Here is a 230,686-nt window from a genome sequence, read left to right on the forward strand (position 1 = left end):
GGCCAGCGGTATCGTGCCAGGCTTATTGAAGCGAGCTGCGGAAGTATAAGCCTGAGCATCCCCATAGACCAAACCTTCAAACAGCCCATGCTCAGGGCAGCGCTTGCGCAGATACACTTGATTATTGCGTAAGAGTATATGTCCATCAATGACGCGACGGCACGCAGGGCAAATGCTGCGTGTTAATTCAAAAAAGACATAATCTGCATCTTTCTTCAGACGGGGTGGAGGTAAGTGGGAGGCGTCCGATGTAGATGCAAACGTATTGGATGAAGAGGTAGCAGGCAGAGATAGATCAGATCGGTTCTCCATAAGGTCTCCTTGCGTGCAGAACTCGTGATATGGATCTTTCTTTGGAGTCCCTCTACTCGCTTTGGCGTGAACGCGAGTGGAAGCGTAATGTCTCTATTATAGCAGATACACCTTTGGCTAGGGTGTATTTACAAATTATAAACAAAGCATGATAGAGGCAAAAGTGATTATTGCCAAGAAGTTGACCGCCCGATGAGGTGAACAACGGTATGTGTCCAGGCAAACAGGTGTGTGACTAACATCTCCAGAAGCAAGCTGGTAAAACATGTTAGTCATATTGTTAATAACGTTTTAAAGTTGGCATGTATAAAAAAGGCTACGGCGAGATTTGGCCTTAGCTAGAACAGCCCCTCATCAGAGGAAGAATGCTGCTGCAGAGGATTGATGACAGAAGTTCACCATACCAAGTAATTCCTCCTTGGTATGCCGTTTGCTTGGTTCTGTTTTTTGTCTCCTTGCCAGTTGGCTGAGTGGAATGCGGCTGAAGCCTCTGAGCATATGGTTGCGCCTGGGTTTTGTTAACGCCTCCAAAAGGGTTTCTAACATTCCTGTCGTACCCGCACGATTGCTTACGAGAGGGCTGTCCGGGATATTTCTTCGATCTCGCTCGCGCATGGGGTTAAAAAGAAAGCGTTTGGTCAGCATCAAATGCGAAGAGGCAACTCTGCCGTTCGCTTGCATCAAGAAGAAGTAAGGAATAACGCACGGATAATCGTCCGCCAGTTGCAGGAGCTGAGAAGGGCTGCCATTGGCGAAGATATCAGCATCGATGCCTATAAGGCTTCCCAGCAGAGAGGGGATGCTGGGCAACCTCATAGCCTCTTCCAACGTGCTTCTTTCAGATGTTAAAAGTGCCGGAAACATTCCATATACATGGTTCGTATAACCGGCGAACTGGTAACCGAGATAAAAATCCCTTTTTATAAACTCAGGATCCTGTGCGCCGCTGGGCGGTGAGTCTCCAGCAGTCCAGTGGATAGCGAATTGACGGAGAATATCCATGAAATGCGCTGTTTCAAAGATGGACTGATCGCATTCGTTCTTTGCAGTAAACTCCAGATTGATCTGGTGTACCGCATCCAACAGTTTCGTTGCCAGGATCGCTGCCTCTAGTGCATGAGAACTATTGACCTGAACTGATCCCGACACGATTGGATAGAGCAACTCGTTCACACTAGCTTCCAACGCCTCTGCTTTTTTTAGCAGGACCAGGAACAATTCTTCTCCCTGGTTTCCAGTGTACGTCCGCACAACATTCCTATGAAAGACGGAATGGTTATACCCCAAGACTTGACCTTGCCACTTCACTTCTATTGTGGGCACGTTCCAGCGCACCAGCGAAGCATACGTGTCACGAGGCGGATGCCCCGTATGTGTGCATTGTGCAAGCCGCCTCACATAGTCCAGGAATGGGATGTTGTCCTGCGATGCAACCATCGACAAGAAGCTGTTTTGAGGCGTGCGCAGTAGCTCAAGGTCAGCCTCCTGCCGATGCCTGCCAACAGAAGCTCCAAGCAATCCGATATCGACCACCAGTTGCTTTGCCTGTAATGGCGTCAGTTCTTCTGGTATTGGAGCGGTATGAAGCACCTGGTGGTTTGCACGAACAACCAGGTCTTCAACTGTAAGATGCTTCTCCAGGACAGCACGGTTCAGCCGGGGAAGCTCCACCACTATCCAGTTGTCAATCTGCTCTACTCTATTTTGCATGATTCATGTGATCCTTAGATAACCATCGAGGAACAGAAAAAGAAAAATCGGCCAGAGAAGCTTTTTGGTAGTCAAAAGGCTTCTCTCATTTCCCCTGTTCATGCCATAGAACTATAGTTCTATGGCATGAACAGGCCAGATAAATTGCTCTCTCTCTGCTGGACTCGATCTCGCATGAAAGAACAAACAGCCTGCTCGCCTGTTCTACGACTGGCGTGAGTTACTCATAGCAGACTACTGGCTGATCGAGAGTTGCTCTGCGACGAAGGCAAACGCGACCTCGGCCACTTCGCGCCAGCCGTGGTCAATGGTGAGTGAGTGCCCGCGGCCAGGTATTTCATGGAACGCTGTGACCGAGGGATTCTGCTGCTGCAACTTGTACGCAGCCGTGACGACCGCCAAGGGAACTGTGTGGTCTTTCTCTCCCGCTATGAGCAAGAGTGGTCCCCGTTCAGGATTTCGGGTGTTGACCTGATCTTCTGTCCACGGGTTCAGATTGGCGGCTGCCGCCTGAAAGACAGGGGTGCCGGAGCCAGGGACCGCAAACTGCTCATAGAGCTGGCGGGATTCCTCTTCCGAGAGCGCGTTGGTAAAGCCGTAGCGGAACTGCTCGTAGGTCAGTGAAATTGCCCGATGGTAGTTGAAAGGATTCGAGAGAACGGGTGCACCAGACTTGAGTTCGGAGAGCGGCACGGGTAGCACGCCACGGAACCCGGCCGGGTCAATGGCAACTGTTACCGACGAGAGACCCTCGTCGGCCAGTTGTTGAGCGATGAGGCCACCGAAGGAATGACCGATTACAGCGGGCTTCTTCTTGAGCCGACTCAGAGCCTGAGCATAGTAATCGGTGACCTGCTTTATCCGCTTGTGAGCAAAAACTTCCGGGTTATCATGAGCCTCCACAACGGTCTTCGGATCGTCGGGCCAGCCAGGCGCGAGGGTTGTGTAACCCCGTTCCTCGAAGAACGTACGCCAGTTGTTCCAACTGGATGCCAGGAGATAGAGGCCGTGGACGAAGACCACCGGCTGCAATCCCGAGGTGTTGGCGCGGTCGATTTCTTGCTGTTCATGGGCAGTGAGATTGGTCATGTTATCCTCCTTTGAGTGTGTTGGTCAGGTCAATTGACAAGATTGTCCTGTTTCATGTCTTCACTTCGATTGATTGGCAACGCTCGAAAGTGCCCTTCTCGATGAGTATGGATTCGCAACCTGAAAAACAGCTTTTGCTCTCTTTCAAAATACAGCACGGAGTCTTGGCAAAGAACGGTGAAAGGAGATCCTGGCCGTGTTCTCCGAGATGTTAAGATGTTCACCAATCTCAGAAAAGGTCAAATTCCTAAAGCAACGCAGATGCACGATCGAACGTGCTCTTGGAGAGAGTACTCGCAGAGCATGCATAACATGCTCATGAAGTTCTTGCTGTTCGAGGAGGTCTTCTGGCATCGGCTGCCCATCTGGGATCGTCTCAACGAAAGGAGGCTCCTCCTCGCTGTCCTGTCCTTCCAATTGCGAAAAGAAGATGACCTGCCGACGCTGTTTTTTGCGCAGTTCGTCCAGACATCGATAGTACGCGACGCGGAAGAGCCAGGCTTTGAGCGATCGATTGGTACTCAGTTTCGGTAGCCAGACAGAGAGTTGGAGAAAGACCTGTTGAAGCACATCCGCGATCAGTTCATCCTCTTTGAGGATGTTCCATAGATAGCCGCGCAGGGGCCGCTCATACTTGTGTACCAGGGCTTCAAAAGCCCCTTGATCTCCAGCGAGCGCTTGTTGTACCAATAGGTCGTCCGCCATGAGAGGGAGCCTGTCCCCTGGCTTCTTTGGTAGGTATGAATGAGACATAGATCCTCCTCCGGTTGTTTCTTTCACCACGAAATTGCTTTCAAACGAAGCGGGAGGCAGAGAGAACAACGATGCCTCCACGCTGGGCACTCCTGGCACTCCCCTCATGGCAAGGAAAGCGCTGGGACTATTCGACCAGAGGTGGGCCGGTCACTACCAGACCATACCTGGCCGCCAGTGCTCCAAGCGCTTGCATATCCAACTCAGGAGCCAGATAGAGCGGACGGAGCTCTTCAAAGAACCCTCGTAGCCCGCCTGGAAGGAAGGTAGTGAGCATTTTTCCCCCTGTTAAGGAGCGCCAGGAGTGTCTTACGCCTCCTGGAATGCGGATAAAGGTTCCCGTCGAAGCCGTAAAGATGTCTTTCTCAAGTTTTACCCGGTAGGTTCCTTCCAGAATGTAGAGCAGTTCCTCTTGCTGATGGGTATGTTCGGGTGGCCCTACTTGTGGGAGCGTGATTATGACTGCCTGATCGTAAAGCCCATTGGTCGTTTCTGCCGTAGCTTTCCAGGTCCAGTACTCCCCACTCGCTTCAAATGTCGTCTCGCCTTCGCCAGCGTTGAGAACCAGCGATGCAATATCAATACTCATAGATGTTCCCCTTTCTTTTGTTCGCTCTTTACTTCTTGTTGAAGAAGGCAAGAAGCTGATTGACCAATTCTTGTGGATGCTCTTCAGGTATCCAGTGACCGGAGTTGGCGATCACTCCACCGGTGACATTGGTCGCGTAGTTCTGTACCTGGGTCAAAACTGCCGTGTCGAGACTGTGGTCCGCTCCGAGAGCGAGCACAGGCATCTGCAACTTCTTTTTCCCATAGCTTTTTACCTGCTCTGCGTCCGTGTGAAAGGAACTGAAATAGCTGATGTACGCATGGAGACGTGCAGGATCTTGCCAGTAGTGCGCATAGAGTGCGATCTCCTCTTGCGTGATGCTCCCCTGGACCTGTACAGGAACGCTGTTCTGGAAGAACTGAGTTAAAAAGGTTGCTTCACGTCCCTGGATGAGTTTTTCAGGCATCTGCGGCGTACTGAAAAATCCGAACCACCAGACGCCAGGCCCTTTGGCACTCAGTGCCGGAAGCGTGTAGATACTCTCATCAGGGATTGGCGCTTCCAGCAGAGCCAGGTGTGTCACATTGCTAGGATAGAGCGCTGCATACGCATAAGCGACCATCAGCCCGATATCATGACCGACCAGATTGATAGGCCCGAGGCTGAGTTGCGAGACAAGTCCATGAATATCCCTTGCCATCGTTGCCTTGTCGTACCCGGTCTGCGGCGCGTCTGTCTGGCCTGCACCTCGCATATCAGGGGCAATCACCCGGTAGTGTTTGGCAAGATCAGGAAGCACTTTATGCCACGTATACCAGGTTTCTGGAAACCCATGAAGTAGCACCAATGGCTGTCCCTTTCCACCACTGACATAATGCATGCGAATGCCATTGGTCATGGCGAACCCTTCAGTAAAGCCCTCCGGCAGAAGAGACGATGCCTTCTGAGTCTGAGCAATCGAGGCGTGGCCTCCTTCCTGAGCGTGTACAGCCGAGGAGCAACTTCCTGCGAACAGCATGATACTGAAAAGCAACATCAGCGGGAGTTGCCGTCTCCCGCGCTGGCCCGCTCCTGCAGCCACAGACGTGACGCTCGTGAACCAACCTCGTTGCATCTGCTGCTGATGTTCATCCAAGATCTTGCTCGTTCTCCTCTTCCTGATAGAGTGAGAGGGATCTGTTTTCATGAAACAATCTCCTGTTTTTCTTCTCTGAAAGGTTTCAAAAAAATTGAGGACAACTATGATTGGATGAGCGTGACACTGTAATTGAAACTCGTTCCTGTGACATCATAGATGGCAGTGCCAGAGCCTGGCGTATAGGTGATATACCTGTCTCCTGCGATACTGGCTCCCGCCACTGCTTGCACATGAGGACGCACAAGACGACCAGGTGGGATGCTTTCACCCTGGCTGTTTAAAGCATCCATGTCGAGGCTTCGCCTTTGATCAACAGGATAGTCCCCGCTGTTCGCTTGTGTCCAACCCTGGGTTCCGTCATCATTTACCCACTCGATCCAAAATTGCATAATCATACCTGCATTGTTGATACAAACAATGGTTTGTGCCATAAGGATGTCTCCTTTTCTCTCATCTGATCTTCACCTATGAACATTACGAGCTAATCTCCATAGTTTCGTTGAGTTGCTCACGTTTGGGGCAAATGCCAAAGGTGATCTTCCTCTCAGAAAAAGGATACCCTGTTGTGCAGCTTTTTCAGAGAGCGTTATTGGTCTTTCACGTGACTTTTTCCGTCGCTTTTAAAAGAAACAAGAACGAGAAACATCTTCGTAGCGTATCGCATACCATCCAGCGTATCGTATACTATCCAATGGATGACCTTCTTTCCCATCCGATCGAGCAGGAACGTCAGGGGAGTATTCTTGAGCATACCCATCACAGAGAAAGATCAGGAGGAAATGCGATGCCGAGGAACGAATCCTTACGGAAGCTTCGCATCGAGCGCAATTGGCGGCAGAAAGATGTCGCGGACCAGTTGGGTACTACCATCACCACCATTGGGCGGTGGGAACGAGGCGATCAGCAACCTGGTGCCTACTTCCGGGTCAAGCTCTGTACACTCTTTGGCAAGAGCGCTCAGGAGTTAGGTCTGGTGGAGGAGTTTTTATCACCACCAGAGAGTAACATCACAGATGCAGCGCAGGCCGTGAGCGCTCCCTCCGAGGAGCGTGCGCTGTGGACGGTGCCCTATGCCCGCAATCCCCACTTTACCGGACGTGACGACTTGCTCTCCCAACTGGAGCAGCTCTTTGCTGAGAAGACACCAGACCAGCCCAGGAGCGTTCGGCAGGCCGCCTTGATCCAAACCCAGGCGATGACGGGATTAGGTGGCATTGGGAAAACCCAGATCGCCATCGAATATGCCTATCGCGCACGCGCACAGAGACGCTATCGCGATATTCTCTGGATCTCTGCGGCCAGTGCAGAAACGATTGTAACCAGCTTTGTTGAGCTTGCGCGTTTGTTGCCAACGCTTGTGTCCCAGGAGGAGACCAATCAACACACCATTATTGCCGCCATTCTACGCTGGTTAGAACAGCGCGAACAGCCCTGGCTGCTGCTGGTTGACAACGCCGACGATCTCTCCCTGATTCAACCCTATCTCCCTCGCCAGGGCAACGGACACATTCTCCTCACCACAAGGGCACACGCCGTTGGCGCTCTTGCTTCCTCCCTCGAAGTCGATACGATGGGGATCATGGAAGGAACCCACCTTTTACTGCGACGGGCACACCGCTTTTCGGCCTCCTCACCCGACGAAATAGACGAAGCCATCAATGTGGTCATTGCCCTGGGACAATTTCCTCTCGCCATAGATCAGGCGGGTGCCTATATTGAAGAAACAGGATGCAGCCTGCATGACTATCTTCACATCTATCAACAGCACCGCTCCGCGTTGCTGGCACGGCGTGGGAAGCAGACCACGCCATATCCCGAGTCGGTGGCAACCACCTGGTCCCTTTCGTTTGAACAGGTGGAACGAAGCAACCCGGCAGCTGCCGAACTGCTCCGCCTCTGTGCCTTTCTCGCCCCGGACCACATCCCAGAAGAACTACTCACAGAGGGCGCTTCTCATTGGCCTCCTGCACTGGGTGATGCAGTCACGAATCTCCTCAGCTTTAACCAGATGCTTGAAACCTTGCTGGCTTTTTCTCTGGTCAAACGGCTCTCTGAGGAACGGATGCTGAGTATCCATCGTCTGGTCCAGGCTGTCCAAATGGATCGCATGGAAACCCAGACCCAACGTGCCTGGAGCGAACAGGTGGTACGTGCCGTGCAGACGATCTTCCCCCAGGATCCGAAAAACGTGGATACCTGGCCTCAATGCCTGCGTTATCTGGAACAGGTCGAGGCGTGCGACACATTGATCCGAGACCATCAGTTCCTGCTGCCGGAGGGGGCGGATCTCCTTGACCGAACAGGCAGCTACTTTCTGGAACACTCGATGCTCACGCAGGCAGCGCCCCTGTACCGGCACGCCCTGGCCATCCGCGAGCAGCGCTTCGGTTTGGAGCATCCTCAGACAGCGGCCAGCCTGAACCATCTGGCGATCTTCCATCGAGACAATGGCAGCTATAAGGAGGCGGAGCCATTGTACCTGCGTGCGCTACGTATCCGAGAGCAGCACCTCGGTCCTCACCATCTCGACACTGCTGACAGCCTGGACAGCCTGGCGAATCTCTATGAGTCTCAGAGAGACTACGCAAAGGCGGAGCCATTGTACCTGCGTGCGCTGCGCATCCGAGAGCAGCATCTCGGTCCTCACCATCCCGACACCGCTCTGACCCTGCACCACATGGCGATCCTTTATCAAGATCAGGGGAAATACGGGCAGGCGGAGACATTGGGCCTGCGTGCGCTGCGCATCCAGGAGCAGCATCTCGGTCCCCACCATTCCGACACCATTAACTCGCTGGGCTGGCTAGGGGTGATCTATCAGGCTCAAGGCAAGTATGCCGAGGCCGAACGCATCTATCTGCGCACCATTGAGATCCAGAAGCAACAATTCGGCTCTTCCCATTTTTATACCGCAACGTGTCTGCGCGCTCTGGCAGAGTTATATATGGAGCAGGGACGCTACAGGGAAGCGGAGCCGTTGTGCCTGCGGGCGCGAGACATCTACGAGCAGCATTTGGGACCACTGCATGCTCACATGGCAGATGTGTTGGTCTGTCAGGCCATACTCTTTCTCAAACAGGGCAAGCACGCACAAGCGGAAGCGTTGGCTCTGCGTGCTCTAGGCATCCACGAGGAGCATCTGGGTACTCACCATCCCTACGCGTCTCTCGATCTGGTGATCCTGGCGACCCTCTATCGAGACCAGGGGAACTATGCCCAGGCGGAGCCGTTGTTTCTTCGCGCTCTCAGCATCAATGAACAGGCGTTTGTGTCCACTCATCCGCAAGCGGCTCAAGCCTGCTATGAGTTCGCTCTGTTGCGGCAGGCACAGGGTCACGACGACGAAGCCCGTTCCCTTTACGAACGCGCTCTAGCAGCTCGAACCCACACATTTGGAGCGACCCATCCCCAGACCATCGAGGCCCGCGAACGTTTGATGGCGCTGTTGCGGAGCATGGGCAGCACCCAGGAAGCTGCGCCACTGGAGGGAACACAACCAGAAACAATGAATCCCCTGAGAGAGAGTGCTTTTACCAGCAGTAGAGAGGGATCAACGGAGCACATCTCTGTGGTAGCCAGTGTAACAGGCGATGTACTTCCTGCGTGCCCTCAGTGCCAGCAGACGACAGAGATTATCAAAAGCGGGAAAAATCGGTCGGGGAGTCAGCGATTTCGCTGCCGTGCGTGCCAGTTGTACTTTACTCCTGGGCCACGTGTCCGGCACCCCGATCAATCACGCAAAGCCGAGGCTCTCGCGCTTGCAGAACAGGGGATGAGTTACCGTCGCATTGCGAGTCTTCTGGGCGTGCATCATCAAACCGTGAGCACGTGGGTCAGTTCTCCCAGTCCACAGAAGGCAGAATGAGCAAACCGATGCTGGCTCCAAGACGGATCTAGCAACTTGGTCAGAGGCTCTTTGAGCGGCTGCAAGCGATGCGAGCGTTTGGGCTAAAGCGACCCTATAACCTGTGGTGCGTGAAGGTGTTTCGTTTTCTTCATAGATCCTAAACAGACCCCATTTGGCTATAATTCTATTCCAACTTTCTGTTCCTATGGATCACTGGCGTTTCAAATCGCGGCTGAGAGCGGGATGGTTCGTTATGGGTGTTTTGATCCATCAGGCATCACCGTCCCTTTGAGGGCAATTTCGGTGAGGTTGGTTCCGACAAGAAGAGCGCCAGTAAGAATTGCAGAGTCAAGAGTGGCCCCACTGAGATTGGCTCCACTGAGATTGGCCATACGGAGGTTAGCCCTGGTGAGATTAGCTTCGGTAAGATCGGTTCCCGTGAGGAGTGTTCCGGTGAGGTTGGCCCCGCTCAGGTCGGCTCCCCTGAGATTAGCTCTGCTCAGGTTGGCCCGTCTCAGATCGGCGTTGTTGAGGTTGGTTGCGGTGAAATTGGCTCCCGTGAGGGTGGCTCCGATGAAATCGGCTCCCGTGAGGATGGCAGAGTTCATGTCGGCCAGGCTGAGGGTGGCTCCGCTGAGGACGGCTCCGCTCAGATCAGCCCCACTGAGGGTAGCTTCGGTGAGATCGGCCCCGTTGATCCTGGCCCTATTGAGATTGGCTCCACTGAGGGTGGCGCTAGCGAGGGTGGCGCTCATGAAGATGGCATAAGAAAGGTTGGCTCCGCTGAGATTGGCTCTGCTCAGTTTGCTCCCAAAGAGGTCAGCCAGGCTGAGGTTGGCTCCGATCAGGTCAGCCCCCCTCAGGTCGGCCCCGCTGAGGGTGGCCCAGTTGAGCATGGCCCTGCTCAGGTTGGCCTGGGTGAGGTTGGCCCCGCTGAGCATGGTCTCGCTGAGCCTGGCTCCCACCAGATCAGGACGTAAGTCAGGTTGCTGGAGTCGCCACTGGTTCCACTCTTCGACACTGCGTCTCAGTCGCTCTAGCTGTTGCTGCACGGCCATCTGATGGCCCTCCTTGTCTTGCTGTTGTGAGTATTGTATCTCTTCTTTTGCACAGGAGCAAACAATTGAGAGGTGGTTTGATTTTTGTCATCCGAAGACAGTGCAAAAAAGGCATCCCTATCGCATCGTTGTCGTATCTCACTAGCCTCACGTCGATCACCATGTTGCAAAAAGCTGTGGGACACCCTTTCTGATGATATGTAATTGGCGTGAGTATTGAGTATTGAGTATAAGGAATGATTGGTAGACAATATTATCTGATTGCTAGTGAGTATGGTGTTATTTCCGCTGAGACAGGTGTTTGCAGAGAGGATATTTTCAAAATCATTGTGTATTGCCTGGTGCCTGCTTTCTGGAAGGAATATTCACTTCTCAAGATGAACTCACCTTTGTGTTCTATCAACTTCTTTCTTGCTCGACCCGCCTATTATAAGACTTAGTGTCTTTTTATCTTTCCTCTATTACCGTATACTCGTGACTCCAAATGAATTCATGGACTGGCTGGCCTAGAACATTCAGGGAAAAGCAAGCGAGACTCTTCCCTACATATTCCAAGAGGAAACAGGTCTTGGTTGGCTCTTAGTACCCCAGCACCAGCACGACCGCCACGATCAAGAGTCCTATACCGGTGAGGAGATCGGAGCGGATGGGTATGAAGCGAGCGGCGACTCTCCCGAGTTGTAGCCCAACGAATGACATCAGGGCCGTGATAGTGCCAAAGACCGCTGCCGAGAGCACGGTGGGGAAGCCGAGCAATCCCAATCCAGTGCCCGCGACCATATTGTCCAGGCTTAGAGATAGAGGCATACCGAAGAGCATCCAACGGTCATCCAGGTCCTCCGATGCTTGGGTCTTCAGACTCCGAACGACCAGGTATAGGCCATACACAGCTAGCGCGATCGGTCCCAGAGCGTCCGCCATTGGACCGATCACCTGCCCCAAGTAGCGTCCGAGCAGCGCACCCACCAGGGGCGAGACGCCATCCCAGAGCCCAAACACCGCCGCTATCCGGAGTGCACGGCGCCAGCCGAACTGAAAAGCCCCGAGTGCAATCGACAGCCGGAAATTATCCAGGCTGCAGACAAAACCGAGTATGAGAAGCGGTATCATGGCACATCGTCCGGAGATTTGCCTTGAAATTCTACATGGCCGGTCGGTGAGTAGTGGCCGTTGCTCTTGTCATCTCGGTGTGGGAACCGGCGGGACTTATGCAACGGCAGGTACATCGCCGTAGTCTCTACTCGGCGATCTGTAGAGGCACGGGGAACAAGCCTTTCTGGAGCAATCGCCTCTGCGCCCGCATTCGCAGCCTCTACCGCCCCGGCCACAAGCCGATGGTCTGGTGAAAGGTGGCAGACCGGATCAGTGCGCGCTGCATCGCCGGTGAGCTGAAACGCCTGGCAGCGGCAACCGCCGAAATCGACCTCGCGGCGCTCGCAACTCCGGCAAGGCTCCGGCATCCACTCCGTTCCTCGGAAGCGCTGGAAGAGGGGCGACTCCTCCCATATCCATGCCAGCGAGTGTTCGCGCACAGTGGCTCTGGGAAGCTTGAGGGCGTGCGCCGCGGGGCAGGGGAGGACATCCCCGTTGGGTGTCACCGTAAGCTGCTGCTGGCCCCAGCCGCCCATACAGGGCTTAGGGTATCGGCTGTAGTAATCAGGGACGACGTAGATGATTTGCATCTTCCTCTCCAGACGCTGGCGTGCAGCGCGTACTACCGCCTCGGCCTGATCAAGCTGAACCCGACTAGGCAGGAGCGCTGCGCGGTTGTACCAAGCCCAGCCATAGTACTGGGTATTGGCCAGCTCAATCCGATCGGCTCCTAACTCCTCAGCTAGATCGAGAATGCTGCCGATCCTATCGATGTTGTGGCGGTGGAGGACTACATTCAATGTGAGCGGCCAACCCAGTTCCTTGACCAGACGAACTGCCGCTATCTTGTGTCCATAGGAAGGCGTGCCAGCGATCCGGTCAGAGAGGGCTGGCTCATCGGCCTGGATGCTGATCTGTACGTGGTCGAGGCCCGCGGTCTTTAGCTGTTCCGCCCGCCGAGGCGAGAGGCCGAGGGCGCTCGTAATGAGGTTGGTATACAGACCCAACTCACGGGCGCTGGCTACAAGTTCGACAAGATCGCGGCGCTGAAGCGGCTCACCGCCTGAGAGGTGAAGCTGCAGTACGCCGAGGGATCGTGCCTCCATCATCACCCGTTGCCACTCTGCCATCGTCAGCTCCTCACGGTAGTCCGCAAGGTTGAGCGGGTTGGAGCAGTACGGGCAGTGGAGCGGGCAGGCGTAGGTGAGCTCGGCCAGCATGCCGAATGGCTTATTCATCGTCAAGCTCCACCCATCGCTTCGCAACGAGTCGATTGAGGAAATCTCGCACCTCGTCGTCGACCACGCGGTTATACTGTCCGCGCAGCCCCTCCACGATCTCGACCACCGTCCGCTCCCCATCACACAGGCCGAGGATAGTTGCGCCTGTGTGATTCAGGAGCAGCACTCCCTCCGGTGCCAACAGCACGTGTCGTTGCCGCACGGAGTCCCACTCCAGTCGGACCTGTCGCGCTAGATGAGGTCGATTCGTAACTAGTAAGACCATGCTCATATACCTTCCTGTATCGTTGTGCTACCATTGTGAGCTAGGTGTGGCACACGCTCGATATGTGGCCCGCTACAAGCGGAAGGAGAGCGGCAAATCTCCTGCTCAGTAGAAGGCCTGTCCAGGGATGCAATCAAGCATCCCCTTGTAACGTGCTGCCCAAATAGGCCCAGGTGATAGCATCCAACATGCTCCACAGCACGTCGCATTTGAAGGAGAGCGCCGCCACAGCTCGCTCCTGCTCATCCGCCGTCCGGCAGTACTTCGTCACCACCTCCAGAGCGTGCTCCGCGTCGCGCGGCGCCTGCGTCAGGCGGGCGCGGAAATAGGCCAGCCCCGCAGGGTCAATCCAGGTGTAGAAGCGCTCGAACGCGGTCAGGCGCCCTGCCATCAGATCGGGTGCAAACAGCTCGGTCAGCGAGGCCGACACCGCCTCGACCCACGGGCGGGTGTCGGCGAAGGTGATATAGGCATCGACGGCGAAACGTACCCCGGGCACGACATGCCGCTCGTCCCATACCTCCTCCCGCGTCAGTCCTACAGCCTCGCCTAGGCGCAGCCAAGCCTCAATGCCCCCCTCCCCGTCCGCCGTTCCATCCTGGTCGAGGATGCGTCGGATCCAGCGTCGGCGTACCTCACGGTCAGGACAGTTGGCGAGGATAGCGGCGTCCTTCCGTGGGATGTTCTTCTGGTAATAGAAGCGGTTGGCCACCCAGCCCTGAATCTGCCGGCGGCTCAGGCGTCCCTCGTTCATCATCACCTGGAACGGATGCCAGCTGTGGTAGCGATGCGCCTGAGCGCGCAACGCTCCGATGAAATCCTCAGTATCGGACACCATCTACTTCATAACTCCAGTTCTAGCCCATCAGCGGCCACTTCCAAGCCGTGCTCCTCGACGATGCGCCGCTCGGGCGCGTCCTCAAGCAGGATCGGGTTGGTATTGTTGATATGGATATAGATTTTTCGCTCAATGGGAAGCGGGGCCAACTGCTCCAGGCTCCCCTCAGCGCCGACGATCGGTAGATGCCCCATCTCGCGCGATGTCTTCCCGGCGATGCCGAGCCGGATCAGTTCGTCGTCCTGCCAGCAGGTCCCGTCAAAGATCAGGCACGTACAGCCTTCCAGGTGAGCACGTACTGATACCGTTAACTGCTGTGCGTTCGGGAGGTACACCAGAGCCGGGCCGGTAGGTCCGTTGGTGATGCGGTATCCCACCACCTCTTCCCCTTCCCCGGTCCGGAAACGCGCCCGCTTGGTCGTGGGAACAGGGAAGGCCTGGTAGGACAAACCATCCGCCAGCGATACCTCTCTCCCTGGAACGACTTGCCGCCACTCAACGTGGGCGTAGGCGTTAAGCGTGTGGAGCAGCGCTGTGCCTGTGCAGAGGGTCTCGTGAACTGTCGCGGTGGCATGTACCTCAAGGCGACCTGCCTCTCGTAGCAGCAGCAGGCCAAGGGTGTGATCGAGTTCGGCGTCAGTGAGTAGCACGGCCTGTAGCGGAGAATCCCTGAGCCTGTGAGGGTGCAGGGCCGGGAAGGACTCGATCTGAGCACGCAGATCGGGTGAAGCGTTGAGCAGGAACCATCGCTGATAATCAGCGCTCACTGCGACCGACGACTGGGTGCGCGGCCGACAGGGCCGCGAGCCGTCGCGCACGGCCCGACACTGAGGGCAGTTGCAGTTCCACTGCGGAAACCCTCCTCCCGCAGCGGCTCCAAGTACACGCACCCACATATCTATCCTCCTTGTGAATCGTTCGGCGGTAAGATGGGGATCGTGCGAGCACCAGATCATTCGCCTGGTGCTCTGGTTCGCCTATTCCCAGTGACCAGCATACGCCGTCACCTCACATTGGGTCCAGATTTCCTCGAACTCTGGGGTCTCCCACTCCTGCATGGCTCTCACCTCCTTATATCTGTGCTTATTCCGGCAGCGCGAAGACAAAGAGCGCATCTCCCCGTGGCGCCCCGAACATGTCGGGTGCAAACCCTTCGACCCAAGCGCCCCAGCCAGTCGGAACTGCTATGTACTGCTTTCCGCCGATGCTATAGGTTATTGGGTTGTTGTGGTGACCGCTTCCCGTTTGAAACTGCCACAACAGCTCGCCAGTCTGCGCATTGAAGGCGTCGAACTCCCCCGTCGCTTCGCCGACGAACACGAGGTTGCCTCCTGTGGCCAGCACCGACGCGCTGATCGGCTTGTCGTCGCGATACCGCCACCGCTCCTGGCCTGTGGCCGCATCGAAGGCCTTCACAAACCCTTGTACATCCTTGGAGTCGACGTTGACGCTCGCGCCCCAATACGGAATGCTCTCCTTGAACTCCCGGTGCCGTAGCGTGATCTCCGCACCAAGATCCTGTACCGGGACGTAGAACATCTGCGTCTTCGGGCTGTAGGCCGCATGCGTCCATTCCTTAGCCCCGGCCGGTCCCGGCCATACGTGGACTGGCTCTCCCTCTTTCTGGGGGTACACCTTGGGCGTGACCTTCCCGTCGGCGCTGATCTCGCCCCAGGTGATCCGTTCGCCGAAAGGAGTTACTCGAACCAGCTGCCCGTTGGTCCGATCCAGGACGAAGAAGTAGCCGTTCTTGTCGAAGTGGGCTAACAGCTTGCGACCGTCCAGGTCGAAGAGAATGTGCTCCATCACGCTGTCGTAGTCCCACAAGTCGTGTGGGGTGTACTGGTAGTGCCACTGTATCTGGCCATTGTCTGGGTTCACGGCAACTACGGAGTCGGTGTAGAGGTTGTCGCCCTCACGGACGCCGCCGTCGAAGTCAGGCGCCGGGTTACCGGTCCCCCAGTACAGGAGATTCAGCTCCGGGTCGAAGGTGCCAGTGACCCAGCAGTTTGCGCCACCGCGCGTCCAGGCCTCACCGTCTTTTGGCCAGGTCTCGGACCCGGGTTCGCCGGGCTTGGGCACGGTGTACGTCCGCCAAGCGCGCTGTCCAGTGTCGAGATCGAAGGCATCGAGGTGGCCGCGCACGCCGAATTCTCCACCGGAGCTGCCGACGATGACCAGGTTCTTCACGACGAGGGGGGCGAGCGTAGCACTCTCACCGGCCCGCACATCACCGTACGGTTGGTTCCAGACAGGCTTGCCAGTGACGGCGTCGAGCGCGAGCACACGGGCGTTGAGGGTGACGACGAAGATCTTTCCATTGGCCACGGCGACTCCGCGGTTCACGTTGCCGCAGCAGAGCGACGTATCGAACGGGATCTCATGATGGTATGCCCACAGTTCGTCTCCCGTCCGGGCGTCTATGGCCCAGATCCAGCCATCCCAGCCCGAGATATACATGACTCCGTCCACGACGATTGGGGCGGCCTCGAACGAGTACGTCGACTGGCCCGCATGAACGCCGATTGGGCCGCGCTGGAACACCCACGCGGGAGCAAGGCGCTTGACGTTCTCCGTGTTGATCTGACTCAGCGAGCTGTACCGCTGCCCGTCGTAGGCACCGTAGTAGGTGAGCCAGTTCTGCGGTTCCAAGCGAGCCCTGAGCAGGCGGTCGTAGGTGACGTACCTGGCCACCGGTGGCGCAGTCCCTTTCACGCCACTCAACGTTCCCAGGTCGACGGCATGCCCTGCCTGCACATATTGTTGTTGCATCAACTGATCCTTTCTAGGGTCGTGGCTGAGGCGGACGGTCGAGGCGAGCCTCCTGCGGAACGTCCCCCAGTACGGCGATCACCCCGAGCAGGCCGCGGCCTTCATCGTTGCCTATAGGGGAACCGTACCAGTAGTAGCCCGGCCCGTCGAGATTGAGAGAGGCCGTTCCTCGTGAATAGACCGGCAACCAAATCCATTGCAGGTCACCATTGTTCGGCAAGAGCGCGCAGTGAGTGTTCTGGTCATCGTTGATGATCTCGAGTTCGAGGTCGCCCCCATGGGGCATAACGATGACCGAGGGCTCCCAGATCAGCTGATCTGGTGGGATGCGAACTCGGGCGTGCAGACGGCCATCGGATCCCTGCTGGGCCTGCTCGAGACCTCCAGTGTTGACCAGTCTACCCAACGTCGCCTTGTTCTGCTTGTCCAGGCCCAGCTGGCTCATCATCTGAGGTGGCGCTGCTGTGTTCGCCATCGCTTCACCTCCTCCTATAGTTTCTCCTGTTCAATCTCATCTACTGTAAACACATCTATTTTTAATGTTTCTGTACTATGTCATATATAGTATATTTCATATTAAATTGCAAGTGTTGATATAAAGTATATAATGAAAATATACATGTGAACGGAGCAATGGGTGCGAAAGTACCTCATTGCATTGAAGGAAGATGCGAATACTAATACCTTTTGAGTCGTTCAAGGGAACAGGTATTCGTCCTTTCTTTCGCCTACACAGGGAGATATGCTCAACCGCCGTTTAACCCACAGGATGCGCAACAAGTGTTATCTCAGTAGCTATCAGGTTCAGATGATCAGAAAGCAGCGTTTTGCTGATCCCCAATCAAGAAAAGGTATGAGCATTAGACACACCTGTGGGGTTCTCTTCGCCAAAAACGAGAGCGTTTTGCACTCTATTGTCCGGTACAATAGGTTTATATCCGAACAACAGCCAGGGCGGTTCGCACGTCCATTCCATATGAAAGAGAGAACAACGATGATTACAGATGTCACCGTGAAAAAAGATCATATAACTGTATGTATCCTGATATCTCTAAATGTGAGATATCACCATTTCGAAGTGCCAATCCCATAGGGAAAGAGTGTGGGCAGGTTTTCATATGCTCTCTACGCCGCTGGCCTCTTTTCCTGCTCTCTCTTCTTCTCTCTTCATCTGGGCGTCTGAGGGTGCTTGGAGAGGAGATCTCACGCATCGTATCTACTCTTCATCCGCAGCCGGGTCCAGGAGGAAGTCGTAATGCATCGTGTAGAAAGGCACATTCATTCTCTTGCCATCTGGAGCCATGCCAGGCTCGTGGCGCTCGAAGCTCGTGATCAGTGAAGTTCTCACCCCGAAAACGGCATCCGAGTCGAGGTATGGGTCATCTTGCTTGAAGACATGGGTAATGAGAGGTTTGTACCCTGACACCTTGATCAGGAAGTGAACATGAGCCGGGCGCATGGGGCTACGGTTGGCTGCATCTAAGAGTTCTCCCACTGGCCCATCCTGCGGAATCGGATATGCTTCTGGCCTGACTGACCAGAAACAGTACTTCCCTTCCTTGTCAGAGGAGAGGTGACCACGACCATACACATGCGAGGTCTCTTTGTGCTGCACATCGTAGAAGCCGTTGTCATCGGCCTGCCAGATATCGATGTGCGCGCCTGGGATGAGGTCGCCCTTGGTGGACAAGACCCGACCATACATGAAGCACGGTTCGCCAGAGGCTCCATTGGCTATATCGTCGCCATTTTCAAAATGGGGCGAGTTCTCGACAAAGAAGGGGCCGAAAACGGTAGAGGCCGTCGCCAGGGCAGACTTCTTCTGGTTGAGACCAATCACCAACATCGAAACGCCCAAAATATCGGAGAGCAGCACGAACTCCTGGCGTTTGTCATCGGTGATATGACCAGTGCGTGTCAGAAAATCTATCCCCTTGAACCATTCTTCTTCGGTGAGTTCAACCTCTTCGGCAAAGGCGTGCACATGTCGGACGAGGCTTTGCATCACCTGTTGGAAGCGTTCAGACTGCGAGTGTTCGAAGGTTGCCAGCACCGCTTGTGTGAGATCCTCGTCAGCGAGATTGCTCGTTCCAGGACTCACAGGTTTCTGGGTGTTCTGATCCATCTTTTTTCTCCTCTTTTGCTTTATCCAGTGTTCGCAGCCCTGCGCGGACTCGATCAATACCATTGTACTACGAAAGAGATGCGTTGTTCCTTCTCTAAACTATCACGAGTATATTTCTAGTGACTGATAGTTGGTGCTTTTTTATTCACACTTGGCACATCAGTTGCCTTTCTAGGCGGACCTTTTATCGTTTTAGGGCTGGGTTTCTTCGCTGGCGGAGGTATTCCACTTTTCATACTGCTCAGTGCGAAATTGACGCGCAAGATCAGTCGTATAATAGAACTGAGGATGAGTTTGCTCTCATTCTCTTCTCTCACCTGCAAAATAAGCTTTTCTCGGTGCGAGAAGTATCTCTCTTGAGTTGGGCAGTTTTCCATTTTCTATGTATTTGCTTGCTTATTGCCCCTGACTTTGCTATAGTGAGAAATGGAAACGGCCAGCGATACCCCTGAATTAGAGTCTGAACTCTCGCTGGATGATGTATTGGTAAATAGATATATGCAACGCAGTGGTATTGAGGAACGAATCAAACATTTTATGTTGATTGATGTCGTGATCTCCTGCTAGAAGGGGGCCAGGAGGTCTGAAAAGAATGTAAAGTCTATGAAGATGCAAGACCTGTGGGGAGTTGTCCGCCGGCGAGAATATCGCGCCTATTTCTTGCTGATTGTTGTCACTTATGCCTATATCCTTCTCTCTGCATCATTCAGCCAGCCGCACCTGTTTGCCCTGACCGGTCTCGGCATTGTGTATGCACTGACTGGTCCATTCGGCGAGGAGTACTGTCAGCGGCATGCATCGTCCTGGCCGATTGTGCTTGCCTATTTTGTCGAGCAGCTTACGATCAGCGGTGTCATTCTCTTTTTGAGCCAGGGAACGGCTTTTCTCCTGCTTACTCCTCTTGTGGCGTTCAGCGTCGTATTACTGCCCCGTCGTGGAGTTGCTCCCATGTGTGGACTCCTGTTGCTGCTCCTCGTTCTCGTAGACTGGAGTGTCGGTCAGTCCTGGCGGTTCATTCTGTTAACCTCTCTCCCCATGCTCGCCTCGTTTGCCTTCATGATCGCCTTTACTGAGGCGTTGCACGAAGAGGCACGTGCCCACGCCGCTCTGGATGAAGCTCATCAGCGCTTACGTGAGTATAGCGCACAAATCGAGACCCTGGCGACGCTGGCCGAACGCAACCGTCTAGCTCGGGAGATCCACGATCATGTGGGCCATTATCTTACCACCATCACGATACAACTTGAGGCGGCACGTACCGTTCTGGAAGAGAATCCGGCGCTGACAAGTCGCTCCATCGAGAAAGCGCTGGGGCTGGCTCGTGAAGGACTTTCTCAGATCCGCAGTTCCGTCGCGTCACTCCGCACGCTGCCAACGGAGAATCGCTCCTTACCAGAAGCTCTGGCAGACCTGGTGCGCGAGGCTCAGACTGAGGATAGCGTTGTCTCTCTCTGTGTCCCTGATACGCTGCCTCAACTCTCGGCGCAGATTAAGTTCACCCTGTATCGTGTCGCGCAGGAGGGGCTGACCAATGCGCGTAAACATGCGCACGCCGACCATATCGAACTCATCCTCGACTGCCCACAAGTATCCCAGGTGACGTTGCGCGTGAAAGACGATGGTGTTGGTTCCCTCAGTACCACTGGAGGTTTTGGACTGCTTGGAGCACGCGAGCGCGTGCATGCGCTGGGCGGCCAGTTGCGCACAGAAAGTCTGCCCGGACAGGGCTTTTTCTTAGAAGTGGAGCTTCCTCTATGACTTCCCCGGTGCGCATTCTGATCGCCGATGACCAGAAACTCTTTCGTGAAGGACTGCATACCCTCCTCTCGGTACAGCCCGACCTGTTGGTCGTGGGAGAAGCTCGTCATGGTGAGGAGGTACTGCATCTGGCCGCCACGCTCAAACCGGATGTCATCTTGATGGATCTACGTATGCCTCTGCTCAACGGCATTGCGGCTACCCGTCGCCTGAAAAATACTCAGCCCGAATGCAAGGTCATTGTGCTTACCACGTTCGATGACGACGAAGATATCTTTGAAGGCCTGCGTGCAGGCGCGGTTGGCTACCTGCTCAAGGATGTTTCTTCGGGAAAACTGGTGGAGGCCATCCGAGCGGTTGCTTGCGGCGAGTCGTTTTTGCAACCGTCTATCGCTGGGAAGGTCATCGCCGAGTTCGCCCGCCTTTCCCCTCATCCCTCTTCCCAGGCTCAAGTTCTGGTCGAATCTCTCTCTGAGCGCGAACTCAACATCCTTCGTCTCTTAAGTCAGGGTGCCACGAATAAAGAAATTGCCAGCCGCCTGATTATCACAGTAGGAACCGTGAAGAACCACGTGACAAACATCCTGGCGAAACTGGGGGTGCGTGACCGTACCCAGGCAGCGATGAAAGCCAAAGAGTTAGGCATTATTTAAACATTTCCCTGGCGTGGTCCTTACGCGTAATCACATCTGTCGCTAAAGGTCATAGCGGGTCATAGAGCAGATTATGACCTCGCAAGATGACCTCTGTCACATCCCCTGCCTCCTCTGCTCGGCTATACTCTCATCAAAATATAAACTAATCAATTGCCTTCGCAACTATAAAGAATAGGAGAGAAAAAGCAATGCTTTCTACTGATGCTGTTTCATCACCGCCTGGCAGATTTTCACGGATACTCAACACGCTTATGATGCTCATTGTGAATGTTGCCATTCCCTATGGTTGTTACACTCTGGCAAAAGCCTATTGGCTCTTTTGAGAAAGGAAGTGTCCATCTATGATCCCAGACTCTTTTACCAACTTCTTTGTCGCCAGTACGGGTGCTGGCGCTGCTCTGCTGGGTTTGCTCTTTGTCTCCATCTCCATCTCACCCGAAGATAAAATTTCGGAGAATGCCGAGGTTGAGCGACGTGTCAGCGCTCAGGGCGCTCTTACCTTGCTGATTAACGCTTTTTTTATCTCTCTAGCTGCCCTGCTTCCCGGTAATTATGGTATACCCGTCATAATCTTCGCTGGCATTTCTTTCGTTCTCACATTGCGCAATAGTGTCACCCTCTTGCGACCTCATCCAGAGGAGAGTTTGCTCTCCTCTCGCCTGACGGTTGTTACTGTGAACCTGCTCACCTACATCGCGCAGGGGTACTATGGTATCCTCTTGATCGTCGATCCCAAAAATCCTGTGCCAGTCTATTATCTGACCAATCTGCTCCTGGTTGTCTATGTGCTGGGCATCTTTCGTGCCTGGCAACTGCTGGGGGGTATGCGTAAGCAGCGCAAACCGCAGTTTGTTGCTCATCCTCTACCCTCGACCTCAGGAAACGAGCAAGTGACAACTCCAGCCCATTAAGGCGTGCTCAACCAATGTTGAACTTCACCCTGAAAAGGATTTAGCTCAAATATTGGATACGAGGGAAACCACTTATGTACATGTGATCACTTGATGGCGTCGTTCTGGTTCATTCTCTGACGCCTATCACAGACAGCTTTCTCAATGAGAGAGTGCTTAGACGTAAATGTTGAGATTCCGCCATCAGAATCTCAACATTTACATCCAATGGAAAAAGGCATCACCCCATCCTTGGTACTATTTTGCCAGGCCACGCACATCATGCTAAAAAAAGCCTCAACCATTCGTTACAGGGTTTGGATTGATAATGAAGAATCAATCCAAACCCTGAGGCAGCCCCAGAAAACGGTGGAGGAGAAGAATCGATAAAAGGCGTATGAAAAATATCCTTCAAGGCAGAGGTTTTTTTCTCTTGATTCTGGTGATTATTCTTGTGGCGTGCGCATCGCTGGTGTATCGCGTATTTAGCGTGGGGAGTGCAGCCGCCAATCGCCTCCAGCAAGCGAGCATAACGTCGGGCGCGACCCATGCTCTTACAGCCACGGCGCAACCAGGCGCTACGTTGCCTCCTGCGCTCGGCATGTGTCATCTCAAGGGACGAAATTTTCAGATGGGCATAGCCTTTCCTGAGTGGAGTCCCGCAGGCTATGGTGGTGGTGATCAGCAGTGGTTAAGCGAATTGCCTCAGATGCGTGCTCAGACCTCCGCCTGCTGGGTTGAGATGCCAGTACTGTTTCATCAGGCCTCGCTCAACGCAACGGTCGTTACCACTGGCACTGCCACGCCTTCGCTCTCTTCATTTCGCTATGGTATTCGTTTTGCGCATGCCGAGGGTTTGCATGTATTTGTGACCTTCCAGCTTCAGGCTGGCGGATCACACCCGTGGGCGGGTGCGATCCAGTTTACAACCTACACGCAAGAACAGACCTGGTTTACGGGCTATTGGCACGCCATCCAGCCCTATCTCCAGGTTGCGCAACAGGAGGGCGCGGAGCAACTGGCGCTCGGTACCGAAGAAGAGTGGTTACAGGAAAACGCCCCTGCTGATCTGTGGGATACACTCATCACCAATGTAAGCGGCGTCTACTCCGGGACGTTGACCTATGATATCAACTGGACCTCGCTGGCCATGAAAATACCGACCTGGATGCATAACAACGCTTTAAAAATGATCGGAGTCTCCGCTTATTTGCCTCTTGTTGAGACGGCTGAAAGAGTTGATCCGCTGCGTATTTCTTCACTCTGGGCTGCGACGGTCAAGCAAAAACTTGATACATTTGCCCTTGAACTCGGCGAACCTGTGTTTATCTCCGAAATCGGTTATCGCAACAGTTCAGATGCCCTCTATCAACCGTGGCTGACGCAGACTTCGGCACCGACTGATCCAACGGAGCAGGCCGCTGCCTGTGGCGCGGTGCTCACGAATGTCTTTGAAGATGAACATATCCTGGGTAGCTTTTTCTGGGGATGGAATAACGTGGAGGCTTTTAGTCTCAAGGGCACTCAGGCTGCACGCGCTATTCAAACACAGTATCAATCCTTGCAGGGATAGCAGAGGAACCACACCACATGACCGATACTTCGCAATCATCGTTTGAATTTTCCCAGCCTGAACCTGGATCTGACCAGGCCGAGGTTGTGCCCGCGATCCGACGTCCTCGCTCGCTCCTGGTGCGGCGTCTCCAGAGGGTCTCGTTCGTTGCCCAGACACCAGCAGGCGAGCCGGAACAGGATCGGGAAACAAAGGGCAGCGCGTCCGCGCGTTCGCAAAATGGCGACAAGGATCTCTCCGCTGGGCTGATCACCCACCAAAGCGAGACAGGACTTATCCCTGGCTCTTCATTCGGGACGGAGCACAAGCAAAGCCTGGCTTCTGCTGACTCCCAACGGTCGGTGGAACCCTCGCTCGCTGATGTGCCAACCAGACAGGAGCCAGCGATCTCGCTCGCTGACATTCCAACCCGGCGCATGAGAGCCGTTTCTCCGGCTGGCTTGCCGGTCACGCCCATTCCGGTAAACCTGCCACCTGGGACTCCCCTTCCGGTTTCGGTAGAACCTCTCGACGAACGCTTGCGCGAACCGGTCGAACGCTACATGCACTGGCTCCAACGCAATAAGAGCTTGCAGACCCCTCTCGAAAGATTCCAGTTCTATCGAGATTCGTCGATGCAAATGCAAAAAGTGGGCAGGAGAGAGGTGCGAACCTTCGCACCTTTCCAGGTAGAGTGGTCTGCTCTGCGGGTCATCACGCCTCCTCAGGTGCTTCTGCTCGCGCTTCTGCTTCTTAGCTGGGGAGCAGGTTTCTTTTTCCTGCGTTTGACCATGATCACTGTGAGCCTGGGGCTGGTAACAGTGCTTTATATTCTCGGCTTTATTACCAGCGGTTTGCTGGCCACCAGCTCCTTCGGGAAAGATTCGGGAGAGAAGATTGACGAAGAGATAATTCTGTCCCTGGATAAGCAGGGAGCGACGTGGCCGATGTACACGATCCTCTGTCCGCTCTTCAAAGAGACGACAGTTGTGTCCCAGTTTGTCGCGGCTATCAAGGCTTTACATTATCCTTCTGATAGGGTACAGGTGCTTTTCCTGACCGAAGAGATCGACAAAGAGACACGTGCGGCGCTCTATACCATGCAATTGCCGCCCAACTTTGAGATTTTGACCGTGCCCGCGGGCGCGCCGCAGACCAAACCACGCGCTTGTAACTTCGGTCTGCTGCAAGCGAAGGGGCAATTTATTGTGATTTTCGATGCCGAGGATCAGCCGGAGCCATATCAACTCAAGAAGGCCATTCTGACCTTTGCCAATCATGGGCCTGAGGTGGCCTGCGTGCAGGCAAAGCTCAACTATTATAACACCAGGCAGAACCTACTCACCCGCTGGTTCACCGCTGAATATAGTACCTGGTTTGATATTATGCTGCCGGGCCTTCAGCGCAGCGGTCTGTCGCTTCCGCTCGGTGGTACCTCAAACCATTTCCGCACAGAGGTCTTATGCGCATTGGGAGGATGGGATGCCTTCAATGTGACCGAAGACTGCGATCTGGGTCTGCGCATCTCGCAGTACGGCTTAAAAACTGCGGTCCTGGATAGCACTACCTATGAAGAGGCGACCTCGCGCTTTACAACCTGGTTGTTTCAGCGTTCGCGCTGGATTAAAGGGTACATGCAGACCTACCTGGTGCATATGCGACATCCATTGCACATGTTGCTGCGCGGGCATGTGCGCAAATTTCTCTCTTTGCAGCTTATTGTAGGCGTCTGGACCATTGTGCTGCTTGTCAATCCAGTCATGTGGGCCTTGACACTCTGTTACCTCGTCTTGCGCCCTGAGCTGTTGTATCGCATACTATTTCCTGGCCCGATACTCTACATGGGCACCTTCTGCCTCGTCTTTGGCAACTTCTTCTATATGTATATTCACATTCTTGGCTGTTTGCACCGCAAAGAGTATACATTGATCAAGTGGGTTCTGCTGCTCCCACTCTACTGGGTGATGATGAGCATCTCGGCGTATATCGCTTTCTATCAGCTTATTGTCAAACCGCATTACTGGGAAAAAACGCAGCATGGCAATCACCTGGCCGCGAGCGCCAGAACCCGACAGGAGGGTTTGCCGGGCCAGGTATTGGCTCAAGAGAGACGCTCTGTCGTAGCCTCGATGCCTACTGCGCACATGCAGGCGCTTCGCCTGCTGCGAAATGGTGGAGTGGCCGCTACCCTAGAATCAACAACTCAGCGTGTCGTGGCGCTGCGCAGCAGCTTAACCCGCCAATTGGGGCGCCGCGAGCAATTGCGCAGGCTACCTCTCGTACTGATTCAGGATCGCTGGTTGATCGCCGTGGTGATGACAGCGCTCGTGGCCAGCATCACAGCGACGGTCTATTCGTTTCAACACCATACCATCCTTCTCTACTCGGACGCCTATTTTCACCTGCGTATCGCCAGGCGTATTTTTGATAGCGCGACGCCGGGCATTGGCCAGCTTGGAACGACCTGGGTGCCTTTGCCTCATCTGCTCATGCTACCATTTGTCTGGAACGACTACCTCTGGCGCACCGGCCTGGCGGGCAGTATTCCAGCGATGGTTTGCTACGTCGTCTCGACAATCTACCTCTATCTCTCTGGCAAGCGCCTGACCAGGAGCGGTGTAGCCAGTTCCATCGGCACACTCGTCTTTGTGCTCAACCCGAATATTTTATACCTGCAAGGGACGCCACTCAGCGAACTGGTGTGTATCGCGACGTTTACTATGGGGGGGTATTATTTCCTGGCCTGGGTGCAGGAGAACCGTTTGCGTTCCCTGGTGCTGATGGCCGCGAGCACCTGTCTGGCGACAATAGCCCGCTATGATGGCTGGTCGCTTTTTGGGGTGCTTTGTCTCCTTGTGCCCGCTGTTGCTCTGCTCAAAAAGCAGCGTTTACGCCAGGTCGAGGGAAGCCTGCTGGTCTTTCTCTCGCTCGGGGCGCTAGGCATCGTGCTCTGGCTGTTTTACAATCTGATGATCAGCGGGAACGCGCTCTATTTTCTGAATGGACCATTCTCTTCCAAGGTCCAGACACTGGTCATTCACGGTACGCCAACCGCTCTCTACGCCTATCACAATCTCTGGCAGGCGGTGCGCTTTTACTCGCTGAATGTGATTGAGACGGTCGGGCCGGTCTTTTTTGGACTGGGCCTGCTGGGGCTGGTGGTTTTTCTGCTACGTAGACGTTCATTGCTGGATACCCTGGTGATGCTCGTTTTCTGGGTCCCCTTTGGTTTCTATGTCCTCTCGCTCTACGAAGGGCAGGCCACGATGTTTGTGCCTGGCGCGGTTCCCTCGACGGCTTCGTTGCACAATCAGTTCTTCAATGCACGTTTCGGCTCCGAGGCGGTCGTACCGATTGCTCTGTGTGTCACAACTCTATGCGCTGGCTGGAAACTTCCGCGCTGGCAGCATCTCGGGCGCACGCTGGGAGCCAGCGCTGCCCTGATGATGGTTATCGCACAGGCACTGGTCATCGCCACAGGCGGGATTATCACCCAGGAGGATGGCCTGTATGGCGTTTCCTGTGACGCAACCCATACAATGAATATCTACCTGGCTCAGCACTACAACGGAGGAAAAATTCTGGAAGAGGTCTTCAGCTCTCCCGTAGATGGGTCCGAGGCCAATTTCGATTTCAAAAACATCATCTGGGAGGGATCGTATAGGCTATGGCCGCAAGCGCTGGCAGATCCAGCCTCGTACGTGGACTGGATTATGGTCAATCCGACTGATCCCAGCGATCTTATCGCGCAACAGGTTCATGTGCAGAGTCCGCAGTTCCAGGCACAGTTTACTCTCGTACTCCAGGAGCCATCGGGCTGGCGCCTCTATCATAAGATTGGCCTTCCGCCCCTACCAACACGCCCGGTTCCCGCGTATCTTCTGACTCAACATCGAGCATGTGATGCCGCTCTCTCCTGATAGACCTGTTGTAAATTTTGAGATTCCGCCATCAAAATGGTTCATGCTGTTGCATACCTGATAAAATAGACGGTGGTCAAAGAGAGAAGGTACGGATCCATGACAAGCAAGCGCAAGCAATATACACCAGAATTCAAGTTCAAGGCGGTGCTGGAGAGCTTCCAGCGGGGGGACACCATGATGCCCCCCCTACTTGTCTCGTCGTTTCTCATCGCCGATCTGTCCTGCGGCTGGCACATCACATCATCCTTCTTAAAGATGGCAAAGTTGAGGGAGAAGGGACTCTTTTTGCCCCAGCAATTCCCACAAGGCGTCGAGATCGCCACCGGTTTGCAGATACCGCATCGCAAAGCTCTCACGCAACAGGGCGGGACCCACACCCTTCCTCGTGATCCCAGCCCGTTGCTTGAGCCGGTCAAATAAGAGGGTGATCCTACTCTTCGTGAGCGGCCTGTCTGCCTCAGAGAGGAAGAGGGAATCCTCATCTGTCCGCTCTCCACCTACTGCCGCACCCAGACGGTAGTTATCCAGGTAGGCGAGCAGGTGACGCAACCCTTCGTGTCCCAACGTGAGCCGTCGCACCGTCGCACCCTTCTCCTGAACGCTCACGATCCCCTGCTCCAGGTCCACATCTCCAAGACGCAACGCACAGATCTCGGTGGCACGCATGCCCGTATCAAAAAGAACCCAGAGGATGGCCCGGTTGCGTGCGGTCGCCTGCTCTGCTAGCACCCTGGTTTCCTTTGGGGGCCGACAGGCCAGGAGCAACTGTTCCCATTCCCCAGGTGCCAGCGGAGGAAGCAAACGCTTGTCCATCTGGGGAAGAGGCAGTCACGCAAAAGGCGTGACTGACAAGCACTGGTGACGCACCACCCACTGGCAAAAGGCCCGCGCCGAGCGTGCATAGGATGCCACCGTGCCGGGTGAGCGAAGAGCGCCAGTGACGATAGGCAGGTGAGGGAGCCACTCCAACCAGCCACGTACCTGTGCTTCTGTCATCTGATCAAGCCGGACACACCTGTGTTCCGTACGCAGATAGTGCTGGAACAATCCCAAAGCTTTCCGATGCCACTGTAGGGTCTTCGGACGGCGGTGGTTTCTCTGATCCTCCAGATACTCGTGGACTGCTTGCTCAATGGACAGAGCCGAGGGGGTGTGACGAGATAGTTGGAGGCTGGGAGGTGCATGAGACGCCAGTGGCTGCCCACTGCTGGATAGGGCGGCATCCTGGGCGGCGATGAGGCTCGTTGTCGCGGGTCTGTGCGTTGTTCTCCTCCTGCAAGGTCGGTTGAGAAGGAAACGGGCTTTCTTCCACGATGTGCTGAAAAGTGGCAACTGGAGAGGAACAAGCCGACCGGGTATGATAGTCTGTCCTGTACTCTCGCATCCCTGATGAGACAGGATCAGTGACGCCAGCATGGATCACCTCCTTGCCCCATGACGCCTCCTCGCTCTCTGGGTTGGCAGCACGAGGCTTGCCGATGCCCGTGCCGCTCCAAGACTTCGATGAGCGTGGGCAGAAACGGCATGGCCGCTTGGCACAGATTCGGTTCATCTTATTCCAGGCGAGCACCAATGCCTCCTGCACCTCCGATCCATATCGGCATGGTCGTGGACGCACAGGTGCCTTTTGTCTTTGCTTGGTATGATTCAATAACTACATCGCATATTTGCGGTGATATCCTGTCCTCTGAGTAAATGCATCAAGCAACTGACGTTTTTGCGCAGGTGAGGCCCCACGATAGTGAGGCAGGACCTGCACCAGCAACTCGCGCCTGGTTTGAAGACACAATCCTCTTTCCACGCTCATCCATCCCCGCGATCGAGCCTACGATGAGCAACGGAAGCCGACATGACAGCCCTGCCACTTCCGTTTGTCTCATCAGAAATCTTCCTCTTGACATGCATTGTAGATCCCAACCTATGTTTTTGAAAGAGAGATGACCTTAGGTGTGAGCCCGACCCAACTGGCACAAGCAAATCAGCAAGAAGGGATTGCGAGAACGCTATCAGGAAGATTTTTTGTGAGGCGATGCGTCACTCAAAGGCAGATGCTCACAAAACGTAAAGTAGATGCTTCCCGCAAAATGAGGCAGGTGCCCGTTGAACACCTTTTGGGCAACAAAAAAAACATCTCTTCCTGATTTGCTCGCTGCTTGCTTCTTGCGAAGCGACCTGTCAAGCGCCAGGAAAGAAACGGCTTTAGAAGAAAAGCGGGAGACGGGACTCGAACCCGCGACAGCCTGCTTGGAAGTCACGTTCCCGCTAAATCACCGCTCGCTTCTTATAAAATGGCTCCACGAGCGGATTTAACGTACTCGCCTTCAGTATGAGCGCGTTCTGCAAAAGTGTTCACAAGCACATTCATCCGTGACCAACTGCCTTGACCTGTTGCAAACCTCAGCCGCATCATTTTCTCGACGTACAGAAGTGTTCATCAATTCGCAGAGGCAGATTGGTAGTGACTGAAACTGCTTACGGAGCAACTATAGACCATTTCTTCAGAAAATACAAGGGGAGCAGGTGTTCGTTGCAGGGCTTTCCAGTTCTCCGCTCAAAGGGGTGCAGGGTCTCCCTGCCGGGGTCTGGGGTGTCCCCAGTTTCCTTCCCTCCTTCGCGCGCCGCCTGCGACGGCGCGCAAAAGAGAAGAAAAAAGGTTTTTGCGGGGACACCCCGCACCCCGGCAGAGGGCGGCAGCCCTCTGCACTCCCGCTAGATGGGAGAATTGGAAAGCCCTGGTGTTCGTTGGAAGAATCCTCCCAAAATGAGTGTGTATGGCTTGACAAGATTCCTGGAAAGATTTTCCCCTCTCAATGGCGACACACCTGTGTGCTTTCTCCTCCTCACTTTCGTGCTGGCCCTGCCTCTACGCCTTTCGGGTAAAGGTAAGGTGCTACGTTACTCACCTCGCCTGAGTGAGGTCACGCGAGAGCGTGACAGAAAATCAGAAGCCTCTTTGGGCGCACTTTGTCGCATGCTACGGTCCTCTTTGGGTTTCCCCGCTAAGTAAGCGACCGTCTTAGAGGTCAATTGCTCTCAACCCCCTCCTTTCTCTGAGAGGAAAAGTTGCACAGAACGGCCTCCACAAGGGACATCCCGCAGCATTCGGGAGTAATGACTGTGGATAGAGGATGATGGCTGTGAGCACAATGGACAACAGGAGCTAGGATGGGTAGCAATCACTGAAACACTGATACAGGTGCTTGTGGCTTGAATATGCTCAATCTGCATTCCTTCTGGCAGAGAAAGCAATGAAGTGGTCCCTTCCATCAATAGCCTCTTTTATGTAAAATATCATCTACATGAGGGTTCTTTTGGAAAAGACATTATCGCAATATGTCAATATATCTCCTGTCTGCAAGCAGGCACTATTATTCCCCAAAAGTGATCATGGGCCAAGTTATTCGACAAATATCAGTATCGCTACGTAAAAAAGACCGAACTTCCCACAGATCGCACTCCCCACGGAATGAGCGCGCATTCCTCCCATGAAGCGAGCAAATTTACACCCAGGCGCGTTCCAAGCGGACAATTAATCATGCTTTAGCGGCGCTCAGCAGTTTTTTGTGCAATCTCATCAGGATCAACCTGTGTGTGAATATTCAGAGGCGCTGGGAGCAAAGGCTTCCAGTAAGATTCGGGACCAAATTTATCATGCTTCCGAATTATGCAGGGCTTTCCAGTTCTCCGCTCAAAGGGGTGCAGGGGTCTCCCTGCCGGGGCCTGGGGCGTCCCCAGTTTCCTTCCCTCCTTCGCGCGCCGCCTGCGACGGCGCGCAAAAGAGAAGAAAAAAGGTTTTTGTGGGGACACCCCGCACCCCGGCAAAGGGCTGCCGCCCTCTGCACTCCTGCTAGATGGGAGAATTGGAAAGCCCTGCGAATTATGTCGCCTGCTCGCTGTTCGCTTGCATAGCTGCTATAATAGTAGAGATAGAATGTCAAGAGAGAGGGCCTGGAAGCCTGTGAGAGATCTTCAGGCCCTCCTGTGTCACGGTGGACTCGCAGGGAGCACATCTGACAGGACTCAGTATACTGGCAAAGGCCGGGGGAATCAGTATCCACCCGGTCCCATTTCACGTCCCATGTCAGTACCCTCCTGCCGTCTGGTGAAAGGAGCCTGCTGGTGCCTCAGTCCTTGCACGGAGAACGCCATTATGACTTCGGTCAGAGGATGCTGACCCTGCGCATCAACATCGGGCTGACCCAGGAGGGGCTGGCGGCCTTGTTGGGCATTACACGCAAAGCTGTCGGACGATGGGAGGCTGGGGAGACGTATCCCAAGGCCGACCACCTCAAGGCCTTTATCACGCTGATCTTTGAGCAACAAGGGTTTCAAGCGGGGAGTGAGGAGGAGCAGATCAGAGCCTTGTGGCGTTCGGCTCATCAGAAGGTGCTCCTGGATGAGCAATGGCTCACATCGCTCCTTGCTCAGCAGGTTGTCCCCCTGGTCTCAACGCTCTCTGAAGAGAAGGACTCCCCTCCCTCTGTTGCGGAGCACCTGCGCCTCTGGACGGTCCCCTATGCTCGCAATCCTCACTTCACCGGACGCGACGCGCTGCTGCAGCGGCTGGAGCAGGTATTTGCGTTGGAGCGTCCGGACACTCCAAACGGGGCAGGCGGGGTGCGCCAGGTAGCCCTGACCCAGACCCAGGCCATCAAGGGCTTAGGGGGCATTGGCAAGACCCAGACTGCCATCGAATATGCCTATCGCGCACGCCTGCAGGGACGCTATCACCATGTTCTCTGGATCGCGGCAGCCAGCGAAGAGACCATCCTGACCAGCTTTGTCGAACTGGCCTCCCTCTTACCTGAGGTGGTGCGTCCCGAGGAGACCGATCCACGCAAAATGGTCTCCGCTATCCTGCGCTGGCTGGAGCAGCGCGCTGAGCCCTGGTTACTCATCTTTGATAACGCCGATCATCTGACTCTGGCCCAGTCCTATTTCCCTCTCAAAGGGAATGGACACCTGCTCCTCACGACACGCGCCAGTGCCACCGAGGCCTTTGCCCCCTCGCTGGAAGTCGAACTGATGGGAACGGTGGAAGGAGCGCAGCTCTTGCTACGACGGGCCAAACGGGTGGTGCCCTATGTACCGGAGGAGATAGAGGAGGCCATGAACATCGTGATCGCCCTGGCCCACTTTCCCCTGGCCATCGATCAGGCGGGCGCCTATATTGAAGAGACTGGATGCAATCTCGCATCCTATCTCAAGCTCTATCAGAGCCATCGTCACGCCTTGCTGGGGAGGCGAGGCAAGCAGATGGGAGGCTATCCCGAGTCGGTGGTCACAACCTGGTCCCTCTCCTTTGCCGAGGTGGAGCGCAGTTGCCCGGCGGCGACGGAACTCTTGCAGTTGTGCGCCGTGCTCGCTCCCGACCGCATTCCCGAGGAACTGCTTCAGCAGGGAGCCCCCTGCTGGCCGGAGCAGTTGCATGAGGCCGCCGCGGATGGCTTCGCCTTCAACCAGATGATGGAAATCTTGCTGGCCTTTTCCCTGGTCAAACGCTTCTCGGAGGAGCGGATGCTGAGCATCCATCGTCTGGTGCAGGCGGTACAGTGGGATGGCATGGACGCACAGACGCAACGGGCCTGGAGTGAGCGGGCCGTGCGAGCGGTTGAGCAGGTGTTTCCGCAGGACCCGAGCAATGCGGAGACCTGGCCCCAGTGTCAACGCTACCTCGACCAGGTCCAGGCTTGCGATGCACTGATTGAGCAGCAACACCTCCAAATTCCCGAAGCGGCCGATCTGCTCGACCGCGCTGGCAGCTATTTCCTTGAGCACTTTATGCATAGCCAGGCGGAACCTCTCTACCAGCGGGCGTTAGCCATGCGTGAGCAGCAGTGGGGAGCCGAGCATCCCCAGACGGCCAACGGCCTGTACCACCTGGCCCTCCTGCACCAGGCGAGCGCCAACTTTGCGCAAGCCGAGCCGTTGTTTGAGCGAGCACTGGCGATTCGCGAGCGCCAGCTAGGAGCAGAGCATCTGGAGACAGCGGCCAGCCTGCATGGGCTGGCGATCCTTTACGAGTCGCAACGGCTCAACGAGAAGGGCGAAGTCCTGGCCCGACGAGCCCTGGCGCTCTATGAGCAGCACCTGGGGGCAGACGATCTCGAGACGGTTCCCGTTAGACACACACTGGCAGACGTGTATTGGCATCAGGAACGCTTCAATGTGGCCGAAGCGCTGTACCAGCACAATCTGACCATCTGTGAGCGCCATCTGGGACCAGAGCATCCGCAGACCGCCAAGAGTCTGAATCACCTGGCACTTATCTATACGTATCTTGGGCACTACGAAGGGGCGGAACACTATTTTCGGCGTGTGCTTGCCATCCGCGAGAAGCACTTTGGCCCAGCCCATTATCTGACCGCACTGGTAATCTACGACCTGGGAACTCTGTCTCTAGAGCGAGGTCGTTATGAGGAGGCAGAGCAACTGTTTCAGCAAGCCCTGGCGCTCTATGAGCAACATCTTGGTCCGCAGCATGTGTATACGGCAGATATCTTCATTACGCTAGCTAACACCTTGCGGCATCTCGGGAAGTACCCTCAGGCGGAAGAACTGGCTCGACAAGCCCTGGACCTGCATGAAGCACATCTTAACCCTGCTCATCACTATATTGCGGAAGATCTGACAGTCCTAGGCGCCATCTATCGGGAGCAGGGCCGGTACGCCGAGGCCGAGCCGCTCTTTCAACGCGCCCAGCAGATGAATATGCAGATAGGGAAGTCCGTCCTCATCCCCTATGAGTTTGCGCTCTTGCGGGAGGCGCAGGAGCGAGACGAGCAAGCCTATGATCTGCATCAACAAGCGCTCGCAGCGTGCCTGCAGGCTGGGCGAACAGAGACCCATCCTCAGATGGTGGCCCTTCGCCAGCATCTAGCGACCTTGCAGGGTCGCCTGGGGCGCCCCGAGGAAGCGGCCAATCTGGAAGGGACGCAAGCCGTGAGCGCCTCCGATGGCTCGCAGGCATGAGTGTGATGAACATACCTTGGGCAACCTTGAATCAACGTTTCCCCTTCTCTTCACTCCTGCATTCGCAAGGGTTGAGTTGCAAAAAATTTGAGGAAGAGAAGTTGAATGTATGTAAATGTGCGAATGAAATTGGTGGATTATGAAGAATTTTAACAATGAAACTGGTGAGCAAGCGATCAACATGAATGATCCTACAGAAGGACTCTTCGAGCAAGGACAAGTGATCGTAAAAATTTTGTGTGTTACTGCCCGTTTTACCGCCAGCTTCATTGTCAAGATTCAGCCAGAATCCACCAGTTTAAGCAGAGACGACAAAGGTGAGCGCATCACACCACAACACAACTTGCAACGAGGTGGCAGCTAGCAACAGCGTTGCAAGGAGTGGACCGATGATCGTGGCGAAGGGAGCGCTTGCCTGGGTGCGCCCGTTCGCCTTCAGCAGATCATCCTGGGCAACCATGCTGGGAATAGCGGCATTGGTAGCGCTCTGAAAGCCAACCGTCAGCGTAGAGTTGAGGAAGGTGACAAGATAGATTCACCAGAGAGGTAAGTGTCCCAATAGCGCCAGCAGTGGCAGCAACGCAAGCAGAGCTGCGCAGCAGAGATCCAGGCCGATCATCAAGCCCTTGCGGTTCACGCGATCCACCCAGGCACCGATGAAGAACCCAAAGAGCGGATAGGGCACCCAGGTCGCCGCTGAGGCCAGTCCCAGGTCCAGGGCCGAGCCGCTGAGTTTGAAGACCAGCAAGGGCAGTGCCGTACTGGTGAGTGTGCTGCCCATTTGTGAAATGGTCTGACCCGTCCAGAAAATCCAGAAGTCACCTGCTCTTCTCCCAGAAACGGCCTGCCTGGTTTGTTCCATCATTCGTTCTTCTCCATGTGTAAGAGTAGAAGGAGATACTCAAAAGATGACATACTGTTCGTCTTTATACAAAAATGTCGAAGCGTGTTCCAAATCCTCTGACCAAAGACATAATCTGGCTCTCCATGCAAGGATTGACGCATCATCAGCAGACTCCGTTCAACGGACGGCAGGAGGGAACGTACATGGGACGTGAAATGGGACTGGTTGGATACTGCTTTTCCCTGGCCACTGCCAGTATACTAAGTCCTATCGGATATGCTCGCGAGCCTACCGTGATGCAAGGCGTGCCTGGGAACCTCTCACGTGTTTGTAGATACACCCTTTGATGGTTCTGCCTCTATCATAGCAGATGGACACGTAGACAAGCAAGCAGAGAGCGTGTTTGGGAAGCAGAGAGACGGGGAACATCCTGCCTCGCTGCTCTCCCGATTGGGCCTGATGCAGAGAGCGAAGGAGAGAACGATGAAAACACCAAAAACAGTCAGCGTAACTGGTGCCTCTCAATGCATTGGTACGAACCTCGTCAAGACCTTTTTAGAACGCAGCATGAAGAAAACCGGCTTTCAAGTGTCAAACCACCTTGCGCTGGTTGATGGTGATAGTGGCGAGGCAAGAACGGCCAGAAACATCTTTGAAACAGCCATCGAGAAGTCAGCCAGTGTCGATGTCCTGATGAACAGTACAAAGATTTTCTTTACCCAACCATTTACTGATTACATAATCGAGGACTTCAGGAAGCTGATTTCGACCAACCTCGATGGTTTTATCTATCTCGGTCAGGGAGAATGCTATGAACAACCCTCTGTCTTCTTACACCGTGCAGGCTGGCCCAGAACAGCGATTGCATGACTACAACATTGAGCTTCCCCCGGTTCCCACACCGTTTGGTGCATACCTGGAGGTTGTACACATCAACAACCTGCTCTTCCTCAGCGGAATGTTGCCAGTAGTAGGCGGTAAGCCTACCTATCTTGGAAGGATTGGCGCGGAACTGACGATAGAAGAGGGTCGCCGTGCCGCCACTATCGCCTGTCTAAACGTGCTGGCGGCGGCGCGGCACTATTTAGGCTCCCTCGACAAGGTGAGCCGCGTCGTCGGACTGGGTGTCTCGATCGCCATCTGTGGCAATTCCCGAGAGCATCCGAAGGTTGCTGATGCAGCTTCGGAAATGCTAGTACACGTTTTCGGAGAAGAGAAACTATCGAACCGGATCGTGCTAGGAGTAGCAAGTCTGGTGCTCGGGATGCCGATCGAGTTAGAAGTGATTTTTGAAGTTACTCCTTAGACAGACGCGAAGATCATCCACACTCATGGCAATTGAGAAAGACCGGTGAGTCGCCGGTGAGAGAACTGACCCATCAGGAGATGTGTGGAATTTTCAGATCGTGGAAATTTCACCAGAAGAGCAACAACAGGAGAAAAGAAAATGAATCATCACATTCAACGCTCTCACTACGGAAACCTGTCGCACACTCTTGTCGATCAAGTGCTGACGGAACAAGCACTCGCAGGGGATCAAGCAGCATTTGAAGTCTTGATAAACAAGTATGAGTCGCCTCTGCGTGGCTATATCTGGAGAATCCTCAAAGACCATGACCTGATGGCTGATGTCCTGCAACATGTCTTTCTCCAGTGCTACTGCTCTCTGCCCAAATTGAGAACGGATACACCGCTCAAAGCCTGGCTCTTTCGCGTGGCCTACCACCGCTGTCTCGACGAACTGCGTAGCAAACGGCGTCGGCAGGCCATCTCCTTTTCTCAGCTGGAAGGAGAGGACGGCGAGGAGGCGTCTCCTCTGGCAGACGAGCTTCTAGATCCCGATCTGACTCCAGAAGAACTCCTCGAACAGCAAGAGCTTCATGAGCAAGTAGTCCAGGCGATGGAGACACTCTCTCCTAGATTGCGTGCGGTGGTGCATCTGCGCAGCTTTGGGGAACTGAGTTTTGCTGAGATTGGCAAACAGCTCAATATGCCAGAGTCCACAGCCAAAACCTACTTTCATCGTTCGTTGCCACGACTTCGTGCGGCATTCGTAGCACGAAGAGAGAACCTCTCAAAAAATCAGCTAATGTCAAATGGCTTGTTCGCTTCTTCATCAGGGCATATAGGAAAGTGAGAAAGAGATGATTTGCATGACAGTGACATTTACGATCGTTCCAGACCATGAGCAGGCAGTCATGAAATTGCTCAGGAAGTTGGTTCACCATACACGAACTGATCCAAATATCTTGCTGGCTCAAGTCTATCGCTCACGAAAGGAGCCGTACCATTTCTTTGCCTATCTCCAGTTTGCCGATCAGACAGTGGCTGATGCCCATGAAGGCAGTGCGTACTACGGGGAATATGTGATGACGAATTTGTATGGGATGCTAGAGAGTGATAGCCTGACCATTAAGATATACGAGCCATTATTCGAGAACGTTCAATGAAGGAAGTGAGCGAGCAAAACTGTGCTTTCACGTGTAGTCAGGCCAGACAGTTGTTTTCATTGTTCTCTCTCCGGCAAACAATATGCAAGAGCCTGGATGGTGTCTGCATGCACTTGCCAGGTCGGGTGGAGGACCTGGCCTACTCCTGTCCGCTCAGCGGCAGCCAACAACTATCCAGCGACTGAGTACGGCCAGTTCCTCTCACCGGACGGCAGGAGGGTACTGACATGGGACGTGAAATGGGACCGGGTGGATACTGATTCCTACGGCCCCTCCCAGTATACTGAGTTCTGTCGGATGCGCTCCCTGCGAGTCCACTGTGACACAGGAGGGATCTGGAGATCTCTCACGTGCTTGCAGCATCGAGTGGGCAGGAGAGCGCGAAAGAAAGAGCAAGCAGAAAGGTACGTGCGAATGAAGAAGCCACCGTACCTCAGCCTTTTCGACAATGAGCACGTCTGAACGTTTGTACAGAATCAAGCTCCAATTGAGGGCTTATGAGTAGGAGGTTCATATGAAGATTATCGTTATTGGTGGCAGTGGGTTCATCGGAAAAAAGCTTGTGAAGAATCTTCGTGAGCTTGGCCATCAGGCTGTGGCGGCATCACCTAACACAGGCGTCAACTCCCTCACAGGTGAGGGACTGGCTGAAGCACTTGCCGGTGCTCAGGTGGTCGTCGATGTGACGAACGCGCCTTCGTGGGAGGATAGGGCAGTCTTAGAGTTTTTCGAGACATCAACTCGCAATCTCCTGGCCGCAGAAGCGACTGCTGGTGTGGGACATCACGTGGCACTGTCGATCGTCGGCGCTGATCGTCTTCCCGAGAGCGGTTATCTACGTGCGAAAGTGGCCCAGGAACATCTGATCAAGGTTTCGAGAGTTCCCTATAGCATCCTTCGTGCAACACAGTTCTTCGAGTTCGTCGGCGGCATCGCCGATGGAGCCACCAATGGACAAACGGTTCGCGTGTCACCTGCCTTTCTCCAGCCGATCTGGTCGGATGACGTTGTGGCTGCACTGACCGATGTCACGATCGGAGCACCTGTGAACGGCATGGTTGAAGTGGCTGGTCCCGAAAAAATACGCCTCGATGAACTCGTTCGCCGATTCTTGAGCGCGACAAAAGACCCACGTGAGGTGATCGCAGATGTCAATGCACGCTACTTTGGTGCAATGTTGAGTGATGATTCCCTCACCGCAGGCGAGAACGCCCATCTCGCCCCGACGCGCTTCGAGGATTGGCTGAGCAGCTACAGAGCACAAAAATAAATTGCTAGCAGGCAGAGTTAACGCCCGGTTGTCTCGTCTACCAGGCGAGCAAGAAACGACCTGTGTTCACGAAGAAGGGTGTTCAACTCTGCCTCAAAACGGTGTTCTAGTTGTAAGAGAACAAGATATGCTCATGAGAAGAAAGAAGAGGATAGAAGCATGGCAGACAGTACGGTGGTCGTTCTCCTCTTTGATGATGAGGGGGTGCAGACCGCCTTTTTGATGAGTTTGAGGAGACGCTGAAAGCGGAATCCTTCCCTATCGATGATGCCGCTGTGGCTATCTACAAGCAGACCGGCGAGATGCTCGTCAAACAGTGGGCACATCCGCTCAGCGAGAACGGATTCACGCCTGCGCTTTGGATGTTCGTGATCAAGACGCTGCTCTCGGGTTGGGGGGATCACATTGATGATTGGTTCATCGAGACGTTCAAACAGGTGTTCCGATCTGGCACCTCGGCCTTCTTCTGCCTGATAGAGCCATCTGCCAGTAGGGATGTCCTCATTCAGTTGAGACAGTATCGTGGCATGCTTATCTACGCGGGGTTGACAGAAGAACAGAAAGTCCAATTGAAAGCAGCGGCCAGCAAAGGGGAGCGTGTATGATTGAAGAGCGATACGAACCACGTCGTGAGAAAGAAACAGGCAGAATCGAAGCGTTCAGTGATGCCGTCTTTGCCGTCGCTATCACCTTATTGGTCTTCAGTTTGCAAGTTCCGGCGCTCGAGGATCCCTTGACCTCGGAGCATCTAGTGAGGATGCTTTTGCAGCGCTGGCCTTCCTATCTGGCGTTCTTTATCAGCTTCGCCACCATCCTCATCATGTGGATCAGTCATCACGCCATGTTCAAGCTGATTGACAAGTCCGATACGCCCTTCCTCTTCGCCAATGGCTTCTTACTCTTGTTGGTAACGACCGTGCCATTTCCGACCCAGTTAGTGGCAACGTATCTCACCACCCCAGTTGCCGGGGTGGTCTGCGCTCTCTATGCGGGTCTTTTTCTGATGACCAACCTCGTATATAACCTGCTCTGGTGGGTAGCCGCCCATCAGTCTCGCCTCCTGAAAGGCTCTGTTTCGCCAATGCTGATACACACCCGGAGCCGCTACTATGCCCTGGGCGCTCCCTGTTATCTGCTCGCGCTGCTCCTAGCGTTCTGGAGCCCTGGGGTCAGCATAGGCATTTGCTCTGTCCTTTGGCTCTTCTGGGCGTTTACCACCTATGAACGGAGACCCGCAAGAGAAGCATACGGAAACAAAGGGTTGAACCAGAGAAAAAAGAAAGACGCCATGAGGGGAGATGTGACGATGGAAACAGGGCCTGAATGAGGATCTGAAAGGAAAATACCATGCATGGACTTGCTTCGGCCCTGGCTCTGCTGCGGGTGTGTAGTATCGAGCGGCTCTCGGTGCAGCTCGACGTGCTCTCCGACGGAGATCCCTTGCAATGGATCACGTGCCTGCAACAACAAAGGCAACGAGAGCCTCTGCCTGGGATATCGCCGCTGCGCCAGTTGCGGCTCTCGAATGAGGACTGCCTGTACGTATTTGCGACGCTGATTCTCGAGCAGTTCCGGTGGGAGCCAGCACCACGGTGCGAGCAAGAACGAATGGCCCTCTTTCTAGCGTTCCGCGACCTTGGCCAGGCCCTCAATATTCACGCTATCCCTTGCACCATCGAAGCCCTGGAATGCTTTCAGCACCAGTATGAGGGTCAACACTGTTGCTATGCAGCGTGCAATGAGCGCATCTCGCGGGCAATTGGCGATGGCTTGATGGGTCGTCTCCCCTGGACCCTGCACCCTTTAGGGTACGTGGGGATCAGCACGCTCCTTGATGAGCATAGGCGAGCAGCTCTCGGTCTCCCTTGTCTTCATCCATCGTGGTGTTCCATGGTGAGGTGGGTTATCACAACCTACCAGCACCGAATAGCTCGGACAGAGCAACAGAGCGCTCCACTTGGACAGCACGTCTTGGCTTGCGACCATGCCAGGCAGATCGTTGAGGAACGTCGCTCTGATCCCGTGGAGTTCCTCGTATGGACACTCTGTTCTGCTCGTTTTGCTCCACCCATTGTCATGAACGAGCCAGAGGGACTCTAAGTGAGAAGGAGTCAATGGATGTCCACCAGGGGAAATGGGCCATTTTGCCGATACGCCTGCTTCCTTCTGCAATAGAAGCTGGACACAGGTGCGAAGGTCATTGCTGGTCACAAGACAGGGATAGACATGCTGCTTGAGAGGCTGTGGCGGACATCACCAGTCAGGGCGCGTTGATTGAACAGGAACGTCTCTCGTTGTTGAACGACGAGTCCAGTTCGACGAATGAAAGCAGAATAGATAGCTACACGAGAGGAGTCGCCGATATGGCAGAATTGCAACACATTACAGTCACCCATCTTGAGCGGTATGGGTATCATCTCTATCGCATCTATGGTTCTCAAGGGAGAGTTGCCTATGAGCAGATCAGTCAGGCTATTCTTGACGCTCATCTCTTGACAGCCACCGAGCTGTTAGAACTGGCGGCGTATGTCGAAGAGCACCGTGAGCAGCTAGAATGGGAAGCAAGAGAAGATCAGGGGATACTTGCTGAAGATCAGGTATAAGAAGCGATACCCAGCTGGAACTAGACTTATCGCCGCTCTGGAAAAAAGTCAGCATCCCGATCGTCTTGCTTTACTGGCTTCTTGGGAGACAGGTATTTCAGAAGGCTTTTTATATGGTGTGTCGCACCAGAATCGGAGGCTCAGAAGCCAGGCAACTCCCGGCGGGCGCTGGGGCTTTGGGCAAGTATGACACTGGTCATTGGGAATATGATTGGTTCGGGTATCTTTCTCCTTCCAGCCTCACTTGCGCCATTCGGCAGTATTTCGCTTGTCGGCTGGCTGATTACTTCTGTGGGGCTGTGTTTCTCGCTCTGTTGTTTGGTCGATTGGCTGCGATGATTCCAAAGGGAGGCAGGCCATATGCTTATACCCGCCTGGGCTTTGGGGATTTTGCTGGCTTCTGGATTGCCTGGAGCTATTGGATTTCAGCCTGGATATGAACCAGCTATTTTCCTCTACCCCTTTTTGGAGCACTCCCACCGGAGATGTACTCCAGAACCAGAGATCTCTTGCGACAGAACCTTCGTCCTTGTATCTGAAGTAGAGCACGTGAGAGGGGGAGAACCAGAGGGCATCAGCTTGCTTGTCTCCTTGTGGCAGCGTCCTAGAAATCACGGAGAGAAGGGGGAAAGAGGACCGACTGAGAAAGATTTTGTTGAGGCAATGCACGTTCTGCAAAAATGTTCACAAGCACGTTCATCCATGACCAACTGCCTTCACCTGCTGCAAACCTCAGCCGCATCATTCCCTTGACGTACAAAAGTGTACGTCAACTCACAGAGGCAGATTGGTAGTGACTGAAACTGCTTATGGAGCAACTATAGACCATTCCATTAGAAAAAACAAGTGAGACAGGTGTTTGCTCAGGGCTTTCCAATTCTAATAAACAGTACAAGAACCAGTGAAAAGGAGAGCAAGAGCTTGTTGAGGGTGAGCGTCAAAATAGCGCATCTGTCGAGCAACGTTGCGAACGCCAACGCGATCCATCAAGCTCAAGACGGTGCTGTTGAGTTGAGCCAGAAGGCTCGGTACTCGTCCAGTGCGCGTTTGACAGGCATCTTCCCCTAAACTTCCGTCGCGGCGATAATGCAGCCGATTTTCGATGGCCCAATGCTCCCGAATCAAAGCGAGCAGGCGGCTAGGTGGCGCTTGGCGCATGGAGAGACTACTCAGTCCATAGACGACTTCATGACGAAGCGTGCCAGCTTTGAGCAAGAAGGTCGTCCGTTCGAGCCGAAAGACTTGCTCGATGCCTTCCCATTGCTTGCCAAACCACTCATTGAGATCAGGACTGCACGTGATAGCTCGATGTTCTTTCCGTCCATGAGCTTTGTCCCACGTCTCTGCTTGTTTCCACCGACGACGATCAGGGCCGCGATCTTCGAGCAAGTCCGCAATATCTTCCTGGAGGGTCGGTTGGTTCTCTTTGGCGATCAAAATATAATCTCCGGCTAGTTGATGCACGCGGCTACAGAGATCACGTTGGGTATGCATGGCATCAAGAGTCAAGATACGTCCTTTCACACATGAGGGAGTCAATAAGGGTTTGAGCGCACTGATCTCGTTCTCTTTGGCCCCGACATTACAGTGCCACAAGACAATGCCAGTGGCGACCTCATAACAACTGAGTTGATGGATTGGATGTTCTTGTGAGGTCGTGGCACGCAATGTTTTCCCGTCAATCGCCAGATGAGCATGATCGGCTTGACTCTGTGGAGTGTGTAACCGACTTGGCTCGTCTCCACACCGGATCTGAGCCTCCCATCGCACAAAAAAAGCTGATAAGATCTCGTCAAGGTGTTTCCCATCCACTTTCGCCAAGACGTTCCAATAGGTCGTCTGACATGGCATCTTCTCTCGTCGTAACTCAAAGTGTTGGGCCAAGTATCCTGCTCGATGGCGAATCCATTCGGTGGCTGCACTCAATGTTTTTTGTCCCGCAAGTTTGGCAAGCACAAGCAGGCACAAGATCACTGCCAAAGAGTAGCGTTTGCCTTGCGCACGCCTGGGATCAGTCAGTCCTTGCAATGCTTCATAGAGCGAGAGAACTGCGCTTTCCGCTGCTTCCATCTCCGCTTGAGGTGGCACGTTCCATGTTGTATAGTCCATAGAGAGTTTTCCTTGTCGATGTGATGTTTTTTGTATTCTACAAGAAAAACTCTTCTTTTTCACCTCCTCTTTGAGAATTGGAAAGCCCTGGGTGTTTGCTGGAAGGCTCTTTTTAAAATCTGTATGTTTTTGCTTGGTGCATGCTTCCTGGAAGGAATATTCACTGATGGACGATTGAGTTTCTGAATGGCTTTGATAGCCATAGCGGAACATACTCGGTCTTGAGCGAGCCGAAGAGGCTTTCCAGCATGGTATTATCGTAACAGTTGCCTTAGAGAGACGGAAAGGATGGAGTATGGACAAACCGGATCTGTTTCACTTGAAAGGAGTGTGGAGGTGACCTACGATTTGACGCCAACACCGCAGCTTTTAGAAATCCTCAAGCTGCGAGAATTAACTAAAGCGGAGCGGGCCGTTGCGAGAGAACAAATCGGACGCTATTATGCGAAAAAACTGGCCCATCTCCAACAACACCTCTTTGAGGCGTTGGTGATGCGGCGCACTGAGGAACTCGATCCCTTCGAGATAGATGAGTATATTCACCGCTATCATAAGCAATCCCAGGAACTCTATGTCTACATCAACACTCAATCCCACTCTAATGCGAGTCTTCCCATCTGGCTGGAAGCTATTGAGGCTGATGAACAAGGAAGAAACGTGTGGCAGCCAAGGACAATGTTTCCACATGAAGAACAACATTCCTGATGTAAGGCGTTGTGCATTCGAGCCACTGGACCTCTTTCTGCGCGTTTACGCAACCGGGAAGCGCGGTGTTCGCATGTGGAGAGGCACAACTCTCTAACAATCTGGTGACAGACTGGCTGGCAATAATTACACTACTTCCGTGATGAAAACATTACAATTCAACAAATAATCTTGTTTGAGGAGAAATAGAGTATCGTTTAACGGAAGAGAATGACGATCTTCTTTTCCATATTTTGCATACGCATTTATAATAGGCTTCTTGACAAGACATGGTTGAGTCTGGTATGTTTGGTGACACCTCAATGGAGTTGGGTTTTTCTAAAAGAGGTTGGGGTCATCGTGGCGCAACTCGACTAACTGAAAGTCGGCGGTCTCATTTTAGATCTGCTTCCTGGCAATTATTCGGTATCGATCATCACTATCACGCTTCATCCTGGTATCGGTGCGGACCGTCAAGGAGGACAGCAATATGCTCCGTTTCCAGATTGCCGAGTCCTACGAAGAATAGCAGTCGAGTGCAGCCCTGTATTACTCAGGGTTGCTTTCATTTCAGCAATTGCAATTTACTATCTATTTGATGCATTATCGATCTACAAAATATGACATATTTGAGGATGGGATATGGAAGCAGAAGGATGGTCAACGCCTCTATCGCTTGATCCACGTATTGCACAACAACTGCGAGATCTGTATCAGCAGGAGGAGAGCGAGGGAAAGCTACCTTCAAAGCAACAACTGGAGCAGTATTATGCGACATTCCGCAACAAATTTGGCCCGGAGCAGCTAGCCAGGCTGGATGGAGAGGCACTCCTGGAGACGATGCACAGTCATGGTACAAAAGAGAGCCTCGTCTACTGGTTAGAGTTTAAAGATGATGAGGAATTTCATTCACCTCTATTTGGCAGCATTGCTGGTGGAAGCGCTCATAAGTTTGGCCTCTTTCGCAAAAAAGAAACAGGAAAATGGACTACTGGTTCGCCTCAGAAGCCAGTCGAGCTATCAGTGGAGCAAGCTGTAGATGTTGCCAGGCAGCATAGGGATGAACTTATTGGGGGAGCCAAATTATTGGATCAGTTGCCAGGCAATGGGAATGATGGACACTATGTACAATTGCAACAGGATATGGAACGAGTTGCTCCCTATATCAGTACTACAGCCTGGGGGCACAAGTATTTTAGTTTGTTGTACCCTGATAAGCTCGACGATTTTCATAATCCCGATTACGCAATGTTCCATTTGATTAAGCTCTTACAATCTCTGTCACAGACTGAGGGTCGCTATGTTATGGCAGGACGTTATGCTGCTATTGCCTGCTACTTAGAAATTCCTCTCCATCTCTTGACGATCTTAACAAATGATAGAGATGGCAGAACTCCTCATAGCTACTGGCGTATTGGCACGACAGGGCATACCAATAAGCAGTCTTATTGGCCTGAGATGCGTGATGGTAATTTTGTTGCGATTGGATGGAGTGAGATTGGAGATCTTTCAACTTTTACAAAAGACGATACAGGAAGACAGGCTATTCGTTCGCTTGTAGCACCACATTATCCCGCAGCTAAAACGTCTGCCACTATAACGCGTGCAACCCGTCAGATTTTCGATTTTTGCTGGAACATCGCTATTGGCGATCTTGTGCTGGCCTCCAATGGGGCGACAGTGCTGGGCATCGGGAAAGTCACCGGAGAATATTCCTATGATTCATCGGGTGCTTTTCCGCATCGTCGTTCTGTAGAATGGCTTTCACTCCAGGAGTGGCAGCAGCCAGATCAGAAGCCGGACATCGAAGGCAAGTTAACTACTGTATATAAAATGAAAAGGCCGCTCAATCTGATTGAAGCTGAGAAGAGAATATTGGATGAGCCGAGTAGTGTGCAAGCACCTGTAAAACCTTCTGAGGCTCCTGAATCAGATTTAGATAAGCTTCAGGTTCGCCCGTTGCCGCGTCTATCAGGCATCACGGAGCGGATACAAGCCGTGCTTGAGAGGAAGGGACAGGTCATTTTATACGGCCCGCCAGGAACGGGCAAGACCTATTGGGCGGAACAGACGGCGCGTGAATTGGCATCTCGTGCATGCTTTCGCGCCACTTTTGATGCTCTTGATGATGAGCAGAAAACGCAGATTCTCGGTGATGGCAAAACCTTTTCTGGCAATGTCAGGATTTGTTGTTTTCACCCAGGGTATGGCTATGAGGACTTTCTGGAAGGGCTGCGCCCAAAGGTTGAAGATGGGCAGATGTACTTTAAGCCACGTAACGGCGTCTTTAAGCAACTGTGTCGTGATGCCAGCGCTCATCAGGATCAGCCGTTTTATCTGATCATCGATGAGATCAATCGCGGCGATATCCCCAGGATCTTTGGGGAGTTGTTAATGGTGCTGGAAAAAGATAAGCGCAATAAAGCCATTGTGTTGCCGCTCACGGGCCAATCGTTTCGGGTGCCGAACAACGTCTCTATTATCGGCACGATGAACACTGCGGACCGCTCGATTGCGTTGCTGGACACGGCCCTGCGTCGTCGCTTTGGATTTATCGAGTTGATGCCAGACATGGAACCACTTAAAAAGGCCGAAGTTGGGGGTATTCCTCTGGGCGCGTGGCTGGAATCGCTCAATAGCAGGATTCGTGAACATGTTGGACGTGATGCTCGCAACTTGCAAATTGGGCATGCCTATCTGATGAAACGGGGGCAACCGCTTTCGGATTTCGCCACATTTGCGCGTGTGGTTCAGGAAGACATCCTACCCTTGCTGGAAGAGTACTGCTACGAAGACTATACCCGGCTGGAAAAGATTCTCGACACAGGGCTGGTAGATGCGAAAACACAAACGATTCGCCACGAACTCTTTGATCTGTCGCAGCAAGATAATCTAGTTCAGGCGTTGCTCAAGCCCTGCCCCGACATCACTACAACGAATCAGGCAGCCGCCGCCGAAGTGCAACGGGAGATGGTGAGCGAAGAGGAGGAAGAGAACGGCGAGAGCGAAGAGGGCGAGTTAGGAGCATGAGCGTTTCTATTGAGATGCAGGAGTGGCAAACTGCCGCCCCTGCCACCCATAGCCATCTCGCCAATCTTGCCTTGCCAGAGGACAATGCGATGCAACAACTGATCGAGCAATTGTCCACGTCGGGGCAACTCAAGATTATAGAGAAGCGTCAAGGCCTTGTTCTCGAAACCTCATCGTATGTCGGGCGAATAACGCTTGGAGACGTGCAGGTGACGATTCGCCCTAAGATCCAGATGATGCCTTTGCTCAGGCTGATGCAGTATGCGTATGGGCTACGACAGCTTGACCTCTCAGCTACCGCGACCTTTGATGTGGAGGCGTCCTCTTTTCAGGATCTTTTGATTTATCAGCTGGCAAATGAAGTGAGCGATCTTCTGACGCGTGGTTTGCAGCGTCAATATGTGCGCAAGCAGGAACAGCTTGGGAGTCCTAGAGGTCGTGTTGATGTGCAACGTCTTGCCCGGCAAGGGGGTATCATGCAGGCGACGTTGCCCTGTATGCATTATCTCAGGTTGGAAGACAGCTTGCTCAACCAGGTCTTATTGGCGGGGATACGTTTTGGCGTGCGACTGGCAAACGATGATGTGTTACGCTTGAAGCTTCAGCATCTAGAGCATTTCTATTGCTCGGAAATATCTGCCGTCAAGCTGAACTGGCATCTTCTCAGCCGCGTGCGGCAGGAGATGAATCGGCTCACCACGGCCTACGCACCGATTCTCACGCTGATTGAAATCCTACTAGCCTCAACCGGAATCAGCCTGGGTGAGCAGTATCAAGCGCTGCATCTGCCTGGATTTTTGTTTGACATGAACATGTTTTTTCAACATCTGCTGACGCGTTTTCTCCAGGAGCATCTTTCAGAATACGAGGTACAGGACCAGTATAGCTTAGATTCCATAATGAGATACAGCGAGAATCCACGCAAGCGCCGACCGCCTGCACTACGTCCTGACTACGTGATCTGGCAGAAAGGCAAGATTGTGGCGATTCTGGATGCCAAATATCGTGACCTCTGGCAAAAAGAGCTGCCGCCACACATGCTCTATCAGCTCATCATGTATGCCATCGGTCAGGAACATTGCACTAGCGCAACAATCCTCTATCCCACCACTACCTCAGATGCGCAGGATGCGAGAATCGAGATGCGTATTCCTGCGCATCAACAGGGAAAGGCATCTGTTGTCCTGCGTCCTGTTGATGTATTGCAACTGGATGCGCTGCTCTCTCATGAGGGAACGAGAGACAATAAGAGAGAGAGAATTAATTTTGCACGGCAGCTCATCTTGAAAGTGTAATAGGTGCATCAAGTATGAGAGCAAACATCCTATAGTCATATTTACGCACGATCTGTTGTGGTAGAAACAAAAACAGGGAGGTATATATACTATGAAAGCAACGGCAGCGAATTTCCTCAAGTTTATGCAAGGAACGAAACAATTTATTATTCCTATCTACCAGCGAACCTATAGCTGGCAAATCGCGGATTGTCAGCAGCTCTGGAACGACATTCAGAGCGTTGCCACCAACGATCATCTTTCCGGTCACTTTATCGGTTCGATTGTTTACATAGAGAAAGATATCTATCACATCAGTTCGGTCACACAACTGCTGGTGATTGATGGGCAGCAACGTCTGACTACCATTATGCTCTTGTTGATGGCACTCAGCGAGGTGCTGCAAGAGCAGGGCAGAGAGCAACACGCGGAGATCACCCCCAGGAAGATTCGCAACCAGTATCTCTTCAATCCCGATGAGGACGGCGATGCCCACTATAAGCTCTTACTGACTCGTAGCGATAAAGATACGCTGATCTATTTGCTGGAAGGCGGGCCAGAACCAGATCATAGTTCGCTGCGCCTTAAAGAGAACTTTCTCTTCTTCAAAGAGCGACTTCGCCAGGGAGAGGTTGATCCCATTGTGTTCTATCGAGGCATTTGCAAACTGATGATGGTCGATATCTCGCTGGAACAGGGCAAAGATAATCCCCAGCTCATCTTTGAGAGCCTCAACTCGACCGGTGTCGATCTGTCCCAGGCTGATCTGATCCGCAACTATGTCCTGATGGGCCTCGATGCCGCCGAGCAAACCACGCTTTACAAGCATTACTGGTATCCCATCGAGCAGCGTTTCTTGCACAGTGTTGAGGGCATCAAGCTCTTCGACCGCTTTATGCGCGACTATCTAACGATCAAGCAGGGGAAGATTCCGAATATTCTGGCGGTCTACAGCCACTTTAAAAATTACCATCGTGAGGCGATGGCAGCGGAGATGCCGATCAGTGAGATTGTCAAGGACATCTTTCACTATGCTCGCTACTTCATCAATATGGCTCTCTTGCAGGAGAAAGATCAGGATGTGAAAAGTGCCCTGGCTGATATCAACACCGTCAAAGTCGATGTGGCCTATCCGTTCCTGCTGGAAGTCTACGCCGACTATGAGCAGCAGCGGTTGAGCAAACAGGATTTCATCGCGGTCTTGAAGCTGGTCGAGAGCTACGTCTTCCGCCGCGCCGTCTGTGGTATCCCGACCAATGCGTTGAACAAGGTCTTTATGAATCTGGCGAAAGAGATCGACCCGGACCACTATCTGGAGAGTGTCAAGGCAGCCTTCTTGCAAAAGACCTCCAGCGCCAGATTCCCCTCCGATGAAGAGTTCGCCGCAGCTTTTGTGGTCAAGGATATCTATTATTTCCGTTTGCGTAACTATGTGTTGGGCAAGCTGGAAAACTATCATAGCAAGGAATGGGTGCCAGTAGATGCCTATACTATTGAGCATATCATGCCGCAAAACGAAAATCTTTCGGAGGCGTGGCAGCGCGAGCTTGGCCCGAACTGGCAGGAGATTCACGAGCGCTATCTGCATACCATCGGCAATCTGACGCTAACTGGATATAATTCGGAGATGAGCGACCGACCATTCCGTGAGAAGCGCGATATGGAGAATGGTTTTGCCAATAGCCCGATCCGCCTCAATCAAAGCCTCAAAGCCCTGGAACATTGGAATAAAGAGGAGATCGAGAAGCGCGCAGCGGAATTGGCGAAACGAGCGGTTGAACTCTGGGCCATGCCACAACTCTCGATCCAGTTTGCCGGGAAGATGAAACAACTGGAGCAGGGAGCTGCTCTGGCTGTCGTGGTTGGTCCCCAGGAACATCCGGAGGTCGGTTTTGTGCCGGAAGATATCAAGATCGTGCAGGTTGCCGCAACGCGCTTTCACCTGTTTCGCAAAATAGATGGCGAGTGGGTGCAGTATGGCAATGGGAAGAGTCCCTGGTTTGCCAAATCGTGGAAACAGATAGGCATATTGATGCGATCTCTGCTCAAGACGCAAAAGATGCCGCTGGGCGTTGGCGGAGAAAAGGTGACCGTCACGTATGACGTCTATTTGAAAGAGGGCGTCGAGGTGCTTACCGATTATACCTGGGAGAATGGTGCCAATGGGGGAAAAAACTATACGCTCGACGATCATCCCTATCTTCAGGGAGATATGCTCGTGATCTTTGAGCAGTTGCGGAGACGTATTCTCAACCTGGACGAGACGGTGAGAGAGGAGATGAAGAAACACTATATAGCTTACAAAGCAGCGACGAATTTTGTCGATGTCGAGCCACAGAAGAAGCGCCTGAAATTAACGCTGAATATGCCCTTCCAGGAAATTGATGATCCGCTAGGACTTTGCCGGGATGTGAGTGGTGTGGGGCATTATGGCAACGGAGATATAGAGGTGGGCGTTGCTTCTCTGGCGCAGCTTGATGACGTGATGGCGCTTATCCGTCAGTCGTTTGAACGGCATCAAGAAGATGGTGATGAGTAGCAGCTTTTGCTGCTGTGTTTATGGCTGGAGGAATTACTGCATCGGCTTCAAATACCTGGGAGTACGGTGGTTCACAGGAAAACGGTTTGTTGACGGATCAATGCTCACTATGGCGGCGGCTTAAAATGTGATCCTATCCTCGCAAAAATGGGAGAGATATGCCTCTTAGGAAGAAAACGGCGAGGATAGGATCACATAACATCAGAGCTTGCTCCTTTGAAGCCTGGCGACTTCTCTGACTTTTTGGGGATACCACGGCAGTTAATTCATGCTTGTTGAGCGGTTCCATCAGTCCAGAATTGCCAGTGCTGAATTGACCTGTTGGATAGAAAAGATCTCAGGGTCGTAATACGCGCCTGCCCATTGGCGCAGACGCTTGTGTTCAGGATGGTTGGGGTCTTGCCAGGCCTCAAGCAACAACGTGTATCCACCTATCCCACCAGCATCTTCTGGAGGACATGCCCGTTCGCCCGCAAGACAGCGAGGGGTGATCCAGAGAGCATCCTCATCCAGCTCATCATCAGCAAGATGCTCAATGCGTTCAATCATAATCTGGTGCATCCAGCTATCTCCCAGGTCATATTCGTACGTCAGTTTCAACCAATCGGCCCAGACGGTCGCATCGAGCTTTGTTCTCCGACTGTCCCTAATACGTATGTTTGTATCCTCCCAATCAGGATCAGGGAGACCGTACACGGTCGTTTTTTCGTTGATCGTCAGTCGGAACAAATAGAGATGAGCGTTCTCCCATCCCATCACACCATCTGAAGCATTTTATGGAGGGTATGAAGACTGATCGCACCCGGAACAACGATTTTGCGCCAAATCGGCGGCTCAATGCCAGTCAACTGAACGTGTAGGTAATAGCGACTCTCTGACTGGTAATGTCCCATATGCATCTCCTCTTCTACGTGTTGCTTCCAGTAAAGCAGATTGACGTTAAAAAAGCAACCAGTAGCAAAGAGCGTCTATGCAATCGTCAGCGGTTGTGCTCTTGTGTTCTTGATTGCCAAGCATGGAAATAGGCTGCCTGACCTCCCGATGAATCGTGGGAGAATGCGGCGGCCCTTTCCTCAGGCCCAGAACACTGTTGGAAGGATGGCTGACATAGCTAGCGTTCCTGCCTTTTTCTCTCTGATGTTTTTGCTCCATCTTCAGGATGACTTTTAGTTGGCCTGGGGCCTCTTTGCTCATTCGGAATGTTGTTGCTTCTCTGCGCCAGCCTTTGTGAGTGTCACCAGAACTGTCTCAGGAGGCAGACCGACAGCTATTCCTTCTGCTTGGAGCGCTGGTGTGATCTCTTTTAACACATCAACCAATTTGGCAGGTGACCGAGGCAACTTCTTGAAATCATCAGGGAAGCGGGTAGAGAGAAGTTCTTTCAACTGTTTTGGTGTGCCACTCCATTCCTGCATCTCACGCACAATAAGACAGATAGGCTGGAAGAGGGGAGAGGACTTCAACGACGCAATCTTTTGCTCTTGGTACATGAGATGGATTTCTGCCTCTATCGCCTCATTGCTGATCTCTTTCCCTGCTGCTTGGAGCCGCGTTTGCGCTTCGGCAACTTCTTTGAGATCAACTTGTGCAATGATGCAGCAAACAGCAAGCAAGGGATCAGACTTTCCAGTCTGTGCGCTCGCCTGTACACTGAGGTAATCGGCATTCGCCTCCTTATATCGCAGGAGCTTTTTCAGCACCCCAGCTCTGGAGAAAAGAAGGTGGCTATTTTTCGGGTGAAGCTGAAGCGCTTTATTGTAGGCAGCCAGAGCTTGCTCATGGTCGCCCAGCTTTTCTAAAGCGTGGGCTTTTGATTGATAGATGCGGGTAAAATCTGGGCTAAGCCGAAGAGCCTGATTATACGCCTTGATAGCATCTGCAAATTGTTCTAATTTGCAAAGAGTATCTCCTGCATCTTCATAGGCAAAAGCATCATCAGGCTCAAGCTGAACCACCTTCTGATAAGCCGAGAGCGCTTCTTGATAGCGCTTCAGTCTGCTGAGGATGCCAGCCTTCTTTTTGTAGACAGAGGCTTTCGCCGGAGCCAGTTGAAGAGCCTGCTCACAGACGGTCAGCGCTTCGTCAAAACGCTTGAGACTTGCCAAAACCCCTGCCTTTCCAACATAGAGATCCTCATCATTGGTATCCAGTCGAAGCGCCTCTTCATAAGAAAGCAGCGCATCTTCATAGCGATCCAGGTAGCACAACGTGCGGCCTTTCCATTCATGAGCCTGAACCATCTCAGGGTTACGAACCAGACACTGTTCACAGGTCGCCAAGCTATCTGCGTACCGCTTTTGATCATGAAGAAGAAAAGACAGTTTCTCCTGGTATCCTTTGAAAGAGTATGGAATACGCTCAATAAACTGATCGTAGGTAGCCAGTGCATCTGCATCGCGGCCAACCTGAAGCAAGAAATCGATTTTGCTCTTGTAGGAGAAGAAGTCGATTGGATCGAGGCGGATCACTTGATCATAGGCTTCCACGGCCTCCTCATACCGTCTCAGTTTGGTCAGTACCTCTGCCTTCTGTTTATACAGCAATTCCCAGGGATGGAGTTGTATGGCATACTCAAGGACATGGAGAGCTTCCCCATATTTCCCTAAATAACCGAGGCATTCTCCTTTCTCCAGGTAAACCAGATAAGAAGTAGGATCAAGTTGAAGAGCTTGGTCACAGGCCAACAAAGCTTCTTGATAGCGCTTCAACCGAATGAGCACGCTTGCTCGTTCCCTATGAAGCTCGGCACAGTCAGGATAGAGCGATAGGGCGCGATCAAAGACTGCCAGCGCTTTTTCATCTTCATGCTCACGCCGATAGAGATAGACGCGGCTCATCCGCTTATAGGCATCGAGATAGAGAGGATCAAGACGAAGGCAATCCTCGAATGCTTGAAGAGCATCCTGCTTACGATCTAAAGCGACCAAGACTATCCCCTTTTTGTAATAGTCTTTCGCTGTATGGCACGGCTGAGCCACGCGCCGTTCGTGAACCTCCTTTTCTGTCTTCCAAGGAGAAATCGCTTCTGCTTCCCGGTCATAGTGTAAGTAATCGAGAACAAACCATTTTCCGAATCGCGCCTTTGCAGATGCAGAATCAAGTTGAAGTGCTTGATCAAAGGCTGTCAGCGACTCTTCATGCCGGTGCAGAGAGTGGAGCGCCCATCCCTTTCCAACATATGCCTTTGCAGATGCAGAATCAAGCTGAAGTATTCGTTCATAGGCCATCAAAGCTTCCTGTTCGTGGCTCGTCTGATACAAAATGGAAGCCTTTTTATAAAGGGCTGCAAGACATGCTGGCTCTTGTTGGAGGATTTGTTCGTAGGAAGACAGAGCCTCCTTATAGCGCCAAGTTTTTCGCAGCATCTTTGCTTCCTCAAAGAGTTGCTCAACTGTCATCTTTTCCCGATCAATTGTGCGTGGCTGAGGGAGAGGAATGGGTTGGATAAACGCAACAGAGGATGGCAGAGGAGCGCGGGCAACGGGCTTTTCTCTGACTGACGGTGGAGTCAAAGGACTGGCTTCCTGCGTTTTTTCAAGCTCCTCAAGCATGATGAGGCTACACTCATGACAAAAGCGGATTTGGGGGGATTGTTGATACTCTTGCTGCGTAATGTAGAAAACATGCTTGCAGATACGGCAAGTGAGTTGTTTAATGGGGCCATCGTAGCCATCTGGGATAAGAGGGGTAATATCCATAAATTCTGCTCGCTTCCTTGGTGACTTCCTACTATACCAAATGCAGCACCTTTTCTGCTCCTTAAGAAATCGCGTTCTACAGGCATCATTTCAACCATTTGTATTACTACATTGTCCGACGAAAAAGCATCCCTGTACTCCCCCCTGGGCTTGCACTACAGTGAAATAGCCTGATGTCACATGCAGAACAAGCAGAGCCTTATTAATTGGATCACCATTTGAGCCAAACGAGATTTGTCCAGTGATTCCTTGAATTGCCTGAGTTCCATATATTTTTGCCAGACCCTTGGAGAGGGTTATAGGCGTTAAGGCAATTTTCTCAGTAAGAGCGTTACTAGCACCCTGTAGTAGTGCTAACATTGCGTCGTAGGAGAGCATCGTATTTCCAGTAGGGCGGACAAATCCATAAGCGCCTGCATGTTGGTTTTGTGGATCAAAGTTATTGCGATAAAGTGTAAAAAATGGAGGATCCGGAATTTTTAGTATATTCCATGTTTCTGGGGAAGCAAATGAGGTAAAATGTAAAAGGCTAAAATTGATTGGAGGCGTAGTCGTATAGCCGCCTACGTCATAAAGGGCATCTCCTCCCATGATCTGTAGTTTGGGTTGTGATTGTAGCAACACGTTCAGGTCCGAGGCATAACCAGCAAAGTAGATGGCATCAGGTTTGGAGACCAGAGCATGTTGCAAAAGTAGCGGCATTGTTGTTGTATCCCCAACTTTGTACTCTTCCGTAGCAACGATCTCATTGCCATCATTAATGAACTTCGCACTAAAGTCATTTGCTAGGCTACTGCTATATGAGTTGTTGGGATCCAAGAAGAGCGCAACTTTTTTCGCATGCAACTGCTGTTCCAGGTACAGTGCACCAGCGATAGCCTGACTTTTGTTCGATGGGACCACACGGAAGAAGAAGGGAGATATAGCGGTCAGGTCGTCACTTGAAGAGGTGGCAGAAACCATTGGTATGTGTACCTTAGAAAGTACTTTCACTGCACTAAGTGTTTGTCCACTGAAAGGCCAGCCCATCACACCTATGAGGGTTGAATCGTGTTGTACAGCCTGGACAATCTGCTGTGCCACTGTTGTAGCTGAATCTGCCAGGCTGCCAGAATTAGCGATTAAGAGACGAAGTTGTTTTCCTCCAACCTGCTTTGAACCATCATTGTACTCCTTTTGTGCGGTATAAGCGCCCTGGAGTATATCACTTCCGATACTGGTGGCACTCAGATCTTTGCTTGTAATGGTCGTGCCTACAACAAGTGTAATATATGGTTTATTAGAATTAAGCACGCGCAGATCCTCGAGATAAATTAGCGCTTCTGCATCGTTGGTATCTTGTTGCACTGCACGGAGCCACAGCGAGTTAGCTCCAGACTTGTCTCCCGCTCTGAACTTACTGGAGGCTTGCTGCTTGAGGCTACCATCGCTACGATTGGTGTCAAATGCATAGCTTCCATCACTAATCCCGATAATATCTCCATTAAATGCTGCAGTAGCGCTAATTCCAGCCGTTGCTTTTGCATTGAGTGCTTGCACAGACGGAGGAATATAAGCAGTTGCATAGACTATAAGGCCTGCAGTTGTGATGACGCTTATCGCTAGACCTGTCATAAGTACTAGAAGACGGCTTCTCCTCGACCGCTCGATAGGAGATAGAAGAGACGACATTGCTAGACCTCCTTCTGGCCCTCTCCTGAAGACGAGCTATCTTTTGCAGTATTTTGTGGGTCCAATAGACGCAATGTGTGGGGAGTCCATGCTCTGAGCGATCCTGGTATGTGTTTATCTCTATGATAATATGCCACTTTTAGCCATCTCTTTTCATGTAACGAAAGTCTGGGCGTGGAGTATCCCTCACGGGTGAGGTGCTCAATTCTTTTACCCGAATCTATAATAGCATTCTCTCTGTCTTGATTGCTGTCCTGATATGCATCTTCACATGCAATGAAAAAATCAAATGCGGCATCTATTTGTATCCACCAGCGGGGAGGAACGTCCGTCTGACAGAGTTCCAGGGTGAGCATACGATCTGTTGCCACACTGACGATGCTTCCTATACGTTTACTTCTCAATGCCAGCCACATAAAGATAAAAGCTAGAATGTATTTCCAGATAGATGAAGAATGCCTCACAGGGCTAAGTGGTTTCTCCCGCTCCCAGCTTTGCGCTTCGTATGCGTTCAGTCTGTTCGTCATGCTATCAATTTCCGTCCACCAACTATCCATTTGTGGCGTTTCGTAGCTCATAAGGACTGTCATGTATTTCATCGCCACCTTTGCGATGGTCTTAAAATGTCCGGTTTGTAATGCGATCCACATTTGGGTAAAAGCAATCACACGCTCCCACCATAATCCTATACGCTCAAAGAAAGAAGCCTCGATGATAGCAGCCAGTTTGGGATGGCGAGAAAGATATTTCCGCCATTCGGCATAGGCGGGAACAGACAGGTTCCTGGATGGAGCAGCTAACCAGACGAGCGTTGATCCATTGGCGTTGAGCAAAAGGGTATCCAGAAAGTTTTGTAAAAAATATTCTTGCTCATCTTCTTCCTGGAAAGCTGATTTGAACAAGATAGCGCATTGCAGACATTCCCAAAAGCGGGCCTTTGGATAGCGTTGTGCTACAATATTCTGCCGAACGGTGCATGCAACCTGATCAAGCAAGTCCATCAGATCCATTGGGCTTAGCGCCTGCCGCATAGTGGCGATCATAGTTGCTAACCCGCGTTCGTTCTCAACACAGACAACGGCGAGATTAGCGATGATTGGTATGCGCATCTTCGGTGAGATGTCGGGTATGCTGAGAACTCTACCGATGCATTTGGCAACTACCAGCTTCTCTAATTGTAACAAAGACGGTTGCCTTAGAAGGATTCCTACGGTATGCCAATCCGTAAACTCAGCAAAGATCTCTGCCGTATACCAATCTGCGGAATCAGAGGGTAGTGCATGACGGAAAAACCTACCAGTGAGCAACTGAAGAAGCTGTTCTGCAGGAGAGGGGGTATTGCCTATAAAAATGTCGCCACCAGCAGTTGGTAAGTATGCGAGAAACGCCCGTATATACTCTGACAGTACTGGCGAGTCTGGATAACGAAGCAGATAGCGTTGTGCATAGTGTTCAAGAAAATGTACCTGATCAGCAATCTCGGCCAGTTGAACAACTGACAGTAATTGCATAACAATGTCATCTTGCTCACCCATGGCTGAATCAAGCAAGATGTATAGGAGGTCCAATCTTCGCGCATATTGACCTTCTGCCAGCCGTTTGAACAAAGCTTCAGCCAGAGACCACCGCCCAGCGTTCTGCGCGAAGCGTTGTAAGAGATCCGCAACAAGTGGGTGATAGTTATGTGCAAGTTCATTAGCGTTTTCCGTATCGAGTTCGGGGGCACCTGCGGAGGTAAGGTTTTTTGTCGCCTCCTCGATCCAACTAAAAGGCAGTCTTAATGCAAGAAAAGCGCCGAACTGCTCCCAGGAGATTGCCAGTAGAGGCTCTATCTGCTCCAGGCCTTTCATCGAAGAAGGTAAAGTAGCAGACCATATTTTCATCAAACGAGCATAGATTTTCCAGTATTGAGTCAAGCAAGCAAAGTTATCTACGATCTTAAGAAGCTCTTGCAAAAGCGAGTTCCATATTTTTGGTATCTGGTAAGATGGGGTAGTACAATCTAGTATATCTATAATGGTTTGCAGGATCTCTTCTTCTGTGATCCACCAGCCAGTTCTAAAAAGTTCTGAGGCTAAGTCATCTTCCCCTCTGACAATTACGATGGCCCGGTTAATAGCGAGTTGCGCAATGTCGAGAAGAGCTTGTTGTAATACCGGAATTGCATAACTGGCCTTTTGTAATCTGGTAACGGCTGATTTGCCAGTATCCCGCCACCAGGCCGGGTTACTAATAGCACAAACGATAAGCTCCTGTTGATACGCGGGTCTAGCAAGCACCCTGGCGACATGTGCATAGTCAGAGGAGGACAACAGGAGTTTGATGGAATCCTCGTCTTTTAAAATCAGGCTTTCATAAATTTCCAGGAGCTCATCCACCGTCAAATCAGCAGACAGTTCCAGCAGCAGCGCAAACTTCTCAGCGAACCTCTCTGTACAACGCCGTACAAAGTATTTAGTGGCATCAAGGGCGAATTTTCCAGCCAGCGGTCTGGTCTCAAGGAGAGGATTATCCGTCAATCGAGAGCAAATATCTGTGTAGCAGTTGATAGCAAGTTTCTCTTGAAAGTAGTGAGCGGGTAGGAGACGTTCAACATATGGCATCTTGTCGTCTACTGGAGTGGAAAGCCAGCATGTGCCGACGATCTCTGTTGTCGCTACCGCCACATTGGACTCATATGTGCTAAAGGTGAGGTCTTTGAGGATACGTGTAGGAAGGCATTGTGTTAACCCGGAGATCAGGAGTGCGATGTCCTCATCAGAGGCTGCGATGTACAGTTTCTGCGGCACGCTTTGTCCGGTTTTTGGCTCAGTAGACAGTTTCTTTGTTAAATATACCTGGATAATATATGGCAGATGGCCTTGAATGTTCGCAAGATTACGCGAACCTGGGGTGATCTCTTTTCTCTGCCTCAATAAATCTTCGAGAGATACACGATCAAGAAGGGTTTCTTCGCGCCTGAGTTGAACATCAGATACTTGCCAGAAGGGTGATTGCCATAATGCAATCGCGTCTTGAGCAGAAAAATTTTCTGGCAGCCCCGCCAGTAGATGCACAAAGAATGCTCCATCGCGTCCAACAGCATCTTTTCCGGTATAAACTTTTTGTATCAGGATGCGCTCTTCCCCAGTAGAGATAAGCGAGAGGCAGACGGGAGCAATGCTGGTGGGGATAGCCAGATCGTCGAGTCCTCGTGGTAGAGCATAGCGCTGGTAACGATCCAACTTTTGCACACGGCTGCTGCGGATATCGTGAAGGCCTGCGGAAGCAGCACGAATACGAAAGCCTGCCCTGATGGTACTAAGACCTACGTCAGACCACGTATACCATAACTGCTCTATCATATTGATAGTTGTGTTCTGCTCTATCATCTCGCCTTACGCTCTTTTAGTTTGTACGGCAAACTAGAAACCTTATCTCATGATTATTTATAAGCTGCCTCGATCACACCCCGACGGTATAAGATCCACAACAAAGGGTCGAGGCAGCGTAGTGGAGTTACATTCCTGAATCTATGATCTCTATCAGGTGCCTCTCCGGTGGCTGAGGTAGCAAAAAAACTTACCTGTTTAAGCCTGATGGTAGCTTTTAATAAGTCGTTTTGTTGATATCTAGCAAAAATATCCCTGACTTCTTCATCAACTATACGGATATCTTCTAAGTCAAGAGCATCTCTGTAATATGGATTATGCAAGAACCTATAAGAAGAGGCTGGAATGGCATGTTGAAGCATATCAGCCTTTGAGAGCATAATCGCAATTGGTAAATCTGGCAAACTCGATCCAGATGAGAGCCCGCGGTAACGCTCAATAATCTCTATAATGGAGGTAAAACGCTCGGCAAGTCTGCGGCGCCGTGTAAACTCAACCATATACTCCGTTTCGTTAGGCAGCAATGACGCTGGCAAGGTTTTCGCGAAAGAGGTCATAGCAAATGGGTCGGCTACAAAGATCAGAGCATTCGTATTGAGAACAAAGCGGGCAAACTGTACAAGCCTGGCCTCATAAAAATCTTCACCGGCTGTATCGTAGATCACTAAGTTCAATGATAGAGGAGGGCGTCTAGGTGATGGACTCCTCACAAGATTATAGATGAGTGGCCTTGTCGTCTCGCTGGTTGATGGAGCGGTTGAACTGAGTACGCGCCTTTCTACGAATAAAGGGCCAACATAATCTCTTAAGTATGCCATTTCCTCGTCTGGAGTCAAACTAGTGAAGCGGGCAGATCCAACTGCATTCCCCAGCCATTCCGTTTTTAATTGCTGAATGAGGGAGGCAATATAATGGCTCTTCCCAGAAAAGGTATCGCCAACGATTACCAGGGACAGGCTAGGGACACTTTCGATGTTGTAGGGGAGAGGGTAAGCACAATTCGTACACTCACGTCGCGCCAGCTCTAAGGTATATTTAGGACCAGTTAGTGGTTCGACGCTCATACGTGCAAAGGGGCCCTTTGGCTCTTTTAAAACTTTGCCGCTTGTGCGGCCAGAAACAATCCGACACTCTCCCAGATAAATCTCTTCAAGACAGGAGGGGCAGACACATTTGACGAAAAATGAAGAGGCCATAGAATACTCATCCCCAACAATCTAAATAATTCGCACTTGCGCAATCTTACTGCTGATATCCTGCTTGTACACGCGTTGACTTGACTTTCAATTATAATGTTATAAGAAAACAGGGAGAATATCAAGCCACATGTCCAGAAAGAGTTATTATAGCTTTGCTTCAATAATGCCGAAACGATACAGTATCCAGAATACTGGATCGAGACAGCGATAAGGGCCAATATGCCGGAAATTGCCATTCTCGTCTGGAGGCTCGCCAGTCGCAGAGGCGGCAAAAAATTTTACCTGCTTTAGCCCGTGAGTGGCGGCGATGAGATCTCCTTGTTGATAGTGCCTGAGAAAATCTCTGACTTCCAGATCGACTTCATCAATGTCTTCTAAAGAGAAGTCTGTGCTGGGAGGAGGTTTCTTCGTAAAGGTATAATGATTTATTCTGGGGTCATACTTCAAGAGATCAGCTTTTGAAAGCATGACAGCGACGGGGGTTTCCTTTAGAGCTGATCCTTCTGGATATCCATGGTAACGCTCGAAGAGAGAGAGTGTGGTACTCAGCACATCGGCTGCCCTTCGTCTCACAATCGGCCCTAACGTTTTTTGGATATTAGCTTGTAGAAAAAGCGGCAATTGATCAAATATAGATGGAATCATGACTGGATCGGCGACAAAAACAAATGCTCCTTTATTAAATACAAAACGTGCAAACTGCACGAGTCTCTCTTCACGAAAATCTTCGCCTGAAGCATTATAGATCATGAGATTTGCTGATGTAGGTGGGCGCTGAGGCGATATACTGACTGCGAGATGATAGATTAATGGATCAGCTCGTTCGTCCACACTTGGTGCCGTTACAGGGAGAATATGTTTCTTTCCGAAGACGGTGTTCAACTGATCTTTGATAAATGCCTCTTCCACCCCTGGAGTCAGGCACATTAAATCGGTCTGTTCATTCAGTGCGTTTATCCAGTTCTCTTTCAATTGATGCACAAGTGAAGCAATATAATGGCTTTTTCCTGAAAAAACGTCGCCAACCACCGCAAACGTAATATTGTGATCCACACGCTCAATATTATAGGGCAAACGGTATCCACAGTTTGTGCATTCGCGCTGTCTTGACTCCTGTATATATTGCTGAAGAGTAATTTTCTCGGGGTTATTGCGTGTACGCCCGAGATTAAACCAGTCTCGCGGAGCTGGAACGTCTCGCACCACTTTTCCCGTATCACCTATGACGATTCGGCAATTTCCCGGATAAATCTCTTTAAAGCAGGACGGACACACAACGGAGGTGGATTGTTTCCCTTTACGGTCCGCAGCCATGAAGAGCGGCGATAGGAATGTCTCAATTCTTACCTCTTCTTTGTATTCGGTAGTAGATGTCGTAATAGGTGTTACAATCGTATCTGTGCCAGAGGAATGTCCATCGAGTCGCTGTTCAAGTAAGTCGGCCAATTGGTTGTACTCGCCGCCGAGTCGTCTCCATACCCTTGCCAGGATCTTAGCAAATGGACGGCTTTCCTCACTGATAGAAAAATCTTCTGAGAGGTTGGGGGTAGCTACCAGACCCAAAAAGCTGTGTGAAAAGCCCAGGCGGTTTTCCATGAACGCTGATACTTCTCTCAGTACCTGATATTTGTCAGGTCGGGGCAAGGCTCTCTCCAACTCCTCCTTAATACCTGGCAGAAACTCGTACTCTATATATTCAGGTTGCACAGTTGTACCATTGCGAGCTACTTCCCTTAAAAGTCCGCCAAGAAACACCTCAGCTACGTGTACCTGGGAGGCTTCAGATTCAGACAGCATGGTTTGCTGAATCACATGGACAATGGGTAAGGTAATCACGGGTGTAGCGGTAAGCAATCTGGCTAGCTTGCGGGCCGCTGGCGGAGCAGCAGCTTGAAAGTCTTGCACACGTAGCTGGGGAGAAAAGGCTTCATCTTCGTTCTGTCCGGGTACGGCCGCTGCAAATATGCTGCGAAGATTATCTGGAAAAATGATCCCTGCAACTTTTGCACTCTCGATCCCTAAAGCCATCCGCACCCAGGGCGTCAGCACCCCCCGATCCAGCGTCACGACGGGAATGGGAATGGCAAGCTTGTTGGCAGTGCGCATCTGAAAAACTGGCATTTTGAGCCGTATATTGGCTGTGCCCGGAGCAGTAGCCGAGATCTCGACGGCCTCACTTGCGCACAGAGCTGTACGCGGCCATAGTCTCTGAGGAAGCATCTGTAAGAGTGTGACCAGATTCTTGCGACCCCAGATTTCCAGAACTTCCTGTACCTTGCCACTATACCAGGCAGGCGAAATGCAATCGGTGATAACTATAATCAAGCGCCGCCTCGTTGGGTCAATCAATTCCCGGGGGTTATGGATAGGCTGTTCGGCAGTGATGGGCCGTGCTCCAGCATAGAGGCGCACAGAGTCTTCTTCATCAGTTGTCATTTGCCATACACGTATATCACGGAAAGCTCCCAGACGCTCCAGGTGAGTTCGTAATTCAGCGATAGTCTGTTGCCAGAAGATCATTGAGGCGCTTTGATCAATGACCAGAGCAAGATCAAAGTAGCGTACCGGAGCATGTTCTAAGACTGGCAGCCAGAGTCTCTTCTTCATCTCTGCGATCCGGTGTGCGGTAGCCTGTTCATTCAGCACAAACCCTTTTCGTGAGATTCCTCTGCGTCGCAGAGGGCGTAATGCCCGTCCAAGAGGAAGAAATCCCCTCAGTGCTGGAGCCGCTGGCATCCGGGCAGATTTGCCGCCTCGATGTGTCTTGTGTTCAGTGCTCTGTTTTCGCGTGGGTAGATAGACCTCACCTCTAGCCTCTGTTGTATTTTCTGGCTCAGGATGGTGCGATGGGAACTCATATGGTAGTGACGGCTCAGGTGGTTTTGTAGTAATCAAAGGCAATGGATCATGCGGTAGTGATGTGAAAGGCACCTCATCCTTCTCGGCCATCTGAAGTGCCAGCCACAAGGTGTCAGCAATATCTTCTGCCGTCATTTTAAGATCGGCATCGTGGAGTGACTGAATAAATTTGGCGATATCCTCGTGGTTCATAATCTTAACTGCTCAAAGATCTTAACACGGCCTTAAAGACGGCCTCTTTCTCACGCGAATCTACACCACGAGAAACGAGGTAAACGGCATTCAATAACTGGTCGGTGGCAACATCCTTCTTAGTGGGGTCCATAATAAAACGCGCGATGAGATCTTTGGCGGCTGACTCGGCCTGTGGGCCGAAATGGGTGTTCACAATACTCAGGAGCTTCTCTTCGTTGGGAATTTGCATTTCTAGCCGCAAACAGCGTCGTAAGAATGCCTGTGGGAACTCTCTCTCCTCGTTACTCGTCATCACCACGAAAGGAAATTCACGGCAGCGCACACGTCCCTCCTCAATGACCACTTTCGCCTCGCCCCACGTTTCCTGGTAAACCGGTATCGTCTTTCGCTCTTTCGACATACGGACCAGTTCGGGTATTTCAAACTCGCCCTCTTCAAAAACATGCAAAAGATCGTTGGGAAAATCCATATCGCTTTTATCAATTTCATCAACCAGCAGCACTCGCGGCTTTTCTGCTGGGAGTAGCGCAGCCCCTAGAGGACCCAGACGAATATACTCGCCAATATCGGGCAGCGTTTTTTCGACGGTGACATTGGTATCAGAGGAAGATGGCCCCATCGCAGAATCTTGCAAACGACCAATGGCGTCATAGTGGTACAGGCCATCAGAAAGCTTTGTGCTAGAGGTAATCGACCAGCGTAATACTGGACCAAGCTTCAACTCACGAGCAACAGAATAGGCCAGAGATGATTTGCCAGATCCAGGCCTGCCGCTGATCAGCAAGGGACGTCTCAGATAAAGTGCGGCATTAACGAGATCGATAGCTTCCTGATCGGCCAGGAATTTTGTGCCACGATAGGCATCATTTTCGCTTTTGCCGCCAAATCTGCGCCAGGGCGGAGAAGGCGGGAATTTAACATCATGAGGCTCACCCCCTCCATGATAGACTCTCCAGTCTTGGTCACTCATAGCGATTTCTCTCCTCCTTAATTTCTACTCGCTCTGCCATAGTGGAGTTGGCGCGCCATATTGATGCCACCTTTCTCTTTTAGAAACTGCGGCATACCCGGTAAAACCCTGTCGGGATTATCCCAAAAAAGTGTGAGACAGTGTTCGTCATCTTTCGTTTGCATACGCTGCTCCCAGACCCAGTCTGGAAGATCCTGTAGTCTTAACGACGATGTATGATGATTCTCTTGAAACAGCTTTTCATGAATATCAGCAAAACAGTCATCAAGATGCTTTATGAGAGGGCCAGGCCACAGCGCGATAGGGATACCAGCAAGCAACATTGTCCTGAGGACATAGGGAGGCTCCGCAGGTTGGGGCGCAAAGTTCATGGCAAAGCAAACAACCTGAGAGCCATAGAGTGCGCTGTAGAGGTCTTGTTGCGATCTCTTTTTACACTCTTCTTCTTCGCAAAGCCAGATGGGTCCCTCGATTGCGTGCGTTTGCTTTTTTTCCAGCATTTCTCCTCTGATAAAGGTTTGGAATAATTCCCATTTATCCTCCCAATCTCTTCTCATCATTAGATTACAAGCTCTCTCAACCGATCGCACAACTAGCCGATATTTAATACCAAATTTTGTTTGTACGCCCATTCCTATGTCAATCGGCCAATGTTCAACAGTATGGCAGAGTAAATGAGTTGGTAGAAAAATCTCGACTATAACATCCTTTGATAGGTAATATACGTAATTTTTGCGAATCTCATCGATCTGACTTGGGAGTTCTTCCAAATTCACCGTTTTATCACTAACGTATGATCCAGCGTTGTCCAGTATCTTGTTTTGAGCGTCCAGCAGACATGCCTGAATTGCAAACTCATGCCCATTCTGGGTATTCAAGGCTATTAATAAATACGAAGCACGAGTAGGTTGGTTGCGAGAAACCTGGATCTGCTGATTTTGTGAATTTATATATTGATAAGCATCAGCTTTAAGTTCACCAGCTCTTCTTCTGATCCAATCATTCAGGTCAGCATTGCTTTCTGGCCCATGCTCTGCCATTACATAAGCACTTATGCATGCTACAAAGGCGAGTATAGGATATACCCCGTCTGGACCTGGCGGGAGTATTGCCAGATTATCCAGAACTGTCTGCATCAATGTCTGTTGCATATTATCCAACATGTCCTCTGCCGCAGGTGTGCTGACTCGATAGAAATCCATCAAAATATTATTGCTCAGTTCTATCGGTTCGAGGAGTGATTGGAGTTGCTGGAGTCGTGTGTACGTCACATTGGTTTGGTAGAGCTCGCGTAGAAGTTCATCTAATTCTCGCCAGCGAGCTGATTCATGTTCACTCTCATAAAGTATAGATGCCAATTTCCCTGGACCATCAGGAAAACAAATGCAGGCTTTGAGAATAGCTACTCCAAAAGTAGTAGCGGTATTTCTTCCATTCTGATTGATTTTCTGACGGATATCGATTGGAAGTTGAAGCATCACCTGCTTGCATTGATCACTGTCATCTAGAATTGGGTATTTGAAAAAGTATTCTACTAACTTTACTATATGGTTCATATCATATTTATTGGCAACTCTCGAGTCTATCTGTAGAGCATAGCTGATCTCAATCAGGGCACAACACTCTTTTACATCTTTATAGAGACCAGTATTTTCTTGTAGAAACCCATAACGCCATAAACCATCGAGAAAGATCCAAAACACAGGTTTCCCTTCTTTGATATCCTGCTTCAAGAGATAATTGATTATATTATGAACTTGACTGGGTCTATTACTAGCATGATCATACTGGTGATTATCAAGTCCAACCGCATTTAAAGCATTTTCTAATGTCGCCTTTTGTTCTGGCTCAAATATATCGTAGCGGTTCAGTACTTCATAACAGCGTTTGAAAATTGGGCCTGATAGTATCACCATACAAACTCCTCCGACTATCATTTACTTGTAATATACAATATAATATTCGTATTGTTGTGTCAATAGATCGACTGCATGTATATTGAAATACAATCGTAACCTTGTTTAATGAACGAATGGAGAGTGGAGATGCCTGGTATTCCTGGTCCGTTGCTCGCCTCTTTACGCGATACATTATCGGACTGTGATGAGTTTGAGAACTACAACACGCTCAAAGCCGTCTTTGTGCATGAACTTCTCGTACCCTGGAGGAAACGCCTGCGTTCTGCAGGTAACCCGCTAGGACTTGCGGATGAAACCATTAATCTTCTGTGGCAAGAAAGCAGAAGCGACACAAAGACGAATGCGCTGGTCTTGCTGCTAATTGTGCTCAGAGATCGCTATAAGCCCGATACTGATCTTTATGAACGGCTAGATGGATTAGCCTGCGATCTTGAGCAAGCACTCCAGGCCAACATTCCTCTTGCCAACCAGACGTATATCGTCCAGCAAGCGAACTCGGAAACGCGGCACATGCTTTTTACTGCCGAGTGGCTGAAATTGCTAGCAAGTATCCAAGCTGTTGGCAAAGTAAGTGTGCCACAAGTCATGAATGGAAGGCTCACGAAGCGCTTCCCACAGGGAACAGGCTGGTTGATAGCGTCGAATCTAGCGATGACCTGCTGGCATACTATTAGAGCAAGAAGTGCTATGGATAAACCCTTGCGAAGGGAAGATCTCCAGCTTCAAGTGACAAATAGCATGCTCACATTCGATTATACACGACCTGCTGAGGGCGTTGGTTATAAGGTTGATACATTGGAATGTTATAGTCATGGATTGGATTATGCCTTATTAAGGTTAAGGGATCGCAGCGATTCGCCGTTAAGGGATCGCGGTTTCCTTAAACTCGATATAGAGCTGCCTATGACATCACAAACAGACTTCTATATCATTCAACATCCAAAGGGTCAACCTCAGCAACAAGGTTCTGGGTGCTTTGAGAGAATTAAGCAAGGCCAACCCGACCGTATCCTGCATAACGCGCCTGCGGAGGCTGGAACTTCGGGCGCTCCTGTTCTCAATGTTGATAATTGGCAAGTTGTGGCTTTACATAGTGGCGAGGACCAGATCCTCCATTTGCGTGAGGCCATCTTACTTAAAGCCATTTTATCAGATGTAAAGCAAGCGCGGCCAGACCTGTATAGTGAAATAATCAATGCTCGTTAAAGAGAGGGGAATGTCATGTCTACTGGAGTCAGTCATCATTACTATCCGCTTCAGGACAATCCAGAGTGTCCTTTAGTCTGTGGCGATAGTTATTTCCGGTTGAAGATTCACGACGCTCAGGCATTTTTTCCTGCTGGTATATTGAAGCAAGCAAAATTTCTTCTTTTCAGTTCTTCGGTTGAAAGTTCTTTTTCGCCCGGTCACGCGATCCAAAGTTTACATAAACTGACAACTCTGAAAAAAAATATCCCTTGCCGCCTGGGAGTTAACACTAACCTCACAGGCTGGTTGCCCGCTCGTGAAACTGACTCTATCAGGCTCACTCTCAATTATACGGTCACACAGGATACACCCATTAAAACTCTTGTAGATACTATGGAACAACTCAAACTTGAGGCGGCTGTTTCTTTGACACGGCCTGATATAGCTGTAGCCATCAAGGTATCGCAGATTGCAGGTCACTTATTAAGCCACCTCTTGCAAGAGGGTAGGCAGACAGAAGTTTTCCCTTTGATCCTGGATCTGAATCTGGCAGATTTGAAGTCGGGCTATTACGTAGTACTTGGCACGCTAACAGATGAGATCTATCCTAATAATTTGGAAATGAAGCGTGGAAAATTAGCGATGCAAGGTGGACATGAACTATCACGCTTCTCCTACATTGTAATTCATGTACAAACGCTAAAAAGACGTGGGCTTGAAGCCGTTCGGGAGGAAGCCTGGGGGGAACTGCTCCAGATGTGTAAAGACGAGGTGCTGAATGTAATTATCCGTGATGAAGATGATCGCAGGGAAGCCTTTCTGCAATGGCTGAATAACTTGAAGCAGGTAAGGGTGATGGCTCGCAAAGAACGCAGTTTTCTGGAGCGTGAAGTTGCGGCAACGATCGCGGAAGCGCAAACGATAATCGAGCAGAAATTACTTTCATCAACCACCCTGCAGGCAGGAGGATTGGAGGACTACCCGGATGAGTGGCAGGAAACTTTAGGATATCGTACACCGCAAGAATTGAGTCGTGCTGTTCGTGACTACAAGGATGCTGTAGAGTTATCGGAACACTTGCTACAACGATATGAATTGGACTCAAATCAATAGAATGCTTTCTACTACCCTGACACATTTCGTTTGAAATTTTTCATAAGAGCCATCCATGGGCCAGCGGCTCACCACCGCGCATGAAAAGGAGTAGAATGAGCGAGGATGCTCCCACTATCGAAGATCGGATTAACTCAGGTGTGCTTGCAGCTCGAAGAAGAGTCTGATGCGGGGTACTTTAAGGCACCACCGTCTGTTGCAGCTTGACGCACTTGCCTTGTTGGCAAGTGCGTCAAGGAGAAGCTTCCCTGCCAGGCACTTCGGATAGAAGCATCAACCACCAACATGTGGAAGGAACAAAATAGAACTGATCTATCAACGCAACTGTGACGCAGATCCGATTTGGTAGAGTTTACAAAGCTGAGATATACTCTGTCAAAGAAGGAAAGGGGTCGCGCAAAAAGACCCTGGATGACTCGATCGTTGCTCGTCTCCGCGCTTAAAGCTTATAATGGTTTGTTTCCGCATCAAGTTGTGGATTATCATAATCCCATTCCTCATAATCATGGACATTGATTTTGATTTCCTCTAGCCGAAATGCTCGTTTATCTAATATTTCGGTTGTAATTTTTAAAAGAGGATAATTTGCTTTGTACCAGTTAAAATCGTCGACGATACCTACAAGAAGTGTATTGAACGAGGCAAGATAGGTGAGCAGTTCGCTGGTAGTTGTTATATGCTCAGGATAATCTGAAGGATTGAGCGAAACTAATTCTATCGGGCAAATAGAAATACGGCTGGTGGCTGGATCATAGATGAACTGTATTGCTCTCCACTCTGGGGAAAAAGGCACTCGAGCATCAATACTCCATTCCTTTGCAAAAGCTACACTTTCATGGATGATTTCCTGCCTCATTTCCTCTTTTTTGACTTCTAATTCTTCAGCGCTTAAGCTACTCTCTTTATAAGCAAGTACACGCGCTATAAGCTGAATACCCCTCTGGCGAAATGCTTCACAGAATTCAGGCTGATGACATATAAGCTCATAAACAGGAAAGATTTGCCCTGAGGCGTTTCGTTCATTAAGCCGGACCAAACCATTGAATGAGACATAACCTTTAGTTTTGAATACTTGATTGAGCGCGTACGCAAAATCGTGAATGAATTTTTCACGGCTGTTCTCAGAGTCCGATAATACTGGATAGGTGATCGCTTCCAAACTTCTCCATTGTTTTCTCCGCTTGTTAGTAGATTGCTGGGCACTTCTGAATTTATTTGGGTTTGTACGCAATAAAGCTGTTTTTTGCGATGGCAAATGAGAGTAAGACCATGTAGAACCTGGAGTAATGATGTCTCTGACTATGGTAGCGAGCTTAGCCCAGGTTTCTTCTTTCTCGTTATAAGACATCTTGCTCAATGGTTTTTTCAGCTCATTTATAGGAGGAATGTGTGCCAGCTTCGTGTATTCGATCTCACAAGGACTCAGCATGACTAACAAAATAACGATGCCTTTCTTCTGAGCAGTTGCTAAAAGCAGAGGTATTTCGTACTCTGAAATGAGAGGAAGTGCGAAGAAATTGGCGCTGAGAAACAGTATAGCGATTCGAGCTGTAGTGATGGCCTGTTTTATTTCTTCGAGTGGATTCGATCCGGGTAAAATTTTTTTATCACTCCACACCTCTATTAACTCGCTACGTTCCAAATCTGCCAGGTGGGAAGAGAGCCGCTCTAAATATTTACTGTCCGATTCATGGAAACTCACAAATATTTTGGCAGCTCCATTCGAAAGCATCATGACCTCCCTTTGAACGTAGTGCTTTTTATCAGTAGCTCGCTAGTCACGTGGTGTAACAGCTTAATCCAGGGTGAGCTCAGTTCCTACCAGTATCATAACCTTTCCAAGGGAAACATGTCAGGTCTATACTCACTTGCATCAAGGAGTTTTACCCTCCGGACTTAAGAAAAGTATTCACGAATGAGTATATCAGCGTCTCCACTTAAGTCTTCTGACTCTTCTGTAATAATCAATTGCTGAGGAAAAAATTCGATACCAGCCAGACTTCTTTTTCCAGTGGGTACGATAGGCAGTGTCATCTAACCTCCCTAAATGTTCCCAATACCAATTCTTTCCATTCCAGGTAATCGTAAAATCAGGTAAGTAGAAAGTGAGCCTCTCCCGATTTGGTGGAGTCGGAGAAGGTGAGATATACTTCCAAATTCAAGGGGTGCTCAAACGTGTCAAAGAAAAATCTTTACAAAAACGTTTAAATTTGAAACCGTGCATGAGGAGGAGTCGAGAGGCGTGTACTAGGTTCCTCTCGACCATAAAAGCAACTCAACTTCCTGCCGAGTATATGGTGCATAATCACTAAAAATCTAGACATATCTCTCAGAAAAAGCCGATATCGCTTTATCTACCGCTTTCTTTCCAGGCGTTTTGGGTTTGAAGCCTGTTCGTCGTATCGTTTGCGTCGGGACAGAGAAATGGTCTCCCGGACTATATTTCCGTTTCTGCTCTTGAATAATCGCATCATTCATATGCATATAGAGCTTGACGGTCGTCATATCTTCGTGCCCCAAGAGTTCTTGGAGGCTGAAGGGATCATTGCTTTTTATTAGGTAGTTAATAGCGAATGTGTGGCGCAAGATGTGTGGGCTGACCCGCTTCCCTACAATTCCTGCTCGTTCTTTGAGTCGTTTGAAAAGCATTTCTACACCATTTTTGGTGAGCGGTTTGCGCGTCTCTGAAAGAAAAAGATGATCCTCACCAGAACAATTCCACTCGGCCAGTTCCTTGTTATCTGGGCGGTGCCGATCCAGATAATGAAGCATCTGACGCAGACAATTGTTGCCCAGGGCGATGCGCCGCTCTTTGGAGCCTTTCCCCGTAACAGTCAAGATTCCGTGCTTCCGATCTAAATGACTCATGCGCAAGCGACATAATTCTGAGACGCGAATGCCTGTGTCATAGAAGAGCCATAAGATGGCACGGTTTCGTGCTCCTGCTCGTTCCACCAATGCGCCGGAACCGTGAGGTGGCGTACATGCCTGTAAGAGCCGCTCAAATTCTTCCGGTTCAATCGTCTTGATCAATGGCCTGCCTACTTTCGGAAATACAACTTGAGCAAAGGGATTATGCTCAAGCGTTTCACGACGGATGAGCCAATGGAAGAAAGCCCTGGCCGAGCGAGCATAGGTTTGAATGGTGCGCTCACTGCGGATTTTGCCGTGTGCTCCAGGTATCTTACGCAGAGAAGCGAACCAAGCGCTGATATCGGACGCAATTATCTCCTCAATACACGTGATCTCCTCTTCCTTTTCTAGATAGCGACGGAGCAAATTCAACGCTGTGCTATGCCATTCCAGCGTCTTGCCGCTATGATTGCCTCCTTCGTGATCACGCAGATACTCGTCAATGCAATCAGCGATAGGTGTGATTCCCTGGCTCCTTTGTTGTGTATTCTGCTGTACGCGCATCTTCTTTCCTGATGTTGTGCTTTTTTTCGATTGCAACTTCTGTCTATCTACTGGTTCCTCTCTTTTCTTTCTCTGAGCATGCGACTCAATCGTGCTAAGGGTATACTGAAGAGATGGACGTTGTTGTGTAATCGCCATAGCCTCTTTCCTTTCTTTGGTGAGATGACGGGTGATGCCTTCATTGTTTGAGTTGCCTATCGCTATTTCTCCGTGCATAAAAAGGGTTTCTGGTGCATGATTCTGATGCGTGCATCATTATAGGGCCGGAGAGCACATGCTCTCGTTCGCTCTCCAGCCGTTGTAATTTACAAAAGAATGGCCTCCAACCATTCTGCCAATTCCACAAGTTTGAGGCTGCGCGGTGGCTCAGTCAGATCAAAGGGATCACTCACGATGATCTGGCGCAGTTCCTCTCCAGTAAAATGGTGACTATACATTCCATAAAGCAGATCGAGAAACTGCGTCAGATCCTGATGGGTATATCCCGGCGGACAAGGGCCAAAGCGCTTAAGCAAGCGTTTCTGTTTTGCCGGTGTCATCATCTTTTCCTTTCACCGTGATGCGGCGCAGCCAGAGCTGATCTTCAAAATTGTAAAAAGAGATGCAATGCCACCTCTCACGGCCTAGTTCTCAATATTTGGTCTCTCGTTCTGGAATCGCTCCCCTGCGCGTATATTAGAGAGGGCATGACGCCAGGGCGTACACAGTACTGTATTGCCTGGTGATATGTGATAAGCTCCATGAAGATATTCTTTCAGGTGAGTAGGTTTTGTGGCTTAGTTCTACTTCAATGGCGGTAACGTACTCATATGAGGGTGGCTCCTGGGCTATGGCATCTTTTGTGTATAGTTCTTCTAACATAGCCAAATACTTACTTTCTACTTTGTTGTATGAGAATATTCGTAAAGAAGATGGTTTTGTGCCTTATTTTCTTGATTTGGTATAGAAGAGTATTGCATACGCGGCATTATCAAGTATCTTTGCTTGCAATTGCCTTGACCTCCTGTCCATAGATACAGACTAACAGATCAATGGAATAAGAGGAACCAGTTTTTCTAGCATTTTCTCTCCAACTTGTTCCGCAGTTTGTTTCCAACAAGCTGGGCATTTTTTCCAGAATTGATGCGTGAATTGTGCGGTTTCTGTAGTTCGGTGGAACTTAGTTATCGTGGGTGCTGTTTGTGGTATATGGTCGAACTTTTTGGGAGGCAAAGTTAGAACCGTTCTAACTTTGCTGGTATGACATCAATACACATTGATGGAGGTCTTTCATAATTTTTAGGAAAAACTGGCTCATTCCCCCTTTCCTCATGTGCAAAACCATATGCTGATTGCAACCCGATTGCTCTGTCTCCTGACCGCTAAGTACGTCTGCTATACAGAGGCAAGCGTCCCTTGATGAGGTCTTGCATTTTCGACTGCCTACGATAGGCCTGTTTTAGACAAGCATAAATAGATCAGTGCAGTTCCTTTGTGTCAGCGCTGGACCCATTTTCTTGGGACGTAACTTCTCCAAATCCTGTGATAGAGAAAATACACAGTTTCTAAGAGGAGCCAGATCACCACGAAGATTGGTAGGATGTTTGATGGGAAGGGAATCGGAGCAACCTCCAGGGTGACGAATGTGTTTCCAACGACAGGCAGTGCAGGCAGTAGAGAGACGCTAGGGGCAACAGCAAAATGAGGCCACTTACCCCAGGTGCGATCACGTGAGACAACACCCGGAACTCGTGACATTTGCGGACAAAGAAGAAGATGGCCACATTGGTGATGAGATAGACCACAATCAGACACAGAGAGAAAATGCTTGCTAGCCATCGAAATGCCGCAATTCCTCCGGTTTGTTCCCACTGTTTCCCGTCAGCAAACCCCAAGCGATAGACAACACTGCCATCCTGATTGGTATGTTGAATGACCAGGCCAAGCAAGAATACTTTTCCTAAAGTGTACCCACTTTGGATGAGTGAGGCGATGTAGGGGCTTTGCCAACGGGGATGGATACGAGCAAGACATTGTGGGGCAATGTCTTGGCGGCCGAAATGAAATGCATAGCGGGCCATCGTCTGTTGCGCTGATCGTGCTGGTGACCACTAGTTTGATTAGGGCCTGGTCGCCTGCCGTCAAGCAGACACCGCAGGCTTGACCCCTCGAACAATGAGGTAGGGAGGCACCTCCCATTCCGTGAAGGTGTGGCAGGAGCCGAAGTGTGCTTCAAAGGGTACTCGTTCTTCCTCGCTCAGTTCCTTGAGCGTGGGTTCTTGGCTCTTGATCTGTGAGAAACCAGCCTGGGCAAAGAGCGTGAAATATATCTCTTTGGGCCAGTAGTAATTCGTGACCTGCATCAAGGGTTCCCCAGAAGAAAAGAGCTGAACAGGGTAGGCTTCTCCTGGTTGGTAGCCTTTGCCAGGTGTACCTGCCTGGTAGTCGAGGAAGCGCTTGCCAAGACCGTCTGGATGGGCATCAAGCACAACGAAGGGAGCATTGGGCTTCAACACACGAAAGACTTCCTGCAAGATGTGACGAAGGTGCTGCTGGCTGGACACATTGATCAGAACAAAGAGCGCCATAGCAGCATCCAGAGAATGATCTGGGAGGAAAGGAAGAGTATTTTTTTGGATCGTTCGATAGGTGATATGCTCATGGGAATGGGTGGCACGCGCAATCCTGATCATCTCTGCTGCTTCATCGACGGCGGTGATTCTCAAGTGAGCGAAGTCTCCACAGAAGCGCCTGGCAACCTCTCCTGGACCGCACCCATAATCAAGGAGGTGGTAGGGCTGTTCTGGGGTAATCTGTAACGCACGAAGCAGCAGGGGATAACATAAGAGAGCATCAATGTTCTTAGGCAGATGTTTATAGGATTGGGCCACATCTGCTTGAAGATAGTCGTTTGACATCCATCACTCCTGACACGAGCAACCTCCTGTCCGAGGTTGACCCGTTTTTGTTATGCGTACAAGTGTGGAAGTGGGATGAGGAGCAATCCGTCTACAAACGGGCTTCCTCTGCCTTGTTCAACAGGAAAAGAAAAAAGAACGTTTTTGTTGGATAAAGAGAGTATATCATAAGATGTTTTTTGTGTAGCTCAAGAAAAAAGAGAGAGGCCGTGATCAGCAATATTATTGCTGAGTGATTTTCTGAAGAGTATCAATAACCTCATGCAAAGGGACCATCAACGGCGATTTATAACGCCAGGCTCATGCAGTATCGTGATCCCACATTCACGAAGCAAGGCAATATGTGTTCTAAATATAGGATGGCTCACTAAATCCATTTTGAGACAAGGGACGGCAACAATTGGTGATGTGCCTCGCCCTAAGCATTCACACAGCAGACTTGCGGCAAGTATGTCACCTATGCCTAATGCCCATTTATTGATCGTATTAAAGGTGAGTGGCATTCCCAAAATAGCATCTGGCTGGCGGGAGCGGATCAGCTTCATCCGGCAATTTATAATCGGAGCGAACGCTATGACCTGTCAATTGCTCTAAAGTTGGAGCGTCGATCCATCTGGTTGCTTGAGGCGTTGCAATCACACACATCCCATCCAGCAGCATGAAGGAGCGGCACCACGTCCTCTGGGAGGAGGTATAACCGCAACAGATAGGGATTGAACATGTGAGTTCTTTCTCTGGCGGTTTGAAGAGGCACAGCAAAAGAACCGTTGACATGCAATCAAAGGAGAGAAATACGTAACTGCTCAGGCTTGCTCTTGCCCTGACGGCTCAGCACCTGCAGGGCTTCGCAAAGGCTTTCTGATGGATCACCACCCACCACAAAAAAACTTTGCGAGCCGCGAAGCGGCAAGCGAAAGGCACCTGAAGAGTTACCAGGGATGACTGAGGCTAATATTCAAACACAGCAATCCACGGCCCTAACTCAAGATCTTCCTGCATATCGCTATCTACAATCAAGTCCAGGGCTTGCAGGCGTTCCATCATAGGAGACGAGCAGTAATGGGAATGGATATCTAGCTTCTTGAGCCGTTTAAGCGCAGTATTGTCCAACAAGGCTTGCACGCCGCGATCATCCAGGGTTCCCAAAGAGAGGTCAAGGATGTGTAACGAATCCAGAACAGGCGCATTGATGAGCGCCTCGGCGATCTCATTGGTGATGGTCGAATTGCGCAATCCCAGATAACGCAGCCTGGGGAAATGCCGCTCCTCGAACAGCGGCAGCAAGTCGGACAGGCTCACCCGCCAGCCACCATCGTCCCCTAGCCATAATTCCAGGTGGGTCAGTGCTGGAAAATCGGAGGCAAGCACGTCCTGGAGAATCCGTTTGTCCAGTCCCCCGGTTTCTAGAATCAAGGTTTTTAACCGTGGATGGGATAGCTGGCCCAGGCGAGGCCCGACCAGGTCCCCGCGCAGACCCAGATGCTCAAGGGCTGGATACGCGTTGAGGAGGGACGGGATATCCGCTTCAATCTGCTGGAAAATCACCTGCGAGGTTTCGGGGCAATCGCCGATGAAGAGTGCGGTCAGATTGCATAACCTGTTCTGTGCCTCGATGAGCGCGGTGATATGCTCCTGGAGGCGCATCGGCTCATCACGAGGCGCATCGATTTCTGGGATAGACAGGCCGCTGAGATCGGCAACGTTGGGCTGCTCTAGCAAAGCACGCCATGTTTCAAACCACCAGGGAACCTGGTGAACTTCGGAAGGACACAGGCGGACAACACTTCTGGCTGGATCAACCAGGATTTCCCCACGGCTCCAGGGCCAGATCTGGCGGCCCGCGAAATAGGACCGGGGTTCTTTGTAATAGACTGATTGCATCGCTCTCCTGCTTTCTTTGTTGCACGGGCGGAAAACGCACGCGTCACTTCTCTTTGGCGAAAGATGGCATGTACATGTTCAGCAAAAGTATATCAGGTGTTGATGGACAATAGTAATTACTGACAGTGATAACTGCTCAGGACGCTGGAGTGAAATGCTCCGCGCTGATCGAACGGGTCTGTGCATGTGAGAGGTGGGAGAGATTGCCCAATCCCATCCCCAGGCCGTTAAAACGATACTCGATCATTGAAGCGTGGCGGTCCTTTCAACATTGATTGCTCGATGATGCATGAGCCAGTACATTGCTCTTCTCCATCGTGCCTCGAACGAGGCCAGGGAGCAAAGATCGGTTGCTATCTCCTGGATCTTATTTTTGTTCAAGCTGCTGCAAGGCTTCTCTGGCTGCTTTCTTGACTGAAGGATTACTACTGTTCTCAAAGAGGATGGATAGGGCCTTGATTGCTCGTGAAGCGCCCAATTTTCCCAGACTCTGCGCCGCGTGACGAATGACATCATGATCCTGATCTTGCAAGCAGGCGATGAGCGGCTCGACGGCTCGCGCGTCCCCCAGTTTTCCCAGGCTCTCGGCTGTAATGCGGCGCACCTGCTTATCCCGATCTTGCAGAAGAGCGAGCAGAGGTTCAACGGCGCGTGTGTCGCCCAGTTCTCCTAGATCCAGAGCGGCGTTGCACCGTACCAGCTCTTGCTGATCTTGCAGCAGGGCAAGCAAAGGCTCGATGTCGCCCAATTTTCCCAGACACCTGGCTGCACAGCTACGTTTTCCCGGAATCTGATGGTGCAGAAAGGTGATGAGCGGCTCGAAAGCGCGTGCGTCGCCCAGCTCTCCCAGAGCCCTGGTTGCACTCATATATACATGATGATGCCGATCATAGAGAGCGGCGATGAGCGGTTCGACAGCTCGTGCATCTCCCAATTTCCCCAGGCTCTCGGCTGCACTGAGGCGCACCCGCTCATCCTGATCCTCTTGGAGAGCAGCGATGAGCGGCTCGAAAGCGCGTGCGTCGCCCAGCTCTCCCAGACTCTCGGCTGCACTGTAACGTACATGTACATTCCGATGATTCAGAGAAGCGATAAGAGGCTCGATAATGCCCAAGAGGCCCAGGCTCTTCCCTGCGCATGCGCGTCTCCACGTATCCCGATTCTTCGCAAAAGTCATGAGAGGCTTAATAGCGCGAGCGTCTCCTAATAGACCCAGGCTGCGTATCGCGCCATTTACTACATTATAATCTTGATCTTGTAGGGCGGCGATGAGAGGCTCAACAGCGCGCGCGTCGCCCAGTTTTCCTAGACTCTCGGCTGCACGCCAACGCACAAGCTGACTCTGATCTTGTAGAGTGGCGATGAGAGGCTCCACGGCACGTGTGTGGCCCAGATTGCCCAGGCTCTCGGCTGCATGCTCGCGCACCCGGGTAGGCACCTGCTCATTCTGGTTTTGTAGAGTGGCGATGAGAGGTTCCACGGCCCGTGTATCGCCCAGCTCGCCCAGGCGTTTCGCTGCGCTGATACACATATTGGGATCTTTCAGCTGCTCAAGCAAGCTCTGAAAGTGGGTATCGTCCTGCGCTAGAGACGTCATCCTTTTTCTCCCTCTGTTCAATTGATGTCAGTTCTATTCTGCCATGAATTGTCTTTTGCGGTATGGACCGGACCGGGAAAAAAGAGGTGTCGCAATCTTGCAATCTGAGTGATCGATCACCCATTATTTGTAGGCATCTTTCTATGGGTTCTCTGGAGAGTCCGATGCATGTTGCTGCGAGGCGTATGATTGTTGTGGCTGGCTGGTTTCCGTTTGGGCCTGTAATGCTTGCGTGATGGCGCGCTGTTTTTCTCGTGAAATGCTATGCATCGATATACCGACTAACACCAGTCCCACGCCAATCAACACGGCACAGATCAACAGGAGTTGAGGCTCCCTGAATAGAAACTAGAGCCTCAGACCTGCACCTATGAGAAGAAATCCAATGATTATTCTGGCAATGCGTGTCATGAAACCGATAACAAGTCGGAGATCTTGATGGCAGGTGCTACACTGCTGCGAACGATGCTCAATCACCCGGTCTGGCTCATCGACCCGTGCCAGATGATGTCCCTGGTGCCCTGGCTGACCACCAGGATGCTTTTCACTTCGCTCGTGCTTTCTCTGGGGCCATGTCCGAGACCATCGCTGGAGGGGGGCTTGCTGCTGGTATGGCTATCGTTGCCTAGATGCCGCTCCAGTTCTTCTCTCCGCAGCGGTGCCACCATCAACAAACCTTCCAGTTTCCCGATGCGGTCTTCTTTTTGTTTCAGCTCTGCCTTCAGTCGGCTATTATCTTCTCTCAGCTGCCGGGCTTCTTCGTCCATATCCGCAGTTTACCCGCTTTGCCTTCCCTCTGTAAAGGCGTCCTGAGCAGTTACAGAAATACTTACACTCTCTTGATAGACAAGCTATCTTTGATACCAATATTTACGCTCATTGCCATGTCTATTACTGATGAAAATAAGCAAAGCAGTTGTCAGGTTCAATAACTGCTTTGCTTATTTTTGCTAAGAGCGCTTCCCTCCTCGTGTTTTGGTTGGTTTAGCCCTTCCGTCCAATCGTTTGCTCCCCTATACTAAGAGCAGTAAGAAAATCTGACGAGTGCATGATGTGCTGGAGACAGTACTAGCGCGGCTCCGTGAGGATTCTCGATGTGTGGCGTTGAGCCATAGATATCTCTCATTAGCCATCTTCCAGCATTATACTAGGCACAGATGATGCCTATAACATACCAGAAAGGAGAAGTTATTGATGTTTCCAACCCTTTCTACCACCATTGCTGGTCCTTCTGATGTTCCCTTGTATCTGGAAACCTATGGTGATCCTACCGAAGAGCAGACCCTCTTATTGGTGCATGGCGGTTTCCAGTCTCTCCGCTGTTTTCACCAGCAATTTGCCGCTTTATCCGAACATTACTATATTATTGCATTGGACTTGCCCTATCATGGCAGGTCGTGGCCGATCCCATCGGGGTTGCGCCCTGATCCGACCTTCTGGGCACAAAGCATTCGCGCAGTATTGGCTCATCTCCAGAGGCTTTCCTCTCCGTTGTTCATTGCCGCCTGGTCCTTTGGAGGATTGGTTGTGAGAAATTACCTGCTGACCTGTGGACAAGAGGAGAACCTTACCGGGCTAGTCTTAGTTAGCTCACTTTTTGGGGGCATTGATGCCTACCAATACCTTCAGGATGAAGCGACAGTACAGGTTGTCTCGAAGCTGACAATGCAGAGTGTTTCATTGCCAGAGAAGTTTGCGGCTTTCGAGCAGTTTATCGAGATGTTGACTGCATATCCGCTTCCATCAATGGAACGTGATATCCAATACGGCTACAATGTGAAGGCATTCCTCCACGGTCTTTCTTGCACTGATTCCTGGCTCCAGGAAATGCCTTGCGATCAGCAACAGTTTTTTGGAAAACTTCATGTGCCTGTTTTGCTGGTTCAAGGGCTTGAAGATGCGCTGGTTCCCATTTCCTATACGCGTCAACTGGCGCTGGCCCTCCCTCATTCCCAAATTCTAGAGTATGAGGACTGTGGGCACGCTCCATTCCTGGAACAGCCAGAGCGCTTCAACCAGGATGTCCTTCGGTTCCTTGATGTTTGTATGTCCCAACGAACGTAGATATGGTACGAAGGCTTCTGCCACTGTATATGAGAAAGGATGATGAAGATGAAAACGATCTTGATGCTCGTGACTGGACATAAGACCCTGGGGGAGACTGGAAAAGCCACCGGAACCTATCTGCCAGAATTGACACACCCCTATGAGGTGTTTGTGCAGGCAGGATACGAGGTAGAGGTAGCATCTCCCCAGGGAGGACAGGCTCCCTATGATCCCGCCAGCCTTTCGGAGGTACTGCTCCCATCGCTGCCTTTACTCAAAAACACCCTGGCGTTTGATGCTATTCAGGAAGAAAACTATGATGCTTTCTTCCTGGTAGGTGGGCATGGGGTGATGTGGGATGTGCCTGAACACCCTGCGCTCATTGCCCTGCTGCAAGATGCCTGGGAGCAGGGCAAGATTCTCTCAGCAGTGTGTCATGGACCGGCAGGACTGCTTCACCTCACTACATCTGGGGGACGTGCGCTTGTAGATGGCAAACAGGTAACGGGCTTTTCCAATGAGGAGGAAACGGCGATGGGACTCTCTCAGGTCGTGCCGTTTTTGTTGGAGGATGCCTTGCGTCACTGCGGAGGTCGCTATACAGCAGCTCCTGCCTGGCAGCCCACGTCGTACAGGACGGCCAGCTCGTGACCGGACAGAATCCTGCTTCAGCACGAGGCGTGGCTCAGGCGGTCTGTGATCTGTTGCAGCAGCCACTGCGTGAGGTGATATCACGATGAATGAGCATACGGGACAGGTAACAGACCCTGATGTCGCATTGCTGACTCAGTTGTTGGAGCGCAGTGAGGGACTCCTTCAGTCCGAGCAGAGCCATGACGAGCAAGCGCTTGATGCCGTGATCGAGAAGCCCTGGGGTTATGAGTATCGTGTGTATACCGATTGTTTCTATGATGTCTGGCAACTGTGTCTGCGACCGGGCCAGAGCACCTCTCTGCATTGTCATCCTCGCAAGGTGACAGCACTCATCTGCCTTGCAGGGCAGCAAGGACGAGTGCGCTTGCTCGATCAGGATCAGCAGTTGACACCTCTAGAGTGGCTCACGCTCGGGAAGGGGGTCTTCCATACGACCGAAAATCTGGGGGATGGCGACCTGGATCTCCTTGAGGTCGAGGTGCCACGTAACAAACTGGACCTGTTGCGTGCGATGGATCGCTATGATCGAGCCATCTCCCACTATGAACGCACTCCTTTGCTCGTAGGTGTTCCTGGGATGCTGGAGGGAAGGCATATCCGTCCCTATAAACTGCGTGCCTCTGGTGTGAAATCGGTGTATCGTTTTGCTGTCCAGACAGGCCGAGAGATCCAGGCACAGAGGCAGAAGGAGCCACGCCTCTGTGTCGCACTGGGAACAGCGCAAGCTCTTCAGCAAGATATCCAGGTTTTGAGTAGCCAACATCCCTTCGATACCCTTCAACCCGAAGAGATGTACTTCACCATTTCATTTCACGCTCAGTAAAAGGAGAACCGTATGAATCGTCGAGCAGTCATCATCACTGGACCCGGCTTTCAGGATCACGATGTTGTGTACACGTATTATCGCCTGCTAGGAACAGGCTACCATGTTGATATTGCGACCAAAGGTGGCAGGCCGGTTCAAGGAAAATATGGTCTTCCTCTGCCATTAGATAAAACGGCTCAGCCGCTCATTGCCTTTGAAGCGCTTTCGGTTGAGAGTTACGATCTTGTTGTCTGTCCCGGAGGACATGAAGCGCCAGATCGTGTTCGACAAGATCTGACAGTCCTCACCTTTATTCAAGGGATGGCCGAGGCAAATAAAGTGGTGGCTGGCCTTTGTCACGGCCCCTGGGTCATGATCTCGGCTGGCGTGATGCGAGGTCGTCGCGCCTGCGCCTATGTTGGCATGAAAGATGATATGGTTAACGCTGGGGCCAATGTTATCGAGGCCGCTGTGGTGGTGGACGGTCCCATCATTACCTGCTCCTATTATGCGCACGTCGAAGCGTTTATGAAGGTGGTTTTGGAGGAGGTCGAACGTCATCTGCATGTTCAAAGTGAGGTCGTCTCTTCATGATTGGCACACAGATCACCAGAGAGGTGTTGAGGCACCCTCTTCGCTCCAGAGCGCCACTCCAGGGACAGAACAAGCAGATCCTTGTCCTCGATTTCGATGGGGTCATCTGTGACTCGCACGAGGAATGCATGTTGGTGGTTTGGCTTGGAGCGCAGGGTCATCCAGTCGAAGCGTTCAAGCGTCGAGCTGTTTCACAATTGCCAGCGTCGTTTGTTGAGCGTTTTGAGCAAATGCGCCCCTACGCTCGTCATCTGGGGCATTTCCTGGTTCCTATGCTTGTCGATTTGCCTCCTATTGCCAGTCAGGAGGCATTTGATGTGGTGTATGCATCTCTCGACAGTGAGCGGCGTGAGACCTTTCAGCGTCAAGTACAGGTGTATCGGCAGCAGGTCCGAGAGCAGCGCACGCGCACCTGGTCACGCCTGCATCGCTTCTATCAGGGGATAATCCCCTGGCTGCGCAGGAGGCAGGAGGTTCCCTGGATTGTGACAGCGAGAGATCAATCATCCGTCCTCGCCTTGCTTGCGAGTCACGAGGTGTATCTCCCGCAGAATCGAGTCTATGGGGAGCAGCCCTCCAAACTGGAGGCACTCATTGCGATTGCCAATGCTGAGCAGGTTCGCCCAGAAGACGTGATCTTCGTTGACGATCATCCAGTGCATGTCCAGGCAGCGCTGGAAGCTGGTTTTCGGGCCTACTTTGCTACATGGGGATATGGTCGTATGCCACCTGAGATGATGGGGGCCGCACCTCTTCCTCGTATTCAGTTGCCAGAGTTGCTGGCTGGACGCTTTCCCAATCCGCAAAACCGAAGTACCAGGCCGTAATCCCATGTGGAATGTCCCGATCTTGTTCGTGCCTGCTTTGACGCATCCGAGGAGAAGCAGGCATGCCACTGTGCTACAGCCCATTGCTCTAATGCGTTTCTCATTGCTCGCAGATATAAGGAGTCTATCGCTATGCCAACGCTTACTATTGCGACCTGCTCACACCCTTCTGTCTATTCCCAGGAACCAGATGATATCCTTTTACAAGCCGCACTGCACCAGGAAGGCATCGCCACAGATCTTGTGCCCTGGGATGAGCAAGCATACGATTGGTCGCGCCCCGATCTGGTTCTGCTGCGCTCTCCCTGGGATTACCCTTTGCGATCGGCAGCCTTTCTCTCCTGGGTAGAAGGTGTCTCCCAGTTGACCACGTTGTGGAATCCGGCTCATCTGGTGCGCTGGAATCTCCAGAAAACCTATTTACTCGACCTGCATCTGCGAGGCATTGCCATTATCCCTACTGTTTGGTTGCCTGCTCACAGTCCAGTGGAGCTAGCATCACTCATGCAGGCACATGGCTGGGGTCAGGTGGTCATCAAGCCAGTCATTGGCACCAGTTCACGTGAGGCTCACGTCGTTTCCTTTCAGACGTTGGAGACAGGGCAACGACACCTGAGTCGCTTGCTAGAGAGGGAGGCGGTTATGGTGCAACCTTTTCTTCCCACGTTTTATGCGACGGGGGAGCATGCACTCATCTTTATCAATGGCGTTTTCACCCATGCCATGCGCAAGCGATTTGGGTTAGTGGAGGGGTTAGACCAAGCGGGACAGCAGAGTATTCCTGTCCCGGAGGAGGAACAGGGCTTCGCTAGAGAGGTGCTTCAACGCTTGCCAACAGTGCCGCTCTATGCGCGTGTCGATGTGGTGCGTGACCATCGACATGTTCTCGTCCTTAATGAGCTGGAAATTATCGAGCCAGTTCTCTATCTATCTCATTCCCAAGAGGCTCTGGGGAGGCTGACCCAGGCAGTGTGCCATCTGACTCGACAAGCCTCCAGAGAGCGTGCTGTAGGAAGCGTCCAGGCCCGGACCTCGGCGCTACGCAGGCTTCCGCTGGCATTGGAGTCGCCGAAGAGATCTGCTTTCACTAGAACTCTGAGTTTCACATAATAAGAGATGCCATGAAATAGCTGCAACTCGTTCACATGCATCCAACAATGAGTTGCAGTTGTTGCTTTCTAACACTCTCCCAATGGCTACAATGTGTAGGAGGGTCGGGTTAAAGAATACCTGAGATAAAGGATTGATGAACATCTCACAGAAGTATTTTACTAGCATGCTTTGCTTATATTCCACTGATATTTTATTGATGTGCTTTGCGCGGCTCTCGGCGCTATCTTTTTGAGTAGAAACCCGCGCATGGCTTGTCAGGCGTCTTGGCATACATATCCTGCTTGCTAGCGATATTTTTTGTCGGCCAAAAAGCATCTAAAATGGAGACCCGCGCAACCTCTTGTATGAACTGGCTTCTCATGGTATGCTAAAAGTACCTCCGGTTAAAAGGTAGGAGAGGCCTGAGAGGATTTGTAACAAAGGCAAAACAAGGCCCACAAAAGAACGCGCTCCAGCAAGTTAAAAGGTAGGAGAGGTCTGAGAGGATTTGAAAATATAGAGGATCAAATCCTCTATATTTTGCGTTTCTGTCATTAGACAAGAGCAGTCTGTCTGGATCAGTGTGACAGAAAATTGATATCAAGGTGTTTTGAAACAATAGAAGCGACTGTTCTTTAAGAAATGTCCCAAGATGAAGAATTGGTTCTGTGTAAATGAAGCTATCGGCTTGTTAAAGTCAAAAGTTTGAATGTGATGATGTTGCGTTAATCTGGAAGGCGTCCCCAGGAGCCAGAGATGAGCGTGAAAGTCTTCATCAGTTATGCTCGCGTTGATCAGCAGTTGCATGAGCAACTGCGAAAGCATCTGAGTCCACTTGAGCGTTTAGAAAAGATCACTATTTGGCACGATCAAGAAATACTTCCCAGCGAAGATTGGCAAAACCAGATCAATACACATCTGAACGAGGCAGATCTCATCCTACTTCTCGTCAGCGCAAATTTCATTGCCTCCAACTATTGTTGGAATCAAGAAGTGCAGAAGGCTCTTCAACGGCACAAAGCTGGAACGGCGAAAATTATTCCTATTATTCTTAAACCGACCGATTGGCATCAAACTCCACTAGGAGAAATTCAAGCGCTTCCTAAGAATGGCACGCCTATTACTGAATGGAATAGTATTGATGCTGCATTTGAGGATGTAGCACGAGGAATCCGAAAAGTGGTTGATGTCTTGCTGGGGAATCTAGAAATCAATTCTTGGCCTCGCGCCCCACTGACCACTGTTGAAGAGGTAATACCTCTTGCTCTATCATCCCCGAACGTGCTCTCCACGATATCATCTCAGATCAAGAGATTTCCTACAGAACAATTTTCTCGGAACAAAAGGCTGATGAGCGGAGGAACAATTGCACTTGTCATAGTTCTTCTCAGCTCTGTCGTTTGGTTTTTCTATGGGCAAGGTCTGATGACGAACAGAAAAGGGCAGAAGCCAACCTCAACCGAGACAGTAATAGGGAACGCTCGGCAAGGACATCGCATTGGGTTGATTACTGAACACCCCATTCCAACAGAAGGTGTTCGGGCAGATGACATTATTCAGGGACCAGATGGCAATCTGTGGTTTGTTGAGGACAACGTTGCTAAAATTGGGCGGATGACCCTACGAGGGCAGGTCACTGAGTTTTCCTTAACTCCCAGAAGTAATCCGTCAGTTATTGTGAGTGGATCAGATGGGAACCTCTGGGTACTTGAAAACGGAACTAGTAAAATTGCGCGAGTGACACCACAAGGTCAGGTGACGGAGTTTCCTGCACCCCCAGAGAGTAATCTTGTTGGGCTTACCTCTGGGAAAGATGGGAATCTTTGGTTTACAGAATTTCAGACGAATAAAATTGGACGAATGAATACTTCAGGGAAGATCACTGGAGAGTTTTCACTTCCAACTTCTGATCATGGAGCCATTAGTGGAGTCGCCTGGATTACTCAGGGGCCAGATGGAAATCTCTGGTTCGACGAGCAGCGTAGTAATCGTGTAGGCAGGATGACTTTAGATGGGCGATATGTTACTGAATGTCCATATATCAAACAACCTGTTCTGAACACGAATAACAATCATAATCTGGTTGCTGGACCAGACGGCAATGTCTGGTTTACCGACTTTTGGCACAACACTATTGGCAGTATAACGCCGAAAAACTGTCATATCACTGAATATGTGATTCCAACCCCAAACACTATACCTGTAGGAATTACAGTTGGGCCAGATAAAAATATCTGGTTTACGGAATGTATACTTAATTCCAAAAATGTATGTGAAAAGAGCAATATTGGGCGCGTTAACCTACAAGGGCAGGGTACTATTACAGAATATCCTGTTTTAAGGCAAAATAGCGTACCCGTCCTTTCAGGGATCACGTCTGGACCGGACGGCAATGTCTGGTTTTCCGAGGACTCAGGAAATCAAATTGGGAACATTACCACTGGACTGTGATCGAGAGAAAAGAAATTACAAGAGAATGGATTGGTGGGATTAGTTCTACAAGCATTCTCTTTACTTCCTTCTTTAGGGCGCGAAGAAAAAAGCATCTTTATCCTCTATAATTCATCAGTTTCATGAGGGCTGCGGTATCCTGAACCCTCTTAAAATACGAGACCCACTGCTCTTCGGTGTCCAATAGCACTTCTACTCCTTGCTTCCAGATCAGCAATACTTGCCAGATGCCCAGATACCTGCTTTCGAGAATCTCTACCTGTGAGGGATCACTGTCCGATGCCACGTCCTGGCTGACCCGCGCCGCCAATTGTTCGGCCATTGCTCGGTCCATCGGTTCCTGAGATGGAGGCATCGCACTACCCGCCCAGTGATCTGCTTCTTCTAAAATGAACCCTGCCCTCTCATCTTCGGGTGCTTGCTGTTGCCCCGTTCCCGGCCAGATGGGAGATTGTAATTCCTCTGTCCTGGGGAAGAGTTGACCGCTTTGTATCGCGGAGGCAATCTGCTCCTCATCAAGCTCGGTTGCCGCCCACTGGTACACCTCATCTGGGAGTGGAACCTCCTCGTGCGTCAGGCGTTCGCATGTATAACAAAACCAGGCTCCAGGACGATTGGGACGGCCTCGCCCATCAGGGCCATAGAGTCGAGAGAGTGTGTCAATAAACGCGAGACGGCGGATGTTCGCTGGATATTGTTGCACACATTGCACCAGTTTGCCCATCCAGCGTGCGTGTCCGTCGAGCAGACGCGCATAGAGAGCTGCTTCCCGGCGAATCTGCGTATGATTTCTTGAATCACGATAGGCTTCTTCCTGCTCAAAACTGCTTTGTGCCTGTGTGTGGGAGCTTTGTGCCACCTGCTGCCATGTATGGGGTGACTGCGCTGGGTGCTCGTATGCTCCTTTCTGCATGGTGTCTTGAGTAGCGAACACTGCTCTTTCTGGTGTGCTTGCACGTCGTGAGTGCCGCATGTTCCTGGAATGGCTGGTATGTTGCCCCTCTGGAGCGGGATACTGGTTCAGGACTGCTTCTTGATACTCACTCTGAGAGAAATGCTGCTGGCCCAACTGTGACGCTGTAAACTCTGCCTCATTGCTGGTTGGATGAGCAGAGGAAGCTGTTCGTCGGCGTGCGCTGGTGGGACGTGAAGGAAGAGGGGAAGGCTGGACAGAAGATAGCTCTGATGTGCCTGGCACAATCCTATCGATGAACGTAGCCGCTTTATTTTCATAAAATCTTTCTTGGAAGAAAGAATCGTTTATCGATACGGATGATGACAGGTTTCTGCTTTGCGATGGCAGAAACCTGTTCCTCTTGCGAGCAGTTGGCATTCCAGCAGACAGATAGGTGTCTCTCTCTGGCAGGTTTCTGCTCTCTGATGGCTCAAAGCTGTTCTCCTGATTGAGCGCTTGCATATGAGCAGGTGCTGGAATCTGCATAGACGCTGGATTACTGCCAGGCTTTTGCACAAAGCTGTCACTAGAAGCAGATTGCTGCTGAAACAGTGATTGTGAGAGATGCATATCCTGTTCCGTAGGAGCAGGAAAATACGTATTCTCCAGCACCAGACGCAACATCTGGTGAATCAGATGCACCAAAGGAGCCTGTGGTACAGCTTGCTGCTCATAGTGCTGAACTAATTGCTCCATGTGGAACAGGAGTGGTTGTATGGCGGGAGAGGATGATTGCGTCGATGAGGAAATCTGGGCCTGCACCCTCATCCGCACGCTTATAAGCAGGCGTTGGACACGAGGGTTAGCGTAGCGCTGCTCCATTTGTTGACAGGTCTGGATTATGGCAGGTGGGAGTGCATAGGTGGGATGCAGGGCAACTGAGAGGACTGTGCAATAGGCGGCTCCGCAACGATGGACCTGGCGCGTCAGGATGCCAAGTGCCTCACACGCCAGGGTAAGATGGTGATAGCGGTCCGGGCCACAAGGGGAGTCTTCGCTGTGGGCGAGCGCCTTGAGTGAGCGGACGACTACCAATGCACGAGGCTCGTCGGACATCTTTTCGATCCGTGCCGCCCAGGTAGCAGGAAGCGTATGCTGGGGAGTACAGGTCGCGTAGCGTAGCAGATGGGCCAGTAATCGGGAGCCTTCTTCTGGCAAAGCAACTTCTAGCAGATGTCGGGTTTCTGCTGGCACCTGTTCAAGAGAGACGCCTTCAGGACACGAACCAGGCAGCAACACTTCGTCTTTGTATTGCCCCTGTTCTTGTGTGCTGGTACGTTCTTTGCGGCGCTGTTGTAGGTTGAGGGGATGCAGAGTATGTTTGCCAGTGTCTACGCTGATGGTTCCTGCCTTCATTTTTGTTTCCTCCTTGTTGACTTTAGGATGCAGTAGGCGTTGGTGAAGTTGTTAACAGTGGCGTCACGCTGGGAGTGTTGCTCACTGTCGCAGTTGGGGGGGGACTGTTGGTAGGCTGCGGTGTTGGGCTACCCGTTGTTCCTGCGGTCGGCGTTGTAGGGACAGTGGGTGTTAAACTGCTGGTGGATGTGGTGATGGGAGCAGTTGCCTCGTAGACAGGGGCACAGACGGTACTGATGCTTATGGCTGTTTGCTGCCCTGGCGCGGGATAGAGCGGAAAACAGAGTGAGCCAATCGGTTGCCCAGAAATGGCCTTGCCCGATCCGTTCACGAGCGGAATGCACAGCACGCGTGGTTGTGTGTTTGCCTCTGTTGGAGCTTGTTCTTGGAAGCAGAGGAGCGTGGTCGATCCACTCGTTTCCGTTCCTCGTGGCGTGGGTGTCTTCGGTGTGGACGTGGCTAGCGGTGTCACGGAGCTGGGAGGCAACTGCATCTGTGATTGTGCTTGCTCAAAGGTACTTTGAAAGACATCGCCAATGGCGGTCAAGGTATGTGTGCTATCGGCGATCATGGCGAGTTGTGCATTATTGGTCAGCACATATTGGTTGGCTGCAAAGACGTTGCCCTTGAGCAGTTCAGCAATGGCCGCGCTCATCCAGGTTCCTAGAAAGGTGCTGTTGGTCGCACGGGGATCGTTCTGCGCATTGGGATTCCAATTATATTCAGTGATCATGATAGGAAGGGATATTCCTATAGTCTGTTGCATTATGTCGCGAGCCTCCTGAATGTGAGTTCCCCATTTGGTGATCCCTTGTATGCAGATCGTATCCGGGTCTTTGGTGCCGCATGTATATTCATGCCAACTTACAGCATCAGGACGTGGGTTGGCTTGTTTCAAGAAAGTGCCAAGATAGGCGGGATCAGCATGAGAGGTGACAGGTCCGATGAAGCGGCCTGTGGGAGCAAGCGGTTTGACATGGGCGATCATGGTATTCCAACTGGTGGTATAGGTTGCTGCATTGATGCCGCCATTAGCAGGTAAATCGCGTTCATTGCCATACTCGTAGTACACTGGCTGCTGAGTGCCAAAGATGCCGTTCATCATCTGGATCAACTGTTGATCAGTGTTCAGTTGCTCGACGCCGTAGGGCAAGATCAACAATGGGGTGGCATGGATGGCCGCAATTTGCCTGGCTGCTGCCTCTGTTACCGCGAGGTTGCCTCTGTAGGGGAAACGGATCAGTTGAACATGTATCTGTTGTGTGAGTTTGACAGTCGCTTGATTGGTGAGAAAGAAATCCTCTCCGTTATACAAACTTAAGTTCGTGCCCCACACGTACGGGGAAAGGGTTGGAGCAGCCAGTGCTGAGGGTTGGGTTTGCGCCACAAGAAACGTGGGAATTACTGTTAGCAATAGGAGCAGAAGAACCTGGAGACGAGGTGCAATGATCGCCCGCCTCTGGCTTCTTCTTTTCCTTCGACGCGTGGAGGTATTGTGGGATGTCACAAGCCACCGATGTAAGATTTTGGTGGTTGCAGGCAGAATGAGGTAAGTAAGGACGACCACCAGGATGATCGTCTCTATGAGGTTCATCACGAGAAATGGACACTGAGGGAAGCACGCGTTCATCACTGGGGCCAGGATGGAACTGACGAGCCAGGCGGGGATGATGGTAATGAGCGATTGCTTCCATTTGGGGATGGAAGCGGGAATCGGAGCGGCTCTCAGGGAATGTTCCCCCTGAGAGCTATCGCCTGAGAGATCGAACGTCGTCATATACGTTCTCCTTTGCATAGAAATAAAGAGACAGAAAGAAGGGATATTCATGGGCGTTTATCGGCCTGATTTCTGTTGGCTACGCTGGAAGAGGCGATTGCTCAAACCGTTCACCGGATCGCGCCTGATGCGAACGGATTGAGGGTCGGACAAACGAACGTTCGAGCAGCCAGGCGAGGAGAAGGACTCCTAATTGTATCCAGCAGAGGAGCGCAAAGATGCTGGGAAAGTTGGCGTGCGCATGTAACCAACCAATGAGAACTGGTCCAAAGGCCGAAGCTGGAGCGGAGAGCAGCATCGTCACGCTTTGAGCCGTCCCGCGTCCCAGCGTGTGCTGCTGCCCAATCTGATCGGCGCGAGTAAAGACGCTACTGTAGGGTAATGTCCAGCCTGCGACGGCAAGCAAGAGGCCCAACAGGGAGATCAGGACATGGGCTATGGGAGGCGCTTGCTCGGCAAAGAGCATCTGCAAGATGGTGGGACAAAGGATCAATACGAGTAGCCCGATCCACGCAAGCAGCCCGGAGAGTCGCAAGAGATGGAGTTGCCAGCTTCGGCGGGTCAGTAGCAATCCACCCAGTGGTCGTGTTATGGTTCCTAACAGCAAACCGCTGGCTCCAAGTCCCGCAGCCAGCGACATCGGGAGACCAAAGGGAGAGGAAGCAAAAAAGATAGCGAGCCAGGGAGCCACCGCCTGTCCCATGCCTAACGTTCCCATATGGATCACTCCCAGAGCAACCAATTGCGGTTGACGCGAGGCTTTCAAGAAGCGTTGCCAGAAGGGTTTTTGGGAGGGAGGGGAAGTTGCCTCTGATACCTCTTTCCAGATCGTCCATTGCCATGCCAGAAGCAAAGCCAGTCCGCCCCAGAAGGCAAATATTCCTTCCCAGCCCAGATAAGGCAACAAAAGAGGCGAGGCAAAGAGGCCCAGGCCAGACCCAACCTGCATTGCACCACCAAAGAGTCCTTGTCCCACAGATGCCGCTCGCCCTGGGAAGCGAGCAGCAGTCTGTGAGCCTGCGACGATGCCAATACCGGCCCCGATGCCGATAAGAAAACGGCAAAGGAAAACGCAGGTGAGATGTGGCATGATTGATAATTCAGCATTGCCTAACCCCATTGTGAGCAGTGCTGCGATTAAGACTCTGCGTGGCCCGAAGCGATCCACCAATCCCCCACCTGCTACGTAGCCACAGGCAATGCCCAGATAGAGCAAGGTAGAGAGGAAGCCAATACTCTCATTGGTGATATGCAGATCGTCTTGGAGCGTTGCTTGCATGCCTCCATAATTGGTAAAGTTCGCGCTAATGGCGATGGCTACCAGGCTTATACTTATCAAGCGCATGGGAAGAGAGCGGGGAGGGGGTGTGATATTTTCACTCTTCATGCTAGCTCTCCGTGTGCGCGATGTCGTTCATTCAGGCCAGGGAGAGGACCTGTCGGTAGCCGAGAGGCGATGACTCTGCCAATGACCGACCAATCAAGCTGGTTCCAACCGGCACGCTGGGCCTCCAGCAGATGGGTGCGAGCTAGCTCTACCAGGGGCATAGAAAAGCCGCTTTGCTCGGCTTGTGAGAGGATCAATTCGACATCTTTGAGGCCCAGGGGAACCGGAAAGAGGGCCGGTTCGTAACGGTCACTGCCAATCATCTCGCCATATTCCTGATACACGACGCCCTGAAACAGAGGGGTATGTGCCAGAATCTGGAGTGCAGGAAGGGGATCGAGTTGTGCTGCTTGTAGAAAGGCCGTTGCATATCCCATCGCTTCGAGTGCAGAGACAATGACGCTATTGATGGCGAGCTTAAAGAGAGAGGCTGCATCTACTCGTTCCCCTATATCAAATACTGTACCCAGTTGTTGTAGCATCGGCAAGACACGTTCTTTAGCCTCAGCAGGCCCACAAAGCAGGATGGTCAATGTTCCCTGTGCTGCTAATGGAGGCCGACCGAGGACGGTAGCAGAAAGATAGGTAGCGCCGCGCCCCACTTGCCGATACTGCTCAGCGGCCCATTGCGTACAGGAGGAAGAGACTGTGGAGAGTGAGATATGAATGCTCTTCTCTGAAAGAAGAGGAGATAACTCGCTGACGATCTGACGCAGGGCAGTGTCATCGGGTGTCATTGAAAGGACAATTTTTGAAGAGAAAGCGATCAAGGAAGGATCAGTAACTGGTGTGGCGTTAGCCTCTTGTGAGAGAAGGGCTATACGCGTGGAATTGGGGTCAAAGATACGTAGCTTGTAGCCATGATGGAGCAAGGTTCTTGCCATTGGAAGGCCCATTTGACCCAGACCGAGAAAACCAAGTGGTTCATCCGTACGTACGGGCGAGTGTACGACAGGTCTGCTGTGTGTGATATCCATAGAATACTTTCCTTTTGTACTAACATGTTGAGAGAACCACCTATGGCACCTACGACATTTCGTTTTGCTTGAAGCTGTCATCGAGCCTTCGGGTATTTCCCTATTTCTGTCGCTAGTATAGAGGTGTTGAGTGAGAGAGCGGAAGGGGTAAACCAACCAAAACACGAGGAGGGGTAATCCATCAGGAAAAAAGCTGCTACACTTCTAGCGGAAGCATAAGTATGAGTGCAAAAATGAAAATCAGGCCTATCCAAAAACGAGAGATAAAGATTCGCATGTATAAAATATGATCAGTTTCTCCATTTTTGATAGAACAGATGAGAATGGTGCAACGCTATGAGAACAATATCTTGGCGTAGTTTGTGTAGTTGGCTGCTTCGATTGATGCTCATACCCACTTGCATGTTATGGGTATGGCTATTGTGGCAGAGTGGTAATCCCGATGGTGTTGGCCTCATACTTGATCAACACATCCTCGACGCATATTGGCACTCAGCCCTGGCTGATGCGCTCTCTCGTCAGAAGGATATGGTGACAAAAATAGCTGAGGAGAGGCTCAATTTGCATAAAACGTAGAAGAGGTAGGTATCTCTCGGATAATGAAATGGTAGGAATGAAAGCAATCAGCAGGGAATTGTAACTATCCTCTCTCCCGTGAAGTGATTTCTCTGACGACGCGATGAATTCCTTTTGTGATATCCAAAAATGCATCATCGGTGTTTTTCCACCGAGTGACAGGTTTAGCATCTTGAGGTAAGCATTGTAGTTCACTGAAAGGAGAGTCTTTCCAAGAGACAGGGCGAAGTATGACAGGAATGACATGAGCAGCCTGCGTCCTATGCATCTCAAGAGCTTGCATCATTTCAATGCCATAACAATAATTTGAAGCCATAAAACTCGGACTGACTAGTAAAAGGATAATGTGAGAGGTACATAAGTGAGTAGTAATTTCTCTTCTCCATTCTGTGCCAGGGATGATCTGTCGGTCGTACCAAGTGATGATACTGTTCTGATGTATTAAAAGCTTTAGATGCTCATCTAATTTTTCTCGGAACTTTTCATCTTCACGAGCATAGCAGTAGAAGATTTTTACTGGAGTATCGATCTGATTGGTGGTAATATTTTCGTCAATCTGATGAAATAGCTGCTCGGTTGGAGGTTTATACCTGCCGGAAGCTGGTATGAAATCCTGGTCCATACCTGGCCCTTCTTCCTTTCCTGGCTGGAAAGAAGATGTTGTTGTAGGTAGGCGTGATACGCCAGAGTCTGCGGAAATCGTTGATGTTTTCTTCATTTCAAGGAGTGTTACATGCCACTCAGAGAGAGAACTGTGCAATCTCAAAGACATTTTACTTGGCTTGAGAGCATAGTGATCAGCAACTGAACTGATGGCTTTCGACAGTGGCCTCTCTCGCTCTACTACATTGAGTTCGTCTATTAACTGCTGGATATCTTTTTCTCTCTCCGACCTTTCTTTTATTATTTCTTCTTTTATTATTTTCCTCTTTTCCCTCAATTCCATTAAAAGAATTTTATACGTATTTTCCTTTTTACTTCTATATCTTGTGATAACCGTCTTTAACTCTTTATTTGTTTCAGGCATCGTTTGCTCTATTTTTTGCAATTCTTTCCGACGTTCTTTTATAGCCTGCATGCTCTCGATCACTGGTTGGTACTCTATAGTCAACGATTTAACAAATGCGTAGAGCGAAAATGAAGCATAAAAAGGCAAAAGAAAGATCTGTTTTTCCTTGGGAGAAAGCACTACTATACAGGGGAGATATCGCTCCGGAATGCCAAAAAAACGTGCAGTTTCTGTTGCAGCCCTCGTGAGAGCCTCTTTTCTCTCCTCAGACTCTCTGCTAAAAAGGAGGGAGCTTGGTAGCCCATAATTGGTAACAGGGTTGCCCTCTTTTGAGCCATATCTTTTGAGTTTGTTTTTCAATTCCGCTGATGGCCGACCCTCAAGAACAGATAAATCTTCACAGAAATCCGGCTCATCTCCGACATATTGGAACTCTGCCCTAGAGAGCCGTCTAGATGGGCGGGGCATGATTACTAGGATGTGATCACTTGTGAGATCATCAAGGCTATACCAATCCCTAATTAGCTCATCCTGGAGTTCCTGTCCATCAGCCGTTCGAGCAATCGGGACAACCATCGCAGCATAGCCTGCAAGTGATAATGCGTTTAGGGATCTTGCTAAGAATTCCCCAATAGAGATCTTTGGTGAATACATTTTTATTGCCCTGCGTTCACTCTTTCTGAGTTTCAATCTGATAGACAGCGATATGCTCACGTGTTTCTTAATCAGAGCATAGCCATAGTTTCAAATGACAGGCGAATCGGTGGGTGGTGAGAGCAGACGAAGGAAGGTGCTAGGCTGTTTCGACGCCTCCACCAAGTTCCCCCCCCCAACAGCTTTTTCTCATGGCGGAAGGTCAAACAATGGCAGTTGCTGTATCACAGGTCTGCGCCTCCTCCGGCGCGGAGCGTAGGATGGTGTTCGCCAAGAGGTCATAGGTTCTCTGCTCCGGCCAGAGGCTGTACTGCTGAATGTGCTGCCAATCATCTGTTCGCTCTCGGCGAGGACGCTTGTTTGCAGGCATGACGCTCACCTCTTCGCAGGAATGCTCCCACCCTTTCTATTATGTCGCCATGTCCTGACAAGTGCAAGGATCGGCCATTGTTGATAGCCAATATGTGTCGAGGATGTCTTGATCAAGTATGGTTGGCCTTACCTGGCGGCATTATTCTAGTGGGTCTATTTGTATCTCATGCCTGGAACTTGCATGATCATGACTTCGGTGACAAGAGATATACGGTATCTCTTCCAATAAAATTTGTAGGAGGAAGTAACTGTATAGCAAAATAGAGATTGAAAGATATGTAAAATACTATTTTTTTCGTGCATCTTTCCTTCACCTTTCAGGAGACGAACAAACAATGTTCAATCAATCGCGGCCACGTTTATAGGCAATAACGATGTTTGCGCTCCTTCTTGCGTTTGCAGGCCACTTTGCTTTCCTGCTTATCTCTGGGCATGGTTCTGTTCCTCCCCTACTCGTTGCTTTAGCATCTGCCTGTATTGTTGCTATTCGAGCCTTTCCATTTCGCTGGTCTGCTCTTCTCTTCTGGGGATTGTTCTTTGCGCTCCTTCTCTCTGCCGTTTATGTGGGTCTGTGGATGCCCCAATAACAGAGATATCATCCTCCAAATCGTTTTCTCCTGAATGATTTCTTCTGTGATCTCCTCGATCTTTGACTTTCGCTTTGGTGAGCTTGGATAGGGGCATCCCGTAGGTGGCGGGAATCTCGCCCGCCGGAATAACCTCGGCAAAATGCCAGCGTCTCACCCACACCGTCAGTGGGATCACAAGCAGCAAGACAATGAGCGAAGTCCATTGGGCTTGCTTGAACCCCCAATTCAGCGTGAAGAGCGGTACAACAGTATTCGCGCGGGCAAAGAAGACCAGAAACTGGGTTATGGCATAGCCTCCCAGATAGGTGAGCAAGAGCATACCGGGGTGGCGATACCGTCGGGTCAGGAACAGAAGCACCCCAATCAGCAGGAGGTTGACCAGGATTTCATAGCCTGCTGCTGGTTGTACCGGGACGTGGCAGGTGCCTGCTGCCGGATTCTGACAGGCCCAACTGGCCGGATTGTCATACACTGTGGACCAGGGAAGTGTGCTGGGATACCCGATGATATCACCGTTAATAAGATTGCCGATTCGCGCAAAGGGTTGCGCACAGGCGGCGAAGAGTGCTCCAGCGTCCAGCACGACCAGAGGATTGAGCCGCTCTTTCATGGCTCGCCAGAACAGCACCGGCACGATCAAAAAGATCGCCCCGTAAAACGCCATACCGCCTTCCCAGGTAGCCAGGATATGTTGGGGCTTCAAGAGGTGATCCGGAACCAGGTTGGGCTGCTGGATCACGAAATAGAGGCGCCCGCCGACCAGACCGGCCCCCACGCACCACCAGAGCATCCGATACACCTGTTCTTCTGTGATCCCCTGGCGTGCGATATACCTGCGGATCAGCCAGAGGCCCGTCACAATGGCGATGACATACATGAGGCCGTACCAATGCAAGGCCAGCGGACCCAGGGAGAACAGGACCGGGTTGATATTCAGATGAATATACGGGCCAATTTGAAGCCATCCCCAATTGATGAGAGAAGCAAGATGAATTGAGAGACGTTCCATCGTTCACACTCTTTTCGCCAGGGGAAAACCGCTTTTCAGCTTCCCCTCTCTTTCAATCAAAGCGTCCTGCATGCAAGCGCACAGATGTTGAAGACGACCACACTGCTCACTCCTAGAAGCAGGTCGAACAGGACGACATCGCCAGTCAAGGTCAGCACAGCGTGCCACAACTCCCCCCAACGGCCAGAAGATGTGCGTTCGTATGAGGCTTGCCGCCAGCACTCCAGGGAAGCCAGCCCCACTGTTAGGGTGATTAACAAGAACGTCAGCGGCCAGTTCCAGGAGAGCAGGGGCGTGCTCCAGTTCACCCGTACCCCCACCAGACGGGCGACCAGCGTACTCAGGACGAAAACGGCAACCAACAGTATGCGCCGTTGCGCCCGGGTTCTCATGCGTACCGCGAGGAAGCCTGCCAGCGGAAGCAAGAGTGCTGACATCTCACAGCCCCCAAGCACAAAGGCGCTAAAGAGGGTCAAGGTAAAAGAAGATGTGTGGGCAAACAGGGGCTGCACGAGGGCTGTGGTACTGATGACACTCAAGGCGTAGACCAGTCCTGGCAAGAGCAGAACCCCTCCTCGCAAGGTACGGGGATGCATTTCTCTGGCCCAGGCTTCGGCAAAAGCGGCAGGATTGCGACCAACAACTGTTTCCGGAGATCTTCCATCCATCGCTGCCTGGAGAAGGTGGTGCTCTAATTCCAGTTGCATCTCGTTCTTGGGTGCCTTCGCAATCCCCCGCAGTTCCCAGTATCTCCCACATGCCTCACTGAGGTCGGAGATCTGGCTGCGGGTGGGCTGATTGAGGATCAACATCAGCATGCGCTCCTTTCAAAATCTGTGAAACAGCCTGGGCAAAGCTGTTCCACTCAGCCTGCCACTCGGCCAATTGTTCGGCACCTTTGGGGAGAAGACGATAATACTTGCGCGGAGGGCCATCCGTTGAGGGGACAAGATATCCTTCCAGGTAGCCGCGCTGTTGCAGACGGCTGAGAAGAGGATAGATACTGCCTTCGCTCACCAGCGCGAGTCCTTGTTGGGCCAGGCGTTGGACCATCTCGTACCCATAACAGGGCCGCTGCGCAATGGTAGCCAGCAGACACATATCCAACGTCCCCCTGAGCAATTGGGTCAAGCGTGCTTCCACGAGGGTTCCCTTTCACTTTCTTGCGTCACAAGATACTGAAGAAGAGTATATCACACCGTATCTTGTGACGCAAGAAAGTGAGAAGAACAACTGCCGTCGTAACCATGAGGACTTGACCGGCGCTCTAGAGGTAGAGCTGCCCAGAATTCCCGTATATCTAACAAGAAACGATTGGCTTATAGCTGGCGAAAGAATAGCTGCTAGAAGATATTATCTGATCGCTATTGAATGTGGTGCTATTTCCGCTGAGACTGTCTCATCTCTTTTTGGGGTTCGAGATCGGCCTGGGAAGCCAACAATTGCCTCTACCACTCCCCCTCTTTTGGTCATGTATGAGGAGATAAACATTTACTGTGGCAATATGAGAGCCACTTGACAGTTTTAAGATATGTCAGGTATAACAAGCAACGAAGATGTTGGTTCCCTTGCCTGGTTGGAACCACACCTGCATCAGCAACGAGGTGCAGGGCATGTTGTCGCTAGCTGGCGCAACATGCAAGAGGTGTATCCAGGCGTTTGCGGTATCTGGTCATGTTGAGCGTGCTCCATACTGGATCGTGAAGCGCAGCACCGACAGATTGTAAGTGATGTTGAGTGAGCTCCATTGCAGATCTGTTGCTGGATCAGGTTCTCCACCTGGAGCGATGAGAGGTGAACGATTGAGGAACATTGAGCTTGCTCTGTTCCTCCAGCGTCCTCCTTTCATCGCTCGAACGGACTTTCCCCGCGTGATTGTATATGTTTACCCACAGAAAGGAGGTGTATTCGACCAGCGAACCACGCTGCTGTGCGATAAACTGCTCAGCTGAGCTGCCTGAAGATAACACAGGCAGGCGGTGGATGCTGTTCCTTTTTCTGTGGCTGTTTGTTTTTCTCTGAAAGGAACATCCCATGAAGAAGAATACTCATCAATCATCCCAGTCGTCGCACGCACAGCCGCTTTGTTCTTGTGGAAACCGCTCCTGCGAAGTGATGGAGATTGTTCGTCTTATCCTGGAGACGACCGATAACTTTCTCCTGTTACAAGCAGGGCGTAACACTCTCCAGCAGACGCTGATACCCATGCTTGAGCACATGCATCGGGATCAGCAGGCAAGCCTGGAACGCTGGCAAATAGAACAGGACATCTATTGGAGTCAGATGTCCTCTTCGGTGAGACCGACCATGCGCTGGCAGCAGTTTTCTCCGGTTGAGCAGGAGCTATCCCGCAAACAACGATGGGTTTCCGAATGGTATGTTCGTGAGCAGCAGCGCTTACAAGAACGTGATGAGCAACTCCAGGAGGCTATGCGTCGTCACGAGGCGCACCTTGAGGAATGTGCCAGCCGTTTTGTGCTGCAAGCATTGCGTCCAGAATGTGTGCCTGCAATGACCGCCGTGTTGCAAGAACACATGCAACGCCTTCAGGCACGCTTATCGCACGTGATCCAACAAGCGGAGGCCCATGCCCAGCAGGTTGCTCTGTTGCAAACGCAGTATCAAAATGAGGTTAAACGGTTACAGGCAGGACAGTATGGTGTTGATGAGCAACTTGCATTTGGCAAAAAAGAGGCAACCACCCACTGGGTGATCAAAAACCTCTTTGGCCTGGGTACTCCCCAAAGCTTGACGCTGACGCATCAGGTGTATAATCAACTCTCTGCCACCAACCATCTCCAGGCACATATTCGCTTGCAGGACCACTTTTTCTGGTACTGCGAACAGATATGGCGCTTCTGTGAGCAGGCTGGTCTGGCAGCGAGAGTGCAAGTACTCACAACTCGCCTCCATCACTGGCATGAGCTAGTGACCGCATTTGACAACACAACATCTCCCGTTGATGTGAAGACCATTTTACTGGCACTGGTTCCCAACCAGTAACGTCATCATTTGGTCTTTCAGTGAAAGGAGATCACCAACAGAAAAAGTGTCTGGTGATCTCTTTGCAATTCTGGCTTCTATTGCTCCTGATTGTTTTGCAAGAAAGAGTGGCCCTTCGCATTTTTTTGCATGGACGAATAAACAGGAGGTGAGATCGCGGAGCGTCTTACAGCCAAATTGCTTCGGAAAATTCTCAACGCGTTATTGTCTCGCTTCTCTTCTTCTCAAAGGAGGCATTATCGGCAAAAGAAAAGGAATGCTCTATGAAGCTGTAGAGCGCCTGGATGCACTTATGGCAATCGGTGAGAAGCGGGGAAGAGCCAAAGCGGAGGCACGTGCCAGAGGGGAACCGACGTTCTCGTTTACCGATCAACGCATCCATAGTTTTCAGACAAGAAGCACGTATCAGGATGTGATTATGCGCTTTCTGAAGTGGTGTCGCGCCCAATTTGGTCTCAATCGCTTGGCAGACATCGATATTCGCGCTGATAAGCTCGTGTGTGCCTATCTGGAGGAGCGCATTACTCAGCAGTATAGCGCCTGGACACTGCGGACCGAACGCGCAGCACTGCGACTGTTCTTTCAACGTCGTGACCTGGCCGCAAGTGTTGTGTTGCCTCCACGCCATCTCAACGCCATTACCCGTTCACGTCATCCTGTCGAGCGTGACCGTCATATCCAACCGGAACACTGGCGTTCCCTGATTGATTTTTGTCTGGGATGTGGCCTGCGTCGGGAAGAGGTTCGAGACGTGCGGGTCCGAGATGTCTATCGTCGCCGGGATGGTGTACTGGTTGTACAGGTGGTACGCGGCAAAGGAGGGAAGTGGCGTGAAGCTCCTGTCCTTCCCGACCAGGAAGCTCAGATCCTTGCTGTGATTGCCGGAAGAAAACCGGAGGAGCGCATCTTTCCACATTTGCCAGAACACCTGGATATTCACGCGTGTCGGCGCACCTATGCCCAGCACCTCTACCAACACCTTTCCGAGTATGCACTTCCTGCCTTGACAAGACCATTGCAGATGAGCGAGGTCGATCTCAGCGCCGCTCTCCAGGTATCCCAGGCGTTGGGGCATGAACGCATCGATGTCGTGATTTTGTATTACCTCACGTGAAAATTGCGGAAAGGGGGAGCTAAAAATTCATCCTTAGAGATACCTTCTTTCACTGAATCCCTATCTTTTTCGTTCAAGCCGCTCTGGAACGGGACAACCCGGAGCGGCTTTTTGCTGCCCAAAAATAGGAGATGTGACAATGACAACAATCCATCAACAGCGTTATACGCTCCTTTCGCCTCTTGGACAGGGGAACAATGGCAAAGTTTTTCTTGCATTAGATAGTTCAGGAAAACATGTTGCCATCAAGCAGCCATTGAAAGGCGACTTAAAATATGAGCGGTCTTTGCTCCTCCATATCCATAAGCATGAGCCTCTCTCAGGAGTTCCTCGCCTGCTTGATACTGTTGTCTTTCCCTCTCAAAGTAAAAAGATGAGCTTAGTTCTTGAATATGTGGAAGGAGCATGCATGAGAAATATTGCAGGGGCTTCGCTGCCACTTTCTTCCGTTATTGCCGCTATAACTGAAGCTATCAGCATTTTAGCTCATCTGCACGCTCGTGGTGTGATTCATAATGATTTGCACAACAAAAACATCCTCATGGATAAGAGCGGCCACATTCACATCCTCGATTTTGGACACAGCCTGATTCTTGATCCTTCATGTATACGCAAGCAATTTCCAAGCGACCTGCTCTCCCTGATCTGGCTTGTTGAGTCCTGGATCAACTCTCTCCCCCAAGAGGTGGATAGCCCTCTTAAGCACACATTGGCTGCCTGGTTGAATACCACCTCTCACAGGCTCTGTGAGCAAGTGACACCGCCTGAAAATGCCAGTTCCCTTCTTTCCAAATGGCAGAATGCTCTTCATCAGGCCATAACGCAACACACCTTATCAGGTTGTTGAGTGAATCCGGCAGAAGAGGAGGAGCAGGAAAGGGGATGCTAAACACGCCACGTGGTCCACCATACCCACGCAGGTAAAATTTTATTCACGTTTTTGCCAAAAATAAATGAGACCTCACCTCCCTACTTGTCACGGTGATGAGGTGAGGTCTGTTCTCAAAAGGAGAACGTTTCTTGATGAAGAAGATAACACACCCTCATTTGGAAATCAAGATGGATGAGTCCACTGCAACAAGTGGCACTCCGAATGGTTCACCTCGTGAGTCGCCGCTCATAACCACCTCTAACGAAGAGAGGTTTGCTGAGGGCGATCTACAAATGGTCGTAGAAGAGGAGACTATTCACCAGGATCACCGGACACGGCTGCGAGAACTGGCGTCTCATTACGAGAGTGGTTTGATGGTACTCAACGATGAGGAGATGCTGACGCTCGTATTATGTCCGGCAGGGCGTCCGAGCAAACGTATGGTGCGCATCGCTCAGCAGATCATGCGTGCTGGTGGCATTCAGGGGCTGGCGCGGGAAGTAGTCAATGCACCATCTGGACTCCGGCGTTTTGGCCTCACGCAACGCGAGATTACCCATCTCAAGATGACGTACGAATTGGTAGCACGATGCCATCTCCTCCAGCATATCAAACGCACGCGTATTCGTTCAGTGTATAATGCGGAAAAGCTCTTTCGGCCAGAAATGATGCATCTGGATCATGAAGAAATGCACATGCTCCTTCTTGATACAGCAGGGCAGATCATCGAATATGTCAGATCCTACAAGGGAACCGTCAACATGGCCTGTTTGCGTGCAGCAGAGATTTTCCGTCCCGCCATTCTCCGTAACTGTCCTCGCATTATCGTGTGCCACAACCATCCATCCGGGTGGTGTGAGAGTTCCCCAGAGGATCGTGAGGCGACGCTTCAGCTGGTTCAGGCCGGGAAGATTCTCGATATTGAGCTACTCGATCACCTGATTCTTGGCAATTCTTCCTTTACCAGCCTCAAGGAGGAGTTGCAATGGTAGCCAGTTCGTCCTGGGGTGCGCCTTCTTCGTGTGGGGAAGCCGCTTTGCACTATGCCCAACAAGGAATACCAGTGTTTCCTGTCAAAGGCAAAATTCCCTATGCGAACACGAGAGGGTTCTATGATGCTACCACTGATCCTGACCTCATTGGCTGGTGGTGGCGGCGCTGGCCTGATGCGAACCTTGCCGTTCCAACGGGGCAGGCATCAGGCTGGGTAGCGCTCGATATCGATGGACGACATGGGGGCTTTACCTCGCTCACTGTCCTGAAAGCGCTGTTGTCTCAGCAAAGAGAGGAAGTGCATCATGCCCATCTCCCAACGCTGCCTGCAACTCGCGTGGCCCGTACTGGCTCCGGCCTTCATCTCATCTATCAAACTCCCTCTTCGGCTTTGCGCAACCACGTTCGGTGTGCAGGGCTTGATGGGATCGATCTGCGTGGAGAGGGAGGCTATATTGTCGTTGCTCCCTCGCTGCATCCCAACGGACGGCGATATTCCTGGTCCCAGAATATCGCCCCTGCTCCATTCCCATCACGGCTGCTGGCGCTCTTGCAGCAATCGGAACGATTCCGGCATCGGGAAGCGGCATACCTTCACTCAGTAAGACAGCTTGATTCCCAGGAGTACCCCTTACGCTCCCAGCAGAACCCGGATTACTGGCTTGAAAAAGCTGTGCAGCACGCCTGTGTGGGAAAGCGACATACCTGTGCACTGTGGCTTTCCTGTCGTCTGGTGGAACAGGCTCATCTCACCTATCGACAGGCGGAACCCTATATGCGTCGTTATGTGGAACGGGTTCCATGTGGAGAGGAGGAGTATCCCTTGTCTGACGCCCTCAATTGCCTGCATTGGGCTATTGCTCATCTTGCCTCATGAAGTTGCTAGAAGTGCAGAGGCATCCCATGTGCTTTCCATATTGCATACGAGCACCACCTGGCAACTTCTCAGTTTTCATGATTGCTTGCCTTCTTCAGTTTTCTCTCTACTTATCATTGTATACAACAAAAGCCGCTTCCCCGAACTCTGCATGTGTGGGAAGCGGCTTTTTTTAGAAAGGCAAAGCTTCCTGTGCTAGGTGTACCACATCGTTCCGAATTGTCCATACCAGGACGATAGATTGCCTGTTGAGCGGCGATACATCTTTCAAAGAACAGGAGAGCCGACCGGCATGATCGGTTCCCTGAACCGATTCACTCACCTGAACCAGCTACTCTTCCAGGGGGAGATAGTAACATACCTGAGTACTGTGATGCAGGACAAAACCCAGTCGTTCATACATCTTGATACTGATCGGGGTTGGCCCCAAGACAGCGAGACGATAGTCCAATTGACGAGCCTCGTGCAGAGCAGCCAGGGTCATCGCTGTGCCTATCCCCTGACGTTGCATGTGGGAAACAACGTGGACATCGTATATGCCCACCGCACGTGAGCCTGCGAAAAGCCCGAAGCCTCCAACGACCTGCTCTCCAATCTTTGCCACGTAGAAGCGGAGTGCTCGATCTCCTTCAAGGCCGAGGCTGATATACAATTGTAGGTGTTCAGACACAGCATGCTCGTCGAAGTCGGGATGTGCATCAAACGACGAGGCCAGTCCGGCTTCATCTTTCACTCGTTCCACTCTCAAGCCGGGTACGGGACGGATTTGCTCATGCAACGCCAGCAGATCTGCCGCCATTCCTACGCCTGCGTCGAGTCGTTTACATCTATGCGCTTCAAGCCTCTGTGCAAGGTCAGCGGGCTGATCCGCGCGTGCGATATACCAGAGATGAGGCACTTTGCGTACTCGGAAGCGTTCGAGCACCTCAATGATTGCGCGATCTGCAACAGACGTTGACAATCGTGTGCGCACAACGCCATTGTAGGTGTTGTCATCCACACCAGTAATCACCCACGTCAGATCGTCTGCGAAGGAGCTTTCCGCTAGCGGTGAAGTTCCCAGGTAAGCCAGGAACTCAACCCAGTTCTCGCCTTCCAGGAGCGGCCACAGTTGCCGATCACTTGTTTCATTGTACTTGTTCATAGCTATTGCATCTCCAATAGGGTAACACATCTTGTCTCTTGCCTTCATATTTATCAGGAGGAATATCGCCAGCGATGGCGTTTAAAGAGGCTTCTGGAGGTGCGCGGGCACGATGAAACATGCCAGAGGAGACTGGCATAATGCAAAGAGGTTCACGAGCGCTAAAGAGACGCTTCTCTAGCAGCCGGAGAGAGTAAGTAGCACTCTAGTGCATTCAGTAATGAGCAAGCATGAGCATTTACTCCTCAAATAACGGCAAGATCGTTTATCTGCTTCTGGACTAGTATGACTAATTTCTTGCCGGGCGTCAAGGGATAGGAGATCTACGTATTCTTTGGGCAGTACTTCCTCTCCGTCTCCCGTGAATCCCAACATGCTGAAAGGTGTAAGTGTTATTGACGCCATTCTCTGCTGGTCCCCTGGTTCTAGAACGGTTGCGCTCGTTGTCAATGATTGAAATGCTTTTTCTTTCCGCTCACCTTTCGGATCTGGCTTCCATGTGGTGATGGGGGAAGTGCCAGATGGGAGCCAGATCCGAAAGGTGGGCGGCTCACTTTTCAGGCTTCCTCCCATTCTTGCGATCCCTTCAGCCGCTTCCGCAAGAGCCTGATGCACCTTCCACTTGCCAATGTAGAAATCAAAATCGGCCATCCTGCCGCTGGTCCATGTTGTTCTGTCCAATCACACGCTTTCTCCTGTGCCTCTTCATTATTGATTGCAGCGCAGTTTCCGCGCTGCAACGGCTTGCTCAACCGTTTCAATGGAGTATACAGGACAATGCAGTTAGGATTGCTCCTGTAATTGGGGGTTCTCCCCAAAAATCGAGGCTAAGCTCAACAAAAAGAACAGCTCACTGAGTCTCAAGGAAACAAACGAAAAGAAGTCTCTCTGTGTCAAATGACTTTATTCGCAAGAGAGTCCGAGAGCTTGACGAGCCTCGAGAGGATCAGCGTAGGCTTGCATCTGCACGACCTTGCCCTCCTGGATGGTGTAGACATCGGCAATGTGGCCCTCTCGCATCTGACCGTCTCCTTTCGGCCAGGCATGGAAGTGTAAGAAAACAGCAATCTTGTTCCCTACTTCTAGAATCTCTTCGGGGACGTTCTGTACTTTCTCGTTGGCAGCATAGGCGCGTGTGAGGTAGTCGATGACGCCCTGGCGTCCTTGATAGGTATCACCAGCGTAGAACTCTTTGGGTTCGATCCAAAGAATGTTTGGATCTATGTCAATGGAATCGACTGCTCCCTGGATATCTCCGCGACAGTAGGCTTCATACGCATGTCTGAGGCCATCAACAAGAGTCTTGTGCATATCTGGATACTCTTTCTTCCTGTGGTTGCTCTGCTAGAGCATTGAGTTGCTTTGAGTATACTTTGCTGAAAACAGAGAAAACAAGGGAATACCTATGCTTACAGCATAGGCAGTTAACCCTGACTTTTGGGTAAAACTTCTCTCTAGTGATCAAGCGGCGAAGGATGCGCTGGTTGCGCCAGAATGCGACGGCGGTGGTCGCTCTGCGGGTGAAGCTGCTCAATCACGATTGGCAACTTCCTCGCTCTGCTCGTTTGTTTCCTTGACACTCTGGGCCTTCTTGTTGAGCTTAGCCCCGGGTTTTGGGGAGAACCCCATTCAGGACACATGCTAACCGCTTTTTGTGCTATGTTATGAGGAAAGATGGGCGCTTTCGGGCTACCTCTGCCCAAAGCTCTAGATGAAAGGATAGCAGAATGGGAACTACCCTTAGCAAAACCCAACTCATTGCCGAATTGCACCAGGAAAATGCCTTCTGGCAAGCCTTGCTTAACGAGATTGGCGAAGCTAATATGACACAACCAGAAGTCGCCGGAGGCTGGTCTATCAAGGACATCGTTGCCCACTTAACCGGGTGGCGACGCCGGACCGTCCAACGCTTGCAGGCGGCGCTTTCACGCGAAGAGGTTGCACCGCCTCCCTGGCCGCCAGCATTGCAGGAAGACGACGAGATCAATGCCTGGATTTACCAGGCCAATCGAGATCGCTCCCTGGCCGCTGTCCTCAACGATGAGCGTGAAGTCTTTCAACAACTGGTGGATATCATTGCCGCATTTCCTGAGCAAGATCTCCAGGACCCTGAACGCTTTGCCTGGCTTGAGGGAGAGCCATTAAGCGGTGCGTTGTGCTTCGGCCATTTCCACGAGGAGCACGAGCCGGATATGCGTGCCTGGTTAAAAAGAGTCAGGGGAAGTTAAGACGTTTCGTATCTGTGAAGATTACGAACGCAAGGTCCAGACAAGCGGACACTCATCCAGATGGAAATGCTTCGGCTGCTCATCTTTCGTGTTGGATGGGCAACTGACCTGCATCCAAAAACGCAATCACGAGCAGGGATCAGCGAAGGGTGTGATTTGCCATTGCCTCTGTCCTCATTGTTCTTTAGAGAGAGATTCGTTGGATCAGCTCCATTCCAGTGTTGGCCGTTCTTTCTTCCTGGTAACAACGTTGTTGTTTAATATGATGAAGCACAGAATAGGTATAAAAAGAAAAGGCTTTTAGAATAATAAGTTCTAAAAGCCTTTTCGCTTACCTTACTTGCGTTTCTTGTACAGCTTTGCTAGAGTAAGTATGCTAACAATTGCTCCAGGTATAGCAACAAGCAAAGTGAGCGCGTCATGCAATGACATCTGGGTCCTCCTCGATGGTAGTACAAGACTAGCTCTCATACGCATAGTCTTCGCGTCGTCCAGACGGCGCCCACTGGAAGTATGAGTTCCGTAACGCCCAGAGACTCGCTACATCATAGGAAGATATCAATACTACGCATAAACCTGGCGATAGTTGCAAATAGAGAGATGAAATGAGCATGGACTTCTAAGTCTCTGTCAAGGCTAATCGCTGAAGGGCCAGAGCCAGACGTTGACACAACTCTTGATCAGCAAGTTGGCTTCCAGCTGCCAATTTTCCATAGAGACGATCAATCTCACGTTGCTTTTGTCTTAGCTCTGCGTCTTTAGCTGCCAGGACTTGCTTCTGTTCATCAAGACGCCGACGTAGGGCGGCGATCACTTGGTCTTTCGCTCTGTCACCAGCGCCTTCTGGCGGAGCAAGTCTATGCTGTTGTTCTGCTTCCCTAATAGCCTGAAGCAGATCTGGGTGGCTGCGGAGGAAAACCACAGAGACGCCAGCTCGCTTGGCCACCGCCGATCTCGTGACGGGATATTTTCCCTGTTGAAGCTCTCGAATCGCCGCAAAGGTAGCCTGCCGCTTTTGCTCAGACTTGGCCTGCGCGTTTTTTCGACACTGTTCAGCTCTGGTTTGTTTTGCTATTGTGGATACGCCCATCCCAGAAGCCCTCCTCTTTGATCGTGTTGATGACTTTTTCAGCGTGGGCTAGTTCCTGCTCATGTTTTTGCCGTGCACGTGCGTAAGCAGGATTAGCCCGCAACGCTTCTACGGTGATAAGCAAGTTTGTGGCTTTGTTCTCCCAGACGGACAAATGCCGCTTGTTGGCACGCAGTTTGGGGCAGGTAGGGCAATGAGGCGAGTCGTGCATGGGCAGATGCACACAATTGCCAATCCCGTCAGGGAGCGGCGACACATACAGCTTACCCACTTTGTTTTCGACCCATCCTCCGTCAGCATCGTTCTCCGGCTGGGCTATCTGGACTTGGCTCATCATCTCAGATGCAGAGGGGTGTTGCTTTTTCAGGCGGTATGCATCGTACTTAGCCTTCAGACTGCTCAGATACACCTTGACGTATTTTTCCGTCATGGTGAGGCTCTTGTGCCCAAGAAACTCTTTGACCGTGTAAATATCGATCCCTTGCTCGATCATGTCGGTTGCAATGGAATGTCTGAATTGATGAGGAGTGATCAGGTAGGGCTGCTCTTCATACGTGAGGTGGGAAGCCAACTTCTTGAGCGCAGATTGGATCTGCATACGTGAGATGATGCCTTTCTCTGTCCGAAACAAGTAGTGTGCTCCAAAGTGATCTGGAACCTGCTGAACACGTCCACACTGACGACGGATGGCATCAATCACTCCATCGCTAATACGTGTTGGTATGCGGTGTTCACGTGACATTTTGGTGTTCACATGATCGATACAAATCCACCAGTATCCATCAGTATCCTGATCAAGGCACCCACCTCTGCCGCGTTCATCTGGCGCTTTGAGATGGGCCAGATCTTCAAAACGCATCCCTGTATGACGTAGGATAAGCAGCGCATCCCACAACAGAGGGGTGAGGAGAGGAGGATCTTGGCCTTTTTTCATGGCCGCCTCTGCTTGCTCTATCAGGGGATCGAGTTGGTCAAGGACGTTAGGAGGGATAGGACGAGGAAGTGCTTCTGTTCGAGGAGGGATATCTTCATCCCAAATGAGGAAGCGAGACGGTCGAGCAAGAGTCCACACAGGCGATGTTGCCATGTACTCGAACATCACTTTTGCCTCCCGAAGCCCTCTACCTGCTTGGATAGCACTTAACTGGCTCATTGCAGGAAGAAGTGCTTCTACATGCCTTCTCCCCAGATTCCCTGCATGGACATCTACAGGAAACAATGCAAGCACTGTTTTGAGATGGTAGAGAACTCTCTTGAAGGTGTACGCTTTCCATCGAGGAAGACGTAACCGGAAGTAGTGCTTGACCTGCACTCTCAGAGTAGGATTGGCGATCCAGGAGAAGTCTACTTCATAAGTAGCAGGTGATACATGCTTGGGGTAATCGTGTTTGAAGCGTCGGACATCCCACACATCTTTCTGCAATTCTTCTTCAATATTTGTTGCAGCGGTTACTTCCAGATGAGAGGCTCGAACCAACCGCTGCCGCCGGATGACGCCTAACGCTTCCAGTTCAGCTACAAAGCGCTCATCTTTGACCGCTCTGTTCCATGCTGTATGGTCTTTGTAGCCCGCTAATCGACAAATCTGCAAGCCCGATTTGTTGCGGTTCTCTGGATCTTGGAGGACTTCAAGGAGCCGACGCTGTGGACGGCTCCAGGAGAGAATCCCTAGAGTTTGAACGACCTGAGCAAAACATGGATCGGTCATGGCCTGATACCAGGCCATATTCCCAGAATACCCAGCCGTTTGGCAGATCCGAGCAATGGATGCACACCGATATTCTTTGCGCTGAAGGACTTCCAGTAAGCGCTGTTGTATTGGGGTCCATGATCCTTCTGTGATGAGCTTCATGGCAGAGAAAGAAGTGATACGCTGTTCATGGCTATCTTCCTGTGCGTTGTGCTGCACGCTCTGATCTCCTCTCCTGATAGCGGTCGTAGGCCCACTTGCGATCTTCATTGGTTAAATGAGTGTAGGTTTGCATTGTCGTCACCACACTGGCATGGCCGAGCCGCTCCTGAATAAATTTCCAGTCTACCGCTTCGCCGTCTCGTAGGTAAGAACGAACCAGGGCCGTTGCATGAGTGTGCCTCAACACGTGAGGATGTAACTTGATTCCCGATTTCTCGGAGTAGTATCGAAACATTTGCTCGACAGCGGACACGTTGAGCGCTGCTCCGTAGGTTGAGCCACCATCCCGATCTTTTGCGCGCTTGTTCAGAATGATCCACAGATGTGAGGTTGTTGGAGATGCTTCGATCCAAACTTCTGTCAGATAGATGTCGAGCAACCCAAGAATCTCGCTGGGTAAATGGACAAAACGATCACGGCCATATCCCGCTTTAGCTCGTGCTCCGTTCTCATTATCCGGGCGAAAGCGAACATGGACTCCCTGTTTTCCAAATTCCAGGTCCTCCATTCTCAGGCCCAGGATCTCACCGATCCGAAATCCACCCTCGTTGAGCATGAGGCACAACAGGCGATCCCGGAAACCAGAGGGATCGCCATTCGGGTCCTGCCCCATGTGAATACTGGCGATGAAGGTCTGGAAATCCTGCTCCGACACAATAGGCGGGAGTCGGCTCGGTTCTTTTAGCTTTAATTCCATGCGCTGGACGACAGTCCGGCCTTGGCGCGTATGTGCCAGCAGATCACGTTCGGTCAACCATTTGCCTCTGGGGACATCCACGTAGCGAACTGGTGATTCTGAGATCATGCCACGACGCACAAGGAAGCGGTAAAAAGCTCCGACCACCTGAAGGATGAGGTTGACGCTCGATGCCGTCAAGGGACTGGCTTGGTGGATAGGAGAAACAGCGGCACTCTCGCGATACGGATTACACAGCCAAATCACAAATTCAGTCAGGTCCGCTGGCGTTGCGTCCAAGATGTGTAAATTACGCTGCCAGAGAAAGCGGTAATACCATAGCAGGCGAGAACAGTATGCCTTCAGAGTAGCTGGAGCACGATTCGTTGCCGCATTCCAATCAAAAAACTCTTTGGCGAGAGGAATGAAATCGTACTGGTCATCGACCAGGTAATAGATCCTTCCTCGTTCCGGTACATCAGCACCTACCATTTTGGGAGCCTTGTTTACCTCATCCACGTAACTACTCTACCCTTCACGACCTTTTCGTTTCTTCCCACAGGTTTTCGCCTCTAAAGAACATGATACTGATGCCACCAAATTCCTCTGAGAGGGCTCGTTATTATCGTTGTTCTCAGAGGAGTTTTCTCTCTAAAGAACTCATCGGATAAGATATGATTCAAAAAGTGTGTGGACAAGTTATTTCCATTTCATAAGTAGTCCACACTGGATGGCTCCGATTACGCGAGCGTCCAGATGATCCCTTGTCGGCAATCTTCGTCGTTTGTCCTGTTGCCAAGAGCGGCCTTACTTCGCACCGCCTTTGGGTTTTCCCCAGATGACTCTGCCAATCACGTTGAAGGTGAGCAGGCCATTCTGTGCAAAGGGCAAAAGGAGCGCCTGCATCTCCGTATCGAACTGCGTCGCTTGCGAAGCCGTCATCGTGTCAAGCGAAAGAATACTGCGTGCGTGCTTGGCGGTAATGTAGTCCTCAACCGTTTGTGAAACCGTGACTTCAGCCTCGTGCGTGCCTAGTTTCTGGAACAGCCGCTCCTTCTCCAATTCGGTGATCCAATCGAACGGCTGGTAGGCGGGATTGTTCGTGAAACGTTGCTCGATCTGGCGATAGCCTTCGTGCCAGGGAACCGGCCGTTCCTCAACATTGAGGATAGCGAGCAAGCCATGCTGTGTCAAGACACGTGCGAGGCGAGGCAGAACCACATCCCACTCCATCCAGTGCAGGCTCTCACCTGCCGTCACCAGGGCATAGGGCGGCTCAAGTTCCACATCCTCAGTCCGTCCATGCAGCCAGCGGATCTTCGGTGAATCTCCTCCAGGCAGCGTCCTGGCACGCTCAAGCATCGGAAGCGAACGATCGATGGCATCAATGCGTTCAACATACTCGGTCAGGGGACGAGCGACATTGCCAGTCCCGCAGCCCATGTCGAGGACAACGCGCGGTTCGTCTACGATCAATTCGTTCAGGATAGTGAAGGTTTCTGGCGAGTAGGTGGGACGCAGGTGATAGCGATCCACCACGCTCTGATCGGCAAAACGCTCGACGCGATGCACTTCATGTACGAAAGGATTCTTCATGCTTGTTTAACTCCTTTTCGATATAAATAGTGAGAAATCCAACCATTGATGATCTGATCAACCACGAAGCGAACAGGAGATGAACCGTTTCATTGTGAATTTCCACCTGTTGCATGCCGCAAATCACGAAAGCCGGCGGTTTCCCCAGGCGTCTCCACGGTCGATTCCTCCGTTTCGCGCCAACCACGGTATCTCAAAAATCGTCGAACCTTCACGCTCTTTACCACTATCCTAGTACATTCTGAGGAAAAAGAACAATCTTTGACTTATATCTTGGATCTTGTCCATTTTGACGCATTTCTACAGCAGTGAATCTAGGAAAAGTGTGCTAGTGAAACGAGAATCTTTACGATGGGACCAAAAGACAGGTTATGGTTCCTAAATGGGACCAATGCTACAGATATGAGGCAAAAGCAGAAGCATTTGTATCATGTGTGGTTGCTTTAAAAAGAGATGCGAAGTCGGTCGCTGGACAATTTATCCGCTCATGGAGCGGACAAAACCTGTGACGAATCACAAAGTGGTTTGCTAATCTCCCAGTGGTGACCAAATGGGTCGGCGAGGCGGCCAGTCCGCCATCCGTGCTCTTCGGAAATCGCGAAAATTTGGGTTGCTCCTGCGGCAATCGCCTGCTCGAACACCGCATCCGGGTCGTTTACGGTCAAAATCATTCGAATCGATTGATGGGAAGAAGACTCGGGGCTGGAGTCGATGTCCTCCTGGAGCCAGAAGTCCGCTCCTTCGATAGCCAACTGAGCAACGACAACCTTTCCCATGTCATCCTCCAGTCGGTATCGCTCGACCGCGCCAAATGCAGCTTTGTAATAGTCCACCGCTTCTGTCGCCTGGTGAACTGAGAGCCATGGGGCGATGCTGGTCTTGACTGGTTCGCCTTGAGTGGAGGTGTCTGCTGCCATGATTTCTGTCTCCTTCCTCTTCTCATCCTTTTCCAGCGAGAGCGTCGTGGAGGATCGGTCTTCTCCTATGACATGCACAGGGGCGCGTCGAATGCTGATCGCTTTGCTAGTATAGCACAATGAGCAAGCAACGCATTCTAACCCCTTGTCGGCCCAACGATCATCTTCACCTCTTTCCGCCTTTCCAAAACAGGCTCTAACTGTTGCTTCCTTCCTCTCGCCATCCCTGTTCTCCGTCAGGGGCAGGCCGTGTGATCTGGATGCAGTCGAGGGTAAAGTGGAACGGAATACCAACAGGGGCAGCATTCGGGTAGGCTCCATCGCAGAACACAAACATGCTGTTAGGATCTGTTTCGCCGTAACGCAACACTGGTTTCCACGGTCCTGGCCCCCAAATGCGTATCGGCTCGCTCCAATCCGCCATGTTAGGTGATGGGGTTGTTCCCTGACACCACCATAGCCCTGTCAGTGGCAGGTCTGCATTGCTCACATTGACACGTGAGAAGACGGTTTCGTAGCCATCCTTTGCTGCAATCACGCAAACATCGAAGACCCTTTCCTCTGGGGCGAAGACGATCTGATGCTCTGACCAGTTGGTTCGTCCATCAGGACTCTCAGCATATCCCTGCACCAGATAATCATCTTGATTGGCTCTTGCCACGTACTACAGTTTCCACTTTCCATCATGGTAGATCAGGTTGGGTTCATAGACGCTGCCATGTTCCCAGTATGCATTGGCGGTGAACACGGGCATGCTCTGATCGACCCGCTCCGTGCCGTTCCATTGGAGGTAGCCAATGCTATATGGTCCCGCTTGATGATGCGTTGCGCCCGCGTAATAAATGCGTTCGACCCATCTCTGTGCTTCTGGATCAAGGCCTTTGACGTAGGATGGACAATGGCGGCCACCTTTCCCGTCCCACCAGGAACTTCTGGATTTGCCAGCCAGGAGGGCCGGTTTCCTTGTGTCGGTTGGATCGAGGGTGATCTGCCACACCTCATCTGAGAGGGGCACTCCCTTTGGCAAGCTCGCACTCAACAGGTTGATCTCAGGATCAACTCCAGCGGCGAACATCCACCACTGGTCATCGCGTTTGACGATGGTGCAATCAGTCAAGGTTTCCAGCGTGCTGATGGAGCCATAGCCCAGACCCGCATCAAAGATCCGTGTATGTTTCATAGAGACATCCCTCTTTCTTTCGCTTCTCCTAGTGCTTCCTACAATTTCTTGCTGTGGAGTAATAGCTGGATAAAGCAACTCTGGCAGGAGAGAGAGAAACAGGCATCATCCCAACGGGTGAATGATGCCACTCCTTGTTCTTTAGCTAACTGAAGTTGGAGCCAATGATGTCAACAAAAGGAGGAGTTATATGTGCTTGTTGCAGTGGGTGCGAGCACCACCCAAAAACGGAGATCTGTTTTTGGGTAAGCTTCTGTACCCTTGTGGTTTCCTCTATTACCAATTTGTTTCTATAACTATCGTTTTTACACGAAAAAGCCGGTTCCCTGCCTCTGCAAAGTAGGGGAACCGGCTTTTTTAGAAAGGGATACCTTCCTATGCCAAGCGTACCACATCGTTCTGATGCCGTCGAGTACCCCCATCGTGGATTGGCCGTTGAATGTGGCAGTATTGAGATCTTGCTTTCGCTACTGCGTCATAGCGCCACGATCTTGCTGATGCAGGTGGAACGCACCGTTCCTCAACATGGTTCCTGGCTGGCTCGGCGAGCCATTCATCTGACAGCACGCAAGATGGAGCAGCGCGATAGCCCCATCTACTACTGCACTATCCCCGCTGTCCAGTTCCTCTTTGTCGGTGATCACGGTCAATTGATCGCCCCGGTGCGAGAGGAACGTGCCACCACGCAGGTCACGGCACGCGCACTGGCGGTGGCAACCAGTTTGCAAGAGGCGCTGGTTGCAAGCTTGCAGGCTGATGCTCGTGTGAGCCAGATCCTCACTCCTGCTCGCTATCGGTTGCCCGATGCCTGGATCTGGGGCGTGCAGACCAGCCTGGAGGGAACTGGCATTTTCTTCCAGCAAGACCGCTGGGTTCATGATTCCCATCATCACTAAGTGACACTGTTGTCTTACAGGCTGAAGGGCGAACACTCCTTCAGCCTGTATGTTTTGTTGAAGGAGAACTTGTCATGTCGTTATCGCTTGCCTCGCTGCAAGATGTTTTACGCTGCCCTTTTCCCCCGGAGAAGATCAGATTGTTACCCAAACTCCCGCGCAAAAACGAGCAGGGCCAGTGGAAGTGTTTAGCCTTGCCCTATGCCGATAAACGCACCTATGAAGATCGCCTCAATGAACTAGCCTTTGGCGAGTGGAGTACACCGTTGACGGCACCTTTGGTGGCTGGCAACAAGCTCATTGTCCCGGTGGCCGTCGTCATTTGTGGTGTCTCTCGGACTGATTATGGGGAAGCGTTTTTGAGTAGCCTCTCGCGCAAAGGGGAGAAGCACGAGGAGGAGAACAGCGCCACCGAAGCCTATTCTCAGGGGTTCCGCCGTGCCTGCGCTCAGTTCGGGTTGGGTCGCTACCTCTATGACCTGCCCAAACTCTGGTTGCCCTATGATCCCACCTCCGGGAGTCGTCCCATTCCCATCTCCGATGCCGAGCGCATAGCCTGGATCGAGAAGCTCTACATGCAAGCGGGTTTGCCTCCTCGTCCTGAACATCCCGCTGTTGCAAAACAGGCGGCATCTGATCCTGAACAGGCATCTCACGGTTCCTCGCTGGCCCCTTCTTCTTCCTCACACCAGACGGGAACCAGCCAACAACGCGTCGATACCCAACTGCTGGCCTTCCTGCGCCGGGAAACGACCCGGGAGCAACAACAGAAAGCCTGTCACTTTTATCACGTCGAGGATCTGGCACACCTGACTCCTGAACAGGCGCTCCATCTGTCCGATTACATTGAGGCTCGCAAGCAGGTTACTTCTGCGTAGTTGACCATTCCCGCTGTTTTTTAAGCCCTGAGCAACTTCACCCGCTCAGGGCTTTTTTTGTCTTTAGAAAGGTGATTGTGTGTATGCACGCTTCTGTTTCCATGTCTCATGCTTCCACTGCCCCTGAGCAGCCTGATTCTCCTAGCCAGCGAGCGGCCCGCTACCCTCTGCCCTCCATCGTCGAGGTCATTGAAACCGTCCAGCGCGTCAAAGAGAGCTATCGACCGCTCGCCCAGGAGGAGCGCGATCTGCTCCTCCGCTGGCCGGGATGGGGACCATATGCTCCCGCCTTTGAGCGACGCCCTGCCGAGCGCTGGCTGACGGTGGGGCCACAGATTCATATGCTGCTGGGATCAGAGGGCTATGAAGCTGCCAGCGCTGCTACTCCCACCAGATTTTTTACGGCCCCTTTTCTCAGTCAGGCCATCTGGCGATTGGCGACCCGCCTCGGCTTCTCTGGAGGGGCCGTGCTGGAGCCAGGATGTGGCACTGGGCAGGTTCTCGCCCATGCACCTGCTGATCTGGACATCCAGGTCACAGGCATCGAACAGGAACCGCTCACCGCATCCATTGCCAGTCTGCTGCATCCCCAGGCCCATATCATCAATGCCCCTTTGCAGGAGGTGGCACTGGCGGAGGATGCCTTTGATCTGGTGGTTGGCAATGTCCCCTTTGCTGATATTCCCATTTTTGATAGGACACTGCCCTTCAAGACGCGGCTCTCCCTGCATAACTATTGCCTCTACCGGGCGTTGGCAGCCCTGCGCCCTGGCGGCCTCGCTCTCCTGATTACGTCGCGCTACACCCTCGATGCCATGCATGCAGAGGCTCGCGCCATCCTGGGCGATCTGGGCATTTTCCTGGGGGCAATCCGCCTGCCTGGTTCCAGCCATCGCTTTGCCAAAACGGCGGTGATTACCGATCTACTGGTGCTGCAACGACGGCATGCAAGGTCTGTGTGGAAGGGGCACACCTGGCTTGGGGTCGTCAATCACGCCTTCGGTGATGTCGAGATGGAGGCCAATACCTACTTTGCCCAGCACCCGGAGCAAATCCTGGGCACCGTCACGCTCGGTCGTGGCATGTACCATGACCACGAACTCATCATCCGCGCACCCGACGATCTGGAGGCCGCCATTGCGCAAGCCAGCGACCGGATCGCCTCTGAAGCTGTTGGGCATCGCAGCCTCTTTCTCCCGCGCTTCGATGCCAGAGCGCTTGACCGCCCGTTGGTGCAGTTGCAGAGCGATGGACGCGAAGAGGGTTGCTTCTACCTCTTGCCGGAGAAGGGATTGGTGCAGATCTGCGAGGGTCAACCCAAAGCGATCACACGCACCAGCCTGCTGCCCGAACTGACGGCACTCGTCCACCTGCGCGATGCGGTTCTGGCTCTGGTAGAAGCCGAACGCGACTACGAGCGGAGCGATGAGGCGCTGTTGCCTTTGCGTCGGAAATTGGACCGCTGCTACGATGCCTACGTCGCGCAGTACGGCTTTCTCAATCGCTCGACGGTGTACAAACGCATCGATAAAGAAACGGGGGAAGAACATCTCTCTCGCCGCCTGCCACCGGCCCTCTCATTGTTCCGTACCGATGCCCATGCCCCTTTACTCCTGAGCCTGGAACGCTATGATGAGGAGCGGCAACAGGCTGAGAAAGCCCCCATCTTTTCCCAGCGCGTCAATGTGCCTCCTGTCTATAAGGAAAGCGCAGACTCCAGGGAAGAGGCGATAGCCCTCTCCCTCGACCGTTATGGACGGCTCGACTTTCCCTTCATTGCCCGCGTTACGGGTCGCCCCATCGAACACATTGCCGAGTACCTGGGCGAGCTGGTCTATGAAGACCCGGAGCGGCAGGAGTGGGAGATAGCCCCGCTCTATCTTTCCGGTAATGTGCGCCACAAACTGGAGGTGGCACGCAAGGCAGCGCAGACCAATCCAGCCCGCTGGCAGCACAATGTTGAGGCGCTGGAACCCCTGCAACCGGCTCCCATTCCCCCGGAACAGATTACCGTGTTGCTGGGTGCGCCCTGGCTGCCGGAGGCCGATCTCATTCAGTTCTGCCGCGAGACGTTCAAATTCACCCCCCAGATCAAGCATGATCGGCTCTCCGGCAAGTGGACCGTCGTCCCTCCACGTGGGGTGGGCGAAGCCGTCCAGATTAAGAGCATCTGGGGCACCCGTCGCGTCTCCGCGTTTCGGCTGCTCGAACACCTGCTCAATCATCGCACCACCATCGTCGTCGACATCGATGAGGAAGGCAAGCAGCATTTCAACGCCCAGGAAACTATGCTGGCCCAGCAGAAACGCAAAGAAATTCAGGCGCGCTTTCGGGCCTGGATCTGGGAGGAGCAGGCCCGGACCGAGCGGCTCGCGGCCCTCTACAACACGCTCTACAATGGCACTATCCCCACGAGCTACAGCGGGGCACATCTGAGCTTTCCGGGCATGGACCCCTACTGGCAAGAACATCTCTATCCCTGGCAGCGTGACTTCATTGCCCGCATGCTTACCAATCGTTCTGCTCTGTGTGCCTATCCAGTGGGGGCAGGCAAAACCAAAATTCAAGTCGCCGGAGCGATGACGCTGCGACGGATGGGTCTGATCAGCAAAGCGGCTATTCTAGTGCCCAACCACCTCTTAGAGCAAATTGCCGCCGAGGCCAAGCAGCTCTATCCAGGGGCCAATATTCTCATGCTCTCGCGAGAAGATCTGGACCAGGAGCATCGGAGGCTGTTTCTGGCGCGCATCGCCACGGGCAACTACGATCTGATCGTGATGACCCACTCCGCGTTCCAGGCCATTGATGTCCATCCCTCGACTAGAGCCGCCTACATGCGGGAGCAGATCAGGGAATACAGGCAAGTCCTCTCGCGCATCCCGGCTGAGAGTGAAGATCGGGCCGAACAGCGGCAGATCAAACAGATCGAAAAGCAGATCCAACGCCTGCATGAACGCCTCAAAGCCCTGCTGACGGTCCCACATGATCCCGGCATCACCTTTGAACAATTGGGCATTTCGTACATTATCACGGACGAGGCGCACTTTTTCAAAAATCTTGGATTGCCGACAAATCAAGAAAAATTGCAGGCACAACCGTCGCAGAGGGCGCATGATCTGCTGATGAAGCTGCGCTGGCTGGAGCAGCAGAATGGCACGCGCCCCTTTGCCTCCTTTTTCACGGCCACGCCGATTAGCAATTCGATGGTGGAGGCCTTTGTGATGCTCTGGTATCTCAATCAGCGCGTGCTCACCGAGCGGGAGCTTGCCACCATTGACGATTTTGCCTCGGTCTTCATCGAGTCGGAGGCCGCCATTGAGGTCACGCCCAATGGAGCAGACTTTAGGCTCTACGAACGGCCCCGGCGCTTCGTCAACCTGCCTGAATTTCTGCATCTGTTTACCACCGTGGCCGATATTCGTCCGCCCGATATCCTCGCGGAACAGCGCCCGGATCGGTTGGAACACACGATTGCCGTGGAGCCAACCGAGGAAGTCATCGCGTTCGTCAACGGGCTGGTGAAGCGCACCGAACGGTTGCATGAAGGCGATCCGATGACGATGGGCAACGGCAAGCTGGACAATATGCTCTGGGTCACAGGTGACGGGCGCAAAGCCGCGCTCTGGTTGGGATTGCATGGGATGCCGGAGCAGTACCCGGCCAAGCTGGATGCCATTGCGACCCAGATGACCACCGTGTATCAACGCTGGCAGGAGCAGGCGGCCTATCTGCCCGGACCCTACAAGAGCTTGCAGATCGGCTTCTGTGATCTGGGCACGCCCAATGCCGAGAAGGGAGAGCAGGTCTACGGCGAACTAAAACGTCTGCTGGTCGAGAAGGGCGTCCCGGCGGCAGGTATTCGCTACATCCACGAGGTCAGCGACAGCGATGCGGCTAAAGCAGCCCTCTTTGAGCAGTGTCGCAATGGACAGGTGGCGATCCTGCTGGGATCAACGGCAAAGCTTGGCACCGGGACCAACATCCAGACGCGCTGTGCCGCCATTCACCACTGCGATGCGCCCTGGCGACCCGATGAGGTGGAGCAGCGTGAGGGGCGAGGACAGCGACCTGGCAACCTGTATCCGGTGGTGGAGATTTTCTATTATGTGCAACGGCGCCCCTTTGATGCCTACTCCTGGCAGATCCTTTCCAACAAAGCGAAGTTCTTCAACCAGTTGCGCAACAGTACCACCATCACGAGCCGGGAAATGGCCTACTCCGATGACTCCTCGCTGACCTATGGGCAGGTCAAAGCGGCGGCGACTGGTGATGTGTTGCTCTTAGAGCATGCCAACGTCACGCTCTCAGCCGAGGCATTTACGCAACTGCATGCTTCCTATGAGCGCGCACGGGATCGGGATCGGCAGCAGGGGGAGCTGTTGCGTGGGCAGGCCAGATATGAGGAAAAGCAGTTCACTCGTTTGCAGCACATTGCCAACGCGCGTGCAGGCTATACGGGAGCGCATCCCTGGATGACGCCGGAGCGCCTGCTGATGACCAGCAAAGAGCGACGGCGGGCAGCGCTGGCCGAGCGGGTGCTGGAGGCGATCAAGAAACAGGCCTATTCCTCGAAGCTGGGAGAGTGGCAGGGCGTGCCGATCTTTTTGCGGATCGAGTTCCTCGCGGTCCACACTGCCACCTACACCCTGATGGCAGGAGATGCCTGGGAGGGCGAATCGCTCTCGTTTTCGCCGGGCTGGTTGGAGCAGGAGAACCTCTGGCGCATTGATGCCCGCATCGAGGAGTTCTTCTTGAAGTTGGATCTTCAGATTGAAGAGCAACGAGCCAGCATCCAGAAGAAGCTCCAGCAGGCTGAGGAGTTTGAGCGACAGGGGCAGATCCCCTTTCCCCAGGAGCAAGATTGGCAGGGGGTGCTGGCGCGCAAACGGGAGCTGGATCACTATATCGAGCAGGCGGCGCGTGCTCATAGCGAGCAGGCCTTACGCAATCTGGCCCAGCTCCGTGAACGGCTGCTTACGACAGTGCCCCAGGATCTTGTTGAGCGTCCCCGTGCCAAAAGTAGCGCGCAGTTTGTGTTGCCCCCGCGTGATCCCAATGCCCAGACCGTCGTGGAGCAGACACGCATTGAGGTGGCAGAGGTCGAGGCGAAGGAGCAGACCATTGAGCAGGTAGCGCGCACCATTCAACAGAGCGTGGTTGGCTCGAAGGCCACCCTGGTCTTTGGCAATCTGGAACCTCTCAAGAAGATGCGCAGGGAGAAAAAAGGGAAGAAGCAAAAAACCTCTTCAAAGGGAACCAAAACAACACCTTCTTCCTCAACCGGGCAAGTGAGCGCAGATGCAAAGAGGAACACGACCAGCAACGCGCTCCCTACGTTGTGGGATGTTTTGCCAGAAGAGTCACCAACGCTTCCTCCACCCCTACCCGAGCCTGCTCCTCACGTCCAGTTGTCACTCTGGTAAATCATTCCATCCCACGCTCATCAAACAAGATCTATCTCTGAAAGGAGGTATGTATGGATATTGCTTCTTTCTCCCATGTATCGGCCCATCTCTTTGCCGGGTGTGGTGGAGATCTCAGTGGCCTGAAACGGGCAGGTTGGCAGCCACGTCTGGCGGTGGAGGTGGATGCACATCGGTGCCGGACGCTGCGCCACAACCATCCTGGTCTCAAGGTAGTGGAAGGACCGATCCAACGTCTGACGCTGGTGGATTATCCGGGCGAGCCGCTGCCCTTCTTTTTCCTCACATTTCCGTGCGATCACTATACCGTGGCGGCCAACGTGCATGGCACCTGGACGGGCGATAGCCTGTATCTGGAGGCGTTGCGCGAGGTGATCTTGCACATGCCAGAACTGGTCTGCGTCGAAAATGTCTGGGGCATGCGCAAGTTCAAGCGGGTGATGGAGACATTTCGGGCCTTGCCGCTCTACCATTGCACCGAACTGGTAGGCTACGGCGAAGACTTCACCTTACAGCGCAAGAAGCGGCTGTTTTTACTGCTGCATCGCCAGCCCTTCGCCTTTCCCCCACTGGACCACTACGCGCCCGCGTCCCGGCCCACTGAGCGGCTGGCCGACTACCTGGAAGCATCTCTCCCGCCGCCAGCGATCCCACCCTACATCTACCGCCGGTTGGATGGAGGTTATCGGGATCGGCCCATCATCTATCACCCTGAGCGCACCGCTCCGGTCAATTTGTTCACCAACTATGGGCGGGATCGCAGCCTGTTTCTGGTGACTGATCCGCGCTGTCCACGAGGGGTGAGGCCTTTCCATGTACGGGAGATTGCCAACCTGCACGGTTTTGCTTCCTCGTATCAGTTCCTCGGACCGCTTGGAGCCTGCTATGACATGGTGATCGATAGTGTCATGCCCCCGATGGCCCACGCCATCGGACAGGCAGCCAATGACTACTTTCGTGCCATACCTCGACTGGCTGAGATTCCCCGTGCGCTTGGGGTCCGTTCTGTCCTGTCTCAGCGTCGCCGCGAGGCGGAACTGGAAGAGGCTAGAGAGGTGCTTGTAGCACCAGAACCGCTTGATCCTCAAACCACCCGCCAACTGATCCTCTGGTAAATCTCGCGTCATGTTCCCACACGACCCTGCTTCTGTGTCTGACACAGAAGCAAGAACCCTTTCAGTTTGCAAAAGGAGGCATCTTCATGCCCATATATACCGTCTATCACGCGAACGATCTCTTCGCCGCCTACCAGCACGTTTCAACGCACAAGCCACTGGAACGTGAACAGTATCATCCCGTTGCCGCTGTCGAGGCCGAAGCGCTGGAAGCTGTGTTTCAGCTCACCAACAGCATCGAGCAGCCCAGGTGGTATCACCGCGCCGTCACCCCGGTTCCTGGAGCCGTGCCAACCCGTTCGACCTCGGTGGGTGATGTCGTCGTCCAGGGCCGCAAGGTCTGGATCGTGGATCGGTTCGGGTTTACTGAAACCCGCTGGGTAACACGTTCCTGGCTACCCCGCCTATTCTCCTGGATGCACAGAGAGGAGGTGACGCGATGAGGCCGTTTCCACTGTTCTGGTATGAACGCCTGATACCGCCGCCCTGGATCTGGACCGAGCGGCTACAACAGTCTGCTGAAGAGGAAGCGCGCTATCCACGAGCGATCCGTCACCGTTTTGCCCAGGCGTACCGCACCCTGGCACGCGTAGAAACCGTCTTGTGGGCCGGTCGCCTGCTGCCGTGGATCGAGGATGGACGTGAGCAAGGGTATCTCACGGAGATCTATTACGAACAAACCTGTACGCTTTCGTTCAGTGTGCAGGAGAATCCCTGGAGGCACAGCGGCATGCGGGTGATTCGCTGTGCGACACTTGCCAGTCTGGAACAGGCGCTCGCTGCTCTGCATCTGCCGACCGAACCTGTTGTCCAACCAGTTCTGTTCCCAGAGGACGTGCTGGCTGAACTGGAACAGGAAGAGCAAGGTTCTTCACCTGTTCATATTCCGCTGACCCGCGATCTGTGGTATCGGGAGCAATTAACCATCGCTCCGCAACGCTGCTGGTAACTCCCGAACGTTTCATCCACCCACAAGAAAGTCATCAGGCTAGAGCGTGTCTGATGACTTTCTTTTTCCCACTTTTGAATGAAGAAAGGACTCTTTCTATGCATACCCTTCGAGAACACCTTGCCCACTATGGCAGTAGTTTGCTTTCCCCAGAAGAATTACTTCGACTCGTGCTTGATCTGTCTCCTGACGAAACAACGGGCCATGCCCCTCTGGCTCGTTTCCTTGCTGAACGCGGGATGCGCGGGCTGGCTCGTGCCGAACAAGGGGAACTGTGCTTGAGTTACGGTCTCTCACCAGAACTGGCGGCGCGTCTGGTGGTGCTGGCTGAACTCTCCCGACGCCTTGCCACTCTCTCCGTCGAACTGCCGATGACGATTACCACACCCCAGGAGGCAGCTCACCATGTCCTGCCACTGATGTCGCATCTGGAGCGGGAACAGATGCGCGTTCTGCTGCTCGATATTCGTCACCACCTGCTGGCAAACATCATTCTGTATGAGGGCACGCTCAAAAGCCTCTCAACGCGGGTGCCCGAGGTGTTTCGTCTGGCGATCACCAGACAGGCGGCGGCCCTCATCGTCTGCCATAATCATCCCTCCGGCAGCATAGAACCCAGCCCGGAAGATATGCTCTTCACCAACGACCTGATTGCAGCAGGCGACCTCCTCGATATTGCCGTCCTCGATCACCTGATCATTGCCAACGGCCAGTATTGCAGCATCATGAATGTGCTGGCTGGATCATCCAGAAGAGACGCCGCAGGATTTCCACTGGCAGGCAGCTTGATTGACGACGATCTGGACGAGGAGGTGCAGTAATGAGGCGAGAAGATCTCATGTCGTGGGTAAGCTGCTAGTATCGAGAACAACTGTTTGCTCTGGCGTGGTGTACTTTACCTCTAAACGACTGCCCATCTGTGCCAACCCCTTCTAATCACTCTCCAGCTTCACATCCTTTTTTCTCATCACCTTAGAAAGGACATGCATTTCAATGCAAAGAACCTATATTGCCCAGCGATACGCAGTGCTAGGACAACTGGGACGTGGTGGTTGTGGAGTGGTCTATCTGGCCCAGGATCGTCAGATGGATCGCTATCTCGCCATAAAAACACCGGTTCCGCCTAATGAATATGAGGTGTTGACCAGCCTCTCTCACCCCCAGATCCCTGCCTGTTACGGTTCTGTGGAGGAGGCGGGACGCCACTTTTTACTGATGGAGTGGATCAGAGGAGAGACGCTCGATGCCTCTCTGATGCGTCGGCGACCCATTCCTCCGCTGGAGTGTTTTCACATCCTGAACGAACTTGGAGCCATTTTCCAGATGCTCGGTGAGCATGATCCCCCGATCAGCTACATGGATCTGCATACAGACAATGTGCTACGCACCCCTGATGGTCGCTTGATTCTCATCGATTTCGGGGGAGCTGCCTTTTTGCCGACGCATCGCCGAGGGAAGGTGGGAGCCGAAACCATGCGCCGCTTTCTGGACTATTACCTCTTGCCACTGATGGAGCGAGGAGACACCCAGCAGCTCATCAGCAAGTGGGAACAGGCCTGGAAGCTACGGCTGTGGCGAGGAAGCAACATCTTTCTTCGGGATTTCCTCGCCTCCTGGCGCGATCTGTTCGCCGACCTGATTCCCACTTCACAATTGCAGTTGACAGCCTCTCCCGTTGCTCCATCTCATCGTCGCTAAAGCTCTACACATCTCTTTTCTACTTCCCTTCTCTTGTTTAAAGAACATTTGATGAATGTTCTCTCATGAAAGGATGTTATTCCGTGCAAAACCCATTCATCGCTGATCGGTATGAACTGCTGGAGTGGTGTGGTCGCGGAGCCGTTGGTCAGGTCTATCGAGCCTACGACCACCTGGAAAAGCGGCACGTGGCCCTCAAGATGCCTATCTCTGACAAAGAACATGCCCTGCTGGCGAGCATCGAGCATTCTCAGATACCCTCTTGTTATGATTGCTGCCAGGTCGATGAGCAGATGCAGGCGTTGGTCATGGAATGGATTGAGGGCGAGACGCTCTATGAGTACCTCCACATGCGTGATCCCCTCACGCTCGTTGAACTCAACCAGATCGTGGAAACGCTCTGTCTGCTTCTCTATTCTCTGGAAACACAACCGAAACCCATCTGCTATAACGACTTGCATAGCCGAAACGTGCTGCGACGAGCCAGCGATGGGCGGCTCTTTCTCATTGATTTTAGCCACTCCTGCTGGTCCCTGGATGAAGAATATCCTCCCCAGAGTGCCTGGTTGCTTCGTCAATTTGTGGAATGTGATCTGCTTCCTTTTCTGGAAGAAGGTGAAGCCAACACTGCCATCACGCACTGGTGCGAGCATCACTATCGCTGGAGTAGCAAAGGTAGAGAGGATGGAACAGTTCAAGAGTTTTTCCAGCAGTGGCGAGCATTGCTGGAATCTTTGGGCATCAATGCGACGGATGATTTATTGAAGACATCCTCTTGTTGAGTGGGAGACATAGAATTGGGCTGTGATCATTGTTCTCATTCCACACATGAGGTGAGAGCAATGATCACAGCCTCTTGAATAGGCGACATCAGAGAAAAAGAAGCTGTCATCTCAATTTTTTTTTGCAACATTAATCGATTATTTGTATATTCGCATAAGAAGATGGCGCGTTAAACATGGAACTGTTCCATATCAAGAACCATTTATTGGGAATTTTTACTACCTTAGTACAGCACGGCATTGAAAAGGGTTGGAATTGAGAGCCACTTCTGGTTGTTCTCTGGTTTTGAAAACATGGTTCTCACTTTTTCGCCCCAAGTATGTCGCCTCTTCTCTCGCTCGTCTTCATGATTCTCCCACCGTTTGGAGATGAACATCTTTCAGCCAGATCTGTCCAGGACCTTGTAGCGTGACACCGAAGAGAAGCATTCCCATGCTCTGTACTGGCACTTGCCAATCAAGGGTCAACGGGACCCAGGAGGTGGTGCCAGTGATGATCTCTTCAACGTGGCCTTCCCTGAGACCAGGGAACGAGCCAATGAAGAAGCTTCCATGCGTAGCCACATCACGGGCTTTCAGACGAGCAGTTAGACGTACTCTCTTCCCTTGATAGTCCTCCGAGATCAACCTTTGCTGCAAGAGGCAAGACCCTATGGGAGCCTCTTTGATGCTCTTGAGGGTGGCACAAGGCGGAGTTATAGCATCGACTGCGATTTCGTAGTGCCTCAGCGAACCTCTCTCCTTCTCCCAGTATTCCAGCCCTTCTGAGAAATCGAGGTTCAATGGCTGTGGCGATGGTGGGCGTAAGAGCGTTCCAGTCAGTGCAACACTGCTATCGACTACGCCCAACTCAATACCATCAAGCCAGAATTTCCCCTGTTCCTTCGTCCCCACATCGAAACTGAAAGATTGGGCCTGCTGGGGAACATGGATGACCATCTCATGTCTGGCCCAGGAATTCTCTCCGGCATGGGTAACGATCTGTGAGTGGGTCAAACAACTGGCATTGGCATGACGCCCCGTCAGTGTGCTGATATTGTCTGTCGGCCAGCTCAGGTACAATGTCAGCTCAGGCTGATGCATCTGTTCAACTTTCACGTCAGCGCTCAAACGGACACGCTGGCCCCGATAGTGCTCCGCGAGAGGACCACTGTAATGCAGCATACCTGAGCTGCCATGCGTAAATGGCTGGTGCAGCGTGATGGCAAGGCTCTTTCTGCCCATCAGAGAGGTGTGAGGATCAAGTTCATAGCTGCCATAACTGGCCCCTCTGAGAAAGTGCCAGCCTCGCAGACCATGAGAGAAGTCAAGGTTGAGTACTTCCTGAACGGGTGGGCGCAAGGAAGTCGGATCTTGCTGGGCACGGCGCACAATCTCGGCGAACTGCTCTGCCTCGGTCTTACCATAGTGAGCCAGGGTGACGCTACGTCGGACGAGAACGTCTTCGCTGACAGAGATGCGACTTTGCTCGCGCTGCGCCAGAAGCAAGCCATCTTTGAGGCTGGCATTGACCATATGTAAGCCCCGCTGATCGCGCAGATGGAGTTGTGCCCCGAGTCGTTCACCAAACAAGGTATCAATGGCGACCTCTTCAAGGGCGCCGCCAAGAGCATGGAGCACATTGGCGAGAAAGTCATTGGTGAGCGGCGAAGCCGGCACGCTTCCCCGCGTAGTTGCGGCCTGGGTCATTGTTGGAGAGCTCTGCTCCCTGAGTGTGAGAACCAAGAGGCGTTGCCTCTGTTCGTCGAGCAGCAGGAAGGTCGTCGTCGTGGTATATCTTAGAGTGTTCTTCAGCACTTCTAAGATACTCATCTGTGCCATGGCTGGTTTCCCTTTCCTTTTCGTGCTTAGAGGTCGCCTGCTGCCACCTGGAACTGAATGTTGTTGAGCCAGCACTGACCAGGCCCATCAAGTGTCATGCCGAAGACGAAGCCGTGAGCACCAACTGCGATAGGCAGTGTCAGATGATACTTTGTCCAGGCAGTCGTGCCAGTGATGATCTCCTCGACGCCAGTGTCATCGCCCAACCAGTGCTTGATGAAGAAATGTACACCTCTGGCCGAATCTGTTTTGAGACTGGCGGAAAGGTGGAGAGATTTCCCCCAGTAAGGTTGCGCATTGACTTGCTGCTGGAAGGTGCAAGGGCTGGTCGGCTCGGCACTGACGCTCTTCAGAAAGGCGGAAGGTGAGCCAGCCGCTGTGGTGGTGTCGATGCCGTGTTTGTAGTGCCATACTGCCTCTCCTGTTACTTCCCAGAACATGAACTCATGCGCAAAATCGAGGTTGAAAGGCTGCAAGAGCCGTGAAGTGAGAGTTGTACCTGTCACTGCAACACTCTCATCGACCATTTCAAGCTCGATACCACCCAACCAGATGATACCATTTCCCTGGCCCCGATGACTCATGCTCAATGAGATGCGATGGGTATCTTGCGGAATGTCCATGACCAAGCGGTGAGGTGTCCAGGCCTGTGTGTCTACAATCTGCATGGTTTTGCTCGAAGCAGCATAACTGATGTACTGGTCAGATACCTCTGAAACACCGGGAGGCAGAGGGGAAGAAACAGCGAGGGACATGGTAAAGACAGGCTGCGGTACTCCTTGTGCCTTAAGGTGGGCTGTTGCACGTACCCGCCTTCCGGAATATTCACCTGGACGGAAACTGCGATAGCTCACGATGATGCTACTTGACCACGACTCCTCCTGTTGCACAGTGAGCGCCAGAGTAGGTTTGCCCTCACGCGTCACGTGCGGGTCTAGAGCGCCACGAACGTAGAAGGTCCAACCGCGCGTTCCCCGGCTGAAATCAAGGTTGTCGGGCCGGGCGCGAGATTGCAAGAGAGGGGAAGCGTCCAGAATGAGCTGTTCAATGGTCGCAAGTTGCTCTTCCTGTGTTTGTCCATAGTCGGCGAGAGCGATGGCTTGATGAGCGAAGACCGTTTCGGCAATGAAAATGGCGGGCTGCTCACGTATAGCCAGGTGGAGCGCATCATCCAGCTTGGCCTTGACGATCTGCCGCCCCAACTGCCCACGCAGAGTCACCCTGGCATAGAGCAAATCTTCATAGAGTTCTTCAACACTCATCTCTTCGACCTTGCCTTCCAGGGCATGGATCATTTGCACAAGCACTTCGCTGGTAGCTGGTTCAACGTCAGTTGTTTCTTGTGATGTGGGAAGGGACATAGGAGGTATCCGCGTTTCCCTGTCGCTTACAAAAGGCATCCAGGCATTTTGCTGTTTTTCGTCAAGTAAGAGGAGGTACGTGCTTTCAGAAAGATTCTGGTGTCGCTGTACAATTTTGCAGAAGTGCAGACGAAGCATGGTTTTTCTCCTTCGTGGACTTTGGCGTGAAACAACGAGATCAGCGTAGCGTGTCTGTAGATGAACCTGAAGCTGCTGCCGCGCCTTATGCAACCGATTTTTGACAGCGGGGATGGATAGTGAGAGGCGATTGGCAATCTCTTGCATACTCATATCCTTATAGTAGAAAAGAAAGGCCACCGCATAATTGTTGGGCGTCAGGATGCCAATGGCGGAACGTACTGCCTGCTCAAGTTCCCGCTGCTCAGCTATCTCCTGGGGATCGTCTGAGAGAGGGTGCTCAAACAGAGTAGCCTGGGAGTCAAGCGAGAGTTCGCTGGTTGGGTGCAGGCGGCGCCAGCTGCGGCACAGATTGAGCACGATCCCATAGAGCCAACTCTTGAAGCGAGCATCATCACGCAAATGATCAAGGGAGAGATAGGCCTGCAACAGCGCTTCCTGGACCAGTTCGTGTGCAACTTCTTCCTTGCCAACTATGCGCCTCGCGAGATGGAAGGCCATGGGCTGATAACGCTCCAGCAAGCTGCGAAAAGCATCTGTATCGTCTGCTCGTGCTCGGGAGACGAGTTGGGCATCAGTTTCTTCTTCCAAGGGTACACTAACCTTTCTTAGCCAAGCGTTTCTGGCGTTGAAGTGTCTCTATCCTTTTAGTGGTCATTTTGGCGCAAAAGGTCTGCTCGAAGTCAAGCAGCTACAGTAAAAAGAGTCGCGCATTCAGGCGGCTAAAGGATGAACGCTTCGAGGATCACACGTGGCTATCACTTTGGCTGCTGACGCAGGTGGACCAGTTGAAAGGGTGCGCATGAGCATTCCATTGGGAAACATATGCCAGAAGCCGCTCGGCCAAGTGAGCCAGAGAAGCGAAGTCGCTTCCGTTGGAGAATGCTAAACCACTGCACAACATTCGCGATATCTTCCTTGCTTTGAAAAGTGCTGACCAGCTTGTCGCGTAGGAACTCCTGTCGGAGGGCCAGAATGAGTGCCCCTGCATTTGCTTCTCCCGTCTAACTATCCATCCACTTCGGCGACCAGAGAGCATTCTCATCAAGCAGAAAAAGCAGTGTTGGCTTGTTTTGCTTTACTGCCATTCGATATTCCAACTCAGTAATAGATTTTTGTTCAGGATTATTCACAAGTGGAATGTATCCATAGTGCCAAGCGAAGAGACCGACGTAGAGATCACAACTACAGACATCCTCTAAGCACTTGTCGAGCGGGCGTTGAGCAGTGGCAACATAATGTTCCATGGCAATCACATCGTGTTGCATTTTGCGAAGCGCACGATAGATAGCCTCTCGATGTTCCTTGAGATCATTGTATGTTGAGGAGAGATAGATCTTTGCCACCTGCGACTTCCAACATGATGGAAAAGTAGGCTAGTGAACACGTAAGCCCTATCTATACAGACGGATGCATGAGTATTTTATCAAACAAGCGAATTTGTAGTGCTGGTCCTGTCGTTGCTAATGAGTATTCTGAGGTCTAGAAAACTCCTGACGGTAAGTATCCTCAGAAAAAATCTGGCATTGCCTGCTAGCGATCCTCCATATCGAGTATCTCGTTGCAGGCATGTATAAATTCCGGGTAATCTTTCTCCAGTCCATAGCTATGCCAGTTTGCTATCAACTGTTGGCTGAGTGTTGTGATTTGATTGCCTGGTAGACCGAGTAACCTATCTGTGATTTCACGTACCGCCGCGTGATATTCCTGCTGATTATACTGCGCCATGTAGTGGCAATACTCACTGAAGTGCTGAAAAGCTATAGTGTAATCATTCATTACGAAATGGTAAATTCCCTCAAGCTCTTCAATTTTTCCCAATAAGCGGAGATAGTTTCCCTTGGTAGCGATGATCCGCGCTTCTTGCAATGCATGCTCTGCGCGTTCCGTCTGTCGCATTCGGATACTGATCTCGGCCAGGTTGATGAAACTTTCAGCTTGTTGGTAACTCTTATGTGCTTCAGCACTAAGAGTTATCGCTTTCTCGAAGAGCATTATAGCCTCATCCTTGTTATCCTGCTGTTTCTGGATATGACCTAAGCTGTTCAAGCTGATGATATATTGCTCTCTATTAAGCTCTATAGAAGCTATCTTGGCTTTTTCAAACCACTGACTGGCAAGGTCTAACTGACCAACAGCCATTTGCGCTACCCCTAAGCAATTATAGGCCGTTGCGACTCCTTCCTGATAGTTTGCACGCAGATAAATGTCATAGGCTTCACGAAAACATTGATCCGCCCGAGAAATGTCTGACCCATCCAGGTATACATTACCTAACTGGATAAGGCTATTTCCTATTTTTATCTCTCCTGATTGCCCTTCGAGGAACGCTTGACGATGCATCATATGAGCGATTTTAACTCGTCGTAAAGCCTCTTCTCGCTTCCCCTGTTGACGATATACCTCGCTGATACCAATCAGTAAATCGGCATAATGAAGCTCACCAAGTGATTTCTTTGATTGCCTCTTGGAAAGCGCAATTCCTTCTTCAAAGTAGCACAAGGCATGCTCAAACTCGCCCATCTGTAAGTAAGCATATCCTAGATGAGCCAGTATATCGATAGACCATACTTGATCGTGTCGTATGCTCTCTCTCTCCAGAAGCTGCATAAAACACGCGGCTGCTTCGACAAAGTTGCTCAATTTCAGATAACACTTACCTTGCTCTTGCAGCAGTCTCAGCCAATATACTGATCCTTTGTCAATACTCTCTGTACCACTTTTCAGTTCTGTCAGTAAGGTTAGCGCCTCTGCTGGCCTCTCTTCCCTCTGTAAAAGTTGTGCCTCGCCAAGGAGCAATTGCTGTCGTTGATGATTGGATAATATTTGCTGAAACTTATGCACTTCCAGCAAGAGAAGGCGTGCGAATGAGATTTGCTGTAAATGGAGGGCCTGCCGAAAATATTGCTGGTAATATCGTAGTCCATCGTCTACGTCTAGAAACAATCGATGATAGAGTATTCCAATGATGTAGATCTGGCGTGTTGGCCCGTGAACTTCCCGCTCTGTTTCACGCACGTAGTAGTTCATGACTGATCGACTCAGTTCCTTGCGAAAGCGATGATCAGGGTCCAATGGCTCCCAGCAATATATGGTGATCAATCGACGCATTTCATCGTGCAATACAAAATCATCGCTATTGGCTGCACGTCGAATAAACGAGAGCTGTGCGAGCTGACTTGCAAGTTCATCGGCGTTCAAAAGAGGCCCAATCGGAAGCTCATTTGCTTGAGATAAGATATGCTGCAGCAGAGCAAGATTGAAACGATGATAGACATGTGCCATGAATAAAACAATCCAGTTCATCGGTTTAGCAAGGGAATTTATTTGAGAGACGAGGCGGCCTTCAAATTCATGTACGGGGATCTTTACAAGATCGTCTATTGTGAGCAGATGGTTATTGAGTGCATCTACTATCAGCCCTATGAGAATTGGCCTTCCCTCTGTCCGTTGGTATAAGGCTAGTAGCTGTTCGCGATCCATCTGATCCACAGCAGGGTCAGTAAGATAGCCATCTATAAACGCTGCCGTCTCTTCTCTGCTAAACGGATGAAGAGGAACGATCTGTACTTCTTCCTCGCGTCCTTTCCAATTTGGATGTTCCCAATCAAGCGCGTTACGTCCTGCCATCAGAACTTTTATATGTTCGCATTGGTAGGTATCAGGGAATGTCGAGGTTTCACTCAAGACTACAATTGCTGGGTTTTCTTCGATTATTTCAAAGGTATCAAAACAGAGCAACAGCGATTTCTGTTCTTGCTCTAGACGCTCATTTACCTCTTGTAAATCAGATGTGAGCGCTTCCTTCAATAAGTTATTGGTAGTGTCCTGAGGAATGCTTGTGTTGGTCCTATACTTCTGGATCGCCTCGGTAAATCTGATTGGCAACCAGCCTGGACAGAGTTCTTGAAGCGTGGTAACGATTTTTTCCGCCAGCAAGAGCTTATCTCGATCCGCGATGTTGAAAAAATCCAATCATCACAACTCCAATGTCTGGGTGTTCCTGCTTGATCATGTTCACACACTGTCTGAGCAGCCACGTTTTACCAATTCCACCCTTCCGCTGTGGTTGTTCAGTCGCATCGTGGACATAGAGAATCCTGGGAGCTTCAGGATCATCAAGCCAATTTTTAAAGATACTGATATCTTGATCACGCCCTATAAAATGGCGCTCCAACGCGCTTGGAGAAGTTGCTTTATGGAGTTCCCGTATATCTGGTTCAGTGGTTTGAACCCATGTCCACAAGCCAGTTTCAATCAGGTCAAGTCTCTCCTCTGTGGTCGGCTTCAATGTATTTGCTATTTCTAACAGCAAGCGAATAGTTTTGGGATGCTCTTTCCCGTACTCCCATGCCTTAATTGTACCAACATCAATATTCAATTTTTGTGCTAAATGTTCCTGGCTCAGCCCGGAACGTACACGTAGTTGCTTGAATAAGTGACGAAAGTTGTCGATACTCTTTGGGCCACGTCGGTTTCCTCTCATGCTATCTTCGGAGGAAGCAGATATATTGTCTTCTTTGCGTTTCCCTTTCTCACGAGGAGGCTGTGTTCCTACAGAACGAAGAAAATGTGGCTGTTTGACAATCTTATGAATGCCCTCTGCTATATTAAATAATGCTGTATCTCTATCATCCCATGCCGTTACTGGTTTAGCATCTAATGGCAAAGCCTGCAAACTACCAAGAGGTGTATGTTGCCAGACCACAGGTCGCATGATCACTGGAATAACGCGTGCTTCATTGCGCTTGTGTCGTTCGAGAGCACGTTGCATTTCAACACCAAAGCAATAGTTTGAGGACATGAATGCGGGGCTAATCAGTAGTAGAATGATTTGGGCTGCGTTCAGATTTTTAAGAATCTCCTTTTCCCATTCTAACCCTGCATCGATGTTTCGGTCATACCACATCTCTATAAATCCCTCACGTTGTAAGGAGTCCATGTGGTCTTTCAGTTGATTAAGCAATAATTCGTCTTGGCGTGCATAGCAGAAGCACACTTTGATTGCCATATTCACCTGCGCATTTACAATATTCGCTTCATGTCGAATAGTAGTTAGAATAGCGTAATTCTAAGTATATGCTACTTACATTTTTGCGACAAGGTCTTTATATATGGGTCATTGATACTTACAACAACGTGTGGCAGAATGATTCTTTTAGAAAAAACGTGCCCGTTCACTACAGGGGTGATCACGGTTCATAATAGGCGTTATCATTGGATTCTTCCTACACATTATTATCGTGATCTTGATGATCTATTGCTATCACTCCAATATTACATTATCGAACCAGCAGAACAAAAAGCGTTGGAACTAGGAAGAGGGTAAATAAAAAGCGGTTTTAAGAGGTCAAATACCTTTTTCTAAATGGAAAACTTCAACGTGTTGCAGCTAGTATTCTATAAAGAAGAGCCAGGCCATGTTGAGCTGGTATTACCAAATAGTCAAGATTTACATTGTTAGGTTGTATGTAGAATGTGGAACAAACATATCTCCTATCATTACACAGATTTCCTCTCATGCCTCGTTTTGGATATAGTGAGTATCACTTGCCAAAAAGTAAGAATATTAGCTGGCTTTTTTCTTACCTTTCAGGTACACTTGCATTGATTAGAACACGAATTCAATATATAAAACAGAGAGAAGTTTATTACGAATGAGGTATATTATGTCTTCGTTGCCAGAAATCTCGTTACAAATGGAGGGCATCTCTCCCCCCTGTCAACGGACCTCTATGCCTGTTATGTTGGAGCGACTGGCCCAGATCGATGTTGTAACTTTGGATGCTGCCGTCGCTGATGGGATAGCAGGAGAGCGAGCAAGGCGACTTCTAGAGAATCGTAGACGCGTCGCGCCGGATCGTCTCCCCATCTTGCTACTCACAGCCCATAACGAGGCGGAGGAGCAAGTAGCGCAGGAGGCGGCACGACGCTTTGGCTCGCTGGTTGAGTCTACTCACGTTATCAACGAATCTGGACGCAATGATACGGCGGTCAATGCACTTGCCTGGCATCGGCGCTGCTGGCCAACAGTGACGGAGCAGGAGCGTAAAACGCGGATTCTCTTGTTGGGGCGACGTGGTGGTGGTGGCAAGCCACAGTTTATCGCTCCTTTTGTCGGTGGAGCAGGGACCACTTGTGGAGCATGGACACCGGTGGTAGCCTACCAACGTGGGAAAACTACATGGATCGCTGGAACGCGCTCAAGGGAAGAGGAGCGCAAGGCAACTCCCATTCGTGGTTTCTTACGTGGCAATTATGCGCAAGGCGTTTGCCCTGCTGAATGTAGTTTCTGTTATTTGCGAGGCTTACAAGGAATGGGAATCAAAGGCATCTCCCTCAACTTGGAAGATGCAATCCCTGAGTTAGAGCGCCTATCACGGGGAAGTGTTGTCAACTGGGCGGAGCTGGGAGGGCCAGTCGAGGAAGATTCCTGGTTTGTTGATGAGGATGGGCGAGGATCGCTTGTCCAGACGATCCTCGATCTTTCTACCGAACGGGGCATTGTCAGCTTTTTCCTTACCAAAGGTGTTTATGAGCCATACTTAGATTTGCAAGGACGGTTGGCATTATTAGCAATTAGCCTCAACGCTCCTGCCATCTCATCTGTTTTTGAGCCAGGAGGAGCAACACCAGAGGAACGCTTGAAAGGGCTGGCCTGGGCTATTGATCATGGGGCAATGGATCATACCATTCGTCTCGGCCCCATCATTCCCATCATAGGGTACAAAGACCATTATCACAGCCTATTTGAGATGATGAGGGATATTCTTGGCACGCGCCTCAAGCGTATAACCATCGATATCTTACGTTTCTCCCCACAGATGCCTGGTATCTTGCGTGCATCATTTCCAGAACAGATCGTCTCCTCTCTGTTAACTGAAATGGAACCAGCAGTCAAAGCGCATAAATATCGTCCTTCGTTGCATCGCCAGCAACGGTTCTATCACTGGGTTCGCGCCATGCTTGCACATTATGAGATGGCGCAGGTCAAAACGACTCCCTGTAAGGCAGACCCCGCTGAAGCATTGCTCTTTTTGAAAGCAGGAGATATTACTAGCATGCCTTGCGCGTGCCATATTAGCTATCGAGATCGTGAGGCGATACAGAAACACCCTTTACCAGTACTGGCCTCTAAATTTAAGCAGTGAAGCCTGATTTTCCTGTGTGACTTGCAGAACAGGTAATAATGTTGCATACTATTATAGAAGTAATATTATTACTTGTTCTTTTTATTTGTGAACAAATTTTCTACTTTTTACCCTCATAGTGCGGTTGTTGTCTGTTCTCATCCTTTGGAATGCATTCGTGAGAGGCATCTCATCTTAGCTGCGATTCGATATTTTGTGTTTTTGAAGGAAAGAGAGAAGCATGGCGGCACCTGAAACCACGATCTGGTCTATGGACAGACATACTCAGGCGAAACACGAAATCCTCCGTCGTTATCTTGGAGCCTGGATACCAATTCTTATTCATCGGTGTGGACGTGTTCGTATTATTGATGGCTTTGCTGGTCCTGGGGAATATGAAGGAGGAGCTATTGGTTCTCCCCTCATTGCCCTGCAAACATTACTGACCCATCCTGCTCAGAAGGTGCAAGATGCTATCCGTAGAGGAACCGTTGAACTCATATTTATTGAACGCGATTCTCAGCGTAGCGCCCATCTTCAGCAGTTACTTGTTCAACAGAAACGAGTCAAAGGAGATGCCCCAAAACTACAACCGCGAATCATTACAGGAACCTTTTTGGAGGAGATGGACAAGCTCCTGACTCTCATGGAGCGACAAAATGCTAATGGCAGGCCTATTCCTACGTTTGTCTTTATTGATCCGTTTGGCTATTCACATGCTCCACTGAGCATGATCAAACGTATTATGAGCCTTCCTATGTGTGAAGTGCTGATCAACTTTATGTACGATGAAATCAATCGTTTTCTCACCGTTCAGTATCAGACGAAAGAACAACACTATGACCTGCTCTTCGGCACTGATACATGGCGGCAGATTGCTTTGCAAAGTACGAATGCAGATGAGCGGCGGCGTCTTCAGCACGATTTGTACCGCCATCAATTGCTAGCCGTAGGACATGCACGCTATGTGCGCTCATTTCGTATGCGCAACGAGCACAATGCTACCGATTATTACCTCTTCTTCGGTACTAACAGCATCCGAGGTTTGGAAGAGATGAAGCGAGCGATGTGGGGCGTTGATCAAACTGGTGGCTTTGAGTTCTCGGATTTTAGCAACCCTTTCCAACCCCTGTTGCTTACCGAACCGAATTATGCTGATTTGCAACGCATGCTCACAGAGAACTTCAAAGGGCAGGTGGTGAGTGTTGCAAATATCAAAGAATATGTATTGGCTGAGACACCTTTTGTCATCTTTAAGCAGGAAGCATTGAGACCAATGGAACTCACGTCGCCACCAAAAATCCGCGTGATAAATCCAGCTCCTAAGCGCATAAAAGGCAGATATCCTCTTGATGATATGCTTATCGAATTTCTTTAGGTAATAGGTGTATAAACACATCGCAAAGGAAGAGTGTGTTTCATGGGGCGTGTACCACGAACCACTATTTGGAACATACCAGAATTAACCTCAATCAAGCATCGTATTCTTCGTGGCTACCTGGAACGCTGGTTCCCAGACGTATTACAACAGCATGAGCGTATATACCTGCTAGATGGTTTCAGTGGTCCGGGGGAATATACAAAAGGCGAATTAGGATCACCGCTTATTGCAGTAGATGTGTTGCATCATTGTAGAACCTATTCTGAGCAGCAACGGCAAACTACCTTCGTTTTCATCGAAGAAAAGCAAACGAGATGTAATTATTTGCGAGGGCTGCTCGAAGGACGAATACCTAGCCAGTCGGATACAATGCATTTTGAGTACTCGATAGAGTGTGGAGAATTCGTCAGAACGCTCTCTACGTGGATAGAAGCGTTAGAGAAAGCACAGTCTTCATTTCCACCTCTCTTTGCGTTTCTTGATCCCTTTGGATTTTCTGATATTCCGATGTCAACCATTGGTCGTATTATGCAACATCAACACGGTGAAATACTGCTCACTTTTATGTATGAGCCTATTAATCGTTTTCTCTCTCATCCGAATAAGTTGATACAACGCCATTTGACAACGGTGTTTGGAAGTGAGCAATGGATCTCTATCGACCTGAATGGAGATCGCGAGCAACAAATATGTGATCTCTACCGTACACAATTATGTACCCTCGGCAAGGCTTCCTATGTTTGTATGTTTCGGCTCAAACATCGCAAGAATGCAACTGATTACTTCCTCATCTTCTGTACGCACAACCTCAAAAGCATAGAAAAAATGAAGGAGATTTTCTGGCAAATCGATCCCGTTTGTGGATATACATATTCTGTCCAGAAACAAGGAAAAGATAACAGGCAACTCTTCCTTCCTTTGCTTGAACCGGATTATAGTGTACTCACCGAACAACTCGTATCACATTTTGGTGGTAGCACCATCAGTATGTGTACTCTGGAAGAATATATCCTGGCAGAAACCGCATTTCCTAGAAGAGGATATAGAGAACATGCCCTCTGTCCTCTCGAGTGTGCCTCTCGCATCTCTGTTATCTCTCCCAACCCAGCGCGTAAACAAGGCGAATATGGTGCAACAGATCTCATTTGTTTTATATAAATATGGGCAGCGGTAAAGAATATAGGTATTTTGTGCAATGCTGTTGACGGGAGCTGGTCGGGAGAGGAACAAGCTTCAAAAGATACAGGAACCTTCATATCTCATGTATAATGAAGGACGGAAGCGTCTGCACTTTCTAGAATGGTGTAAGGAAAGAGAGATTGAGGTAAGGATACCGTGAAAGAAGAGGTTCTGCGTTCCTATCTGGAACTCTCACCACAGGCAATCCAGCAGCAACTTGTTGCTATAGCGAATCGGCAGATGCCAGCAGCAGGCAAGCGGCAAGTGCCTTTCACCACCGTCGAGACATTATTATGTTACGGTCTCTTTTATGTGCTTGATCCTCATCGCTATGGGGGTGGCAATATCGAGCAGGTGCCTTCTGTGGTGAAGACGCTGGCGGCGTTTTTTCGTCGATCTCCTGGCTCTCTCACCAGCAAGATGCTCAACCTGGATGGATCACGGACGCATAGCGCGCGTGAAGAACCACTGCTCTTTGCCCATCTCGCCTCTGAGCCAGCTCGTTACCTTGCCCTCTATCACGCTATTGTCACGATGGCACGAAACCTAGCACTCGATGAAAGTATCTTTCCTGATTTTCTCACTGACAGCAAGCATGCTGCTGGAGAAATAGAGTTAGCGGGACAAGACGATGTTCCGTTGGAGAGTGCGTTTCTCCTCGCTGATGCTGATGAGGAATTGAAGCGGCTCGATGACACTTTTGCCCTGGGGGATCGTCTGACCGAGAAATTGGTCGAGCGTAAAGTTCGGTTGGCACAACATCGCTTTGCCCTAGAGGTATTGCGCAATTGTTCTCGCACCTGCGTCTTTTGTGGATTTGAACCCCGTTCACTGCCTGGACAGAGTGGTGGATTGCTGCGTGCTTCACATATCAAGCCCTGGGCAGTGTCTACCTCGCATGAGCGAGTGGATGTACGCAATGGAGTCGCTGCATGTCCGATGCATGATGCTGCTTTCGATCAGGGCTATCTTACGATCAATAGTGGGTATGCTATTCAGCGAGCAGCTCTTCTGAAAGAGAGTATGACAAACGATCAAGGCGTCTCGCATTATTTTGGCACTATTCTTCAGCCAAAATTGGTGTTGCCCAGGCAAGCGAAGGTGCCTGCTGCACACTATCTGGCTTATCATCGTGAGTATATCTTCAAAGGATGATTCACGTTTTCTCTTTTTCGTATTTCTTGTCTAGAAACACATAAAAACCTTTATGATGTACTTGTGTCCATTTCTCCAATAAATGGGAATGAGTCAGATGAAAAAGAACGTGTGCCAACTATCATTACCATGATGCCTCGACGTTCTCAGCCCTTTTCCAATGAAGAGAAGGGAAAACTGTTTGTGCAAGTCAAAGAGGGAATGGGAAAACTCCTGTTGGTGAGGGTTCAGGCTGTTACACTCGCCTTTCTTTTGATGGAATTGGTTGGCCCCAATACTCATTGGAGCAGACAACGATAGGAGCAAAAGAAAGCTCCTTCCACCTTTCAAACCGATAAGAAGAACAATCAAGAAAACGGGGGAATATTGCACATGACCTTTTTCAACGATGATTGGTGTGGTCTTGCGTGGACAGCGTGGTTCCCATTTACTGATCCCACAACGTTCAGGCACCTTCCTGCAACCCCAGGACTCTATCGTATTCGTGCCATTGGGATCAACGAACTCTTCTATATCGGCGAAACAGGCCGAAATCTCCGGGAACGTTTAGGAGACCTTCGCCGTAATACCATGCAGGCGGACATGCCCTTCAACGATCCTCACACAGCAGCCCCCTCGCTTTGGGCCTGGCGTCAGGCTGAACAGTTCGCATTTGAATGTTCCGTAGCACCCATCGCGTTCTCCGATGAGAAAGAAGAGGCAAGAAAGCGACGAGAAGGCCTGGAGTTCTTCCTCCTTTGGCACTATCGCCTGGAGTTTGGTGCATCGACGAGATGTAATCACGGTCGTTTCCATCCACGCTATACCAAATCTTCAGATCGAAAAAATCATCTTCGAGGGAGCCGGTTAGCAGATGATCTCCCAGATAATCTGGCAGGTGGTGTAAGCCTCTCACCATTGCAACTCATAGGTGTCCCATATGAAAAGCATTGGATGGGACTGCACTGGTCTGACCTAAAGCCTCTGACACCATCTACACTCCGAGAAGCCCCAACTTTGCCGGGCGTGTATAAAATTGTTGACGGCGACACCCAGGAATTACTGTACGTTGGGGAAACGCAAAATGTGAAAAAGCGTCTTACTACGCATGGTAAAAAGGACTGGCAGCGCCAGTCACCTTGTTTTTCACTTGTCACGTTCCAGGAAAGTATTCAAAAGTATCAGCTCCATGAGATGGAAAATGATCTTCTCGGTGGATTTTATGCTCAGTCACAAACCATGCCCAGATTTCAACTTATTGATCATCACTAGCAAAAACTCATGAATAGTCTTGTGCATGATTCATCTTTCTCGACTCTTCTAAAATGGGTCAAGTTCAATTCGAGGGGGCGAGAATATCTCTCCCTGTGAGATTGAAGAGTTCCTTTATACTCACCTCAACATCAGCAATGGCCAGGTCATTGGCGTCCCCAGTCCCAAATATGGCGAGGAAATCGTTACCTGGATCAAATTGAAACCATGCGTGCAGATAAGCGAGAGGAGATGAAAACCTTCTGTCGCGGCAAGATCGCTTACTACAAAATCCCACGCTACATCAAATTTGTCGAGGCGTTCCCTATGACTACCATCACCGGCAAAATCCAGAAATTCCTGATGGAGCCAATGCCCACTATGATGAGGCTCTGGCGACATTGACCACACTGGTAGGGCAGCAGCAATGAGTATCGAATGAGAAGCTCCAGGTATACTCGAGAGCAAACTGAGCTGTCCACATCAGTTTGCTCTCAGATCCCTGCTCTTTGCATCTTTTCTCAATAGCCAGCCGCACTTATGTTTTATCTCCTGTGTATGTATGCTCCTAGAAAGTCCCTCAAACATCCCTGCTAGTACAGCTTCGCAGAAATAAGTCGGAAGGTATATAGTCAGGATCTCACGCCAGTGGCCGATTTGCACATCTAGAATAGGTGGAGATAAGTTGGCGCTTCTGTTGCCGAGATGGAGACCTTGAAAGTAGAGAAAGAGTCTGGTAATCTATCAAAAAACTGAGCGGCTGTCGCGCAAGTTGGCTTACTGACATTGAGGATGAGCGAGAAAAGGACAATCACATGCTACTTAAAGCCTGCCTTAACGGAAGTCGTACTCCTGGCGAACATCCAGCGCTCCCGCTGACCCCACAAGAACTAGCCCATGATGCACAACTCGTCGTAGCTGCGGGTGCACATGCGCTGCATATCCATCCTCGAAATGCCAATGGGAAACAATCGCTAGCTGCTCAAGACATAGCGGCAGCACTCACTGCTATTCGTGAGCACTGCCCTGGTATCCCTATAGGAGTCAGTACCGCGATCTGGATCGAACCCGATGTCCAGCGTCGTCTCCATCTCATTCAAGAGTGGACCGTCCTGCCTGATTTTGTCTCGGTGAACTTCTCAGAACTGGGAACCTCCGATCTCTGTGCGCATTTTCTCTCCCGTGGTGTTGGGATCGAGGCTGGTCTCTGGAGTATTGAGGACGCACAACGCTTCCTCAAACTCGGTTTCGCTGACCACTGTCTGAGAATACTGATTGAGCTACAAGAGCAAGAAATCGACTCTGCCCAAGCCTCAGCAGAGGCCATTATACACTGCCTGGACGAAGGCCATATCCAACTCCCCAGGCTTCTCCACGGGGATCATGAAGCTATTGTCTGGTCTCTGCTTGATGTCGCATTGCGACGTGGCTATGATACACGCATTGGCCTCGAAGACACCCTTACTCTGCCTGACGGCAAGCAGGCAAAGAACAATGCAGAACTTGTCTCTCGCGCGCTCAACCAAGTACGACAAGTTGGCAACAGGTAACATCAAAAGAGGAAAAGAGGAGGAGGTCTCGTGCCACTTTTAGGATAACTCCTCCAGGGGTGCGAGCGACATTCAGGCTCAAGTTCTCGTGTTCGTTGCGCCGACACGCCTACTGGCGTGCGTATCCTCATCGTATATGTAAGGAAAGAAGATCAAGGAGAAGGAGAAGAAGTGTATGCCCCATCGGCGTGCAATCCCTTTAAACGTGAGTGAGCAACAGCAAGACACGTTGCAACGCCTGGTCTATCGCGAGACGTCTCCCCAACGACTGGTCCGTCGTGGGAAGATCATCCTGATAGCGGCAACAGGAGCCAGCAATACACAGATCACCCAGGATCTGCATGTCGATCATGAAACCGTACGATTGTGGCGCGAGCGCTGGCGAACAGCCGAGTCACGTCTGCAAGCCATTGAAGCCACCGGAAAGCAGAAACCCCTGAGTCAAGCCATCGAAGTGCTCTTGACCGATGAGCAGCGTCCTGGAGCACCTTCCCTGTTTACCTTTGAACAGTTCATGCAAGTCATGGCGTTGGCGTGCCAAAAGCCCATCAGTGTAGATGTGCCGGTAAGCACCTGGACGCCGCGTGAACTGGCCGACGAAGCGATCAAACGCGGCATCGTGAAGACGATTTCTCCCCGCACGGTGGAGCGTTTTTTAAAAGGCGAGCGCTTTACAGCCCCATCGCAAGCGCTACTGGCTGACTCCGCCAGCCGACGATCCAGTCGCATTGGCCAAGCAGATCCGCACGGTGTGTGAGGTCTACGAAGCCGCTCCCAGGCTCCATGAGCAGGGAACCCATGTGGTGAGTTGTGATGAGATGACCGGGGTGCAAGCCCTCCAACGACTCCACCCCTCGCTGCCGATGCTGCCAGGCCATGTCGAGCGCGAAGAGTTCGAATATATCCGACACGGCACACAAAGCCTGATTGCCAATCTCGAGGTGGCCACCGGTCAGATCATTGCTCCAACGATTGGACCAAAGCGCACAGAAGAAGATTTTGCCGCACACATCGAACAGACTATCCAGACCGAGCCAGAAACCTCCTGGATTTTTGTCACCGATCAACTCAACACCCATCAATCGGAGACGTTGGTGTATCTGGTCGCCAAGCACTGCGGCATCCAGGAGGAACTGGGCATCAAAGGCAAATGTGGACATCTCGCCTCGATGGCAACGCGTGCGACCTTTCTCTCCGATTCCAGCCACCGTATTCGCTTTGTCTACACGCCAAAGCATAGCTCCTGGTTAAACCAAATTGAGATCTGGTTCAGCATTCTCGTACGCCGCTTACTTGCCCGTTTGAGTTGTCTCTCGGTCCACGAGTTGAGTGTGAGTATTCTCGCATTCATTGCCTATCACAATCGTACATCCAACGGGGCTTTTCGCTGGACCTACAAAGGACCTCTTACGTCTCTGTAGGCTCCTGGGTTATTTCTGCGAGGCTGTACTAGTTGGATCAGCCCTCTTTGTAGGGACTCTCATAGATGTATGGGATAGAAGTTCTCTACTTGTATGAAATGCAATGTAATGATAGATATTTTAAAAGAGATTTGAACCATATATGTGCTGCTGGAAAGAAGCTGGAACAGAGGAGGATGAGGCGAGTACTACTGTAATATGTTGGCATGTAGTAATAAAGTAATGATTTCTCTAAAATGCGGGCATTGTTTGTTTTTTATTCCTCTTTTAAAGTGTCGAGGAGTGGTGGTAGAGAAAAAAGAGGCGCAATAGTTCCTGTTGTTCTCGACAAATGAGATCAGCGTTCTATGCCACATGCGCCATCTCCTCAGACTTTACTATCCCTTATAGATGGTGGCGGTCTTTGAGTTATGCCATCCCTCTCATAGGGGTTTGATGGAGTATGTCGATGGAGATGTTTAAGTCATCTGGAGAGGCTGATCATTATACCGAGGAGATTTTCAAGCATTATGGTCAGAGGCTCAAACATTATATTCTCGATCTCATGAAAGAGAAGAACGAGCAAGAAGCTGAAGACATTTTACAGACGGTCTTCGAGAATGTATTGACCAGTATGCGAAGCAAGCGTCAATCTCTGCAATATCCCTTTGCTTATTTATGTAAAGCTGCGAAGCGTCAGTATTTGCACACTGTGAACAAGCAAAAGAGTGCCACTCTCTCATTAGATGTAGAGGAGGTAGCTGATGGGCAGCAATTGGTTCATAAAGAAGTCCTTGATTATCAACATGAGTATAGAGTGAAGGAACAATTAGAGCAAGTCACCGAGCAGATTCGGGCTATTCCTCGACCAGCAGTGAAGGCAACGATGGATCTCTTATCGCAAGGAAAAAGCAAAGAAGAGATCTCGCACATCTTGCATCAATCGCAAAAAACAACAAACAACCATATCAGCTTGGCAAGAGGGTATCTGCAACAGGAACCCTCAAAATTAGAAGGAGAAAACCGATGAGAGATATGTTCTCTTTCTGCATGCTTGTTCATGAAAAGGATGAACTATCAATCCTTCAGGAAATTTCCTATGTTGCACTTGAGGAACGCCGGGTTGTACCTCCTCCCATTGAAGGCGCAAGAAGCTCATCGTCAGAATTTATTCCGCATGCTCTTTCTCAACAAGAGGAAAGTGTGCACCATGTCTCTTCCTCGTCACTCTCACTCATTTTATCGGAAGAAGCCTTTGAGACAGCGTTTAACCATCCTGCATGGCAACATCGTCTTGAGACGATACGTGCAGTAGCATCTTTCGGGAAACATATACCTGCGCGGATACGACGGTTGCTTACACAGGCCCTTCGGGACATATCGCCATCTGTACGATCTGCCGCCGCTCAGTTGATTGCTGATATTGGCGATACGACTTTCAAGGAAGCACTTCTTCAGGCCTTCGATGATCCAGAACCTCATGTACGCGCCTCAATTATACAGGCACTTGGCTCTTTGCAGGAGGAGTCTTGTTATGCATTGTTAGAAGCTGCGCTCGACGATCCAGACGAACTTGTCCAGGAGGCGGCTATCTGGACACTTACGAAACAGGAGGAGCAAAGGCCTACCTTGAGGTTGATTGCCATGCTCAAACATCCCAATGCTTTCTTGCGGGCAACTGCGGCTGAGGCGCTAGGAACGATTAAGGAACAACTTTCTCAAGAAGCATTTATTCAGGTACTCATGGCAACAGCTGATGACGAGGACGAAATGGTTCGTGCAGCAGCTTTGCGTATTCTTGGAACGTATGGGAATGTTGTCTCCACTGAGTTCTTTCTTGAAGCACTTCACGATGAGGAAAGCGTTGTGAGGGCCACCGCCATACATGTTCTTGGAGAGCGGAGAGAAGTGATGGGTATTGAGGCGATCATGCTGGCCTTGTCCGATGAAGATGAAATCGTTCAGGAAGAGATATCACAGGCGCTAGGAAAGCTTTCCAGGTCGTGCTATCAACAACTTTCAAGTACATTTCTGCTTTCGACCCTCTTGCACAAGCATGCGAGTGTGCGGCGTATTGGAACCTGGTTGCTTGGAGAATTAAAAGAAACGGCCGCATTGCCAGCTTTGATTCATTTAATTGTTCATGATACCTGTGAAGAGGTACGGATCACAGCGGCTTGTGCTTTAGGAGAGTTCCAAGACCAGGAGGTTTATGGTGCTTTGGCACATGTTGTTCGTGCCGATACGAGTACTCAGGTACGTATAGCAGCTTTGACCGCTCTTGGAATACAGGTGCCACTCTCATTATTAATCCATCTCATCGATTGTGACGACAACGAGGAGATCCGTATCGCCGCTATCTCTGCAATTGGGAAATGTGGGGAGCAAAAGGCATGCGCTACATTGAAGCGATTAGCACTGCATGAACCTGTTCTCCAGATACGTATAGCTGCGATCACGATGCTTGGTGAGATGGGAGATGAACATGAGGAAAGTATCCTGGATGTCCTTCTAGCCCTTACGAAAGATAGGCATGCGAAGGTTCAGCAGGCGGCGGAGTATATGCTTAGTCAACGCATTCAACGTGACATTCAGCGTGAGCGACCAGTTGATGAGAAGCATGTACAAATGCCGCCGTTGGAAAAAGAGTTTCAGGCAAGTTTGGCTTCCATTGCTCCTGTGAAGCAAGGAGCCAAGATGAAGTTCGAGTCGTTACTCAATTTTGTAGAGGGAAAGAAGGGTTTTGTACTCGCGAATACATGCAATGAAAAGACGCTCGTTCTCAATTTTAACTACCAATATGATGAAGAACACACGCTCTATGATGCGTTGATTACTTCACTGGCTCCCAATATGCGAGTACATCATACTGAAAGTGCATTAAGCGATACTGATGCTGAAGTTCGTGCAATGGCGGCAAGAATGTATGAACAGATACAGGAACGTCCTGTTGCTGAAATATTGATCGTCGCATGTGATCTTTCTTGCAGAGAGCCTGCTGACCTTGAAAGAAAAATACCGATGAAGATGATTATCTGCCTCGTCGGATATCACCATGTGCGTCACGATGATGTGACAATCCGTCAAAGCCTTGCCGCTTACTTACATCCAAATCGTCGCCACCCCTTCTTTCGCTTAATTCGCGATTGGACCGATATTGCGTTTGGCAGTATTCATACGAGCAGTCACCTGCGTCTTTGGCATCATCACTTGCATACTTACGCGTTATCAAAGCGTTTCCAGAGGGAGAGGCAGGTACAACTGGTTGGTCAGCGGCAAATGCAAAAGAAATACACTCTTCTGCCTTTTGAACCATTTTCTTGATTGAGAGGCTTCTGTATTACCAGCAAGGAGCTAATGTATTATAGATAATTAGCTCCTTTCAACCTCTGTCTTTTGCACTATGAATAGAGATAGAGATATCCTACCCCCCCCATGTAGAACAAAAAACACTCTCACATCTGAAAGTGCCTTTTTTACAAAGACCCTGTTAAGCAGCTCTCGACTGCCAGGAGGGATCTCTGTTGAAGCATCCTGAGAAAAATTGGGAAAATTTCTCAGATACGTGCATTTTCTTTTGTTCGATAAGCCTGGGAAGCTCATATGAACACAACACGTGTATCGCTGCTGTAAAGCGTAGCATATGAATGATTTTTCTGTCCAGAAGGAGTTTTCACATGATACTCGACCGGCAAAATCAAGCGCATTCCTCTTTTGCACACACTGCATGGATCAGGACCATTCGCGTTGTAGAGATCCTATTTTTCATTGGCTTGGCGCTGCTCTGTATTCACTGCCTGGCAGCTTTAGTAGCCATAGGGCGCCTGTATGTGCCTCCTTCCTGGTTATGGGTAGAGCTCAAGATGCTTATCTATCCTTTCGCGCCAGTTTTAGGGCTGCGTGCCTTCTCTACCATGAGCATATATCATCTCCGCTCCGCTCAAAAAAAGTACTATTTTTATATTTTAGCAGCAGCTAGCCTGGCAATGCTTATGGTGATGAATTTCACCGCAATCTATGCAAATTTCGCTTTGCCAGTACTCTGCGTTGCTTTTTTTGTTCAATGGATGCTAGATGCTCAACTCCCACCATCGGCTCAAAAGAGATTGTATGCTCGTTCAACAAGCTGTACTAAGAGGAGAAAGAATACACAGGACGAGAAGAAGCCGAATATGTTTACTTCCCAGCGATCAGCCTCCGAGTTTTTTGAGCCAACAAAGCAGGATATATCCTCTGTTTCAGTACATCTTTCGCAACAAGGAATGGGTGAGTTACTTCAACAGCTTTCGCCAAGTGTAGCGATCTGGTATAGCCAGGATGATAAGAGGTATGTGGAAGAACTGCGCAAGCATCTTCGAGCAAAAGTCCGTCAAGGAGCACTCTTGCTATTGGATGCCAATCAGATCCTACCTGGAGCATTATGGCAAAAGGAAAGGATGCATGCTATACAAACTGCTACTGTGGTTGTTTTGTTCATCAGTGCAGGGTTTACGGCCTGTGATCTGATTGCAGGTGACGAACTACCATTATTATTACACAATGCTGAGAAGCAAGGCACCCAGGTCTTACTTCTTCATGTAAGTCAATGTGACCTGACAGGTACAGGACTAGAAAAATTTGCACCGCTCAACGATCCCGGAAAAAAAACACTCGCCATGTTAAAACCCGCAGGGCGCGCTGAGATTCTGACGCAGACCACTCAAATCATCTGCCAATATCTGGGAATTCGTAGTTAACACGCAACAGGAATGTTAAACGCATTAGATGATTAAAAGTCAAATAAGGTGGTTTAAATTACACATTTTTACGCGTTGCCTGCTTCATGATGTTCTCGCCATACGGAACAACGAAGGATAATTACGCTGTCTAAAAACGCTTCTTCTCGAAAGGACTTCCAAAAAGGAACGCTATTGCCAAAAGTGATCGCGTTCCTTTTTCATTCTTGAGAAGAGAGGTCACATTGTCATCTGAGGATACTCCGTCTGGAATCACAATGTGATCACTGGAACGTGCTGCATAAAATCTTCCTCTTCTCCAGACTTCGATGGATTTGTTCGATAAAGGTTGGATTAGGATGATTTCTTCCTCCATCTGTACAAAAGGAAAGTAAGAATCACGTCGTTATCTCTACCATATATAAAGGTAAAGCACTTTCCATTTTTCAAACCTCTAGTAAGAATGCTCAAGAAAACAGGGGGAATAGTGAGTATGACATTTTTCAATGAGGACTGGTGTGGTCTTGCGTGGACGGCGTGGCTCCCATTTACTAATCCCACAACGTTTAGACAACTTCCTACAACCCCAGGACTCTATCGTATTCGTGCCATTGGGATCAACGAACTCATATGGCGAAGGAGTGACCTTCTCCTTCGCATCGTTAGAGATAAAAAGAGAGCCTGTGCACAGGCTCCTTTCACGCTTATCTGAGTACCTAGACACTTGCATCGCTAAACGTTGCTTCACCTTCATAGACCACGCCTCCAATCTGACCATGCGTGAACTCGCCATCCTGTACGTGTTGAAGCAGTTTCCTATTGAGATAGAGGCTCATGCTACTTCCCTGTGCTATGACGCCTATCGTTGCATTTCCAGTAAAAGATACCCCGGACCCACTGGCAATGGTGTTAAAATCGCCATTTTTGTCATAATAAGCTTTGAGGGTATAAGAGCCAGTGCGATCAACTGTAAAGTAATAGAGGTGCGTGGTTGCTCGATCTGCTCGAAAAACAATTCCTCCTGCACTGCCAGTAGTGAGGGTCATGTGTATCTCATACGCGAAATCAGTAAAATCGGAAGAAAGGGCAAGGCAAGAGTGAAAATATCCTGAACGGGGGATAGTGGAATGATATGTTCCTCCTGTAAAAATACATTCTCCCAAATCTCTTGTTCCCTCTTCCCATGAAAATCCTTTGGTATTGTCGCGCAAGGGATCGTCGAGCTGAAGTGATCCTGAATAGGGTGGATACGGATTTGTTGAAACTGGAGGAGGTGTTCCTGTTGGAGTAAATGCTAAGGCAGGGGTCTGGGTTCCACCACTGGTTGGTTGTTGTACCCCATATGGTCCCTCGCCAGCAACAACAGGAGAATTTGCATGCAGTGGGAAGAAGACGAGGGAAAAAGCAACAAAGAGCATCACCAGACATGTTCCAAAGAAGCCGAGTGTGATACGACGGGATGTGTGGTTCTGAAGCGTGGAGGGGAAGGAGTACCAGAAGATTGAAGGGATCGATAGATGGCTATGATACCGCTTACAATCGTCACGACCCAGGCTAGCACTTGAAGGAAACCAAGCATATGCGTGTCCTCCTAACGTTTTGAGGCTGTTGCCACCAATTATTTTTCTGTCATCCCTCGCAGGTAAAAACATGTGAACCCTCTATGTGATTATATATAATACGCGCGAAAATAACAAACTCTATTAAAAATTATACTGATAATTGATCGTTTTAAGCAAAAGAATGTGCAACCAATCTTCGCCCTCCTTCCTGGAGACATGTTTTGCTCGATATCTGGCTCAATACTATCTGGTGCTGGTATACTAGAAGCTGATCCATGATAAGCGTGACACAAGACTCTTTGAGGGATTCTTGATACATGGGGGGATGAATGACTAAAGGCTGATGAAGAGATGAAACTGCAACCAGTTATCTGAGGCCGTATTCATAGGCAATTGCAACAACAGGCCTCATCAATCCGGGAGAGTCTCCACCCAGGAGCATCAGAAGCCACGTTGCAACAGGTCGAAGCATTTCTCCCTGTTACGCTGCCAGAAGAAGTCAAAACCCTCTATCGCATTCATGATGGTCAGGGTGATCATGAAATAGGAAGCTGGCGCGTTACTCCGTCTCCACAAGGGCTGGCGAGAGCGATAACGATCCTAACGGGAAACTCTCCGATCCCGTACTGTGGTCGGTGGCACGTTTCGCGTCTCCCCATCTAAAGTTCGACGATACAGTACGCTCGAAGGACATTGAAGATATTTCCTCAAAGCGATGAGTGTGAACACATTTTTTCCGGCTTTGGGTTCGAGGTCACTGAGTCTGCCATATCACGTGGTGTTCTGTCAAGGCACTCTGCAGGACTTTTCCAGCAGGGCTTTCCAATTCTAATAAACAGTACAAGAACCAGTGAAAAGGAGAGCAAGAGCTTGTTGAGGGTGAGCGTCAAAATAGCGCATCTGTCGAGCAACGTTGCGAACGCCAACGCGATCCATCAAGCTCAAGACGGTGCTGTTGAGTTGAGCCAGAAGGCTCGGTACTCGTCCAGTGCGCGTTTGACAGGCATCTTCCCCTAAACTTCCGTCGCGGCGATAATGCAGCCGATTTTCGATGGCCCAATGCTCCCGAATCAAAGCGAGCAGGCGGCTAGGTGGCGCTTGGCGCATGGAGAGACTACTCAGTCCATAGACGACTTCATGACGAAGCGTGCCAGCTTTGAGCAAGAAGGTCGTCCGTTCGAGCCGAAAGACTTGCTCGATGCCTTCCCATTGCTTGCCAAACCACTCATTGAGATCAGGACTGCACGTGATAGCTCGATGTTCTTTCCGTCCATGAGCTTTGTCCCACGTCTCTGCTTGTTTCCACCGACGACGATCAGGGCCGCGATCTTCGAGCAAGTCCGCAATATCTTCCTGGAGGGTCGGTTGGTTCTCTTTGGCGATCAAAATATAATCTCCGGCTAGTTGATGCACGCGGCTACAGAGATCACGTTGGGTATGCATGGCATCAAGAGTCAAGATACGTCCTTTCACACATGAGGGAGTCAATAAGGGTTTGAGCGCACTGATCTCGTTCTCTTTGGCCCCGACATTACAGTGCCACAAGACAATGCCAGTGGCGACCTCATAACAACTGAGTTGATGGATTGGATGTTCTTGTGAGGTCGTGGCACGCAATGTTTTCCCGTCAATCGCCAGATGAGCATGATCGGCTTGACTCTGTGGAGTGTGTAACCGACTTGGCTCGTCTCCACACCGGATCTGAGCCTCCCATCGCACAAAAAAAGCTGATAAGATCTCGTCAAGGTGTTTCCCATCCACTTTCGCCAAGACGTTCCAATAGGTCGTCTGACATGGCATCTTCTCTCGTCGTAACTCAAAGTGTTGGGCCAAGTATCCTGCTCGATGGCGAATCCATTCGGTGGCTGCACTCAATGTTTTTTGTCCCGCAAGTTTGGCAAGCACAAGCAGGCACAAGATCACTGCCAAAGAGTAGCGTTTGCCTTGCGCACGCCTGGGATCAGTCAGTCCTTGCAATGCTTCATAGAGCGAGAGAACTGCGCTTTCCGCTGCTTCCATCTCCGCTTGAGGTGGCACGTTCCATGTTGTATAGTCCATAGAGAGTTTTCCTTGTCGATGTGATGTTTTTTGTATTCTACAAGAAAAACTCTTCTTTTTCACCTCCTCTTTGAGAATTGGAAAGCCCTGACTTTTCCAGGTCTCTTCTTGTCTCTTCTCATCAAAAGTGCTATACTACTCAGCAAACGAGGGAGCAACAGAAACAGGTGGACATGCAAAAAGGGAGCACACCCCGTGCAGAATATGACTCCCCTCACCATCTTCTCTAGCTATGCGCATACAGATGAAGCGCTGCGCGATGAATTAGGGAAACATCTGAGCTTCATGCAACGGCAGGGGCTCATTTCTGTTTGGCACGATCGCCAGATTTTGCCCGGTGATGAATGGGCCTATGAGATCGATGCTCATCTGGAAACAGCAGCAATCATCCTCTTACTCATCAGCTCCGACTTTCTCAGCTCTCACTATTGCTACGATATCGAGATGCGGCGCGCACTCGAACGTCATAAACGCGGGGAGGCCCGCGTCATCCCTATTATCTTACGACCATGCGACTGGCAAGCAGCTCCTTTCGGACACTTGCAGTGCCTGCCACCCAATGGACGAGCCGTGACAAGCTGGCAGAACCAAGATGAAGCCTTCCTGATGATCGCGCAAGGTTTACGCCGAGTTCTCCGGCCACAACAGCCCACCTTCCCCCTCTCTCGCCTGGAGCAGCAGAACCGCACACGCCTGCTCAAGCGTGTGCACACCATCTGGATCGACGGCGTGTTGCAACACTCCCTCCATCAGACAGCCTTGATCGCCCTGGATCTGCAGGAGCAGCCAGATGCGCTAGCCAATCCCTGGCGCCTCGAGGTGCAAGAAACGAATCTTCCACCATGTCCGCTTCCCTCCGGGACTCCCCTAGTACAAGTTTATGATGAAGCCGAGGGACAGCTGCTCATCCTGGGTGAGCCTGGCGCAGGCAAAACAACGCTGCTCTTAGATCTGGCCGCGGACCTGCTCACGCGTGCCGAGCAAGATCGATCATTGCCAATACCAGTAATCTTTCCCCTTTCTTCCTGGGCCGAGAAGAGGTTTCCTTTGGCAACCTGGCTGGTCGAGGAACTCTTCACCAAATATCAAGTGCCTCGGGCGCTCGGGCACGCCTGGGTCGAGCAGGAGCTGCTGCTCCCACTGCTCGATGGTCTTGATGAGGTAGCAGAACCGCATCAAAGTGCCTGTATCCAGGCGATCAACACCTACCGGCATGAGCATTCTCTCGTGCCCATCGTCCTGTGCAGTCGCACAGCCGAATACCGAGCTCAAGCAGTACGCGTTACCCTCTCTAAGGCCGTGGTCATCCAGCCCCTCACGACAGAGCAGATAGACAGCTACCTCACACAGGCCGGCCAGCAACTCGCAGCGGTTCACTCGCTCTTACGCACGGATCAGGAGTTGCAGGAGTTAGCTAGAACCCCGCTCATGCTGACCATCCTGGCACTGACCTATCATGGAAAAGCCGTCGATGATCTGGCAATGTCTCTGCCTCCTGAAGCGCTACGACAGCACGTGTTGGCAACGTATGTGGAGCGTATGCTGCAGAGACGAGCCGTTTCGCGCTACCCTATCGAGCAGACGAAATACTGGCTGGCATGGTTGGCCCGGCGTATGGTGCAGCACGGTCAGACCGATTTCTATTTTGAGCGTATGCAACCTGATTGGTTAGAGGGGCCAAAGACCAGTCACGTTGCATACCAGACAGCGGTAAGGATAGCGACAGGACTGTTCTCCGGGGTGTTCTCTGGACTGTTCTTCAGCGTGTTCTCCGAATTGCTCCTCTGGGCGTTCTCCATATTGTTCCACAGCATCGCCTTCCATCTACTCTCCGGGCTCATTGGTGAACTACTCTCCGGGCTCATTGTCGGTCTAGCTATCGGACTGACCCAGCGGATAGAGCCAGAAATCAAGCCTGCGGAGGTCGTACGCTGGTCATGGAAGAGCATGTGGCAAACGCTGGCGCACATGAAATCGCTGAGAAGCGGGCTCATTGGTGCGTTGCTCCTTGGACTCATCGTTAGAAGCGTGTTTGGGCTGTTCCACGATACTTTAGACATTGGAATCCTCTTTGGCCCTCCTTTCGGACTCTTGCTCGGATTTTTCGTCGGTTTGGTGGGCAAAGCAATCAGCCAACGTCTTGATGACCCACAAGGTGGACTGACTTCTTCTTTTTTCCCAGCACAAAAGAAAAAGTACTCTGTGCGCAATAGCATCCTTGCCGGGTTTGTTGGTGCAGTGGTTATCGGACTGCTCTCTGAGCTGTTCTTTGGATTGCTCCTTGGATTCGCGGGCCATCTCCTTGCAGGATTGTTCATTGGGTTACTCGTCGGACTCCCTAGCATGTTGGTAACAGGCCTGATTATTACTCTTACTCACCGGGTGCGCAAAGATGTGCGGCCAGTCGAGATCATATCCTTGTTACGATCACACATATGGGGAGAACTGGTCAGGAGTGAATCGTTGAGAAATACGCTCATCATCACTCTTGGGACCGGACTTGTTGCAGGACTCGTCGGCACATACCTTATCAAAGGGATGAATGGGCTAACCAACGGGCTGATCATCGGATTGGCCAATGGGACCATGAGCGGACTTGTTTTCGAGTGTATCAGTGGGATTATTGGGGGGTTATCAAGCGATCAATTAGAGAGGCAGATTCTTACGAGACCCAATCAGGGCATGCGACGCTCTGCAAGAAATAGTCTGCTTGTTGGGTTCGGTGGAGGGCTCCTCTTCGGATTGATCGTCGGACTGCTTATCGGATTATTTGTTGGACTGATCTTGGGCCTGTTTGTTAGGCCATCCGCCGGTTTGATTATTGGACCAATCGTTGGACTTTTTAGCGCTCTGGTTGGCGGGACCATCAGTGGGCTCTCCATCGGCTTATCCAACGGAGGGAGCGCCACTATTCAGCATGTTGTCCTTCGTCTGTTCCTTTGGCGTACCGGCTCCACTCCCTGGCACTACGAGCGTTTCCTGGACAACGCGGCCGAGCGTATCCTGCTGCGCAAGGTCGGTGGTGGCTACATGTTCATCCACCGTCTGCTGCTTGATTACTTTGCAACTTTCGATCCATCACCCCCTTCTGGAGGAATGTCCTTCAGACAAAAAGTAAATGAACAAGAAAAGAATGGGTAGGTCCATGGTCTCCATAGAGTTTGAGCATGCTTTCATATCGCCTAGTACTCCTCTGTCAGTTTTCGTTGCTGAGCTATGCGGACAGCTTGCATAAGCACGAAATGATGGATCAACCACTCGATTTTGTTGAGAAGTATCAAGTGCTACTTTCCCCTTCGCCTTTCGGTTCCAGATAGATTGGATGACCCAGGAACGTTTCTCCTAGTGCCTCCCGGCTGCACTGGGGATACTGTCGCTGCGTGACATGGCGCACAAACCTATTACGAGGAATGCACTGGACTGGTCGATGAGTGGTTTTTCTCTCCATTGCTCACCCTGTGTCATAGTTGGCTCATCAACAGGCTGGATTTCGGACTTCCTGATGGTCACACCCATTTTCCCTGTCCAACACGTGAGCGAGCTTCCGTCGATTGGCATCCTCAGTGGTTGCCCTTTATGAACCACTGGATGGGACCAGCCTATTGCATTGACTTGGCTCCAGGACCGAATGGCAGAAGGGGACAAATCCTCTTTCATAATGATCGCTATCGAGACTATCCTGATCCTCTTGCTCCAGACCATGGTTCAATTCGTGTGGTCGCACAAGGTATTGAGGAGTTCTTCTCCAATCTGGCAGATGATCTGGGATCAGGTGTCTATACCTTTGATGAAGCCACTGGTATGCTCTGGAGCAAACAGATGTGGGAGGCTATGTTTACCCTCAAAACGTCTCGCGGTGCATGGTTTGGCACCATCGAAGAGGATCAGTTGACCTCTCTGAAGCGAGAACGCAAAAAATATTAGCGGCTTGCTCTGCCGAGACGAGAAGAAACGGACTGAGCTGATCTATATAGAGACCATCCTCTCTGGAAGCCATCTTTTTCTCTCTGCGATAATGATCCTGACGATGATTGGTTTTAACACTTGTTCTGTCTCTCTTTTGTATAATAAAGGATGAAGCACAGCTCTTTCTGAAATAATTTTGAAGAAAGAGGAGGTAAGGAGGCAGACAGCATGAAGCAGAGTCCCTATCGAGCTTTTGAGCCTGTTCCATTCTCGCAGGTAACAATAGAAGATGCATTCTGGGGGCCACGTGTACAGATCAACCGGGAAAAGACCATTCCTCATATTTATCACATGTGTCAGCAGACTGGTCGTCTCGATGCCTATCGCCTGGATTGGAAGCCCGGAGATGAGCAGACTCCCCATCAATTCTGGGATTCGGATGTCGCCAAATGGATCGAGGCAGCAAGCGATAGCCTGGTGAGCACGCCCGATTCTGCACTTGACGCCCTGCTCGATGAAGTGATTGCCCTGGTTGCCTCTGCACAGCAGGCTGATGGGTATCTGAATCCACACTATACGGTGGTCGAACCGAACAGGCGTTGGACCAATCTGCGGCATGGACACGAACTCTATTGCGCCGGTCATCTGATTGAGGCCGCTGTTGCACACGTTCAGGCGACCGGTAAATCTACATTGCTCACTGTCGCCTGCCGCTATGCCGATTCTCTTGCGACAATCTTTGGTCGGGAACCGGGAATGAAGCGCGGGTATTGCGGTCATGAGGAGATAGAACTGGCTTTAGTCAAGTTGTATCGCGTCACCAATAATCCCCGCTACCTTCAGCTCAGCCAGTATTTTATCGATGAACGCGGGCAGGCACCATGCTATTTTGATACCGAACCTGCTCCTGATTCCCATGCGTTAGGGCTTGAGTATCACCAGGCCCACCGACCTGTGCGTGAACAGACTGAAGTGGTTGGACATGCGGTACGTGCAATGTATCTCTATAGCGCGATGGTCGATCTTGTCTGCGAGACAGGTGATGAGAGCTGTGGCACGCGTGTAAGCACCTCTGGCACCATCTCTGCTCCAAACACATGTTTCTTACTGGCGGGATAGGATCGTCTCTGTTGAACGAAGGCTTTTCTTCCGACTACGACCTCTCTAACGATACCGCTTATGCCGAGACCTGCGCTGCCATCGGACTGGTCTTCTGGTCTCATCGCATGTTGCAAGTAGAATGCGATGCGCACTACGCCGATATTCTGGAGCGTGCGCTCTACAATGGCGTCCTCAGCAGTGTCTCTCAGGATGGAACGACCTTCTTCTATATCAATCCGCTGGCAACCCAGGGCAATCTTGTGCGCCAGCGTTGGTTCGATTGTGCTTGCTGTCCTACCAATATCACGCGGCTGCTGGCCTCTTTTGGTCACTATATCTATTCCCAGAACGAGCGAGAACTGGTCGTGCATCTGTATGTGCAGGGAAGAACGGTACGTACAGAGATACAGGGGCAACAGGTTGTACTCAGGCAGGAGACTGCCTATCCCTGGGATGGGCGCGTTAATCTGACTGTGGAGTTGGAGGAGCCAGTGGAATTTGCCTTGCGCCTGCGTATTCCTGGCTGGTCGTCGGGGGCAACACTGACGGTGAATGGTGAGCGCTTCGATCTGAACGAACTGAGCGAGCATGGATACGCGAAAATAGAGCGAGTATGGAGGAATGCAGACCACCTCACGCTCTTTTTTCCTCTGCCTCTCGTTCGTATGTATGCCTCCCCAGAGATCGCTGCTGATATCGGGCTGGTGGCCTTACAACGTGGCCCGCTCGTCTATTGCCTGGAGAGTATCGATAACGCTGTCCCCCTTCATCGTCTGGTCCTTCCCCGTACAGCAGATATACGGGCCATTGACGAGAGTGATGGTCAGGCTGGATTGGATGGTGTGGTGACTGGGATTGCCGATGCTCTGGCAGTTGGCCGCACCGATTGGGAGGGAACGATGCTCTATCGTCCCCAGCCGCCTGAGATGCAGCCCGCCACGCTCAAAGCGATCCCTTATTGTCTCTGGGGTAATCGAGGCGTCACCACTATGCGTGTCTGGCTGCACGAACAGAGCATATAACATATTCCCAATGAAACCCCGTATGAACCTGGGAGCGTTTCTTACTACAAGCGTGATCTCAAGGTGGGATGCCTTTAGAAGGTCATCTGACAGCGAAAAGTCAATGGGCAACCTGCTGCTTCGCCCACAGTGCACAAATGTACACGCGCTCATAAGGAGAAACCCACCTCACCATGCGTTGAAATCATCTGGCTTGTGGCGGTTTTGCTCCGTGAAGCTATTCGCGAATACCGCGTGGTGGCAGAGGACGAACCATTGGGTTCATCATGGGCAAGGCTTTCTTGCTGCGTGGGAGACGCTGACGCACCAGATAGGTGGGCGCGTTCGCCAGGTCATCCTTCTCCAGCGTGACATCTTCGCCAAAGCGGTTGAAGAAGGACAGCTCGAAGTTCGGAGTTTCGCCCAATGCCCCATGAGGGCAGACCTCCACACAGTCGCCGCAGAAGATACAGCGATCGAGCGCAAAGGAGTAGCGCGTCAGGTAGCGCTCGGCCATCATCAGCGATCCGGTCGGGCAGACCTGGACGCAGGCACCACAGGAGACACAATCGGTCTCATGCAGGCTCACGTTGAAAGGCGTCGAAACGATGGTATCAAAGCCCTTGCCAAACATGCCGTAACAGTCGGGGCCGATCACATCATGACAGACGCGCACACACTGGGTACAGTTGATGCACTTGTTGGGATCGCGCAAGATGAAGCTATGGGAGAGATCCACCTCATAATCGTGGTAGTCGCTCGGCTCTCCATCGTGGAAGCGGTTATCAGCCAGTCCATGCTCGATACTGTACTTTTGTAGGTCACACTGTCCAGCGGCGGGACAGGCACATTGCAGACAGCGGGCCGCTTCTCGCTTCGCCTGCTCACGCAGATAGCCCATCTCGATGATGCGGAAGTTGCGCTTGCGCTCCTCGTAAGGCAACATCGGCATCTTGACCTTTGGCTCAACGGGCTTGTAGGGCACGATATCGAACAGATCAGGTTTGCGCTCCTCCAGTTCCAGGCGGCGTGCCACTTCATCCATTTCCTCTCCGCTCAGGTAGGAATGGACGGAGCGAGCACCCAGCTTGCCCTGGGCCACGCACTCGATGATCGTCTTGGCTCCCATCTGGCAGTCGCCACCAGCAAACACTCCTTTGCGATCCGCCATGAAGTTGTGCGGATTGGTCTGGATCGTCTTCCATTTCGTCCACTTCACGCCAGATTTCTCATCTAGTACACTCGTATCTGGCTTCTGACCAAAGGCAGGGATAATAGTATCGCAGGAGATGACAAATTCCGAGTTAGGAATAGGCACCGGACGGCGGCGTCCACTGGCATCTGGCTCACCCAACTTGTTTCTGATGAATTCCAGACCCGTGACTTTCCCATGTTCGCTCACGACCTTCGTTTGTTGCGCATAAAAAACTAACGCCGTCCCTTCTGCCTCGGCATCCTCAACCTCTTCAGGAGTGGCCGTTACTTCTTTTAGCGAACGGCGATAGGCGGTATGCACTTTCGCTCCCAGGCGAAGCGAGGTGCGTGTGCAATCGTAGGTCGTGAAACCTCCTCCCAGGACCAACACTTCACTCCCTTCTTTGACGGGAATTGGCTTTCCTTCCACCTTATCGCCAAGAAACGCAATGGCATTGATGACCCCCTCTGCGTCGTCTCCAGGAGTATCAAGGGGATTGCTGGTCCAAGCACCAATGGCCAGATAGACCGCATCAAAGCCCTGAGCAAACAGATCGTCAATGGTAAAGTCGCGCCCCAATGCGATGTTGCATTGCAAATCCACACCCAACTGCCAGACATGATCAACCTCGCGATCCATCATATCCTTCTGCAAGCGATATTCTGGAATCCCATAGCGCAACATACCACCAGGCTGGGGTTGCTGATCGAAGACCTTACAATAATGACCACGCAGAGCCAGATAGTAGGCACAGGTTAATCCCGCTGGACCCGCGCCGACAATTGCCACCCTCTTGCCGGTAGGTGGATCTTGTACATAAGGCACAGGTGGATCAAGCAAACTGCTTTCTGCGGCATATCCGTGCATACGACAGATAGCGATCTCTTCTTCCACCAGCGCACGGCGGCAGGCTTTCTGACAGGGAGCTGGACAGGTCAGACCAAGAATATAAGGGAAAGGTAAAACCTCTTTGACCAGGCGTGCCGCCTCTTTCATCGATCCCTTCGCGATCAGTTCCAGATAACCAGGAATGTCGATATGCGTTGGACAATCCACCTGACAAGGTGGCTGGCAATAGGCATTGTGATCGGAGAGCATCAACTCCAGGTTAGTGCGTCGAATATGAAATAACTCATCGGAATTGGTGGTCACAACCATACCAGACTGGGCCGGTGTATTGCAGGAAGGCAAGGGCCGCTCTCTTCCCTCAATATGGACCAGACACATGCGACAAGCTGAAGTTGGTTCTAGCTTCTCATCATTACAGAGATTAGGAATAGTTGTTATGCCATGATCAATGGCGACGCTCAGAATGGTCTGATTTTCGTATGCTTGCACTCTCTTGCCGTCAATAGTCAAAGGAAAGGTTGGCTGGCCCACATCATTGCGTAGTGCAGGCTGCTCTGATGCCATTGCGACGGAGAAATGATCACGAAGTGATATGACCATAGGTTCCTCTCATCTCTCGTATTTCACCTTCAGGCCCATAATAAAGAAAACATTGGAGAAGACATTCTGGGCCTTTTTGTTACCCGTTACAACCAAATTCTTTACTCATATCTTAGCGCTCATCTGTTTCAGTATGCAAGAGAGAAGATGGGTGCCCTTCAGGTTGAGAAGCGGTATACTCTTTTCAGAATAGTGGGCTTGTAAAAGCGTATGAAGGGGGTTCACCGTGAGAGCGTGGGTGCCATCGTTTTGCGTCGAGGCTAGACAGGGAAGGACGACCTGCGAAGAGAGGTTCTCTTCAAGAGGAAGATGAACAATAGACAAGGAAACGAGCCGTTTGTCGTAGCGTACTTGTGCTTCGGGAGAGAGTACTGATAGTGCATTTCATGTGATAATATAGGAGAGGAGGGTGTGATGTGATTCTGGTTTTGTTACGTGTGGAGGTGAGCACATACCCCATTGTATGAGTGAGGAAGGAGTCCTGTGTTGGTATGCAACGTCCCATCATGTCTTCTCTGCCATCTACTGAACGTATCCTCGAACATCTGTCTGTCGGCATTGCTCTTTTTGAGGCGCATACCTGGCGTTTCCTCACTGCCGATACCGTGTTTGAGTCTCTTCTTGATCCTCAGTGGCAACAGGGACGCGCCCGAGGTCATCCCTTCCGTGATGTGTTTTCAGAGACGCAAGCCAGCGACATTGAGGCGTGCTTTTGCCAGGTGGTGGAGAAAGGCTGTCACATGACCTTGACATGGCCTCTCTTCCAGTCTCGTCTTGATACGGCTACATCCTGGCTATGGGAGCTTCGCCCTCTTCACAACAGCAGTGGACAGATTGATCAGGTGCTGGTGACAGCCAGTCCCATGACGATGCAGATCATGCGACAGCGACAGGCCGTGATTGCAGCCATGAGAGAGCGTTTGCGTCACACGCCGCAAGAAAGTGCCTTACTTGCACAGGCAGAAGTGGATACTCTCCATACGTTTTATCACCCTCTTGCGCTTGCTGTCTATGCTCCGTTACAGGCGTACCAGAACGTGACGCTGCTGGCTACTCGTACGACCCTTCAACAGGAGGACGTTGCTCACATGCCACCGCAACTCCCTCTTGATTCACAGGGCGTCTTCTTCAAGGCAGCTCATGAACGTACTCCTGTTCTCATCGACGTAGCCCACTCACTTGAAGATACTCAGAACCGGGAAGAACGCTGGTGGTTGACGTTGCCAAAGGCTCGACATGTTCTGTGTGTGCCGCTCTGGTGTCGCGACCAGTGGGAAGGAATGCTGGTTGCCGCCTTTGAGGAGGATGCGCAAGCAATAGAGATGCATGTGCAAACCTTGATGGAAGGTGGCAGCGAACTGGCAGAGGAACTGGTGCATGCTCGCTGTGTTCAGGAATTGGAGGAGGCGAGGCGACGTGTCTCGAAGATCCTGGATTATTTGCCAGAAGGGATTCTCCTGGTCGAGGCGACGACCGGGAAGATTCGCTACGCCAATACCATTGCGGCTCAGGTACTAGGGCGACCTCGCGAGGATCTCGTCAATCATTCCTTGAATGAGTGGACATGGAGGCGCGGGACGGACCATCAGCAGCTCATGGAGTGGAATTTCGCTGTCATTTATGCCCTCTCTGGAAAAGCACTCACTAGCCAGGAATGCCTAGTCAACAAACCAGATGGGAGGACCGCTATTATTCTCTGTTCCGCCGCTCCCCTCTACAATACCGCAGGTGGTCTCGTTGAAGCTGTTCTCGTCTTTCAAGATATTACCGCCCACAAAAGCCTGGAACAGCAAAAAAATGAGTTCTTCGCGATGGCAAACCATGAGCTGCGCACCCCACTGACCAGTATTATTGGCTATGCCGAACTGTTACGGCTCCAGACGGCACACGAACCGGCTTCTTCCTTCCAGCAGGAGGCGCTTGGACATATCCTTGAAGAGGGGGACCATCTGACCCGGCTGATTCAAGACTTGCAGGAAGTCTCTTCTTTGGACTATGCGCAGTTGAAGCTCACCATTGGCACACATGACCTGCGCGATCTGGTGGTGCAACAGGTGCAGATCGTTGCCGAGCAGACAAAGACGCACACCTTCAGGCTCCTTCTTGATGACGTGAACCCGACCCAGGCCTTGTGGGGGCGTGTGGATGCGCAGCGGATCAAACAGATCATCAGGAATGTGCTGAGTAATGCTATCAAATATAGTGCTTTTGGGACGGAGATTACCGTCGGTATCCACGCTTTTCGCGATGCGAGAGGCATTCCCTACGACGCGGAAATCCGTATTCGTGATCAAGGGATCGGCATTGCGGCTCACGATCTCCCTCATATTTTTCAGCGCTTTTATCGCGCGAGCTCCCTGGACGCGGCAACGAGTGGTTTTGGCGTGGGACTCTACTTGACCCATGCGCTCGTCGAGCGTCACGGGGGCAAGATCCGGGTCGAAAGCCAGGAAGGACAAGGAAGTACCTTCTTTATTTTGCTTCCTCTTTTGAGGGACCAGTACTCAAACTAGTTCACTCAAGACGTTTTCTTCCCCCAGACCTGCTGAAAATACACGAGGGCGAAGAACTGTTCATTTTGCATGTCAAGCATGATTTGGGTATAAAGCGCTTCTACCTCCGCCGAGGAGATCAGTCCGCTCTGTACGAGAAACGGTTGCAAGAGCTTGAGAAAGGTTTGAAAGTTGTCATACATACGGCTATGCGCTGGCGTGCCAGCAGAGAAATCGAGGTTGTAGGCCTGTCGCTGGATCTGTTCAAAACCGGCATGGCGCAGGAGATGGGCTTGCATGGCTGTAATGCCATAGTGATTGCTACCATCAGGAGTAAAGCATTGCCCTTTTGCTCTGGCAGCTTGCATTAAGAGGGAATTATAGCGGGTCAAAGCCGCACTGGAGGTGATTCCCAAATCCTCAAATTCAATGGAACAGAAGTGACCGCCTGGCCGGAGCAGTCGGAAACACTGCCCAACGAGTTCGGGCCAGGTTGTTGTCGATTGAAAACCGCTAATAAAGCGAGCTTGAATAAAATCGAAAGAACTATTGGAAAAGAGCAAGGGGCGACGAGCATCCATCACCTGAACATCGACATGAGAGCGCCCTTCCAGAAGAGCGACCTGTTGGGCGTAGGAAACCATGAGGTGACTGATATCAATGCCCATGACGCGGCTGCCTGGAAAGCGTTCAGCAACAGAGAACACCCATTCTCCGGGACCACACCCGATATCAAGAAAGGTATGACAACTTGAGGGGTCAACTGTAGCAGGGAAGAGACCAAAAAGTTCTGAGAGCATGTGCGCCTGTCTGGTGAGCCGTGCCATTTCTGCCGCATTTTCGGCATCAACCTGATAGCCAGATGGAGGAAGTGAGAGATCCTGGGGCTGAGACATCGGAAACATCTCCTTCTGCTTGTTGTGAGTTTCTCTTCGAGAGAAGAGGGCGATAGATTGATGTATTTGCATTATAAAGAATTTCATGAAATCTGTCTAGTTGATGTGAGAGACGAGAATAGCGAAATATGTGTTTTCTTCATCGTGTGTTTGGCTTTGCTCACCTGTAGTACAGCAACCTGTTTCATGGAGAAACAGAGATGTCTTGTGGCTTGGTAGATGCGCCGCTGGACAACTTAGAAAGAACTTGATAGCAGTAATAGAGAGGAAAAAAGGCGGCAATACTATGGTGTGGAACTTAATCACCTCCGTCGTATCCTCATTCGCTTGCTCAATGGCTTTGCGCGCTCGTTTGATTCTGGGACGTGGGCCAGGATTGAGGCAGGCGGAGGGGTGACGGCATCAGCAAAATGACGGAAGGTGTAGGTGAGAATCTCTCCTACTTCTCGTTCTTCCCCAGAAACATCTGCATCGAAAAGGACTTTGCTGATAATCCATAAGGTCAGCCGCGTCATCTCATTCGCAAGGTTAATGGTTGCTCCCCCCTCCCATGTTGCTTGCAAACGGGAAACACGGTCTGTCATGATTTCAGCATGATACAAAACACGGTTATGCTGGAAGTGTGGGGCCAGAAGCTTGCGGGCACGACGATGCTGTTCTCCTTCGCTCAAGAAGACGCCGTTGCCATGAATAAGAGCGCCCAATGCGTGCACCGCCGCCGTCTTTTCAAAGGCTGTGCTTTGATCGACAAGCACCTGACGAACGAGTTCTGGCATATTCAGCATAGGAACCAGATATGGTCCGAAATGAAATGCTCCAATATTTCCAAACTCGTGACTAATCCGCTCTAAGAGTTCAATGCGCTTCTTGCGGAGCGCAAAAACATTCCCGAGGCCATGCTGGAAGGCAAGGAATAGATTTACCTGTCTGGGATGACGTGGTTGTGTCTATAAACATACTCTAAAACAGAAACAGGGCAGTTGTAAAATAAGCAGAATGTTTTCCTGGTTATTCTTAGATATCTATAAAAGTAGGTGACGCTCTGAGGAGATAAAGGAGCCTCTCTTTTTGCGGTATTTCATCTATTCTACAGATCTTGGCTGGCGACCTGGCACAAACATATCGCCGATCCTGAAGCCTTCTGGGCAGGCCGTAAAGGAGTGGTGAGGCAATTGGGGATGCTGCTTGAGCCATTCCCCAGCCAACGTCGCAGCATGCTGCTGATCCTGGGCATACACGAAATGGTATTTCTCTTCTGTTGCTTCGCCTGTCGGAGCAGGTTCATCGGCATATGCCCGTACCAACCAAAGCATCAGGAACTCTTCCCATACGATAATATCTATGTGATCAAAAGAAAGACGAAGGCCCGTATGCTGCGAAAGCGCCATGATGATTTTCTCAGCATCATTTCTCAAGATGGGGCGCTCAAGCAACGCATAATAGAGTGTATCGGTCTCGACGCCAGCTTGACGTGCCAGAGTCGGAACATCAAAAGGGTAGAGTGTTCTCATCTGCTCTAGTGTGGGCTTTTTTCTTCTCTCAATCATCCCGTTGTATCCTCTCCTTGAAGATGCACTTCAACTATCATTCACCTGTGCCGATACAATCAAAAAAGCTTCTTGAAGAGAGACTACCATGTCCTCTGTTTGTTGTCAATAAATTGCATGCAATTTATTGCACCTATTAGATTGCATGCAGAAGTTTGGAGGCGCTTCTTGTGATGCATCCCTGTTACAATCTCGAAAAAAGAGTCGAGGAGCCATGCCAAGAATCAGATTGCGCATAAAAGAAGTGGCTGAAGAGCAAGGGATCACGATGACACTCCTTTCCCACAAATCCTATGTGGCATTGAATACGATCCGAGCTATGTATCGCAATCCCTATCGAACGATCAATACTGATACCCTCCAGCGACTCGCGAACGCGTTAGGAGTATCGGTGTTCGCGTTGATAGAAGAAGTCCCTGATGAGGATGTAGACGTTTAAAAAGCCCCTTGAATCTCTTTTTCATCCACTTCGTCTCATTTTGAGATGCCCTTCGTTCTAGGAGAGGTATCTTATAAGTAGTTGATACCGAAATCTCCATGTATACTCATCTCAGAGAAGAAATTCGTAAAACCCTTCTTAATTGGGGATTAGGCTGTTTTCTAGCTATCAGGGATGGGATAACGAAACATGGAAGATATCCATTCGATCCTCGTCAATATTCTTTCGAATGTTCTCTGGCTACCTGTCGGTGTCCTGCTCGCATATGTTGGTTTTTGGATACAGATACGCTTTCCCAACAGAAGACTGTGGCAATTGCAAGATCCTTCACGGCTGGTGGTCTGCGCTGCCAGTTCCACTACCACCAATACGGGCGTCTATCGCCGTCCATCTACAGGCATTGGACAAGTGCGAGCGCTCATTGTCGCCACACGCTCTCTCACGCGTGCCTACCGCAGACAGTTAGATATCCAAAATATTTTGCTCTCGAATGAACCGCTTCAAGAGCGCATTGAACATGACCTCTTGCTTCTTGGAGGACCAGAGAACAATGAGGTTGCAGGTAAACTGCTTGACTTGCTCGCCAATGAGCAGCCAGCCAGAATGATTGGGCATATGATTCTCTGGAGAATAGACTATAGAGGAGATCAGTGGGTGGATCAAGGTGCCCTCGAATATGAGGGACATGCCATCAATCGCAAAGTGGTCATGGATTATGGTCTCATTGTGCGTGTAGACAACCCATTTACCTCACGCCATCGCACAGCCATTCTTTTTGCTGGTTCTCATACCTATGGTACAATAGCGGCAGCAAAATTTTTTACGGAGGATTTGCACAAACACCTCGGAAAGCTTACAGCTCACGGGAAGAAAAACCTTGTGGTCTTGGTGAGCGCGCATATTGTCAATGGATATCCAACGAAAATGAACCTCGAAAGAAGTTATGCATGGTAGAAAGACAGCAGGATGCGTCCACACATCAAGTCATCTCATCGGTGTATGAAATAGAAGAACAAGCACTCGTCTCAAAAACCGGCAATGATGAAACGTGTGAAGATGCAATCTATATCGGCTCATCCTTTGTTGCAGTGATCGATGGAGCCACCTCGAAAACGGAGAGGAAGTGGAACGGGAAGACGGGCGGAAGAATCGCCGCTTTGACGCTGCAAGACGCATTTGCGCACCTTTCCCCTGATGCAACTGCACGCGAGGCGGTAGACCTCCTGACCTCTGCAATCAAGCGTCTGTATGAAGAATATGAAGTGCTTGATATCGTCCAGGCAGATCCTGTACAACGTGCGACGGCCTGTTTTCTCGCTGTCAGCTTCTCTCGCAAAGAAATCTGGTCGGTTGGGGATTGCCAGTGTTTGCTCAACCAGGAATTGGTACAAAACAACAAGGACATTGATACAATTACTGCGAACGCTCGCTCACTCTTCTTAGCAGCAGAAATTGCTCAGGGGAAGACTATCGAAGAACTGCGAGAGCATGACACGGGAAGGGAGTTTATTCTTCCGCTCTTAGCGCACCAAACGTTATTTCAAAATAATCCTGCTGCCGGTCAGTATTGGTTCCCGGTGATAGATGGCTTTCCAGTACCCGATGAAGGTATCTTTGTTCGACAGTTCCCAACCGATCTCCACACGATTGTTCTGGCTTCCGATGGCTACCCCTATCTGCGAGAGACGCTCGAAGTATCGGAACAACTATTACAAGAGCTTCTTCGTGAAGATCCTCTGCTCTTCCGTCGATATAGAGCGACAAAAGGGATGAAGCAAGGCAATATCTCGTTTGACGATAGAGCGTATGTGAAGCTGAAAGGAAGAGAAGCTTCAAGTGGTCCATGCGTTAGCGAATAGAGTTATGTGTCAGAAGATTTTTTTGCTTCAATTCGAGGCTTGACCGAGCATAATGTGCTTATTTGCTGTCAGTGGAGAACAAGTAACTTTGAGGATGAGCGAGTTCCACTGGTTCTGTTGTATAGGTCGTTCACCCGCATTAGCTGCTCATCACATCTTTAGAGTGTTATTAAATCATATCAGCGCTTGGGTTCATCTTTCAGATACTCAGCGAGTATGATTCCTAGATCAGCAATCTTGATCCGCATACCGATAATGTGTTGCGCATCCTGGATGGTCAGTTGATCCTCATAGATTTGGAAGAGCATGTTGATTACCAACACACCATCGAGGGAAGGTGAGTGCCGAACTATAGACAAGAATAAATCATTAGTTAAGCGATATCAATATTTCAGTAAATTCATGTAAAAAAACTTTTAATGTACTATTTGTATGTAATTAGCTGCAAATGAATATGATTGATATGCCTACAAATAAAAATAAACATGTAATAAGTTTTCTAAATTAGAGTTTTATTGACAGTTTTTTCTGCATAGGATAGAATATTTTATCCTTCTCTTATGAATAGCTCGATTTCTTTTTCCTTTTGTAGTTGTCTTGGTATCGGAAGGAGTGGCAGCAGAAAGGAAATAGGACACGGATCGTCATTATCAACGATCATGCAACGAGATGTTGATCTTTTTCCTCATCTGGCTCTAGCCCTCGCTCAATGGGCGAAAGAGCGCTTTATTCCTTTGCCAGCACATGTGCCTAATTTTTCTACGTGGCGAGGGACATTTGCAATCTTAGCTATGCGCATGAACATGCGTCATCTCAAAAATGTTCGTTATCCAGAATATCCTGCTATTGATCTGCTTCCTCAGCTTTTTGCTCGACCCCTTTGCGAGTGGTATCCAGATCCACTCGATTCTTTGCCCGATGAGATTGACCCAGGTTTGCCACTTCTTCATGAGCCTTTTCTTGGTGAAACATCATTAGATGAACAAGTTACCCTGTATTTGGAGCAAAGGGACATTTCTGGTGATATCTCCTCTTATGGATTACAAGCTATACTAGACCAGCGTTGGATGCGAGAGTTAGTATTCTGGGGAAGAAAAGACCCTGCCAATCGAGAAGCAGAATATCGTCTCATTCGGCGCTTTTTGATTGTGCATCCCCGAACTACAGAAGCAGAGTTACAAGCTGAACTTTCTTCTCTACGTCTCTATAATCCAGCATTAGTTGGAGAGAAATATGAGCAAGCTTGCGTATTTGATTCGTTTGTACGACATGATGGGCAGTACTGGATCTGTCCTCACTGCCAGGGTTTTTTGAGCTGGATACATGGTCGAGTTTGTTGTGCAAAGCATATCTGTGGACAACTTTATCCTGGTTATCAGGGAATGAAGCCAACTGCGCCGAGCATGGATATGCGTCGTCTTAGTTGGATTCTTCATGTACGAGTATGCTTACCAGGGCAGACAGAAATAGCTTTGTTTGAACGGCTACAGCAGTTCGAAAAAGATGGGTTACGAATCACTTTATGGCCTGGAGTAGACGCCTATGATCATCGTTTAGACTTTCCGGGAGGAAAGATCCGTTGGGCCATTGATGTCAAAGACTATGAAAGCGCTGAAACGCTGGCCCGAGCTTTGTTGAAAGATCCATTTCCTCGTTATCTTGATAAGCCAGATCTACTATGGCAACGTGCCTTTTATGTCATTCCTGGCTATCGGCTTCAATTAAATCCTCGCTATCTCCATATTTTGCGAAATAGAACAAAAAATCATGCAGCCTTTCAAGATGTGATGTTCTGCGATGAGGAACATCTTGTTAATTTGGTTTTACAAGAACTGGCGACGCGATGCTCCTCACCTGTTTCACTCTAAAAAGAGAGAGCTTCTATGTATAACCGAGCCTGGCATACAGATTTGAGTAAAAAATTGGAGCGAGAAGACGAAGCCAAAGAGCTAAAGGGACGCTATGCACTTGTATTTCAGGTCGAGTTAGTCTTATATCTGCTGGAACAATTGCAGATGGAGAAAGCTGTTCGCGCCCCCTGGTTTCTCTTGAGCGGTTTACCTCTTCCTCTCCTGGCAACGCGGTTGACTAGAGAGCAACAGCAGATTCTTGCGCGTGCAAGAATTCTCTCGCCATATAGTGGGCGTTTCCGTTGGGTGACGGATCTACGACGTTATATGAGAGTTGCTGTTAGGTGGCGCGCTTATAATGTGAAACAAGGGAAAATTGGACGCACAGGCAATCGAGTTGAGCGATTTGACGTGTACGAACGATCTTTAACAACTCCTGTGCCTGAACGCTTTCATCACCAGAAATTGGCAGCAGCGGGGGAGCGGGTCATGTTTGAGGTCTTTCGTTCTACAAAGATGGAGGTGAAATTAAGCATCACTCCAGAAATAGCTCAGGTAGGACGTTATCCTATTCCCTGGTTTACTGCCCCCTGCCAACGGGCTGATGCCATTGTCCTCTCACCAAGCATGCTTATTACAACTGGACGTAATATGACCCTGCTTGAGCAACGCTATCTCCAAACACAAGGCGTGGACAATGGAGGAACGGATTGGGAATACCTTGCACGCAATATTCATTTTCGCAAAAGATATGCAGATGGTAAACTGAGCGGGGTGAATGAGGCGCCATTCGTTTTGCAAGGACATGCACATTTGAGTGGAACTATTTCCGCTGGGAAAACGAACCTTATGAAGTTTATTGCTTTCCTTGCAGCACAAGAACACTGGCGTGTAACTCTCATCGTTGGCGATGTGATGACGGCATTAGAGCTGGTTGACTTCTTTAATTGCCTGTTTTGTGGTGATGAAGACCCACCAGTTGCAGTGCCTATCCTGGGGAAAACAACATTGCGTAAAAATCTTTCTCGATTATGTAACACAACCAGCTATCAACAACGTCATCGACATCGTGCCTTGCGCTATCTCGATATGGCTTGCTTGCTCCTGCATGAATGGCCCAGTCCTGTACCAGAAGGAGGTGTTCTCGGTCAGGAACCCTGTCAGCGGCTGATCCACCTTCCATCGAAAGAAGAGGAGGAAACAGAGTTGTCTGAAGAGGAGACGAATCGACGCCCACATAAAAAAATATTGCGTTCCTGTCCACTCTTTTCCATCTGTCCGATGCAACGGGCTTATCGGGATATGTTTCATGCCTCTATTTGGATCACAACTCCTGGTGCATTGGGATCGGTGATGTTGCCTCATCAAATAGAGGCAAGACAGATGGCCCTCTGGGAGCTTATTTATGAACAATCAACGTTAGTGTGTTTTGATGAGGCGGACACCATCCAAAACTGGTTTGATCGGATTTGCGCTCCAGAAATTCTGTTGATTAATCAGCACGGTATTTTTGATCGTATTGATCCACAAGTGGCCGATGAATGGATATGGCATCGTATCTTGGAGCCGGAGAGCCAGCGTTGGGTTCGGGCTGAGCGACATGCTATTGCTATTACCTCCGCTATTTTGACGCAACTTGATTATTATGGGAACTTGGCACGCTGGGTCTATCGTACCTATTTCACAGCCTACAGTTTGTTTTTTCGCTTGGCCTGTTGTTTTGCCGGTATTCAGGAACCACCTATTGTTTTTGAGTTTGACCCGGATTACGATGACGATGATCTTCAGGACGATCCAATTTTTCCCAAACAACGGAATATACCCCTCCAGAACAAGCAATTCAATAAAATCATGAGCTGGTTTTATCAGGTGATGGAAAGTGATCCTCAACAGGTTCCTGTTCCTCCTCCCAAAAGAAAAGATCCAGTTCACCAATTGCTCATGATAAGAAGAGATATCCTTGTACAAGGATCTTGTGTTGAAGAAGCACAACAATGGATTACCGCCTTTATCCCGAATATTCGTACCTTGTTGCGAAAAAAACAGAGCCTTGCTCGTCCAACGCGAGGACGTACATCTGGCAAGTCTGTGCTACAGGTGATAGAAACTGTTGAAACTCTCGCACTCAAATTGGATTTTGCACTGATGGTTTCGCTCTTAGATGCAGAAATGCAAACGATGTATGATGAATGGTACAGTGGCCTGATCAACATTACGGGCGATTATCGTTTTGAACATGCTCCTCGTCACATGCTTGGTTTGTTGCCAACGCCTCCTACCGGAAGTCTTTTTGGCTTCTATCACCATAAGAATGAAGCAGCGCGTCAAGCGGAGCGTGATCCACGGGAGGAAGAGCCTGCAAAAACGCCAAGCTTACAGGTGTTTGCTTATTCATTGGTGGGACGGGAATTCCTTACCCATTTTCATCAACTCTGTACAGCTATTGATGGGCGAGATGGACCACATGTGCTTACTCTTTCTGGAACTTCCTGGTTGCCTCATTCCTCTCTCTGGCATATTGATGTGCCATCTATGGGAGTACTCGAACCTAACAAGGAAGCCAAAAGAGCGATCGCTAATAGTACCTTTACATTTCTCCCGCAATATGAGGAAGTAGATGGGCAGGAAAAACCGATCTTTGTTTCAGGGACGAAATTGATGCTCCAAAATCTGCAAAAGGTTGCCCGTTCATTGGCTCGCGGACAGCAGGACCATTTGCGGAAAGCATTACAGAACATTCGCGAAAAAGAAATGGCAGCCGATGAAACAATTGCTCAATGGTGGAGAGATCGAGAGCGGCTCCTGTTACTGGTCAATTCGTACGATCAAGTCCATGTAGTCGCACAGGAAATTGCACGCACGCCTGGATTGATGGGACAAGTGTATGGCCTCAAGCGTGGCACTAATATGGAGGAAGATTATTTTGTCGAGGTCTCTCAATGGTACAAAACGTGCTATCGCAGTAATTTTGAGCAATTTGGCGAGACCGAACCAGGTTCGATTTTGGTTGCCCCTATGCAAGCGATAGGGCGGGGATATAACGCCCTCAACAAACAAAAAATTGCCGCGTTTGGCGCAATCTATTTTCTGACGCGCCCCATGCCTCATCCCTTTGATGCCCAAGCACAGGCCAGTGAAATGAATAAAACAGTGCTTGATTGGTGTAGTAATCCAAAACATCGATTATGGCGTTATAAAGATGTTTATCGTATGGGCATGTCTCTGCGTCAGGAAGCCTATCAATTGTGGTATGAAATGGATCATCGTTACGGATATCATTCGCTGTCTGTTGACAAACAAAAGGATCTGGCCGCAACGACCGCTGGACTTATTATGCAAGCATGTGGTCGGCTCATTCGAGGAGGAGTTCCTTTTGATGCTTATTTTGTGGATGCCGCCTGGGGTCCAAGACGTGCAAAAAAAGTGCGGCAGAAAGATACGCCACGCAATAGTCTGCTTGCCGCAATCATTGCAGTGTTGCTTGATTATGCCAAAGATCCAATAGGTGATGTCCTGCTGGGTCCATTTGTCCAGGCATTGAAGAACACAAAGAATTTTTCCTGTTCTATTTCCTTCCGACAAAAAAAGTGAAGTGAGAGTATCTATGAGTTATCTACCAAATCATATGCTTCTGGCTCGCTTTTATCTGCGCCCTCAAGCGTTACAAGGAAGAGTTGCATCCTTTCTCGATTTTGTTTGGAGCGAGCCATTGAATGCCTTTATCGAGCAGTATGCCCTCCGATCATTGATGGAACGTCTCCAAATTTATCTACCCCACAACCGTTTAAATCGTGCTATTCTTGCCCAATCACTTCCTATTGCCCATCCATTTGAATTGTTTCGTATTCCAGGTCAAGACATATCCACCGACTATTATCGTTGCATGCTTTCTTTAGAAACGGAAGAGCGGCTACTCCCCACACCTCAAGACATACAGCGGATCGTAGCCATCTGGCTACAGCACTGGTTCCAAAGTGCCTTCTCTAGCAAAGATTTAGGAAGTGTAGCTCGTCAAGTTGAACTCTTGAATAGATTGAATGATGTAGCATACTCTGTTGCTCCAACATGGTATCAACGAGAGCTATATGATTTCTGGACGTTGCAAGAAGACACGCGTCGGTATCATGCTATTCCAAGTGTGTTAGCTAGCTTGCTCCACAATCAGGTCTCTGTGATTGATGGTATCGAGGTAAGATGGAGGCTGGCATTAGATCAGAAGCACCACCTTGTAGTGGTCAGTGACCCTTTAATCTGCGAATATCCGATACGAGATGAGGATGGACAAATCCACTGGAAGGGAGGAACTTTTGCCTATAAGCTCAGTTTTGCTCTACATACATTTGCGGGAGCGCAGGAACAGTGTGTACATATTTTTCTTTCCTGTACACGCTATCTTGACCAGCCTGTGACGCGCTTAAAGCGAGGCCATGAGATCACCATTCAGATGCGAACCTCAAAAGCAAGAAAAGAAGGCTGGCCTGTTGCTCAGACGCTGGTTCCACTTTCAGCTATTACCTATGCCGGACTCGAAAAAGTGCGATGGCATGATTCTCTCGCAGAATTGCTCGAACGGTTAGAGGTGAGAATGTTGGCAGACCCGAAAGATATTCTCGCATCACCTCTGGTGTATCGGACGCCCAATATGACTACCCGCTGGGATCAGTTTCTTCCAGTGCAGGCTGAGTGGATCAAACCTTCTCATGGAGTCAAAACGGGATTTAGCTGTCAGGAACGCCTGGAAACGATACAAAGTTTGCTTCCCTATTTGGAGGAATTTCTGCAACCTTGCTCTCCATTGCAACGTGACAGTAAAACAACTATGCCCAGGAAAATATGGTCTCTTCTACCGTGGAACGAACTTCATACACATGCCTCTCAAGAAATATGTGCTGCGACCGTTCAGCAAGCGATAATGCGTGCGCTTGGAGGAAAGTTGTTGACGCTCCTGGTGTGTTGGTATACGCGGCGAACACGAGATGCTGTTTACAAACAACTTCGCAAGCTATTGTTTTTGACTGAAGCCTCACCCTGGCCTGAAAATATCAGGGTGATTGACTATGGTATTTCGGAAAAACTTGTTGGATCTCTTGATTCTGGGAATCTTGATCCACAAGATTTTTATAATACGGCTCGTCCAAAGGATTTTTTTGTTCAATGGAATAAGCAACTGGGACATGCCCGCGCCGAGCGTTTGCATACGTGGGAGCAAGAGGTCTGGTCCCAATTGACGATTGAGCCAGATAGCCACAAATTGGTATTAATAGAACTGCCTCGATCAGGTAAAGACATCCATCCATCACAAGGGCCAAAGGGCATACTCCGCCATCTGGTAGTAGTTGATTGGCATGCAGGCAATCAGATGCTTCATCCCATGCTGCCTCGCTATGATGAAGATCATCAGCCATTGCCAGAGAATTCTCGAAGATCGCAAGCAAGGGTCAAAAATGCCATTGCTGATTTGCTGTTTCGACAAACTGGTGTTGTCTTTGAGCCTCCCACAGCTATTTATACCCAGCAAGCCAAGCTACCGGCAGCAATTGCTGATGATCTGACAGTGATTGGTCTGTATTATAAAAAAGCCAGACGAACTTATGAGCATCCAAGAATTGAGCTTCCGCTTGCAGTCCGCTTACAGCCTTCTGGGGTTGCAGAGATATGTCTTCCAAAGGAAGAAGGAAGAAAAGGGGCGTGGTTTCCCTATCGAGATGCAGCGACTACAGAGTTAGGTCCGCGATTTGCTGCAAAGAAAGGGTTGATGTATTCATCGTCAGAGAGTCTTCTCTTTCTACAAGAGATTTTGCAAGAGCAGCGAAGCCACCCAACTCTGGTAATTGTGTGTGCTAGCGACTGGAGGAGTAATATCTGGCCGCAATTAAGAAACGACCAGTTGCAAAACCCTCATTGCCTGGACATAAACAATCCCAAGCTCAATGAACTTCCTGTCTTACTTCCTATCACACCAAATACAGACCCGTTTTTACGGGTAATCAGGCTTCGGGAGCGAGGCAGTGGCGGAGAAACACCGCAATATATCACAACACGAGAACAGATTTCATGGGATCAAGCACAGATGGCAAAAGAGTCACGCTCTGCCTTTGGATGCGTTGATACTTCTGTCACAGGCCCATTTTTGCATTATCTTTCACTAGCAGATAAAACCGTATTTGGGGATGTCTCGGATTTATTAGAGCGGCAATTTCAACGTTTGTCTGAGCAAGAACAGGAAATCATATACTGGCTGGCGATTGAGCAGCAACCAGTGGTGTTTCAGCATCTATGGGAATGCCTGGTTCATCCCGTCTCAAAGAGTCTTTTACTTGAAGTGCTAGCCTCATTACGCCGACGATCTTTAATAGAAACAGATCGGAGAGGTCAATATTTTCTGCAATCGGTGATCTCAGAATACGTACTGGAGAAACTGACAAAACAGATTTACCACGAGCTTGATAGAGGGCAATTCAACTTTTTTAGCAAAGTAGCGCTTATGCAAGCGCAAGTCCGGGAAAATATTAGAATTATTCAGATACGGCTGATCGTTATGCCTCTCCTGGCTATGCTCAGAGGACATTTGGGAGAACAGGGAGGTATAAATAAGTTGCGACACGCCCTTACTTTGCTCCATACTCACAACCCGCAAGAATATGACTATGCAGCAAGCAATCTACTTCACCTGTTGATTCATATGCGGATTAATTTGCGTGGTCTGAATTGTTCCTCCTTGTATATTCAGCATGCTTATCTGCGAGGAGTAGAACTGCCGGAAGTAGATTTTTCCTCGGCCAGTTTCAAAGCATCTACTTTTACCGATACATTTGGGTCCATATTTTGCGTAGCATTTAACGCTAATGGCTCGTTATTCGCGGCGGGTATGACTAATGGAGAAATTCGTTTATGGCGTGCATCATCCCTGGAACCAGTTCAGACACTCTCTGGGCATATAGATGGTATCCGTGCCATTGCTTTCAGTCCCAACGGCAGGCTCTTAGCCAGTTGTAGTCACGATCAGACCATACGGATCTGGAATGTGCTAACAGCTCGCTGTCAAAAAGTCTTATCCGAACACAATGGTCCCGTTCGTTCTCTTGCTTTTCATCCATCTGGCCAGCTTCTGGCTAGTGGTAGCGAAGATGGCTCTATTCTAGTTTTCAACATGGACACTGGTGAATGTATCAGGAATTTAGGAGGCTATGGCAGATGGATACTGACTATTGCCTTCAGCCCTGATGGATCTCTGTTGGTCAGTGGCGATGAAGAGGGATGTATCAAAATATGGGAAGTTGCTAGCAGTCATTGTGTAGAGACGTTATCGGCACACACATTCAGAATACGATCATTGGCATTCGCGCCTGGAGGAGATATTTTTGCCAGTAGTAGTGACGACCGTACTATCAAGGTGTGGGATGCACGCACCAGACAGCTTCTCTATGTATTGGAAGAGCCTGTAGCTCATTGTACAAGAAGCATTGCTTTTAGCCCAGATGGCAAAAAACTTGCCGCCGGAGGCGATGATCAGGTCATCTATCTCTGGGATCTTGCCAGCAGGAAATGCCAGAGTGTGCTTCAGGGGCACACGAATCGCATCTGGTCAGTGGCCTTCCATCCCGAGAAGCCGTTATTGCTTAGCGGAAGTGAAGACCAGACAGTGCGCTTATGGGATTGGAATACGGGGCACTGTCACTCTACTCTCCAGGGGTATCGTAGTATGTTCTGGTCAGTTGCGTTCAGTCCTGATACGAGGTTATTGAGCAGTGGAGGCGAAGACAGTGTATGTAGAATATGGGAGTTTGCTACTGGACGTTGCCTCAAAATGTTGTTTGGGCATACAAATCAAATTCGCTGTACTGCTTTTAGTCCAGATGGCACGATACTTGCCAGTGGCAGTGACGATTTAACGATTCGTCTGTGGGATATCGCAACCGCACAACCTTTGAATGTCTTGCGCGGCCACAAGCATCTGGTACATTCGCTGGCCTTTCACCCAGATGGCAAGATTCTGGTGAGTGGAAGCCATGATAAAAGTATCCAGCTTTGGGATGTCAATACGGGCAATCCTCTCGCTTCCTTGCCAGATCATTATGGCTTGGTCTGGAGTGTGGCTTTCAGTCCAGATGGGCGCTTGATAGCCAGCGGCAGCGAAGACAAGCATCTACGTATCTGGGATGTGGAGACTCGCTCATGCCAGGCTCTTTTACAGGGACATAGGCATCGCATCTGGACGGTGGCTTTTAGCCCAGATGGTCAATTAGTAGCCAGTGGTAGTGATGATAAGACGATTCGCATCTGGCGGGTCAGCGATGGATTATGCTTGGTTTCTCTGCAAGGACATACCCATTGGGTTCGCGCGCTGGCCTGTAGCCCAGATGGGAAAACGCTAGCGAGTGGGAGCCATGACAAGACGATTCGTTTGTGGAATATTAACACTGGTCAATGTCTGGCTACTTTGAAAGGACATGAGAGTCGGATCTGGTCTGTTGCTTTTAGCTCCGATGGAGAAATGCTTGCCAGCGGAAGCGATGACGGCACGATCAAATTCTGGAACAGATATACTGGTGAGTGCTTGCAAACATTGAGATGCGCGAGACCATATGAGGGTATGAATATCACGGGAGTCGAAGGTCTCAGTGAAATGCAGAGAAAGGCCCTTAAAGCATTAGGAGCTATTGTAAGATAGAGATTAAATGTTGCAGGAACTTGATCTTTGTAGGAATGATCTCTAACAGATCTTTTGTGATCTATATATCAATCTAGTAATGGACGCACAGATAAAATGCTAAAGATCATTCTTACTGGGGAGGCCGCCTCCATGAAAGGGATGGTGGCAAACGTTTTTGCCACCACGACAAATATCAGGAATGACTTGTGCTACTATCGTCAAGTCTAGACAGCGGATTGGCGTTCCAGTCTTCAGCAGGAAAATCGGGTATGTCCATCAATTGGAGGAGCCGCCTTGCTTGATCTCTCCTATGAAGACAACCTAATGTTACTAATGCTTTGACCGTATGTTGTACGCTCTCTGCTGTCATATTTGCCTGTCCATGTAGTATCCTGCTTAGATGCTCGCGCGTATAATTCAGTTCAAGAGACAGCTCTGTCAAACTGCTCTTTCCTGTTTTAAGATAGGCTTTAACACTCTTTTGGAATGCTTCTCTGTCTCTCATCTAAATTTCTCCTGTTTATGGTTTGGACACAACGAATCCCTGTCAGCCTGTTTTGTGTGCCTGGATCTTGTTGACCACCCGTTCATAGGCTATACTGTCACTGTTATTAGCAATAAATGCGATATATAACCATGAACATGTACTAATACTGGCAAGTATATAGTGTGCATTTGCTCGATCATTGATCTATTGAGATTTCGCACTAAGCATAGCAGCATCGGTGTTGACGGGTCAGCCACAAGATGATGATGAAGTGACATTGTGTCACTATAAGACAGGTGAGAGTTGATTTATGACGATGGAAACCTTTGGCGAAACACTTAAAAGACATCTCAACACAAAAAAACATAATCAGAGCTGGATTGCCAAAGCCCTTAAAGTTGATCGAACTACTATCAGTAAATGGATCGCAGGTGCTAATCAAATTCCTTATGATGCTGTTCAAAAGATAAGCACACTACTTGCACTGGATAGTAGAGAGAGAGAAGAGTTCTTTAAGTCAGCTGGGTATCCACTACCTCCATCCACTCGCGTTGATTCGTATTATCGTTCCTCTATAGTAGAGACCCTGGCAGATAATTATGTGTCTCGTGCTTCTGAATTGAAGATACTCAAAGCTAGTATTCTTGGTGAAGGGCAACCACGTTTTACGGCCATTACCTCGGCCCTCAAAGGTGCTGGCGGATATGGAAAGACGACACTTGCGCAGGCGCTCTGTCATGATAAGCAGATCGTAGCAGCTTTTCCTGATGGTATTGAATGGATCACATTAGGAGAAGCAACCACTACTAGATACCTTGTTGAGCAAATAAAAGGATTAATCTACCGTTTGCGCCGAGAAACTCTTCCAATAGAGAGCTTTGAGGTGGCGAAGGCGGAACTGCGTGCCACTCTCGAAAATCTCCGTCTTCTCTTGGTCATAGATGATGTATGGCATAAGCCTGATTTGAACCCATTTCTTGACGGCGGCCCACGATGCGTAAGGCTTATTACCACGCGAAATGAGGGGATATTGCCGGCGGATATTCCCTGTGTCGTCGTCGATGCAATGAAACCAGAAGAGTCTGTACAACTGCTCTACGCGCACCTCGGTCCACAGGAAGAATTTGGACGATATGAGAAGATGTTTTATCTGCTTGCGCGGCGTTTGAAAGATTGGCCTTTGCTTCTCAGTCTGGCGAATGGAATCTTGCGTAATCGTGTTAGACGAGCTGGCATGACCATAGTAAATGCGCTAACGTACCTCAATCATGCACTTGATGCACGTGGGCTAGTAGCATTCGATGCACATCAGTCACGAGCACGTGATCAGGCGGTTGCCCTGACGTTAGATGTAAGTTTTGCTCTATTGAGCGAGACAGACTATAAGCGCTACCTGAAACTTGCCATCTTTCCAGAGAATATTTCAATCCCCTTTGATGCCATTCATCGCCTCTGGCAGACCGTTTCGGATTTCGACGAGCTAGATACAGTAGAGGTTTGTTTTCAGCTTTACGAGTTATCTCTACTACGATTCTTCAATCTGGCCGAGCGTTATGTACAACTCCATGATGTTATACGCAGTTATCTTTATCTCAAGCTAGGAGACGACGTATCCCTGTTTCAGGTGCAATTTCTCGACACGTTCCGAGTCAAACACTGGGCTGATTTACCAGACGATGAGATTTATTTGTGGAGATACCTTATCCACCACCTTGTTGAGTCTCAGCAAAGGGATCTCCTATGGAGTACAGTGACCAATCTACGCTATCTAGCAAAAAAAATCTTTCTACAACAGAGTGCATATGCCGCAGAAGCCGATCTCGAACTGGCTGGCAAGTTAATCTCCTCTGATAGCATTGAAGGTTCTTCTCTGAATGTCTTACGCACTCATCTTGCGAGAATTGGGGATCTGCTTTATGCGTGTAAGACATTCCAGGAAGTCGAAAACACGTTGCTTGCCCATGTATATCATTTGAGTGTGTTCTCTGCAGCCTGTCTGACCTTTCAACAGGAGATACCTCGTCCCTTGCTCATACCGTGGCACCCCTTACCAGACACAAGAGATACTATTCTCATCCGTACTTTGCATGGACACAACGGTCCGGTTACTGATTGTGCTATCAGTCCTGACGGAACATGGATCGTTTCTGCCTCGGAGGACAGAACTCTCAAGCTCTGGGATAAGCATACAGGCGCTCTCCGCTTCACTATGGAAGGGCATACGGCTCAGGTAACATGTTGTTCCATTACACCAGGGGGAAACCGTATCATTTCTGGTGCCAGAGATGGGATAATCAAGATCTGGAATGCTTATACAGGGAATGAATTATACAGTTTCTCCGGGCATACCAATGCTATAACACGTTGCGCCGTGAGTTCCGACGGGAACTGGTTCGTTACCGCTTCAGAGGATCAAACTCTCAAGCTTTGGAGCCTCCGCACGGTCAACAAATTTCCACCGCTTCGGGATTATCGTATCTCTCAGATTCGTACTTTGCAAGGGCATGAGGGTGCTGTGAGGAGTTGTGCCGTGAGCCCTGATAGTACGTGGATTGCCTCCACCTCCGACAACTGCACATTGCGCCTCTGGGATACCCGTACAGGCTCACAGATTGCTCTTTTTCCAGTAGAGGTAGAGGAGGATGGATTGTCGGACACTATACCTGACAGCGCTATTAGTCCCGATGGTGCGTGGTTAGTTTTCCCCTATGGTATAGGAATAAGGGTATTGGATCTTCCAGATCGCCAAGAGCGCTTTACTACTGCTGGACATGTTGGTATTGTAGTTGGGTGCGCTATTAGCCATGACGGTCATTGGATGATCTCGACATCTACGGATGGAACGATGAAAGGGTGGAGGACGGACAAAGATCTGGATATTTTTATTTTTCAAGGTCATGCTGATACAGTAAATCGTTGTGCAATCAGCTTGAGCGGCGATTGGCTTGTTTCAGCTTCTGATGACAAGACCTTGAAAGTATGGCAAGTGCCTCTAGCCTTTGAAAACAGGCTACCTGATGAGGATGAATATGCATTTGGTCTGGTTGGCTGTGCTATCAGTCATTCAGGAGACTGGGCAATTTCGGTAGCATTACATGGCGAGATTAAGTGCTGGGATACCTACCAGGGAAGTGAGCAGCGTATACTCTCGTTGGAAGCAGGCTCTTATGCAAAATGCGCTGTGAGCCCTGATGATGCCTGGATTGTTACTGGTTGCAGTGAAGGCACGCTAACTATTTGGGACGCTCAGAGTGGAGTGGCATTGCACACTCTGGTTGGTCATCAGGGAGCTATTAATGATTGCGCTGTAAGCCCCGGTGGGAACTGGCTCGTCTCAGCTTCAGAGGATAGAACCCTTAAGACCTGGAATACAGGTTCAGGCCATGAACTGCTGACGCTTTGTGGGCACTCCGAATCTGTGAATGCCTGTGCTATCAGCCCTGATGGAACCTGGATCGTTTCTGCTTCCAGTGATCGAACCCTTAAAACGTGGGATGTACAAACGGGGATGGTACTGAATACTTTTTTGGGCCATGCTGAAAAGGTTTGCGATTGCGTCATAACGCCTGCCGGAGATCGCATTATCTCTGCATCTGCTGATGGTACTTTACGGATATGGAATGCAAATAATCCGAAGGAGGCACCTATTATGCTGCAGCATTCTTCACCAGTACAACGCTGCTTGATTGGTTCCACTGGGCATATTATTGTTTCTCTCGCAGGGACGCAACTAAAGCTCTGGTCTCTAGATACCTACGTTTCCCTCATGACCTTCTACTCGCATGCCGTTCTTGCAGATTGTGCATTGCATACGGATGGTACGCATCTCATTGTCGCCGCTGAGAATGGCTTATATTTCCTCCGTGTCGTGCTGACTGCAACCGTTGACAGCAACTCTCCTCAACATCTCTAATTTTTCATTCCCATCCAGAAATATTTATTCTTGTTTTTGCACTTACAATAGACGTTAGTAGACTCTGGTAGAGGGGGATGTTAAACCTTGAAACGAGTGTCAGACTTTGAAGTTTGGGGCGTCTGCCATGGGAGCGAATTTCTATAAAGTAAGTGAACTAGGAACAAATCACCCCTATTGAGGACGTGGGCATTGGGAAGGTTCCTACCAGCCTTTATCAGAAGACTTTGAGCAGCAACCGGGGCAGCAACGCCCACAGACATCGGCAGATTTTCTTGCTCTTCCATAGGCATTGCCCCGGCATTTTACGCTTGCAATAGGCATCAATAGACTGGAATAGATGAGAGAAAACGTTTTATTTATGCTCATGGTATCTTAAACCTGTACGTCAGGAAGTCTCTCTTGAAAGCGTTCAGCAAATAGGCACCCATATAAATCGCTGGCATCATCCAGGCTAGAGTACGGAAATGTGTGTCTCTATCTTACTGGAAGTATCTTCCTCATGAAAGATATCGTCGCACCAAGAAAGGTGAGGGATATCATCAAGCGACTTTGTTCCAGTGATGAGCAGGAAACGAAGAGAATACAGGAATAGAGTTCTCTTGAAGCCAACACGTCTTTTTTGAAGGATTTGTAAATTGGTGCACATCCAAAGGCTCATTCTGGCTTGTAATAACTCAATATTTTTGTTACGATAACCGAAATTTATAGACTTTATGTAATTGTAAGGGCGAGTCGATGAGCGATATAAAATTATTTAACGTGAGTAATGGTTCAGCGCAAGAGGTGCAAGGAACTTCCATTGCAATTGAAAAAACACTTCAAACCTTGATAGAAAATCACCTTGAAGTATTTCTTGGTGTACGTTTTCTGGCAACTGAACATTCTACAGGAAAGACACACGGAGGGAGAATAGATACTCTCTCTGAGTATTGATGAGAATGGCAGCCCTATTATTATAGAATACAAAAGAGTACTTAACGAATATGATTAACCAGGGGTTTTGAGACACTTCATTTCGGTTAGTTTCATGTCAATTCAACAGCACCCAGGGCTTTGAGCATCATTTTCTGTGATATCGTTACCCCCTTGACTCCAGTGATATTCATACGTTCATATGGTTTATCTTTTCTTAGTGTGCGTAGGCATTCTGCAGTTTGTATATTCCAGAGCTTGATAGTGCCATCATGGCTCCCGCTAGCAAGCGTTTGTCCATCGGAGCTGAAGACTACAGATCGAACCCTGCTAGAATGCCCTTTCAAGGTATGAAGAATGGAGCCTGTACTAATATGCCAGAGCAACACAGCATAGTCTTCACTCCCACTGGCGAGAATGCTACCATCTAAGCTGAAAACAACTGAGTAGATTCGTCCGTTATGCCCTTGCAGTGTCTTTAAGTACTGTCCACTACTTACCCTCCATAAGCGGATAGTTTGATCATCGCTGCCGCTGGCAAGTAGATTACCTTGCGGATTAAAGGTAACCGACCAGATTCTCCCGGCATGGCCTTCAAGTGTTTGGACACATTGACCGCTATTCACATTCCAGAGACGCACAACCTTATCCTCTCCACCGCTAGCCAGGAGAGTACCATCGAAGTTAAAGGCAACAGCACGCACGCGATCACTATGTCCCAACAAGATCTGAGTACACAGACCCGTACTCATGTCCCATAGACGTATGCCGTGATCGTCACTGCCACTAGCAAGGATGTGACCTGTAGGATCGAATGCAATAGTGCGTATCCTTCCAGTGTGTCCACGTAATATTTTGAGACACAGACCCGTACTCACATTCCAGAGACGTATACTCTGGTCAGCACTGCCGCTAGCCAGGATAGTGCTTTCAGGATTAAAAGCGACAGAGTAAATCCAGCTACTATGTCCGTAGAGCGTTTTGAGGCGCTGACCAGTGTTCACTTCCCAGAGATGTATAGCTAAATCCTCGCTGTCGCTGGCAATAATATTTCCCTGAGTATTAAAAGCGACAGAGTAAATCCAGCTACTATGTCCGTAGAGCGTTTTGAGGCATTGACCACTGTTTACCTCCCAGAGATGTACCGTCTGGTCATCGCCGCCACTGGCAAGGATCATTCCATCTGCGCTGAAAGCAACAGTGCGTATACGACCAGTGTGTTTCTCTAGAGCATGGAAACAATGTCCGGTTGCTATATCCCATAGGCGGATGGTATGATCTTCACTGCCACTGGCAACAAACATTCCGTTACGACTCCATGCAACAGATTGTACCCTTCCTCTATGTCCCTGCAGGATTTTGAAACATTGACCGGTCATTACATTCCAAAGGCGTACATCCCGATCGTCACTGCCACTGGCAAGAAATTTTCCATCAGGACTGAAGACAACAGAGTAAACCCGATCAGTATGATCGTGCAGAACCGCTATACAGTGTCCGCTACTTACTTTCCAGAGGCGGATAGTGTGATCTTCGCTACCACTGGCGATGAGATTGCCATCAGGGCTAAAGGCGATGGAGCGTATTCGACTACTATGCCCCTGGAGCATTTGTATACACTCTCCATTGCTGATATCCCACAAGCGTATCGTCTGATCATCGCCACTGCTGACAATTATGTTGTCGGTCGGACTGGCACTTACACAGTAAACTCTTCCATGATGGCCCTGGAGGATATTACAACATTGCCCAGTTTCTACATCCCATAGACGTACAGTTTCATCATCGCCACCACTAATGACCGTTTTTCCGTCGGCGCTGAAAGTGACTGTGCGTATCCATTCTTTTCCGCCTGATAAAGAAAGGAGAGGAGTGCCTGTAGACAGTTGCCATAATTCGATATTCCCATTGGCCGTTCCTGCCGCGAGCAGATGGTTGGGGCCTATTGCGATGGATAAGATATTCCCGAATGTTTCACTAAAGATACACGTTGCAAGATCGGCATGGGCAAAATTAGCATCAGTAAGAATGGCATCTTGCAGGTACGCTTGCCTGACGATCAAGTGAGAAAAATCGTAACCTTGGAGGGAAATATCTAGTTGGCGCAGCAAGTTCAGCGTATTCCCGGCAGCATAGCTGGAAAGCTGGGGCTTTGTTGCCTGTAGCTCTAAGAGAAGGTTTCTCAGTTTCTTTTCACTTCCCGTCTGGCTAAATGTCGTACGCAGACGTTCCGCAAGAGGAGCTAGGATGAGACAGTTCTGACTCTCACGTGTGTAATCTTTCGCCTGAGCTTTTATCAGAGCATGGCTCTGGAATAATTCTATATGTCCTGTGCTAATTTCCTGGTATATCTGTTCAACGAGGCGATCAGTGGCATACTCTAGAATGACAGGTTGGAGAGAAAAACGTGCGGTATCAAGGCTTTCAATCATGGATCTTCGACGTAAAGACTTGAGGGCTTCCAGCAATTCCCCCTTTGGAACCGCGTGTACAATGTCTTCCCGTAAGGTGTCTAATGCCGTTGCCTCACGCTCGATAGCGAGCCAGTAGAGAATCTCTTGTTCAAGGGAGGAGAGACGCTGGAATTGTTGATTGAGGAGTTCATAGATATCGCTTACGATAACTTCGTTTTGCGCTAAAAAGGTAGCGATATCTCCATGAAATAGCTCACGAATAGGTTCGGAGACTAATTTTAAAGCCAGGGGATTTCCCGAATAAAGCGTAATAAACGTTGTCCATGTTGTGTCAGAGCCTGCTAAATCTTCATCTTTGAGGATTTCTTTTGCTGTTGTTTGCTCTACACCATAGAGTTGCAGGGAACGAACGGGGAGTGATTTCCCTTCCAGCCGAGGTAGTTCGCGTGGCTTCTCGCGGCTGGTTATCAGGAGACAACTGCGATGGTGAGTTTCGCCAATCAATTCAAGAAGCCGACCAAAGGCAGCATAATTATTCTGATAGTTGCCAGCATGTTTGCCACTTTGAAGTACCGACTCGAAATTGTCTAAGACGAGTAGACAGCGTTTTTTGCGTAAATACTCTATGAACAGAGCGATTTGAGCATCAACATTTTGCGGCAGGTTCTGGTATTGTTGGTTGGAGAGAAAAACGAGACATTTTTCGAGGATACTTTCCAGTGGAGGAGCATTTTGTAAGGAGCGCCAGAAGATGTAGTCGAATGCTGGACGGAGCTGCCGTGCCAGTTTGGTCACGAGGGCTGTCTTGCCAACGCCTCCCATACCCTGTATGACAATAACCCTGCACTGATCCTGTATAGCCCATTGATGAAGTGTTGTCAGCTCTTGTTCTCGACCATAGAAATGCTCGGCAGCGGGAGCTTCTCCCCAATCGGCTCCATGAACGTTGTTTATTGGTGCCTGTATAGTAAGAGAAGAGGTCGTAGTAGCCTTCAGTTCATTGCTTGAGAGAATGATGGTCGTGTTATCTGGAGCCTCTGGAGAAGAGGTCAGTTCTTGATGAGGAACAGGGGCAGACGTAGCTGTGGGAAGATGCGTTTCTAGAGAAGCGGTCGCATGCCACTGGAAGAAATTAACCATCAAAGTGAGTATACTCACGGCTATGCCAATCACTATAGAAATGGCTGTTAACGTGGTAAGGCCCTGTACAATCCCCTGTTCCAGTATGATGAAGAGAGCTACAAAAATAACAGCAATGATAGCCACTGTAACAACAGCAATGACAATCCAGGTCATTCTGGAAGAGCGTTTGCCTCTCCGTTGATGGTCCGAAGATAATTCCTTCTGTCGTGAGAACATACCACTGCGGCCTTTCCTGTTCAGCGCCCTGGTCTGATAAAATTACTTTGCTAGATCACATGGATGATGACTGGGGTCTCCATAGGGGAAAGTGAGAAGGTGTGAAGCCACCGCGACGCAGAACGTGAATTGTAAATCGTGCCGCATTTTGAGCGGCTTGTTGCTGGTATTGGTTCTTATTTTGCCCTTTATTGCCATCAGCCCAATCGCAAATGGCTTTGACTAAAATCCAGTCAATCTTGTTGCGTTCCGCAGCTGCATACAGTCCCGCTCCCTCCATCTCTCCTCCAATGGCTTCTGGCTCCAGTTTTCGTAAGCGTTCACGGTAGCCGACATGATCGATCAATTTCTGACCGGAAAGGATAAGTCCAATATGGACTGTGGGCGGTTCCAGCCAATCCTTGAGTCCACTCACGAAGCGATCTAGCAGTAGCGTTGATGCTGAAGGGCGGTCTCCGCGTGGGCGTATTTCCTCTTCTCCACTATCATTACTACCCACTCGTTGCAGTTCGTACCCTACCAATTGTCGCGAGACCAGAATATCACCAATGCCCTGCTTTTTGGGATCACAGCCAAAGGCAATACCTACCATGATAATTGCTGAAGGGGATAAAGCCTGAATGGCCTTTTCAATTGTTAGCAGAGAACCTCCTGGGCCGCCCGATCCCATTTCTGATTGCACCATAACAACGCCAGCTTCTTCCACTTCACCCAGATCATAATAGGTCTTATCCCCTATAAAGAAATAATTAACTTTTTGATCATTCTCCTTTTCAAAGGCATGTATAACTGCTTTTGCCTCAATTTCCGTGACAGTAACGAGCAAAAGATCAGTTGTCGATCTCCGTCTTTTAGCAACGGTTTGTCTGGTAGCAGGTGTGTTCTCGTCGCTGGTCAAGGATGTATTGCCTAGAATAAGGCTGGAGGACTGATGAGTGCCAGCCTCATAAATGGAGGCGGCCTGCTGACTCGTGTTTGCTTTGGAGTGCGATGAATGCTCAAGCTTTTTGGTATCAGGAGCACTCAAGAGTGACGTGTTGCTGAGCAAGATGGTTTCGAGAGTTTGAAAGAAACTTCCGAAACTACCATGCGATCCGGCAATGACAAAATTTCTGGCATCGTAATGGCGGGCTGTAATCACCTTGATAACTGCATCGTCAGGCTGTGGCTCATGCGGCGTTGCGTAGTAAATGCTAGCTCCTCCCGCTCTGCTAAATAAGCGTATCAGATCATCTTCCTGCTCCAGGGAACCAACAATTACCAGATCCTGATTGAGGTAGCGCTGCAAACTTTGTCTCATGCTGCTACGCAACTCAAAAAAGTCGGGGAAGCTGTGTGGTAGAACTCCATCAATCAAGCTGCCGTGCAGTTTAATAATATGAACGCCTTGTGTCGGCTTGTCAAGCGATTCAGCAATGTACTCATCGGTGTCGCGTCCTACGACCAGCGTCTTGAATGTAACGGGCGGCAATCCCTGACGCACCAGCGCCTCTTCCAACCTGCTATCTAGATTAGTCGTCAGGATGGTGGAGAAAAAATCTTTGGCGATTAACCGTGCTAGACTGTCATAGCCATCTCTATTCTCTGTAGTGGAGAGCGCATTTTTTAGAAGCCTGATGCGATCGTTGTGTCCAAATTCTTGTATGTAGGTGCGAAATCTATTCCAATCGGAGATCTGACACAGTGATTGCATCAGTTGCGGTGTGAACGAAATTGCTGATGGTAGCAGGAGGTGATAAGGTCTGGTTTGACCTTCTCGACGTTGCGAAAGCATCTGAGCAAGACGCTGCATAGGAAGTGGCAATTCCACTTAGCGCTCCTTCATTTTCAAAGTAGAAATTGCTTAAAATCAAAATATAGCTGCTTCTATATTAGGAAGACGTGTATCGCTGCTCGTTTTAAAATCCGGGAGGCGATTTTTCTTTGCTGTTTTACAGCACAAATGGCGAGATGTAAGTGAGTAAACGCAACGCCTCTAAGTGGAGTGCGTCAGGAAAGAGTGCTTTATAGATATTGCAATTGGGAGATTTTATATCACTTCTCCCAGTCAATCTATAGGTAAGTTGTGGACAACCACCCGTACACCAGTAACGCCACTGGCAGTCGCGGCAACCTTCTTTCTCTGTAACGGCAACGTCCTGCACACCGTGGCGATCAGTTCGGATGACAGCTAGAGGATCATCATGATCAATAGTTGTAACTGTCTGCCTGATGTCTGCCTGACACTTTGCCACGCCTCCATGTTGATCAATCACAAGGTAATTCCGCCCGACGCCACAGGTGTGCATATGAGGGGTAGTCATATCCGCCTTGTCTATTAATGAACCAAGCAAGCGATGCTGTGGCAAATGGTGTGCAATTACTGCAAATGCTGCACGCATTCCTGCAATTATGTTCGCATCAGTAAACTGTAAATCGCTCTTGTTGGAGGACCATTCGTTATCGCGATAGTAGCTCAATGTAAAGGTTAGCTCACGCTTCAGGATGTACTCAATAAGGCGGGGAAGACCTTCCAGATTGCACTGTGAAACTGTCACGTTGATATGTGGTATAAGCTTGTTCTCCAGCAGTCGCGTAATGGTCTTGTCGATATACTTAAACGATCCTCTGCCACTCATAAATGGGCGCTGCCGATCATGGTCGTCGCCAACTCCATCGAGGGAGATGCCAATACCAATCTTGCGCTCTTTGATTTGCTGAATAAGTTTCTGTGAAAGAAAGACTCCATTGCTTAAAGTGTAGGCTGAAAGCTGCACGCCTTTTTCTTCGGCCAATTGGGCTGCATAGTCGTGAATGGCTAGGAGATGGTCTGGCTGTAAACTTGCCTCACCACCGGCGTAAGTGAGTCTGACATGCCGAAAATGATGTTTTACGGCAGAGCGGAAAACGGCATCAACCGCCTGGCGGGAAGTGTTGCTGGTCATCTTTTCTTCATTCTTATGTAAATAACAGTAATGGCAACGCAGATTGCAAGCATTTGTTATATGCAGCCATGCCGCTAACGTCTGCGTCTGCTTTATAGGATCGGCAAGTGTTGGCTGGTTGATGTCTTGTAAGAAGCCAGTTTCGTAAAATAGAGTTGCAGCATGTGTCACGGCTGGAGGAGACCATTGCGGATGTCGGCAGAGGATCGCAGCCAGCGTCGTTGGCGAATGAAAATGCTGAATCAGCTCTAATGCTTGTGCATCTACTACAGCTATCTGCCCTACTGCAGTGGGATTGCACACTAGCCACCTATCATCTCCGCATGGCTGCACGTGTACAGGTGCTAGGTGTTGGAAGGTGTGCGTTTGTATATCGTGCATATCACTTTGAAGAGGTCGGTGATAGATGGGATTGTACATACTACAATCCTTACATTCACTATACCTCGGGCCACTAGTGACGCTATGGTCTGCCCATTCTGAATAATCTGAGTTGTTGTCCTTACGATCATTGTATTTAACCCCATTGTCGGCCACAAAGTGAGGCATCGGAGTAGTATCGAGCCAAATTTTCATCTGCACATCCTGTTAGATTAAGCATCACTTCCAATGCCAGTACTTCTGGCACACGCTTTACGGTTTTTCTATCGTGTAAGGGTTCGTGTCTGCCAGGTGATATGCATACAATGATCTATATCGATCATGGTCGATTCTATAAGAATATATTATCTAAGGAATGTGGTGGCTTATTTTGCAAGCCTTTTGCCTAAAAAAACATAAATTCCTTTATTTCATTACATGCTGCAACAAACTGGGGATAGTCTTTGCTTTTCTCCTTCGTTTCCCACAAAGGAATGAGAGCGTCTACAATAGGCGTAATCTGGTCGCTAGTCAAGGCGACCAGTGAATCACTTAGTTTGCGCAATGCTTTGCTATACGCTAGCTCGTTGTACAATGCGGCCTGATAGCAGTACTCGGCATAGTACTCGTAGGCTTTCATATAATTGCCAGCAATATAATATAGATCCCCCTGAATTTCTTCCCCACGTGCCAGCAAGAAAGCATAATGTTCTCTACTGGCAATCTCTTTGGCTTCCAACCACGCCTGTTGCGATGCTTCATGTTCTTCTAGATACTCCAGAGCTTCACAGAGATCGATCAGACCTTCAGCTTCCTGGTAGTGATCTTGTATTCTCCTTGCATGTTCGATGCCTCGTCTGTACAGTTCTGCTGATTCCGCTCGTTTGCCCAGTCGTGCCAGAATACGGCCCTGTTTGTTTAAACTATTGATATATGCTTCTTCGTCGAGAGCGTAAGCGACAACCTCGGCTCTTTGAAAGAGTTCCTGGGCATGCTGCAAGCTGGCGTGGCCTATCTCCGCCTGTTGGCGATCTACTTTTGCAATCTCAACCTGCCCCAGGCGATTCAGCGTTGCGGCTATTCCCGATTTATAATCAATGCGGTAATAAATGTCTATAGCTGCCTGGAAATATCGTTCCGCCTGCACAATATCTTCTGCATTCATATAGATTAGCCCCAGGGTAGCAAGGCTAAGGCCAATTGGGCGCTCGCCGATTTGCCCGGCTTCCAGGAGCTGACGGCGAATGCGCAGCGCAATTTTGCAGCAGCGTAGTGCCTCGTCTGTTCGACCGAGGAAGCGGTAGACGTTGCCCATACTGTTCAGGACATCGGCGTAATCTCGCTGACGATCGATTGTTTTATAGACCGCGATGGTTTCTTGATAATGCTTGATGGCTTTGTCAAGCTCTCCCTGGCGTCGGTAAATATAGCCAAGTTGTCCAACATTGTACGCGTACTTCTCTATGTCATTGTGCGCGTGGGCGATGTCTCTACTACGGGTGTAATAATCAATGGCATCAGCGAGCTTGCTTTGTTGTAGATAACACTGGCCTATTTGAGAGAAAAGAGTTTCGCGATGCTCTTCTAACCATTTGGTATCAGCCTGGTGTTCAACCTTCTGTAATATTTCAAGTGCTGCTCTGGCGTTTTCCTCTGCTGCCAGTAGCCGCGCTTCTCTTAGTAACAGGTCAAACAGTTGATGACTGTGCATCTGTTCTGTAAATTGTTGTGCTTCTTGCAGCAGTAAGCGAGCAAAAGAACTGTTCCATAGATTTAGTACAGCATCAAATTGCTCCCGAAAGTATTCCAGACCAATTTGGATATCGACGAATAAGAGATGGTAGAGCATCTCGATAGTATATGCCTGGTGTTCTTGCTGGCTCAGGGGTGGCTTTGACGGCTGTTGTTTTAGCTGTTGCTTATAGTAGGCTATCATGGCGCGGCTGATGGCCTGGCGATAGCGGTGATCAGGATCGTGTGTACCCCAGCAGTATTTTGTCACCAAGCGGCGCATCTCATCGTGTAAGACAAAATCGTCGCCAGAAGTTGAGCGACGCACGAATGAGAGCGTTGGTAGGTCGGCGACTAATTTCTCTTGTTGTACATGGTATACAATGTCTTTTAAGTCCTCTGTTTGCAAGATCCAGTCTAGAATTGTTAAGTTGAAGCGATGATAGACATGGGCCATAAACATAAGTACCCAGTTGAGCGGGTTTTCCAGCTTGCTGATCTGAGGTACAAGATACTGCTCAAACTCTTCTTGTGGGACCGCCACGAGTTCTGGCAAGGTGATAGTGCGATGATTGAGTACATCGATAGCTAAGCCGATTAAAATAGGGCGGCCCTCAGTGAGATGGTGTAGTATTTTCGCCTCTTTACTCTGTGCCGGAATACTATAGAGTGACTCGGCATCGAGATACTGTGCCATTTCTTCTGGGCTAAAAGGGGCGATTGCCAACTCGCATACTTCCTGCTCTCGCCCCTGCCAGTTTGGCTGGCTCCAGTTAATGCGATTGCGCCCGGCTATGACAACTCGAGTGTGTGGAAATTCGTAAGAATCGGGAAAATTGCGCCTGGTGCCTAAGACCGCAATGAGCGGGTTTTGCTCGACAAGTTCGTAGGTGTCGAAGAAGAGTAGCAGGGCTTTCTCGTTTTTAGCAAGCAGAGCATTCAGCTTTTGCAGATCAGTGACCAGTGCTGCAGATAGGCTATCACGGGCGTCGCTGCTTGTGGTATCGTGTTCCTCTGCTGTGTGATGGAGAGCTTTCTCAAAGGAGGTTGCTGACCACTGCGGATAGGCTATCTGTAGCGCCTCAACGCTACGCTTTGCAATCGCAATACGGTCTCTATTAGTCAGATTAAAAAAGTCGATAGCGACGATAGCTATGTTGCCGCAGATCTGTTGTGCCAGTTCCTGGTATCTTCTCAGTAACCAGGTTTTACCAATACCACCTTTTTTCTCCTGTCGCTCAGCGGCATCGTGTATATACAAAATCCAGGGTGTGGTCGGGCCATTGAGCCAGTCGGTAAAGCTCGCCAGCTCTTTGCTGCGGCCAATAAAATGCTGTTCTGTCTGTTGCATACTGGCTTACCCCTCTAGATGATTGTCGCGTAAGAACGATCGAAAGTTTTTAACCTGCTGCTCCCCAAGAGAGTCTTCAAATTGCTTGTTGTGTGCTAGCTTCTGGAACAGTTTTGTGACCTCTTCAGGAGAAAGTTCTTGCGTAAGTGTTGTCAACGTCTCTTGTAGCATAGAGGTGAGATCCGTCATTTGCGGATCATGGATAGCATGAAAAAGGAACTCGCCCCAGTAGTGCAGACGTTGTGTTCCGGTAGTTTTAATGGCAAGCTGTTTATAAATACTCGCCAGATGACTATGTATAAGTGCAAGAGAAAATGTTAGATGTTCTCCTAAAGCCTCTTTCAACTCTTCATCTTGCATGAACTCTTCATAAAATTGTGAAAAAGCTTCTGGAGATTCTGTGGTGATTTGTTCAGTAACCTGCTGTAGAATGGATGGCATATTGAGCGAGTTATTCCTGATGGCGTTATGGTAGAGATACTCGCGTAGATATCGTATTCGATCTGGCCCGTTCACTTCCGTAGCTAAGCGCTTATTCGTCTCAGCTAAAAAGCTATGGATAGCGATATAGTCGTCCAATTGCTCCAGTTTGAGTTCAAGGAGAAAAATATTGCGTACAGGAGTATCTACAGAGTAGCCAGCACGCGGCACATTCCACTTGAGTACTTCTGTTGCTTGCTGGATCTCTCGGGGTAATGCGAAATAGGCCAGATTGCTTTCACGCTTCAGCTCAGGAGCGAAGCGTTCGATAAGATCTTGCATGATCATCAAGTTGAAACGTCTGGGTACCGAAAATAAACGGAGGGAAGTATAGTAGTGGGCGCGTTTCTCTGGCTCAACTTTAGCGAGTACGTTTTGATTGATAACCTGATCTTTAATTACAGCGAGGATTTCTTGTCGATCCTGAGTATGGCGAGGATCATGACCGGCATTGATTGCCTCTGTCATAGCCTGCATTGCCAGGGGAAAGCCCCGCGTCCACTCAAAAATAATTCCATAGAGTTCTGATGGGATCTGACTCCCGGGACTCTTCAAGTAGGCTTCGCAACTAGAACGGTCAAGCGGGGGCAAGTGAACAGAGGTGAGCTTACGTGCCACAGAGCGTTCATTCTGGAATGAGATGGTACTTTTACTCGCTATAACTACAAATAACTGTCTCTCATTAACAAAGTTCTTCAACAGGGCTTCAATTCTGCCCACACACTGGCTATCGGCTGTGTCTAATGCGTCTAGTAACAAAACAACTGGGCCCTGTTGTAGTAGTGCTCTGGTTGCGTCGATAGATTGATGGAGGAGATTATCTGTTTCTTCTTGTGGTACAATCTGCACGCCATATTTTTCGACCTGCTCGACGATGGTGGACGAAAATGCTGAATCGCTTTGACTCGCGTCTGCCCATAAAGAAAAAATATGCTTATCTTGACATATCTGTTCGACTTTTCTTAAAAGCGAAGTTTTACCAATACCCCCTGTGCCGTAAAAATCGACAATGGGGTTGCGCAGGAGTCGTTGCTTGCTGAGTAGAGCGCTGAATGCTTCGTCTACAAGTTTCAGCTCTACTTCTCTATTCACAAAGGTACTCATCATCATCTCCATTGAAATCGATGCCTATTTTTTAGTAAATATCGGCCGAATTTGTACTTCTCACAATACCTTTGAGGAGTACGATCAGGTTTTGTCATGCCCCGTTAATTGCCTCTCGTATAGTCTCTGGAACAGGATATGTAACTCTTGTACATCTTTGCGGATGTCTTGTGTGTCCCGTTTGAGTAGTTGCATATCGCGGCTAATCGCCTGTAATTGTCGGTCAATATTGTGGATCAACTGAAAGTTAATAGGCATTCCTCCGTGGAGATGCCAGTAGATGGCTTTCCAAATTTCGTGCTGCTCACTATCGACTAAATATTTCGCTTGCCTGGCCCGGACGATACGGGCAAACACTGCGCGATTCATCAGTTCTTCTTCGCCGACCAGCCAGAAGACACCGCCCTGAGTAGGAAACATGCGTAGAATCTCCTCATCCCAGGTAGGATCCAGCCCAACGGCTAACACGTCTTGTGTGAGATAAGTTTCTAACAGGTTTTTCAGGTTTTGGCTGCTGTCCAGATAGGCTCCTCTTTCAATGATGCAGTATTTTTTGGAGGAGAGTGCGCCGAAGGCCTTGATGACCTTACAAGGAAGGGGCCGCTCATGATAGATACTTCCTTCTGGTGTCATGTGTTCCGGGATAAATACATCGTAGTCAAATAGTTCTCTCATTTCGACCTGGACAAACGAATCCTCTATCAGATCATCGATATTGCTAGAAATGATCACATCAAAGATTCCTTGCTTCACCATGTCCGCGATGCATACATCAGCGTCAGTATGTGTGATATGTTGTAGTGATTGAGTTAATATACTATCTAACTCGCGTTCACTGAACTGGCGCTGGCTGAGTACTTTATAGCATTCCTCAAAGCGGTGGCTCTGGGAAAGCTCATGCAGAGTTCGTTTACTGAAGGGCTGAAGGATATCGCATAACTCCTGGCTACGAAATAATCCTCCTGCTCTGGCACCCAGGAAAAGTACAGCTGGGTTCTTGATTTTCTTTCGCATACCTAGCCAGGTTACGAGTGCCGTTATCTCCACTTTTTCAGGTTCTGGCATCATATCAAGCCTTACACTTATGATTCACGGCAACTATTGAGGTGAAAAAACTATATCTCCTTCCACTGAAGAATTGCAGATATTCAGCTCATATTTCAGATGCTATAATAACATCTAAAGAGCTAAGTTGTCCATATGTTGTGTGAAATGCATCTATCTACGTCCACTAGCAATCAAGCAGCTTAGCGAAGGCTAAAGGAGCCCAGTCCAGATGCAGATTGAACCAAATACAAAAATTGTGCAAACCCACCTTGGCAGCCAAACGAGCTAGATGTTCTGTGGTCGCCCATGTGCGCAGCGAAAGGTATTCAACAGCTTATCCATTGACGGTTTCGATGATTTGTCGAAGATGAGCCAGCAAGCGCCGTAGTGGTTTGGACCAATGGACCTTTCTCTGGTTCTGATGCGGTGGAGTTACCAACTCAATACTGCTCTCGCCAGCGCTGCTTCAGCTTCTTACCAACAAACCCTTTGTTGGCGACATAGGGACCATGAGCGGACGATTCTGCGCTGGACAGAGTTTGCGAAGGCTTCTGGCGCATGGCAAAAAAGGTTTCGGCTATGCGAGAAGACACTCTTAATGATTTAGCAACAGTGAAGCAAGAGCTTCGTAGTTTAAAACGGGCTATTAATACATTCGTTTCAGGTGAGGGAGACAGGAATGCCAATCGCTAGCGTAATTATTGAGATATATGGAGTAGTAGAATGGTAACATTTATCAATAGAGAAGAAGAAAAGGAGGTTATAAGAGAATCTTTACAAGCATTAAGAGACTACAAGCATGTCCTTTTACGTACCCCTATTATCGATTTCCACGGGATTGATGGCATAGGTAAGACATCAATCGTGCAGCATATAGAAGGTCTCTGTGAGCAAGCGCATATTCCCTACATCCGTATTGCCGCAAATAAAACTGCGCAGGAGTTTTCACAAAGTGTCATCCAACAGGTTAGGCGCTATAATAAATTTTTTTCTGATGAACAGCCTGACACTTCTTCACTGCAACAATCCATAATAGCAATCAAAGACCTGCTAAAACGGGGAGTAGTTGTTATGCTGCTGGATGCGGTTGATCCGTTGAATCGAGAGCTGATAGATAGAATAGCAAATACGCTAAGTGAAGTAATTGATGAAAACAAGCTTTTTGTTGTTCTCACAAGCAGAAAAGTGTTGGCGTTTGAATCGGCACGTACCGTAGCACGCAAACTTAGTTCTATCGCACTTAAACCATTCGATCAAAAAAGTTGTGCCGACTATCTCGACGAAGTCGGCACTCCACCGAATCGGGAGGTACGTGACTATATCTATGATTGGACGCGAGGTTACCCATTAGCAATTGAGGTGATGACCAACGCGATTATCCAGCAAGGACTTGATCCGCGTATAGCAGCAAACCAGCAACCACTGATGGAACAAATATTTCACCAGGTCATCGAAGAGAAAGTACTGGCCCACTTAAAACCGTCTTTGCGCGACAAATATCAGACAGCCTTGCTACTGCTGGCAATTCCCCGGCGTTTTAATGTCGTGATCATGCAAGAGCTGATCGAGCGTTTTGAGCCTACGCTTAAACGTGAGAGCAGTATTGCCTATATAAATCTATCGCAGGAAATTATTCGAGAGACTGGTATACTGAGTTGGAACATGCTCAAAGCAGGCTTTTCTATTGATGCTCCAGTTCGCCATATCTATCTTTTGAAGAGCAAAATAGAGCAAGATGGACGCTACCTAGAGATCCATCGTTTTCTGGCAAGTCTTAACAAACAACTGGCTGATACAATTCCTGGCACTGATCATATTTTATATATGCGAGAATACCTATATCATAGTGCCTTTACAGTAGAGCCGCTGGAGATGTCGCGAATTTTGGAGCAAGCTGTACAACAGATTATCAAAGAATCGCCCATCTTATTCGAGCAATTTTATGAAGAATTCTCGCAAGACAAAGATTTTCAGGAGCAATTAAGCAGCGAACAAACTCTAAAGGTTCATTCATTGCTCTACCAGCATCGAGCACAGACCAATCTCCAATTAGCGCGACAGGGCACAAATACGGAGCGTTTTCTGCGCGAGTTCTTTTATTATACTCTGAAAGACCCGCACATACTTGATCAACGTTCGCATCTGGATCAGCTTCTTCACAAACTTAACGAAGAAGATGTCCAGATCTTCTCAGCACAGCTATTTGCAACATTAGCCGAAGATGAAGAGTTCAAGACTGCACTCGGCCAGCATGCAGAGCTTTTCTCATCTCTAGTCCAACAACTTTTAGAAGGGGAGCACTAGCCATGCAAAGTCAAAAAGAGATCTTTCGACATTTCATTGGACGAGAAAAAGAACTGGCCATCTTCCGCGAATGGTTACGCAACAACTCTCCTGAAGCCCCTTGGATCTTATACTTCCACGACGCGCTAGAACAACCAGAGAAAAAAGGCGGAGTTGGCAAGACATCGTTGCTGCTACAATGCGAAAAGCTCGCCAGGGATATATATCCAGACATCGTAGTTGTACGAATCGACTTCTTCAACATAGCTGACCGGGATGGTCTCACTATTAGTGATCGCGTAGCCAGTGCATTAGAAGCCGCTTACCCAACATGGCAAGCCAGAAGATACAGGCAGCAGCTACCAGCATACCTGAAAACTATCGAACAGGGAAAGGAAAATCGAGACGAAGTACGCAGCAGGTTGGCCGATGCACTGCTTGCTGATCTTAGCGGATTAAGTGAGCACTTACAGGAGGAGCGGAAGTACCTGCTGATGTTCTTTGACACATATGAACTGATCGAGCAGAATCCAGTAATTGCGGTTTTACGCTTTTCACAATCATTTCCAGATGACTATCGTTTTGAACAAATAGGGGCTGTTGTGGCAGGGAGAAATCAACTCGATTGGTTACAGCCGAACTGGCGTGATCGTGAGTCTGAGGTGCTCGAAGTTGCCCTTGCACCGTTTAATGAAGCAGAAATGCAGCAATATTTTGAGCAATTATCGACGGTCGATCAGGACGCCTTGAATGCATCTATGCAACTCTTATATGCGCGTACGGAGGGCAGACCAATCCTTGTTGGCCTGGTGAATGATGTACTGAACCGCCGTGTAATCTCAATAAAAGCGCTGGCATCCATTTCGCTCGTGCAGTTTGAGGCGAGCCTAGTAGCAAAGATCAACGATTTTGAGCGCCCATTCGATACAATACTGCTCTATATGGCACATACCTATCACCGTTTTAATTTTGAGCTACTCCACTGGCTCTTCGAGAGCACAGGCATGCAAGACATCCTTTTTGGAAACGATGATACCATATTGAAACAGCAGCTACTGGAATTGTCGTTTGTGCGGCGTGCAAGCACTGCCAGCGATGATTTTGTGCTCCATGATGAAATGCGCCCACTGATCAACAAATACTGCTGGGAGAAGCTTGATCCTGACAAACGCTCACGTAAAGAGATCAGCAAATATGTAATCTCATATTATGAGAAAAAGCTTACTTCTGGAGTTCTTTCAGAAGAATTACGGCAGGCCTATACAGTTGAGCTTCTTTATCACAAGTTATTCTTTGATATTGACAGTGGCTACGGGTTCTTTGAGCGCAACTTCTCCAAGGCTATCCTCTTATGGCTAAGCGCGTTCGCACGGTCTCTGCTACTAGAAACAAACAAGTTTCTATCTGCGCTATCGACTGAGCAGCAATATATGTTGAAACGCTACGAAGCGCAATTATTGCAAAAGGAGGAGAGGGGAGAAGAAGCCCTTGTGCTCTACGAGCAACTAGAGCGCGAGGCTGACCCCAAATGGATTGAGAAACAGTACACAGATATTGTGTATGAAAAAGGAACATGCTATTATCAATTGAGTCAATACTTAGAAGCTACTGCTGCCTTTAGCGAAGCGAGAGACTTGGCACGCATACAAAACAATGATTCTGATTATGCCTCTATGCTTAACTGGCTTGGCGCAACATACCAACGCCAGGGACAATTAGATACAGCTCTACAGTATTTTGATGAAAGTATTGCTGTGCACAAAAGGCTAGGCAACCGAAATGTCTATACTAGCATTCTCACCAGTTCTGGTAGTGTATACCGTTTGCAAGGTAAGATCGATGAAGCACTACGGCGTACAAAAGTTGCCTGGCGTATCCGTGTTGATCAGTTCAAGCAGGGCAAGATCAGCGAGATCTTTGTTGGTTGGAGCTTGAATGCCATTGGCAACATTTACACGGAGATCGACGATCTGGTGGAAGCGGAGAAATGTTTCCAGGAAGCTTTTGACATTTTTGCACGTCTAGGTAGTAAAAAGGGACAGGCAACTATGTATAATCGCTTTGGAGAATTGAGTGATGCACGAGGCAATCTGGACGAGAGTCTAGAATGGTACAGAAAGGCATACATAAGTGCTCTTGGTGGTATTGATATAGAATCGCAGATCAATAGTCTAAATAAGCAAGGTCACATATTCATGCGAAGGCAACAATTGCACGAAGCAGAAGAAGTATTAACGCGTGCAGTTAAATTGGCACAACAGGTTCACGACCCCTATCAGCAGGCGGAATCGTTGATCGATCTGGTCAAAATATATAAACAACAAGGAGAGCAGGAAAAAGCCGACCAGGCCCTACAAGAAGCCGAGGGCATTTGTTATCAATATAACTATAATTACCTGCTTGGTGTGGCTCGCAAAGGATTGGGAGACTTTTACATAGAAAAAGGAGCATACCAAGAAGCATTCCATTATTATGGCGAGGCGTGCCGTTTTATGGCCTTATATAATTCGATCAAGTATAATAAATTCTTGCGCAACCTGAACGATACGCTAATACAAATACCAAGCACGCAAATAGCAGAGATTACTCAGATGCTGATTAAATACTGGCAAGCGCAGGGGTTGGAGCAAAATTTTCCAGAATTTATTGTTTTGTGTGAAGAAGTGCAGAGCATGATGGGAATCTAAAAATTGTTATGCCAGATACATCGCAAAAAGGGTATAATTTTGCGCTGCTGAGATATCCTAATCTCTTAGAAGCCTTGTACACATAGCGTTGCGCACAACAAAATTTTAAGGGTATCAAGAATGAAACTTTGGCTTGACATGGCACCACGAAATCCAGGCAGCATTGATCAGGGACACGATTGTAAAGATTGTCCAGATGATGCATTCGCTACGGAACTATATACTAACCTTTCTCGATGTACAGATCACTCGCAGTTTGAGTATTTGCAGAAATATTTATCCATGTGTACATTGCAGCATGCACAACCGTTATTTATCCAAACATTTGCCAAAGAATATACACTGGTATGCTGCACGATTGGCTCAGGATTGATCATGCTATTGGATGCCGAAGCCTTCGCCCTGTTACAATGCTTCCAATACCCTACAACCCTGAGTGAAGTTATACAGCGCCTTGACTACCTTTCTGCATCACAGATCGAAGCAGCTACAATTCACCTCTATCACTATGGAATACTAAGTAATATACATGCACCTATCCAAGTACAAACTCCTGGTGCATCTGATATGCTTGCTGCCTGGTTACATGTGACCAATGCTTGTAATTTACGATGTGACTACTGCTACGTCGCGAAATCTGGCGAGCACATGCAGGAGGACACTGCTAGGCAAGCAGTTGACGCTATCTTTCGCTCCGCTGTCAAGCATCGATTTAAACGCGTGCGTCTGCACTATGCAGGTGGTGAAGCAAGTTTGCAAGCTAATCATGTGTTTGAGATACATGATTATGCACTGTCCCAAGCACAACGGCATAGATTGAATTTAACAGCACGTATGCTGAGTAATGGCGTTTATATTGCCTCGCACGTGATTGAGCAATTGCGGAACCGCAAAATTGATGTAATGATATCGTTGGACGGTATAGGAGAATACCATGACCGTCAGCGTCCCCTAGCAGGCGGTCGCGGCTCATTTACACGCGTTGATCGGACAATCTCGCGGCTACTTGAGCATGGTGTATTCCCATCTATCTCAGTGACTGTGTCATCGCGCAATCTGGTTGGTATTCCAATGCTCGTGCGTTACCTTATTGAACGCAACCTGCCCTTTTCGCTCAACTATTACCGTGAAAATAATCTCTCAGTCCATCATGCAGACCTACATCTGGACGAAGAACGCATGATTGTGGGTATGCGTGAAGCGTTTGCTGTGATCGCAGAGCACCTCCCCAGATATAGTCTGCTCAATTCACTGATCGATAAAGCAAATTTGCAGAGCAAGCATAATCATACCTGTGGCGTTGGTCATAATTATATGGCTATTAGCCAGCGCGGCGAAGTTGCAAAATGTCATATGGAGATGAAGCGTACGGTCACGACGGTAGCAGAGGATGATCCGTTACAATTCATTCGTGATGATCGTGAAGGAGTACAAGGTCTTAGTGTTGACGAGAAAGAAGGATGCCGCGACTGCATATGGCGCTACTGGTGTACTGGTGGTTGCCCTGCATTGACCTATAGGATGACTGGCCGCTATGATATTCAATCTCCTAATTGCCATATTTATCAAGCGCTCTTTCCCGACGTATTACAACTCGAAGCCTTACGTCTATTGACATATACGACACCAATTATTTTATAATGTAGAGAATATATTTAAAGTCGTCCGGCTACTGGTAGCGATGAGTTTCTTTTTGTGGTATGAATGTGCATTCTACTACGGAACTAAAAACACCAATGGGTATAGCTGGTGCAAAACGCAAAATAATCTATATTTGGTATTAGTTACGTAAAGTGGAATGGCATGTTAAAGGGAAAAGGTAAGAGCCAGGAAAATTTTTTTTCCTTGTGTTGTTTCTGTTCTTCCATAGAAGAAGGACTGCAGCCATGCAGACTTGTTAAAACTTTTTCACAATGTCAGTAGAGTATCATGCCAATGAAAGAAGCACGTCTAGAGATTGAGCACTTAGCCAAAGCACTCGAAAGCCGCAAGCATGAAAAACTGAAAACGGTCCTGATTCTGGGTACAAAAGCAGGGGCTCTCTTTCGTAATCCGAAATTTTTCGAAGATATGTCTCTCTTGAGCCCGAAAAGTCTGGTAGCACTTTCCATGACTGAACAGTTTAGGGAAGCGTTCTCTATACTGAAAGCAGAGAGAAACAAGAGCTCTCTTGAGGACATCAAAATTCTGCTCACTAGCGCAATAGGGAATTCGATGTATGCAACAGAAGATACTTGTCTGGCCGAACTGGTGAAGCAAAATATTTTCAATACCATATTCTCGCTGAATATGGACGATCTGCTCTACAATGCTTTCATTGGACATGGGATGAAGTATCAGCATCATTTTGAGGATTTTGCGCTTGGAAGTTGGCAGCCAGACTATACGATCCAGGAGATCCAGAGCAATAAACGGCCCAATGTCTGCCAACTTATACGCCTTTACAACGATGAACCGGCCTTTATCTACAGCCTGAACAACAACAAAGTCTATGAAGAGAACAGTCGTATCATTAGACTGTTGCTAGAAAAATGGCAGGTAAGAGAACTGCTTATTGTCGACTGGGAAGTGGCTTGGGATAATATCCTGCCCTCAGCGCTGCCCGCTTCGCTGCAAACGATCTGGTTTGTCAATGAAGATGAAGCTGCCAAAGACGCTTTTCTCGCTCAGTATCAGTCATGTGAGCACTTCTACTACATTCAAACCACCTACAAAAGCTTTTGTAATGGTCTACGTACTCTGATCGCGCCTGACTTTAATTCCTTACATGATTTCAGTCGAACCGCCCTTCATGATATCAATGCACTGCGCAGCGAAGTTCGCAAATTACAAGCATCAATTGAACAAAGCAAAAAAAGTTTAGAGATGCAGTCAGCACCACAGAAGTCATCAATCCACACATTGAAAAATTCTGACATAGCCCCAAAAAACAAAATGAAAACGGATGTTTTACTGGCAACAACAACACCAATCGAAACAAAGGCCGTTCTAGAACTTTTTCCAGGGTACAAGGAGATCACAATACGTGAAAAAATCTATTTCGATTTGGGGTTGACCAATAATCTGCAGGTAGTATTGACCCAGCAAATGCATATGGGTTCAAATGGTACTGCGGGCTCACATATTAGTATTAAAGAAGCCATTGAAGCACTCTCCCCTCTCTACGTGATTATGATCGGCATCGCCTTTGGCATAGACGCAAATAAACATGATATTGGAGATATACTGGTCTCTCAGTACATTCAGAACTACGATCCCCAGCGCGTGAGTTCTGGCCCTGATAATAAACCTAAGTTTGAAAATCGTGGCGAACGAGTTACGGCATCAACACTGCTCCTTAGTCGCTTTATGGCTGCCCAATATTCGCCACCTGATACCTGGCCAGGTAAACCACCAAAGATTGACTTTGGTCTCATCCTCTCCGGCTCCAAGCTAGTAGATCACGAAGATTATCGCGATGCGTTACGCAGCCTAGCGTCAGATGCCATTGGAGGTGAGATGGAGGGTATTGGCTTGTATCATGCAGCTTCTGATAAAAAAGTGCATTGGATTGTTGTCAAGGCGATTTGCGATTGGGCCGATGGCAATAAACATGTGCAGAAAAATGATCGGCAACAATTAGCAGCTAAAAATGCTGCGATTTTTACACTCCATGTACTAAGGCGGAGTAACCTCAAGCATCATCGTCGCCCAAAGCAAAAAACTACAGATAAGTAAAAGACAGACAAGGTATCTATGCTGACGGCATTATGTAAATAGAGAAACATATGTCTGCTATTCTTTTTGCTCCGTTTTCGATGGTATCCAGAGCTTTGAGCGCCATCTTTTGCGCTTCGGTGATGCCTTGCAGGCCGGTAATATTCATATGTTCGGTCTATCACTCTTTAGTGTTTGTAGGCACATGGCTGTTTGTGCATTTCATATTTTAATAGTGTCGTCGTGGCTACCACTGATGAGTGTGTTTCCATCAGGGCCAAAGGTAACTGATCGTATTCTATCAGAATGATCGTGCAACATGTGAATACATTTCTGAGGGTCTACTTGCCAGAGACGTACTGTCTGATTCTCACTGCCGCTTGCCAGTATGCGATCTTCGGGGCTGAAAACCGCACTATAGATCCTGGATAGAGCAACTTAGACAGGAAACTCGAAAATCAGAATCAGGTGTCAGAGTTTGAGACGTCTGTGGGAGAGCGAATTTCTGTAACTTAAGTGAGCTAGGAACAAGCCATTTCTATTGAGGACGAGGAGGTGTTGGGAAGCCTCCTACCTTGCCTTTACCGGAAGCTTTGGGCAGCAACCGGGGCAGCAACGCTCATAGACATCAGCAGATTTTCTTGCTCTTCCATAGGCATTGCTCTGGCATTTTACGCTCGAAATGGACACTGATAGGCTGGAATAGATGAGAGAAAACGTTTTACAGGAACGTTCGCGTCCAGGCCCGCAAGGGGATCAGGCGAAATATGTTTGTCTTTCTCTCTCATCAATTGGTAGAGATTTTCTGGCTGGTGAAGTTCTGGTAGAGGAAATGAAAGCATCTTTCTAGAACTATCTTGAGAAAAAATTATAGGGATAGAAAAGGATTGTTATATGCAACATCAGGACTCCCATATCTTTCTTGCTGAGCCAGCACCAATACCAGAACTCAATGACTGGATTACAGCTTATCAGAATAGTCAACAACGTTTCACATTCACTGAAGCAGATGTTTTGCAAACTTATTGGGAGCAGGGAGAAGATATGTTGTTGCGTGAGGATAACAGATTTAAGGAAGCCGCTTTGCTGGATGTTTCTTTTCCTGGACAATGGCTGCTCAGCATCCATACAATGGCGAACCAACGCATCTATGATAGTTTGCTTCATGATGAGTGGGATGGAGAAGACCTTCTACGTTATCTACAGCAACTGGACCAGAAAAGTGCTAAAGAAATATTTCATGTTTTCTGCCGAGCTGATAAGCGCCTTTCTCTGTCGCAAAACAAGGAAGGCTGCTATTGCATTAGCTTGAGCCAGCAGATTGCAAAGGTTCGCCTGGGTGTTGAACAAAAGCAAGCTCTTGAGAGTTTAGCGGATCAGTTGCTTGCTGCCTTTCCTAGAGAAAGGCGATCTCCCTGGACTATCTTCCAATTTTTGGAGCAGATAGAGCATTTGACATCTGACTTCTCTTCATTGAAAGCTTTGCTTCCCGCTGAACTGACTCAATGGTTAAGCCAGAGGGATGAGTGGGTGAAAGTCGGTAGGGATCTTTGGTTTCCCAAACAACTTCTCCCTCTCCCTATCCAAAATCGTCGCTATGCAGTGCTTTCTGTCAATGGAAGAAAAAGTGCTCAAGTATCCCCTTTTCTAGTCCCGATAGAAGCGAATGAACTGAGTGCAAGTGAAACAATACATCAGGAAATTTTCGATGAAAAACTATCGTTGCTTTCTCAGCAGATACCAAAGAGAAATAGATGGAAAGTAATATTGCTCACTGTCCATTTAAACGAAGGGTATATTCCTGTTCCACCTCAAATGCGTGCATTTTATCCACATGAACAAAAGAGTGATAATATTGCCATGTTTCCTAGTATCTGGTTTGCTGATGCGAGTGAGATGACTATTTGGCTTGACATGACACATCATCGTATTTATGGCCCAGATATTACAGACCAGTTAGCTTTTTTAGAGGCCGGAACCATTTTAGAGATTTACTGGAGTAACGCAGGATTTACATTTAGCTTGGCGGGACAAAATGCAGAAATCTTTGAAGAGGAAGCACGCCTCGTTGATCTTACAGCGTTAGCTCAAGTGCGCTCTACGCTTCTCGAAAGTTATCGCAGCAGTTTGCGATTTCTTCTTGCTTCAGCTCTGCAAGGAAAAGCTTTTCTTGAACTTTATCGTGAGCTGTGTCAACGACAACAACATCAGCCCAATAGATCCACGATACGAACTATCCTTTCTTCATCGCCTGAATTTCTCTTTGATAAAGCTGAGAATAAATGGAAGCTACTGTCTAACGTTTCTGAAGAGACTGGAGCTAGTGCGTTACGGAAGATCGTTGCAGCCGCTCAGCAAGTTGGCGGCAGAGATAATGAGCATTCTCTAGACACATTTTCACTTACCAGCATGATAGCAAGAAACCATCAACAACTCGTTGATCTACGCAGATTTTACAAGCGCAAAGATTACAACAATGATAAAAGAGCGTTGGAATAATCTGAGTATCTTTGCGGCTTGCCCAGATCAATGCTGCGTGGATGCTCATCAAGTCGTGGTAAGCCAGCCTCCCCTATCACAGTCCGGTTTTTGATGGTTGTGCGGTGGTAGAAATAAGCTGTTCACTTCCTGGTGCTAACGTAGAATTCAATAACATACATATAGGGGATTTGGTAAAAGAGGGACTGAGGCTGGTTTGTTTTCGTAATGCTAGAAAACTTAGAACTCTTCCAGAGATAGGCTTACTGTATCGCATGTCATTTCTCTAAGGGGCTTCGTTAGCCCACTTAAGCGCTAGGCTAATTAACGTGAGTTCGATACCGTTGGTGAACTCTCCATCAAGCGGCTAAAGCAGCAAAGCGTGAGGTACGAGTTTTCGCCCAGGGAGTCCCAGTTCGCCACTGCACAAAGCGCAGAAGATTGGTTGCTACCGCTGAAAGAATGTGCTGGAGATGTGTTTTTTCGAGACCAATATACCTTGACCTCCGCAAGCCAGTGTTTCGAGTCGTTTGCGAGAAGGTTCCTTCAATCCCTGCTCGCCCATGATACACCGTCTTAAACTCCTCCGTTTGTTGACGCACACGGGCTGCCTGCAAGAGTTCATGGCGCGCTTTCGGAAACCGCAGTGTCATACTTCGTCCCGTTTTTTGTGCATCGGTGCATGTTTCCCGAACAGGACACACTTGACAGATCTGTTTGGGAAAGAAGATTTGGACAATCGACTCTCCTTTGGCGTCTCGGTTGAGATACCAAGCGCTACTCCGCTGCCCCTGTGGACAGGTGACCCGCTGATGCTGCCAGTCAATCTGGAATTGCTCCACATCCAAGGCTCCAGGGGTGCGGGCTTGCCAACTAGGATCGGTATGGACTGGTCCTATCAAATCAATGTCGTGGGTTTCTCGGCTGTGCAAGATCCGCTTGGCGCTGATATAGCCAGCATCAACGAGCTGTTGCGCGGGCAGGAGTTCTTTGACTGCTAAATCTGCTTGGATAGGAACTAATGCATGATGATCTTGTTCAATTGCTGGGACCGTTTCGACCTGCGTGATGAGATGGGGAAGATCATCGTTACAGCATTCAGAGAGATGCACTTTGTATCCTATCCACTCGAATGATCGTTTTTTACCATAGCGAACCTCTGGATCATAGGGAGAACGAATCCACTCTCCAACAGGAAGCATCTCCTTTGGCGTCAGACGAGAGACTTGTCCTTGCTCGCGGCGATATTGTTGCTTCCAGACCTCTGACAAGGTTTGGATCGCTGGAAGCTTCTCAAGCCATTCCATGTCTTTCGTTTGGTGGATACAGGCGAGGAGAAAGAAGCCATCTTCACCAATCGTGGTACTGAGGGCATCACGCTCGCCTTTGTCTTTGGGGAGACGGTAATCTTCCATACGTTGTCCATACCGATCAAACCATTCCGGCTTGACCTGCTGCTTCAGCCAGTCTGGAACGACGATTGCCAACACATTGAGAGCGTAGCGCAATGTTTCTCCGACCAGTTCGAGAGAATTGAGGACTTTGACTGCTCCTAGCACATGCGTGGAATCGGTTCGTTGCTGTCCACGAGCACGAAGATAGCCTTGTTGCTGACAGAGGTCAAGGAAGGCATCCAGCAATGTGCTTTCTAGACTCCCTTGTAGCAGACGGCCTCGAAATTCTGAGAGGACTGAATAATGAAATCCGTTATCACCGAGGGGAAGCGAGAGAGCGTATTTCCAGTCGATCCGCGCCCGAACCGCTTCGGCAGCCTGTCGATCACTCAGATTCTCTGCAAACTGCATCACGCTCACCAGGGCAAGCTTCCAGGGAGCAATCGCAGGCTGGCCGACTTCTGCATAGACACTGGCAAAGAGGGCATAGTCGTAAATACTTCCCAGTTCATCACGGATCTGCATGTAGACATTTCCATTCGGAAATGCTGCTTTTGCGACTAAGATGGTTTCTGGAGGAATTGGGGGGATATTGCTGCTTTGGAGACTCATCGCTGTTCTTTCCTTCTCACTTCTCTCTATCGAGAACCACAAACTATCTTTTTGTCTCCCTCATGAAGTGTCCTTTTCCCTCTCTCCTCTGATTGTATCTCTTCTTTTTTTGGTTCGCCAACGGTATCCAGTTCTGGATAAGCAGATCCCGCTCCGATGAGCTAAACTAGGAGCTAGATGAAGAGCTTCTATTCCAGCATCGGAGGGATCTAGCCATGAGTGTACTCGAATTGTTTTGTGCTGTCGATGATTTTTGGCTGGCATTTGCTCCCCACTGGAAAGCCTCGCAGCTCGCCACTGGGAAGCAACGTCTGAGACCAGGGCAGTTATGCCCAAGCGAGATTATAACGATCTTGATCCATTTCCACCAATCGCACTATCGCACCTTTAAAGCCTATTACACCGAACATGTCCAGGTTCATTTGAGGAGCGAATTTCCTCGACTGGTCAGTTACCAGCGGTTTGTGGCGCTCATTGCTTCTGTGCAAGTTCCGATGCTGGCGTACTTACAGAGCCAGTACGGGTCTTGCACCGGGATCAGTTTCATTGACTCGACCTCATTGGAGGTGTGTGATCCCAAACGCATCAGCTCTCATCGTGTCTTTGCCACTGATGCCAAGCGAGGGAAGACCAGCATGGGCTGGTTCTTCGGCTTCAAATTGCACTTGGCTGTCAATGAGCAAGACGATTTGCTGGCTTGCTGTTTGACTCCCGGCAATGTTGATGATCGAAGCCCTGTCCCAATACTCGTCAAGGAACTGCGGGGCAAGCTGTTTGGAGATCGAGGATACCTCTCAGCTCCCTTGACGCAACTCCTCTTTGAACAAGGGCTTCACCTCATCACCCGCTTGCGCAAAAACATGAAGAATCATCTCATGCACCTTTCAGACAAGCTCCTCTTGCGCAAACGAGTCATCATCGAGTCAATCATCGACCAACTCAAAAACATTTCCCAAATTGAGCATTCTCGACATCGTAGCCCGATCAATTTTGTCGTTCATTTGGTGGCTGGGCTGATTGCCTACAGCCATCAAGACAAGAAACCAGGGTTGCATCTCGATCAACTCGCTCTATTGGCTGCTTGATCCATTTAGTTTATCCAAAACTGACGTTTCTTAGTTTTTGGGGATCGGACCAAATTGTCTGTTTACGATTATAATCACTTCTGAGTTGCCACAGCATTTATTTCACATAAAAATTATTTTGTATATAAATATTTCTAAATATATAGACGAAAACAAACATTTCTTGTAACTGCATATCCTTTGAGAAATAGCTAACAGAGGATAGACCTGCTCAGAATAGAAGAGAATTATTTCCTGCCCGTTTCTGCCCCTTACCTTCCGACATGACGCCGAACTTAGGAACCGAGCGTCGCAGGCACTAATAAGATCATTAGAAGCTTACAAGAACTCTTTGTCATGCAATAGCAAAGCTCCATTTCTACAAATATATTGCGTAGAAGTACGGTGATACTATAAAATGACGGCAGTAGTGGATGTGTCTATAAAACAAAGGCGTGATAATATGATGGATGAAAGAAACACCGGCCAGGAACCTTCCAGATTTGTACGCGATAAGGCTTTTATCAGCTATAGTCGCTCTGACGCCAAATATCTGAGCGAACTCCACGCCCATTTGAAGTTTCATACTCGCAATGGCATGATCAACTTTTGGGATGACACTATGATTAAGCCAGGGGAGAGGTGGTCCGAGAAAATAACGCACGGGCTACAATCCGCGAAAGTGGCCGTGTTTCTGGTGAGTGCAGAATTTCTTGCTTCGGATTTTATTGCCACCAGAGAGTTACCCCCTTTGCTGACTGCCGCCGCTCAAGAAGGTGTGGTCATCTTATCCGTTATTCTCTCACCCAGTGCTTTCAAATATAGTCCACTTGCTCAATTTCAGACGGTGAATGTTCCCTCCAATCCTCTGAGTGCCATGACAAAAGGACAACGCCAGGCTGTCTGGGTCAGCGTCGCTGAAAGTATTAAGGAAGCCTTAAAGTTACCATGATGGCACCCTTTTCTATTAAACTGTTAGGTGTGCTTTGTCAAATAATGATTCTCGCTTCGCCATATAGACTTGCTTCTTTTTGAGAAGATGGCAGAGGTTAAAAAGTGAATCTCGCCAATACTCTTTGCTGAAAGTGCTGATTGTCGTTAACATACAACCAAAGATTTTTCGTTTTTTCATAAAGTGGCAAGCTGTGTTTGCCTGTAAAATTGGTTCTTGCTGTTGCCTTTATCTGACAAATCGGCAAATTTTTGGCTCCCCCGCAGTCTTCCCAAAATCATTGAGGCTGCCGAGAGCCAGTTTTTGTGGCCAATCATTATTTTTTGTGCTGAAATAAGGTATGTTTTCCATAAATCCGCTTTTCTCACATATCCAATGATGAGATCTTGCGCAAAAGATCCTCACTTCACCATCATGGATGAGGTTCTGACTTTCATAGACACTGCCTTGAGTCTACATTGCCTTTCAGAAAAAGGAACGAAGCTATGGGTGTGGCACGCGAGAACAATAGGGTGATTGAAATCTTCTATTCGTATTCTCACAAAGACGAAAAACTGCGAGATAGATTAGAAACTCATCTCGCCTCTTTGAAGAATTCAGGTATGATTACTGGATGGCATGATCGCAAGATTGAAGCAGGGCAAGAATGGGATGGCATAATCGACGAACACCTAGAGACGGTCTGTGTTATCCTCCTACTAGTCAGTGCAGATTTCTTAGCATTGCGCTACTGTTACGACGTCGAAGTGATGCGGGCAATCGAGCGACATGATGCCGGAACTGCTCGCGTGATTCCTATCATATTGAAACCATGTGATTGGCAAGGAGCGCCGTTTAGCCAACTTCAGGCGTTGCCTAAGGATGGAAAACCTGTAACTACTTGGACAAACCGTGACCTAGCATTCACTAATATAGCATTAGGTATCAAGGCTGCCGTTGCTCATATACAGCGCGCTAGCTTAGAGGAGGCTGTGAGGCGAACTCCATTAAGCCCGCAGTCTCAACCGATGAGACCACTTAAACAGGTGCCTTTAACTGTGGCGATTACTGGTTCAACGTGGTTGCCGTCGCGTCGCACGGCGTGTGAAAGATGTTATCTCGCCTTACCTTGATTCTCATACGCTCTGGTACTGCGGAAGCGCTGGGGATGCAGATGAAACTGGTGTGGAATTTCTTCTAGCTGAACACCAGCAAGTTATTGTCGTGGGATACAATGCATATGATTTATCTGAAGATATGCGTATTCTCCTCGAGAAGTATCAAGCACTATTTGTTGACGCGCAGCAAGAGGTGCTCCCTAGCATAGCAGACGCGCCTAGCAAGCGTGATATCCTTTTTTATACGAAAGCGGACTTGATAATCTTAATTTGGGATGGGCAGAGCGAAGGGACGCATAACTTATTACGGTGGCTCCGTCAGCAACACAAGGATCATCTTGTCGTATTTGCTTAAGATGTTCTGTCATCCCCTAACTTGTCAAGACGTAGAGCTGAGCTTCTCTCGTTATTCTAATATCTAAAAAGCAGTGCTATATGGGCTGCTCGCATTTAAAGAGATACAGTTTTTTTCCTACACACCACCAGGATGATGCAAGATATCTTACGCTGGATTAGGCAAGAGGCAGGATGGACGCTCTACAAAAGAGCCAAGTAGAACGAACGTAATAACCTAGGACGAAATTGGTGCAGTTTCAAGCAAAAAGAGCAGTGTGAATATGGGCAAACATTGGAGGGATCGTTGTTAGATCCCAGTAACCTTACCGGATTTCTTTTTTTATGGCAAAGTGGCAAGGTTAGTTGGCAAAGTCCATCAGAGCCTGCAGTTGCTTTTTTAGTTGGAACGCATCCGGTCTCCGTTCAGGCTGCTGCTGAAGAAGCATACAGAGCAGAGTATAACACTGATCTGGAATAGCATTTCGTTCAGGGATGGGAAGATATCCATTATACTTCTTAGGACTATTTCCCCAAAAAAAAGGCAATTCATGTGTGAAGGCTTCATAGAGGACAACACCAAGAGCGAAGATATCTGCTGGTGGTCCTACGGTTGCCGGGCTGGTAAATTGCTCCGGCGCACTGTACGATGGATTTCCGACATAAGCAAAGCTCCCGTCTTCCTGACGCGTAATGGTTTCCATATGAAGCGAACGTGCAATATCAAAGTCAACTAATATAGGTATCCGCTCGTTCTGCTCGGTGAGAATAATATTATTTGGCTTGATATCACGATGAACAATGCCTTTCTCATGGATATGCTGCAAAGCATCCGACAGAATAATGCCAATCTTGATAATATCGGCTACCGGCATTTCTTCCTCATCTAAGAAGATGTCTTGTAATGATTGCCCCTCAACCCATTGCATTACCATAGCAGGTGCGGACGGGATAACGTGATAGACTTCGGCAATATTCTGATGTCTCATCTTCACCAGAATACGAGCCTCGCGCAAGAGAAATCTCCTGAGCTGGTTGGCCCGCTCAACTGTATAGTTCTGAGACAGATAAAAGAATTTAATTGCCACATCTCTCTGGAGCGCCTCATCCCACGCCTTCACTACCTGACTATGTGCGGTTTTTCCCGCAATTTTAACAATTTGATACTGATTCCAGAGTTTTTGACCCACTTGCAGAACCAGTGGGGCCTCTTCAAAACCTGGGCTACCTGATGGCAGAGCATTTTCCACTTCTTTATGATGGGCTGCGATGTTTTCTTTGACCATCGCTGGTGGCGCGGCAACTACTGGAGGTATATGTTGCTGATTCCCTGACTCATGCGTGTTAGAACCTAATATAACCTGCTTCACGATTCTCGCCACAATCCTACAGGTTTCATCCTTCTCGTACCTGCTCATTCTTGTAAATGGACGTGAGGGATCGTTAGCTGGACTGAATTGTGATAAACTACTCTCCTCAAACCCGGAAGGACTGAGTAATACCGGTATAATCGTTGCGTCCTCGGTCTGGGCAGCGGCTAATAATGGTGCGAGCTGGTTTTCGGCAATAAACCTGGAGGCCATGAAATCTGCACTCACAAGTAAGATTGCTACCTTAGCGCTTGCAATGGCATTTTCTATCTCTTTGCGCCATAATGAACCCGGCATAAGTTTTGATGCGTCCTGAACCTCTAATAAACCGCGAGTTGCGAAGTAAGCCAGTTGTGTATTGAGTCGATTCAACTCTCTCTTGTCTTTAGGGTGATGACAAATGAAGACCTTGGTACGCGGCACTTTCGTCGGCGCAGGTGGCGGCGCGATTCGAGATGGAAACGGTTCAATTGACGGAATTTTGGCAGGCTGAAATGTTTCCAGGAAAGGCAATAAGACTTTACAACTAGTCCCAAGAGGATCTGGTGGCCAACCTTCCGTTACTCCAGTGATTGGCTGATTCAGATTCAGAACAAAATGAAATTCGTTAGCCATCCATGCACTATTGTGGGCTAACCACTGGTATACAGGCTCCAGAAAAAGATCTCTCATGGTATTGAGAAAGCGTCCGTCATCCGGGTGAATCCAGAGGTTTAGTGTGATAGTGTTGTTCTTCAGAATGCATCTAGCATAAGGTTGGAGGGCGAAACGGGCATCGGTAATATTCCGAGGATCAAGAGGGAGCATCTCAGATATATGAGTGTTATTGGCACGATCAATCATCAGCCAATCCGCCAATTGTAACAGTGCCGCCAAATAGTCCAGGCGAGCCAGGGGCAGATATCTGGCGAAAGCCTGGTGATCCTTCAGATGAGTAAGATCGGCCTGTCCAACCAGCATACAGAGTAGTGCTAACATTTCCGCCGTATTGGCATCGATAGCCCGCAAACCGAAGGTATTCCTATTCCTGTTAGCCACACTCTCCCTGATCCTCTGAGCGCTTCTAGTATAACGCTCATGATATGGCCAGTGAGGATGACCACTCTCTTGCCAGCCCAATTCATAAAAATTGGTAGCAGTATAGAGAAGAAATTCTTCTAAAGGAGTTAATGCTGCCATGCTATCTGGCTGTTTTAGTAGTTCGTCAAGGATGCGACGCAGACCCAGCCACACCTGCGGAGTTTGCAGGCGCGGCTGATCGCGAAAACGTTCGGGGCTTTGCCAGTAAGCATCCATAGTGAGCCTGATCTGATTAGCGGCGTGGCTCCAGAAAGAGCTATCATATTGCAGAGACATAATCTCTTCACACTCCTGATGATAACACCCGTAAGTAGTTTTGTGGGGCACGCCCCTGTATACGATCAGTTCGTCTATCGAGCACACGACGACGAACGGCCTGATTGATCCAATACTCGTACTCACCCTGCGTCAGACCAAAACAGCTATCGGTCTCCATCTCTTTCAAAACTTCTGGACGTGCAACCCAACCATCGGTAGAGCGGCGAACGCTCAGTCTCGCAACCAGTCCTCTGAGGTCCTGGCAAACCTTCGGTTCACGCTGATCTAGCTGGTAGACAAAGTTATGCCGCTTCAAAAAGAGGACATCACACCCCCCCTCAGGGGTACTTTGCTTGCTGAACTCCACCAGTTTAATGCTTTTCGCATACTCTATAGCCCAACTTGCTAGATCTTTATTACCATGTGTAGAAATGCTAGCCATGCGCTCAACTGCATCCTTTAGGTTTTTTTTCCTATCAGGGTGTGTCGCTCCCATGATGCGAAGGGTCAAGACCACGCCGCAAAGATGCATGCGTCCTAGCAAACGCTGTACGGCGCGAGATTCGTTATTGAAGTGTAAACAATCATGCTCGTGATTATGCTGATCCGCGGTGATGCTCAACAATCCGTCGCGCTGGAACATACCTAGCCACTCATCTAGCTCGGCCTGTGTCAAGGTAAATCGGCCATTGGCCGCAACGTAGGACCAGAAGGCATCGCGGGCCACTCCTTGTGTACCATTTTTACGATATAGCGTATCGAGCACAATATTGCGGTTAAGCATTACAGCACTAACATCTTTATGATTACTTGTCAACCAGACCTCGACGCGATTATTCCCACTGTGGTGTTGCCCTTCTCGTGGCTCCTGACGCTGCACCCATTGGCGTTCCAGAGCCAGCCGATAAACGGCATCCGCGAAGCGTTCTCCCACATATGGGGTGAGTCTGCGAGCCACACTATGCTCATGCATCACAGGATAACCTTCACGCACGAGAAAATGATCAATGCCCAGCGCCAATTGGGGAAGATAGCGCGGCGCATTAAGCTTTACAACCCTGATATCTGAAGTGTTCAGATACCACACAGGATGATCTGCCGATGTCGTCGTGCATTGTAGGAGACCTTCGTCGTTCAAAATGCTCAAAAATTGCAGGAGGTATTCCTGACGTTCCTGCTCCCCACCGATGCTACGAAACAGTATCAGGCGCGTCAGCGTCTCCAGCAGGGTATCTTGTGGGACGCCTTGGCTACCTTGTGAGCGTGAGAGATCCTGACCACTTTGTGTCATAGACTGTAATGCTTCAAGGATCGCTTTACATTTCTCCTGTACCTCAATTACCGCAGGATGTTCCCCATTCAGCTTTATCGTAAAGTTTTCGTTGACCTGGATCGGCAACAAGATTTCCTGCTGAATCAGCCAGAGATACCACCAATCTGCCTTTTGTCCAACGACATCAATTTCTTTCAGGATCGCATAGACTTTATCAAAAGGTAGCGACTCTATGCCGGAGCCCATATTACGATCTATTCTGAGAATGCAGGCTGCTTGCAGTAATGCACGTTGTTCAGGGTCAAGTGGCGTAGCAGACCGAGGCTCAAGGCCTAGTTGAGAGGTAAGCGATTTCACGCTGCGATGGATGATCGCTTGATAAATGTCATCTGGTGCATCGCTGATCCAGGCACTCACCTCGTGCTTTCTATCCAGAAATGGTCTGATGGTAGGGGCCATATCCTGTCGTGGGGCTACCAGCAAGAAATGTTGTGGAGGATTGTTCGCCTGTACTTGTTCCTTCAATGCCTGTACCAGGGTTTCCGCAGTTCTGGCCTGTGTGGAAACAGTCAGCAAGTCATACACACTGTCATTTAACATACGGACGATTGGTCTCATATCAGGGCGTTCCCAATGCCCCACGGCCAGACCATTAATGGAGCCGGAAAACTGTTTCCTGGCTTCAATTAATAATTTAGTAAAGAGTGTTTTGATCTGAGCAAGAGAGAGAAAGTGACCTGCCAGCCCAAGGTCTAGGATGAAATTTTCATAGTCCAGAACCAGAAGATGGCGTTCTTCTGTCTCCTTCCCCAGAATTGGTGGCACCGACGTATCTATGGTAGGAGGCTTTGGCTTTATCTTTTCTCGTAGATATGAAACCATTTCAGAACTCATGGGCTGCTTAAATTCGTCTTGTTGATCAAATCTGATAGAAGGGCTCTCATCCAAAGAGAGCCGTAATCCATGTTTCCGCAGGTACAGCATAGCCGGATTACGACTTGTTTCAAAATCTCTCTCGAACAAGGCACGAATATGTCTGATCAGCTCTTTATGGGCCAGTGGTATGAAGTAGTCAAAGCGAATATATCCCTCCTTGTCGATGGGCAAGGTCTGGGTATAATGATAGGCCCACCAGCGCGTTTTTTCTACAATAGGAAGAGGGGCAGCCTGAAGCAGGTCCAGATTGACCCGTGAACCGTCTATGTAGAGTTGGTCGGCAAAACGCAGGAGCGCAACCATCAAGCGCGTACGAACATCTATTCCTCGAAGAGGTAAGGTTTCGGGGATCTCCTCTAAAGGTTCTTGAGAGCACCAACCACATACCTGCGCTATGAGGTGGGTATATTCATCAGCATTCGTGATACCGAGCCGGAGAGAGGCATCCCCATGAGCACTGGCTATGATCAGGCGGCGGCTTAGCTCGTGTTTATTTTTGCGGATCTCTTGCAACTGGTCCAGGGTCATCGGTACACCTGGCTGATATTTGAAATCTAGCGTCGGCTCCAGGTGCTTGCTCTGCATTCCTATCTCATAGAGCCATGCAGCCGCAGAGACAATAAAAACCTCATCCGAGCTGAGTCGCTCCGTATTCGGCAATTCCTGAGCGAGTTGCGCCAGCTTTTGCTGATAAATACGTTCTGAGTGCGCAGAGCCATGATTCGTAAAATGCATATAGGGACTCTGCTCCCAGAAATGGGGAATCTCCTGAATAATCCAGGCGAGTCTGTTGCGCAAAGGGGCACCCAGATCGCGAATTAGAGCATCGTCCACTCCATGCTCAAAAGTTGATTTTTCTTGCATAATCATTCCTTACGCACTTCTAGCTCAGTTGTTGAGCGCTTGTTTGACAACGGCGTCGAGCCGTTTCATGCTTAACATCGCAATTGATCCTGTATGATTTCTGGCAAGGATGCCTTCATCTATGAAAAGCCAGATCCAGAAAAGGGTTTCATCTTCTCCGACCTGACACGCATCACTCAACGCTTGAGACAGCATACTTTCATTGACTTGCTCATTGCGCTGTGTAAAGATGGCTTCGGTACAGCGAATGAACATATCACGCTGATCCAATGTTGTGACAACAAAGGGATGAGATTCATTGAGCCGCACAGCTATAGGGGAAGAAATAGGCGCAGAAGGCGTTCCATCATTATGTGCGATCTCCTGTTCAAGAGCAGCTTTCAATGTTGCATGCGCCTCAATATATGTCATGTTCTTCATCAGGATATGCAGTAAACGCGCAGTGTTGATGGCATGATATCCTTTACGCGCCAGAAAATTGTTTATGATGATGACCGCGCGCTGTAGATTGCGCTTTTGTTGCTTATGGAGCGTCGCTACGACCTGGTGCTCCTGGTTGAAGGATAACGTGGTCACGGTATAACTTTTGTTGGGATGAGGGACCGGTCGTGTCAGCAAAATGCCCAGATCCACGAGTATCTCCAGCCAAGCATGGCGGTAATTCTGGCTGCCAACGAGTGCTCTGGCTGTCGAGAGTGCCTTTTCCAGGGCACTAAAGGCAACCCAATCCCGTTGCGTGAGCATCGCGCTCAACGTCATTAAGACGCGCACTTTAATAAAGAGTGTTTTCCTGACGACAGAATGATGGAGGTTGAGAAAACCTGAAGTGACTTGCAGATCCCCTCCCGTTTGCTTTAACAGGACGATTTGTTCTCGGATGGAGATAGCGATCCACAGATAAGCTTCCTGTTTGAAGAGCTTGCACTGGCTGAGCTGATTGTGGAGAGCAGAAAGGGAGAAAGTCGTCTCCTCTTCGTTTTGCAAATGATCAGCTACCAGAATGAGTTCATGTAATATGGCCTGACGAGGCCATATCCAGTTTACGGCAGCGTGAGGGTAGTGAATAGGTTCCCACACGGAACACAGGGCCTGCTCAGTGGGTGAAGGAGGCGTCAGCGTCCATAGAATGCAGCTTCGTTCTGCCTGGCGCACCTGACGGATCAGTTCCGCCCGATCGGACGTGCCACCAACCAGAATAAAGACATCGGTATGATCTGCCCGGTTCTTGGCTTCCGCACTCTGGGCCTCCAGACTTCTGATAATACTGATCTGGATCTCATACGTGATTTCCTGCTCTGTCCCGAAAACAGATCGACAGAGGTATCCAAGATGTGTGAGCCGATCACGACTGGCTTGTTGCAACCAGGTGCCAAGAACAATGGCATCCTGAATGGCATACTGCTGACTAGCCTTCTTCAGAAGGTCAGCCAGTACAACCTCTATATCCAGACTTTGAAAGTGGGAGAGATCCACCAGCAAGCCTTCGTAGTCCACATACATAACACATGTGCTAAGTGACACTGACAGAAACCGCCTTTCGATCTTTCTCTTTTGCCACTACATTTGACTTTTTGCTGCATTTATGGCATAATTTTCTACAGCAGGGAGATGAAAGCGACGGAGTCAGGAAAGTATATGAAGGTCCTATCAACCCGTAACGCGTAATACTCTATCTCTCCTTGTAGGTATGAGAACAGCAAGCCGATTATTCAGCTTGCTGTTTAGTGTTTTTCAACAGCCGTAACTCCACAAGCACTTCTTCTACATGCTGTGGCCGATTCATTGGCACCTCGGCCACCATACGCTTCATCAGTGACCGCGCTGCTTCAGGTAAGCGCCGTATACTATTGATCTGTTTATCTGCCTGCTTGCGATCGAATTTAGGATTGTGCGTTTTTACAGAAGCCAGTTGATACCACAGCACCCCTAATGCATAGATATCACTTGCAGGGCTGGCGCTAGACGGGAACTCCAGAACTTCAGGTGCGGTATATGGAGTTTCAATGAATGCTTCTGTTGCTTCCCGGCTAGATCCTATATCAGGATCACTATACGTCAGTGAATCCTGCGGGTTCATGCCGAATTTGGCAAAATCGAAGTCGGCCAGTTTTACAACCTGCTCGTTGGTCACAAAAATTGTTTCTGGGCAGATGTTGCGGTGGAAAATCGGTTTGGGCCTGCCCTCCGCTGTTTTATAACCGTGTGCTCGCTCCAGAGCCATACACAGTTGTTCCAGGTAGTTGAACTGCTCATCTAGCGAGAATGGCCTGGTTGCGTTGCTCATAATCTCATCCAGCCGTCTCCCCTTACCAGGGACCAGTTCTGTCACTTCGTAATACACATCAGGGCGCTCCTGATCGGGAAAGAAGGCTTTAGTACCCAGAATATTCGTATGCGAACCGAGAGCAGAGAGCGTTAAACCGCTGCGTCTAAATTGTTTCAGGGCACGAACCATATTCTCATCCAGCGTTAATTTGGGAAGCTGATAGCGCTTTAGACGAACGTGCTGATCCGGCATATCAACATTCTCGGCCTCGTACGCATCGAAGAGGTCGCCGAAAGAAAGTTCCTTCAGGATACGATAGTTATTACCGATCAGCTTTACCTCTCGTGTGGTATGCCTGACGAAGATGGCTTCCTTAACGCGGCGGATATCTAGATTATCGAGCATGCGGCTGGATGGTCCTCGATGTAGTAACTGAGTAGACGTAACAGCGTGGTATAAAGCATCATTCAATCCCATCACAGCCAGGCCACTTCTGGTCCCCTTATTTACAAAGCGACCTGTGCCCTCGGTGAGCACAACGATGCCAGCTACGCTGACACGCTTGAGTTCACTGAGTTCGCCACCCTCACCAAAAGTTCTACTATAGAGAATACGTGCTTTGGCATTAATCGACTCTAACGCATTCTCACGTCTATATCTATCATCAACGATCCACGCGTCATCGTAGGCTTGAATGCTACCAATCCAGCTTTTGACTTCTAGCAAGAAGACGCCATATTTATTGATCAGAACAATATCCACTTCTCTTGCATCCGCGCCCTGCATCGGAATATTGTAGTTGACCAGAATACGATAGTCACCCACATCATGAGGTTTCAGATTATTCAATAGAAACTGGACAGTGTCTAGTTCAGCCTGACTACCACGACGCTCGCCATTATTATATAGGGCATAGCTGATACGTGAGCCTGCACAAAAAGTGACATGACGAGCCCATTCGTTATTATCTTTCGTGTTCATAATCCCTCTTCTCTTGTTCAAAATATTCCTGTTGTAACTGTGCAAACTGCTGTTGCACTTGAGATGCAGTTGGTCGGTTCACTGCGTCCTGAGCCAACATGCAACACAACAATGTATATAATTTGTCCGGGATTTCTCCCTGGATCGGTGTAGGCAGATGCCCCTGATAGTTTCTAGGATCGTTACCACATAGAAACGGCACTTCATGGGTAAGCAGTTCGTAGAGCAGTACGCCGAACGAAAAGATGTCAGCGGGGGAACTTACTCCCACTGGATCAGTAGATTGTTCTGGTGCGCTATATCGAGGATTACCAACATAAAAGTTTGTACCATCAGGATGTTGTGTAATGGTCTCTCTGTTGAGAGAACGGGCAATATCAAAGTCGATCAAGACCGCCTCTTTTACAATATTCAGCATAACATTGTTAGGTTTGATATCGCGATGGACAACACCCAGAGCATGTATATGCGCCAGTGCTGACGCTACCTCTGCCCCAATCTTGAGCACCTGTGTCATGGACAATGGAACATCCTCGTACAGAAGTTGTTGTAATGATGGGCCATCAATCCATTCCATGAAGATCGCCGTCGGATCGGCGGTAGCATGGTATATCTTGCTAATATGTTTATGATTGGCAACCCTGGTGAGGTCATGCATAATGGCCCCTTCGCGCAACAGGTTCTTGCGTAATTGATCAGCAGTTTCCCTGTCGAGATACTGGTCCAGGTAGAGGTATTTGATAGCAACATGACGTTCCAGAAATGTGTCCCAGGCCTTCAGTACCTGACTATGTTTTGTGCGTCCGGCTTTACTCAGCACCAGATATTGTTTTTCCAACATCTGTCCAACAGGAGTATCACTATGGGCACGAGGGAGATCGTTGAGAATAAAATGCCTAAATTCTTCTGAAAAGAGATGCCACTGGCTACCAACCTGATAGATAAGAGCATTATTTTTTAATGTCTCAAGTTCAATAGCTGTCGCCCCTGTCTCTCGTTCCTGGGCTAAAGCTGAGAGTATGTTCTGTTGTCTAGGCTGGAGTCTGTTCCAATAAGCCGTCCATTGAGGTGCGACTTCCTTCCGGTATGCCTGTAAGATGACTTCATGGTCTACTCGGTGATTGAGTTTGGCTTGAAACATATGATAGCACGCTCTTTGTATGAAGTAGGGAAACCTACCGCCAATACACTGAATCAGATGTTTATCTTGCTCTGAAAAGGTAATACCATTTGCCTGTGAAGGCTTATCGATCAGTTCACTAACATCCTCGGCACTGAAAAGATCCACCACATGATCTCCAGGCAGGATGTTAAAAAAGTCTGATTCCGCCTGCCTGACTTGCAGCGGAATATTAAACAGATCAAATGATTCATTAAACAGGAGATGCAGCGGGCGATAGGTACAGGTGATCCAGGCAAAGCGAGGCAATTGTCCGTAGGCCCGCAGGCTGCCAAAGAGTCCACCTGTAATCAGTTCTTTTTGCAGAATAGCTTTATCGAACTCGTCAAAGATGACTAGAACATAGATATTCTGATCGGTGAGGAGTTCCAATATGGTTTCCCATTCGTCTTGCCATCTAATCGAATCGGTGATGGTGGTGACTATCCCAACATCGATAGCAGGCATCTTATGCCTTAGCTCTTTGCGCAATTGGCCCACGAGCCGCTGATAAAAGGCTTCTGTGGTGGTGAGCGAGGCTGGTTGCATCTGGCAATCTATATAGATGAAAAGCGCTTTGAGATTGGTAAAGCCTATCTGCTCACGCGTTGCGGGGCGCATTAAGTGCTGCGCAAGAGATGTTTTGCCAATCTTGCGTTGCCCAACTATAGAAAGACATTGAGATGAGCCCGAAAAGAGCGCATTCAAGATATTTGCTATCTGCTCGGTACGGTTGATGAAGTATTGCGGATCATTGATACCAGCCGTATGAGAATAAGGATTATGATTAGCCACTATAAGCCGCTCCTTTCACCAGGGATTTCCTTAATCAGAGAAAGGTTCGTCAAAAACAGCCCTGACTGGCTTATTTTGTTTTAGCCACATCTGATACAGAGGAATCGTAATACTATAAGCCTCTTCAGTAGTAATGGTTGACCTTTCTAGCATTTCTGCGTCCGCCAGACTTGAACAGAACTGCCGTATCTGATACATCGAGATCTGTTCCCCAAAGTCTTTGAAGGTTTTTGCCAGGATGTTGATATCAACTGGAGTCTGAATGTCACGTGCTTGGGCAGCGATGATAGCAAGTATTTTTTGCTGCAATGGATCGAATTCGTCCCAGAACGTGAGCATAGACCGCTCATAAGCTGGTTTTATCACGATGTCATTAAAAAGCGCCATGGCATCATTGATCGTCACAAAGTTGTGTTTTGCATTGTTCATCCTCTCAACCAGCATTGAGCAGATATACTGTATAAGGTAGGGATGAGAGTGAGTATAGGTGACGATATAATCGACAGCATGAGGGTCATAATCCAACCAACCCAGATATGAATTCTCCTGACGCATCACAGGCTTTTCGATGAGTTGACGAGCAGATTGTTCATCAAGAAACGAGATCATACGCGGTATACAAATCTTGGCTAAATCTCTCACTGGATCGCGCATCATTTCCATCAGCACATAAGTACCGATTAAAATGAAGGTCAGTTGAGAATTGTGCTGAGTCATATTACTTAAAAAGCTAAAGAGGTATGGTGTGAGCCCTTCTGATGCTCCGTCTGTGCTCAGAATACTATAGAGTGTAGAAAACTCATCAAGAACAATAAGGAGATGTCGGTCGCCAATAGCCTCTGTGATCAGTTCCAATGTTACGATGAACTGCTCAAACGCGTCAGCGCGGAATGTATCCCCAGAAAGTGTAATAGAGGTTGGATAGCCATCCCGTGTCAGACTCTTGACGATGGCTTCCATTAAGAAGTAGAGAAAATCCTCATTTGTTTTGATGTTTTTTGCCCTGGGATGTTTTTGCAGATCAATATAAATTGGAACATGGCTCTGGCCGAGTTGTCTCTCGCCGAGTGTATGATCGATAAATCGTTTGATGATCGAGGTTTTTCCTGCGCGTTTTAATCCGTAGATAATCATGGATGAGTCGTGCTTTGGCCCTGGCCTCAGATTATCAGCGATGCTTTCTAGATGCTCTTGCCGCCCATAAAACCAGTTTGTTGCTGGATCTCCTATGTTATAGGGTTGTGGAATACGCCGAAACTCGCTGGCAGCATACAGCCATATCGAGTTTTCTCCTGGTCGTAACTTCGCCTGCTTATTTTTTTGTTTCAATGTATCATAGTAGAGCGCAATGGCGAGATCGATCTTCTCGTTGATGCCAACCAGTGGCCGGATAGAGATTTCAGTTTGTACAAGAGCCGTTTTATCCGACATTTCAATCTTGTAGATTTTGTGCTGCTCTTCAATGTCATATTGTCCAGTTTGTGGCTGCACCTCTAATTCGAGATTTTCGGCTAATGCCCCCCCCGCATTGCGAATCTCGACGGTGATCAATGTATTGCCCTGGACATAGAGCGCACGATCACTCACCAGCCTGATCTCTAACCATGTATCATGCACCTGCCGGGCCAGTTCCGCTGTGACATGAGACTCGATTCTTTTGAGAAGCTGATAGACACGATCACCGTACTCACCTGGTAGCCGTTCCGTTGATCTTTTGCGTGCATTACGAATCGTCTCCTGGATCGTGATGCCAATGCTACTCTTGAGATCCTGGCTCTCCGAGAAACGATTGAGCAATAGAGCTAGATCAGCCGCTCTTGCGATAAAGTATGGGATATTCTCATTAGCCAGCGGCAACCCGAGCAATTCGACAACTAAGCGGGCTTTTAGTTTGCTTTCGTCCACAGATTGAGTTGTGTGAAAAATGAATGGTTCGATCAGCAAGGAAAAGGCCAACGTATTTTTCACTTCTTCTGAAACCTGAGCCGTAAAACTGCTCATGGGAATATTGGGGATGGCATCCGCTAGCTGCAACAGCGCGATGGCAATCTGCCTGCGCTCTTCTACTGTATTGAGGCTCACCCGGGCCATCGTGCTGGGAACGGCATTTAAACCAGTGTGCTGATCTATATGAACCAGTAATCTCAAGCAGTAAAACTGTTCTGCACGGAGTACGTGCATGCCCTGTAACGCTCTGATCATGACCTGAAGGCATTGCTGCTCATGGCTTTTTTTCACATCGTCTATCAGCTCAAAGATGAGAGAGGAATTGGCAATAGCGAGATTGACTAGGCAATAGCCTGCCTGTTCTAGTTGTCGCTGACCATGTAGAGCCGGGAGAGCGTTCAGAAACGCGTTGTGGAAATTCTCCGCAATCTCTGTTGCACTGCCAGCCATCGGTTCGACGTTGAAACCGTAAGCAGAAAAGTAGAGCGAGAGTGTTCTGTAACGGGACCAGACGTAATTATGTCGCTCCTGACGCGACATATGGTCATTTAGAAAAAGAAAGAGTTGCAGATATGGTCTGGCGTCAACCCTGATTTCATGGTAGTATTGATTTCCTCGGCCAAAACAATACTCGGCCAGGCTACAGCGCAAAAGGCTTTCATTATCTTGTTCTGCATAGATACGTGCCAGTAACCAGAAGTGCTCCGCACGATCCTTATGCTTCCGGTGGCGATAGCTTTTCGCATCCTCAAACCATTGACTCGCCGTATTTGGTGATGTTGCAATGTCCGCCTGTTGGATCTTCACCTGCACCAGATCACGCGCAAGACTCTGGGCAAAAGTCTGGAAGTCCTCTACTGCACGTGAAGTTAGAGCTGTCTGTTTGCTCGAGTCAGGCAGTGGTAAGACCTTTTTGAGCGCCTGATGCAAGACTTGAAGCAAATGTTTGCTATTCTGGCTGGCCAACCAGGTCCCCTCTGGATCATGTGATGAGAGAGCCTGCGATTGGTGTACATTGATCTCTCCAACTGATATCCCTCGCCACCAGACCTCAACAGGCAAGACTGCATCTGTCAGATCGCCATCGTAGCGAAAATCTACATCATAGCTAAGAGAGGAATTCTGCGCATAAAAGTCTCTAGCAGCCTCTAGCACAACCTCCAGGCTGATCCCCTCAATATTCTGGGACAGGATCACGGTGTGATGACGCTGAAGGATCGCCCGAATATCGCGCAACCCCAGAGCTAAGGCATAGTCTTCACGCGTACTGCGCCATTCATGCAATACATCTTGCACCAACCGAGATTGACCATAGCCATAGTGATAGGCTGTGATCAGTAGAGAGCCCAGATGAGAGATGTACTCAAATATTGCATTTTGTTGCGCAGTCTCTTTTATAGCAAGCAGTTGGGTGTAGTCCTCTTGTAGCGCCTCTAATACGGCCTTTGTTTCAGGAAGTGGCAGTAGCGGTGCAACCTGGAAGTCCTTGAGATCATAGGGCTGTAACATATTGTCTGCTTGTAGTCGCAGTGTACAATCCATCTGGTAGCCTAAAGGGAACACGAGTTTCAGTGGATAATCATCTATACGTGGAAAAGGAAACTCTCCTTCGATAGTGAAGTCATGAACTACTGTCCCAAGTAGAGATAGAATATGCTGATGGATCTTTTGTGAGGTAACTGCATCCAGATCGGGACCTTGATCGCTGACTGAGACAAGCAGAACGAGTGGATCACTCAAGACCTCTTTCACCTGCTCCATAAATTGGGCAAGCTGTTTAGAAAGCTTGTATTCAGCAATCTGCTGAGAAAGTTTCTCCATTGAACCGTGAGCAATATATTGTTGCAGTATTTGGAGTACAAAGGTAGTGTCTCCTACACCACTGAAATGATGAGCCTCTTCATGGACAACTTCACGTAACAGTTCTATATCCTGGAGAAACTCACTAATAAATTCAATGACCTGGCCACTTTCACATTGCTCCCCCTCCGCCTGTAGCGCAAGCAACTGCTCTCGTATTTTGCGCCGAACCTGCCTTTTGCGTGAGCGTTCCTGCGACTTAGCGATTTCAGCATGATACTTCTCATCTGCTTTATGCTTTGCAGCTACATTCTGATCTTGTTTTCGTGCAGGGCTGACATTCTTCATCTTACCGTTTTTTCTTACTTGGTTATTCTTGAGAGTCTTCTTTGCCTGATAAGATGCTATAGCTTGAG

General features: G+C 49.8%; 166 protein-coding genes and 6 pseudogenes (1 of these 172 only partly in view). 82 read left to right on the top strand and 90 right to left on the bottom strand.

What is annotated here, in order from left to right:
- From K3T83_RS32460 to K3T83_RS32490, 7 genes are all read right to left on the bottom strand, one after another.
- Positions 1-312 carry the start of a radical SAM protein gene (locus K3T83_RS32460; RefSeq protein WP_220207068.1) on the bottom strand. It extends 1,251 nt beyond the left edge of the window, so 312 of the gene's 1,563 nt are visible here — the first part of the coding sequence; the start codon lies at positions 310-312; the stop codon falls past the left edge of the window.
- Positions 313-666: 354 nt separating this feature from the next.
- Complete coding sequence (locus K3T83_RS32465) at positions 667-2,022, bottom strand: hypothetical protein (RefSeq protein ID WP_220207069.1); 1,356 nt, start codon at positions 2,020-2,022, stop codon at positions 667-669.
- 234 nt (positions 2,023-2,256) lie between these two features.
- Positions 2,257-3,111: an alpha/beta fold hydrolase gene (locus K3T83_RS32470; RefSeq protein WP_220207070.1), complete on the bottom strand. Its 855-nt coding sequence runs from the start codon at positions 3,109-3,111 to the stop codon at positions 2,257-2,259.
- 144 nt (positions 3,112-3,255) lie between these two features.
- Positions 3,256-3,864, bottom strand: coding sequence for an RNA polymerase sigma factor (locus K3T83_RS32475; protein WP_220207071.1), 609 nt, complete (start codon positions 3,862-3,864; stop codon positions 3,256-3,258).
- Positions 3,865-3,991: 127 nt separating this feature from the next.
- Complete coding sequence (locus K3T83_RS32480; protein ID WP_220207072.1) at positions 3,992-4,453, bottom strand: cupin domain-containing protein; 462 nt, start codon at positions 4,451-4,453, stop codon at positions 3,992-3,994.
- Between the two features lie 28 nt (positions 4,454-4,481).
- On the bottom strand, positions 4,482-5,549 hold the full coding sequence (locus K3T83_RS32485; RefSeq protein ID WP_220207073.1) for an alpha/beta fold hydrolase: 1,068 nt from the start codon (positions 5,547-5,549) through the stop codon (positions 4,482-4,484).
- A gap of 104 nt (positions 5,550-5,653) precedes the next feature.
- Positions 5,654-5,983 (bottom strand): hypothetical protein, encoded by a 330-nt coding sequence (locus K3T83_RS32490; RefSeq protein ID WP_220207074.1) that lies wholly within the window; start codon positions 5,981-5,983, stop codon positions 5,654-5,656.
- Positions 5,984-6,336: 353 nt separating this feature from the next.
- Here K3T83_RS32490 and fxsT (K3T83_RS32495) point away from each other — a divergent pair, with 353 nt between their 5' ends.
- Entirely contained in the window at positions 6,337-9,417 is a 3,081-nt protein-coding gene (fxsT, locus tag K3T83_RS32495) for an FxSxx-COOH system tetratricopeptide repeat protein (protein ID WP_220207075.1), read from the top strand.
- 233 nt (positions 9,418-9,650) lie between these two features.
- Here the strand turns inward: fxsT (K3T83_RS32495) and K3T83_RS32500 are convergent, their stop codons facing one another.
- From K3T83_RS32500 to K3T83_RS32540, 9 genes are all read right to left on the bottom strand, one after another.
- Positions 9,651-10,457 (bottom strand): pentapeptide repeat-containing protein, encoded by an 807-nt coding sequence (locus K3T83_RS32500; protein WP_220207076.1) that lies wholly within the window; start codon positions 10,455-10,457, stop codon positions 9,651-9,653.
- 579 nt (positions 10,458-11,036) lie between these two features.
- Positions 11,037-11,567, bottom strand: a complete 531-nt coding sequence (locus K3T83_RS32505) for a manganese efflux pump MntP (protein WP_268963492.1) — start codon at positions 11,565-11,567, stop codon at positions 11,037-11,039.
- Positions 11,564-12,787 carry a pyrroloquinoline quinone biosynthesis protein PqqE gene (gene pqqE / locus K3T83_RS32510; protein WP_308441715.1) on the bottom strand — a complete coding sequence of 408 codons (1,224 nt, stop codon included), beginning with the start codon at positions 12,785-12,787 and terminating at the stop codon, positions 11,564-11,566. Before pqqE ends, K3T83_RS32505 begins: the two co-directional genes overlap by 4 nt.
- Complete coding sequence (gene pqqD / locus K3T83_RS32515) at positions 12,780-13,055, bottom strand: pyrroloquinoline quinone biosynthesis peptide chaperone PqqD (protein ID WP_220207079.1); 276 nt, start codon at positions 13,053-13,055, stop codon at positions 12,780-12,782. Before pqqD ends, pqqE begins: the two co-directional genes overlap by 8 nt.
- Positions 13,056-13,188: 133 nt before the next feature.
- A complete protein-coding gene (pqqC, locus tag K3T83_RS32520) occupies positions 13,189-13,893 on the bottom strand; it encodes a pyrroloquinoline-quinone synthase PqqC (RefSeq protein ID WP_220207080.1) in 705 nt (234 codons plus the stop codon).
- Positions 13,894-13,898: 5 nt separating this feature from the next.
- Complete coding sequence (pqqB, locus tag K3T83_RS32525) at positions 13,899-14,789, bottom strand: pyrroloquinoline quinone biosynthesis protein PqqB (RefSeq protein WP_220207081.1); 891 nt, start codon at positions 14,787-14,789, stop codon at positions 13,899-13,901.
- Positions 14,790-14,976: 187 nt separating this feature from the next.
- Positions 14,977-16,665: a PQQ-dependent dehydrogenase, methanol/ethanol family gene (locus K3T83_RS32530; RefSeq protein ID WP_220207082.1), complete on the bottom strand. Its 1,689-nt coding sequence runs from the start codon at positions 16,663-16,665 to the stop codon at positions 14,977-14,979.
- A 13-nt stretch (positions 16,666-16,678) separates the two neighbouring features.
- Positions 16,679-17,140: an MSMEG_3727 family PQQ-associated protein gene (locus K3T83_RS32535; RefSeq protein ID WP_220207083.1), complete on the bottom strand. Its 462-nt coding sequence runs from the start codon at positions 17,138-17,140 to the stop codon at positions 16,679-16,681.
- 741 nt (positions 17,141-17,881) lie between these two features.
- Positions 17,882-18,790: a dioxygenase family protein gene (locus tag K3T83_RS32540; protein ID WP_220207084.1), complete on the bottom strand. Its 909-nt coding sequence runs from the start codon at positions 18,788-18,790 to the stop codon at positions 17,882-17,884.
- A 603-nt stretch (positions 18,791-19,393) separates the two neighbouring features.
- On the opposite strand from K3T83_RS32540, the gene K3T83_RS32545 reads away from it, so the two are divergent.
- The 6 genes from K3T83_RS32545 to K3T83_RS32565 all read left to right on the top strand — a co-directional run bounded on the left by K3T83_RS32545 (position 19,394) and on the right by K3T83_RS32565 (position 27,566).
- Positions 19,394-20,548, top strand: coding sequence for a sensor histidine kinase (locus K3T83_RS32545; protein ID WP_220207085.1), 1,155 nt, complete (start codon positions 19,394-19,396; stop codon positions 20,546-20,548).
- Positions 20,545-21,201, top strand: a complete 657-nt coding sequence (locus K3T83_RS32550) for a response regulator (RefSeq protein WP_220207086.1) — start codon at positions 20,545-20,547, stop codon at positions 21,199-21,201. Before K3T83_RS32545 ends, K3T83_RS32550 begins: the two co-directional genes overlap by 4 nt.
- Before the next feature lie 191 nt (positions 21,202-21,392).
- A complete protein-coding gene (locus K3T83_RS57355; RefSeq protein WP_268963493.1) occupies positions 21,393-21,527 on the top strand; it encodes a hypothetical protein in 135 nt (44 codons plus the stop codon).
- Positions 21,528-21,545: 18 nt separating this feature from the next.
- Positions 21,546-22,115 (top strand): hypothetical protein, encoded by a 570-nt coding sequence (locus K3T83_RS32555; RefSeq protein WP_220207087.1) that lies wholly within the window; start codon positions 21,546-21,548, stop codon positions 22,113-22,115.
- A gap of 376 nt (positions 22,116-22,491) precedes the next feature.
- Positions 22,492-23,667, top strand: coding sequence for a glycoside hydrolase family 113 (locus K3T83_RS32560; protein WP_220207088.1), 1,176 nt, complete (start codon positions 22,492-22,494; stop codon positions 23,665-23,667).
- Positions 23,668-23,684: 17 nt separating this feature from the next.
- Positions 23,685-27,566, top strand: coding sequence for a glycosyltransferase (locus K3T83_RS32565; RefSeq protein ID WP_220207089.1), 3,882 nt, complete (start codon positions 23,685-23,687; stop codon positions 27,564-27,566).
- A gap of 252 nt (positions 27,567-27,818) precedes the next feature.
- Here K3T83_RS32565 and K3T83_RS32570 read toward each other — a convergent pair whose 3' ends face one another.
- Together K3T83_RS32570 and K3T83_RS32575 are read right to left on the bottom strand one after the other, a co-directional pair.
- On the bottom strand, positions 27,819-28,370 hold the full coding sequence (locus K3T83_RS32570; protein ID WP_220207090.1) for a tyrosine-type recombinase/integrase: 552 nt from the start codon (positions 28,368-28,370) through the stop codon (positions 27,819-27,821).
- 27 nt (positions 28,371-28,397) lie between these two features.
- Positions 28,398-28,985 (bottom strand): site-specific integrase, encoded by a 588-nt coding sequence (locus tag K3T83_RS32575; RefSeq protein ID WP_220207091.1) that lies wholly within the window; start codon positions 28,983-28,985, stop codon positions 28,398-28,400.
- Here K3T83_RS32575 and K3T83_RS32580 point away from each other — a divergent pair.
- Positions 28,973-29,215, top strand: coding sequence for a hypothetical protein (locus tag K3T83_RS32580; RefSeq protein ID WP_220207092.1), 243 nt, complete (start codon positions 28,973-28,975; stop codon positions 29,213-29,215). The two genes, K3T83_RS32575 and K3T83_RS32580, sit on opposite strands and share 13 nt — an antisense overlap.
- An 8-nt stretch (positions 29,216-29,223) precedes the next feature.
- Here K3T83_RS32580 and K3T83_RS32585 read toward each other — a convergent pair whose 3' ends face one another.
- Positions 29,224-29,370 carry an ABC transporter substrate-binding protein gene (locus K3T83_RS32585; protein ID WP_220207093.1) on the bottom strand — a complete coding sequence of 49 codons (147 nt, stop codon included), beginning with the start codon at positions 29,368-29,370 and terminating at the stop codon, positions 29,224-29,226.
- Positions 29,371-30,620: 1,250 nt separating this feature from the next.
- Positions 30,621-30,836, bottom strand: a pseudogene (locus tag K3T83_RS58645) (ISL3 family transposase); the annotation flags it as partial.
- Positions 30,837-31,688: 852 nt separating this feature from the next.
- Between K3T83_RS58645 and fxsT (K3T83_RS32595) the strand changes: the two are divergent.
- Together fxsT (K3T83_RS32595) and K3T83_RS32600 are read left to right on the top strand one after the other, a co-directional pair.
- Positions 31,689-34,541: an FxSxx-COOH system tetratricopeptide repeat protein gene (fxsT, locus tag K3T83_RS32595; protein ID WP_220207095.1), complete on the top strand. Its 2,853-nt coding sequence runs from the start codon at positions 31,689-31,691 to the stop codon at positions 34,539-34,541.
- A gap of 139 nt (positions 34,542-34,680) precedes the next feature.
- Entirely contained in the window at positions 34,681-34,905 is a 225-nt protein-coding gene (locus K3T83_RS32600) for a hypothetical protein (RefSeq protein ID WP_220207096.1), read from the top strand.
- Between the two features lie 171 nt (positions 34,906-35,076).
- Here K3T83_RS32600 and K3T83_RS32605 read toward each other — a convergent pair whose 3' ends face one another.
- Positions 35,077-35,406, bottom strand: coding sequence for an MFS transporter (locus K3T83_RS32605; RefSeq protein WP_220207097.1), 330 nt, complete (start codon positions 35,404-35,406; stop codon positions 35,077-35,079).
- A gap of 462 nt (positions 35,407-35,868) precedes the next feature.
- Here K3T83_RS32605 and K3T83_RS32610 point away from each other — a divergent pair, with 462 nt between their 5' ends.
- The 10 genes and pseudogenes from K3T83_RS32610 to K3T83_RS32655 all read left to right on the top strand — a co-directional run.
- On the top strand, positions 35,869-36,255 hold the full coding sequence (locus K3T83_RS32610) for an SDR family NAD(P)-dependent oxidoreductase (protein ID WP_220207098.1): 387 nt from the start codon (positions 35,869-35,871) through the stop codon (positions 36,253-36,255).
- The gene (locus tag K3T83_RS32615) at positions 36,197-36,691 is read left to right on the top strand and encodes a RidA family protein (protein ID WP_220207099.1); all 495 of its coding nucleotides are present in this window, start codon (positions 36,197-36,199) and stop codon (positions 36,689-36,691) included. The genes K3T83_RS32610 and K3T83_RS32615 overlap by 59 nt, the downstream gene beginning before the upstream one ends.
- Before the next feature lie 141 nt (positions 36,692-36,832).
- On the top strand, positions 36,833-37,522 hold the full coding sequence (locus K3T83_RS32620) for an RNA polymerase sigma factor (RefSeq protein WP_220207100.1): 690 nt from the start codon (positions 36,833-36,835) through the stop codon (positions 37,520-37,522).
- A gap of 16 nt (positions 37,523-37,538) precedes the next feature.
- Positions 37,539-37,835, top strand: a complete 297-nt coding sequence (locus K3T83_RS32625; RefSeq protein ID WP_220207101.1) for a putative quinol monooxygenase — start codon at positions 37,539-37,541, stop codon at positions 37,833-37,835.
- Positions 37,836-38,349: 514 nt separating this feature from the next.
- Positions 38,350-39,105, top strand: coding sequence for an SDR family oxidoreductase (locus tag K3T83_RS32630; protein WP_220207102.1), 756 nt, complete (start codon positions 38,350-38,352; stop codon positions 39,103-39,105).
- A gap of 275 nt (positions 39,106-39,380) precedes the next feature.
- Positions 39,381-39,710, top strand: a complete 330-nt coding sequence (locus tag K3T83_RS32635; protein ID WP_220207103.1) for a DUF1269 domain-containing protein — start codon at positions 39,381-39,383, stop codon at positions 39,708-39,710.
- The gene (locus K3T83_RS32640) at positions 39,707-40,432 is read left to right on the top strand and encodes a TMEM175 family protein (RefSeq protein ID WP_220207104.1); all 726 of its coding nucleotides are present in this window, start codon (positions 39,707-39,709) and stop codon (positions 40,430-40,432) included. The genes K3T83_RS32635 and K3T83_RS32640 overlap by 4 nt, the downstream gene beginning before the upstream one ends.
- Before the next feature lie 20 nt (positions 40,433-40,452).
- A complete protein-coding gene (locus tag K3T83_RS32645; RefSeq protein WP_220207105.1) occupies positions 40,453-41,205 on the top strand; it encodes a hypothetical protein in 753 nt (250 codons plus the stop codon).
- Positions 41,206-41,348: 143 nt separating this feature from the next.
- Positions 41,349-41,708, top strand: coding sequence for a hypothetical protein (locus K3T83_RS32650; RefSeq protein WP_220207106.1), 360 nt, complete (start codon positions 41,349-41,351; stop codon positions 41,706-41,708).
- Positions 41,709-41,894: 186 nt separating this feature from the next.
- Positions 41,895-42,145 (top strand): annotated as a pseudogene (locus K3T83_RS32655) (amino acid permease); the annotation flags it as partial.
- Positions 42,146-42,587: 442 nt separating this feature from the next.
- Here the strand turns inward: K3T83_RS32655 and K3T83_RS32660 are convergent.
- A complete protein-coding gene (locus K3T83_RS32660) occupies positions 42,588-43,817 on the bottom strand; it encodes an ISAs1 family transposase (RefSeq protein WP_220204991.1) in 1,230 nt (409 codons plus the stop codon).
- 336 nt (positions 43,818-44,153) lie between these two features.
- Here K3T83_RS32660 and K3T83_RS32665 point away from each other — a divergent pair, with 336 nt between their 5' ends.
- The 4 genes from K3T83_RS32665 to K3T83_RS32680 all read left to right on the top strand — a co-directional run bounded on the left by K3T83_RS32665 (position 44,154) and on the right by K3T83_RS32680 (position 51,344).
- Positions 44,154-44,522, top strand: a complete 369-nt coding sequence (locus tag K3T83_RS32665) for a hypothetical protein (RefSeq protein ID WP_220207108.1) — start codon at positions 44,154-44,156, stop codon at positions 44,520-44,522.
- A 621-nt stretch (positions 44,523-45,143) separates the two neighbouring features.
- Positions 45,144-47,531: an McrB family protein gene (locus K3T83_RS32670; protein WP_220207109.1), complete on the top strand. Its 2,388-nt coding sequence runs from the start codon at positions 45,144-45,146 to the stop codon at positions 47,529-47,531.
- Positions 47,528-48,826 (top strand): McrC family protein, encoded by a 1,299-nt coding sequence (locus K3T83_RS32675; RefSeq protein WP_220207110.1) that lies wholly within the window; start codon positions 47,528-47,530, stop codon positions 48,824-48,826. Before K3T83_RS32670 ends, K3T83_RS32675 begins: the two co-directional genes overlap by 4 nt.
- Positions 48,827-48,917: 91 nt before the next feature.
- Positions 48,918-51,344, top strand: a complete 2,427-nt coding sequence (locus tag K3T83_RS32680; protein ID WP_220207111.1) for a DUF262 and DUF1524 domain-containing protein — start codon at positions 48,918-48,920, stop codon at positions 51,342-51,344.
- Between the two features lie 288 nt (positions 51,345-51,632).
- Here K3T83_RS32680 and K3T83_RS32685 read toward each other — a convergent pair whose 3' ends face one another.
- The 9 genes from K3T83_RS32685 to K3T83_RS32720 form a co-directional block, all read right to left on the bottom strand.
- Positions 51,633-52,100: a plasmid pRiA4b ORF-3 family protein gene (locus K3T83_RS32685; protein WP_268963494.1), complete on the bottom strand. Its 468-nt coding sequence runs from the start codon at positions 52,098-52,100 to the stop codon at positions 51,633-51,635.
- Positions 52,100-52,237: an IS1096 element passenger TnpR family protein gene (locus tag K3T83_RS57365; protein WP_268963495.1), complete on the bottom strand. Its 138-nt coding sequence runs from the start codon at positions 52,235-52,237 to the stop codon at positions 52,100-52,102. The genes K3T83_RS32685 and K3T83_RS57365 overlap by 1 nt, the downstream gene beginning before the upstream one ends.
- Before the next feature lie 297 nt (positions 52,238-52,534).
- The gene (locus K3T83_RS32690) at positions 52,535-55,042 is read right to left on the bottom strand and encodes a tetratricopeptide repeat protein (RefSeq protein ID WP_220207112.1); all 2,508 of its coding nucleotides are present in this window, start codon (positions 55,040-55,042) and stop codon (positions 52,535-52,537) included.
- 90 nt (positions 55,043-55,132) lie between these two features.
- Positions 55,133-56,656, bottom strand: coding sequence for an ABC transporter substrate-binding protein (locus K3T83_RS32695; protein ID WP_220207113.1), 1,524 nt, complete (start codon positions 56,654-56,656; stop codon positions 55,133-55,135).
- Positions 56,657-56,715: 59 nt separating this feature from the next.
- The gene (locus K3T83_RS32700) at positions 56,716-60,084 is read right to left on the bottom strand and encodes a GAP1-N2 domain-containing protein (RefSeq protein ID WP_220207114.1); all 3,369 of its coding nucleotides are present in this window, start codon (positions 60,082-60,084) and stop codon (positions 56,716-56,718) included.
- 53 nt (positions 60,085-60,137) lie between these two features.
- Positions 60,138-61,280: a hypothetical protein gene (locus tag K3T83_RS32705; protein WP_220207115.1), complete on the bottom strand. Its 1,143-nt coding sequence runs from the start codon at positions 61,278-61,280 to the stop codon at positions 60,138-60,140.
- A 147-nt stretch (positions 61,281-61,427) separates the two neighbouring features.
- Complete coding sequence (locus tag K3T83_RS32710) at positions 61,428-64,334, bottom strand: SAV_2336 N-terminal domain-related protein (protein ID WP_220207116.1); 2,907 nt, start codon at positions 64,332-64,334, stop codon at positions 61,428-61,430.
- A 4-nt stretch (positions 64,335-64,338) separates the two neighbouring features.
- The gene (locus K3T83_RS32715) at positions 64,339-65,307 is read right to left on the bottom strand and encodes an AAA family ATPase (protein ID WP_220207117.1); all 969 of its coding nucleotides are present in this window, start codon (positions 65,305-65,307) and stop codon (positions 64,339-64,341) included.
- A gap of 17 nt (positions 65,308-65,324) precedes the next feature.
- Entirely contained in the window at positions 65,325-67,223 is a 1,899-nt protein-coding gene (locus tag K3T83_RS32720) for a VMAP-C domain-containing protein (RefSeq protein WP_220207118.1), read from the bottom strand.
- Between the two features lie 129 nt (positions 67,224-67,352).
- Here K3T83_RS32720 and K3T83_RS32725 point away from each other — a divergent pair, with 129 nt between their 5' ends.
- Together K3T83_RS32725 and K3T83_RS32730 are read left to right on the top strand one after the other, a co-directional pair.
- Positions 67,353-68,432: a trypsin-like serine peptidase gene (locus K3T83_RS32725; RefSeq protein WP_220207119.1), complete on the top strand. Its 1,080-nt coding sequence runs from the start codon at positions 67,353-67,355 to the stop codon at positions 68,430-68,432.
- Between the two features lie 15 nt (positions 68,433-68,447).
- On the top strand, positions 68,448-69,527 hold the full coding sequence (locus K3T83_RS32730) for a hypothetical protein (RefSeq protein ID WP_220207120.1): 1,080 nt from the start codon (positions 68,448-68,450) through the stop codon (positions 69,525-69,527).
- A gap of 439 nt (positions 69,528-69,966) precedes the next feature.
- On the opposite strand, the gene K3T83_RS32735 is transcribed toward K3T83_RS32730, so the two are convergent.
- From K3T83_RS32735 to K3T83_RS57605, 12 genes are all read right to left on the bottom strand, one after another.
- Positions 69,967-71,262, bottom strand: coding sequence for a toll/interleukin-1 receptor domain-containing protein (locus tag K3T83_RS32735; protein ID WP_220207121.1), 1,296 nt, complete (start codon positions 71,260-71,262; stop codon positions 69,967-69,969).
- A gap of 161 nt (positions 71,263-71,423) precedes the next feature.
- Positions 71,424-71,561, bottom strand: a complete 138-nt coding sequence (locus tag K3T83_RS32740) for a hypothetical protein (protein ID WP_220207122.1) — start codon at positions 71,559-71,561, stop codon at positions 71,424-71,426.
- Between the two features lie 282 nt (positions 71,562-71,843).
- Positions 71,844-73,082 (bottom strand): tyrosine-type recombinase/integrase, encoded by a 1,239-nt coding sequence (locus K3T83_RS32745; RefSeq protein WP_220207123.1) that lies wholly within the window; start codon positions 73,080-73,082, stop codon positions 71,844-71,846.
- A gap of 167 nt (positions 73,083-73,249) precedes the next feature.
- The gene (locus K3T83_RS32750; RefSeq protein ID WP_220207124.1) at positions 73,250-73,486 is read right to left on the bottom strand and encodes a hypothetical protein; all 237 of its coding nucleotides are present in this window, start codon (positions 73,484-73,486) and stop codon (positions 73,250-73,252) included.
- 1,017 nt (positions 73,487-74,503) lie between these two features.
- A complete protein-coding gene (locus tag K3T83_RS58045; protein ID WP_373324545.1) occupies positions 74,504-75,004 on the bottom strand; it encodes an amino acid permease in 501 nt (166 codons plus the stop codon).
- Between the two features lie 60 nt (positions 75,005-75,064).
- Positions 75,065-75,841 carry a class I SAM-dependent methyltransferase gene (locus tag K3T83_RS32755; protein ID WP_220207125.1) on the bottom strand — a complete coding sequence of 259 codons (777 nt, stop codon included), beginning with the start codon at positions 75,839-75,841 and terminating at the stop codon, positions 75,065-75,067.
- Between the two features lie 275 nt (positions 75,842-76,116).
- A complete protein-coding gene (locus tag K3T83_RS58790) occupies positions 76,117-76,386 on the bottom strand; it encodes a flavoprotein (protein ID WP_220207126.1) in 270 nt (89 codons plus the stop codon).
- Positions 76,328-76,501, bottom strand: a complete 174-nt coding sequence (locus tag K3T83_RS32765) for a hypothetical protein (protein WP_220208382.1) — start codon at positions 76,499-76,501, stop codon at positions 76,328-76,330. Before K3T83_RS32765 ends, K3T83_RS58790 begins: the two co-directional genes overlap by 59 nt.
- 288 nt (positions 76,502-76,789) lie before the next feature.
- A complete protein-coding gene (locus tag K3T83_RS32770; RefSeq protein WP_220207127.1) occupies positions 76,790-77,722 on the bottom strand; it encodes a hypothetical protein in 933 nt (310 codons plus the stop codon).
- Positions 77,723-78,089: 367 nt separating this feature from the next.
- On the bottom strand, positions 78,090-79,319 hold the full coding sequence (locus K3T83_RS32775) for a HEAT repeat domain-containing protein (protein WP_220207128.1): 1,230 nt from the start codon (positions 79,317-79,319) through the stop codon (positions 78,090-78,092).
- 141 nt (positions 79,320-79,460) lie between these two features.
- On the bottom strand, positions 79,461-79,640 hold the full coding sequence (locus K3T83_RS32780; protein WP_220207129.1) for a hypothetical protein: 180 nt from the start codon (positions 79,638-79,640) through the stop codon (positions 79,461-79,463).
- Positions 79,641-79,792: 152 nt separating this feature from the next.
- Positions 79,793-80,086 (bottom strand): hypothetical protein, encoded by a 294-nt coding sequence (locus tag K3T83_RS57605; RefSeq protein WP_220208383.1) that lies wholly within the window; start codon positions 80,084-80,086, stop codon positions 79,793-79,795.
- A gap of 427 nt (positions 80,087-80,513) precedes the next feature.
- Here K3T83_RS57605 and K3T83_RS32790 point away from each other — a divergent pair, with 427 nt between their 5' ends.
- The 7 genes from K3T83_RS32790 to K3T83_RS32820 all read left to right on the top strand — a co-directional run bounded on the left by K3T83_RS32790 (position 80,514) and on the right by K3T83_RS32820 (position 87,788).
- The gene (locus K3T83_RS32790; protein WP_220207130.1) at positions 80,514-81,383 is read left to right on the top strand and encodes an alpha/beta fold hydrolase; all 870 of its coding nucleotides are present in this window, start codon (positions 80,514-80,516) and stop codon (positions 81,381-81,383) included.
- A gap of 48 nt (positions 81,384-81,431) precedes the next feature.
- Positions 81,432-82,016, top strand: coding sequence for a type 1 glutamine amidotransferase domain-containing protein (locus K3T83_RS32795; protein WP_220207131.1), 585 nt, complete (start codon positions 81,432-81,434; stop codon positions 82,014-82,016).
- Positions 82,017-82,101: 85 nt separating this feature from the next.
- Complete coding sequence (locus K3T83_RS32800; RefSeq protein WP_220207132.1) at positions 82,102-82,842, top strand: cupin domain-containing protein; 741 nt, start codon at positions 82,102-82,104, stop codon at positions 82,840-82,842.
- A gap of 12 nt (positions 82,843-82,854) precedes the next feature.
- On the top strand, positions 82,855-83,418 hold the full coding sequence (locus tag K3T83_RS32805; RefSeq protein ID WP_220207133.1) for a DJ-1/PfpI family protein: 564 nt from the start codon (positions 82,855-82,857) through the stop codon (positions 83,416-83,418).
- A complete protein-coding gene (locus K3T83_RS32810) occupies positions 83,415-84,245 on the top strand; it encodes an HAD family hydrolase (protein ID WP_220207134.1) in 831 nt (276 codons plus the stop codon). The genes K3T83_RS32805 and K3T83_RS32810 overlap by 4 nt, the downstream gene beginning before the upstream one ends.
- A 132-nt stretch (positions 84,246-84,377) precedes the next feature.
- Complete coding sequence (locus K3T83_RS32815; RefSeq protein WP_220207135.1) at positions 84,378-85,355, top strand: ATP-grasp domain-containing protein; 978 nt, start codon at positions 84,378-84,380, stop codon at positions 85,353-85,355.
- A gap of 738 nt (positions 85,356-86,093) precedes the next feature.
- A complete protein-coding gene (locus K3T83_RS32820; RefSeq protein ID WP_220207136.1) occupies positions 86,094-87,788 on the top strand; it encodes a virginiamycin B lyase family protein in 1,695 nt (564 codons plus the stop codon).
- A 97-nt stretch (positions 87,789-87,885) separates the two neighbouring features.
- Here the strand turns inward: K3T83_RS32820 and K3T83_RS32825 are convergent, their stop codons facing one another.
- The 9 genes from K3T83_RS32825 to K3T83_RS32865 form a co-directional block, all read right to left on the bottom strand.
- A complete protein-coding gene (locus K3T83_RS32825) occupies positions 87,886-90,099 on the bottom strand; it encodes a hypothetical protein (protein WP_220207137.1) in 2,214 nt (737 codons plus the stop codon).
- Positions 90,100-90,121: 22 nt separating this feature from the next.
- A complete protein-coding gene (locus K3T83_RS32830) occupies positions 90,122-91,876 on the bottom strand; it encodes a glycosyl hydrolase (RefSeq protein ID WP_220207138.1) in 1,755 nt (584 codons plus the stop codon).
- A gap of 79 nt (positions 91,877-91,955) precedes the next feature.
- Positions 91,956-93,263: an MFS transporter gene (locus K3T83_RS32835; protein ID WP_220207139.1), complete on the bottom strand. Its 1,308-nt coding sequence runs from the start codon at positions 93,261-93,263 to the stop codon at positions 91,956-91,958.
- Positions 93,260-94,240 carry an NAD(P)-dependent oxidoreductase gene (locus K3T83_RS32840; protein ID WP_220207140.1) on the bottom strand — a complete coding sequence of 327 codons (981 nt, stop codon included), beginning with the start codon at positions 94,238-94,240 and terminating at the stop codon, positions 93,260-93,262. Before K3T83_RS32840 ends, K3T83_RS32835 begins: the two co-directional genes overlap by 4 nt.
- A gap of 640 nt (positions 94,241-94,880) precedes the next feature.
- Positions 94,881-96,539 carry a TIR domain-containing protein gene (locus tag K3T83_RS32845; protein WP_220207141.1) on the bottom strand — a complete coding sequence of 553 codons (1,659 nt, stop codon included), beginning with the start codon at positions 96,537-96,539 and terminating at the stop codon, positions 94,881-94,883.
- Positions 96,540-96,681: 142 nt separating this feature from the next.
- On the bottom strand, positions 96,682-96,849 hold the full coding sequence (locus K3T83_RS32850; RefSeq protein ID WP_220207142.1) for a hypothetical protein: 168 nt from the start codon (positions 96,847-96,849) through the stop codon (positions 96,682-96,684).
- Positions 96,850-97,334: 485 nt separating this feature from the next.
- Positions 97,335-98,450: a prolipoprotein diacylglyceryl transferase gene (gene lgt, locus K3T83_RS32855; RefSeq protein WP_220207143.1), complete on the bottom strand. Its 1,116-nt coding sequence runs from the start codon at positions 98,448-98,450 to the stop codon at positions 97,335-97,337.
- Positions 98,451-98,506: 56 nt separating this feature from the next.
- Complete coding sequence (locus K3T83_RS32860; RefSeq protein WP_220207144.1) at positions 98,507-99,262, bottom strand: hypothetical protein; 756 nt, start codon at positions 99,260-99,262, stop codon at positions 98,507-98,509.
- Positions 99,213-99,593 (bottom strand): PadR family transcriptional regulator, encoded by a 381-nt coding sequence (locus K3T83_RS32865; protein WP_220207145.1) that lies wholly within the window; start codon positions 99,591-99,593, stop codon positions 99,213-99,215. The genes K3T83_RS32860 and K3T83_RS32865 overlap by 50 nt, the downstream gene beginning before the upstream one ends.
- 891 nt (positions 99,594-100,484) lie before the next feature.
- Here K3T83_RS32865 and K3T83_RS32870 point away from each other — a divergent pair.
- From K3T83_RS32870 to K3T83_RS32890, 5 genes are all read left to right on the top strand, one after another.
- On the top strand, positions 100,485-101,453 hold the full coding sequence (locus tag K3T83_RS32870) for a hypothetical protein (protein ID WP_220207146.1): 969 nt from the start codon (positions 100,485-100,487) through the stop codon (positions 101,451-101,453).
- Positions 101,454-101,709: 256 nt separating this feature from the next.
- Positions 101,710-102,567 (top strand): site-specific integrase, encoded by an 858-nt coding sequence (locus K3T83_RS32875; protein ID WP_236065035.1) that lies wholly within the window; start codon positions 101,710-101,712, stop codon positions 102,565-102,567.
- A 139-nt stretch (positions 102,568-102,706) separates the two neighbouring features.
- Positions 102,707-103,414, top strand: coding sequence for a protein kinase domain-containing protein (locus tag K3T83_RS32880; protein WP_220207147.1), 708 nt, complete (start codon positions 102,707-102,709; stop codon positions 103,412-103,414).
- Between the two features lie 176 nt (positions 103,415-103,590).
- Entirely contained in the window at positions 103,591-104,430 is an 840-nt protein-coding gene (locus K3T83_RS32885) for a JAB domain-containing protein (RefSeq protein ID WP_220207148.1), read from the top strand.
- Positions 104,424-105,308, top strand: coding sequence for a bifunctional DNA primase/polymerase (locus K3T83_RS32890; RefSeq protein WP_220207149.1), 885 nt, complete (start codon positions 104,424-104,426; stop codon positions 105,306-105,308). Before K3T83_RS32885 ends, K3T83_RS32890 begins: the two co-directional genes overlap by 7 nt.
- Positions 105,309-105,480: 172 nt before the next feature.
- Here K3T83_RS32890 and K3T83_RS32895 read toward each other — a convergent pair whose 3' ends face one another.
- The 5 genes from K3T83_RS32895 to K3T83_RS57370 all read right to left on the bottom strand — a co-directional run bounded on the left by K3T83_RS32895 (position 105,481) and on the right by K3T83_RS57370 (position 108,032).
- Positions 105,481-105,630 (bottom strand): hypothetical protein, encoded by a 150-nt coding sequence (locus tag K3T83_RS32895; RefSeq protein ID WP_220207150.1) that lies wholly within the window; start codon positions 105,628-105,630, stop codon positions 105,481-105,483.
- A 9-nt stretch (positions 105,631-105,639) separates the two neighbouring features.
- Positions 105,640-106,452: a GNAT family N-acetyltransferase gene (locus tag K3T83_RS32900; protein ID WP_220207151.1), complete on the bottom strand. Its 813-nt coding sequence runs from the start codon at positions 106,450-106,452 to the stop codon at positions 105,640-105,642.
- 177 nt (positions 106,453-106,629) lie between these two features.
- The gene (locus tag K3T83_RS32905) at positions 106,630-107,133 is read right to left on the bottom strand and encodes a hypothetical protein (RefSeq protein ID WP_220207152.1); all 504 of its coding nucleotides are present in this window, start codon (positions 107,131-107,133) and stop codon (positions 106,630-106,632) included.
- Positions 107,134-107,355: 222 nt separating this feature from the next.
- The gene (locus tag K3T83_RS32910) at positions 107,356-107,763 is read right to left on the bottom strand and encodes a nuclear transport factor 2 family protein (protein WP_220207153.1); all 408 of its coding nucleotides are present in this window, start codon (positions 107,761-107,763) and stop codon (positions 107,356-107,358) included.
- A 143-nt stretch (positions 107,764-107,906) separates the two neighbouring features.
- A complete protein-coding gene (locus K3T83_RS57370) occupies positions 107,907-108,032 on the bottom strand; it encodes a hypothetical protein (protein WP_268963496.1) in 126 nt (41 codons plus the stop codon).
- Between the two features lie 147 nt (positions 108,033-108,179).
- On the opposite strand from K3T83_RS57370, the gene K3T83_RS32915 reads away from it, so the two are divergent.
- Positions 108,180-108,680 (top strand): ClbS/DfsB family four-helix bundle protein, encoded by a 501-nt coding sequence (locus tag K3T83_RS32915; protein WP_220207154.1) that lies wholly within the window; start codon positions 108,180-108,182, stop codon positions 108,678-108,680.
- A 619-nt stretch (positions 108,681-109,299) separates the two neighbouring features.
- Here K3T83_RS32915 and K3T83_RS32920 read toward each other — a convergent pair.
- From K3T83_RS32920 to K3T83_RS32950, 7 genes are all read right to left on the bottom strand, one after another.
- Entirely contained in the window at positions 109,300-109,770 is a 471-nt protein-coding gene (locus tag K3T83_RS32920) for a DUF6262 family protein (RefSeq protein ID WP_220207155.1), read from the bottom strand.
- The gene (locus tag K3T83_RS32925; protein WP_220207156.1) at positions 109,733-111,679 is read right to left on the bottom strand and encodes a tyrosine-type recombinase/integrase; all 1,947 of its coding nucleotides are present in this window, start codon (positions 111,677-111,679) and stop codon (positions 109,733-109,735) included. Before K3T83_RS32925 ends, K3T83_RS32920 begins: the two co-directional genes overlap by 38 nt.
- Positions 111,654-112,877, bottom strand: a complete 1,224-nt coding sequence (locus K3T83_RS32930; RefSeq protein ID WP_220207157.1) for a tyrosine-type recombinase/integrase — start codon at positions 112,875-112,877, stop codon at positions 111,654-111,656. The genes K3T83_RS32925 and K3T83_RS32930 overlap by 26 nt, the downstream gene beginning before the upstream one ends.
- Before the next feature lie 288 nt (positions 112,878-113,165).
- Entirely contained in the window at positions 113,166-113,954 is a 789-nt protein-coding gene (locus tag K3T83_RS32935) for a class I SAM-dependent methyltransferase (protein WP_220207158.1), read from the bottom strand.
- A gap of 485 nt (positions 113,955-114,439) precedes the next feature.
- Positions 114,440-114,871: a VOC family protein gene (locus tag K3T83_RS32940; protein WP_220207159.1), complete on the bottom strand. Its 432-nt coding sequence runs from the start codon at positions 114,869-114,871 to the stop codon at positions 114,440-114,442.
- 196 nt (positions 114,872-115,067) lie between these two features.
- Positions 115,068-115,532 carry a hypothetical protein gene (locus tag K3T83_RS32945; protein WP_220207160.1) on the bottom strand — a complete coding sequence of 155 codons (465 nt, stop codon included), beginning with the start codon at positions 115,530-115,532 and terminating at the stop codon, positions 115,068-115,070.
- Between the two features lie 3 nt (positions 115,533-115,535).
- Positions 115,536-116,051, bottom strand: a complete 516-nt coding sequence (locus K3T83_RS32950) for a hypothetical protein (RefSeq protein WP_220207161.1) — start codon at positions 116,049-116,051, stop codon at positions 115,536-115,538.
- Positions 116,052-116,428: 377 nt separating this feature from the next.
- On the opposite strand from K3T83_RS32950, the gene K3T83_RS32955 reads away from it, so the two are divergent.
- From K3T83_RS32955 to K3T83_RS32995, 9 genes are all read left to right on the top strand, one after another.
- Positions 116,429-116,947 carry a hypothetical protein gene (locus K3T83_RS32955; protein ID WP_220207162.1) on the top strand — a complete coding sequence of 173 codons (519 nt, stop codon included), beginning with the start codon at positions 116,429-116,431 and terminating at the stop codon, positions 116,945-116,947.
- A 74-nt stretch (positions 116,948-117,021) separates the two neighbouring features.
- Positions 117,022-117,825, top strand: a complete 804-nt coding sequence (locus tag K3T83_RS32960) for a Rad52/Rad22 family DNA repair protein (RefSeq protein ID WP_220207163.1) — start codon at positions 117,022-117,024, stop codon at positions 117,823-117,825.
- Positions 117,826-117,908: 83 nt separating this feature from the next.
- On the top strand, positions 117,909-123,248 hold the full coding sequence (locus tag K3T83_RS32965; protein ID WP_220207164.1) for a helicase-like domain-containing protein: 5,340 nt from the start codon (positions 117,909-117,911) through the stop codon (positions 123,246-123,248).
- A gap of 53 nt (positions 123,249-123,301) precedes the next feature.
- Complete coding sequence (locus K3T83_RS32970; RefSeq protein WP_220207165.1) at positions 123,302-124,363, top strand: DNA cytosine methyltransferase; 1,062 nt, start codon at positions 123,302-123,304, stop codon at positions 124,361-124,363.
- 86 nt (positions 124,364-124,449) lie between these two features.
- A complete protein-coding gene (locus K3T83_RS32975) occupies positions 124,450-124,806 on the top strand; it encodes a hypothetical protein (protein ID WP_220207166.1) in 357 nt (118 codons plus the stop codon).
- A complete protein-coding gene (locus K3T83_RS32980) occupies positions 124,803-125,312 on the top strand; it encodes a hypothetical protein (protein WP_220207167.1) in 510 nt (169 codons plus the stop codon). Before K3T83_RS32975 ends, K3T83_RS32980 begins: the two co-directional genes overlap by 4 nt.
- Positions 125,313-125,410: 98 nt before the next feature.
- Positions 125,411-126,133, top strand: coding sequence for a JAB domain-containing protein (locus tag K3T83_RS32985; RefSeq protein WP_220207168.1), 723 nt, complete (start codon positions 125,411-125,413; stop codon positions 126,131-126,133).
- A 172-nt stretch (positions 126,134-126,305) separates the two neighbouring features.
- Positions 126,306-127,010, top strand: a complete 705-nt coding sequence (locus K3T83_RS32990) for a serine/threonine protein kinase (RefSeq protein WP_220207169.1) — start codon at positions 126,306-126,308, stop codon at positions 127,008-127,010.
- A gap of 83 nt (positions 127,011-127,093) precedes the next feature.
- Positions 127,094-127,792, top strand: a complete 699-nt coding sequence (locus K3T83_RS32995) for a protein kinase domain-containing protein (RefSeq protein ID WP_220207170.1) — start codon at positions 127,094-127,096, stop codon at positions 127,790-127,792.
- A 345-nt stretch (positions 127,793-128,137) separates the two neighbouring features.
- On the opposite strand, the gene K3T83_RS33000 is transcribed toward K3T83_RS32995, so the two are convergent.
- The 5 genes from K3T83_RS33000 to K3T83_RS33020 form a co-directional block, all read right to left on the bottom strand.
- Entirely contained in the window at positions 128,138-129,613 is a 1,476-nt protein-coding gene (locus K3T83_RS33000) for a bifunctional nuclease domain-containing protein (RefSeq protein WP_220207171.1), read from the bottom strand.
- Between the two features lie 26 nt (positions 129,614-129,639).
- Entirely contained in the window at positions 129,640-131,703 is a 2,064-nt protein-coding gene (locus K3T83_RS33005; protein ID WP_220207172.1) for a bifunctional nuclease domain-containing protein, read from the bottom strand.
- A gap of 413 nt (positions 131,704-132,116) precedes the next feature.
- Positions 132,117-132,458, bottom strand: coding sequence for a DUF4062 domain-containing protein (locus tag K3T83_RS33010; protein WP_220207173.1), 342 nt, complete (start codon positions 132,456-132,458; stop codon positions 132,117-132,119).
- A 187-nt stretch (positions 132,459-132,645) separates the two neighbouring features.
- Positions 132,646-135,087: a tetratricopeptide repeat protein gene (locus tag K3T83_RS33015; protein ID WP_220207174.1), complete on the bottom strand. Its 2,442-nt coding sequence runs from the start codon at positions 135,085-135,087 to the stop codon at positions 132,646-132,648.
- Positions 135,056-136,123: a TIR domain-containing protein gene (locus K3T83_RS33020; RefSeq protein ID WP_220207175.1), complete on the bottom strand. Its 1,068-nt coding sequence runs from the start codon at positions 136,121-136,123 to the stop codon at positions 135,056-135,058. Before K3T83_RS33020 ends, K3T83_RS33015 begins: the two co-directional genes overlap by 32 nt.
- Positions 136,124-136,781: 658 nt before the next feature.
- Between K3T83_RS33020 and K3T83_RS33025 the strand changes: the two genes are divergently transcribed.
- From K3T83_RS33025 to K3T83_RS33075, 12 genes and pseudogenes are all read left to right on the top strand, one after another.
- The gene (locus K3T83_RS33025; protein WP_220207176.1) at positions 136,782-138,263 is read left to right on the top strand and encodes a radical SAM family protein; all 1,482 of its coding nucleotides are present in this window, start codon (positions 136,782-136,784) and stop codon (positions 138,261-138,263) included.
- A gap of 220 nt (positions 138,264-138,483) precedes the next feature.
- Positions 138,484-139,620 carry a three-Cys-motif partner protein TcmP gene (locus tag K3T83_RS33030; RefSeq protein ID WP_220207177.1) on the top strand — a complete coding sequence of 379 codons (1,137 nt, stop codon included), beginning with the start codon at positions 138,484-138,486 and terminating at the stop codon, positions 139,618-139,620.
- A gap of 42 nt (positions 139,621-139,662) precedes the next feature.
- Positions 139,663-140,781, top strand: a complete 1,119-nt coding sequence (locus K3T83_RS33035) for a three-Cys-motif partner protein TcmP (protein WP_220207178.1) — start codon at positions 139,663-139,665, stop codon at positions 140,779-140,781.
- Positions 140,782-140,958: 177 nt separating this feature from the next.
- A complete protein-coding gene (locus tag K3T83_RS33040) occupies positions 140,959-141,957 on the top strand; it encodes an HNH endonuclease (protein ID WP_220207179.1) in 999 nt (332 codons plus the stop codon).
- A 372-nt stretch (positions 141,958-142,329) separates the two neighbouring features.
- A complete protein-coding gene (locus K3T83_RS33045) occupies positions 142,330-143,208 on the top strand; it encodes a GIY-YIG nuclease family protein (protein ID WP_220207180.1) in 879 nt (292 codons plus the stop codon).
- A 67-nt stretch (positions 143,209-143,275) separates the two neighbouring features.
- A pseudogene (locus K3T83_RS58050) lies at positions 143,276-143,592 on the top strand (AMP-binding enzyme); the annotation flags it as partial.
- A 410-nt stretch (positions 143,593-144,002) separates the two neighbouring features.
- Positions 144,003-144,737 (top strand): 3-keto-5-aminohexanoate cleavage protein, encoded by a 735-nt coding sequence (locus K3T83_RS33055; protein WP_220207182.1) that lies wholly within the window; start codon positions 144,003-144,005, stop codon positions 144,735-144,737.
- A gap of 175 nt (positions 144,738-144,912) precedes the next feature.
- Positions 144,913-145,494, top strand: coding sequence for a helix-turn-helix domain-containing protein (locus tag K3T83_RS56480; protein ID WP_236065036.1), 582 nt, complete (start codon positions 144,913-144,915; stop codon positions 145,492-145,494).
- Positions 145,487-146,158, top strand: a complete 672-nt coding sequence (locus K3T83_RS56485; protein WP_236065037.1) for a transposase — start codon at positions 145,487-145,489, stop codon at positions 146,156-146,158. Before K3T83_RS56480 ends, K3T83_RS56485 begins: the two co-directional genes overlap by 8 nt.
- A gap of 448 nt (positions 146,159-146,606) precedes the next feature.
- On the top strand, positions 146,607-147,167 hold the full coding sequence (locus tag K3T83_RS33065) for an RNA polymerase sigma factor (protein WP_220207183.1): 561 nt from the start codon (positions 146,607-146,609) through the stop codon (positions 147,165-147,167).
- On the top strand, positions 147,164-149,461 hold the full coding sequence (locus K3T83_RS33070) for a HEAT repeat domain-containing protein (protein WP_220207184.1): 2,298 nt from the start codon (positions 147,164-147,166) through the stop codon (positions 149,459-149,461). The genes K3T83_RS33065 and K3T83_RS33070 overlap by 4 nt, the downstream gene beginning before the upstream one ends.
- A 353-nt stretch (positions 149,462-149,814) precedes the next feature.
- Entirely contained in the window at positions 149,815-150,873 is a 1,059-nt protein-coding gene (locus K3T83_RS33075) for a toll/interleukin-1 receptor domain-containing protein (protein ID WP_220207185.1), read from the top strand.
- Positions 150,874-151,568: 695 nt separating this feature from the next.
- On the opposite strand, the gene K3T83_RS33080 is transcribed toward K3T83_RS33075, so the two are convergent.
- A complete protein-coding gene (locus K3T83_RS33080; RefSeq protein WP_220207186.1) occupies positions 151,569-152,504 on the bottom strand; it encodes a hypothetical protein in 936 nt (311 codons plus the stop codon).
- 303 nt (positions 152,505-152,807) lie between these two features.
- Between K3T83_RS33080 and K3T83_RS33085 the strand changes: the two genes are divergently transcribed.
- A complete protein-coding gene (locus tag K3T83_RS33085; protein ID WP_268963497.1) occupies positions 152,808-153,077 on the top strand; it encodes an SMI1/KNR4 family protein in 270 nt (89 codons plus the stop codon).
- Between the two features lie 165 nt (positions 153,078-153,242).
- On the opposite strand, the gene K3T83_RS33090 is transcribed toward K3T83_RS33085, so the two are convergent.
- Complete coding sequence (locus K3T83_RS33090) at positions 153,243-154,472, bottom strand: ISAs1 family transposase (protein ID WP_220204991.1); 1,230 nt, start codon at positions 154,470-154,472, stop codon at positions 153,243-153,245.
- A gap of 204 nt (positions 154,473-154,676) precedes the next feature.
- Here K3T83_RS33090 and K3T83_RS33095 point away from each other — a divergent pair, with 204 nt between their 5' ends.
- From K3T83_RS33095 to K3T83_RS58060, 4 genes and pseudogenes are all read left to right on the top strand, one after another.
- Positions 154,677-157,613 (top strand): TIR domain-containing protein, encoded by a 2,937-nt coding sequence (locus K3T83_RS33095; RefSeq protein WP_236065147.1) that lies wholly within the window; start codon positions 154,677-154,679, stop codon positions 157,611-157,613.
- A gap of 306 nt (positions 157,614-157,919) precedes the next feature.
- Entirely contained in the window at positions 157,920-158,396 is a 477-nt protein-coding gene (locus K3T83_RS33100; protein WP_220207189.1) for an SMI1/KNR4 family protein, read from the top strand.
- 210 nt (positions 158,397-158,606) lie between these two features.
- A pseudogene (locus K3T83_RS58055) lies at positions 158,607-159,748 on the top strand (glycoside hydrolase family 127 protein); the annotation flags it as partial.
- Positions 159,749-159,856: 108 nt separating this feature from the next.
- The gene (locus tag K3T83_RS58060) at positions 159,857-160,501 is read left to right on the top strand and encodes a glycoside hydrolase family 127 protein (RefSeq protein ID WP_373324625.1); all 645 of its coding nucleotides are present in this window, start codon (positions 159,857-159,859) and stop codon (positions 160,499-160,501) included.
- Between the two features lie 217 nt (positions 160,502-160,718).
- On the opposite strand, the gene K3T83_RS33115 is transcribed toward K3T83_RS58060, so the two are convergent.
- Positions 160,719-163,124 (bottom strand): FAD-dependent oxidoreductase, encoded by a 2,406-nt coding sequence (locus tag K3T83_RS33115; RefSeq protein ID WP_220207191.1) that lies wholly within the window; start codon positions 163,122-163,124, stop codon positions 160,719-160,721.
- A 491-nt stretch (positions 163,125-163,615) separates the two neighbouring features.
- Here K3T83_RS33115 and K3T83_RS33120 point away from each other — a divergent pair, with 491 nt between their 5' ends.
- Positions 163,616-165,637: an ATP-binding protein gene (locus K3T83_RS33120; RefSeq protein WP_220207192.1), complete on the top strand. Its 2,022-nt coding sequence runs from the start codon at positions 163,616-163,618 to the stop codon at positions 165,635-165,637.
- A gap of 5 nt (positions 165,638-165,642) precedes the next feature.
- Here the strand turns inward: K3T83_RS33120 and K3T83_RS33125 are convergent, their stop codons facing one another.
- The 3 genes and pseudogenes from K3T83_RS33125 to K3T83_RS33135 form a co-directional block, all read right to left on the bottom strand.
- Positions 165,643-166,512 carry a class I SAM-dependent methyltransferase gene (locus tag K3T83_RS33125; protein WP_220207193.1) on the bottom strand — a complete coding sequence of 290 codons (870 nt, stop codon included), beginning with the start codon at positions 166,510-166,512 and terminating at the stop codon, positions 165,643-165,645.
- A gap of 302 nt (positions 166,513-166,814) precedes the next feature.
- Positions 166,815-167,393 (bottom strand): annotated as a pseudogene (locus K3T83_RS33130) (cytochrome P450); the annotation flags it as partial.
- Between the two features lie 201 nt (positions 167,394-167,594).
- On the bottom strand, positions 167,595-168,059 hold the full coding sequence (locus K3T83_RS33135) for a hypothetical protein (RefSeq protein ID WP_220207194.1): 465 nt from the start codon (positions 168,057-168,059) through the stop codon (positions 167,595-167,597).
- Positions 168,060-168,273: 214 nt separating this feature from the next.
- Between K3T83_RS33135 and K3T83_RS33140 the strand changes: the two genes are divergently transcribed.
- The 3 genes from K3T83_RS33140 to K3T83_RS33150 all read left to right on the top strand — a co-directional run bounded on the left by K3T83_RS33140 (position 168,274) and on the right by K3T83_RS33150 (position 170,357).
- Entirely contained in the window at positions 168,274-168,498 is a 225-nt protein-coding gene (locus tag K3T83_RS33140; protein WP_220207195.1) for a helix-turn-helix domain-containing protein, read from the top strand.
- A 189-nt stretch (positions 168,499-168,687) separates the two neighbouring features.
- The gene (locus K3T83_RS33145) at positions 168,688-169,452 is read left to right on the top strand and encodes a hypothetical protein (protein WP_220207196.1); all 765 of its coding nucleotides are present in this window, start codon (positions 168,688-168,690) and stop codon (positions 169,450-169,452) included.
- Positions 169,446-170,357: a PP2C family serine/threonine-protein phosphatase gene (locus K3T83_RS33150; protein ID WP_220207197.1), complete on the top strand. Its 912-nt coding sequence runs from the start codon at positions 169,446-169,448 to the stop codon at positions 170,355-170,357. Before K3T83_RS33145 ends, K3T83_RS33150 begins: the two co-directional genes overlap by 7 nt.
- Before the next feature lie 179 nt (positions 170,358-170,536).
- Here the strand turns inward: K3T83_RS33150 and K3T83_RS33155 are convergent, their stop codons facing one another.
- Positions 170,537-170,716 (bottom strand): hypothetical protein, encoded by a 180-nt coding sequence (locus K3T83_RS33155; protein ID WP_220207198.1) that lies wholly within the window; start codon positions 170,714-170,716, stop codon positions 170,537-170,539.
- Between the two features lie 300 nt (positions 170,717-171,016).
- Here K3T83_RS33155 and K3T83_RS33160 point away from each other — a divergent pair, with 300 nt between their 5' ends.
- The 5 genes and pseudogenes from K3T83_RS33160 to K3T83_RS33180 form a co-directional block, all read left to right on the top strand.
- Positions 171,017-172,225: a restriction endonuclease-related protein gene (locus K3T83_RS33160; RefSeq protein WP_220207199.1), complete on the top strand. Its 1,209-nt coding sequence runs from the start codon at positions 171,017-171,019 to the stop codon at positions 172,223-172,225.
- Between the two features lie 15 nt (positions 172,226-172,240).
- Positions 172,241-175,798 carry a pPIWI_RE_Z domain-containing protein gene (locus tag K3T83_RS33165; RefSeq protein WP_220207200.1) on the top strand — a complete coding sequence of 1,186 codons (3,558 nt, stop codon included), beginning with the start codon at positions 172,241-172,243 and terminating at the stop codon, positions 175,796-175,798.
- 13 nt (positions 175,799-175,811) lie between these two features.
- The gene (locus tag K3T83_RS33170; RefSeq protein WP_220207201.1) at positions 175,812-180,878 is read left to right on the top strand and encodes an RNaseH domain-containing protein; all 5,067 of its coding nucleotides are present in this window, start codon (positions 175,812-175,814) and stop codon (positions 180,876-180,878) included.
- Between the two features lie 779 nt (positions 180,879-181,657).
- Positions 181,658-185,260 (top strand): NB-ARC domain-containing protein, encoded by a 3,603-nt coding sequence (locus tag K3T83_RS33175; protein ID WP_220207202.1) that lies wholly within the window; start codon positions 181,658-181,660, stop codon positions 185,258-185,260.
- Positions 185,261-185,998: 738 nt separating this feature from the next.
- Positions 185,999-186,245, top strand: a pseudogene (locus K3T83_RS33180) (DUF91 domain-containing protein); the annotation flags it as partial.
- A gap of 43 nt (positions 186,246-186,288) precedes the next feature.
- Here K3T83_RS33180 and K3T83_RS33185 read toward each other — a convergent pair.
- The 6 genes from K3T83_RS33185 to K3T83_RS33210 all read right to left on the bottom strand — a co-directional run bounded on the left by K3T83_RS33185 (position 186,289) and on the right by K3T83_RS33210 (position 198,966).
- Positions 186,289-189,948, bottom strand: coding sequence for a WD40 domain-containing protein (locus K3T83_RS33185; RefSeq protein WP_220207204.1), 3,660 nt, complete (start codon positions 189,946-189,948; stop codon positions 186,289-186,291).
- A gap of 55 nt (positions 189,949-190,003) precedes the next feature.
- Positions 190,004-191,758, bottom strand: a complete 1,755-nt coding sequence (locus K3T83_RS33190; protein ID WP_220207205.1) for a phosphorylase family protein — start codon at positions 191,756-191,758, stop codon at positions 190,004-190,006.
- Between the two features lie 121 nt (positions 191,759-191,879).
- Positions 191,880-193,175: a radical SAM/SPASM domain-containing protein gene (locus tag K3T83_RS33195; protein WP_220207206.1), complete on the bottom strand. Its 1,296-nt coding sequence runs from the start codon at positions 193,173-193,175 to the stop codon at positions 191,880-191,882.
- Positions 193,176-193,638: 463 nt separating this feature from the next.
- Positions 193,639-196,314 (bottom strand): tetratricopeptide repeat protein, encoded by a 2,676-nt coding sequence (locus tag K3T83_RS33200; protein ID WP_220207207.1) that lies wholly within the window; start codon positions 196,312-196,314, stop codon positions 193,639-193,641.
- Positions 196,315-196,320: 6 nt separating this feature from the next.
- The gene (locus K3T83_RS33205) at positions 196,321-197,904 is read right to left on the bottom strand and encodes an ATP-binding protein (protein ID WP_220207208.1); all 1,584 of its coding nucleotides are present in this window, start codon (positions 197,902-197,904) and stop codon (positions 196,321-196,323) included.
- A 78-nt stretch (positions 197,905-197,982) separates the two neighbouring features.
- Positions 197,983-198,966, bottom strand: coding sequence for a hypothetical protein (locus tag K3T83_RS33210; protein WP_220207209.1), 984 nt, complete (start codon positions 198,964-198,966; stop codon positions 197,983-197,985).
- Between the two features lie 702 nt (positions 198,967-199,668).
- Between K3T83_RS33210 and K3T83_RS33215 the strand changes: the two genes are divergently transcribed.
- The 4 genes from K3T83_RS33215 (at position 199,669) to K3T83_RS33230 (ending at position 207,632) form a co-directional block, all read left to right on the top strand.
- Positions 199,669-201,249 carry an NB-ARC domain-containing protein gene (locus K3T83_RS33215; protein ID WP_220207210.1) on the top strand — a complete coding sequence of 527 codons (1,581 nt, stop codon included), beginning with the start codon at positions 199,669-199,671 and terminating at the stop codon, positions 201,247-201,249.
- Between the two features lie 401 nt (positions 201,250-201,650).
- Positions 201,651-203,915, top strand: coding sequence for a tetratricopeptide repeat protein (locus K3T83_RS33220; RefSeq protein ID WP_220207211.1), 2,265 nt, complete (start codon positions 201,651-201,653; stop codon positions 203,913-203,915).
- Positions 203,916-204,035: 120 nt separating this feature from the next.
- Positions 204,036-205,556, top strand: a complete 1,521-nt coding sequence (locus K3T83_RS33225; protein ID WP_220207212.1) for a radical SAM/SPASM domain-containing protein — start codon at positions 204,036-204,038, stop codon at positions 205,554-205,556.
- A gap of 294 nt (positions 205,557-205,850) precedes the next feature.
- Positions 205,851-207,632: a 5'-methylthioadenosine/S-adenosylhomocysteine nucleosidase family protein gene (locus K3T83_RS33230; RefSeq protein WP_220207213.1), complete on the top strand. Its 1,782-nt coding sequence runs from the start codon at positions 205,851-205,853 to the stop codon at positions 207,630-207,632.
- 201 nt (positions 207,633-207,833) lie between these two features.
- On the opposite strand, the gene K3T83_RS58065 is transcribed toward K3T83_RS33230, so the two are convergent.
- Positions 207,834-208,034 (bottom strand): WD40 repeat domain-containing protein, encoded by a 201-nt coding sequence (locus tag K3T83_RS58065; RefSeq protein ID WP_373324626.1) that lies wholly within the window; start codon positions 208,032-208,034, stop codon positions 207,834-207,836.
- A gap of 471 nt (positions 208,035-208,505) precedes the next feature.
- Between K3T83_RS58065 and K3T83_RS33245 the strand changes: the two genes are divergently transcribed.
- Positions 208,506-210,110 carry a hypothetical protein gene (locus K3T83_RS33245; protein WP_220207215.1) on the top strand — a complete coding sequence of 535 codons (1,605 nt, stop codon included), beginning with the start codon at positions 208,506-208,508 and terminating at the stop codon, positions 210,108-210,110.
- 338 nt (positions 210,111-210,448) lie between these two features.
- Here K3T83_RS33245 and K3T83_RS33250 read toward each other — a convergent pair whose 3' ends face one another.
- Entirely contained in the window at positions 210,449-212,095 is a 1,647-nt protein-coding gene (locus K3T83_RS33250) for an IS1182 family transposase (protein WP_220207216.1), read from the bottom strand.
- 215 nt (positions 212,096-212,310) lie between these two features.
- Between K3T83_RS33250 and K3T83_RS33255 the strand changes: the two genes are divergently transcribed.
- The 3 genes from K3T83_RS33255 to K3T83_RS33265 all read left to right on the top strand — a co-directional run bounded on the left by K3T83_RS33255 (position 212,311) and on the right by K3T83_RS33265 (position 215,223).
- Positions 212,311-213,180: an IS982 family transposase gene (locus K3T83_RS33255; protein WP_220207217.1), complete on the top strand. Its 870-nt coding sequence runs from the start codon at positions 212,311-212,313 to the stop codon at positions 213,178-213,180.
- 442 nt (positions 213,181-213,622) lie between these two features.
- Positions 213,623-214,111 carry a toll/interleukin-1 receptor domain-containing protein gene (locus tag K3T83_RS33260; RefSeq protein ID WP_220207218.1) on the top strand — a complete coding sequence of 163 codons (489 nt, stop codon included), beginning with the start codon at positions 213,623-213,625 and terminating at the stop codon, positions 214,109-214,111.
- Between the two features lie 485 nt (positions 214,112-214,596).
- Complete coding sequence (locus tag K3T83_RS33265) at positions 214,597-215,223, top strand: toll/interleukin-1 receptor domain-containing protein (RefSeq protein ID WP_220207219.1); 627 nt, start codon at positions 214,597-214,599, stop codon at positions 215,221-215,223.
- Between the two features lie 680 nt (positions 215,224-215,903).
- Here the strand turns inward: K3T83_RS33265 and K3T83_RS33270 are convergent.
- From K3T83_RS33270 to K3T83_RS33295, 6 genes are all read right to left on the bottom strand, one after another.
- On the bottom strand, positions 215,904-218,207 hold the full coding sequence (locus K3T83_RS33270) for a protein kinase domain-containing protein (RefSeq protein WP_220207220.1): 2,304 nt from the start codon (positions 218,205-218,207) through the stop codon (positions 215,904-215,906).
- A 67-nt stretch (positions 218,208-218,274) separates the two neighbouring features.
- Positions 218,275-221,322, bottom strand: coding sequence for an HD domain-containing protein (locus K3T83_RS33275; RefSeq protein WP_220207221.1), 3,048 nt, complete (start codon positions 221,320-221,322; stop codon positions 218,275-218,277).
- A 24-nt stretch (positions 221,323-221,346) separates the two neighbouring features.
- A complete protein-coding gene (locus K3T83_RS33280) occupies positions 221,347-222,843 on the bottom strand; it encodes a hypothetical protein (protein WP_220207222.1) in 1,497 nt (498 codons plus the stop codon).
- Between the two features lie 184 nt (positions 222,844-223,027).
- Positions 223,028-224,569 carry an NERD domain-containing protein kinase family protein gene (locus K3T83_RS33285; protein WP_220207223.1) on the bottom strand — a complete coding sequence of 514 codons (1,542 nt, stop codon included), beginning with the start codon at positions 224,567-224,569 and terminating at the stop codon, positions 223,028-223,030.
- Complete coding sequence (locus K3T83_RS33290; RefSeq protein WP_220207224.1) at positions 224,553-226,523, bottom strand: protein kinase domain-containing protein; 1,971 nt, start codon at positions 226,521-226,523, stop codon at positions 224,553-224,555. The genes K3T83_RS33285 and K3T83_RS33290 overlap by 17 nt, the downstream gene beginning before the upstream one ends.
- A gap of 30 nt (positions 226,524-226,553) precedes the next feature.
- Positions 226,554-230,618, bottom strand: coding sequence for a hypothetical protein (locus K3T83_RS33295; protein ID WP_220207225.1), 4,065 nt, complete (start codon positions 230,616-230,618; stop codon positions 226,554-226,556).
- Positions 230,619-230,686 lie beyond the last annotated feature (68 nt).

The organism is Reticulibacter mediterranei, assembly GCF_016587455.1.

Excerpts from the sequence above, each read along its gene's own strand:
- K3T83_RS32465 (WP_220207069.1), bottom strand. The coding sequence starts at position 2,022 with ATGCAAAATAGAGTAGAGCAGATTGACAACTGGATAGTGGTGGAGCTT.
- K3T83_RS32470 (WP_220207070.1), bottom strand. The coding sequence starts at position 3,111 with ATGACCAATCTCACTGCCCATGAACAGCAAGAAATCGACCGCGCCAAC.
- K3T83_RS32475 (WP_220207071.1), bottom strand. The coding sequence starts at position 3,864 with ATGTCTCATTCATACCTACCAAAGAAGCCAGGGGACAGGCTCCCTCTC.
- K3T83_RS32480 (WP_220207072.1), bottom strand. The coding sequence starts at position 4,453 with ATGAGTATTGATATTGCATCGCTGGTTCTCAACGCTGGCGAAGGCGAG.
- K3T83_RS32490 (WP_220207074.1), bottom strand. The coding sequence starts at position 5,983 with ATGGCACAAACCATTGTTTGTATCAACAATGCAGGTATGATTATGCAA.
- fxsT (WP_220207075.1), top strand. The coding sequence starts at position 6,337 with ATGCCGAGGAACGAATCCTTACGGAAGCTTCGCATCGAGCGCAATTGG.
- K3T83_RS32500 (WP_220207076.1), bottom strand. The coding sequence starts at position 10,457 with ATGGCCGTGCAGCAACAGCTAGAGCGACTGAGACGCAGTGTCGAAGAG.
- K3T83_RS32505 (WP_268963492.1), bottom strand. The coding sequence starts at position 11,567 with ATGATACCGCTTCTCATACTCGGTTTTGTCTGCAGCCTGGATAATTTC.
- pqqE (WP_308441715.1), bottom strand. The coding sequence starts at position 12,787 with ATGAATAAGCCATTCGGCATGCTGGCCGAGCTCACCTACGCCTGCCCG.
- pqqD (WP_220207079.1), bottom strand. The coding sequence starts at position 13,055 with ATGGTCTTACTAGTTACGAATCGACCTCATCTAGCGCGACAGGTCCGA.
- pqqC (WP_220207080.1), bottom strand. The coding sequence starts at position 13,893 with ATGGTGTCCGATACTGAGGATTTCATCGGAGCGTTGCGCGCTCAGGCG.
- pqqB (WP_220207081.1), bottom strand. The coding sequence starts at position 14,789 with ATGTGGGTGCGTGTACTTGGAGCCGCTGCGGGAGGAGGGTTTCCGCAG.
- K3T83_RS32530 (WP_220207082.1), bottom strand. The coding sequence starts at position 16,665 with ATGCAACAACAATATGTGCAGGCAGGGCATGCCGTCGACCTGGGAACG.
- K3T83_RS32535 (WP_220207083.1), bottom strand. The coding sequence starts at position 17,140 with ATGGCGAACACAGCAGCGCCACCTCAGATGATGAGCCAGCTGGGCCTG.
- K3T83_RS32540 (WP_220207084.1), bottom strand. The coding sequence starts at position 18,790 with ATGGATCAGAACACCCAGAAACCTGTGAGTCCTGGAACGAGCAATCTC.
- K3T83_RS32545 (WP_220207085.1), top strand. The coding sequence starts at position 19,394 with ATGAAGATGCAAGACCTGTGGGGAGTTGTCCGCCGGCGAGAATATCGC.
- K3T83_RS32550 (WP_220207086.1), top strand. The coding sequence starts at position 20,545 with ATGACTTCCCCGGTGCGCATTCTGATCGCCGATGACCAGAAACTCTTT.
- K3T83_RS57355 (WP_268963493.1), top strand. The coding sequence starts at position 21,393 with ATGCTTTCTACTGATGCTGTTTCATCACCGCCTGGCAGATTTTCACGG.
- K3T83_RS32555 (WP_220207087.1), top strand. The coding sequence starts at position 21,546 with ATGATCCCAGACTCTTTTACCAACTTCTTTGTCGCCAGTACGGGTGCT.
- K3T83_RS32560 (WP_220207088.1), top strand. The coding sequence starts at position 22,492 with ATGAAAAATATCCTTCAAGGCAGAGGTTTTTTTCTCTTGATTCTGGTG.
- K3T83_RS32565 (WP_220207089.1), top strand. The coding sequence starts at position 23,685 with ATGACCGATACTTCGCAATCATCGTTTGAATTTTCCCAGCCTGAACCT.
- K3T83_RS32575 (WP_220207091.1), bottom strand. The coding sequence starts at position 28,985 with ATGCTGGCGTCACTGATCCTGTCTCATCAGGGATGCGAGAGTACAGGA.
- K3T83_RS32600 (WP_220207096.1), top strand. The coding sequence starts at position 34,681 with ATGAAGAATTTTAACAATGAAACTGGTGAGCAAGCGATCAACATGAAT.
- K3T83_RS32605 (WP_220207097.1), bottom strand. The coding sequence starts at position 35,406 with ATGATGGAACAAACCAGGCAGGCCGTTTCTGGGAGAAGAGCAGGTGAC.
- K3T83_RS32610 (WP_220207098.1), top strand. The coding sequence starts at position 35,869 with ATGAAAACACCAAAAACAGTCAGCGTAACTGGTGCCTCTCAATGCATT.
- K3T83_RS32615 (WP_220207099.1), top strand. The coding sequence starts at position 36,197 with ATGAACAACCCTCTGTCTTCTTACACCGTGCAGGCTGGCCCAGAACAG.
- K3T83_RS32620 (WP_220207100.1), top strand. The coding sequence starts at position 36,833 with ATGAATCATCACATTCAACGCTCTCACTACGGAAACCTGTCGCACACT.
- K3T83_RS32625 (WP_220207101.1), top strand. The coding sequence starts at position 37,539 with ATGACAGTGACATTTACGATCGTTCCAGACCATGAGCAGGCAGTCATG.
- K3T83_RS32630 (WP_220207102.1), top strand. The coding sequence starts at position 38,350 with ATGAAGATTATCGTTATTGGTGGCAGTGGGTTCATCGGAAAAAAGCTT.
- K3T83_RS32640 (WP_220207104.1), top strand. The coding sequence starts at position 39,707 with ATGATTGAAGAGCGATACGAACCACGTCGTGAGAAAGAAACAGGCAGA.
- K3T83_RS32645 (WP_220207105.1), top strand. The coding sequence starts at position 40,453 with ATGCATGGACTTGCTTCGGCCCTGGCTCTGCTGCGGGTGTGTAGTATC.
- K3T83_RS32660 (WP_220204991.1), bottom strand. The coding sequence starts at position 43,817 with ATGGACTATACAACATGGAACGTGCCACCTCAAGCGGAGATGGAAGCA.
- K3T83_RS32670 (WP_220207109.1), top strand. The coding sequence starts at position 45,144 with ATGGAAGCAGAAGGATGGTCAACGCCTCTATCGCTTGATCCACGTATT.
- K3T83_RS32675 (WP_220207110.1), top strand. The coding sequence starts at position 47,528 with ATGAGCGTTTCTATTGAGATGCAGGAGTGGCAAACTGCCGCCCCTGCC.
- K3T83_RS32680 (WP_220207111.1), top strand. The coding sequence starts at position 48,918 with ATGAAAGCAACGGCAGCGAATTTCCTCAAGTTTATGCAAGGAACGAAA.
- K3T83_RS32685 (WP_268963494.1), bottom strand. The coding sequence starts at position 52,100 with ATGGGATGGGAGAACGCTCATCTCTATTTGTTCCGACTGACGATCAAC.
- K3T83_RS57365 (WP_268963495.1), bottom strand. The coding sequence starts at position 52,237 with ATGGGACATTACCAGTCAGAGAGTCGCTATTACCTACACGTTCAGTTG.
- K3T83_RS32690 (WP_220207112.1), bottom strand. The coding sequence starts at position 55,042 with ATGGATATTACCCCTCTTATCCCAGATGGCTACGATGGCCCCATTAAA.
- K3T83_RS32695 (WP_220207113.1), bottom strand. The coding sequence starts at position 56,656 with ATGACAGGTCTAGCGATAAGCGTCATCACAACTGCAGGCCTTATAGTC.
- K3T83_RS32700 (WP_220207114.1), bottom strand. The coding sequence starts at position 60,084 with ATGATAGAGCAGAACACAACTATCAATATGATAGAGCAGTTATGGTAT.
- K3T83_RS32705 (WP_220207115.1), bottom strand. The coding sequence starts at position 61,280 with ATGGCCTCTTCATTTTTCGTCAAATGTGTCTGCCCCTCCTGTCTTGAA.
- K3T83_RS32710 (WP_220207116.1), bottom strand. The coding sequence starts at position 64,334 with ATGAACCACGAGGATATCGCCAAATTTATTCAGTCACTCCACGATGCC.
- K3T83_RS32715 (WP_220207117.1), bottom strand. The coding sequence starts at position 65,307 with ATGAGTGACCAAGACTGGAGAGTCTATCATGGAGGGGGTGAGCCTCAT.
- K3T83_RS32720 (WP_220207118.1), bottom strand. The coding sequence starts at position 67,223 with ATGGTGATACTATCAGGCCCAATTTTCAAACGCTGTTATGAAGTACTG.
- K3T83_RS32725 (WP_220207119.1), top strand. The coding sequence starts at position 67,353 with ATGCCTGGTATTCCTGGTCCGTTGCTCGCCTCTTTACGCGATACATTA.
- K3T83_RS32730 (WP_220207120.1), top strand. The coding sequence starts at position 68,448 with ATGTCTACTGGAGTCAGTCATCATTACTATCCGCTTCAGGACAATCCA.
- K3T83_RS32735 (WP_220207121.1), bottom strand. The coding sequence starts at position 71,262 with ATGATGCTTTCGAATGGAGCTGCCAAAATATTTGTGAGTTTCCATGAA.
- K3T83_RS32740 (WP_220207122.1), bottom strand. The coding sequence starts at position 71,561 with ATGACACTGCCTATCGTACCCACTGGAAAAAGAAGTCTGGCTGGTATC.
- K3T83_RS32745 (WP_220207123.1), bottom strand. The coding sequence starts at position 73,082 with ATGGCGATTACACAACAACGTCCATCTCTTCAGTATACCCTTAGCACG.
- K3T83_RS32750 (WP_220207124.1), bottom strand. The coding sequence starts at position 73,486 with ATGATGACACCGGCAAAACAGAAACGCTTGCTTAAGCGCTTTGGCCCT.
- K3T83_RS58045 (WP_373324545.1), bottom strand. The coding sequence starts at position 75,004 with ATGGCCCGCTATGCATTTCATTTCGGCCGCCAAGACATTGCCCCACAA.
- K3T83_RS32755 (WP_220207125.1), bottom strand. The coding sequence starts at position 75,841 with ATGTCAAACGACTATCTTCAAGCAGATGTGGCCCAATCCTATAAACAT.
- K3T83_RS58790 (WP_220207126.1), bottom strand. The coding sequence starts at position 76,386 with ATGAAGCTGATCCGCTCCCGCCAGCCAGATGCTATTTTGGGAATGCCA.
- K3T83_RS32765 (WP_220208382.1), bottom strand. The coding sequence starts at position 76,501 with ATGCTGCTGGATGGGATGTGTGTGATTGCAACGCCTCAAGCAACCAGA.
- K3T83_RS32770 (WP_220207127.1), bottom strand. The coding sequence starts at position 77,722 with ATGCAATCAGTCTATTACAAAGAACCCCGGTCCTATTTCGCGGGCCGC.
- K3T83_RS32775 (WP_220207128.1), bottom strand. The coding sequence starts at position 79,319 with ATGACGTCTCTAGCGCAGGACGATACCCACTTTCAGAGCTTGCTTGAG.
- K3T83_RS57605 (WP_220208383.1), bottom strand. The coding sequence starts at position 80,086 with ATGGACGAAGAAGCCCGGCAGCTGAGAGAAGATAATAGCCGACTGAAG.
- K3T83_RS32790 (WP_220207130.1), top strand. The coding sequence starts at position 80,514 with ATGTTTCCAACCCTTTCTACCACCATTGCTGGTCCTTCTGATGTTCCC.
- K3T83_RS32795 (WP_220207131.1), top strand. The coding sequence starts at position 81,432 with ATGAAAACGATCTTGATGCTCGTGACTGGACATAAGACCCTGGGGGAG.
- K3T83_RS32800 (WP_220207132.1), top strand. The coding sequence starts at position 82,102 with ATGAATGAGCATACGGGACAGGTAACAGACCCTGATGTCGCATTGCTG.
- K3T83_RS32805 (WP_220207133.1), top strand. The coding sequence starts at position 82,855 with ATGAATCGTCGAGCAGTCATCATCACTGGACCCGGCTTTCAGGATCAC.
- K3T83_RS32810 (WP_220207134.1), top strand. The coding sequence starts at position 83,415 with ATGATTGGCACACAGATCACCAGAGAGGTGTTGAGGCACCCTCTTCGC.
- K3T83_RS32815 (WP_220207135.1), top strand. The coding sequence starts at position 84,378 with ATGCCAACGCTTACTATTGCGACCTGCTCACACCCTTCTGTCTATTCC.
- K3T83_RS32820 (WP_220207136.1), top strand. The coding sequence starts at position 86,094 with ATGAGCGTGAAAGTCTTCATCAGTTATGCTCGCGTTGATCAGCAGTTG.
- K3T83_RS32825 (WP_220207137.1), bottom strand. The coding sequence starts at position 90,099 with ATGAAGGCAGGAACCATCAGCGTAGACACTGGCAAACATACTCTGCAT.
- K3T83_RS32830 (WP_220207138.1), bottom strand. The coding sequence starts at position 91,876 with ATGACGACGTTCGATCTCTCAGGCGATAGCTCTCAGGGGGAACATTCC.
- K3T83_RS32835 (WP_220207139.1), bottom strand. The coding sequence starts at position 93,263 with ATGAAGAGTGAAAATATCACACCCCCTCCCCGCTCTCTTCCCATGCGC.
- K3T83_RS32840 (WP_220207140.1), bottom strand. The coding sequence starts at position 94,240 with ATGGATATCACACACAGCAGACCTGTCGTACACTCGCCCGTACGTACG.
- K3T83_RS32850 (WP_220207142.1), bottom strand. The coding sequence starts at position 96,849 with ATGCCTGCAAACAAGCGTCCTCGCCGAGAGCGAACAGATGATTGGCAG.
- lgt (WP_220207143.1), bottom strand. The coding sequence starts at position 98,450 with ATGGAACGTCTCTCAATTCATCTTGCTTCTCTCATCAATTGGGGATGG.
- K3T83_RS32860 (WP_220207144.1), bottom strand. The coding sequence starts at position 99,262 with ATGTTGATCCTCAATCAGCCCACCCGCAGCCAGATCTCCGACCTCAGT.
- K3T83_RS32870 (WP_220207146.1), top strand. The coding sequence starts at position 100,485 with ATGAAGAAGAATACTCATCAATCATCCCAGTCGTCGCACGCACAGCCG.
- K3T83_RS32875 (WP_236065035.1), top strand. The coding sequence starts at position 101,710 with ATGCTCTATGAAGCTGTAGAGCGCCTGGATGCACTTATGGCAATCGGT.
- K3T83_RS32880 (WP_220207147.1), top strand. The coding sequence starts at position 102,707 with ATGACAACAATCCATCAACAGCGTTATACGCTCCTTTCGCCTCTTGGA.
- K3T83_RS32885 (WP_220207148.1), top strand. The coding sequence starts at position 103,591 with ATGAAGAAGATAACACACCCTCATTTGGAAATCAAGATGGATGAGTCC.
- K3T83_RS32890 (WP_220207149.1), top strand. The coding sequence starts at position 104,424 with ATGGTAGCCAGTTCGTCCTGGGGTGCGCCTTCTTCGTGTGGGGAAGCC.
- K3T83_RS32900 (WP_220207151.1), bottom strand. The coding sequence starts at position 106,452 with ATGAACAAGTACAATGAAACAAGTGATCGGCAACTGTGGCCGCTCCTG.
- K3T83_RS32910 (WP_220207153.1), bottom strand. The coding sequence starts at position 107,763 with ATGCACAAGACTCTTGTTGATGGCCTCAGACATGCGTATGAAGCCTAC.
- K3T83_RS32915 (WP_220207154.1), top strand. The coding sequence starts at position 108,180 with ATGGGAACTACCCTTAGCAAAACCCAACTCATTGCCGAATTGCACCAG.
- K3T83_RS32920 (WP_220207155.1), bottom strand. The coding sequence starts at position 109,770 with ATGGGCGTATCCACAATAGCAAAACAAACCAGAGCTGAACAGTGTCGA.
- K3T83_RS32935 (WP_220207158.1), bottom strand. The coding sequence starts at position 113,954 with ATGAAGAATCCTTTCGTACATGAAGTGCATCGCGTCGAGCGTTTTGCC.
- K3T83_RS32940 (WP_220207159.1), bottom strand. The coding sequence starts at position 114,871 with ATGGCAGCAGACACCTCCACTCAAGGCGAACCAGTCAAGACCAGCATC.
- K3T83_RS32950 (WP_220207161.1), bottom strand. The coding sequence starts at position 116,051 with ATGAAACATACACGGATCTTTGATGCGGGTCTGGGCTATGGCTCCATC.
- K3T83_RS32955 (WP_220207162.1), top strand. The coding sequence starts at position 116,429 with ATGCCAAGCGTACCACATCGTTCTGATGCCGTCGAGTACCCCCATCGT.
- K3T83_RS32960 (WP_220207163.1), top strand. The coding sequence starts at position 117,022 with ATGTCGTTATCGCTTGCCTCGCTGCAAGATGTTTTACGCTGCCCTTTT.
- K3T83_RS32965 (WP_220207164.1), top strand. The coding sequence starts at position 117,909 with ATGCACGCTTCTGTTTCCATGTCTCATGCTTCCACTGCCCCTGAGCAG.
- K3T83_RS32970 (WP_220207165.1), top strand. The coding sequence starts at position 123,302 with ATGGATATTGCTTCTTTCTCCCATGTATCGGCCCATCTCTTTGCCGGG.
- K3T83_RS32975 (WP_220207166.1), top strand. The coding sequence starts at position 124,450 with ATGCCCATATATACCGTCTATCACGCGAACGATCTCTTCGCCGCCTAC.
- K3T83_RS32980 (WP_220207167.1), top strand. The coding sequence starts at position 124,803 with ATGAGGCCGTTTCCACTGTTCTGGTATGAACGCCTGATACCGCCGCCC.
- K3T83_RS32985 (WP_220207168.1), top strand. The coding sequence starts at position 125,411 with ATGCATACCCTTCGAGAACACCTTGCCCACTATGGCAGTAGTTTGCTT.
- K3T83_RS32990 (WP_220207169.1), top strand. The coding sequence starts at position 126,306 with ATGCAAAGAACCTATATTGCCCAGCGATACGCAGTGCTAGGACAACTG.
- K3T83_RS33000 (WP_220207171.1), bottom strand. The coding sequence starts at position 129,613 with ATGGCACAGATGAGTATCTTAGAAGTGCTGAAGAACACTCTAAGATAT.
- K3T83_RS33020 (WP_220207175.1), bottom strand. The coding sequence starts at position 136,123 with ATGGCAATCAAAGTGTGCTTCTGCTATGCACGCCAAGACGAATTATTG.
- K3T83_RS33025 (WP_220207176.1), top strand. The coding sequence starts at position 136,782 with ATGTCTTCGTTGCCAGAAATCTCGTTACAAATGGAGGGCATCTCTCCC.
- K3T83_RS33030 (WP_220207177.1), top strand. The coding sequence starts at position 138,484 with ATGGCGGCACCTGAAACCACGATCTGGTCTATGGACAGACATACTCAG.
- K3T83_RS33035 (WP_220207178.1), top strand. The coding sequence starts at position 139,663 with ATGGGGCGTGTACCACGAACCACTATTTGGAACATACCAGAATTAACC.
- K3T83_RS33045 (WP_220207180.1), top strand. The coding sequence starts at position 142,330 with ATGACCTTTTTCAACGATGATTGGTGTGGTCTTGCGTGGACAGCGTGG.
- K3T83_RS33055 (WP_220207182.1), top strand. The coding sequence starts at position 144,003 with ATGCTACTTAAAGCCTGCCTTAACGGAAGTCGTACTCCTGGCGAACAT.
- K3T83_RS56480 (WP_236065036.1), top strand. The coding sequence starts at position 144,913 with ATGCCCCATCGGCGTGCAATCCCTTTAAACGTGAGTGAGCAACAGCAA.
- K3T83_RS33065 (WP_220207183.1), top strand. The coding sequence starts at position 146,607 with ATGGAGATGTTTAAGTCATCTGGAGAGGCTGATCATTATACCGAGGAG.
- K3T83_RS33070 (WP_220207184.1), top strand. The coding sequence starts at position 147,164 with ATGAGAGATATGTTCTCTTTCTGCATGCTTGTTCATGAAAAGGATGAA.
- K3T83_RS33075 (WP_220207185.1), top strand. The coding sequence starts at position 149,815 with ATGATACTCGACCGGCAAAATCAAGCGCATTCCTCTTTTGCACACACT.
- K3T83_RS33080 (WP_220207186.1), bottom strand. The coding sequence starts at position 152,504 with ATGTTTTTACCTGCGAGGGATGACAGAAAAATAATTGGTGGCAACAGC.
- K3T83_RS33090 (WP_220204991.1), bottom strand. The coding sequence starts at position 154,472 with ATGGACTATACAACATGGAACGTGCCACCTCAAGCGGAGATGGAAGCA.
- K3T83_RS33095 (WP_236065147.1), top strand. The coding sequence starts at position 154,677 with ATGACTCCCCTCACCATCTTCTCTAGCTATGCGCATACAGATGAAGCG.
- K3T83_RS33115 (WP_220207191.1), bottom strand. The coding sequence starts at position 163,124 with ATGGTCATATCACTTCGTGATCATTTCTCCGTCGCAATGGCATCAGAG.
- K3T83_RS33120 (WP_220207192.1), top strand. The coding sequence starts at position 163,616 with ATGCAACGTCCCATCATGTCTTCTCTGCCATCTACTGAACGTATCCTC.
- K3T83_RS33125 (WP_220207193.1), bottom strand. The coding sequence starts at position 166,512 with ATGTCTCAGCCCCAGGATCTCTCACTTCCTCCATCTGGCTATCAGGTT.
- K3T83_RS33135 (WP_220207194.1), bottom strand. The coding sequence starts at position 168,059 with ATGATTGAGAGAAGAAAAAAGCCCACACTAGAGCAGATGAGAACACTC.
- K3T83_RS33140 (WP_220207195.1), top strand. The coding sequence starts at position 168,274 with ATGCCAAGAATCAGATTGCGCATAAAAGAAGTGGCTGAAGAGCAAGGG.
- K3T83_RS33145 (WP_220207196.1), top strand. The coding sequence starts at position 168,688 with ATGGAAGATATCCATTCGATCCTCGTCAATATTCTTTCGAATGTTCTC.
- K3T83_RS33150 (WP_220207197.1), top strand. The coding sequence starts at position 169,446 with ATGGTAGAAAGACAGCAGGATGCGTCCACACATCAAGTCATCTCATCG.
- K3T83_RS33160 (WP_220207199.1), top strand. The coding sequence starts at position 171,017 with ATGCAACGAGATGTTGATCTTTTTCCTCATCTGGCTCTAGCCCTCGCT.
- K3T83_RS33165 (WP_220207200.1), top strand. The coding sequence starts at position 172,241 with ATGTATAACCGAGCCTGGCATACAGATTTGAGTAAAAAATTGGAGCGA.
- K3T83_RS33170 (WP_220207201.1), top strand. The coding sequence starts at position 175,812 with ATGAGTTATCTACCAAATCATATGCTTCTGGCTCGCTTTTATCTGCGC.
- K3T83_RS33175 (WP_220207202.1), top strand. The coding sequence starts at position 181,658 with ATGACGATGGAAACCTTTGGCGAAACACTTAAAAGACATCTCAACACA.
- K3T83_RS33185 (WP_220207204.1), bottom strand. The coding sequence starts at position 189,948 with ATGTTCTCACGACAGAAGGAATTATCTTCGGACCATCAACGGAGAGGC.
- K3T83_RS33200 (WP_220207207.1), bottom strand. The coding sequence starts at position 196,314 with ATGCAACAGACAGAACAGCATTTTATTGGCCGCAGCAAAGAGCTGGCG.
- K3T83_RS33205 (WP_220207208.1), bottom strand. The coding sequence starts at position 197,904 with ATGATGATGAGTACCTTTGTGAATAGAGAAGTAGAGCTGAAACTTGTA.
- K3T83_RS33210 (WP_220207209.1), bottom strand. The coding sequence starts at position 198,966 with ATGATGCCAGAACCTGAAAAAGTGGAGATAACGGCACTCGTAACCTGG.
- K3T83_RS33215 (WP_220207210.1), top strand. The coding sequence starts at position 199,669 with ATGGTAACATTTATCAATAGAGAAGAAGAAAAGGAGGTTATAAGAGAA.
- K3T83_RS33225 (WP_220207212.1), top strand. The coding sequence starts at position 204,036 with ATGAAACTTTGGCTTGACATGGCACCACGAAATCCAGGCAGCATTGAT.
- K3T83_RS33230 (WP_220207213.1), top strand. The coding sequence starts at position 205,851 with ATGAAAGAAGCACGTCTAGAGATTGAGCACTTAGCCAAAGCACTCGAA.
- K3T83_RS33245 (WP_220207215.1), top strand. The coding sequence starts at position 208,506 with ATGCAACATCAGGACTCCCATATCTTTCTTGCTGAGCCAGCACCAATA.
- K3T83_RS33250 (WP_220207216.1), bottom strand. The coding sequence starts at position 212,095 with ATGAGTCTCCAAAGCAGCAATATCCCCCCAATTCCTCCAGAAACCATC.
- K3T83_RS33255 (WP_220207217.1), top strand. The coding sequence starts at position 212,311 with ATGAGTGTACTCGAATTGTTTTGTGCTGTCGATGATTTTTGGCTGGCA.
- K3T83_RS33260 (WP_220207218.1), top strand. The coding sequence starts at position 213,623 with ATGATGGATGAAAGAAACACCGGCCAGGAACCTTCCAGATTTGTACGC.
- K3T83_RS33265 (WP_220207219.1), top strand. The coding sequence starts at position 214,597 with ATGGGTGTGGCACGCGAGAACAATAGGGTGATTGAAATCTTCTATTCG.
- K3T83_RS33270 (WP_220207220.1), bottom strand. The coding sequence starts at position 218,207 with ATGGATGCTTACTGGCAAAGCCCCGAACGTTTTCGCGATCAGCCGCGC.
- K3T83_RS33275 (WP_220207221.1), bottom strand. The coding sequence starts at position 221,322 with ATGCAAGAAAAATCAACTTTTGAGCATGGAGTGGACGATGCTCTAATT.
- K3T83_RS33285 (WP_220207223.1), bottom strand. The coding sequence starts at position 224,569 with ATGAACACGAAAGATAATAACGAATGGGCTCGTCATGTCACTTTTTGT.
- K3T83_RS33295 (WP_220207225.1), bottom strand. The coding sequence starts at position 230,618 with ATGAAGAATGTCAGCCCTGCACGAAAACAAGATCAGAATGTAGCTGCA.